The organism is Ruegeria sp. CE8 (assembly GCF_056537465.1).
Genome location: NZ_JBQFRP010000001.1, coordinates 1 through 224,018, shown reverse-complemented (window position 1 = coordinate 224,018; position 224,018 = coordinate 1). Strand labels below are relative to the sequence as shown.

The 224,018-nt window shown below is 58.3% G+C and carries 223 protein-coding genes, 1 tRNA gene, 3 pseudogenes and 1 riboswitch (1 of these 228 running past the window's edge); of the genes and pseudogenes, 118 read left to right on the top strand and 109 right to left on the bottom strand.

Features of this window, described 5'->3' with window-relative positions:
- The 3 genes from ACR0AA_RS01135 to ACR0AA_RS01125 all read left to right on the top strand — a co-directional run.
- On the top strand, window positions 1-284 hold the 3' portion of the coding sequence (locus tag ACR0AA_RS01135; protein WP_480660856.1) for a transglycosylase SLT domain-containing protein. The gene continues 193 nt to the left of window position 1, outside the view; 284 of the gene's 477 nt are visible here — the last part of the coding sequence; its start codon lies beyond the left edge, outside the window; its stop codon occupies window positions 282-284.
- A 214-nt stretch (window positions 285-498) separates the two neighbouring features.
- On the top strand, window positions 499-1,200 hold the full coding sequence (locus ACR0AA_RS01130; RefSeq protein WP_480660858.1) for a helix-turn-helix transcriptional regulator: 702 nt from the start codon (window positions 499-501) through the stop codon (window positions 1,198-1,200).
- A 96-nt stretch (window positions 1,201-1,296) separates the two neighbouring features.
- Window positions 1,297-2,148 carry an acyl-homoserine-lactone synthase gene (locus ACR0AA_RS01125; protein WP_480660859.1) on the top strand — a complete coding sequence of 284 codons (852 nt, stop codon included), beginning with the start codon at window positions 1,297-1,299 and terminating at the stop codon, window positions 2,146-2,148.
- Window positions 2,149-2,244: 96 nt separating this feature from the next.
- Here the strand turns inward: ACR0AA_RS01125 and tig are convergent, their stop codons facing one another.
- The 3 genes from tig to ACR0AA_RS01110 form a co-directional block, all read right to left on the bottom strand.
- Window positions 2,245-3,576 (bottom strand): trigger factor, encoded by a 1,332-nt coding sequence (tig, locus tag ACR0AA_RS01120; protein WP_480660860.1) that lies wholly within the window; start codon window positions 3,574-3,576, stop codon window positions 2,245-2,247.
- Window positions 3,577-3,761: 185 nt separating this feature from the next.
- Window positions 3,762-4,886 (bottom strand): porin, encoded by a 1,125-nt coding sequence (locus ACR0AA_RS01115; RefSeq protein WP_480660862.1) that lies wholly within the window; start codon window positions 4,884-4,886, stop codon window positions 3,762-3,764.
- Window positions 4,887-5,184: 298 nt separating this feature from the next.
- Complete coding sequence (locus ACR0AA_RS01110) at window positions 5,185-6,762, bottom strand: NAD(P)H-hydrate dehydratase (RefSeq protein ID WP_480755285.1); 1,578 nt, start codon at window positions 6,760-6,762, stop codon at window positions 5,185-5,187.
- A 169-nt stretch (window positions 6,763-6,931) separates the two neighbouring features.
- Between ACR0AA_RS01110 and ACR0AA_RS01105 the strand changes: the two genes are divergently transcribed.
- The 5 genes from ACR0AA_RS01105 (at window position 6,932) to ACR0AA_RS01085 (ending at window position 11,094) form a co-directional block, all read left to right on the top strand.
- Complete coding sequence (locus tag ACR0AA_RS01105; RefSeq protein ID WP_058274017.1) at window positions 6,932-7,270, top strand: P-II family nitrogen regulator; 339 nt, start codon at window positions 6,932-6,934, stop codon at window positions 7,268-7,270.
- A gap of 33 nt (window positions 7,271-7,303) precedes the next feature.
- Window positions 7,304-8,710 carry a type I glutamate--ammonia ligase gene (gene glnA, locus ACR0AA_RS01100; RefSeq protein WP_480660865.1) on the top strand — a complete coding sequence of 469 codons (1,407 nt, stop codon included), beginning with the start codon at window positions 7,304-7,306 and terminating at the stop codon, window positions 8,708-8,710.
- Window positions 8,711-8,861: 151 nt separating this feature from the next.
- Window positions 8,862-9,140, top strand: coding sequence for a hypothetical protein (locus tag ACR0AA_RS01095; protein ID WP_480660866.1), 279 nt, complete (start codon window positions 8,862-8,864; stop codon window positions 9,138-9,140).
- A gap of 36 nt (window positions 9,141-9,176) precedes the next feature.
- The gene (locus ACR0AA_RS01090; protein ID WP_480660867.1) at window positions 9,177-9,980 is read left to right on the top strand and encodes a lytic murein transglycosylase; all 804 of its coding nucleotides are present in this window, start codon (window positions 9,177-9,179) and stop codon (window positions 9,978-9,980) included.
- A 199-nt stretch (window positions 9,981-10,179) separates the two neighbouring features.
- Window positions 10,180-11,094, top strand: a complete 915-nt coding sequence (locus ACR0AA_RS01085) for a hypothetical protein (RefSeq protein WP_480755284.1) — start codon at window positions 10,180-10,182, stop codon at window positions 11,092-11,094.
- 36 nt (window positions 11,095-11,130) lie between these two features.
- Here ACR0AA_RS01085 and ACR0AA_RS01080 read toward each other — a convergent pair whose 3' ends face one another.
- Entirely contained in the window at window positions 11,131-11,874 is a 744-nt protein-coding gene (locus tag ACR0AA_RS01080; RefSeq protein ID WP_480755283.1) for a heme-dependent oxidative N-demethylase family protein, read from the bottom strand.
- Between the two features lie 123 nt (window positions 11,875-11,997).
- Between ACR0AA_RS01080 and dddP the strand changes: the two genes are divergently transcribed.
- The gene (gene dddP / locus ACR0AA_RS01075) at window positions 11,998-13,341 is read left to right on the top strand and encodes a dimethylsulfonioproprionate lyase DddP (protein ID WP_480755282.1); all 1,344 of its coding nucleotides are present in this window, start codon (window positions 11,998-12,000) and stop codon (window positions 13,339-13,341) included.
- 4 nt (window positions 13,342-13,345) lie between these two features.
- On the opposite strand, the gene ACR0AA_RS01070 is transcribed toward dddP, so the two are convergent.
- Window positions 13,346-13,540, bottom strand: coding sequence for a hypothetical protein (locus tag ACR0AA_RS01070; RefSeq protein WP_480755281.1), 195 nt, complete (start codon window positions 13,538-13,540; stop codon window positions 13,346-13,348).
- 235 nt (window positions 13,541-13,775) lie between these two features.
- Between ACR0AA_RS01070 and ACR0AA_RS01065 the strand changes: the two genes are divergently transcribed.
- Window positions 13,776-14,990 carry a bifunctional alpha/beta hydrolase/OsmC family protein gene (locus tag ACR0AA_RS01065; RefSeq protein WP_480660874.1) on the top strand — a complete coding sequence of 405 codons (1,215 nt, stop codon included), beginning with the start codon at window positions 13,776-13,778 and terminating at the stop codon, window positions 14,988-14,990.
- A 9-nt stretch (window positions 14,991-14,999) separates the two neighbouring features.
- Here the strand turns inward: ACR0AA_RS01065 and ACR0AA_RS01060 are convergent, their stop codons facing one another.
- The 5 genes from ACR0AA_RS01060 to ACR0AA_RS01040 all read right to left on the bottom strand — a co-directional run bounded on the left by ACR0AA_RS01060 (window position 15,000) and on the right by ACR0AA_RS01040 (window position 17,474).
- Window positions 15,000-15,350, bottom strand: a complete 351-nt coding sequence (locus tag ACR0AA_RS01060) for a hypothetical protein (protein ID WP_480755280.1) — start codon at window positions 15,348-15,350, stop codon at window positions 15,000-15,002.
- 10 nt (window positions 15,351-15,360) lie between these two features.
- Window positions 15,361-15,918, bottom strand: a complete 558-nt coding sequence (locus ACR0AA_RS01055) for a hypothetical protein (protein WP_480755279.1) — start codon at window positions 15,916-15,918, stop codon at window positions 15,361-15,363.
- A 140-nt stretch (window positions 15,919-16,058) separates the two neighbouring features.
- Window positions 16,059-16,646, bottom strand: coding sequence for a biotin transporter BioY (locus ACR0AA_RS01050; RefSeq protein ID WP_480755278.1), 588 nt, complete (start codon window positions 16,644-16,646; stop codon window positions 16,059-16,061).
- Between the two features lie 76 nt (window positions 16,647-16,722).
- Window positions 16,723-17,145, bottom strand: coding sequence for a DUF6314 family protein (locus tag ACR0AA_RS01045; protein ID WP_480755277.1), 423 nt, complete (start codon window positions 17,143-17,145; stop codon window positions 16,723-16,725).
- On the bottom strand, window positions 17,142-17,474 hold the full coding sequence (locus ACR0AA_RS01040) for a hypothetical protein (RefSeq protein WP_480660882.1): 333 nt from the start codon (window positions 17,472-17,474) through the stop codon (window positions 17,142-17,144). Before ACR0AA_RS01040 ends, ACR0AA_RS01045 begins: the two co-directional genes overlap by 4 nt.
- An 89-nt stretch (window positions 17,475-17,563) precedes the next feature.
- Between ACR0AA_RS01040 and purB the strand changes: the two genes are divergently transcribed.
- From purB to ACR0AA_RS01020, 4 genes are all read left to right on the top strand, one after another.
- The gene (gene purB / locus ACR0AA_RS01035; protein ID WP_480755276.1) at window positions 17,564-18,868 is read left to right on the top strand and encodes an adenylosuccinate lyase; all 1,305 of its coding nucleotides are present in this window, start codon (window positions 17,564-17,566) and stop codon (window positions 18,866-18,868) included.
- A 378-nt stretch (window positions 18,869-19,246) separates the two neighbouring features.
- Entirely contained in the window at window positions 19,247-19,786 is a 540-nt protein-coding gene (locus ACR0AA_RS01030; protein ID WP_480660886.1) for a tetratricopeptide repeat protein, read from the top strand.
- Between the two features lie 68 nt (window positions 19,787-19,854).
- Window positions 19,855-20,943 carry a flagellar motor switch protein FliG gene (locus tag ACR0AA_RS01025; RefSeq protein ID WP_480660888.1) on the top strand — a complete coding sequence of 363 codons (1,089 nt, stop codon included), beginning with the start codon at window positions 19,855-19,857 and terminating at the stop codon, window positions 20,941-20,943.
- A 118-nt stretch (window positions 20,944-21,061) separates the two neighbouring features.
- Window positions 21,062-21,985, top strand: coding sequence for a lysophospholipid acyltransferase family protein (locus ACR0AA_RS01020; protein ID WP_480660890.1), 924 nt, complete (start codon window positions 21,062-21,064; stop codon window positions 21,983-21,985).
- Here the strand turns inward: ACR0AA_RS01020 and ACR0AA_RS01015 are convergent, their stop codons facing one another.
- Window positions 21,986-22,687 carry a DUF1223 domain-containing protein gene (locus ACR0AA_RS01015; protein ID WP_480660892.1) on the bottom strand — a complete coding sequence of 234 codons (702 nt, stop codon included), beginning with the start codon at window positions 22,685-22,687 and terminating at the stop codon, window positions 21,986-21,988. It lies immediately after the preceding gene.
- 230 nt (window positions 22,688-22,917) lie between these two features.
- On the opposite strand from ACR0AA_RS01015, the gene acnA reads away from it, so the two are divergent.
- Window positions 22,918-25,608, top strand: coding sequence for an aconitate hydratase AcnA (gene acnA / locus ACR0AA_RS01010; protein ID WP_480755275.1), 2,691 nt, complete (start codon window positions 22,918-22,920; stop codon window positions 25,606-25,608).
- Window positions 25,609-25,724: 116 nt separating this feature from the next.
- On the opposite strand, the gene ACR0AA_RS01005 is transcribed toward acnA, so the two are convergent.
- From ACR0AA_RS01005 to yajC, 10 genes are all read right to left on the bottom strand, one after another.
- Window positions 25,725-26,261: a DsbE family thiol:disulfide interchange protein gene (locus tag ACR0AA_RS01005; RefSeq protein WP_480660895.1), complete on the bottom strand. Its 537-nt coding sequence runs from the start codon at window positions 26,259-26,261 to the stop codon at window positions 25,725-25,727.
- The gene (gene ccmD, locus ACR0AA_RS01000; protein ID WP_239343723.1) at window positions 26,254-26,412 is read right to left on the bottom strand and encodes a heme exporter protein CcmD; all 159 of its coding nucleotides are present in this window, start codon (window positions 26,410-26,412) and stop codon (window positions 26,254-26,256) included. The genes ACR0AA_RS01005 and ccmD overlap by 8 nt, the downstream gene beginning before the upstream one ends.
- On the bottom strand, window positions 26,409-27,182 hold the full coding sequence (locus ACR0AA_RS00995; protein ID WP_480660897.1) for a heme ABC transporter permease: 774 nt from the start codon (window positions 27,180-27,182) through the stop codon (window positions 26,409-26,411). The genes ccmD and ACR0AA_RS00995 overlap by 4 nt, the downstream gene beginning before the upstream one ends.
- Before the next feature lie 61 nt (window positions 27,183-27,243).
- Entirely contained in the window at window positions 27,244-27,900 is a 657-nt protein-coding gene (gene ccmB / locus ACR0AA_RS00990; protein ID WP_239343725.1) for a heme exporter protein CcmB, read from the bottom strand.
- On the bottom strand, window positions 27,897-28,511 hold the full coding sequence (ccmA, locus tag ACR0AA_RS00985) for a heme ABC exporter ATP-binding protein CcmA (RefSeq protein WP_480660899.1): 615 nt from the start codon (window positions 28,509-28,511) through the stop codon (window positions 27,897-27,899). The genes ccmB and ccmA overlap by 4 nt, the downstream gene beginning before the upstream one ends.
- Window positions 28,512-28,657: 146 nt before the next feature.
- Complete coding sequence (locus ACR0AA_RS00980) at window positions 28,658-29,011, bottom strand: Mth938-like domain-containing protein (RefSeq protein ID WP_480660901.1); 354 nt, start codon at window positions 29,009-29,011, stop codon at window positions 28,658-28,660.
- Entirely contained in the window at window positions 28,998-29,774 is a 777-nt protein-coding gene (locus tag ACR0AA_RS00975; RefSeq protein WP_480660903.1) for a TSUP family transporter, read from the bottom strand. The genes ACR0AA_RS00980 and ACR0AA_RS00975 overlap by 14 nt, the downstream gene beginning before the upstream one ends.
- The gene (gene secF, locus ACR0AA_RS00970) at window positions 29,761-30,729 is read right to left on the bottom strand and encodes a protein translocase subunit SecF (RefSeq protein WP_480755274.1); all 969 of its coding nucleotides are present in this window, start codon (window positions 30,727-30,729) and stop codon (window positions 29,761-29,763) included. Before secF ends, ACR0AA_RS00975 begins: the two co-directional genes overlap by 14 nt.
- 1 nt (window position 30,730) lies before the next feature.
- On the bottom strand, window positions 30,731-32,392 hold the full coding sequence (secD, locus tag ACR0AA_RS00965) for a protein translocase subunit SecD (RefSeq protein ID WP_480755273.1): 1,662 nt from the start codon (window positions 32,390-32,392) through the stop codon (window positions 30,731-30,733).
- Between the two features lie 33 nt (window positions 32,393-32,425).
- Entirely contained in the window at window positions 32,426-32,713 is a 288-nt protein-coding gene (yajC, locus tag ACR0AA_RS00960; protein WP_170382681.1) for a preprotein translocase subunit YajC, read from the bottom strand.
- Window positions 32,714-32,914: 201 nt separating this feature from the next.
- Here yajC and ACR0AA_RS00955 point away from each other — a divergent pair, with 201 nt between their 5' ends.
- Window positions 32,915-34,579 (top strand): mechanosensitive ion channel family protein, encoded by a 1,665-nt coding sequence (locus ACR0AA_RS00955; protein WP_480660909.1) that lies wholly within the window; start codon window positions 32,915-32,917, stop codon window positions 34,577-34,579.
- Window positions 34,580-34,651: 72 nt separating this feature from the next.
- Entirely contained in the window at window positions 34,652-35,944 is a 1,293-nt protein-coding gene (serS, locus tag ACR0AA_RS00950) for a serine--tRNA ligase (protein WP_480660911.1), read from the top strand.
- A 54-nt stretch (window positions 35,945-35,998) separates the two neighbouring features.
- On the opposite strand, the gene ACR0AA_RS00945 is transcribed toward serS, so the two are convergent.
- The 5 genes from ACR0AA_RS00945 to ACR0AA_RS00925 form a co-directional block, all read right to left on the bottom strand.
- A complete protein-coding gene (locus ACR0AA_RS00945; RefSeq protein WP_480660913.1) occupies window positions 35,999-36,664 on the bottom strand; it encodes a helix-hairpin-helix domain-containing protein in 666 nt (221 codons plus the stop codon).
- A gap of 91 nt (window positions 36,665-36,755) precedes the next feature.
- Window positions 36,756-37,742 carry a fatty acid desaturase gene (locus tag ACR0AA_RS00940; protein WP_480660914.1) on the bottom strand — a complete coding sequence of 329 codons (987 nt, stop codon included), beginning with the start codon at window positions 37,740-37,742 and terminating at the stop codon, window positions 36,756-36,758.
- Between the two features lie 163 nt (window positions 37,743-37,905).
- Window positions 37,906-39,369, bottom strand: a complete 1,464-nt coding sequence (der, locus tag ACR0AA_RS00935) for a ribosome biogenesis GTPase Der (protein ID WP_480660916.1) — start codon at window positions 39,367-39,369, stop codon at window positions 37,906-37,908.
- 48 nt (window positions 39,370-39,417) lie between these two features.
- On the bottom strand, window positions 39,418-40,740 hold the full coding sequence (locus tag ACR0AA_RS00930; RefSeq protein WP_480660918.1) for an outer membrane protein assembly factor BamB family protein: 1,323 nt from the start codon (window positions 40,738-40,740) through the stop codon (window positions 39,418-39,420).
- 42 nt (window positions 40,741-40,782) lie between these two features.
- Window positions 40,783-41,454 carry a hypothetical protein gene (locus ACR0AA_RS00925; RefSeq protein ID WP_480660920.1) on the bottom strand — a complete coding sequence of 224 codons (672 nt, stop codon included), beginning with the start codon at window positions 41,452-41,454 and terminating at the stop codon, window positions 40,783-40,785.
- Between the two features lie 226 nt (window positions 41,455-41,680).
- Here ACR0AA_RS00925 and ACR0AA_RS00920 point away from each other — a divergent pair, with 226 nt between their 5' ends.
- Together ACR0AA_RS00920 and ACR0AA_RS00915 are read left to right on the top strand one after the other, a co-directional pair.
- On the top strand, window positions 41,681-42,913 hold the full coding sequence (locus tag ACR0AA_RS00920; protein WP_480660922.1) for an efflux RND transporter periplasmic adaptor subunit: 1,233 nt from the start codon (window positions 41,681-41,683) through the stop codon (window positions 42,911-42,913).
- Window positions 42,910-46,707: an efflux RND transporter permease subunit gene (locus ACR0AA_RS00915; protein ID WP_480755272.1), complete on the top strand. Its 3,798-nt coding sequence runs from the start codon at window positions 42,910-42,912 to the stop codon at window positions 46,705-46,707. The genes ACR0AA_RS00920 and ACR0AA_RS00915 overlap by 4 nt, the downstream gene beginning before the upstream one ends.
- A gap of 45 nt (window positions 46,708-46,752) precedes the next feature.
- On the opposite strand, the gene ACR0AA_RS00910 is transcribed toward ACR0AA_RS00915, so the two are convergent.
- From ACR0AA_RS00910 to ACR0AA_RS00895, 4 genes are all read right to left on the bottom strand, one after another.
- Entirely contained in the window at window positions 46,753-47,076 is a 324-nt protein-coding gene (locus ACR0AA_RS00910; protein WP_480660925.1) for a hypothetical protein, read from the bottom strand.
- 133 nt (window positions 47,077-47,209) lie between these two features.
- The gene (locus tag ACR0AA_RS00905) at window positions 47,210-47,902 is read right to left on the bottom strand and encodes a TylF/MycF/NovP-related O-methyltransferase (protein WP_480660927.1); all 693 of its coding nucleotides are present in this window, start codon (window positions 47,900-47,902) and stop codon (window positions 47,210-47,212) included.
- Window positions 47,903-48,056: 154 nt separating this feature from the next.
- Window positions 48,057-49,856: an ABCB family ABC transporter ATP-binding protein/permease gene (locus tag ACR0AA_RS00900; RefSeq protein ID WP_480661208.1), complete on the bottom strand. Its 1,800-nt coding sequence runs from the start codon at window positions 49,854-49,856 to the stop codon at window positions 48,057-48,059.
- Between the two features lie 78 nt (window positions 49,857-49,934).
- The gene (locus ACR0AA_RS00895; RefSeq protein WP_480660929.1) at window positions 49,935-51,287 is read right to left on the bottom strand and encodes a LysM peptidoglycan-binding domain-containing protein; all 1,353 of its coding nucleotides are present in this window, start codon (window positions 51,285-51,287) and stop codon (window positions 49,935-49,937) included.
- A 126-nt stretch (window positions 51,288-51,413) separates the two neighbouring features.
- On the opposite strand from ACR0AA_RS00895, the gene ACR0AA_RS00890 reads away from it, so the two are divergent.
- On the top strand, window positions 51,414-51,965 hold the full coding sequence (locus tag ACR0AA_RS00890; RefSeq protein ID WP_480660931.1) for an LOG family protein: 552 nt from the start codon (window positions 51,414-51,416) through the stop codon (window positions 51,963-51,965).
- Between the two features lie 50 nt (window positions 51,966-52,015).
- On the opposite strand, the gene ACR0AA_RS00885 is transcribed toward ACR0AA_RS00890, so the two are convergent.
- The 3 genes from ACR0AA_RS00885 to ACR0AA_RS00875 all read right to left on the bottom strand — a co-directional run bounded on the left by ACR0AA_RS00885 (window position 52,016) and on the right by ACR0AA_RS00875 (window position 54,155).
- Window positions 52,016-52,468 (bottom strand): baeRF12 domain-containing protein, encoded by a 453-nt coding sequence (locus tag ACR0AA_RS00885; protein WP_480660933.1) that lies wholly within the window; start codon window positions 52,466-52,468, stop codon window positions 52,016-52,018.
- A 303-nt stretch (window positions 52,469-52,771) separates the two neighbouring features.
- Complete coding sequence (locus ACR0AA_RS00880; protein WP_480660935.1) at window positions 52,772-53,350, bottom strand: hypothetical protein; 579 nt, start codon at window positions 53,348-53,350, stop codon at window positions 52,772-52,774.
- 205 nt (window positions 53,351-53,555) lie between these two features.
- Window positions 53,556-54,155 (bottom strand): superoxide dismutase, encoded by a 600-nt coding sequence (locus ACR0AA_RS00875; RefSeq protein ID WP_480755271.1) that lies wholly within the window; start codon window positions 54,153-54,155, stop codon window positions 53,556-53,558.
- Between the two features lie 100 nt (window positions 54,156-54,255).
- Between ACR0AA_RS00875 and ACR0AA_RS00870 the strand changes: the two genes are divergently transcribed.
- On the top strand, window positions 54,256-55,017 hold the full coding sequence (locus tag ACR0AA_RS00870; protein ID WP_480755270.1) for an FkbM family methyltransferase: 762 nt from the start codon (window positions 54,256-54,258) through the stop codon (window positions 55,015-55,017).
- Window positions 55,018-55,735: 718 nt separating this feature from the next.
- Here the strand turns inward: ACR0AA_RS00870 and ACR0AA_RS00865 are convergent.
- The 4 genes from ACR0AA_RS00865 to ACR0AA_RS00850 form a co-directional block, all read right to left on the bottom strand.
- Window positions 55,736-56,302 carry a sarcosine oxidase subunit gamma gene (locus tag ACR0AA_RS00865; RefSeq protein WP_480755269.1) on the bottom strand — a complete coding sequence of 189 codons (567 nt, stop codon included), beginning with the start codon at window positions 56,300-56,302 and terminating at the stop codon, window positions 55,736-55,738.
- Window positions 56,295-59,309 carry a sarcosine oxidase subunit alpha family protein gene (locus ACR0AA_RS00860; protein ID WP_480660942.1) on the bottom strand — a complete coding sequence of 1,005 codons (3,015 nt, stop codon included), beginning with the start codon at window positions 59,307-59,309 and terminating at the stop codon, window positions 56,295-56,297. The genes ACR0AA_RS00865 and ACR0AA_RS00860 overlap by 8 nt, the downstream gene beginning before the upstream one ends.
- Before the next feature lie 67 nt (window positions 59,310-59,376).
- Window positions 59,377-59,706 (bottom strand): sarcosine oxidase subunit delta, encoded by a 330-nt coding sequence (locus ACR0AA_RS00855; RefSeq protein ID WP_480660944.1) that lies wholly within the window; start codon window positions 59,704-59,706, stop codon window positions 59,377-59,379.
- Between the two features lie 76 nt (window positions 59,707-59,782).
- Window positions 59,783-61,027 (bottom strand): sarcosine oxidase subunit beta family protein, encoded by a 1,245-nt coding sequence (locus tag ACR0AA_RS00850; RefSeq protein ID WP_480660945.1) that lies wholly within the window; start codon window positions 61,025-61,027, stop codon window positions 59,783-59,785.
- A 196-nt stretch (window positions 61,028-61,223) separates the two neighbouring features.
- Between ACR0AA_RS00850 and ccmI the strand changes: the two genes are divergently transcribed.
- From ccmI to ACR0AA_RS00835, 3 genes are read left to right on the top strand one after another with little or no spacing between them, the layout of a single operon-like run.
- A complete protein-coding gene (ccmI, locus tag ACR0AA_RS00845; protein WP_480660947.1) occupies window positions 61,224-62,450 on the top strand; it encodes a c-type cytochrome biogenesis protein CcmI in 1,227 nt (408 codons plus the stop codon).
- Window positions 62,447-62,911, top strand: coding sequence for a Holliday junction resolvase RuvX (gene ruvX / locus ACR0AA_RS00840; RefSeq protein ID WP_480660949.1), 465 nt, complete (start codon window positions 62,447-62,449; stop codon window positions 62,909-62,911). The genes ccmI and ruvX overlap by 4 nt, the downstream gene beginning before the upstream one ends.
- An 18-nt stretch (window positions 62,912-62,929) precedes the next feature.
- Complete coding sequence (locus ACR0AA_RS00835) at window positions 62,930-63,163, top strand: DUF1289 domain-containing protein (RefSeq protein WP_480660951.1); 234 nt, start codon at window positions 62,930-62,932, stop codon at window positions 63,161-63,163.
- 270 nt (window positions 63,164-63,433) lie between these two features.
- On the opposite strand, the gene ACR0AA_RS00830 is transcribed toward ACR0AA_RS00835, so the two are convergent.
- Genes ACR0AA_RS00830 through dusA form a run of 4 tightly spaced genes read right to left on the bottom strand, consistent with a single transcriptional unit; the run spans window position 63,434 to window position 66,836 of the window.
- Window positions 63,434-64,162 carry a SpoIIAA family protein gene (locus tag ACR0AA_RS00830; RefSeq protein WP_480660953.1) on the bottom strand — a complete coding sequence of 243 codons (729 nt, stop codon included), beginning with the start codon at window positions 64,160-64,162 and terminating at the stop codon, window positions 63,434-63,436.
- A 34-nt stretch (window positions 64,163-64,196) separates the two neighbouring features.
- Window positions 64,197-64,979, bottom strand: a complete 783-nt coding sequence (locus ACR0AA_RS00825) for a hypothetical protein (RefSeq protein ID WP_480755268.1) — start codon at window positions 64,977-64,979, stop codon at window positions 64,197-64,199.
- On the bottom strand, window positions 64,976-65,800 hold the full coding sequence (locus ACR0AA_RS00820) for a sulfite exporter TauE/SafE family protein (RefSeq protein ID WP_480660957.1): 825 nt from the start codon (window positions 65,798-65,800) through the stop codon (window positions 64,976-64,978). The genes ACR0AA_RS00825 and ACR0AA_RS00820 overlap by 4 nt, the downstream gene beginning before the upstream one ends.
- 40 nt (window positions 65,801-65,840) lie before the next feature.
- Entirely contained in the window at window positions 65,841-66,836 is a 996-nt protein-coding gene (dusA, locus tag ACR0AA_RS00815) for a tRNA dihydrouridine(20/20a) synthase DusA (RefSeq protein WP_480660959.1), read from the bottom strand.
- Window positions 66,837-67,111: 275 nt separating this feature from the next.
- Between dusA and ACR0AA_RS00810 the strand changes: the two genes are divergently transcribed.
- Window positions 67,112-67,396, top strand: a complete 285-nt coding sequence (locus ACR0AA_RS00810) for a hypothetical protein (RefSeq protein WP_480755411.1) — start codon at window positions 67,112-67,114, stop codon at window positions 67,394-67,396.
- On the opposite strand, the gene ACR0AA_RS00805 is transcribed toward ACR0AA_RS00810, so the two are convergent.
- Window positions 67,317-67,637: a CBS domain-containing protein gene (locus ACR0AA_RS00805; protein WP_480755267.1), complete on the bottom strand. Its 321-nt coding sequence runs from the start codon at window positions 67,635-67,637 to the stop codon at window positions 67,317-67,319. The genes ACR0AA_RS00810 and ACR0AA_RS00805 overlap by 80 nt on opposite strands.
- A gap of 58 nt (window positions 67,638-67,695) precedes the next feature.
- Window positions 67,696-69,060: a magnesium transporter gene (gene mgtE / locus ACR0AA_RS00800; protein WP_480755266.1), complete on the bottom strand. Its 1,365-nt coding sequence runs from the start codon at window positions 69,058-69,060 to the stop codon at window positions 67,696-67,698.
- Between the two features lie 95 nt (window positions 69,061-69,155).
- On the opposite strand from mgtE, the gene ACR0AA_RS00795 reads away from it, so the two are divergent.
- Genes ACR0AA_RS00795 through ACR0AA_RS00780 form a run of 4 tightly spaced genes read left to right on the top strand, consistent with a single transcriptional unit; the run spans window position 69,156 to window position 71,882 of the window.
- The gene (locus ACR0AA_RS00795) at window positions 69,156-69,434 is read left to right on the top strand and encodes a hypothetical protein (RefSeq protein ID WP_480660965.1); all 279 of its coding nucleotides are present in this window, start codon (window positions 69,156-69,158) and stop codon (window positions 69,432-69,434) included.
- Between the two features lie 5 nt (window positions 69,435-69,439).
- Entirely contained in the window at window positions 69,440-69,940 is a 501-nt protein-coding gene (locus ACR0AA_RS00790; protein WP_480485919.1) for an ATP-dependent zinc protease family protein, read from the top strand.
- On the top strand, window positions 69,937-70,842 hold the full coding sequence (rimK, locus tag ACR0AA_RS00785) for a 30S ribosomal protein S6--L-glutamate ligase (RefSeq protein ID WP_142636275.1): 906 nt from the start codon (window positions 69,937-69,939) through the stop codon (window positions 70,840-70,842). The genes ACR0AA_RS00790 and rimK overlap by 4 nt, the downstream gene beginning before the upstream one ends.
- Before the next feature lie 5 nt (window positions 70,843-70,847).
- Window positions 70,848-71,882 (top strand): succinylglutamate desuccinylase/aspartoacylase family protein, encoded by a 1,035-nt coding sequence (locus ACR0AA_RS00780; RefSeq protein ID WP_480755265.1) that lies wholly within the window; start codon window positions 70,848-70,850, stop codon window positions 71,880-71,882.
- A gap of 58 nt (window positions 71,883-71,940) precedes the next feature.
- Here the strand turns inward: ACR0AA_RS00780 and ACR0AA_RS00775 are convergent, their stop codons facing one another.
- Together ACR0AA_RS00775 and ACR0AA_RS00770 are read right to left on the bottom strand one after the other, a co-directional pair.
- The gene (locus tag ACR0AA_RS00775) at window positions 71,941-72,306 is read right to left on the bottom strand and encodes a hypothetical protein (RefSeq protein WP_480660970.1); all 366 of its coding nucleotides are present in this window, start codon (window positions 72,304-72,306) and stop codon (window positions 71,941-71,943) included.
- Between the two features lie 18 nt (window positions 72,307-72,324).
- Window positions 72,325-72,666 carry an EF-hand domain-containing protein gene (locus ACR0AA_RS00770; RefSeq protein ID WP_480755264.1) on the bottom strand — a complete coding sequence of 114 codons (342 nt, stop codon included), beginning with the start codon at window positions 72,664-72,666 and terminating at the stop codon, window positions 72,325-72,327.
- 162 nt (window positions 72,667-72,828) lie between these two features.
- On the opposite strand from ACR0AA_RS00770, the gene ACR0AA_RS00765 reads away from it, so the two are divergent.
- Window positions 72,829-73,104, top strand: a complete 276-nt coding sequence (locus tag ACR0AA_RS00765) for a LysR family transcriptional regulator (RefSeq protein WP_480660974.1) — start codon at window positions 72,829-72,831, stop codon at window positions 73,102-73,104.
- A gap of 417 nt (window positions 73,105-73,521) precedes the next feature.
- Here ACR0AA_RS00765 and ACR0AA_RS00760 read toward each other — a convergent pair whose 3' ends face one another.
- Entirely contained in the window at window positions 73,522-74,163 is a 642-nt protein-coding gene (locus ACR0AA_RS00760) for a TetR/AcrR family transcriptional regulator (protein WP_480755263.1), read from the bottom strand.
- A 155-nt stretch (window positions 74,164-74,318) separates the two neighbouring features.
- Between ACR0AA_RS00760 and ACR0AA_RS00755 the strand changes: the two genes are divergently transcribed.
- The 7 genes from ACR0AA_RS00755 to ACR0AA_RS00725 all read left to right on the top strand — a co-directional run bounded on the left by ACR0AA_RS00755 (window position 74,319) and on the right by ACR0AA_RS00725 (window position 82,684).
- On the top strand, window positions 74,319-75,731 hold the full coding sequence (locus ACR0AA_RS00755) for an aminotransferase (protein WP_480755262.1): 1,413 nt from the start codon (window positions 74,319-74,321) through the stop codon (window positions 75,729-75,731).
- Between the two features lie 44 nt (window positions 75,732-75,775).
- On the top strand, window positions 75,776-76,867 hold the full coding sequence (locus tag ACR0AA_RS00750) for an extracellular solute-binding protein (protein WP_480660980.1): 1,092 nt from the start codon (window positions 75,776-75,778) through the stop codon (window positions 76,865-76,867).
- 93 nt (window positions 76,868-76,960) lie between these two features.
- The gene (locus ACR0AA_RS00745; protein WP_480660982.1) at window positions 76,961-78,121 is read left to right on the top strand and encodes an ABC transporter ATP-binding protein; all 1,161 of its coding nucleotides are present in this window, start codon (window positions 76,961-76,963) and stop codon (window positions 78,119-78,121) included.
- Window positions 78,122-78,131: 10 nt separating this feature from the next.
- On the top strand, window positions 78,132-79,028 hold the full coding sequence (locus ACR0AA_RS00740) for an ABC transporter permease subunit (protein WP_480660983.1): 897 nt from the start codon (window positions 78,132-78,134) through the stop codon (window positions 79,026-79,028).
- A complete protein-coding gene (locus ACR0AA_RS00735; protein ID WP_480660985.1) occupies window positions 79,025-79,846 on the top strand; it encodes an ABC transporter permease in 822 nt (273 codons plus the stop codon). Before ACR0AA_RS00740 ends, ACR0AA_RS00735 begins: the two co-directional genes overlap by 4 nt.
- A gap of 29 nt (window positions 79,847-79,875) precedes the next feature.
- Entirely contained in the window at window positions 79,876-81,303 is a 1,428-nt protein-coding gene (locus tag ACR0AA_RS00730; protein ID WP_480755261.1) for an aldehyde dehydrogenase family protein, read from the top strand.
- A 28-nt stretch (window positions 81,304-81,331) separates the two neighbouring features.
- Window positions 81,332-82,684 carry an NAD(P)/FAD-dependent oxidoreductase gene (locus ACR0AA_RS00725; protein ID WP_480660989.1) on the top strand — a complete coding sequence of 451 codons (1,353 nt, stop codon included), beginning with the start codon at window positions 81,332-81,334 and terminating at the stop codon, window positions 82,682-82,684.
- A gap of 96 nt (window positions 82,685-82,780) precedes the next feature.
- Here ACR0AA_RS00725 and ACR0AA_RS00720 read toward each other — a convergent pair.
- The 7 genes and pseudogenes from ACR0AA_RS00720 to ACR0AA_RS00690 all read right to left on the bottom strand — a co-directional run.
- Window positions 82,781-83,283: pseudogene (locus ACR0AA_RS00720) on the bottom strand (IS5 family transposase); the annotation flags it as partial.
- A 1,127-nt stretch (window positions 83,284-84,410) separates the two neighbouring features.
- Window positions 84,411-85,235 (bottom strand): energy transducer TonB, encoded by an 825-nt coding sequence (locus ACR0AA_RS00715; RefSeq protein ID WP_480660991.1) that lies wholly within the window; start codon window positions 85,233-85,235, stop codon window positions 84,411-84,413.
- Complete coding sequence (locus ACR0AA_RS00710) at window positions 85,232-85,627, bottom strand: ExbD/TolR family protein (RefSeq protein ID WP_480660993.1); 396 nt, start codon at window positions 85,625-85,627, stop codon at window positions 85,232-85,234. The genes ACR0AA_RS00715 and ACR0AA_RS00710 overlap by 4 nt, the downstream gene beginning before the upstream one ends.
- Window positions 85,624-85,995: a biopolymer transporter ExbD gene (locus ACR0AA_RS00705; RefSeq protein ID WP_480660995.1), complete on the bottom strand. Its 372-nt coding sequence runs from the start codon at window positions 85,993-85,995 to the stop codon at window positions 85,624-85,626. Before ACR0AA_RS00705 ends, ACR0AA_RS00710 begins: the two co-directional genes overlap by 4 nt.
- Entirely contained in the window at window positions 85,985-86,653 is a 669-nt protein-coding gene (locus ACR0AA_RS00700; RefSeq protein WP_480660996.1) for a MotA/TolQ/ExbB proton channel family protein, read from the bottom strand. The genes ACR0AA_RS00705 and ACR0AA_RS00700 overlap by 11 nt, the downstream gene beginning before the upstream one ends.
- A gap of 4 nt (window positions 86,654-86,657) precedes the next feature.
- The gene (locus tag ACR0AA_RS00695; protein WP_480660998.1) at window positions 86,658-87,104 is read right to left on the bottom strand and encodes a hypothetical protein; all 447 of its coding nucleotides are present in this window, start codon (window positions 87,102-87,104) and stop codon (window positions 86,658-86,660) included.
- A 20-nt stretch (window positions 87,105-87,124) separates the two neighbouring features.
- Complete coding sequence (locus tag ACR0AA_RS00690; RefSeq protein ID WP_480755260.1) at window positions 87,125-89,155, bottom strand: TonB-dependent receptor domain-containing protein; 2,031 nt, start codon at window positions 89,153-89,155, stop codon at window positions 87,125-87,127.
- A 233-nt stretch (window positions 89,156-89,388) separates the two neighbouring features.
- On the opposite strand from ACR0AA_RS00690, the gene ACR0AA_RS00685 reads away from it, so the two are divergent.
- Genes ACR0AA_RS00685 through ACR0AA_RS00670 form a run of 4 tightly spaced genes read left to right on the top strand, consistent with a single transcriptional unit; the run spans window position 89,389 to window position 93,187 of the window.
- Window positions 89,389-90,444, top strand: coding sequence for a hemin-degrading factor (locus ACR0AA_RS00685; RefSeq protein WP_480661002.1), 1,056 nt, complete (start codon window positions 89,389-89,391; stop codon window positions 90,442-90,444).
- Window positions 90,444-91,322 carry a heme/hemin ABC transporter substrate-binding protein gene (locus ACR0AA_RS00680; protein ID WP_480661004.1) on the top strand — a complete coding sequence of 293 codons (879 nt, stop codon included), beginning with the start codon at window positions 90,444-90,446 and terminating at the stop codon, window positions 91,320-91,322. Before ACR0AA_RS00685 ends, ACR0AA_RS00680 begins: the two co-directional genes overlap by 1 nt.
- On the top strand, window positions 91,319-92,395 hold the full coding sequence (locus ACR0AA_RS00675) for a FecCD family ABC transporter permease (RefSeq protein ID WP_480755259.1): 1,077 nt from the start codon (window positions 91,319-91,321) through the stop codon (window positions 92,393-92,395). Before ACR0AA_RS00680 ends, ACR0AA_RS00675 begins: the two co-directional genes overlap by 4 nt.
- Window positions 92,396-92,398: 3 nt before the next feature.
- A complete protein-coding gene (locus ACR0AA_RS00670) occupies window positions 92,399-93,187 on the top strand; it encodes a heme ABC transporter ATP-binding protein (RefSeq protein WP_480755258.1) in 789 nt (262 codons plus the stop codon).
- A gap of 52 nt (window positions 93,188-93,239) precedes the next feature.
- On the opposite strand, the gene ACR0AA_RS00665 is transcribed toward ACR0AA_RS00670, so the two are convergent.
- A complete protein-coding gene (locus ACR0AA_RS00665) occupies window positions 93,240-93,842 on the bottom strand; it encodes a TetR/AcrR family transcriptional regulator (RefSeq protein WP_480661209.1) in 603 nt (200 codons plus the stop codon).
- Between the two features lie 139 nt (window positions 93,843-93,981).
- On the opposite strand from ACR0AA_RS00665, the gene ACR0AA_RS00660 reads away from it, so the two are divergent.
- The 7 genes from ACR0AA_RS00660 to ACR0AA_RS00630 all read left to right on the top strand — a co-directional run bounded on the left by ACR0AA_RS00660 (window position 93,982) and on the right by ACR0AA_RS00630 (window position 102,822).
- Complete coding sequence (locus tag ACR0AA_RS00660; RefSeq protein ID WP_480755257.1) at window positions 93,982-94,446, top strand: (2Fe-2S)-binding protein; 465 nt, start codon at window positions 93,982-93,984, stop codon at window positions 94,444-94,446.
- A 3-nt stretch (window positions 94,447-94,449) separates the two neighbouring features.
- Complete coding sequence (locus ACR0AA_RS00655; RefSeq protein ID WP_480755256.1) at window positions 94,450-96,636, top strand: xanthine dehydrogenase family protein molybdopterin-binding subunit; 2,187 nt, start codon at window positions 94,450-94,452, stop codon at window positions 96,634-96,636.
- A 127-nt stretch (window positions 96,637-96,763) separates the two neighbouring features.
- Window positions 96,764-98,083, top strand: a complete 1,320-nt coding sequence (locus tag ACR0AA_RS00650) for a glutamine synthetase family protein (protein WP_480755255.1) — start codon at window positions 96,764-96,766, stop codon at window positions 98,081-98,083.
- Window positions 98,084-98,142: 59 nt separating this feature from the next.
- Window positions 98,143-98,823, top strand: coding sequence for a type 1 glutamine amidotransferase (locus ACR0AA_RS00645; protein ID WP_480661014.1), 681 nt, complete (start codon window positions 98,143-98,145; stop codon window positions 98,821-98,823).
- Window positions 98,823-100,181 carry a glutamine synthetase family protein gene (locus tag ACR0AA_RS00640; RefSeq protein WP_480661016.1) on the top strand — a complete coding sequence of 453 codons (1,359 nt, stop codon included), beginning with the start codon at window positions 98,823-98,825 and terminating at the stop codon, window positions 100,179-100,181. Before ACR0AA_RS00645 ends, ACR0AA_RS00640 begins: the two co-directional genes overlap by 1 nt.
- An 8-nt stretch (window positions 100,182-100,189) precedes the next feature.
- Window positions 100,190-101,494, top strand: a complete 1,305-nt coding sequence (locus ACR0AA_RS00635) for an NAD(P)/FAD-dependent oxidoreductase (protein WP_480661018.1) — start codon at window positions 100,190-100,192, stop codon at window positions 101,492-101,494.
- 113 nt (window positions 101,495-101,607) lie between these two features.
- On the top strand, window positions 101,608-102,822 hold the full coding sequence (locus ACR0AA_RS00630) for a DegT/DnrJ/EryC1/StrS family aminotransferase (protein ID WP_480661020.1): 1,215 nt from the start codon (window positions 101,608-101,610) through the stop codon (window positions 102,820-102,822).
- Between the two features lie 3 nt (window positions 102,823-102,825).
- Here ACR0AA_RS00630 and ACR0AA_RS00625 read toward each other — a convergent pair whose 3' ends face one another.
- The 4 genes from ACR0AA_RS00625 to ACR0AA_RS00610 all read right to left on the bottom strand — a co-directional run bounded on the left by ACR0AA_RS00625 (window position 102,826) and on the right by ACR0AA_RS00610 (window position 106,665).
- The gene (locus tag ACR0AA_RS00625) at window positions 102,826-103,584 is read right to left on the bottom strand and encodes a trypsin-like serine peptidase (protein ID WP_480661021.1); all 759 of its coding nucleotides are present in this window, start codon (window positions 103,582-103,584) and stop codon (window positions 102,826-102,828) included.
- 10 nt (window positions 103,585-103,594) lie between these two features.
- On the bottom strand, window positions 103,595-104,149 hold the full coding sequence (phaR, locus tag ACR0AA_RS00620; RefSeq protein WP_480661022.1) for a polyhydroxyalkanoate synthesis repressor PhaR: 555 nt from the start codon (window positions 104,147-104,149) through the stop codon (window positions 103,595-103,597).
- 135 nt (window positions 104,150-104,284) lie between these two features.
- Window positions 104,285-104,731: a phasin family protein gene (locus ACR0AA_RS00615; protein WP_480661024.1), complete on the bottom strand. Its 447-nt coding sequence runs from the start codon at window positions 104,729-104,731 to the stop codon at window positions 104,285-104,287.
- A gap of 131 nt (window positions 104,732-104,862) precedes the next feature.
- Window positions 104,863-106,665 carry a PHA/PHB synthase family protein gene (locus tag ACR0AA_RS00610; protein ID WP_480755253.1) on the bottom strand — a complete coding sequence of 601 codons (1,803 nt, stop codon included), beginning with the start codon at window positions 106,663-106,665 and terminating at the stop codon, window positions 104,863-104,865.
- A 110-nt stretch (window positions 106,666-106,775) separates the two neighbouring features.
- On the opposite strand from ACR0AA_RS00610, the gene phaZ reads away from it, so the two are divergent.
- Both phaZ and ACR0AA_RS00600 read left to right on the top strand, forming a co-directional pair.
- Complete coding sequence (phaZ, locus tag ACR0AA_RS00605) at window positions 106,776-108,047, top strand: polyhydroxyalkanoate depolymerase (protein ID WP_480661028.1); 1,272 nt, start codon at window positions 106,776-106,778, stop codon at window positions 108,045-108,047.
- Between the two features lie 5 nt (window positions 108,048-108,052).
- The gene (locus ACR0AA_RS00600; protein WP_480661030.1) at window positions 108,053-108,637 is read left to right on the top strand and encodes a DUF6151 family protein; all 585 of its coding nucleotides are present in this window, start codon (window positions 108,053-108,055) and stop codon (window positions 108,635-108,637) included.
- On the opposite strand, the gene ACR0AA_RS00595 is transcribed toward ACR0AA_RS00600, so the two are convergent.
- The 5 genes from ACR0AA_RS00595 to ACR0AA_RS00575 all read right to left on the bottom strand — a co-directional run bounded on the left by ACR0AA_RS00595 (window position 108,628) and on the right by ACR0AA_RS00575 (window position 112,230).
- Window positions 108,628-109,344: an alpha/beta fold hydrolase gene (locus ACR0AA_RS00595; RefSeq protein ID WP_480661032.1), complete on the bottom strand. Its 717-nt coding sequence runs from the start codon at window positions 109,342-109,344 to the stop codon at window positions 108,628-108,630. The genes ACR0AA_RS00600 and ACR0AA_RS00595 overlap by 10 nt on opposite strands.
- A gap of 84 nt (window positions 109,345-109,428) precedes the next feature.
- Complete coding sequence (locus ACR0AA_RS00590; protein ID WP_480755405.1) at window positions 109,429-110,043, bottom strand: hypothetical protein; 615 nt, start codon at window positions 110,041-110,043, stop codon at window positions 109,429-109,431.
- Between the two features lie 17 nt (window positions 110,044-110,060).
- The gene (locus tag ACR0AA_RS00585; protein ID WP_480661211.1) at window positions 110,061-110,489 is read right to left on the bottom strand and encodes a VOC family protein; all 429 of its coding nucleotides are present in this window, start codon (window positions 110,487-110,489) and stop codon (window positions 110,061-110,063) included.
- Window positions 110,489-111,484, bottom strand: a complete 996-nt coding sequence (locus tag ACR0AA_RS00580; RefSeq protein ID WP_480661034.1) for an alpha/beta hydrolase — start codon at window positions 111,482-111,484, stop codon at window positions 110,489-110,491. Before ACR0AA_RS00580 ends, ACR0AA_RS00585 begins: the two co-directional genes overlap by 1 nt.
- On the bottom strand, window positions 111,481-112,230 hold the full coding sequence (locus ACR0AA_RS00575; protein WP_480755252.1) for an alpha/beta fold hydrolase: 750 nt from the start codon (window positions 112,228-112,230) through the stop codon (window positions 111,481-111,483). The genes ACR0AA_RS00580 and ACR0AA_RS00575 overlap by 4 nt, the downstream gene beginning before the upstream one ends.
- Before the next feature lie 194 nt (window positions 112,231-112,424).
- Between ACR0AA_RS00575 and thrS the strand changes: the two genes are divergently transcribed.
- From thrS to ACR0AA_RS00550, 5 genes are all read left to right on the top strand, one after another.
- Entirely contained in the window at window positions 112,425-114,383 is a 1,959-nt protein-coding gene (thrS, locus tag ACR0AA_RS00570) for a threonine--tRNA ligase (protein ID WP_480661038.1), read from the top strand.
- Between the two features lie 222 nt (window positions 114,384-114,605).
- On the top strand, window positions 114,606-114,908 hold the full coding sequence (locus ACR0AA_RS00565) for a BufA1 family periplasmic bufferin-type metallophore (protein WP_480661040.1): 303 nt from the start codon (window positions 114,606-114,608) through the stop codon (window positions 114,906-114,908).
- A gap of 70 nt (window positions 114,909-114,978) precedes the next feature.
- Window positions 114,979-115,836 carry an MNIO family bufferin maturase gene (gene bufB / locus ACR0AA_RS00560; protein ID WP_480661041.1) on the top strand — a complete coding sequence of 286 codons (858 nt, stop codon included), beginning with the start codon at window positions 114,979-114,981 and terminating at the stop codon, window positions 115,834-115,836.
- A complete protein-coding gene (locus ACR0AA_RS00555) occupies window positions 115,833-116,594 on the top strand; it encodes an HvfC/BufC family peptide modification chaperone (RefSeq protein WP_480661042.1) in 762 nt (253 codons plus the stop codon). The genes bufB and ACR0AA_RS00555 overlap by 4 nt, the downstream gene beginning before the upstream one ends.
- Window positions 116,591-117,118, top strand: a complete 528-nt coding sequence (locus ACR0AA_RS00550; RefSeq protein WP_480755251.1) for a DoxX family protein — start codon at window positions 116,591-116,593, stop codon at window positions 117,116-117,118. The genes ACR0AA_RS00555 and ACR0AA_RS00550 overlap by 4 nt, the downstream gene beginning before the upstream one ends.
- A gap of 1 nt (window position 117,119) precedes the next feature.
- Here ACR0AA_RS00550 and ACR0AA_RS00545 read toward each other — a convergent pair whose 3' ends face one another.
- Window positions 117,120-117,488 (bottom strand): hypothetical protein, encoded by a 369-nt coding sequence (locus ACR0AA_RS00545; RefSeq protein WP_480661046.1) that lies wholly within the window; start codon window positions 117,486-117,488, stop codon window positions 117,120-117,122.
- Window positions 117,489-117,527: 39 nt separating this feature from the next.
- A complete protein-coding gene (locus ACR0AA_RS00540; protein WP_480755404.1) occupies window positions 117,528-117,845 on the bottom strand; it encodes an ArsC/Spx/MgsR family protein in 318 nt (105 codons plus the stop codon).
- A gap of 216 nt (window positions 117,846-118,061) precedes the next feature.
- On the opposite strand from ACR0AA_RS00540, the gene ACR0AA_RS00535 reads away from it, so the two are divergent.
- A complete protein-coding gene (locus tag ACR0AA_RS00535; protein ID WP_138839651.1) occupies window positions 118,062-118,268 on the top strand; it encodes a cold-shock protein in 207 nt (68 codons plus the stop codon).
- A gap of 80 nt (window positions 118,269-118,348) precedes the next feature.
- Here ACR0AA_RS00535 and ACR0AA_RS00530 read toward each other — a convergent pair whose 3' ends face one another.
- Together ACR0AA_RS00530 and thyX are read right to left on the bottom strand one after the other, a co-directional pair.
- Window positions 118,349-118,660, bottom strand: a complete 312-nt coding sequence (locus tag ACR0AA_RS00530; protein WP_480661048.1) for a hypothetical protein — start codon at window positions 118,658-118,660, stop codon at window positions 118,349-118,351.
- A gap of 60 nt (window positions 118,661-118,720) precedes the next feature.
- Window positions 118,721-119,632, bottom strand: coding sequence for an FAD-dependent thymidylate synthase (gene thyX, locus ACR0AA_RS00525; RefSeq protein WP_480661050.1), 912 nt, complete (start codon window positions 119,630-119,632; stop codon window positions 118,721-118,723).
- A 175-nt stretch (window positions 119,633-119,807) separates the two neighbouring features.
- Here thyX and ACR0AA_RS00520 point away from each other — a divergent pair, with 175 nt between their 5' ends.
- The 3 genes from ACR0AA_RS00520 to ACR0AA_RS00510 are packed head-to-tail and all read left to right on the top strand — an operon-like array spanning window position 119,808 to window position 121,659.
- Window positions 119,808-120,236 (top strand): VOC family protein, encoded by a 429-nt coding sequence (locus ACR0AA_RS00520; protein WP_480661052.1) that lies wholly within the window; start codon window positions 119,808-119,810, stop codon window positions 120,234-120,236.
- Window positions 120,233-120,937 (top strand): DUF1194 domain-containing protein, encoded by a 705-nt coding sequence (locus tag ACR0AA_RS00515; RefSeq protein WP_480755250.1) that lies wholly within the window; start codon window positions 120,233-120,235, stop codon window positions 120,935-120,937. The genes ACR0AA_RS00520 and ACR0AA_RS00515 overlap by 4 nt, the downstream gene beginning before the upstream one ends.
- Window positions 120,934-121,659, top strand: a complete 726-nt coding sequence (locus ACR0AA_RS00510) for a DUF1194 domain-containing protein (protein ID WP_480661055.1) — start codon at window positions 120,934-120,936, stop codon at window positions 121,657-121,659. The genes ACR0AA_RS00515 and ACR0AA_RS00510 overlap by 4 nt, the downstream gene beginning before the upstream one ends.
- Here the strand turns inward: ACR0AA_RS00510 and ACR0AA_RS00505 are convergent.
- The 3 genes from ACR0AA_RS00505 to ACR0AA_RS00495 all read right to left on the bottom strand — a co-directional run bounded on the left by ACR0AA_RS00505 (window position 121,653) and on the right by ACR0AA_RS00495 (window position 122,875).
- On the bottom strand, window positions 121,653-122,150 hold the full coding sequence (locus tag ACR0AA_RS00505) for a MarR family winged helix-turn-helix transcriptional regulator (protein ID WP_209222537.1): 498 nt from the start codon (window positions 122,148-122,150) through the stop codon (window positions 121,653-121,655). The two genes, ACR0AA_RS00510 and ACR0AA_RS00505, sit on opposite strands and share 7 nt — an antisense overlap.
- Before the next feature lie 78 nt (window positions 122,151-122,228).
- Window positions 122,229-122,486: a succinate dehydrogenase assembly factor 2 gene (locus ACR0AA_RS00500; protein WP_480661056.1), complete on the bottom strand. Its 258-nt coding sequence runs from the start codon at window positions 122,484-122,486 to the stop codon at window positions 122,229-122,231.
- A complete protein-coding gene (locus ACR0AA_RS00495; protein WP_480661058.1) occupies window positions 122,483-122,875 on the bottom strand; it encodes a helix-turn-helix domain-containing protein in 393 nt (130 codons plus the stop codon). The genes ACR0AA_RS00500 and ACR0AA_RS00495 overlap by 4 nt, the downstream gene beginning before the upstream one ends.
- A 91-nt stretch (window positions 122,876-122,966) precedes the next feature.
- Here ACR0AA_RS00495 and ACR0AA_RS00490 point away from each other — a divergent pair, with 91 nt between their 5' ends.
- Both ACR0AA_RS00490 and ACR0AA_RS00485 read left to right on the top strand, forming a co-directional pair.
- Window positions 122,967-124,169, top strand: coding sequence for a pyridoxal phosphate-dependent aminotransferase (locus ACR0AA_RS00490; RefSeq protein ID WP_480661059.1), 1,203 nt, complete (start codon window positions 122,967-122,969; stop codon window positions 124,167-124,169).
- A 12-nt stretch (window positions 124,170-124,181) separates the two neighbouring features.
- Window positions 124,182-124,583: a hypothetical protein gene (locus ACR0AA_RS00485; protein ID WP_480661060.1), complete on the top strand. Its 402-nt coding sequence runs from the start codon at window positions 124,182-124,184 to the stop codon at window positions 124,581-124,583.
- 11 nt (window positions 124,584-124,594) lie between these two features.
- On the opposite strand, the gene ACR0AA_RS00480 is transcribed toward ACR0AA_RS00485, so the two are convergent.
- Both ACR0AA_RS00480 and ppk2 read right to left on the bottom strand, forming a co-directional pair.
- Window positions 124,595-125,959, bottom strand: a complete 1,365-nt coding sequence (locus ACR0AA_RS00480) for an MATE family efflux transporter (RefSeq protein ID WP_480661213.1) — start codon at window positions 125,957-125,959, stop codon at window positions 124,595-124,597.
- 115 nt (window positions 125,960-126,074) lie between these two features.
- Window positions 126,075-126,929, bottom strand: coding sequence for a polyphosphate kinase 2 (gene ppk2 / locus ACR0AA_RS00475; RefSeq protein ID WP_480755403.1), 855 nt, complete (start codon window positions 126,927-126,929; stop codon window positions 126,075-126,077).
- A 192-nt stretch (window positions 126,930-127,121) separates the two neighbouring features.
- On the opposite strand from ppk2, the gene ACR0AA_RS00470 reads away from it, so the two are divergent.
- Window positions 127,122-127,997 (top strand): alpha/beta fold hydrolase, encoded by an 876-nt coding sequence (locus tag ACR0AA_RS00470; RefSeq protein WP_480755249.1) that lies wholly within the window; start codon window positions 127,122-127,124, stop codon window positions 127,995-127,997.
- A 5-nt stretch (window positions 127,998-128,002) separates the two neighbouring features.
- Here the strand turns inward: ACR0AA_RS00470 and ACR0AA_RS00465 are convergent, their stop codons facing one another.
- On the bottom strand, window positions 128,003-128,611 hold the full coding sequence (locus ACR0AA_RS00465; RefSeq protein WP_480661066.1) for a carboxymuconolactone decarboxylase family protein: 609 nt from the start codon (window positions 128,609-128,611) through the stop codon (window positions 128,003-128,005).
- Window positions 128,612-128,778: 167 nt separating this feature from the next.
- On the opposite strand from ACR0AA_RS00465, the gene ACR0AA_RS00460 reads away from it, so the two are divergent.
- From ACR0AA_RS00460 to ACR0AA_RS00445, 4 genes are all read left to right on the top strand, one after another.
- Entirely contained in the window at window positions 128,779-129,645 is an 867-nt protein-coding gene (locus tag ACR0AA_RS00460) for a 5'-methylthioadenosine/S-adenosylhomocysteine nucleosidase (protein WP_480755248.1), read from the top strand.
- A gap of 123 nt (window positions 129,646-129,768) precedes the next feature.
- The gene (gene parE, locus ACR0AA_RS00455; protein ID WP_480755247.1) at window positions 129,769-131,727 is read left to right on the top strand and encodes a DNA topoisomerase IV subunit B; all 1,959 of its coding nucleotides are present in this window, start codon (window positions 129,769-129,771) and stop codon (window positions 131,725-131,727) included.
- Between the two features lie 8 nt (window positions 131,728-131,735).
- Entirely contained in the window at window positions 131,736-132,401 is a 666-nt protein-coding gene (locus tag ACR0AA_RS00450) for a DUF2971 domain-containing protein (protein WP_480755246.1), read from the top strand.
- Window positions 132,402-132,700: 299 nt separating this feature from the next.
- Window positions 132,701-132,982 (top strand): hypothetical protein, encoded by a 282-nt coding sequence (locus tag ACR0AA_RS00445; RefSeq protein WP_480755245.1) that lies wholly within the window; start codon window positions 132,701-132,703, stop codon window positions 132,980-132,982.
- Window positions 132,983-133,000: 18 nt separating this feature from the next.
- On the opposite strand, the gene ACR0AA_RS00440 is transcribed toward ACR0AA_RS00445, so the two are convergent.
- From ACR0AA_RS00440 to ACR0AA_RS00395, 10 genes are all read right to left on the bottom strand, one after another.
- Window positions 133,001-133,771: an alpha/beta hydrolase gene (locus ACR0AA_RS00440; RefSeq protein ID WP_480661075.1), complete on the bottom strand. Its 771-nt coding sequence runs from the start codon at window positions 133,769-133,771 to the stop codon at window positions 133,001-133,003.
- A gap of 68 nt (window positions 133,772-133,839) precedes the next feature.
- The gene (locus ACR0AA_RS00435) at window positions 133,840-134,679 is read right to left on the bottom strand and encodes an EamA family transporter (RefSeq protein WP_480661077.1); all 840 of its coding nucleotides are present in this window, start codon (window positions 134,677-134,679) and stop codon (window positions 133,840-133,842) included.
- 74 nt (window positions 134,680-134,753) lie between these two features.
- A complete protein-coding gene (locus ACR0AA_RS00430) occupies window positions 134,754-135,899 on the bottom strand; it encodes an iron-containing alcohol dehydrogenase (protein ID WP_480755244.1) in 1,146 nt (381 codons plus the stop codon).
- Between the two features lie 68 nt (window positions 135,900-135,967).
- Window positions 135,968-137,350: an aldehyde dehydrogenase family protein gene (locus tag ACR0AA_RS00425; RefSeq protein ID WP_480755243.1), complete on the bottom strand. Its 1,383-nt coding sequence runs from the start codon at window positions 137,348-137,350 to the stop codon at window positions 135,968-135,970.
- Window positions 137,351-137,441: 91 nt separating this feature from the next.
- Window positions 137,442-138,803: a glutamine synthetase family protein gene (locus tag ACR0AA_RS00420; RefSeq protein ID WP_480755402.1), complete on the bottom strand. Its 1,362-nt coding sequence runs from the start codon at window positions 138,801-138,803 to the stop codon at window positions 137,442-137,444.
- A gap of 50 nt (window positions 138,804-138,853) precedes the next feature.
- Window positions 138,854-140,539: a Na/Pi cotransporter family protein gene (locus tag ACR0AA_RS00415; RefSeq protein ID WP_480661083.1), complete on the bottom strand. Its 1,686-nt coding sequence runs from the start codon at window positions 140,537-140,539 to the stop codon at window positions 138,854-138,856.
- 146 nt (window positions 140,540-140,685) lie between these two features.
- On the bottom strand, window positions 140,686-141,720 hold the full coding sequence (locus ACR0AA_RS00410; RefSeq protein WP_480661085.1) for a TRAP transporter substrate-binding protein: 1,035 nt from the start codon (window positions 141,718-141,720) through the stop codon (window positions 140,686-140,688).
- A 51-nt stretch (window positions 141,721-141,771) separates the two neighbouring features.
- Complete coding sequence (locus tag ACR0AA_RS00405; RefSeq protein ID WP_480661087.1) at window positions 141,772-143,091, bottom strand: TRAP transporter large permease; 1,320 nt, start codon at window positions 143,089-143,091, stop codon at window positions 141,772-141,774.
- Entirely contained in the window at window positions 143,088-143,672 is a 585-nt protein-coding gene (locus tag ACR0AA_RS00400; protein WP_480661089.1) for a TRAP transporter small permease subunit, read from the bottom strand. Before ACR0AA_RS00400 ends, ACR0AA_RS00405 begins: the two co-directional genes overlap by 4 nt.
- Window positions 143,669-144,445 carry an N-formylglutamate amidohydrolase gene (locus ACR0AA_RS00395; RefSeq protein WP_480661091.1) on the bottom strand — a complete coding sequence of 259 codons (777 nt, stop codon included), beginning with the start codon at window positions 144,443-144,445 and terminating at the stop codon, window positions 143,669-143,671. Before ACR0AA_RS00395 ends, ACR0AA_RS00400 begins: the two co-directional genes overlap by 4 nt.
- Before the next feature lie 133 nt (window positions 144,446-144,578).
- On the opposite strand from ACR0AA_RS00395, the gene ACR0AA_RS00390 reads away from it, so the two are divergent.
- Window positions 144,579-145,448 (top strand): MurR/RpiR family transcriptional regulator, encoded by an 870-nt coding sequence (locus ACR0AA_RS00390; protein ID WP_480661093.1) that lies wholly within the window; start codon window positions 144,579-144,581, stop codon window positions 145,446-145,448.
- Between the two features lie 77 nt (window positions 145,449-145,525).
- Window positions 145,526-146,281: pseudogene (locus ACR0AA_RS00385) on the top strand (hypothetical protein); the annotation flags it as partial.
- A 7-nt stretch (window positions 146,282-146,288) separates the two neighbouring features.
- Here the strand turns inward: ACR0AA_RS00385 and ACR0AA_RS00380 are convergent.
- Entirely contained in the window at window positions 146,289-146,963 is a 675-nt protein-coding gene (locus ACR0AA_RS00380) for a TIGR04283 family arsenosugar biosynthesis glycosyltransferase (RefSeq protein ID WP_480661095.1), read from the bottom strand.
- 74 nt (window positions 146,964-147,037) lie between these two features.
- On the opposite strand from ACR0AA_RS00380, the gene ygfZ reads away from it, so the two are divergent.
- Together ygfZ and ACR0AA_RS00370 are read left to right on the top strand one after the other, a co-directional pair.
- Window positions 147,038-147,775 carry a CAF17-like 4Fe-4S cluster assembly/insertion protein YgfZ gene (ygfZ, locus tag ACR0AA_RS00375; RefSeq protein WP_480661097.1) on the top strand — a complete coding sequence of 246 codons (738 nt, stop codon included), beginning with the start codon at window positions 147,038-147,040 and terminating at the stop codon, window positions 147,773-147,775.
- Window positions 147,776-147,881: 106 nt separating this feature from the next.
- On the top strand, window positions 147,882-148,826 hold the full coding sequence (locus ACR0AA_RS00370) for an ABC transporter transmembrane domain-containing protein (protein WP_480755242.1): 945 nt from the start codon (window positions 147,882-147,884) through the stop codon (window positions 148,824-148,826).
- 58 nt (window positions 148,827-148,884) lie between these two features.
- Here the strand turns inward: ACR0AA_RS00370 and efp are convergent, their stop codons facing one another.
- A complete protein-coding gene (efp, locus tag ACR0AA_RS00365) occupies window positions 148,885-149,448 on the bottom strand; it encodes an elongation factor P (RefSeq protein WP_170325421.1) in 564 nt (187 codons plus the stop codon).
- A 219-nt stretch (window positions 149,449-149,667) separates the two neighbouring features.
- Here efp and ACR0AA_RS00360 point away from each other — a divergent pair, with 219 nt between their 5' ends.
- Window positions 149,668-149,988 carry a DUF6280 family protein gene (locus ACR0AA_RS00360; RefSeq protein ID WP_037310273.1) on the top strand — a complete coding sequence of 107 codons (321 nt, stop codon included), beginning with the start codon at window positions 149,668-149,670 and terminating at the stop codon, window positions 149,986-149,988.
- Between the two features lie 67 nt (window positions 149,989-150,055).
- Here ACR0AA_RS00360 and ACR0AA_RS00355 read toward each other — a convergent pair whose 3' ends face one another.
- Window positions 150,056-150,625, bottom strand: coding sequence for a cobalamin biosynthesis protein CobQ (locus ACR0AA_RS00355; protein WP_480661101.1), 570 nt, complete (start codon window positions 150,623-150,625; stop codon window positions 150,056-150,058).
- A gap of 60 nt (window positions 150,626-150,685) precedes the next feature.
- On the opposite strand from ACR0AA_RS00355, the gene ACR0AA_RS00350 reads away from it, so the two are divergent.
- The gene (locus ACR0AA_RS00350) at window positions 150,686-152,143 is read left to right on the top strand and encodes a cobyric acid synthase (protein ID WP_480755241.1); all 1,458 of its coding nucleotides are present in this window, start codon (window positions 150,686-150,688) and stop codon (window positions 152,141-152,143) included.
- Between the two features lie 3 nt (window positions 152,144-152,146).
- On the opposite strand, the gene ACR0AA_RS00345 is transcribed toward ACR0AA_RS00350, so the two are convergent.
- The 3 genes from ACR0AA_RS00345 to ACR0AA_RS00335 all read right to left on the bottom strand — a co-directional run bounded on the left by ACR0AA_RS00345 (window position 152,147) and on the right by ACR0AA_RS00335 (window position 155,162).
- The gene (locus ACR0AA_RS00345; protein WP_480661105.1) at window positions 152,147-152,920 is read right to left on the bottom strand and encodes a hypothetical protein; all 774 of its coding nucleotides are present in this window, start codon (window positions 152,918-152,920) and stop codon (window positions 152,147-152,149) included.
- A 74-nt stretch (window positions 152,921-152,994) separates the two neighbouring features.
- On the bottom strand, window positions 152,995-154,413 hold the full coding sequence (locus ACR0AA_RS00340) for a TolC family outer membrane protein (protein ID WP_480661107.1): 1,419 nt from the start codon (window positions 154,411-154,413) through the stop codon (window positions 152,995-152,997).
- Window positions 154,414-154,508: 95 nt separating this feature from the next.
- Window positions 154,509-155,162 carry a protein-L-isoaspartate O-methyltransferase family protein gene (locus ACR0AA_RS00335; RefSeq protein ID WP_480661109.1) on the bottom strand — a complete coding sequence of 218 codons (654 nt, stop codon included), beginning with the start codon at window positions 155,160-155,162 and terminating at the stop codon, window positions 154,509-154,511.
- A 227-nt stretch (window positions 155,163-155,389) separates the two neighbouring features.
- On the opposite strand from ACR0AA_RS00335, the gene ACR0AA_RS00330 reads away from it, so the two are divergent.
- Window positions 155,390-155,463 (top strand) — tRNA-Cys (locus ACR0AA_RS00330).
- A 43-nt stretch (window positions 155,464-155,506) separates the two neighbouring features.
- Here the strand turns inward: ACR0AA_RS00330 and ACR0AA_RS00325 are convergent.
- Entirely contained in the window at window positions 155,507-156,463 is a 957-nt protein-coding gene (locus tag ACR0AA_RS00325; protein ID WP_480661111.1) for an NAD(P)-dependent oxidoreductase, read from the bottom strand.
- A 113-nt stretch (window positions 156,464-156,576) separates the two neighbouring features.
- On the opposite strand from ACR0AA_RS00325, the gene ACR0AA_RS00320 reads away from it, so the two are divergent.
- The 8 genes from ACR0AA_RS00320 to cobJ all read left to right on the top strand — a co-directional run bounded on the left by ACR0AA_RS00320 (window position 156,577) and on the right by cobJ (window position 165,805).
- Window positions 156,577-157,461 (top strand): LysR substrate-binding domain-containing protein, encoded by an 885-nt coding sequence (locus ACR0AA_RS00320; RefSeq protein WP_480755240.1) that lies wholly within the window; start codon window positions 156,577-156,579, stop codon window positions 157,459-157,461.
- Window positions 157,462-157,533: 72 nt separating this feature from the next.
- Window positions 157,534-157,742: riboswitch (cobalamin riboswitch) on the top strand.
- 94 nt (window positions 157,743-157,836) lie between these two features.
- On the top strand, window positions 157,837-158,217 hold the full coding sequence (locus tag ACR0AA_RS00315) for a DUF1636 family protein (protein ID WP_480755239.1): 381 nt from the start codon (window positions 157,837-157,839) through the stop codon (window positions 158,215-158,217).
- Window positions 158,214-159,269: a cobalamin biosynthesis protein CobW gene (gene cobW / locus ACR0AA_RS00310; protein ID WP_480755238.1), complete on the top strand. Its 1,056-nt coding sequence runs from the start codon at window positions 158,214-158,216 to the stop codon at window positions 159,267-159,269. The genes ACR0AA_RS00315 and cobW overlap by 4 nt, the downstream gene beginning before the upstream one ends.
- Window positions 159,270-159,272: 3 nt before the next feature.
- Complete coding sequence (cobN, locus tag ACR0AA_RS00305) at window positions 159,273-162,566, top strand: cobaltochelatase subunit CobN (protein ID WP_480661118.1); 3,294 nt, start codon at window positions 159,273-159,275, stop codon at window positions 162,564-162,566.
- Window positions 162,563-163,690: a precorrin-3B synthase gene (cobG, locus tag ACR0AA_RS00300; RefSeq protein WP_480755237.1), complete on the top strand. Its 1,128-nt coding sequence runs from the start codon at window positions 162,563-162,565 to the stop codon at window positions 163,688-163,690. The genes cobN and cobG overlap by 4 nt, the downstream gene beginning before the upstream one ends.
- Window positions 163,690-164,319 (top strand): precorrin-8X methylmutase, encoded by a 630-nt coding sequence (locus ACR0AA_RS00295; RefSeq protein WP_480661122.1) that lies wholly within the window; start codon window positions 163,690-163,692, stop codon window positions 164,317-164,319. Before cobG ends, ACR0AA_RS00295 begins: the two co-directional genes overlap by 1 nt.
- Entirely contained in the window at window positions 164,316-165,044 is a 729-nt protein-coding gene (locus tag ACR0AA_RS00290) for a precorrin-2 C(20)-methyltransferase (protein ID WP_480661124.1), read from the top strand. The genes ACR0AA_RS00295 and ACR0AA_RS00290 overlap by 4 nt, the downstream gene beginning before the upstream one ends.
- Complete coding sequence (gene cobJ, locus ACR0AA_RS00285) at window positions 165,041-165,805, top strand: precorrin-3B C(17)-methyltransferase (protein ID WP_480755236.1); 765 nt, start codon at window positions 165,041-165,043, stop codon at window positions 165,803-165,805. The genes ACR0AA_RS00290 and cobJ overlap by 4 nt, the downstream gene beginning before the upstream one ends.
- On the opposite strand, the gene ACR0AA_RS00280 is transcribed toward cobJ, so the two are convergent.
- The gene (locus ACR0AA_RS00280; protein WP_480661128.1) at window positions 165,796-166,527 is read right to left on the bottom strand and encodes a cobalt-precorrin-6A reductase; all 732 of its coding nucleotides are present in this window, start codon (window positions 166,525-166,527) and stop codon (window positions 165,796-165,798) included. The two genes, cobJ and ACR0AA_RS00280, sit on opposite strands and share 10 nt — an antisense overlap.
- Here ACR0AA_RS00280 and cbiE point away from each other — a divergent pair.
- From cbiE to mdoH, 13 genes are all read left to right on the top strand, one after another.
- Window positions 166,526-167,725 carry a precorrin-6y C5,15-methyltransferase (decarboxylating) subunit CbiE gene (gene cbiE / locus ACR0AA_RS00275; protein ID WP_480661129.1) on the top strand — a complete coding sequence of 400 codons (1,200 nt, stop codon included), beginning with the start codon at window positions 166,526-166,528 and terminating at the stop codon, window positions 167,723-167,725. The genes ACR0AA_RS00280 and cbiE overlap by 2 nt on opposite strands.
- A complete protein-coding gene (locus ACR0AA_RS00270) occupies window positions 167,722-168,090 on the top strand; it encodes a cobalamin biosynthesis protein (RefSeq protein ID WP_480661215.1) in 369 nt (122 codons plus the stop codon). Before cbiE ends, ACR0AA_RS00270 begins: the two co-directional genes overlap by 4 nt.
- Window positions 168,087-168,881 carry a precorrin-4 C(11)-methyltransferase gene (cobM, locus tag ACR0AA_RS00265; RefSeq protein ID WP_480755235.1) on the top strand — a complete coding sequence of 265 codons (795 nt, stop codon included), beginning with the start codon at window positions 168,087-168,089 and terminating at the stop codon, window positions 168,879-168,881. Before ACR0AA_RS00270 ends, cobM begins: the two co-directional genes overlap by 4 nt.
- Window positions 168,868-170,190, top strand: coding sequence for a cobyrinic acid a,c-diamide synthase CobB (locus ACR0AA_RS00260; protein WP_480661133.1), 1,323 nt, complete (start codon window positions 168,868-168,870; stop codon window positions 170,188-170,190). The genes cobM and ACR0AA_RS00260 overlap by 14 nt, the downstream gene beginning before the upstream one ends.
- Window positions 170,187-170,915: a uroporphyrinogen-III C-methyltransferase gene (cobA, locus tag ACR0AA_RS00255; RefSeq protein ID WP_480661135.1), complete on the top strand. Its 729-nt coding sequence runs from the start codon at window positions 170,187-170,189 to the stop codon at window positions 170,913-170,915. Before ACR0AA_RS00260 ends, cobA begins: the two co-directional genes overlap by 4 nt.
- The gene (gene cobF, locus ACR0AA_RS00250; protein WP_480661216.1) at window positions 170,908-171,651 is read left to right on the top strand and encodes a precorrin-6A synthase (deacetylating); all 744 of its coding nucleotides are present in this window, start codon (window positions 170,908-170,910) and stop codon (window positions 171,649-171,651) included. Before cobA ends, cobF begins: the two co-directional genes overlap by 8 nt.
- A gap of 114 nt (window positions 171,652-171,765) precedes the next feature.
- Entirely contained in the window at window positions 171,766-172,224 is a 459-nt protein-coding gene (locus tag ACR0AA_RS00245; protein WP_480661137.1) for a DUF302 domain-containing protein, read from the top strand.
- Window positions 172,225-172,302: 78 nt separating this feature from the next.
- Complete coding sequence (locus ACR0AA_RS00240) at window positions 172,303-173,922, top strand: thiamine pyrophosphate-binding protein (protein WP_480661139.1); 1,620 nt, start codon at window positions 172,303-172,305, stop codon at window positions 173,920-173,922.
- The gene (locus ACR0AA_RS00235; protein ID WP_480661141.1) at window positions 173,909-175,093 is read left to right on the top strand and encodes a CaiB/BaiF CoA transferase family protein; all 1,185 of its coding nucleotides are present in this window, start codon (window positions 173,909-173,911) and stop codon (window positions 175,091-175,093) included. Before ACR0AA_RS00240 ends, ACR0AA_RS00235 begins: the two co-directional genes overlap by 14 nt.
- A gap of 181 nt (window positions 175,094-175,274) precedes the next feature.
- The gene (locus ACR0AA_RS00230; RefSeq protein ID WP_480755234.1) at window positions 175,275-176,645 is read left to right on the top strand and encodes a tetratricopeptide repeat protein; all 1,371 of its coding nucleotides are present in this window, start codon (window positions 175,275-175,277) and stop codon (window positions 176,643-176,645) included.
- A gap of 31 nt (window positions 176,646-176,676) precedes the next feature.
- On the top strand, window positions 176,677-177,894 hold the full coding sequence (locus tag ACR0AA_RS00225) for an OpgC family protein (RefSeq protein WP_480661145.1): 1,218 nt from the start codon (window positions 176,677-176,679) through the stop codon (window positions 177,892-177,894).
- On the top strand, window positions 177,891-179,390 hold the full coding sequence (locus tag ACR0AA_RS00220; RefSeq protein ID WP_480755233.1) for an OpgD/OpgG family glucan biosynthesis protein: 1,500 nt from the start codon (window positions 177,891-177,893) through the stop codon (window positions 179,388-179,390). Before ACR0AA_RS00225 ends, ACR0AA_RS00220 begins: the two co-directional genes overlap by 4 nt.
- Window positions 179,387-181,255: a glucans biosynthesis glucosyltransferase MdoH gene (mdoH, locus tag ACR0AA_RS00215; RefSeq protein WP_480755232.1), complete on the top strand. Its 1,869-nt coding sequence runs from the start codon at window positions 179,387-179,389 to the stop codon at window positions 181,253-181,255. Before ACR0AA_RS00220 ends, mdoH begins: the two co-directional genes overlap by 4 nt.
- Here mdoH and ACR0AA_RS00210 read toward each other — a convergent pair whose 3' ends face one another.
- Entirely contained in the window at window positions 181,256-182,071 is an 816-nt protein-coding gene (locus ACR0AA_RS00210) for a CE1 family esterase (RefSeq protein ID WP_480755231.1), read from the bottom strand.
- On the bottom strand, window positions 182,068-182,541 hold the full coding sequence (locus ACR0AA_RS00205) for a rhodanese-like domain-containing protein (RefSeq protein WP_480661153.1): 474 nt from the start codon (window positions 182,539-182,541) through the stop codon (window positions 182,068-182,070). The genes ACR0AA_RS00210 and ACR0AA_RS00205 overlap by 4 nt, the downstream gene beginning before the upstream one ends.
- 221 nt (window positions 182,542-182,762) lie before the next feature.
- Between ACR0AA_RS00205 and ACR0AA_RS00200 the strand changes: the two genes are divergently transcribed.
- The 7 genes from ACR0AA_RS00200 to selD are packed head-to-tail and all read left to right on the top strand — an operon-like array spanning window position 182,763 to window position 190,855.
- Window positions 182,763-185,633, top strand: coding sequence for a monovalent cation/H+ antiporter subunit A (locus ACR0AA_RS00200; RefSeq protein WP_480755230.1), 2,871 nt, complete (start codon window positions 182,763-182,765; stop codon window positions 185,631-185,633).
- Complete coding sequence (locus ACR0AA_RS00195; RefSeq protein WP_480661157.1) at window positions 185,633-185,992, top strand: Na+/H+ antiporter subunit C; 360 nt, start codon at window positions 185,633-185,635, stop codon at window positions 185,990-185,992. Before ACR0AA_RS00200 ends, ACR0AA_RS00195 begins: the two co-directional genes overlap by 1 nt.
- Window positions 185,989-187,533 (top strand): monovalent cation/H+ antiporter subunit D, encoded by a 1,545-nt coding sequence (locus ACR0AA_RS00190; protein ID WP_480661159.1) that lies wholly within the window; start codon window positions 185,989-185,991, stop codon window positions 187,531-187,533. The genes ACR0AA_RS00195 and ACR0AA_RS00190 overlap by 4 nt, the downstream gene beginning before the upstream one ends.
- The gene (locus ACR0AA_RS00185; protein WP_480661161.1) at window positions 187,530-188,030 is read left to right on the top strand and encodes a Na+/H+ antiporter subunit E; all 501 of its coding nucleotides are present in this window, start codon (window positions 187,530-187,532) and stop codon (window positions 188,028-188,030) included. Before ACR0AA_RS00190 ends, ACR0AA_RS00185 begins: the two co-directional genes overlap by 4 nt.
- The gene (locus ACR0AA_RS00180; protein WP_239336430.1) at window positions 188,027-188,296 is read left to right on the top strand and encodes a K+/H+ antiporter subunit F; all 270 of its coding nucleotides are present in this window, start codon (window positions 188,027-188,029) and stop codon (window positions 188,294-188,296) included. The genes ACR0AA_RS00185 and ACR0AA_RS00180 overlap by 4 nt, the downstream gene beginning before the upstream one ends.
- Before the next feature lie 7 nt (window positions 188,297-188,303).
- The gene (locus ACR0AA_RS00175) at window positions 188,304-188,690 is read left to right on the top strand and encodes a Na+/H+ antiporter subunit G (RefSeq protein WP_480661163.1); all 387 of its coding nucleotides are present in this window, start codon (window positions 188,304-188,306) and stop codon (window positions 188,688-188,690) included.
- A 5-nt stretch (window positions 188,691-188,695) separates the two neighbouring features.
- On the top strand, window positions 188,696-190,855 hold the full coding sequence (gene selD, locus ACR0AA_RS00170; protein WP_480755229.1) for a selenide, water dikinase SelD: 2,160 nt from the start codon (window positions 188,696-188,698) through the stop codon (window positions 190,853-190,855).
- Here the strand turns inward: selD and mnmH are convergent.
- The 3 genes from mnmH to ACR0AA_RS00155 form a co-directional block, all read right to left on the bottom strand.
- Window positions 190,846-191,898, bottom strand: a complete 1,053-nt coding sequence (gene mnmH, locus ACR0AA_RS00165; protein ID WP_480661165.1) for a tRNA 2-selenouridine(34) synthase MnmH — start codon at window positions 191,896-191,898, stop codon at window positions 190,846-190,848. The two genes, selD and mnmH, sit on opposite strands and share 10 nt — an antisense overlap.
- A gap of 42 nt (window positions 191,899-191,940) precedes the next feature.
- Window positions 191,941-192,606 carry an SOS response-associated peptidase gene (locus ACR0AA_RS00160; protein ID WP_480661166.1) on the bottom strand — a complete coding sequence of 222 codons (666 nt, stop codon included), beginning with the start codon at window positions 192,604-192,606 and terminating at the stop codon, window positions 191,941-191,943.
- 154 nt (window positions 192,607-192,760) lie between these two features.
- The gene (locus ACR0AA_RS00155; RefSeq protein ID WP_480661167.1) at window positions 192,761-194,338 is read right to left on the bottom strand and encodes a bifunctional metallophosphatase/5'-nucleotidase; all 1,578 of its coding nucleotides are present in this window, start codon (window positions 194,336-194,338) and stop codon (window positions 192,761-192,763) included.
- Window positions 194,339-194,446: 108 nt separating this feature from the next.
- Here ACR0AA_RS00155 and ACR0AA_RS00150 point away from each other — a divergent pair, with 108 nt between their 5' ends.
- From ACR0AA_RS00150 to arsC, 4 genes are read left to right on the top strand one after another with little or no spacing between them, the layout of a single operon-like run.
- Entirely contained in the window at window positions 194,447-194,785 is a 339-nt protein-coding gene (locus tag ACR0AA_RS00150) for a DUF952 domain-containing protein (protein ID WP_480661168.1), read from the top strand.
- Window positions 194,782-195,213 carry a DUF1330 domain-containing protein gene (locus ACR0AA_RS00145; protein WP_480755228.1) on the top strand — a complete coding sequence of 144 codons (432 nt, stop codon included), beginning with the start codon at window positions 194,782-194,784 and terminating at the stop codon, window positions 195,211-195,213. The genes ACR0AA_RS00150 and ACR0AA_RS00145 overlap by 4 nt, the downstream gene beginning before the upstream one ends.
- Window positions 195,210-196,268, top strand: coding sequence for a quinone-dependent dihydroorotate dehydrogenase (locus ACR0AA_RS00140; protein ID WP_480661170.1), 1,059 nt, complete (start codon window positions 195,210-195,212; stop codon window positions 196,266-196,268). Before ACR0AA_RS00145 ends, ACR0AA_RS00140 begins: the two co-directional genes overlap by 4 nt.
- The gene (arsC, locus tag ACR0AA_RS00135; protein ID WP_480661217.1) at window positions 196,265-196,606 is read left to right on the top strand and encodes an arsenate reductase (glutaredoxin); all 342 of its coding nucleotides are present in this window, start codon (window positions 196,265-196,267) and stop codon (window positions 196,604-196,606) included. Before ACR0AA_RS00140 ends, arsC begins: the two co-directional genes overlap by 4 nt.
- Here the strand turns inward: arsC and ACR0AA_RS00130 are convergent.
- The 3 genes from ACR0AA_RS00130 to ACR0AA_RS00120 are packed head-to-tail and all read right to left on the bottom strand — an operon-like array spanning window position 196,603 to window position 198,863.
- Window positions 196,603-197,919, bottom strand: coding sequence for an MATE family efflux transporter (locus ACR0AA_RS00130; protein ID WP_480661171.1), 1,317 nt, complete (start codon window positions 197,917-197,919; stop codon window positions 196,603-196,605). The genes arsC and ACR0AA_RS00130 overlap by 4 nt on opposite strands.
- Window positions 197,920-197,925: 6 nt before the next feature.
- Window positions 197,926-198,444, bottom strand: a complete 519-nt coding sequence (locus ACR0AA_RS00125; protein WP_480661172.1) for a PaaI family thioesterase — start codon at window positions 198,442-198,444, stop codon at window positions 197,926-197,928.
- A complete protein-coding gene (locus tag ACR0AA_RS00120) occupies window positions 198,444-198,863 on the bottom strand; it encodes a PaaI family thioesterase (RefSeq protein WP_239336398.1) in 420 nt (139 codons plus the stop codon). Before ACR0AA_RS00120 ends, ACR0AA_RS00125 begins: the two co-directional genes overlap by 1 nt.
- A 117-nt stretch (window positions 198,864-198,980) precedes the next feature.
- On the opposite strand from ACR0AA_RS00120, the gene ACR0AA_RS00115 reads away from it, so the two are divergent.
- From ACR0AA_RS00115 to ACR0AA_RS00080, 8 genes are all read left to right on the top strand, one after another.
- Complete coding sequence (locus ACR0AA_RS00115) at window positions 198,981-199,349, top strand: MerR family transcriptional regulator (protein ID WP_480661174.1); 369 nt, start codon at window positions 198,981-198,983, stop codon at window positions 199,347-199,349.
- Between the two features lie 285 nt (window positions 199,350-199,634).
- Complete coding sequence (locus ACR0AA_RS00110) at window positions 199,635-200,036, top strand: MerR family transcriptional regulator (RefSeq protein ID WP_170417747.1); 402 nt, start codon at window positions 199,635-199,637, stop codon at window positions 200,034-200,036.
- Between the two features lie 49 nt (window positions 200,037-200,085).
- Window positions 200,086-201,867, top strand: a complete 1,782-nt coding sequence (locus ACR0AA_RS00105) for an acyl-CoA dehydrogenase C-terminal domain-containing protein (protein ID WP_480661175.1) — start codon at window positions 200,086-200,088, stop codon at window positions 201,865-201,867.
- A gap of 54 nt (window positions 201,868-201,921) precedes the next feature.
- Window positions 201,922-202,134: a hypothetical protein gene (locus ACR0AA_RS00100; RefSeq protein ID WP_480661176.1), complete on the top strand. Its 213-nt coding sequence runs from the start codon at window positions 201,922-201,924 to the stop codon at window positions 202,132-202,134.
- Window positions 202,135-202,269: 135 nt separating this feature from the next.
- Window positions 202,270-202,908, top strand: coding sequence for a glutathione S-transferase family protein (locus tag ACR0AA_RS00095; RefSeq protein ID WP_480661177.1), 639 nt, complete (start codon window positions 202,270-202,272; stop codon window positions 202,906-202,908).
- Window positions 202,909-202,919: 11 nt separating this feature from the next.
- Window positions 202,920-204,131, top strand: a complete 1,212-nt coding sequence (locus ACR0AA_RS00090; protein ID WP_480661178.1) for an acetyl-CoA C-acetyltransferase — start codon at window positions 202,920-202,922, stop codon at window positions 204,129-204,131.
- Entirely contained in the window at window positions 204,131-204,619 is a 489-nt protein-coding gene (locus tag ACR0AA_RS00085) for a cupin domain-containing protein (protein WP_480661179.1), read from the top strand. The genes ACR0AA_RS00090 and ACR0AA_RS00085 overlap by 1 nt, the downstream gene beginning before the upstream one ends.
- Window positions 204,612-206,813 (top strand): 3-hydroxyacyl-CoA dehydrogenase NAD-binding domain-containing protein, encoded by a 2,202-nt coding sequence (locus ACR0AA_RS00080; RefSeq protein ID WP_480661180.1) that lies wholly within the window; start codon window positions 204,612-204,614, stop codon window positions 206,811-206,813. The genes ACR0AA_RS00085 and ACR0AA_RS00080 overlap by 8 nt, the downstream gene beginning before the upstream one ends.
- 65 nt (window positions 206,814-206,878) lie before the next feature.
- Here ACR0AA_RS00080 and ACR0AA_RS00075 read toward each other — a convergent pair whose 3' ends face one another.
- Both ACR0AA_RS00075 and ACR0AA_RS00070 read right to left on the bottom strand, forming a co-directional pair.
- The gene (locus ACR0AA_RS00075; protein WP_480661181.1) at window positions 206,879-207,637 is read right to left on the bottom strand and encodes a Hint domain-containing protein; all 759 of its coding nucleotides are present in this window, start codon (window positions 207,635-207,637) and stop codon (window positions 206,879-206,881) included.
- 378 nt (window positions 207,638-208,015) lie between these two features.
- Complete coding sequence (locus ACR0AA_RS00070) at window positions 208,016-208,951, bottom strand: DMT family transporter (RefSeq protein WP_480661182.1); 936 nt, start codon at window positions 208,949-208,951, stop codon at window positions 208,016-208,018.
- A gap of 153 nt (window positions 208,952-209,104) precedes the next feature.
- Here ACR0AA_RS00070 and ACR0AA_RS00065 point away from each other — a divergent pair, with 153 nt between their 5' ends.
- A complete protein-coding gene (locus ACR0AA_RS00065; RefSeq protein WP_480755227.1) occupies window positions 209,105-210,118 on the top strand; it encodes a hypothetical protein in 1,014 nt (337 codons plus the stop codon).
- Window positions 210,119-210,124: 6 nt separating this feature from the next.
- On the opposite strand, the gene upp is transcribed toward ACR0AA_RS00065, so the two are convergent.
- The 7 genes from upp to ACR0AA_RS00030 form a co-directional block, all read right to left on the bottom strand.
- Entirely contained in the window at window positions 210,125-210,757 is a 633-nt protein-coding gene (gene upp, locus ACR0AA_RS00060) for a uracil phosphoribosyltransferase (protein WP_480661184.1), read from the bottom strand.
- Window positions 210,754-211,740: an adenosine deaminase gene (locus tag ACR0AA_RS00055; protein ID WP_480661185.1), complete on the bottom strand. Its 987-nt coding sequence runs from the start codon at window positions 211,738-211,740 to the stop codon at window positions 210,754-210,756. Before ACR0AA_RS00055 ends, upp begins: the two co-directional genes overlap by 4 nt.
- Complete coding sequence (locus ACR0AA_RS00050; RefSeq protein ID WP_480661186.1) at window positions 211,737-212,948, bottom strand: phosphopentomutase; 1,212 nt, start codon at window positions 212,946-212,948, stop codon at window positions 211,737-211,739. The genes ACR0AA_RS00055 and ACR0AA_RS00050 overlap by 4 nt, the downstream gene beginning before the upstream one ends.
- Complete coding sequence (locus ACR0AA_RS00045) at window positions 212,945-214,252, bottom strand: thymidine phosphorylase (protein ID WP_480661187.1); 1,308 nt, start codon at window positions 214,250-214,252, stop codon at window positions 212,945-212,947. The genes ACR0AA_RS00050 and ACR0AA_RS00045 overlap by 4 nt, the downstream gene beginning before the upstream one ends.
- Before the next feature lie 4 nt (window positions 214,253-214,256).
- Window positions 214,257-214,649 carry a cytidine deaminase gene (locus ACR0AA_RS00040; protein ID WP_480661188.1) on the bottom strand — a complete coding sequence of 131 codons (393 nt, stop codon included), beginning with the start codon at window positions 214,647-214,649 and terminating at the stop codon, window positions 214,257-214,259.
- A 104-nt stretch (window positions 214,650-214,753) separates the two neighbouring features.
- Window positions 214,754-215,857 carry a cupin domain-containing protein gene (locus ACR0AA_RS00035; RefSeq protein WP_480755226.1) on the bottom strand — a complete coding sequence of 368 codons (1,104 nt, stop codon included), beginning with the start codon at window positions 215,855-215,857 and terminating at the stop codon, window positions 214,754-214,756.
- Complete coding sequence (locus tag ACR0AA_RS00030; RefSeq protein WP_480755225.1) at window positions 215,820-216,524, bottom strand: hypothetical protein; 705 nt, start codon at window positions 216,522-216,524, stop codon at window positions 215,820-215,822. Before ACR0AA_RS00030 ends, ACR0AA_RS00035 begins: the two co-directional genes overlap by 38 nt.
- A gap of 185 nt (window positions 216,525-216,709) precedes the next feature.
- Between ACR0AA_RS00030 and ACR0AA_RS00025 the strand changes: the two genes are divergently transcribed.
- From ACR0AA_RS00025 to ACR0AA_RS00015, 3 genes are all read left to right on the top strand, one after another.
- On the top strand, window positions 216,710-218,983 hold the full coding sequence (locus ACR0AA_RS00025; protein WP_480661191.1) for an NADP-dependent malic enzyme: 2,274 nt from the start codon (window positions 216,710-216,712) through the stop codon (window positions 218,981-218,983).
- A 277-nt stretch (window positions 218,984-219,260) separates the two neighbouring features.
- Window positions 219,261-221,150: a propionate-CoA ligase PrpE gene (gene prpE / locus ACR0AA_RS00020; RefSeq protein WP_480661192.1), complete on the top strand. Its 1,890-nt coding sequence runs from the start codon at window positions 219,261-219,263 to the stop codon at window positions 221,148-221,150.
- Between the two features lie 94 nt (window positions 221,151-221,244).
- On the top strand, window positions 221,245-222,684 hold the full coding sequence (locus ACR0AA_RS00015) for an amidase family protein (protein WP_480661193.1): 1,440 nt from the start codon (window positions 221,245-221,247) through the stop codon (window positions 222,682-222,684).
- Between the two features lie 258 nt (window positions 222,685-222,942).
- Here ACR0AA_RS00015 and ACR0AA_RS00010 read toward each other — a convergent pair whose 3' ends face one another.
- Window positions 222,943-223,749, bottom strand: a complete 807-nt coding sequence (locus ACR0AA_RS00010; protein WP_480661194.1) for an NAD kinase — start codon at window positions 223,747-223,749, stop codon at window positions 222,943-222,945.
- A gap of 123 nt (window positions 223,750-223,872) precedes the next feature.
- On the opposite strand from ACR0AA_RS00010, the pseudogene glyA reads away from it, so the two are divergent.
- Window positions 223,873-224,018, top strand: a pseudogene (gene glyA, locus ACR0AA_RS00005) (serine hydroxymethyltransferase); the annotation flags it as partial.

Below are 224,018 nucleotides of genomic sequence, written 5' to 3'. Positions count from 1 at the left end.
TGGCGATTCGGGAAAGCACGCATCGGCCGTGGGCTGTGAACCGCCCATATTACGGACTGTTGCAGATCCTTCCGGCGACGGCGCGTTCCATGGGATATAAAGGTAACGCAAAGGGATTGCTGGACGCGGAAACCAATCTGGAATTCGCCGGAAAATACCTTCGCGGTGCGTGGCTCTTGTCGGATGGCGACCAGAAACGCGCGATATTTCTCTATGCCAAGGGCTATTACCCCGAAGCAAAAGCGCAAGGAATGTTGATTGAAACAGGTTTGCGGCCGGAATGATGTCGACTTGAATTTCAAGTCCAAATGTGAACAATATATTAACAGGTGTCTTAGTGGTTTACTTAGGTACTATGTTGCCGGAACCACGCAATATGCCTAAACGTTTTGAACAAATACCTTGCGCGGGACACCTAAGTTGACGCAACGTATGCAATGAAATGGACAGATATGGCACTTCTTTGGGGAAAGATTTGCCGCCGTAAGGGTTGGACAGGTGAAACTCATAGACTTGGCCGCGATCGACCACGAGGAGAAGTCGGCAGCCGACATTATTAACGCTGTCTGCGAGGAACTCGGCTTTGATTATGCGTCTTATGCCACCTTCAATCCCGTGAAGGGTGACGTCCAAGGCTATGCAAACTATCCGGACGAATGGAAAATTCACTATGGAAGTCAAGGATTTCACCATTTCGACCCGACCCTATACCAATCTGTTCTCAGCATCGCCCCTGTTGATTGGGGACGCTTCAATCACGACGAAAAATTCCACTCGGTTTTCCGTGACGCGCATGATTTCGGCATAACTCCAAGGGGTTTGACCGTTCCCGTGCGCGGTCCTTACGGAGAATGCGGTCTGTTGAATGTGACCCGCGATTGTTCGGATGCAGAGTGGGAAAAGCTTAAAAAACATGTCATGGGGGACCTGCAGATGGCTGCTGTTCAGGCGCATGATACTGTGATGCAGTCCGGCCTGCTGGCCAAAGCGCTGTATCTTCCAGCCCTTTCGACGCGGGAAAAAGAGATCCTGCAATGGGTCGCTGACGGCAAATCTCAGCAGGATATTGGCGATATCCTGTCGATTTCTCACCGAACCGTCGAAGTTCACATGCGATCCGGGCGGGAAAAACTCGGTGCCTTGACCACACCTCAGGCTATCGGACGGGCCATTGGACTGGGCTTAATTGCCCCAGGATAATCAAAAAAGATAAAAAATACGGGAAACCCCCAATAGTCTCAGCTCAAAACTTAGTTAACTTATTCTCTACGGTAACCAGACTGTAGGGGGATGGAAATGATCATCGTAATTGATGGTATCAACCAACATAAGTTTAATGACGTCTTGGACGAGATGTTCAAACTGCGCGCACGCGTTTTTGGAGACCGTCTTGGCTGGGAGGTCAACATCGTTGATGGGCGCGAGCGCGACCATTTTGACGATCTGCATCCTGCACACGTAGTCAGCATCAACGACGAGGGGGACGTTGTTGGGTGCATGAGACTGCTGCAAACGACCGGGCCACATATGCTGTCCGACGTTTTTCATTCAATTCTGGACGGCGAACCACCGATCCGCAGCGCTCAGGTTTGGGAAGCAACACGGTTTTGCGTCGACACCAAAAAGCTAGGACGCGGTCGTGGGGAAAACTCTGTGTCCTATGTCACCAGCGAGGTTATGATCGGTTCGTTCGAATACGCGAAAACAGCGGGTGTATTGGACTCGATCGCCGTGATCGACCCGGTGATGAACCGCGTCCTGCAACGGTCGGGCAACGCGCCTTACGACTATCTTGGAACCGCCAAGCCGATGGGCAAGGTGGTAGCGATGGCCGCCCTTATGGACTGCTCGGAGGAGCGGATTTCGGGAATTCGGGATTATGCTGGCATTGAACATGATGTCTTTCTGACCGACGAACAGGCGCTTGAGCGCTTCGAAGGTGCAAAAGCAAAGCCAAGTGCCGCGAATTACGACCATCAGCCGCTAACACAGCTGGAAAAATACTTTGTCGAACAGATGAATTCGGCAACATCGAAGGCCGAAGTAGAGTCAGTGTTGAAACTGATCGAAGCGCTTTCGGACCGATTTACGCCAGAGCAGAAGACCGCTCTGCTAAGAACCCCCCGTGCTTTTGCTCATGAGGCCTGACCCCCTCACCTCATAAGTTGAAGCCACCCACGCGGAGCCGTCTAATTTCAGACGGCTCCGTTTATTTTTGTGCCCATGGGGATGGGCGGAAGAGGATTACTCCTCTTCCAGTGCCTCAACGGCTTTCTGCAGGTCGTCCTTGCTGACTTCTTTGTCCGCAACCTGAGCCAGTTCGAATACGTAGTCGATAACCTTGTCTTCGAAGATCGGCGCGCGCAGCTGCTGCTGCATCTGAGCGTTCTGCTGAACGAACTCAAAGAACTGGCGTTCCTGACCCGGGTACTGACGCGCCTGGTTCATGATCGCCTGAGTCATTTCCGCATCGGTCACTTCGACCTCGGCCTTCTGGCCCAGCTCGGCCAGCAGCAGACCCAGACGCACGCGGCGTTCGGCCAGCTTGTTGTGCTCGTCCGTGGGCTCGATCTCACCGTGGTCGTGGCCTTCCACTTCCGGGTTTTCTTCGTGCCACAGCTGGTGTGCAATCTGCTTGGCTTCGGCTTCAACCAGCGACGGCGGCAGGTCGAACGAGACTTTCTCGTCCAGCGCGTCGAGCAGAGCACGCTTCATAACAGCGCGCGAGGCACCGGCATATTCCGCTTCCAGACGCTCGGCGATTTGGCCTTTCAGGGCTTCCAGATCTTCTGCGCCAAATTTCGTGGCCAGCTCGTCGTTGATCTCGGCCGCAACCGGCTCTTTGACCTCTTTGACGGTGCAGGTGAAAACGGCGTCTTTACCGGCCAGGTGCTCGGCGCCATATTCCTCGGGGAACTTTACTTCGACGTCTTTGACTTCTTCGGCCTTCACGCCAACCAGCTGCTCTTCGAAGCCGGGGATGAAGCTGTTCGAACCCAGAACCAGCGGATAGTCTTCAGCGGAACCGCCTTCGAACTCTTCGCCGTCAACCTTGCCAACGAAGTCGATCACAACCTGATCGCCATCCTTGGCTTTCGAACCCTTGCGGCGCGCTTTGAAGTCCTGAGCGGTTTCGGCCAGGTTGTTCAGCGCTTCTTCAACGGCAGCGTCGTCTGCTTTGACAACCAGCTTTTCCAGTTCAACCGATTTCAGGTCAACTTCGGGAATCTCGGGCAGTGCCTCATAGGACATTGCGACTTCTACATCGTCGCCTTCTTTCCAGTCCTCATTGGTCATTTTGACCTCGGGCTGCAGCGCGGGGCGTTCGCCGCTGTCTTCAAAGTGCTTGTTCATCGCACCGTCGATGCTTTCCTGCATCGCTTCGCCCAACAGGCGCTGGCCGAACTGCTTTTTCAGCAGCGCCATCGGCACCTTGCCTTTGCGGAAACCCTTCATCTCGATTTCCGGCTGCGCTTCGACCAGTTTCTCGTTAACTTTGTCGTCCAGCTCGGCTGCGGATACGACGATATTGTAGCCGCGTTTCAGACCTTCGTTCAGCGTCTCGGTAACCTGCATTATGGTAGTCCCCATAGGATTCGGGGCGCGCAAAACGGCGCGCCGGGCAAATTTGACGCCTTCTATTTGCCCAGCCGCCCGCGTGCAAGAGGCAATGGCCGGATCCGCCTTGTTTTGCCGCCGATTTGAACAAAAAAAACGCCCCGAACTAAGTCGGGGCGCGTCCAGTTCACGGGGAATTGTCGTCAGAACTTCCAGAGCGCACCCAGCACCCAGGCTTCGTTCTTGTCAAAGTCGACCGTGTCGTCGAAATCGTGGTTACGGTACTTCAGATAGGCATCCGTGTTGATCGCATCGATCCGCTGAACAACTGCGATACCCCACGACTTTGTGCTGGACCCCTGGTTTTCGAAATCCGAACCGTCGAAATAGTCGATACCAACACCGGTTTTGCCCCACGACACCCAATCGCCTTCGTAAGCAAGCTTGGTGTACCAGTAGTCCGGATCGCTTGCCCCTGCCGAGGTATCGTCGCGCGATCCCAGAGCCGCTGTGAAGCTAAAGCCGCTTGGCATCAAGACCGAGGCCGATCCGATGGTATCCTTGCGTTCACCAGGTTGGCCGTCAAAGTCACGCACAGCGTATGCAATGCTGGCTGCAAACTCGACGCCGTTTGTGAAGGTGTTCCGATATTTGACTGCGATGTCGTAGTAATCGTCATCGTCGCTGCTGGACAGGATGTTCTGGCCATAAGCGATTGCGGCCGAGAAGCCGTTGAAATCAGGTGTATCGTAACGCACCCTACCCCGGCGAGCCCCGTCAAAGTTGCTGGCCGAGTCACCAACTGTGATGTCACTCAGGATACCATCGGGTGCACGATAGAAGAATGCGCCGTTTTCGTCGTTCGTAAACGAATACAATGCGGTTCCGACGTAAGACAGATCCGTTTCAGCGGCTCCGTCCGAGGCCATGCTTCCCTGACCGGCGGAAAATTTGCCGTATCCCCCCTTGAGCGAGAAATCGACGTGACGAATATCTTCGCGGGTCCAGCCATTGGTGTTGGTGCCGTCCTGGTTGGCCGACCCGGTACTTGGCAGACCCAGACCCGTCTCGAACCGGAACATGAACTCGTTACTACCGTAAGGCTGCATCACGCGCAGGCCCACCCGGCTGTTGGACAGGTCATTGTCCAGCAAGCGGGTCTCGGTCTCCTGGCCGTCATCGACCGACACGATCACCGGGTCAAACTGACCATACAGCAGCACATAACCGCCACTGTTGTTGTCGTACTTCAATTCGGCTGCAGCGGGAATTGCCGTGGTAACGGCCAGAACTCCGGCAATTGAAGGGATGCTTAATTTCACTGTCATTTCTTTCACCATGAACGTTATTTTTGGATACTGTCAGCGGGCTGAACTCATGCGACAGATCCATCACGTAGAACCGGCTATTCTGACTCTGAGGTTCCGCCTTACGGCTCTAAATCGGCAGAAACTAAATGGCAAATATATCAACACGTTGTTCGCGCGCCCTCAAATTGTTCAGGGCTCCTGTGTCAAGTCTGCCACTCCACCACACGTCTTTCAAAAGAATGACATGCAATGATGCAGATGCGTGCGGCCAATTCTTGCCGAAAGCCAGGGAAAGCGGCCAAATTCCGCGCATGCGTCAACTGGACATTTGCTGAAACACCCGAGGCAGCAGCTCGGGCAAATCCTCGGCAATCAGACCCGGACCGAAGGAACGTGCGCATTCCACATGCAACCAAGCCGCTGTTTCCGCGGCCGACATGGGATCAAAGCCGCGCGCCATCAAGCCAGTGATGAACCCCGCCAAAACATCGCCGGAACCCGCCGTTGCCAGCCACGGTGCGGACCGCTCGTAGTGGGCCGAATTGATCGCGCAGCGCCCATCCGGCGCAGCAATCACTGTATCCGGCCCCTTGAACAGAACCACGCACCCTGCCCGCTTGGCGGCCTCGCGAGTAGCGTCGACCTTGGAATAGGCCGGGCCTTTGGTGGGAACCGCCTTTAGCTTTTCAGCTATGTCAGGGAATAGACGCGCGAATTCTCCCCCGTGCGGAGTGAGGACACAATTTTCATGCAGCATGTTGAACAAGGTCGAGGGGGCTTTCGCAAAACCCGTCAACGCATCCGCGTCCAGAACGGTTGACCTCCCAGCCGCCAGAGCGGCCGGCACCAAATCCTGCCCTCGGTCCAGCCCGATTCCGGGGCCAAGGCATAAGGCATTCAGACGCTCGTCTCTCAGAGCTTCGGATAACGAACTGGCATCCTCCACTTGCTGCAACATGATCGCTGTCACCTGCGCCGCGACCTCCGTCTGCGCTGCCAGAGGAACACCCAATGTCACCAACCCGGCCCCGATCCGCAAAGCTCCACGCGCCGCCAATCGCGCCGCGCCGGTTTTACCTGAGCCCCCAGAGAGGATCAGCGCATGGCCGTACGAGAACTTATGCGTCGGTTTGCCGGTACGAATGTCAGAAATGTTCTTACTTGAGGCCCGATAGCGAGCACGCCCAGCCTCATATTGCATGGAAAAGTCCCGCCGATAAGAAGGTACAAAGTCGGATACTCCGATTTCCTTGACTTTTAACGTTTCAGCCTGATCCGCGAGAATACCGAGTTCGTGGCCTAACCTCTTGCGTTCGAACGTCACGATAAGCGCAACGCCCATCGGTCCATCATAAAACGACGTTTCTTCGTCCAGAAATTTCCCACTATCGGAGCAGAAACCGGACGGAACGTCGATTGCCACATCAATTCCAGTCTTGAACATTTCCAGGCAAAACGCCTTTGCAGCACCTGAAAGTGGGCGCGACAATCCCGTTCCAAATACTGCGTCAATTACAAGGTTGTGGTCGCGCTGCAGCAATTCCTCAGCGACCGGCTTCCCTTCCGCGACGGTTCCGATCGCACACCATCGCGCATAGTTCGCTTTTGCGTCTGGCGGCAGCTTGCCCGGATCGCCAAATAGATAAACATCGACCTCCCAGCCCCACTCTTTCAACAACCGCGCGACGACAAACCCGTCACCGCCATTGTTACCGGGGCCGCAGAAAACCACGGCCGCTCCGGACGTTTTCGACAGCTCCGGCCATTCTTCGAAAATCGCCTCGACAACTCCGCGACCGGCGCGTTCCATAAGCTCCAGACCCGTCACCTGACCGGACTCAATAGCGGCCTGTTCTATCGCCCGCATCTGCGCCGCTGTCAGCAATTCCGTCATCTCAAATCCCCCGGCGATTCAATTTCGATTACTTTTTATGCAAGTCGATCAAAATTTGACCTGTCGCCTTTTTTCTAAGCGCCCAACCCGGACCATTTTCGCAATCACATTGCCGACCGATTTTAGACGTGGTCAGTGCCTCAGTGACAAGAGTTAAAAGGAGCCCGGGATGAAGAAGATCGAAGCGATCATCAAGCCGTTCAAACTCGATGAAGTTAAAGAGGCGCTGCAGGACGTCGGCGTCCAGGGTCTCAGCGTGATCGAAGTCAAGGGTTTTGGCCGTCAGAAAGGCCACACCGAACTCTACCGCGGCGCGGAATACGTCGTTGATTTCCTGCCCAAGGTGAAGGTCGAGGTTGTGCTGGACGACGATCAGGTTGATGCGGCCATCGACGCCATCGTTGCGGCAGCCAAAACCGACAAGATCGGCGACGGCAAAATCTTTGTCTCGCCCGTTGAACAAGCCATTCGCATCCGGACCGGCGAAACCGGCCCGGAAGCCCTGTAACAGAACAATCTCAAAGCAGAGGAATAATAAGCTATGAGCAAGGACGCAGTTCTTCAGCTGATCAAGGACGAGGACGCCGAATACGTCGACGTTCGCTTCACCGACCCGCGCGGCAAGCTTCAGCACGTGACGCTGATGGCAGATCAGGTTGACGAAGACTTTCTGGAAGAAGGCTTCATGTTCGACGGTTCGTCCATCGCGGGCTGGAAGTCGATCGAAGCATCTGACATGAAGCTGATGGTCGACACTGAAAGCGCCTATGTCGATCCGTTCTACGCGGAAAAAACCATCTGTGTACACTGCTCGGTTGTCGAGCCCGACACCGGCGAAGCCTATGAGCGTGACCCGCGCGGCACTGCTCAGAAGGCAGAAGCTTACCTGAAAGCATCAGGCATCGGCGACGTCGCCTATATGGGCCCCGAAGCGGAGTTTTTCCTGTTCGACGACGTTCGTTTCTCGAACACTATCAACAAAGTATCCTACGAAGTTGATGCAACGGACGCGTCGTGGAACACCGACACCGAGTACGAGATGGGCAACATGGGCCACCGTCCGGGCGTCAAGGGTGGTTACTTCCCGGTCAACCCGATCGACGAAGCACAGGACCTGCGTTCGGAAATGCTGTCGACCATGAAGCGTCTGGGCATGAAGGTCGACAAGCACCACCACGAGGTTGCATCGTGCCAGCACGAACTGGGTCTGATCTTTGACAGCCTGACCAAGCAAGCCGACGAACTACAGAAGTACAAGTACGTCATCCACAACGTTGCACACGCCTACGGCAAATCGGCCACCTTCATGCCGAAGCCGATCGCGGGCGACAACGGCACCGGTATGCACGTGAACATGTCGATCTGGAAAGACGGCAAGCCTCTGTTCGCCGGCGACAAATACGCCGACCTGTCGGACGAAGCTCTGTGGTTCATCGGTGGTGTTCTGAAGCACGCCAAGACCCTGAACGCTTTCACCAACCCGGCAACCAACAGCTATAAGCGTCTGATCCCGGGCTTCGAAGCCCCCGTTCTACGCGCCTACTCGGCCCGCAACCGTTCGGGGTGTGTCCGTATTCCGTGGACCGAAAGCCCGAAAGCCAAGCGCGTTGAGGCCCGCTTCCCCGATCCGGCCGCAAACCCCTACCTGGCGTTTGCCGCTCTGCTGATGGCCGGTCTGGACGGCATCAAGAACAAGATCGATCCGGGCGAAGCCATGGACAAGAACCTGTACGATCTGCCCGCCGAAGAACTGGCCGACATCCCGACCGTCTGCGGCAGCCTGCGTGAGGCTCTGGAAGCTCTGGCGTCCGATCACGACTTCCTGCTGCAGGGCGACGTGTTCACCAAAGACCAGATCGACGGCTACATCGCACTGAAGATGGAAGAGGTCGAAACCTACGAGCACACACCCCACCCAGTTGAGTACGGCATGTACTACAGCTGCTAAACCGAGGGTTAGCGCAAAGACCAAACGAAAGGGCGCCTGTTGGGCGCCCTTTTGTCATTCCGAACATCGCTATCACAAGCGTCTTGACTGACAGTTGGTATCGTCAGAGCCTTTCTTTGAAGTATTGTCTTGATCGCTTTGGGAGAAAACGATGCGCCTGATGTTGAAATTCACGATACCCGTTGAAAAAGGCAATCAGGCCGAGCGGGACGGCACACTTGGAGCAGCGATTGAAGCTCTGGTAAAAGAAGTGAACGCAGAGGCCGCTTATTTCGCGCTTGAGCACGGCAAAAGAATGGGGATCGTCATCTTTGAGGAAACCGATCAGGCCCGCATGCCCGCAATCAACGAACCGCTTTTTGCAGCACTGGACGCAAACATAGAAATCCAGCCCGTCCTGACCTCCGAAGACCTGCAGCGTGCGTTGTAAAAGTTCGCACCGGCTTAAACAGAACTGATTGAGGGAATGAAAACCATGCGGCGCCTCGCCATTTTGATCGCTTTCGCTTTATCCATACCCGCGCTGACGGCGGCCGCCCCTTGCGGCAATACCGGCAGTGGATTTGACGCGTGGAAAAGCGACTTTGCCAGACAGGCCAAGCGCGCCGGTGTGAAAAAGAAGGGTCTGCAAGCGCTGGCGCAGTCGCAATACGCCACGCGCACAATCGCGGCTGACCGCAATCAGAAGAGCTTTAAATACTCTCTCGACAAGTTCATGCGCGTGCGCGGCGCGGACACCATTGTCGCGCAGGGTCGTAAACGCAAGGCGCGTAACCCGCAATTCTACGCGGCACTTGAACGCCAATATGGAGTGCCCGCAGGAGTCTTGATCGCCATACACGGTATGGAAACTGGCTTTGGCAACTTCATGGGTGACAGCCAGGTTGTTTCCGCAATTACAACACTGGCCTACGATTGTCGCCGGTCTGAGTTTTTCATTCCCCACGCCATCGGGGCGCTGAAACTGGTCGATCAAGGCAGCATTACGACGGCTACAAAAGGCGCAAAACATGGCGAGCTTGGGCACACTCAGTTTCTGCCCGGCAACGCCATGACTTACGGGGTAGATGCCACCGGCGACGGTCGCGTTGATTTCTACAATATGACGGATGCACTGGCCTCAACCGCCAATTTTCTACGTAGGAAAGGGTGGAAACCGGGGCGCGGCTATCAGCAGGGCCAGCCGAATTTCGCGGTCATTCAACAGTGGAACGCCGCGTCGGTGTACCAGCAGTCCATTGCAATCATGGCCGCCCGAATCGACGGTTAAGAGAAGCTGGGAATTCGGGCCAATGCACCAAATTTCAGCCACATTGTCGCCACAGAAATTAAACGGCCCTTAAAATGCCTAGGTTTCCATAGCGTAATCAATCCGGGCGATTTTTCATTTTTTTCCATTTTCGCCCCAATCTGCCCCAGATCGCTTGCTAGATTGTTTCCAACGACAGGATGCGACAAAGGACAGCGCAGTGACTCCGAAGCACAGCTATCACGGTGGTCTGCAATTCAACGGTAAGACCGAAGGCGCGATTGAGCGGTTTGGAAAAATCGTTGCAACGACGCTTCAGGACTATGGTCACCTGGTCGAACGCAGGGCCCTGTTGAGCGCCACCGAAGCCAGTATTGTTTCCAGCCAGTATCTGGTGCGCCTGACACTGGACACTCAGGCGGCCGAGACTGAAGACCGGTTCGGGCGTCTGGACCGCGCAGCAGGTTTGAAAACCATTCCCAGACCGATTGTAAGCAAGCCGCAAAACCGGTTGTCGATCACGGTTTCCCCGGTTTCGCCCCTGCTGGACGACAGCGAAATTTCCGAGCTGATGCTGGTGGTAATCCTGTACAGAATGGTCGACATCTGCGCGACGCAGCGGATTGAATGGCTATCCCCTAATACCGTTCTAACGCTCGAACAATTCATGAGCGCGTTTGACTCTCTGACCCCCGGAAAGGCGCGGAACAGAAAGCAGATATTCGAGGCAGTAACAGGCCCGTTTGCAGGGCTGAACATTCCTGACGCAGAAGACCTGGATGAGCCAGAAAAAGGGGCGCTGAAACCAGCAGCCCGGCCGATCCAGCTGTCGGATGAGCAGTTGCTCAGCATCGCTTTTCGGACAGAAGAACCTATCGAGCAGCCTACCGATCGGGACGACACGCCCCCCCTCGACCACGAAAAACCCAGCGATATCCTACGACTGACCAGTTGGGGATTGACGGGTGCCGTGGCAAGCGTGTCGGTCCCGATTGCGGCCTCATTGGCCGCTGTAAACCTGATCAAGGGCGAAGACTTTCGCCTTAATACTCAGGTGCTGGCCTATTCCGTTGCGATCTCCGCTCTCAGCACAAGCGGTGCATTCGCAGGCGTGGCCGGTGCGTTGGGCATGTAGCCCGGCATCAAGTGACCCTCCTTGGAGGCCCCGCCGTCAGGCGGGGTTTTCCATTTTGGCCACCTGATCTGCCGCAAGCACATACGTATGGATCGAGAAGATGACGGCCCGCGTTTCCGGCAGGCGCAAAAGTGTCTGCCGCTCACTTCGCAGGAAACTTGTGGATCCCGGATCTGTTATGTCGCGCGGTTCGCTTGCGCTACGGGGTTGATGCAGCTCGGCATCCTTATACCACAGCGTGTTGAACCTCCACAGCGGACGTCCCGGCTGAATCCCGTCGAACAGGCGCTGAACGCGCCGCGCGATGTTTTCGTCATAGCTATCTACAGGAACATGAATGCCGACGAGGGGACGCATGAATTTCTCGGACAACCGCCAACTGGCGGGAAAACACAAGATAGCGCCGGTCAGAACGTGTTCGTCCCCTTGCTTTTGCAGAATGCAGAAATCTTCCTGCACCAGCTGGCACAGCGTGTCGAACGGACGATGCCGGTCAACCTCTACCCGCTGCCCGTCCGAGCGGATCACATGGTCCGTGCTTCCTGGATAGGCGTGCTGCAGAACCAGATCCAGTAATTCCTGTGCGGCGGGCATCGCGCCTGGGTCCAGCGCCAGCACGTCCGCACGCCGGTCCGCCAACAGCGTTGCACGTCTTTGCATCTGAGCCGCGAACGCGTCATCGCAGTGCAACCAGTCATCCATGCTACCGGGCTGAATACCGGGCAAGGGACGTTGGTCCAGCGGATCGTATGGGATAGATGTTTGAAGAATGGTCGTCATGGTTCTGACCTACCATCAGAATTTTGGCTTGTCGGTCAAAAAGCGACGAATGCGCCGTCGCAAATTTTCAAGACGCCGGGAGATTGATTCTCCACGTTCGAAAAATAGGCAGGGAGACCCACCATGAATCAGCACTATCGCGACAACCGCAAGATCGACCCGACCAAAGGTGCGACCCTTGGTGACGGCACCCCGAACGAGAATGACCGGATTGAGATAGGGCCAACACAGCTTGCATTCTCGGAATGGGAACAGGCCGGCCTTGTCCTGCCTGACCTGACACGGATGCGGGAACACCGGTGGAAGCGATTAACCCAAGCCATCGTCGATCGCGGCTATGGTGGACTGTTGATGTTCGACCCGCTCAACATCCGCTATGCCACCGATAGTACCAATATGCAGCTGTGGAACACCCATAACCCATTCCGAGCGGTTCTGTTGTGCGCCGATGGGTATATGGTGATCTGGGACTATAAGAACTCTCCGTTCCTGTCGAAGTTCAACCCGCTGGTCCGTGAACAGCGATCCGGTGCGGACCTGTTCTATTTCGACCGCGGCGACAAGGTGGATGTGGCCGCCGACGTGTTTTCGAATGAGGTGCGCGTTCTGATCAACGAGCACGGCGGCGGCAATCAACGTCTGGCCGTGGACAAGATCATGCTGCGCGGGCTGCGCGCGCTTGAGGCGCAGGGGTTCGAGATCATGGAAGGTGAGGAAGTCACCGAAAAAACCCGCGCCATCAAGGGACCAGACGAAATCCTCGCCATGCGCTGCGCCAACCATGCCTGCGAAACGGCCGTTGCCGAGATGGAGAAGTTCGCACGCGCCAACGTGGGCGATGGCAAAACGTCAGAAGATGACATCTGGGCCGTCCTGCACGCCGAAAACATTCGCCGCGGTGGTGAGTGGATTGAAACCCGCCTGCTCGCCTCGGGCCAGCGTACCAACCCGTGGTTTCAGGAATGCGGCCCGCGGATTACTCAGAAAAACGAGATCATTGCCTTCGATACAGACCTGATCGGCTCATATGGCATTTGCATCGATATCTCGCGCACATGGTGGATTGGGGACGAAAAACCCCGCCCCGATATGGTTTATGCCATGCAGCATGCGCATGAGCACATCATGACCAATATGGAGATGCTAAAACCCGGCGTAATGATCCCGGAACTGACGGCCAATGCGCACAAACTGGACGACAAATTCCAGGCGCAGAAATACGGCTGCCTGATGCATGGCGTCGGCTTGTGTGATGAATGGCCGCTGGTCGCTTACCCGGATAAGGCGGTGGCGGGCTCGTACGACTATCCGCTCGAGCCCGGCATGGTGTTGTGCGTCGAAGCCGCCTGCGGCGAGGTCGGCGGAGATTTCTCGATCAAGCTGGAGGATCAGGTTCTGATCACAGAAGACGGGTATGAGAACCTGACCACCTATCCCTTTGATCCGCAGTTGATGGGTCTGAGCTAAGCCCTCAGTTCGACCAGTACGACCGCCTGACATTGCCGTGCCAGTCCTCTGTGACGGGCGCGGCAGTTTCCATTGTGTCCGAAGAAACCAGCGGCCAATTCTGACCGAGTGAAAAACCAATTACACCGGCTAGTACGATCACGATCACAATATCCGGACGCAATATCACGCCCCTGGGTTCAGATACGCTATGTGCCATTTGAGCCTCCTGAGCTGAAAAAGATCTGTGACCGCAACATGGGGGTGCTTTCAGAATTAGTGAAACGAATATTTATTAATAAAAGCATCACACATGTTGATGCATTGAATCTTCGCTGGGCTAAAGCACAAACCTGTATCAGGACCTCACCTTCCCGTGACGCGCCTTACAATGGGGTTGAGCGACCTGACGGATGCACACACTATTGGTTCATCCCGACACACAAGGAACTGCCATGCCCACCGAACGCATTACTTTTGCCGGTCACGACGGCAACCAATTGGCCGCGCGCCTTGACCTGCCAGACGGGCCGGTCCTGGCAACGGCGCTGTTTGCACATTGTTTTACCTGCTCAAAAGACATCCCCGCCGCACGCCGAATTGCGGCGCGGTTGGCGGCAATGGGCATTGCCGTTTTGCGTTTCGACTTCACCGGTCTGGGGCATTCCGGCGGAGAATTCGCCAATACGACCTTCTCGTCGAATGTCGAAGACCTGATCGCTGCATCGCATTATCTTGCCGGTCGCAACATGGCGCCGGCACTCCTGATCGGTCATTCGCTGGGCGGAGCGGCGGTTTTGCGCGCGCGCGCTGGCATTCCAAGTGTCAAGGCGGTGGTCACTCTGGGTGCACCTGCTGACCCGGGTCATGTTGCTCATCACTTTGAGGACGCGTTGCCCGAGATCACGCAAGAAGGGGCGGCTGACGTAATGTTGGGTGGGCGCCCTTTCCGCATAGGCAAGGCATTCGTTGACGATATCTCTGAGACCGCGCTTCTCCCGGCAGTCGCCGACCTGAAAGCCGCGTTGTTGATCCTGCACGCACCCCGGGACGAAACCGTAAGCATTGACAACGCCAGCACACTCTTCCTTGCGGCCAAACACCCCAAAAGCTTTGTGACACTGGACGATGCAGACCACCTGATTACGCGCGCGGCCGACGCTGAATATGCAGCGGACGTAATCGCCGCGTGGGTGACGCGCTATGTCAAACTCTGCCCGCCTGCCCCGCCTCCGGGTGCGCCCGAGGGTGTTGTGCGCGTAACCGAGGCCGACCCGTCCGGGTTTCTGCAGGACATCCAATCCGGCCCCCGACACCATGCGGTTGCAGACGAACCGGCCTCATACGGCGGCACGGACAGGGGGATGTCACCCTATGGCTTTGTGTCATCCGGTTTGGGCGCATGCACGTCGATGACCATCCGCATGTACGCCCGGCGCAAACGCTGGCCTCTGAACGGCATCACCGTCGATGTCTGCCACAACAAGGTCCACGCTCAGGACGCGGGCTTGGCCAATGAAGGAAAGGTCGACCAATTCCGACGCAAAATCCGCCTGGAAGGTCCGTTAACGCTAGAGCAGCGCGCGAGGTTGATGGAAATCGCGGACAAATGCCCGGTGCACAGAACGCTGGAAGGGTCAGCCCAGATCACGACGGAATTACTGGACTGATCCGATGCGTTATCGCCGCCCAGCGGGGCGGTGAATGGGAGGCCGGGCGGCTGGAGGACGCGCGACCGGCGGGCGCGGCCTGTTTGGCGGTCGCGACACCGGCGGTCTGTTCGGCGGCTTTGCGATGGGCGGAACCGGACGCGCCGGGGGACGCGTTCCCGGACGTCCGGGGCGATCTGGCCGGTCGATATCAATATCGACGTTAACATCGTGGTAATAGTCGTTCCACAGCATCGAATCGTAAAACGGATCGTATCCGTATCCGACGCCGACGGTTACGCCATCACAGGCTGATAGGGTCAGGCTTGCTACGCCCAATCCCAATGCGAGGGATACGCGTTTGATCAGTTTGCGGGTCATCGGCGCCTCCTCACTGTTCAGAGCGGAACGACGCGAAAACGGCGTTCAAGTCGTCAACATAGGCTGGGTCGGCGCCGTCGCGCAGGATTGCGACAACTACGGCAACACGGTTTCGCGGCAGGTCGATGATGGTTGCGGTGAAATTCACGCCACGCCCATCTCGATTGCCCGTCCCACGAATGACCCGCGCCGGCATCCCGCCGATGCGCGTCGACGTGGTCTCGGACACTGTTGGGTCCTTGACCAGAAACTTGTCGATGTCTTCAAGATAACGAAGACCGTCTTCAATCGAAGCCACGCCAGCAGGTGAGACAAACCCCATCCAGACATTGTCATCTGTGACAGGCCGCACCCCCATGACGCGGGAAACGGCACGCATGTCACCTAATTCGGTATCCTCAATCTCACGCGGGCCGCCCGTCCGCAGCGCCCAATAGTCAGGCACGGAAAAGCTGAACAGTGCGCGCCCGTTGTCGGTATAAGTAACCGGAGTATCTGCTGATGCGCCCCCACCACTCAACCAAAGAGCGGCACAAACGGTGAATGCCGAGGCAATTTGAATACGCATATTTCAATAACCTGATGATTTCATTGAGTGCAGATTGAACCGCCGCCACCGGAGTTGTCCAGCGTTGCGGCCAGGAAACAAGAAAAAACCGCGCCGGGATACTTCCGGGCGCGGTTCCGTATAGGCGATTTCGGCAGAGATCAGGTGCGGACGTCGCCCACCAGTTTCCACAGGCCGGGGATCAATACCGCAGCCAAAACCAGCTTGATGGCATCACCCACCAGGAAGGGCGTCAGCCCCCATTCCAGGATCGGCTTGTCCCAGCCGTACAGTTGACCCAGCCACAAGAGACCCGGCACGTAAATCACGACATTGGCCAGAACCAGAGCCAGCGCCATCTTCCCAAACGAGCGGTCCCAGCCGCGCGCGGCCAGAGCACCCAGCAGAACAGTTGCCAGCAGGTAACCAACCAGATAGCCGCCGGTGCCACCCATCATGTAAGTCAGACCGAACTTCTCGGCCGAAGAACCCGCGAAGACGTCAAAGCCGAGCGCTCCGACCAGCAGGTAGCCCAGCATGGTGATCAGACCCAAGCGCGTTCCGTAGGCTGTGCCGATTGTTAGCACAGCAAAGGTGCCCATGGTGATCGGAACAGGCCACATCGGCACCTTGATTTTAGCGGCAATTGCCAGCGCAAGGATACCCAGAGCGACCAGAGCAACCTGTTTTACGCGCAATGCCGTCCCTTCGCGCGGGCCAATCGCATTGGCCAGAACATTCGCATCCATTCTCATATCTCCACTTTCGGATTTATATGCAGGTGCAGCATTGCCCGTTTCGATCGCTAGCTGCAATATGATTACGCTATCTTAACTTGTACTTAGTGTCCATTTCATAGGATTTTCGTGGCCCTTTCACGATCCAGCGCACAGTCCAATTCGGCCAGCCCGAAAAATCGTATTCCGCATCATAGCTGTCCGGTGGGCAATCATGGTGATCGCAAGCCCGCGCAACGCCCAGTTTAAGGGCATGGAAATACCGGCCATCGTCAAAGTGAATGGAAATTCTCTCTTCGCTGTCGTGCCACAGATATCTGCGCGTTCCCTTCATGGCAGGCTGGTTGGGAAGGTACAGCGTCACCTCTTCATCATAAATCAAACCGTCTGCAACCCGATGCAAGTTCGCCAATCCATCCGCCTGCACGATCTGGCCGGCCCGAGCATCCCGGATCGTCCGGGTCAAATCCCAGCGACCTTCAAAGTCGGACAGGCTTGTCGGCAGGGTCATTCGGCGTAGATCCCCTCCGTCGTGCCGCCGTTGTCGTCAACGAACCGAATGACCCTGCCGCTTTGCTGAACGTCGTAGCAGGCCCACAGGTCCGACGGCGGCCAGAGCGAGCAATAGCGATCCTCTCGAACCGCCCAGCGTCCCGCGCTTGGCCGGCCCGAAAAGTACTGTGTCAGCATCGTATCATCGAAGGTCTGCCAGACACCCTGCCCGTAATCGAGCTTCTGCCCGGTCAGCGCCGCCAGAATCTGTTCTCCGTTCAACGTCCGGAACTCTTCTGCCTGCAGCAAACCGGGCCAAAGGGCGAAAATCAGGGCAAACCGTCTCATATATGCACTCGCGCCTTGTTCCTGTGCCTGCACGGGTTTAAACCCCGCCGCATCGCCTCCTGCCAAATCACAATAAGGTGCCGCTGCCAATGATTCCACGCTATTCCCGCCCCGACATGGTCGCCATCTGGTCGCCCGAAACCAAGTTCCGCATCTGGTACGAGATCGAAGCGCATGCCTGCGATGCCATGGCCGATCTGGGTGTCATCCCGCGCGAGAATGCCGAGGCCGTTTGGAAAGCCAAGGATGTGGAATTCGACGTGGCCCGTATTGACGAGATCGAGGCCGTCACCAAACACGACGTCATCGCCTTCCTGACCCATCTGGCTGAACATGTTGGCAGCGAAGAAGCCCGTTTTGTGCATCAGGGCATGACGTCTTCGGACGTGCTGGACACCTGCTTGAACGTGCAACTGACCCGCGCCGCTGATCTGCTGATCGCTGACCTCGAAGGCTTGCTCGCCGCTCTGAAGCGCCGCGCGATCGAACATAAGAACACCGTCCGCATCGGCCGCAGCCACGGCATCCACGCCGAGCCAACGACCATGGGCCTGACCTTCGCCCGCTTCTACGCCGAGATGGACCGTAACCTATCCCGTATGCGCGACGCCCGCGCAGAAATCGCAACCGGCGCGATCAGCGGTGCGGTCGGCACCTTCGCCAATATCGACCCGCGCGTCGAGGAACATGTCTGCGACCAGCTGGGTCTGGTGCCTGAACCGATCAGCACCCAAGTCATCCCGCGCGACCGCCACGCGGCGTTCTTTGCGACACTGGGCGTGATTGCGAGCAGCATCGAAAACATCGCCGTCGAAATCCGTCATATGCAGCGGACCGAGGTGCTGGAGGGCGCCGAGTTCTTCTCGATGGGTCAAAAAGGCTCGTCAGCCATGCCGCACAAGAAAAACCCGGTGCTGACCGAGAACCTGACAGGGCTGGCCCGCATGGTGCGCGCAGCCGTAATCCCGGCGATGGAAAACGTGGCGCTGTGGCACGAGCGCGATATCTCGCATTCCTCGGTCGAACGCATGATCGGGCCGGACGCCACAATCACTTTGGACTTTGCGCTGGCCCGCCTGACAGGCGTGATCGACAAGATGCTGATCTTCCCGGAGAACATGATCGAGAACATGAACAAGTTCCCCGGCCTGGTTATGAGCCAGCGTGTTCTGCTGGCGCTGACCCAAGCAGGTGTCAGCCGTGAAGATGCCTATGCCATGGTCCAGCGCAATGCGCTGAAAGTTTGGGAACACCGTACCGATTTCAAAGAGGAATTGCTGGCAGACCCCGATGTCACCGCCGCGCTGAGCCCCGAAGAAATCGAAGAGAAATTTGACCTCGGTTACCACACCAAGCACGTCGATACGATTTTCGCCCGCGTATTCGGCGAATAATTCAAGCTGATCAATCAGTTGAAAAGGCCCGGTTCGCACGATGCGAGCCGGGCTTTGTTCTTTTGCCAGACGGCCTCAATTCGGTTATCCTAAGCGCGTATTTCCGAACAGGAGAAACAAGATGGTCCGTACTCTTATCTGCGCTATGATCCTAAGCTGTTCAGCGTCTGTCGCGTTAGCCTGCAGTGGTCATTCCAAGCAAACCCAATCTTGCGCGCCGGGGACATATTGGGATTCCGAAGCCCAGACTTGCGCCAAAATTGTAAACAGCTGAGAAAAAATTTTCCTACTCGTGAATAAATGCGAGCCTTGGGTTGTTAGCTTTTTTGAAGATCGCACTATGCTTTCTCAAAGCAGCCCTGACAACGGAGTAGGAAAATGCGCCTTGTAATAGCTTCCGCCATCGCCCTTCAGGCCTTTGCATTCGCACCAGTTGCGCTTGCTGCGGGCGGTGACAGCAGTCCGCCAAAGCCGACCAATACGACCAAGAAATGCCTGTTTGGCCGCGTTTACGACAAGGACGCCGGGCGCTGCGTGAAGCCGAACAAAAGCAACTTTACGGATGATCAGTTGTACGATGCCGTGCGCGAGCTGGCGTATGACGGACAGTTCGAGAATGCTCAGGACATCCTGCGCATCATGGACCAGAACGACGATCGCGTCCTGACCTACTGGGGCTTTACCTATCGCAAACTGGGCGAGCTTGAGCTGGCAAATGCCTTTTACAACAATGCCATTGAAGCCAACCCCGACAACATTCTGGCCCGCAGCTACATGGGTCAGGGATTTGTGGCCGAAGGTAAACCCGATCTGGCAATCGAACAGTGGCGCGAAATCAAGGCGCGCGGTGGTGAAGGCACCTGGGCCGAAGCATCCCTGCGCAAAGCGATCCGCACCGGGCTGACCTATAGCTACTAAGCTTCAGCCTTTCTTTACCCGACTCCCCGTAGTCTGCCTGTGGAACAGAATTTTGGCACCGCAGGCAGATGCAGGATACGAACTCTTTGGTACAAGTGGCACCGGGGGCGTCGCCACCCGTCGCAAACGCTCAGGACGACGCGCCCCGTGTTGTGCCCAGGGCGCTAAGCAGCCGACAGAAAGCCGCGGTCGTGGTGCGCCTTTTGCTGAACGAAGGCGCGGATATCCCGCTCGAAGAACTTCCCGATAGCCTACAGGAAAAGCTGACGCATCAGCTGGGGCAGATGGGGCTTGTGGACCGGGTCACTCTGGACGCCGTCGCGCAGGAGTTTGCAGAGGCACTGGATGGCATCGGCCTGTCCTTTCCGCATGGCTTGGCAGGGGCTTTGGACGCGGTCAACGGCAAGATCGCTCCGGCGACCGCCGCCCGGTTGCGGAAAGAAGCCGGGGTACGTCAGATCGGCGACCCGTGGCAAAGACTGCGCGAGATCCCGACCGAAGACCTGGCGGAAATGGCGCAGGCCGAAAGCACCGAGATTGCGGCCGTCATGTTGTCCAAGCTAGAAACTGCAAAGGCGGCGCAACTACTGGGGCACCTACCCGGCCCGATTGCGCGGCGCATCACCTATGCCGTGTCGAAAACGGCAAATGTTACGCCCGAGGCGGTCGAACGGATTGGCTGGTCTCTGGCGGCCCAGTTGGATCGACGTCCGGCGACGGCTTTCTCAGACGGTCCCGGAGTTCGCGTCGGCGCGATCCTGAACCAGTCCGCTGCCTCGACGCGCGATGGGCTTTTGACTGCTCTGGACGAAGAGGACACCGATTTTGCGGCCATCGTACGGCAGTCGATCTTCACCTTCGCCCATATCCCAGCCCGCATTCTTCCTCGCGACGTGCCTGCGATTCTGCGAGGCGTGGATCAGGCAGACCTCGTCACCGCTCTGGCGGGCGCTGCGGCTGAGGGTGACAAGGCCGCGGCTACGTTCCTATTGTCCAACATGTCGACCCGCATGGCCGACAACCTGCGCGAAGAAATTGGCGAGCGGGGCAAGGTGAAGCTATCCGAAACCGAAGAAGCCATGACGCTGATCGTTGGCGCAATTCGGGCCCTTGTCGACGAAGGGGCAATATCTTTGATCGAAGAAGACCGCGAATAGTGACAGACAAGCGCCTTCCAGCGTGCCGGCACAAAGGGTTGTTTTGCAACGCTTGTGGTTGCGGTTTCTGCCTTGTATGTCTTGCCCGGCAAATCGCAACAGCCGGTGAGACTTCACTATGCCCGTCGAAAAGTCGGAATTAAGCCGCGCAGAGCTTAGAAAATACTATATCACCGGATTGTTCATGAAAGGTGTCATCGGGGCCATGCGTCTGCTGCCCTATGAAACCCGTCTGGCCACCATGGCCGCAATCGCGCGCGGTCTGTCTCCGTTGATTGGATTCACGAACCGGGTGCGCAGCAATCTGAAACTGACTTGTCCGGACCTGCCCGAAGACGAGGTCAAACGGATTTGCCGCGCGGTTCCCGACAATGCCGGTCGCGCCATTATGGAGCATTTTTCGCCCGAGGGATTCACCGATCGTCAACGCAACGCCAAGGTCAGCGGATCCGGTGTTGCCGCCTTTGACGCCGCCGTGGCAGAGGGTCGCCCGATCATGATGATCACCGCGCACTTCGGCCACTACCTGGCCGCCCGCATCGCCCTGCAAGAGCGCAGCGGTCAACCGATCGGATGCCTGTATCGCCGCATGGCAAACCCGTATTTCAACGAAATGTATGTCGAATCATTCTATAAAACCGGCGCACCGATGTTCGAACAAGGTCGTCGCGGGATGGTCGAGATGGTCCGCTCTCTCAAGAAAAGCGGGATCATCGCAATCGTTTCGGACCTGCACGCGCATGGCGGCGAAGAGCTGATGTTCTTTGGAAAACCGGCCGTGACCTCGGTGCTGAACGCGGAACTGGCGATGAAATACGACGCCGTTCTGATCCCATGCTATGCGGTTCGTCAGCCCAACGGCATTGATTTCGAAATCGTTCTGCACGACCCGGTGCCGCACACTGACCCCAAGACCATGACCCAGTTCACAAATGACGATCTGGAGTCGATGGTCAAGAAACACATGGGTCAGTGGTTCTGGATTCACCGGCGCTGGAAAACGTGGAACGGTTTGGGTGTTCAGCCCGAGGATATGCCCTGATTACTTGACCCGCGCCGCCGCGACGATCGGCCCGTGCCCCGCCCTTTGGATCAGCACGACGGCGGGCAAGTCCGAGTTCAGGGATACCGAAAACTCCTGCGGCGAAACGCCGTCCCACTGACCGGCCAAGTGCCAGGAGTCGACAACGTTCGCGTAATCCAGCTCATGCCCGGCAAGTTCACCACGCCGTATAGAAGCATGCCGCAAGGGCGCGTACTGGATGACGCGCACATCATAGGTCTCTCCTACAGGAAGCTCGACGGGCGTCACGGCGACCGTTACGTCGTTGCCGGACCTGGTCGCCGTAACAGAAGCCTCGGGCGCAGCCTTGAGGTGCGCATTGATCAAACGGTCCAGTTCCCGCGATTGTGCGCCGACCACATCCTGTTGGCCGTTCACCACCATCTGAGGCGTATAGATCATCGACCGTCCGCCTTGGCGGGCATATGAGCGCTGCCGCAGTGTGTGGTCCGGATCCGCATACTCATCCTTCCACCCGATGTAGTCCCAGTAATCCACATGCAGCGCGAGGCCGATGACGTCATCACGCTTGGCCAGTTCATGCATGATCCGATCCGCCGGCGGACAGGACGAACATCCCTGAGACGTGAACAGTTCAACCACGACCGGGTCACTTTCAGCCACAGCGGCGGTGGCAAGGAACAAGGAAACAAGTGCGGTTGCACGAACTGATCTGAACATTTTGAATCTCGGGCTTCTTTCGGAGTGCCCGACCGGTTTAAACGGAACCCCGCTCAACCTCCAATCAACGTTTCTTGAGAGATACGACCGTCAAGACTCTTAAATTCTGTGTGCAACGGTATACATCAAGCGGCGAACCTACTGCCTTGGTCCTTGAACCGAAGGCTTTGGTGATGCAGATAACTAATAGCGAATCCCGAGACCTAAGTCATTTCAGAGGGAGGCCACAGATGCCCATCAAAGTTGGACAGGATACCGCCAAGACACGCCGCAGCCTGAGCGTGAATGGCAAATCCATTTCTTATTATTCGATCCCCGCCGCGCAAGAGGCCGGTCTTGGTGATTTTTCAAAGCTGCCCGCCGCGTTGAAAGTTGTTCTGGAGAACATGCTGCGGTTCGAGGATGACGGTTTCTCGGTCTCGGTCGACGACATCAAAGCCTTCGGAGAATGGGCTGACAACGGTGGCAAGAACCCGCGCGAAATTGCCTACCGCCCTGCTCGCGTGCTGATGCAAGACTTCACCGGCGTTCCGGCCGTGGTCGATCTAGCCGCGATGCGCGACGGCATCAAAGCGCTGGGCGGCGATGCGCAAAAGATCAACCCGCTGAACCCGGTTGATCTGGTCATCGATCACTCGGTCATGATTGATGAATTCGGAAACCCACGCGCGTTCCAGATGAACGTGGACCGCGAATATGAACGGAATATGGAGCGCTACCAGTTCCTGAAATGGGGTCAGTCGGCCTTCAACAACTTCCGCGTGGTGCCGCCCGGGACCGGCATCTGCCATCAGGTGAACCTGGAGTATTTGTCGCAGACCGTCTGGACCGATACCGACCAGAGTGGCGAAGAAGTCGCCTACCCCGACACCCTGGTCGGCACCGACAGCCACACTACCATGGTCAACGGCATGGCCGTTCTTGGCTGGGGCGTCGGCGGGATCGAGGCCGAGGCCGCAATGCTGGGTCAACCGATCTCGATGCTGATCCCCGAGGTCATCGGGTTTGAACTTACCGGTGAACTGGTCGAAGGCACCACCGGCACCGATCTGGTTCTGAAAGTCGTCGAGATGCTTCGCGAAAAAGGCGTGGTTGGCAAGTTCGTGGAATTCTACGGCGAGGGTCTGGACCGTCTGCCGCTGGCCGACCGCGCCACCATCGCCAATATGGCACCTGAATACGGCGCGACCTGCGGCTTCTTCCCGATCGACAACGAGACCCTGCGCTACATGCGCAACACTGGTCGTGACGAGGACCGTCTGGCGTTGGTCGAGGCCTACGCGAAAGAGAACGGGTTCTGGCGCGATGAGAATTACGCACCGATCTACACGGACACACTGTCGCTGGATATGGGCACCATCGTCCCGGCGATCTCGGGTCCGAAACGCCCGCAAGACTATGTCGCTCTGACCGACGCCAAGGCGGCCTTTACCAAAGAAATGGCTGAAACCTTCAAGCGCCCGATGGGCAAGCAGGTCGAAGTCAAAGGTGAAGAATACGGCATGGAGTCGGGCAAGGTCGTGATCGCCTCGATTACTTCCTGCACTAACACCTCGAATCCTTACGTGATGATCGGCGCCGGTCTGGTGGCAAAGAAAGCACATGAGCTGGGCCTGAACCGTAAGCCCTGGGTCAAAACCTCGCTGGCCCCCGGTTCGCAGGTTGTGTCGGAGTACCTTGAGGCCGCCGGGCTGCAACAGCACCTGGACGCCATCGGATTCAACCTTGTGGGTTATGGTTGCACCACCTGCATCGGCAACTCGGGACCGCTCCAGAGGGAAATTTCTGAGGCGATTTCCGAAGGCGACCTGGTCGCCACTTCGGTCCTGTCAGGCAACAGAAACTTCGAAGGCCGGATTTCACCCGACGTGCGGGCCAACTATCTGGCCTCCCCGCCGCTGGTTGTTGTCTATGCGTTAGCCGGGACGACGGACATCGATCTGACATCCGAGCCGATTGGACAGGACAAGGACGGCAATGACGTCTTTATGAAAGATCTCTGGCCGACCCAACACGAAATTGCTGAACTGGTTCAGCAGACGGTCACCCGCGAGGCGTTCCAGTCCAAGTACGCGGACGTCTTCAAGGGTGATGAAAAATGGCAATCGGTCGAGGTTCCCCAACAGGAAACCTATGACTGGCCTCCGACGTCGACCTACATCCAGAACCCGCCCTATTTCCTGGGTATGAACCCCGAACCCGGCACGATCTCGAATATCGATGGTGCTAAGGTTCTGTTGATCCTGGGCGACATGATCACGACTGACCACATCTCGCCCGCCGGGTCCTTCGCCACGACAACTCCGGCGGGTAAGTATCTGACCGACCGACAGGTTCAACCACGTGAGTTCAACTCGTACGGCTCGCGTCGGGGGAACCACGAGGTCATGATGCGCGGCACTTTCGCCAATATTCGCGTCAAAAACGAGATGCTGGATGGCGTCGAAGGTGGCTACACCAAAGGTCCGGACGGTCAGCAAACTTCGGTTTACGAGGCTTCGATGGCCTATCAGGCAGAAGGCGTCCCATTGGTCGTCTTCGGTGGCGAGCAATACGGCGCCGGGTCTTCGCGCGACTGGGCCGCGAAGGGCACCGCTCTGCTGGGCGTCAAGGCCGTCATCGCAGAGAGCTTTGAGCGTATCCACCGTTCCAACCTGGTTGGCATGGGAGTCATCCCGTTCGAATTCACCGGCGGCGATAACCGCAAATCGCTGGGTCTGAAGGGGGATGAAACCGTCTCGATTGATGGATTGGAAAACGTCGAACCGTTGCAAGAGGTGCCCTGCACTATCGTCTATGGCGACGGAGCCGAGAAAACCATCACCCTGAAATGCCGGATCGATACCGCGCCCGAGATCGAATACATCGAAAACGGTGGCGTTCTGCAATATGTTCTGCGGAACTTGGCAAAAGCCGACTAAAACAACAAAGCCCCGGCCAACGCGCCGGGGCTTTCACGTTCCAGACGTCGCAGTCGCAAACGCAAAAAAAGATAAAGCGCGTGCCGCAGGCACGCTCCGTTTCGCTACAGCCCGAATTACTGGCTGGCTTTTTCCAATGCTGGACGGATCGTGCTTTCGATCACACGCTGTGTAATCGGCCCGGCAAAGCGCAAGATGATTGTACCCTCTCCATCGATCACATAGGTTTCCGGCACACCATACAGACCCCAGTCGAGCGCCATACGCCCCTGTTCATCCCGTCCCATGGCCGCGTATGGATCGCCCAACTCGGCCAAAAAGGCCTCTGCGTTGCCCAACTGATCCTTGTAGTTGATGCCGTAGACCGGAATGCCTTCCTCCGAAAGTGCCTCAAGGTTTGGATGTTCGGCGCGGCAGGGCGCGCACCAGCTGGCCCAGTAGTTCACCAGCTTGATCTCGCCGTCACGCAGCGTGGCATCGTCGAAAATCTGCTTGCCCGGAAACTCGGTCAGGACCACCGGCGGCGCGGGCTGACCTTCACGGGCCGAGGGCAATGCGTTTGGATCCTCGCGGAACATACCGATCCCCGCAAGAACGGCAAAAGCGCCGAAGATCAGGGGCGGCGCAATCATCAGGGGCGAGATTTTAACCATTGCGCGTCATCCTGTTTTCGACTTTTTCCATCTCGGCCCGGACCTTGCGCCCGCGCATCACGCTGACGACAATCAACGCGGCCAGCAAACCCAATGACGCCGCATAGGACCACAAGACAGTATCGGCGTATTTTCCAAGATCAGGGATCATCCGTTTACCCTTTCCCGCGCCAGCAGCGCCTTGATCCGGCGTGCGCGGATTTCCGTGCCCGTGCGATACAGCACCAAAGCAATGAACAGCAGCACAAACCCGATGATGCACAGAAGCAGCGGATAGAAATAGATATTGCTGACTTTTTCTTCAGTATCCGCCCCAGTCACGGCGGCCGCCCGCATCACCGACGCCCCCTGATGAAGCCCCTGGTTCCAGAAGTTCACCGCATAGCGGCTGAGAATCGCGAAGACCGAACCCACAAGACAAAGAACCGAAGTCAGATCAGCCGCGGTATCGGAGTCCTCGATAGCCTCCCACAGGGCGACGTAGCCCAGGTAGAACAGGAACAGGATCAGGAACGATGTCAGACGCGGATCCCAAGCCCACCAGGTACCCCACATCGGCTGACCCCAGATCGCGCCGGTTGCCAGGGCGATCAGGGTCATCACGATCCCGATCGGGGCTGCAGCACGTGCGGCCAATGCGCTAACGTGGTGCCGCCGAACCAACCAGACCAGTGACGTCGCCAACATCATCAGCCAGCAATTGATCGCCATCAGCGCCGCGGGCACATGCAGATAGATGATCTTGACGGTCGAACCCTGCTTGTAGTCATCCGGCGTGAAGAAGAATCCCCAGGTCAGCCCGACGATCAGGCAGACGGCGGACGTAATCCAGAAAAACGGCAGAACCCGCTCGCTGGTCGCGAGGAACTTGCGCGGGTTGGCGTATTCCCAAAGGGCGTTGGCTTTGGCTGCGATAGACATGGGCCTTATCTAGTCCGAGTCGGGTCGGTACTCAATTGACATCAGTCAAACTGCGACCGTGTCACCGAAGGTTGATGCGCAGCACCGCTGAGCTGGCAAAGGGTAGCAGGGCGATTGTGGCCGCAGTCACGCCCGCCAGCATCAGCAGCGGTGTCTGGGTTTCCATTCCTGTTGCTCCGCGACGGGCGACCTCGGCCCCGAAGATCAGCGTTGGCACGTAAAGCGGCAGAACCAACAGAGACAACAGCAATCCGCCACGTTTCAGACCCACCGTCAAAGCAGCACCGAACGTGCCGATGACGCTCATGGCCGGGGTTCCGATCAGCAGTGAGATCACCAGCCAGGAAAAGCCAGGGGTCGGAAGGTTCAGCAACACACCCAAAAACGGCGCGGCCAGAACCAGTGGTAACCCGGTGGTCAGCCAGTGAGCCAGCGCCTTGATGGATACGACAGCCTCAAGCGGCAGGGGAGCGGTGGCCAAGAGGTCGAGCGATCCGTCCTCCCAATCCAGCGCCAACAGGCGATCCAGCGACAACAGGCAGGCTAGAAGCGCGCCCAGCCACAGCACACCCGGCGCAATGGTCGAGAGCAATGAGGATTGCGGGCCAACCGAAAATGGCACCAGAACCGTTACGATCAGGAAGAACGCAAGGCCAAGGCCAAAGCCTCCGCCCGCGCGGAAGGCCAATTTCAGGTCGCGCAGAAGCAGAGCGATCACAGGAAGCCTCCGTCAAAGTCATCGATGGGTTTTGGCTTGGCTTTGTTGGGGCCGACGTCCAGCACCTCTCCGTCAAGACCGAGGTCGATATGGGTGGCGATCAGGGCCGAGCCGCCCTGCCCCAGATGCGCCCGCACTGCATCGGCAAACATCTGAACTGCGTGGCGGTCCAGCGAAACGGTTGGTTCGTCCAGCATCCAGATTGGTCGCCCGGTCACCAGCATCCGCGCCAGTCCCAACCGCCGTTTCTGCCCGGCGGACAGGTTGCCAGCGTGGCGGTCGGACAATTCGTTCAGCGCAAAAGCGTCCAGAGCGGACTGGATATCATCTGTGCCAAAGACCGAGGCCCAGAAATTCAGGTTTTCCAATACCGTAAGTGTCGGCTTCAACCCGTCCGAATGCGAGGCATAGGCGATCTGATCCTCGGCCCCGTCAATACGACCGGTCAATGGCGGTTGAAGCCCCGCAAGCGTGCGCAGCAACGTGGTCTTGCCGATCCCGTTCGGGCCGCGCAGGATCAGGGCCCGTCCGGGTGGCAAAGAAAAATTCAGCCCTTCCAGCACGGGAATACCCCCGCGGGTAATGGCAAGATCGGTTACGGTCAAAGTCATGAAACCCCGCTTAGCCCATTGCGGTCAGGGGCAAAAGGCGAGATTTGCCGCAGGGTGCTGACCGGCTCGTTTGTGGGGATCGTCGAAGCGAGGGGCCAGCCCTTCGCGCTCCCCGAGGTATTTTTGGCCAGATGAATGGGATCCCGTCAGGTCGGGAGTAATGCCAGCGCAATGCGGCGACCTTCGGAGAGGAGAACATTATAGGTCCGGCACGCGGCGGGCGAGTTCATGATCTCAACGCCAATACCCGCTTGTTCGAGCGAAGCGCGCAGATCCGCGGGAATATGGGCAAGTTCCGTCCCTGTTCCGATCAGCAGGACGTCCACTTGTTCGGACAGCGCAAGCAAGGTCGACTGGTCCGAATAGCCGCCCCAACCGGCGGTTCCGCCGGGTCCGGTCAGAATGGCGCCTTCATAGACCTGCCCTCCAACGCGAAAGAAACCGGGCCCGTAGCCGTCTACAGGCGTCGCATTGTTGTATGTGATTTCATTCAACCGCATGGGCGTCCTCTATGCCCCAAAGTGGTAATCCCGACAAGGCGGCAAGCGCAATCGCGACATATGCGGCAGTCCGATACAGCTTTTCCCGCTCGGGGTGGAACAGCCAGCCCCCCAGCCAATTGCCCAAAAGGTTCGGTATCGACAGTGCCAGCCCCAGAATGATGGAATCAAATGTGACCCGTCCCATGCCAGACAGGAAGCCAAAGATGAGAAAATCGAAGCCGAACAGAAACAGCAGGATCGTGGCCCGTATGACCTCAACCGGCAGCGGGCGGGACATGTAGAAAAGGATCACCGCAGGTCCAGGCAGGCCCGCAACGCCGCCCAGAAATCCCGCAGCACCGCCGATTGCAGCCACCATCGCGCGCCGAACCCGTCCCTGATAGCGCAACCCCAGAATCAGGATCGTGAGCATGAACAGGGCAAGGAAACTGACGGCATATCGGAAGACCTTGGGGTCGACCTGCGTCAGGACCCACAACCCGACGGGCAGAACCAGAGCACAGCCCAATAGCAGACGCGCCAAATCGCCCCGATCCACAACGCGCCATGCGCGGCGCAGGTTGGGTAGCGGTCCGAAGATATCCATGATCGTCAGGCCGATCAGCGCCCCGAACGGGCCCAGGAACGGGGTGGCAATTGGCAGAAAGACCAGCGCGGTTCCAAAACCGGAAAACCCGCGTACGATGCCGCCCAAAGTGGCCGCAAAAAAGATAACGGCCAGCCCCGTGGGGGACTGGCCGAACAGATCAGGCGTCCACATTTGCGAACTGATTGCCCGCATTATTGGACGGTTTCGACCAGTCGCGCTTGACACCCAGCCACAGCAGGATGGTCGAGGCCACGAAGACCGAGGAGTAAGTACCAACAATCACGCCCCAAATCATCGCGAAGACAAAGCCGCGGATCACGTCTCCGCCTAGGACATAGAGCGAGATCAGAGCCAACAGTGTGGTGACCGAGGTCATCACCGTCCGGCTAAGCGTTTCGTTGATCGAGATGTTCAGGACCTCTTTCAGATCCTTCTTCTTGTACTTCCGCAGGTTCTCGCGCACGCGGTCGAACACGACCACGGTGTCGTTCAACGAGTAACCAACGATGGTCAGAAGCGCCGCGATGATGGCCAGATCGAACCGAATCTGCAGCTCCGAGAAGATACCGATGGTCAGGATCACGTCATGAACCAGCGCGGCAACAGCACCCAATGCGAACTGCCATTCGAAGCGCAACCAGATATAAACAAGCACCGCGCCGATGGCCAAGGCCACCGCGATGACGGCGGTCTGAATCAACTCGCCCGAGACTTTGGGTCCGACGGATTCGACGGAGACAAACTGAATGTCTGGTGCGGCGGTTTTCAGGGCCTCTTGAACCGCTGTAACAGTCGCGGCCGACACGGCCTCGGCCTCGGCCTGCGCCTGAATACGGATCATCGCGACATTTTCATCGTCCGCAAAAGTGGGATCGAAAATCTCGGTAATCGTCACATCGCCCAATTCCAGCGGAGCAATAGCCCCACGGTAAGCGCCCACATCCACAACTTCTGCGCTTTGGGTCCGGATCGTGGTTCCACCACGGAAGTCGATGCCGAAGTTCAGCCCTTGCAGCAGGAATGAGGTGAACGCCACAATCATCATCAGGGCCGAGATGCCCAGCCAGATTTTCCAACGGCTGAAGAAATCGAACGAGGTGTTCTGGGGTACGAGTTTAAGTCTCATGTCAAACCTCGATCATTTTCGGACGGCGGCGCTCGAACCACGTGACGATCATCAGTCGCGTCACGAAGATCGCGGTGAAGACCGAAGTCAGGATACCCAGGCCGAGGGTGATTGCGAAGCCGCGTACCGGTCCGCTACCCATGGCGAACAGGATGGTTGCCGTAATGAATGTTGTGACGTTTGCGTCCAGAATGGCCGACAGCGCCTTTTCATAGCCAAGCTCGATGGCACGCGCCGGGCCTCTGGCTGATTTCAGTTCCTCGCGGATACGCTCGAAGATCAGCACGTTGGCATCCACCGCCATACCAACAGTCAACACGATGCCCGCGATACCCGGCAGGGTCAGCGTTGCCCCGATCAGCGACAGCAGGCCAAACAACAGACCGACGTTAATGATCAGCGCGATGTTGGCGAATATGCCAAACAGCCCATAGCTGAGCGCCATGAAGGTCAGCACGGCCACAAAGGCCACAATCGTTGCCACCTTACCTGCGTCGATGCTGTCTTGACCCAGCTCGGGTCCAATGGTTCGTTCTTCAAGGAATTCCAGCCCGGCAGGCAAAGCACCGGCACGCAGAAGAACGGCAAGGTTGGTGCTTTCTTCAACGGTGAAGTTACCGGTGATGATACCGGAACCACCCGGAATGTGGCTTTGGATCACAGGGGCCGAAATCACTTCGTCATCGAGAACGATCGCAAAAGGCTGGCCAATGTTCTCCAGCGTATAGTCGCCGAACTTACGAGCACCGGACGTGTTGAACCGGAAGCTTACCGCCGGACGTCCGTTCTGGTCGAAGGACGGTTGGGCATCCACCAGCTCTTCACCGGTGACGACCGGCGCCGCTTCGACGGTGTAGAAAATGCCATTTTCGTCGATGGATGGAATGATCTTTTCGCCGATTCCCGGAACCGCATCCGGGTTGGTGCCCCGCCCGACAACGGGGTTGAAGGTCAGCTGTGCGGTGGTACCGATGATTTCCTTCAACTCACCTGCGCTACCGATCCCCGGAACCTGGATCAGGATACGGTCTGCACCCTGGCGCTGGATCGTCGGCTCGCGCGTGCCAACTTCGTCGATCCGGCGGCGGACAATCTCAAGTGATTGGCGCACGGTGCGGTCGTCCGAGGCCAGTTTTTCGGCTTCGGACAGTTGAACGACAATCGTGTCTCCATCCGACCGCGCCTCGATATCCGTGGCCCCTACGCCTGTCAGGGTCTGCACCTGACGGGCCAGTCCGCGCACAACTTCAAGCGCGCGGGACATGCCCTCGGGCTGGCTGATTTTTACGCGAATCTCATCGGGGGCCGAGTCCTGTTTGCGGATCGTGCCGACAGTCGCCCGCTCATCCCGCAGAGCATCGCGGATTTCCGGCCACATCGCCTCCATCCGGGATTCGTAGACATCGTCGACCTGAACTTCGGCCAGCAGATGCGCACCTCCGCGTAGATCGAGGCCCAAATTTACCAGAGAGGACGGCAGCCAGTTTGGCCACTGCGCCGCTTCGGCCTGCATTTCGGGGGTGTCGATGCCAAGCTCAATGGCGGCTTTGGCATCGTTGGATTGCTCGACGCGCGTATAAAACGCATTCGGCAGGGCCATCAGCAGGCCGATCACGCAGACCGACCAGATCAGAACCCGCTTCCAGGTATCAATTTGCAGCATTACCCTGCCTTTTCAAGGAATTGTCGCGCGAAGTTACTTCGCCGGTTCGGTTTTGTTCAGAACCTGCGCAATGGTCGATTTGACCACACGAACCTTGACGTTTTCGGCGATCTCGACCTCGATCTCGTTGTCGCCTTCCTTGACCTTCGACACCTTGCCGATCAGACCACCCTGGGTGACGACCTGATCGCCGCGGCGGACAGCCTCGACCATGGCCTGATGCTGCTTCATCTTTTTCTGCTGCGGACGGATCAGCAGGAAATACATGATCGCGAAGATCAGGATCAGCGGGAGAAACTGGGCGATTGCGCCACCTTCCATGGGATATTCCTTTGTTTTGGTGCTGCGGAAACGCTCCGCAAATTTGGCGAGAACCTATGCTCTGAGTTGCGCCTTTGCAAGCGAAGGCCGCGCCGAACTCCACCGGGATCTGACCACAGTGTGCAAAGAACAAGCCAGGCGTTGCAGATATGTCCTAGGCAGGTCACCGAAACTGGGTATAGTTTGGGCTAAGGGGGACATATGACACAACAATTCAAGCCCTTCCTTTTGCTGGCTTATTTTGTGACAGCACTGGCTGCCAGCCTTTGGCTCTCAGACGCTGTGTCGGCACAGGAAACACCGGCCGAGCCGGCGGCTTCTGAGGGTACGGAATCGGATGCCTTCGTCGCCCCGGTTATAGTGGACGGGGACGTGTTGTTCCGGGTCCGTGGGTCTAGTGCCCTGCCCGCCCCCGAACGAGCGGAGATTGTTCAGAACAAGATTGTCGAAGTCGCCGAAGCCTCGGACACGCCCAAGGTCGAGATCACATACGAAGAAACCGAGTTTGGTATCTGGACACTGGCTGATGGTGAGAGAATCTCGATCGTTACCGAAGCTGACGCCGAATTGGAACAGATGGAGCTGAGCGTTCTGAGTGTTTTACACGGGGACGCGATCAAACAATCCATTGAATCCTATCGCTCCAACCGCACCGAACAGGCGCGCGTTTCCGGTGCGATCGAGGCCGCCGCATGGACCTTGGGGTTTGTTGCGTTTGTAGTTGCGATCCTCTGGTTGCACCGTCGGATACGACGGAAGACACTGAAGTTTGTCTCGCGTCATCTTAAAGACGTGGAAACCGCGACGGCCAAAAGCGTTCAGGCCGAGGCGATTGCAGCGCTCGTCCGGTACGGGCTGAGTTTTGTTCTGCTAATCATCTTCTTCCTGGGTTTTTACTACTACCTTTCGTTTGTTCTACTGGCCTTCGCCGAAACCCGCTATTTCGCCCAGCTTCTGCTGACTTACCTGACAGAGCCTGTGCTGCTGATCTTCAAAGGCGTTATCAGTTACATCCCCAACATGATCATGCTGGGTTTGATCGCCTGGGTAACGATGTACATCATCAAGGGGGTGCGGGTGTTTTTTGACGCTGTCGAAGCAGGCTCATTCGATATGGGCGATTTCGAGAAACACTGGGTCAGCCCAACCTTCAACATTGCACGAGTTGTCGTGATCCTGATCGCCTTGGTCTTCGCGGTCCCCTACATCCCTGGATCGGACTCGGCTGCATTCCAAGGCTTGACCATTCTCGTGGGCGCGATGCTGTCGCTTGGCGCCAATTCAGTCGTGTCAAACATGCTGGCCGGCCTGTTCGTGATCTACCGCCGGTCGACCTCGATCGGGGACCGCATTCAGATCGGCGACCATATCGGAGACGTGGTTCAGATCAAACTGATGGAGACGCACCTGAAATCCATCAAGAACGAGCTGATCTCGATCCCCAATGCCCAGTTGATGAATTCGGACGTTGTGAATTTCTCGAAAAAAACGGACGGCAGTGGGCTGTTGCTGCACACAACGGTCGGCATCGGATACGAAGAGCCACCCGAGAAAGTTGAGGCGATGCTGATCGAGGCCGCCAATCGCACCAAGGGCATCAAGTCCAAACCGGAACCCTTTGTTTTGTGGACGGCATTGGCAGATTACGCGATCAACTACCAGATAAACGGCTACACGACTCGGGGCAGCATTATCCCGAAAATCCGGTCGGACCTGCACCGCAACATTGTAGCGGTGTTCAATGAGAATGGCGTGCAGATCATGACGCCCTCTTACATGGCCGATCCGCCCGAACCCAAGATCCCGGTCGAGCATTGGGATGGCCATCTGGCGCACGAAACACACGAGGACACGGATAAGTCGTAAGCGGTGCTACAACCCGCCTTTCAGATGGTGCATAAGCGGTTTCAGTGATTCACGCATTTAAGGATCTGAACCATGCACGACATCCGCGCCATTCGCGAAAACCCAGCCGCCTTCGACGCCGCTCTTGCGCGCCGTGGGGACGCGCCGGTGTCGTCAGATTTGCTGAGGCTGGACGAAAGCCGCCGGGCCAAGATTCTGGCGGCTGAAACCGCGCAGGCCGAACAGAACAAGGCCAGCAAGGAAGTTGGCGCTGCCAAGGCCCGCGGCGACGAGGAAGAGTTCCAGCGTCTGCGCGCTCTGGTCTCGGAAAAGAAGGCCGAGATAGCCCAGATGCAGACCGAGGCCAAGGATTTGGATGCGCTGCTGACCGATCAGTTGATCCGCATCGCGAACCTGCCGGCCGAGGACGTGCCCGAAGGCGCTGACGAAGACGACAATGTCGAGGTCAACCGCTGGGGCACTCCACGTGCGTTGGATTTTGCGCCGAAAGAGCATTTCGAAATCGAAGCCGTTCAGAGCGGGATGGATTTCGAGACGGCGGCAAAACTTTCCGGCTCGCGTTTCGTGCTGCTGTCCGGCGGCGTTGCCCGCATTCACCGTGCGCTCGCACAATTCATGCTGGACACGCATATCAACGAGAACGAACTGACCGAGGTGAACGGCCCGGTTCTGGTTCTGTCTGAAATGATGCAGGGCACCGGCCAACTGCCGAAATTCGGCGAAGACAGCTATCAGACCCGCGAAGGCTGGTGGCTGATCCCGACGTCGGAGGTCTCGCTGACCAACATCGTCAACGACACGATGATCGAGGAAAGCTACCTGCCCCGCCGCTATACCGCGCATTCGCTCTGCTTCCGTTCGGAAGCCGGCAGCGCCGGCAAGGACACCCGGGGCATGCTGCGTCAGCACCAGTTCGAAAAGGTCGAGATGGTCTCGGTCACACATCCGGACAAATCGGATGACGAACAAAAGCGCATGCTGCGTTGCGCCGAGGGTATTCTGGAAAAGCTGGGCATCCCCTATCGCACCGTGATCCTGTGCACCGGCGACATGGGCTTTGGCGCGCGCCGGACCTACGACATCGAAGCGTGGCTACCGGGTCAGGATACGTATCGCGAGATCAGCTCGGTCTCGACCTGCGGTGACTTCCAGGCGCGCCGTATGAACGCACGGTTCCGTCCCGAAGGTGGTGGCAAGCCCGAATACGTTCACACCCTGAACGGTTCCGGTCTGGCCGTTGGACGCTGCCTGATCGCCGTTCTGGAAAACGGCCAGAACGCAGACGGCACCGTCACCCTGCCCGAGGTTCTGGCCCCTTATCTGGGCGGCAAGATGACGCTGCAGCTGGACGGCGCACTAGCATAAAAAAACGGCGCCGAATATCGGCGCCGGGTTCATAAGGCAGTAAGGTGAAGAAGGTTACTTCTTCGCCTTTTTCTTATCCTTCTTCTTATCTGTCTTTTTGTCTTTCTTTTTGTCGGCTTTTTTCTTGTCGGCCTTTTTGTCAGCTTTCTTTTTGTCGTCCTTCTTGGACTTTTTGTCCTTCTTGGCCTTGGCTTTTACCTTATCCTTGGCCTTGGAAAACACAGCCTCCATCTCTTGCAGCTTTTTGGCGGCTTTTTCAGCTTTCGCTTTGGCCTTTGCCTTCTTCCTGGCTTTCGCCTCTGCCAACTCGGCCGCTGCCTTTTCCTCTGCCGCCTTACGCGCTGCCTCTTCCGCCCGCTTCTCAGCAGCGGCGGTCGCAACTGTCTTGCGGGCCGCCGGTCGACGCGTCGCGGGTTTTCTGGCCGGAGCGCGGCGCGCTGCAGGTTTAGTCGTGGTACGTCTGGTAGCAGCAGGTTTAGCGGCAACTGGTTTTGCCGCGGCTGGTTTTGCCGCGGCACGCTGTGCAGCCGCAGGCTTCGCGGCAATGGCTTCTTTTGCGGCGGCAATCAGCACAGCCGCGCGGGCTTCACCAATTCGGGGAACTTTGACCAGATCAGCGGGGGTTGCCTTGGCAATGGCTTCGGCGGTCTTGAAACCGTTGGCAGCCAAAGACTTTCCAAGCGCTTCACCTACACCTTTAATATCGGTCACTGCGGTCATTATCTGTCCTTTCTATTTCGCCCTTCGTTGTCGTATATACACTGGATATACAGACCTGCAAGCCAACGGCCGGGCAAGCATGTTGCTAATATCAGTTACTGTGGGCCAGATCGCCAGATCGATCTTTTCCGGGAAATGGAACAAGGCGCTTTGCATCTTCGTCCCAGAGTTTAAGATTCAAAGCGGCGACGGCTTCAGGGAACTTGATCCGACGCGGAGTGTATTCGGGCGGCAAGTTATAGTGGCATGCCCGTAACCGGTACGACGGTATCCGCGCGTTGAAGTGATGGATATCGTGCAGCGTAATGCAGGCCACCGCGTTGTCGAACCACCACCCGAAATCCAGCGCCGACGACCCCTGCAAAGCCGCCAGCTTGGGGTCAAGGTCCGGACGCCGGTCCCAATACGTATCCTCGAAATTATGCTGCAGGTAGACAAGGAAAACGCCCAACATTCCACCCAGCAATGAGAAAACCAGCCAGACGAGAATACCTGTCATACCAGCGATCAAATAAAGAAGTCCAAGGAACACAACTATCGACAAGTTGTGCAACAGCACACCGGTCATACCGAACCGAACGGTATTCTTCGGCCAGCGGTAGCGGATGAAGTAGGTGAACAACGCGCCAATGGGAACCAGGATGAACGGATTACGATAAAGGCGGTAGAACAGGCGCGTCTTCCAATCGGCCTCGTTCCATTCCCGCAGAGTCATTGTGTGGATTTCGCCGGTCTCGCGATGCTCGAGATTGCCGATGCCCGCGTGATGCAGGTTGTGGTTTTGCTTCATCACCTCGAAAGGCGCAAAGGTAAATGGTGACAGCCCGTGCCCGGCCCATTCATTTTGCGCGCGGATTTCGAACAACGAATGATGCCCGCAATCGTGCTGCAACACATAGAGGCGCACCGCCGAAAAGGCAAAGACGACTCCCGCCGGGATCATGATGTACCAACGATCTACGTAGACAATCGCCAGCGCGAGCGATGCAAAATACACCGCGAAAGTTCCAAAGTAGCTCAAGGCGGCCAATCTATTGTCCTGAACCGCGTATTGCCTTGTGTATTCCCTCAGATCCATCCAGCCGCTCCCCACGATGGTCAGGTCCAATGGTGTTTCAAAAATTGGTGCGGAAATTCCGCGTGAAAAAGCGCGCGCATGAACAGATGCACGCAAACGAATGCTAGCGCGGGGAATCGGGACTGTCACGCCCCTCAGCCGAAAATGCTGAAAATTGGCGCAGTTACGCGCGACCCTTGAGATGTTTGGCCAGAGCGCCCGCGTTCTTTTTGCGGCGTCCCTTATAGGGGTTCTTGTCGCCCTGTCCGCGCAAAGTCAGGCGGATCGGAGTGCCCGGCATGTCAAAGTCTTCACGCAGACCATTGACCAGATAACGGGTATAGCTGGCCGGCATTTTGTCTGGGTGCGAACACATGACCACGAACCCAGGCGGGCGGGTTTTGGCCTGAGTCATATAGCGCAGTTTAATCCGGCGGCCCTGCGGCGCTGGTGGTGGGTGCTGTTCCAGCATGGCGGTCAGCCAGCGGTTCAGAGCGGCCGTTGGAACGCGACGGTTCCAAACGTCATGGGCACGGAGGATGGCGGCGCGCAAACGCTCCAGCCCCCTGCCCGTTTTTGCCGAAACCGTAACAAGCGGCGCGCCACGCAGTTGAGGCAGCAAACGCTCGAACGACTCTTTCAGGTCCCGCAGCTTTTCCTGCTTGTCCTCTTCGATGTCCCACTTGTTAATGGCGACAACGACGGCGCGGCCTTCTCGCTCGGCCAGATCTGCGATGCGTAGGTCCTGTTGCTCAAAGGGAATTGCGGCGTCCAGAAGAACAACCACAACCTCGGCAAACTTTACCGCACGCAGGCCGTCCGAAACCGAAAGCTTCTCAAGCTTCTCCTGAACCTTGGCCTTTTTGCGCATACCCGCCGTATCAAAGATACGCATGGGCGTGCTTTCCCCGTCAGGGTCCGCCCAGTCGATACGCAAACTGATTGCATCGCGGGTAATTCCGGCTTCGGGACCAGTCAGCAAGCGATCCTCACCGATAATCTTGTTGATCAGCGTGGACTTTCCGGCGTTCGGACGGCCCACGACCGCGACCTGTAGTGGCTTGGCCGCTGTGATCAGAGGCGTTTCGCCCTCTCCATCCTCGTCTAACTCGATATCGGTTTCCGGTGCATCCTCAACGGCCTTTTCCTCGGCAGCATCAGCCAAAGGCATCAGCTGAGTGTAAAGGTCGGTCATGCCCTCACCATGCTCACCCGACAGGCGAATCGGCTCGCCAAGACCCAGGTTATAAGCCTCGAGTACACCCGCATCTGCCGCGCTGCCTTCGGCCTTGTTGGCAGCCAGGATCACGTGTTTGGAGCGTTTGCGCAGAATTTCGGCGAACATTTCGTCGGTTGGGGTGATGCCGACCCGAGCATCAATCATGAACAGGCAGACATCGGCCATATCCACAGCGCGCTCGGTCAGGCGGCGCATCCGGCCCTGAAGGCTGTCATCGGTTGCGTCTTCAAGACCAGCAGTGTCGATCACGGTAAAGCGAAGATCACCCAGACGCCCTTCGCCTTCGCGCAGGTCGCGCGTCACGCCGGGCTGGTCGTCGACCAGAGCCAGACGTTTGCCCACAAGGCGATTGAACAGGGTGGATTTGCCCACATTCGGGCGCCCCACGATGGCGAGGGTCAGCGACATGATACTCAACTTTCAAGACTCAGACGCGCCCTTTAGCGCATCTTGCTGTCAACGGAAAGCGTGCAAATCACCTTTGGTGGACACGACGTACAGTGTCTGCCCCGCCACAACCGGCGCTGTTGTGGCGCCGCCCGGCACTTCAACGCGGTTCACCAGCGTTCCATCGACAGGGTTGAAGAAGCGCAGGTAGCCGTCATTCGAGGCGATAACGATGCGACCGCCTGCGAGGATCGGACCATAATGCGCGTAGATCGGGCCACGGCGACCCGGCTTGTCCTTGACAAAGCCCGGTAGGTCCTGCGCCCAGACAATCGCTCCGGTGGCCGCGTCGAGCCGGACCAACTGGCTGCGGTCGCTGATCAGGAAAATGCTGTTGCCAGCAGGCCAGACCGTATCGACGGCGCCCTCGTCTGCGGTCCAGATCCGATCCCCGGAATTGGCGTCAAAAGCAACGGTCCGTCCGGAATGGTTGCCGATATAGATCGTGTCGCCCACGACCATTGGCCCACCGGTGACATCAACAATCTGCGCGGCCGCTCTGCCACGGCGCCCACCTGCAACGGATGCGTTCCAGCGGCGAATACCCCCCCGACGGAAAGCAGCCGCGATGTCGCCCGAGCCAAAGGCAAAGACGGCAAAGTCCGAAGCGATCACCGGCGCCGGTGCGCCCAGAACGTTACCAACGCTGGGTGTGCCCTGAACCTGCCAGGCGATCCGCCCATCCTTGGTATTGACGGCCCACCCGGTTTCATCACCGGCAACAAGATACAGAATCCCGTTGCTGACAAGAGGTGCCCCGCTGCCTGTCGCGTTCAATCGTTTCTGCCAGCGGACGTTACCGGACCTCGCATCCAGTGCCGTCAAACGGCCATATCCGGACGAAATGTACAGCACGCCGTTGTCATAGGCCAAACCGCCACCGGTGGCGTCGGAATCGCCATCATTCGGCGGAATTAGGTTGGTGCTCCACACGACCTGACCCTGCGGCGACAACGCGGATACTGTCGCGCCCGCATCCAGCGTGTAGATCAGCCCCCCTGCGACAACCGGCTCTGCGGTGATCCGCTGCTTGCGCGAGTCCCCCTGACCGATCGATGTAGACCAGACCCTCTGCGGTGTGGCGCGCAACTGGGCATTTGTTGTACGGAACGCAGCTGTGCCCGCACTTTGTGGCCAGCTGGCATTGGCTTTTTGCGACGGCAGGCTGATCGGCTTGGAACCGCGGGTCACCACCGTTTCGGTATCGGACGCCGGCCGGATATCTTCACGCGGACCGGGCAGAATGACTTCGGGTTCCTGACAGGCGGCGACCATGGTCAGGGAAAGGGCTGCCACCGGCAATCCAATACGAGAAAATAGACTTGCTACCATGATCTTCCGAACTCGCCTGTGATTTTTCGTTCCGCCACCGGATCAGCCCTGTTGGGCGACCAGAGGTTTCGGTTCACCGCCCAACGCAACAATCAGCTGGGCCGCGCGCTGCTGTAAATCCACCCCGACTTCCGCGTCCTGACGCAGCGTTTCCAACCGCGCGATGGCTGCGTCGACATTGCCCTCGGACACATCAATCAGAGCCAGCTGTTCTTCGGCCAGAAGACGCAGCGGAGCACCCGGTGCGGCGAGCGCCTCGAACTGGAGGCGGCGATCGGCTGCGGGCAATGTCTCGGTTTGCAGCAACAGCGCCTTGAAGGTTGCGATCGCACGATAGATTTCCGGAAGATCACCCTGGGATGCAATGGTGTTCAGGCTGCTGACCGCATCCTGTTCCGAACCAGCCTCGACCTGAGATGCCGACAAAAGCATGTTGAGAATCGCGTCTCCACCCGGTGACTGGACCTCAACAGCGGCGAGGCTTGTCGCTCGCTCTTCCGACTGATTCTGCGCCAGCGCGGCCAGAATAGAGTCGCCCAGATCCTGCGCCTGGCTGGTTGCGCGTGACTTGCGGATCTCATTGAAAGCAGCGCCGCCCACGATCAGAACAACCGCAACCACACCGATCCAGCCCCACCTGCGCAGCAATAGGAACAGGCGGTCTCGGCGCACCTCTTCGGTCACCTCATCAATAAAACTGTCGACGTCGCTCATCCCTGCCCTCCGGGGCTGCATCCTTGGTGTATGGCGCCATGTCATACCCCGGCACCATCGCCAAGCCAAGAGCCCGATTTTGCACAATCCCGAGGGGGGTAAGCGCTCTTGTGCAAAAAAATAAACCGAACTATTCAGTTTAGCGTGGAAAAGGTACATAATCGTCCCCACTTTCTAGCATGAGCGCCAAAATAACCTTGGCCAAGAATTCTGGGAGTAGTCCTGCATGCGATTGATTTCATTGGCAAATGCCGCCTTGGTGATTGTTATTCTGTTTTTGTTGGTTTTCGAACGTGACACTCTGTTTGCCTTTGCCGGACGAGCAGAAGCCGATGCTGGCCCCGAAGCCGGGACCGATTCCGGCGACGGAACTGCCGTGGATCAAGCGACCATCGGCGTAGTTGCCGTAAGGTCAACTGCGCGCGAAATTGACAGCGCCGTGCTGTTGCGTGGTCAGACGAAGGCAAATCGCCAGGTTGAAGTTCTGGCCGAAACCACGTCGACTGTCATCTCGGAACCCAAGCGCAAGGGTACTTTTGTCGAAGCGGGCGACCTGCTGTGCGAACTGGACCCGGGCACCCGCCCCGCCAGCCTGGCCGAGGCAATGGCAGGTAAACTCGAAGCCGAAAGTCGTATCCCCGAGGCCGAGGCCCGTCTGGAGGAAGCCCACGCCTTGGTTGCCGAGGCTCAGATCAACCTGACCGCCGCCAACAAGCTGTCCGAAACCGGGTTTGGTTCTGAAACCCGCAGAATCTCGAGCGAAGCGGCCATGCGGACGGCTGAAGCAGGGATCAAGACCGCCGAAGCCGGGCTTGAGGCCACGCGCGCGGGAATCGAAGCCGCAACAGCCGAAGTCGAAGCCGCTAAACGCGAGATCGACCGGCAGACGATCGAAGCCCCCTTCAAGGGCCTGCTGGAGAGCGACACCGCCGAACTTGGCAGCCTGATGCAGCCCGGTTCGCTGTGTGCGACGGTCATTCAGCTGGACCCCATCAAACTGGTCGGGTTTGTCCCGGAAACCGAGGTTAACCGTATCCTCGTCGGCTCTGAGGCGTCGGCGCAGCTTGTAACCGGCCTGCAGGTCGCCGGTCGTGTGACCTTCCTTAGCCGTTCGGCGGATGAAACGACCCGTACTTTTGAGGTCGAGATCACGGTTCCGAACCCGGAACTTGCTATTCGGGATGGCCAAACCGCCGACATCCGCATCTCGGCGGATGGTGCCAAGGCGCACTTCTTGCCGCAATCTGCATTGACCCTGAACAACGAAGGTCAGGTCGGTGTCCGTACGGTCGGCCAGGGCAACGTGGTCGATTTCCAACCCATCGTCTTGCTGCGTGACACTGCAGAAGGTGTCTGGGTCGGCGGCCTGCCGGAAACAGTGGATATCATCGTCGTCGGGCAGGAATTCGTGACTCGCGGTGTTACGGTTAAGCCCACATATCGGGAAGCTGCAAAATGACCGGAATAGTCAGTTGGGCCGCCGACCGGGCCAGAATGGTTCTGGCCTTCATCGCCATCTCGCTGGTGATCGGCGGGTTTGCTTATGTCAGCCTGCCGAAAGAAGGCGAACCGGATATCGATATCCCGATGCTTTTCGTATCGGTTCAGTTCCCCGGCATTTCGGCTGAGGACAGCGAAAGCCTTCTGGTCAAGCCAATGGAAACCGAGATGGCCGATCTCGACGGGCTGGACAAGATGACCGCAACCGCCGCCGAGGGCTACGCGGGTATTCTGATGGAGTTCGAGTTCGGCTGGGACAAGTCCGCCACCATCGCCGATGTGCGCGATGCGATGAACACAGCTCAGAGCAAGTTTCCTGACGGAGCCGAGCAGTACACGATCACCGAGGTCAATTTCTCGGAATTCCCCATTGTCATCGTCAACCTGACAGGGGCTGTCCCGGAACGCACAATGGCACGCGTCGCCAAAGACTTGCAGGACGATCTGGAAGCGATGGATTCCGTTCTGGAAGCTGGGATCGCGGGCAATCGGGATGAGCTGTTGGAGGTGATTATCGACCCTCTGCGACTTGAGGCATACAACGTCACAGCGGCGGAACTCATCGACGTCGTCCGCAACAACAACCAGTTGATCGCGGCCGGTGAGGTCGAAACTGAACAAGGTACATTCTCGGTCAAGATCCCGTCGTCCTTCAAAACCGCGCAGGACGTGTATGACCTGCCAGTCAAGGTCAACGGTGACCGGGTTGTCACGCTGGGCGAGCTGGCGCAGGTCAACTATACCTTTGAAGATCGCGAAGGCACGGCCCGTTTCAACGGTGAACAGACCGTCGCGTTGCAGGTGGTCAAGCGCAAGGGCTTTAACCTGATCGACACGGTCGAAGGGGTGAAAGAGACCATTGCCGCTGCACAGGCGAAATGGCCGCCCGAGATGCAGGCTGCCATCCAGCTTGGCACCTCGAATGACCAAAGCCGCATTGTCGATTCGATGGTCAGACAGCTCGAAGGCTCGGTTTTGACCGCGATCGCTCTGGTTATGATCGTTGTTCTGGCATCGCTCGGCACCCGCGCGGCACTGCTTGTGGGTTTTGCAATCCCAACCTCATTCCTGCTGTGTTTCGCCTTTCTGGCGATGATCGGGGTTACAATCTCGAACATGGTGATGTTCGGGCTGATCCTGGCCGTGGGGATGCTGGTCGATGGGGCCATCGTTGTCGTGGAATATGCCGACAAACGCATCAAAGAAGGCGTCGGCCCGATGCATGCCTATGTTGAGGCAGCACAGCGGATGTTCTGGCCCATCGTGTCGTCGACCGCCACAACGCTTTGTGCCTTCCTGCCCATGCTGTTCTGGCCCGGCGTTCCGGGCGAGTTCATGAAGATGCTACCGATCACCCTGATCTTCGTTCTGTCGGCATCGCTGGTTGTGGCTCTGATCTATCTGCCGGTTGTAGGCGGGGTCTCGGGGCGGGTGAGCCGAGTGTTTGACCGCATCTCTGACTGGTTGCGCGCGAGAACCGCATGGTGGGTACGTGCCATTATGATCCCGCCGGTTCTGTATATGATGTTCCTCGGCGCGATGCAGATGGTAAATCCCGATTACCTGATGCCCGGATCGTCCGCTGGCGGTGTGGTGCTTGGTGCCCTGTTGCTGATGTTCGGGGCCTTTGGCGGATCGATCACGCTGAGCGCGGCCAAAATTCAGCGCGCGCCTGATAACCATGTGCACACTGCCCGGGAACACACCAACTTTGGTTATGTGATGAAGTTCTTGGTCGGCAATCCAATCATGCCAATTGTGTCCATCGTGGCGATCGGTTTCGCTGTTGTCACGGTGATGACCGCCTTTGGTAACAACAATCGCGGTGTCGAGTTCTTTGTGGAAACCGAGCCGGAACAGGCCACGGCCTATGTCCGCGCACGGGGTAACCTTTCGCTGACGGAAAAGGACGCGATGGTTCTGGCCGCCGAAGAGATCATCAGCGCGCATCCTGCGGTCGTCAACGTCTTTGCCTTTGCTGGCGAAGGCGGGTTGAATCAGAACACCGGCGGTGCAGAGGCCCCGGCTGATACAGTGGGTCGTGTCCAGTTCGAGATCATCCCGTGGGAGGACCGGCCCAATCTGTCCGAACCGATTTTGGGCGGCCTGCTGGATCGCGAAACCATTGCGCCGGAATATGATGGAAACGTGGTTCTCGACGATTTGACTGCTGATCTGGCAAACCTGCCGGGCTTCATCGTTGATATCCAACCGCTGGAACAGGGTCCGGCCTCGGCCAAACCGGTTCACCTTCGCATCAGGGCGGATGGCTGGGAAGACCTGACCGCGGCCACCGTGGCCGCACGGGAAGTGTTCGATGAGACCCCGGGCTTGATCAAGATCGAAGACTCGCTCCCCCTGCCCGGCATCGACTGGCAGATCGACGTGGATGTCGCCAAAGCTGGCCGTTTCGGCGCGGATGTGGCGACCGTAGGCGCGATGGTTCAACTGGTCACGCGCGGGCTGTTGCTTGGCGAAATGCGCCCTGAAAGTGTGGACGAGGAAATCGAAATCCGCGTCCGCCTGCCCGACGAGGATCGGGTTCTGTCCACGCTCGATACGCTCAAGGTGCGCACACCCGATGGTCTGGTGCCACTGTCGAACTTTGTCACGCGTAAGCCGGTGGCCAAGCTGGCCGAGATCAACCGGATCAACCAGCAGCGCTATTACGATGTGAAGGCCGATGTTGAGCCGGGACTGAGCAAGGTTGTGACCGACAATCCGGACGGAACCGAACAGCGCCTGGCCGTTGTGCGTGAGGTCGTCGAAGGGGTCGAACCTGTCGGGGCAACCTTTACAGGTCCAACGGGTAAAACCTTTGAACTGGTTACGCTGACGGGAGCAGAGAACGTCGACGCCTTGCGTGCTGGTATCGACTCTGGTGACGCCCGGATCAGCCTGATCAACGCGAACGAACGCATCGCGGTTCTGACCGAATGGTTGAACACCAACCCGTTCGCCAACACCGTCAGCTGGGAATGGACCGGGGATCAGGAAGAACAGGCCGAAAGCCAGGCCTTCTTGTCCAGCGCGTTTCTGGCCGCCCTTGGGCTGATGTTCGTCATCCTGCTGGCGCAGTTCAACTCGTTCTACAACTCGGTTCTGGTTCTGCTGGCTGTTGTCCTGTCGACCACCGGTGTTCTGATCGGGATGATGGTCATGCAGCAGCCCTTCTCGATCATCATGACCGGGACCGGGATTGTGGCTCTGGCGGGGATCGTGGTGAACAACAATATTGTTCTGATCGACACCTATCAGGAATACAGCCGCTATATGCCCCGGATCGAGGCGATCATCCGAACGGCCGAGGCACGTATCCGTCCGGTTCTGTTGACCACGCTGACAACGATGGCCGGTCTGACACCGATGATGTTCGGCTTGTCGCTGGACTTCATCAACGGCGGCTATTCCATCGACAGCCCGACCGCGCTGTGGTGGAAGCAACTGGCGACTGCGGTTGTGTTTGGTTTGGGCATCGCGACGGTTCTGACCCTGATCGTGACGCCATCGTTCCTGGCCTTGCGTGTCTGGGTAACGACCTATGCGATCTGGACTGGCAAAGCTCTGGCACGTGTCACTGCCGGTCGGTCCAGCCAGGTCGCTCAGGACATGGCCGTTGGCCGTGCTGCTATGCAAGCCCAGGCTACAGAAGTCGTGTGGGATGATGAAGCCGTCGCTGCGGCAGACCCGGATACCCGGAAAGATGATCGCCCCGATCACCCGCCCAAAACGCCCCTCAAGGCGGCTGAATAACGTAAATGGCGAACCCCGGGGTTCGCCATTTTTCTTTGCGCAGGATTAATCGGTGAACACGTATTCACCCAGATCACACAGATCCAGGCCATAGTCTTCGACCAAAGAACCATCGTGGAAAGCGCCACGAATGTCGTAGATGCATGTGGTCAACCCGTCCGCGATAACAACGTCGGCTTCGTAGTCGGGGGCGAGGTAGCCGCCGCGCAGCAGGTTGCCTTCCCAATCACTGGACGACGCGGGCGAGACATTGAACTCGACCAGATCCGCACTGGAGTCATTTACCACCAGAAATTCAAGATCATCGGCAAATGCCGAAGTCGCCATAAGTACAGTTGCGGTCAACGCTGCTGCTGCACGCATTTTCATCAGTTATTCCTTTGTTTAGGGTTCGGTCAAAGCACCAAGCACTATGCCTGTCGGTAAATTGTCATCAACGAAAATATTCGTCAAATTAATCTTGAGTGAACGAAGTCAGATTGCACTTTGTGTTGCCGGGAAATCAGATCTTTGTTCCGATGATCCCGCCATTCTCAAGCGTAAAGAAAAATGGGCGCTTGAAGTCAGAGTTTTCGAAGAACTCATCAGTCGCTTTTCGAGCACCACTCCAGTGCCCATAATCATCGACAATAATCACTCCCCCTGGTGACAACCGGGGATACAAGACCTCGAGTTCCAATTTTGTTGAATCATGCCAATCCGTATCCAAACGCAGGAACGAAATCTTTTCAGGCAAGTTTTCTTCCTGTCTCAGCGTCTCCAGGACGTCCCCCTTGCAGAACTGAAACATGTCGGGGGCAAGATCAAAGCCCGCCAAATTGGATTTTACTTCCTGCAGCGACGCCAGGCACCAATCGGACCCTTCTTCAGTTTTCTTGCGCTCGAATTCATCCAAGGCCGGTGCGCCGGCCTGATCGACATCATCCTGCGTCGGTGCCGTCATGCCCGTGAAGGTATCGAACAAATAACACTTCCGCGGGTCGTTCCGGTGTGTGAAAACTTTAGCCGCGATTGCCACATTGCCCCCGCGCCACACACCACATTCGACAAAGTCACCAGGTATCTTTTGTTTGACGACGTGAAGCGCGGACAGCGCAGTGGCAAATGCCGAGTGGCGACCAACCATAGTCATTTTTTCCCTGCACACGGCGCGCACCAATTGTGCCTCCGGTCTGGAAAGTTCTTTCCTATCCATGCAGATACTCGGCCCCAGAAGAAAACTGAAATTTCATCGGCCACGTGTATTTCGTCCCGAAACGCGCGTCAATTACGGGCACAGAGTAGTCGGTCTGATCTGCTAACCGTCCTCGGCCCGTGCGCCAAAAGACACAGTGAACATGGCCGACGGATCAGGCGGCATCAGCTTGCTGGCGGCTCCACAGTTGCGCGTACCGGCCTTCGCGTCTCAAAAGCTCGTCATGGGTGCCCTGCTCCAGAATCTCACCCTGTTCCAGCACCACGATCCGATCCGCCTCGGCAATGGTGCTGAGGCGATGGGCGATCGTCAGAACCGTACGCCCCTCACCTGCCCGCGCCAGAGCGTCCTTGATGTCCTGCTCGGTGTCCGTGTCCAGCGCCGAGGTCGCCTCGTCCAGCAACAGGATTGGCGGATTCTTCAGCAATGTGCGCGCGATTCCGACACGCTGCTTTTCACCGCCTGACAGTTTCAGGCCACGTTCCCCAACTTTGGTGTCGTAACCTTCGGGCAGCGTAACGATGAAATCGTGGATCTGAGCGGCCTTGGCTGCGGTTTCTACATCTTCCTGCGTAGCGCCGTCGCGGCCGTAGGCGATGTTGTAGCGGATGGTATCGTTGAACAGCACCGTGTCCTGCGGCACCACACCGATGGCTGCATGCAGGCTGTTCAGGGTGACATCGCGCACATCCTGCCCGTCGATTTTCAGAGCCCCACCGGTCACATCGTAGAACCGGAACAGCAGACGCCCGATAGTGGACTTACCCGACCCGGTCGCCCCAACTATCGCAACAGTCTGACCGGCTGGAACCGTAAGCGAGACACCTTTGAGGATCTCCCGATCCGCATCGTAGCCAAAGCGGACGTTGTCCAATGTCACTTCGCCGCCATTGACCACTAGATCAGGCGCGCCGGGCTTATCCTTGACCTCGGCAGGTTGCTCCAGAAGATCGAACATCTGCCCCATATCGACCAGCGACTGGCGAATTTCCCGATATACGGTGCCCAGAAAGTTCAGGGGCACGGTAATCTGGATCATATAAGCATTCACCATGACAAAATCGCCGACGGTCAGCGACCCGTTCTGCACGCCGATCGCAGCCAGCACCATCACCCCAATCAACCCGCAAGTGATCAGAAAAGACTGTCCAAAATTCAGGAAGGCCAGCGAATACGCCGTCTTCAGCGCGGCGCCGGCATAGGCTTTCATCGAAACGTCATACCGGTCAGCTTCGCGCTGTTCAGCATTGAAATACTTGACGGTTTCGAAATTCAGCAAACTGTCGATGGCGCGTTGATTGGCCTCGGTATCCTGATCGTTCATCTCACGCCGCAGCTTCACGCGCCATTCCGTCACTGCGAAGGTGAACCAGATGTACAACGCGATGGTGACCGCGACGACAACCAGATACCAGACATCGAACAGCCACATCAGGATGATCGCAACCAGCAGCAATTCCAGGATCAACGGTCCAATGGAGAACAGCAGAAACCGCAGCAGGAACTCCACACCTTTCACGCCGCGCTCAATGATCCGGCTGAGTCCGCCGGTCCGGCGCGTCACATGGTAACGCATAGACAACTGGTGAATGTGCTGGAACGTCTCAAGCGCCAATGCACGCAGCGCACGCTGCCCCACCGGGGCAAAAGCCGCGTCGCGCAGTTGCTGAAAGCCAACGGTCATCATCCGCGCGACGCCGTAGGCGACGGTCAGGCCCACCGCACCCAGAGCCAAAGGCGGAACACCTTCGCCCGCCAGACTGTCGACCGCGCCTTTGTAAAGGATGGGCGTATAAACCGCGATCAGCTTGGCCAACACCAACATGCCCATGGCCAGCACGACGCGTCGTTTCACCCACGGTTGATCCTCGGGCCACATATAAGGCGCGACCTTCCGGATCGTGCGCCAACCAGAGCGGCGTTCATCGGGCGTGGGCATATCGGCTGAGGTCATCGGCGCTGTTCGTCTCATCACGTACCTGATCTGCGGTCAGAGATAGGCCCTGGACCCCGCAAGGGCCAGAGGCAAAAATTATTCCGGGATTGTGAAAATCTGCCCTGGATAGATCAGGTCAGGGTCACGGATCGAATCCCGGTTGGCCTCGAAGAGCCTGACATAAAGGATGCCATCTCCGAAACGGTCACGGGAAATGGCCCATAGCGTGTCGCCTTCCTGTACGGTAACCGAACGGATCGGGGGCGTTTCCTGCTCGTCCTCTGACACATTTGTACCCTCAGCGGCGCGAAGAACCTCAAGCGGCTCGCGTTTGAACGGGGTTTCCAATCGACTGACGACTGTGCCATCCGAAGCAACCTCATCCACACGCAGGGTGTAAACGCCCGGGTCGATCCCTTCGAGCTCACTGCGCCACTTACCGTCATCGACAGGGGAAAGATCGGCGACCAGTTGATTATCCAGATACAGCCGCACTGCAGACCCGTCCGGCACCCGACCGGTAAGTTCCACGTCGCCAACGTCCGAATACCCGATCGTATCCAAAGCAACTTCGTCCGATGCGCCTTGCTCTGACGGTGGCTGTACCAGCTCGACCCCGTCTTCACCTGAACGCAGGATGGCAACCTGTTGGTTCTGTTCGGCTTCCTCTGCAACCTCATCAGCTGCTTGCTCTGCCTGATCTTCGGTCGGCTCTGGCGTTGCTTCCGCCGTCTCAACTTCAGTCTCGGGCGACGCGGTCGCATCAGCTGTGGCTTCCTGTGCGGAGGTTTCCTCATCACTCGCTTCAGATGCGTCAGCGGAAGGCGTAGTTTCAGCCGTTTCAGCGCTCGCAACGTCCTGAGTTTCCGGCTGCGGATCAGGCAGGGCGGCAATCAGGTAGTCGTCCGAACGCACGGGCTGACCCTCGTCAGCTGTCTCAAGCGTCAGTCCACGCGCGTCTTCCGAAAACGGGATGGAAAGGAATTCTGCAAACTGACCCGTATCATCGACGGTAAAGCTGTGAACCGGTTCTCCGTCCAGCAAGACGCGAACATCTGCGCCGGGCTCAGCGTTGCCCGACAGGACCGTATTGCCATCCGGCTCAACAAAGATCTGGTCCAGCGTCGGCGGCGTTGTCCCGGCATCGACCTCAGCTGTTTGTTCTGCCGCCGGTGCAGGCTCGGCACTGTCCTGATCGCTCGCTGTTTCGGTGGTTTCCGGTTCGGCGTCCGACTGCGCCTGATCCTCAGCCGCCGGAGAACTGGTCGGAGCCGGGCTGGCCACCTCCGAGGTCTGAACTGCCACATCCGATTGCGACGTCGCGTCTTGTGAGACGTTCCCGAAGATGCCGGACAGGTACAACCCACCTGCCCCAACCAAAGCAACGATGCCGGCGATCACCCCCCAGGTGAAAGTTCCGGAGCTTTCGCTTCCCGACTTGGAGTTCATTCTTTTCCTTTCGCTCCGCAGCGCAAGTGCTTTGAGTATAACACATTCTGCCTGACGGTTGAGCCAATCTATCAATCCCGCTATCACGGGTCAAAAGCCCAGACACAAGCCCGGAGAAGCCATCTTATGTCTCAGAAATCTGTCTGTGTGTACTGTGGGTCACGAAATGGCGCGAATTCCGCGTATTCCGAGGCCGCGCGCACGTTTGGAGAGTTGCTGGCCAAGGAGGGCTGGCGGCTGGTCTATGGCGCCGGGGATGTGGGCCTGATGGGTGAAGTTGCGCGATCAGCGCAGGCTGCTGGCGGAGAAACCTTTGGCGTGATCCCGGTGCACCTTGTGAAACGGGAGGTCGGCAAAACAGACCTGACGCATTTCGTCATTACCGAAACGATGCACGAACGCAAAAAGGTAATGATCATGAACGCCGACGCTGTCGTTGTGTTGCCCGGCGGACCTGGATCGCTGGACGAGTTGTTCGAGGCGCTGACATGGCGGCAGCTGGGCCTGCATGACAAACCCATTCTGGTCATGAATGTGGATGGCTATTGGGATGCGCTGCATGACTTGCTGCAGCAGGTCATCGGTCAGGGATTTGCGGAACAATCGCTATCAGAATTCATCACGTGGGTCGAAGATCCAAACACCGCAATGTCCACGCTGAGACAGGTGTTGACGTAATCGGGCAGAACAACGGGCGGTCAAAGCCGCCCGTCTTTTTTTGGCAAAACTCAAGTTGCGGGTGCCAGACGGTTTCTCAGCACCTGCTCGACCTTGTGAAGTGGGTGGTTGGTCAGGGTTTTGTCGACTTCGGCAATAACCTTGGCCAGCACTTCACTGTGCAACCGCCGACGCAACAGCCCCAGAACATGCGGGCTGGCCACCAGAACCAGTCGGTTGTAGGCCCCTTTCAACCCTTTGCGGTTCAGAAGATTGGCAACATCCTGAACAAATAGGGATTTCGCATGGGTTTTCCATTTGTTTTCTTCGACCGCAGATTTCTGATTTGGCGCCGTGTCGAAACGACGGCCAGCCCGGTCAGAAGGCTTCGTGTTTGGTCCGTCGCTTTCTTCCACCGATACGACAACCAGATTTGGGTCTTCGGCGTCCGTGACGTTCTCCATGAACAGCGCCTTTTCCCCGTCGGCAATAACAACCCATGTTCCCTGTGCAAGTTCGACCATTGTGTTCTCCTGTAGTGGCGTTTTCTTAGCCATCCCTCATGCGTCAGACACACCTCACCCGAGACGCGCCGACGATGATCAGCGCGTTGCCTGACGGTTTTCTTAGTGGTTCGCGGCTCTCTCCCTCCGCCCACTTTAGCTAGGTATTGCCGGGCGGCGTACAATAGGTCTCAATTCGAAAGTTGACGTATCGGCAGGTTTTTTCCTGCGGTGGCTTCACGGGGTCATGTCAGCACTGTCAAACGGAACTTTTCGATGACGTCCACTATGCGGACAACGCTGCCGTTCAGTCGTGTAAATTTCCTACCCAGCGAAAGTACAAAACTCTGTTTGGTACTGGGTTAGAAGTGCCAACAGTTGGCGAGCTTGCGTTTCATCGGAGATCGAACCCATGGAAAAAAGCACAGATGAGACCGCTCGTTCGATTTCTACAATAGATGAGGGCTGTGTTCGACTTATCGGAGTGTAGGGAGGTAAGAAATGTAGTTCGAACATGGCTATCCCTTTTGAGGATTCATCTATATCAGCTTCGAACGAAAGCTCTTCACCAAGAGATACTGTCGGGCTAGGCACCAGCGTGCGACTGAGGTCAAAGGTGATTTCAGTTAGAATTTCCTCTATACCGCTTCGCTCATCAACGCTGGTACGTCTTGCAGTAATTTCGCAGCTCTGAACGCGCATCTCTTGCCGGAATATTCTAGAAGGATTGTGCTCTGACAAAGAGCCAATTTCTGTGTTGGAAAAGGCTTGCTGTGATGTTGTAGATACCCTCTCAATTTCTCCGGCAAGTAAATACTGATTTTCAGCATCTTGGGTATTTTCTGCGAAAGTGGCCGAACCAACGAGAACGAGAACAAGAGCTAAAACTTTGTTAGGTATCATTACTTTGCAATTTCCAATTCGAATGTTTATGCCAAGATAGAATTATATACTGGTGCGTCAATCAGCTTCCGCTTTGGGCTCAAACCAGTCGTTCGATGCCGGGTGCAAACACAAAATCGGTACTGGAGTAACGCTCCGCCAAACACAAAAAGGCCTGCCGGCGTCTCCACCAGCAGGCCCTTGATTAACCCCACGGGGTCAATGATCACATGCGCGATGCAACGTTCTCCCAGTTCACCAGGTTGTCGAGGAAGTTCGACAGGTACGCCGGACGCTTGTTGCGGAAGTCGATGTAGTACGAGTGCTCCCACACGTCGCAACCCAGCAGAGCGGTCTGACCAAAGCACAGCGGGTTCACGCCGTTCTCGGTCTTGGTCACGGCCAGCGAGCCGTCTGCGTTCTTGACCAGCCACGCCCAGCCCGAACCGAACTGACCGGCGCCAGCGGCGCTGAACTGCGACTTGAACTCGTCAACCGAGCCAAAGCTTTCGGTCAGCGCTTTTTCCAGCTCACCGGGCACGGCGTTGCCACCGGGGCCCATCATTTCCCAAAACTGGTTGTGGTTCCACAGCTGGCTGATGTTGTTGAAGATGCCATTCTGGGCGACAGCGTTTGCGTCGTAGGTGCCAACGATGATCTCTTCCAGCGACTTGCCGTCCCACTCGGTCCCGGCGATCAACTTGTTGCCGTTGTCGACATAGGCCTTGTGGTGCAGGTCGTGGTGATATTCCAACGTTTCCGCGGACATACCCTTGGCTGCCAGCGCGTCATGTGCATAAGGAAGATCAGGAAGTTCAAAAGCCATATCGGCCCCCTGTTTAAATGTAAGTTGCGGTTCCCAAGGTTAAATGCTTTGGCAACCGCCGCAGGTCAAGAGCCGAGACAAGAAAACCCGGAGGCAGGCGATGCTGACCAAGGCGCGCAAAATGTTTTACCGCGCCCGCGGATACTATGCGGGCAACCTGAATGGCGAGCCATTCCGCCTGGACCCCTACCATTCGAAGTTCTGGCGCAAGGCGTCCGCGGGTAATTGGGAACCCGAAACCTTCGCGATTCTGGACCAATTCCTGTCGCCCGACCGCGACTATCTGGATATCGGAGCGTGGATTGGTCCCACGGTTCTTTACGGGGCTCGCAAGGCACGGCATGTGTGGTGTTTTGAGCCCGATCCGACGGCATATCGGCATCTGGCCTGGAACCTGGATCTTAACGATATCGAAAACGTCTCGGCGTTCGGCGTTGCATTGTCGGATCAGTTTGGCGTCGCCCGCATGGCGTCGGTGCGCGGAGAGCCCGGAGACTCCACTAGCTCGCTCCTGCATGACGGCACCCACGGCAACGACGCACTGACGATCGCATGGGATCAGTTCGAAGCGGCGAATGAGCTGTCGAATGTTTCAATCGTCAAAATGGACATTGAGGGAGCGGAATTCTTTGTTTTGCCGACCTTGCTGTCGTGGTTGAAGAACATCCGCCCTGCTTTGTACCTGTCGCTCCACGCCCCCTTGCTTGCAGAAGAAGAGCGGTTAACCCACATGTCCATACTGCTGGAAAGTTTGTCTTTTTACTCCAAAATCCACGATGCCAAAGGGCAACTTCTGGATATCGGCGATGTAATGAGCGCAGCAAACATGGCGCGGTATCATACTCTTCTTTTCACCGAGTAGAGTGCGACACTGCAACTTCCCGAATTAGCTGAAGTTATCTTGAAAAAACGAAAATACCTGCTGAGTTTCGTCTACGGATAAATAGTAGGAAACCTCATGAAATCGTTTTTTTAGCCGCTGTCGCAGGGGTTCTCACCGCGCAAACAGCATTTGCGTCGGCCGCAAGCTACGAATGCCAGATGACCAAAACAGATAGCAGAGGATGGATCTGCGCCACAGTACGCGTTTCAGATCGACTCTGAAGACGGGACGGCGCTGGTTGCTGACAAACCGGAATGGGTCAAAACGCGTTAGCATTGTCATTCGGACCGCAAGTTGCGGCTTCTGAAACGCTCATCTACGAGTGCCAGATCGCCAATCAAAGCAGCCGTGGGTGGGTCGCCCGCAGTAATCCTTAAGGATCGAGACCGGTTCGAACAAAGCGAAATACGCGGCCGTTGGACAAAGCCATGCGCCCAGCAAGCTCAGGGTCGACGCATAAGGCCGCAATCGTATGCGGTGGCAAGAAAAGCCAAAGGCCGCAAATGGTCAAAAATTTTTGGAGAGACTGCTTCGCCAAACTTGACCCAAAGAAGGCCACCATTGAGTTGCGCGGCGCATTCGTTCAACGCTGGATCAAAAAACCTCCTGCAACGACCGGAACATGCCTTCTCAAAAAGAGTTAACTCGAAATACCGAAAGCCCCAATCCCTTGGGGCTTTCGATTATCACTTGTAGATCAGTAAACCCCGACTTCACTGCCCGGCTGCGCCGCAACCTTAAGCAGTTTGAACACGTAGTCAGCAGCAGACCGGAAACAGACAACGCGGAAGGTTTCGGCGTCATCCATCCAGAATGCGCCCGCCACCTGCGCAAGGCGCGAGCGGCGGATCTGGCCGGGTTGGAACGCCTCGGCCGACAACTCAACCGGAGCCAGCTTGCCCAGCACTTCACGCGCGTTCGCGCCAGAGATGCGGAAAACCGCCCGCGCGTCCGAGACGTTGACTGCCAGAGCATGCGTGCCGCTTAGCGCGTTGGTCATCGCGGCCAGTTTGGCCTCGACCTCGGCATAAGGCACCAGGACCAGCAATTCGTCGGTAGACATCCAGCAGACGCCAGTATCACCGTTGACCAGAGCTTCGCGCTGACTGGGCACGTTCTGACCGGTAGCGTCCTTGACGGCCTTGGCCAGCACCTTGTCGGACAGCTCGCCCCGCAGGGTGATCATACCCTGCAGGCCGGTTTCCTCGACCTTGGCGATGCCGTCATAGCTGGCGCGGTTCAGTGCGCTGATGGGTTCAGACATTCTGCTTCTCCCCGTCCTTGTCGAAGAAGATCGGGTCCACGATCTTAGCTTTGTAGGTTTTGCCGTCGGTGCCCGGGAATTCAACGATCTCGCCCATCCGGTCTGGACCGTGCTTGATCAGGCCCATCGCGATGCCCTTGCCCAGATTGGCCGAATAGTAAGTCGACGTCACACGGCCGATCATGTTGCGCTGACCGTTGGCGTTGACGCCCTCGCCGACTGCGTAAGCTCCGTCGGGGATGACAGAACCATCCACAGTCTCGAGACCGACCAGTTTCCAACGCTCGGGATCTGCCATGTGGCTACGCGAATGGGCGCGTTTTCCGAGGTAGTCCTCTTTCTTTTTCGAGAGCGCCCAATGCAGCCCCAGATCCTGCGGGATCACTGTGCCGTCGGTTTCGTCCCCGATCATGATAAAGCCCTTCTCGGCCCGCAGGATGTGCAGACATTCGGTGCCGTAAGGCATGACTCCGAACTCTTTACCTGCCTCCATCAGCGCATCCCAGAAAGCCTGACCCTGGCTGGCAGGAACAGCGATTTCATAAGACAGCTCACCCGAGAACGAGATACGGTATGCACGGCAATCGAACTCACCGATCTTGCCGTCCCGCCATTCCATGAACGGCAGCGCCTCTTTGCTGACATCCATGCCACCCAGCTTTTCCAACACCTTGCGGGCGTTGGGGCCGACCACGGCGACCTGAGCGTATTGCTCGGTCACGTTGGCGACGTAGACTTTCCAGTCCCACCACTCGGTCTGCAGCCACTCTTCCATATGGCCGTGGATACGTTCTGCTCCGCCGGTGGTTGTGTGACACAGCCAGGTGTCCTCGTCGATACGAGCAACAACGCCGTCGTCGATCAGGAAGCCGTTTTCCGAGCACATCAGGCCATAGCGACATTTGCCGACTTTCAGCGTGGACATCATGTTGGTGTACATCATGTCGAGGAACTTGCCGGCGTCCGGGCCTTTGACGATCAGTTTACCCAGTGTCGACGCGTCCAGCAGGCCGAGGTTTTCCCGAGTGTTTTTGACCTCGCGGTTCACCGCGTCATGCACGGATTCACCCGGGCGCACATAGGCATAGGTCCGGCGCCAGTGGCCGACCGGCTCCCAGTCCGCGCCGTTCTTGTCGTGCCAGTCGTGCATCGGAGTTTGACGGATCGGCTGGAACACCTCACCGCGCGCTTCGCCACCGATGGCCGCCAGCGAAATCGGAGTGTATGGCGGGCGGAAAGTGGTAGTGCCGACCTTCGGAATTTCCGATTCCAGCGCATCAGCAAGGATCGCCAAGCCATTGATGTTGCTTAGCTTACCCTGATCGGTCGCCATACCCAGCGTGGTGTAACGCTTGGTGTGCTCAACGCTTTCATACCCTTCGCGCGCAGCCAGTTGAACGTCCGATACTTTGACGTCGTTCTGGAAATCGAGCCAGGATTTCATGCGCAACTGGACTTCGGCATTGGCTGGCATGAGCCAAACGGCTTCCATCGGGGCTTCTGCCGTCGTTTCACCAACAGGCGCCTTGGTATTCTTGGGCTTGAAACCCGCAGCCTTCGCCGCAGCTTTTCCTGCCGCCTGCGCGTCGGTCAGAACGTCAGCCAACGCCAGCGGACCGTTCGACGAACCAGCGGCCAGAACAAACCCTTCGCCATTGGCACCCAAGGGCGGACGCGACGGGTCGGGACGGAAATGGGCATTGGCCTCATCCCAGATCAGCTTGCCGCCGCAATGCGACCACATATGAACGACCGGAGACCAGCCGCCCGACATGGCAACCGCATCGCACTCAACTTCCTCGCGAGCGCCACCGACGCCTTCCTGATTGCACAGGGCGACCTTCTTGACGCGCTTGCCACCTTTGACCTTTGCAATGGCCTTACCGGGGTCAACACGGATGCCAAGCTGACGCGCCTCTTCGGCCAGAGGACCAGCTGCGGCACGGGCATCGACCACGCGAATTACGTCTACACCGGCTTGTTTCAGGATGATTGCGGTGCGGTACGCATCATCGTTGTTGGTGGCAACGATCACTTTTTCGCCCGGCGCCACACCCCAGTTCACGACGTAGTCGCGCATCGCCGAGGCCAGCATCACACCCGGCACATCGTTGCCTGCAAAGGAAAGCGGACGTTCGATGGCACCGGTGGCAGTAACGACCTGCTTGGCACGAATGCGCCACAGGCGGTGACGCGGGCCTTGTGTGCCCGGTTTGTGGTCGGTCAGACGCTCATACCCCAGAACATAGCCGTGGTCATAGACACCAGCGCCCATGCAGCGATTGCGCATGGTGACGTTGTCTATTGTTACCAATTCGGAAACCAATTGTTCCACGAACTTATCCACAGGTTCGCCGTCGATGGTGCCCCCATCAACCGGAGCACGCCCGCCCCAATGGGCGGTCTGCTCGATCAGCATAACCTTGGCACCGGACTGCGCCGCTGCTTTGGCTGCCTGCAGACCGGCAACACCGCCACCGATCACCAGTACATCGGTGAAGGCGTAGAAGTGTTCGTAGGTGTCCGCATCGCGCGAGTCCTTGTCAGGCGCTTTGCCCAAACCGGCGGACTGACGGATAATCGGCTCGTAAACGTGCTTCCAGAACGGTTTCGGATGGATGAACGTCTTGTAGTAGAAACCGGCCGGCAGGAACCGGGCGAAAGCGGTGTTCACGGCACCGATGTCGAACTCGAGGTTCGGCCAGTGGTTCTGCGACACTGAGGTCAGGCCATTGAATAGCTCGGTCGTGGTGGCGCGCTGGTTGGGCTCGAACCGGTTGCCCTGCCCCAGACCGACCAGAGCGTTCGGCTCTTCCGCGCCGCTGGCGACAACGCCGCGCGGACGGTGGTATTTGAACGACCGGCCCATCATCATCTGGTCATTGGCCAGCAGAGCCGAGGCAAGCGTGTCGCCCTCGTAGCCCTGCATCGAGGTGCCGTTGAAGGTGAAGGTGACCTGTTTCGACCGGTCAATCAGCCGGCCTTGTTTTGCGAGACGGGTGCTCATGTTGCGGACCTTTCGCAGGTGGAGGTGTGGGAGCCTCCGGCGGGAGTATTTTTGAAAAGATGAAGCATCAGGAGAACTCTCTCCACGTCCATCCCGGACGTTTGGCAGAGATTGCGTCCTTGATCTCTTGCGGCGGCTCGGTGGTCTGGGCGGAATAGGTTCCAAACACTTCGAGCGTCTGAGTGCAGCGCGCGGCATGGAACCACTTGCCGCAGCCATTGCTGTGGCGCCAGCGTTCGAAATGAACGCCCTTGGGGTTTTCGCGCATGAACAGGTAGTCGTGGAATTCATCATCCGACGATCCGGGGCCATAGCGCTTCAGATGCGCCTCGCCACCGGCGGCCAGTTCAGTTTCTTCGGCATCGACGCCGCAATAGGGACAGTTCAGGATCAGCATGTGATCATCCTTTTGGCGGTTGGTCGGCACTGTGGCCGACCAGAATTCTGTTATCGGGCAACTTTGGGCCGAGCCCTTAGTGTGCCACCCCGGCGGCGACGCTTTCGTCGATGAAGCGGCCCTCTTTGAACCGGTCCAGCGAGAAGGCTTCTGTCAGCGGTGAATGGCCCGTGGCCATCAGCTGCGCCATACCCCAGCCCGAGCCAGGGATGGCCTTGAAGCCACCAGTGCCCCATCCACCGTTGATAAAGCAGCCTTGTAGCGGCGTCTTTGACAGGATGGGCGAGCGGTCGCCGGTCATGTCCACGATCCCGCCCCACTGCCGCAGCATCTTCAGGCGCGAGATCATCGGGAAGGTCTCGACCAGCGCGCGGACCGTTTCCTCGATATGGTGGAACGAACCGCGCTGAGTGAAGTTGTTAAACCCGTCAGTCCCGCCGCCAATCACCATCTCGCCCTTGTCGGATTGCGACATGTAGCCGTGCACGGTGTTGGCCATCACCACAACGTCCATGCAGGGTTTGATCGGCTCGGAAACCAGCGCCTGCAGCGCAATCGCCTCCAGCGGCAGGCGGAAGCCTGCCATTTCGGCCAACTGACCGGAGTGACCCGCCACGACGATGCCCAGCTTGTCACAGTCGATTGCGCCCTTGGTGGTGTCAACGCCGACAACGCGTCCATTGTCAGACCGTACGCCGGTTACTTCGCACTGCTGTATAATGTCCATACCCATCGCCGAGCACGCCCGGGCATAGCCCCAGGCCACCGCGTCGTGGCGCGCGGTGCCACCGCGTTCCTGCCACAGCGCGCCCAATACCGGATAACGCGGACCGTCGATGTTGATGATCGGCACCAGCTGTTTGACGCGCTCGGGACCGATCCACTCGGTCTTTACGCCCTGTAGTGCGTTTGCATGCGCCGTGCGCTGATAGCCGCGAATCTCATGCTGTGTCTGGGCCAGCATCATGACGCCGCGCGGGCTGAACATGATGTTGTAGTTCAGGTCCTGACTCAGGTCTTCGTAAAGGCTACGCGCTTTTTCATAGATCGCTGCCGACGGGTCCTGCAGATAGTTCGAGCGGATAATGGTCGTGTTCCGGCCGGTGTTGCCACCGCCCAGCCAGCCCTTTTCGATCACGGCGACATTCTGGATGCCGTAGTTCTTACCCAAGTAATACGCGGTGGCCAAACCATGGCCGCCAGCACCGACAATGATGACGTCGTATTTCTTCTTGGGCTCGGGCGAACGCCAGGCGCGTTCCCATCCGGTGTGATAGCGCAGCGCTTCGCGCGCTACAGCAAAGGCTGAATAGTGTTTCATAGGCGAATCCATCCGGTTCGGTGATTGGGCGAAGATATGCCGTGTAACGATACTAAGCCCCTGCCGCGCAACGCCGTAATATCGCACTATTGCGACATAGGCTCCATTATTGCGACATGAAGGTGCCCAGCGGCCATTTGTCCCTTTTTTCGGCCCGCCGAGAGGTCTAAGTCAGGGCAGCCATATCGGAGAAGCCATGACATTCTGGGCCCTGATCATTTTAACCGCACTGGTGACGGCAGTGTTCCTGGGATTTTCCATGCTGCGGGGGCGCGACACACGCGAACCAGCTGCGGCCTATGACCTGCGCGTTTATCGCGAACAACTGGCGGGCGTGGACAAGGATCTGGCCCGTGGCGTTATCGGTGAAGCAGATGCCGAGCGCGTGCGAACAGAAATCTCGCGACGCATTCTGGCGGCGGACGCCCAGATGCAAGCACAGGGGAAACAGGTCGGACCACCGCGCTGGGTTTCGGTCACGGCAATCGCTGCGGTTGGCCTTATTCTGGTTGGCGGCGCTTCCTGGATGTATGATCGGATGGGTGCGGCGGGACTTCCGGACCAGCCCCTATCGCTCAGGCTTGAGATGGCTGAAACCCTGCGCGCAGAACGCCCCAGTCAGGTTGAATTCGAAGCGACCGCGACACCAGCGCCCCAACCTGAGCTGGAAGAGAGTTATGCAACTCTGTTGAAGCAATTGCGGGAAACCGTGGCTGCGCGTCCCGACGACCTGCAAGGCCATATTTTACTGGCCCAACACGAGGCGAACGCGGGCAACTTTGTGGCGGCTTACGTGGCGCAGCAACGTGTGATTGAGCTGTCCGGCGACACCGTTCCCGCAGATGCCTATTCGCACTTGGCCGAGATGATGATTTTGGCCGCAGGCGGATATGTTTCCCCTGAAGCCGAAGAGGCGCTGAGACAAGCTCTGCAGAGCGATCCGCGCCATGGACCCGCCCTGTATTATCTGGGACAGATGATGGTTCAGGTTGGACGCCCCGACATCGGATATCGCATCTGGGTCGACGCGCTGCGCAATGCGCCTTCCGGCGCGCCATGGGCAGAGGCGATCTATGCGCAATTGGATGAGCTGGCCTTCCGGGCTGGCGTTTTCAACGCGCCCGAGGTTCAGGCTCCTGCGGCATCCGGCCCCAGTCAGGACGATGTTGAGGCCGCCGCCGCGCTGACCCCGGAAGAACGCCAGGAAATGATCCTTAGCATGGTCAATCAGCTCTCGGACCGGCTGGCCAGCGAAGGCGGCGCGCCCGAAGATTGGGCTCGGCTAATCGCCGCTCTCGGCGTTCTAGGTGAAGGGCAGCGCGCCATCGACATCAAAAACGAAGCCATGGAAGTATTCGCCGGAAATGCCGAGGCGCTTGAAATGATCGACGCCGCCGCGTTGCAGGCCGGAATCGCCCAATGATCCTTGACGAGTTCGAAGATTTTGCGGCCACGCTCGCGCCCATGACTGCCCTGATGGGGTTGGATTTGGGTGAAAAGACCATTGGCGTGGCTGTCTCGGACCGGATGCGCGCCGTGGCGAGCCCGCTTGAAACAGTTCGGCGCAAGAAATTCACGCTGGATTCAGCCAGGTTACTGGACATTATTGCCGACCGGGAAATTGGCGGTGTCATTCTCGGTTTGCCGAAAAACATGGACGGCACCGAAGGTCCCCGCTGCCAATCAACCCGTGCTTTTGCCCGAAACCTGTCCCGCCTGACCGAGGTTCCCATCGGATTTTGGGACGAACGACTCAGCACAGTAGCGGCAGAAAAGGCACTGCTTGAGGCGGATACGACACGAAAACGTCGCGGACAGGTTATCGATCACGTCGCGGCTGGCTATATTCTGCAAGGAGCGCTGGACAGGCTGCGCTTTCTTTAGTGGCAACGGGGTACACCGATGACAAACATGGTCTGGAAAAGGAACGAGGTCGAAAGCCCTTGCATCCAGATATGCGTCGTGCACCCGACAGAACGCATCTGCACCGGTTGCTATCGCACCATCGACGAGATTACGCGCTGGTCGAAAATGGACAGCACCGAGCGTGCTGAGGTCATGGAAGATCTACCAGCCCGCAAGCCCCGTCTGGCCAAACGGCGCGGCGGACGCGCTGCCCGCGTGAACAATTCCTGAATTTCGTTCTGAGCCGGGTTCCGTGAATCCGCGCCGCTGCAGGTTGGTCTGAACTCCGAGGGGGATTAAGTTCGAAGACATCCGGTAAGTGAGTGGCAACCCACAGCGGCGCTCTTCAGCATAAGTGTTCTTCCGAAGTGGTTTTCGCGGACGAACAGGGCCACTCTAAGCGTTTTTTGACCAACCAATCAAGAAAAACTGAGCGTTCGCAAACCTGACTTTACGTAAAAGTAAAGCCAGGTCGCATTTGCGGCCTTCAAACCGAAGCCCCTAGCCCGCTGCCAGCCAGGATTTAGCGTTTTCAAATTCCTCTGACGGAAAAAACTGCGTCCGTGCGCCAAGGACATGGCTTGCAATTCGCTGAGCCAAATGCTGCCAGGCCTTGTCCCCCACAATTGCCGCACGATCCAGCATTCCGATATGTCCCCGAGCCAACCGGAAATGTGCGGCCATGGCCGTCAAACCCTGCCAGCCATCAAACTCGCGCAGATCAATCAGAAGGCGGAACCCGTCCTTCGAGGCCAAGACCGCATCAAGATCCAGCTCTGCCTGTTTGTATTCTTCAGGGTCCAGTTTCCCCATCAGGCTGATCTGCACACAGGGACCGCCCAGATCGGTCACATGAATCGCTCCAAGCGACTCGCGCATCCAGCGGCGCGCGGCTTCGACCTCGGACAGCTCGAACACATGAACAGGGCATGGCAGGATCGGTGCCGCCAGTCGGATACTGGTTTGCACCCAGCTCTGATCGGCGGCGACGGCAATGCGGTCGAACCCGCGCCAATGGCTGAGGCCAAGTTTCGTGTCAGACCAGGCCGCCCCAAGGTCGTACCCTTTGAATTCCGGCTGAACGATGGCCAACAAACGTACCGAGTCATGCTCGGCCAGGGCTGCCTCGATTGCGGGAACTAACGTCTCGCTGTAATCGGCGCTGGTCACTTCGCCTGACAGCTCGACTTCGATCTGAGCACCTTCAGAATCCGTGTGGACCGTAATCATCGAAAAACCTCCAAACCTAAATAATGGCAACACGTTAGGGGGATTCGATCCACTCGGCTACTCCCCCGGCGCATTCGGGGCGGAAATAGGCGATCATCCGTCCATCGGCCCCGGCAGTGGCCCCGTCGCCCCAAGGCGCGACGCCGTGCAGACAGTGGCGGTGCAACAGGTAAGCCTCGCCCGGCTTTGCCGGGAGTTCGATGCGGGCGCAGGATTCAAACACCTCACGACGGGCGGTCTGATATATTTCGGTGATGTCCATTTGGTGAAGGGTGTCTTTGGGCTGACCCTCCATCGCGCGCGCGAAAGCGGCGCCCAGGATCTTGTGGCTTCCTTCCCAAAGAACCATCGGCGCGGCGTCCGCACTGGCCTCAGTCAGCGGGATACCCAGAATCCAGGCGTGCGGCTCATCCACCCGGCGGCGTCGATCCGGCCCCATGGGGCGCAACCCATCCACATGTGCCGCGTCACGGTTCCGTCTGTATCTGCTGGCTGCCTCGCCCTCACCACGACGAGGGCGGGGATACCCGGGATAGACAACCGAGACCTGTCCCTTATGCAGCGGTAAACGCCCATAGTGTTCGGCAATGAAGTCCATGGCCTGCCCGGCCAAAGGCGCAGAGCCCGCCACCCTGCCCTCCGCATCATTGTCCAGTGCATCAACGCCGATAAACCACGTTCCTTCGCAGTCCATCCATTCAGCAAAGGCCGTATCTGTGACCGAGGCACGAGCCGAGGGCAACGCATGCTCTATCCACTCGGCTAACGTCGGATCATGTGGGAACCGGACCCACCCTTTTTCCCAAAAACCGGTCAAAAGCCCAACGCCTTACGCAGCATGTTCAATGCAACCAACGTCAGGAACACGGCAAAGACACGTTTCAAAGGCTTAGGATCCATCGCATGGGCCAGTTTTACGCCCCACGGAGCGGTGATCATCGTCATGGCGACGACAATTGCAAAGGCAATCAGGTTGACGGCTCCGATCGTATACGGCGGCCGATGCTCAGGCGCGATATCCAGAAACAAAAATCCGATAACCGAAGGTACCGCAATGATCACGCCAAAACCGGCAGCCGTAGCAACCGCCCGATGAATGGGAGTGTGGTACAGGCTCATCAACGGCACACCAAAGCTGCCGCCGCCGATCCCCATCAGGACGGATAGAAACCCGACCGAGGGCGACAGGATCGCACGCTTGAGTCCCTTGGGCATGGCATCGCCAAGCCGCCATTCCGACTTGCCCAATCCAAGATATGCACCAATCACCATTCCCAGCAGGCCAAACAGGGCTTGCAGAGCCTCGGTCCGCAGGGCCGAGGCAACCAGCACACCCAAGATGGCCCCGACAGCGATACCGGGCCCCCAGCCTCGCAGGATATCCCAATCGACCGCGCCCTTCTTGTTATGTGCCAAAACCGAACGCAGGGAGGTCACGATGATCGTTGCCAGAGATGTTGCAAGACACAGCTGCATCAGTTGCGGGCCGCCATATCCAAGCGTTTGAAACGCATAGAAAAATGCAGGCACCAGAACGATGCCGCCACCGACACCCAGCAACCCGGCCAGCACACCGGCCAGCGCTCCGATCGCAAGCAAAAGGCCCAGCATCTGGGCCAGCAACATCGTCTCGGGCATCATCCCCCCAAACCGGCCTTTTGGCCGTATCGAATTCCAGTCAAACCTCTGCCAAAGGCGCAACGCTGTCCAGAGCCTGCAGCATCACTTCGGGGCCAGCACCTTCGTGAACCGCCCCCTCGGACAAATAACGCCGCCAGGCACGAGCGCCGGGGCGACCGGCAAATAGGCCCAGCATGTGACGGGTGATCTGGTGCAAGCGCCCGCCTTCGGCAAGGTGCTGTTCGACATAGGGCACCATTTTTTGAACGACATCAATCGGATCGGCCGCATACCCGGCGCCAAAAATCAGCGAGTCCGCGCCAGCCAGAATATCAGTCGGCTGGTGATAGGCCGCCCGTCCTATCATGACGCCATCCAACCCGGCCTCAAGATGCGCGCGCGCCTGATCCAGGGACGTTATGCCGCCGTTGATTGAGATATGCAGATCAGGAAATGCACCCTTCATCCGGTGGACAAGGTCGTAATCCAGTGGCGGGATATCTCGGTTTTCCTTGGGGCTCAGCCCCTGCAGCCACGCCTTGCGCGCGTGGATTGTCACGCGATGGCACCCGACTGCGCGAATGGCCTGCAGGAAGTCTGGCAAGACCTTTTCGGGATCCTGTTCATCAACGCCGATGCGACATTTTACGGTTACCTCAACATCGACTGTGTCCCGCATGGCGGCGACGCACTCGGCCACGCGCCCCGGATCTTTCATCAACACCGCGCCGAATGTGCCGGACTGCACTCGGTCTGACGGGCACCCGCAGTTCAGGTTGATCTCATCATACCCCGCGTCCGCTCCAAGCCGTGCCGCCTGCGCAAGTTCCTGAGGATCTGAACCGCCTAATTGCAGAGCAACAGGATGTTCCTGTGGGCTATAGTCCAGCAAATGCAAAGCTCCACCACGCACAAGCGCCGGGGCGGTTACCATTTCCGTGTACAACAGCGTTTCCTGGCTAAGCAGTCTGTGCAGGAACCGGCAATGCCGATCCGTCCAATCCATCATGGGTGCCACGCTTAAACGCGCTGCTTTTTGTGCGTTATTCTTCAAAGCGCTAACTCCATTTATCTCCAAACTTCGCGTAGCACGACTTCCCCTGATTTCACCGTATTTCCGGGGATTTTCGGAGGTTCTCGATTCGAGCGTGCTACGGTTTAGCACATCCAAAGCATACAAACAGTGGCCCAAATGCAGCTGGTTTCTGGTCCGGGCACCGCGGTTCCATTTTCTGTGTTTCCCTCGGAATTCCGCTATCAAACCCCGGAATGTTTTTCGTGTGACCGAACCGAATTCCCTATCATCGAAAGCAAGATGGGACGAATTCCATGACTACTATCAAGAACAGCACAACGGATGTACTCGCAGCGATTACTGCCCAGAATCTCTTCCACCGCTCCCCTTCTCAAGCTACCGCTGTGACTGCTGCTGGGGTTTCAGAAAACACCCTGCCGGTTTCGTCGGTCGAGCAGAAAAAAAGAAACCTCGCAAGGAGACCCAGAGAAAAATTCAAGGAGCAGAACATCACCCGATTTAAAGATAAGAATAGAAAGTTCTCCTACCGGGTACAAATCCGCAAGCGTGTGGATGGCAATGAGCAGTCGCACATGTGATTGGTTTCTCTGTCATCCAGTCATCCACGGTTTGCTCGTAAAAGGAGGTCCCTGAATCCGCGAGACATAGCAACACAGCGTGATCCGTGATGATCCCGACCAACTTCTCATCCTTAAGCACGGCGAGGGCATTCACTTCCAAAAGTGCAATTGTGACCGCTGCTTCGAATACGGTTGTGTCAGCGTCGCAGAAAGGGCGACTTTTTAGATTCTGTGCTTCGACAATACTTGAGATCGTCATTCTTTGCCCCTCGTGAGAAAGCGCCCGACCAAACTGATGGTTCCGGTGCGGGAAAGCGTTAAACCAGAAGTGGCATCATTGCGGTTGCAAGGCTCAAGACGAGGAAGAACCCCGCCATGTCGGTAATAGTCGTCAATAAAGGGCCGCTGGCGACGGCGGGGTCCTGACCGATGCGCTTCAACAGCAATGGTAGAACACCGCCAATGGACACGGCGACGACGGTGTTGAGCCCAAGCGCTCCACCAATCACCAGCCCCAGAAACGGGTTGCCTTTCCACATCCAGGCAACGACGCCAATCAGAAGTCCCAGAACGAACCCGTTGATCACCCCGACCGACACTTCTTTGAGCCAAACCCGCATGGCGTCGATGGGCCGGACAAGGCCGAGGGACAATTCGCGCATGCTGACGGCGACGGCCTGATTGCCGGAACAGCCGCTCATGTCGGACACCATCGGCAGGAACACAGCCAGCGCGATAACAGCCGCGAGGGTTTGTTCATAGGCGGCAATCACACTGGCGGCGATCACATTGAGAACAATGTTTGCCGAGAGCCATTGAAGCCGACGCCGCGCCCGAAGCGGCAGGGGCATCGACCGAAGTTCGTCGCCGAAAACACCCTGACGTTTCAGGCTGGACGATTCCGCGCGTTTCAGCAGAGCATCATCGACGGCAGACCTAGAGACGACACCCACCAGATGCCCGTTCGCCTCGACGACCGGCAATCCAAGAAACGGGTTTTCATCGAACAGGTCTTCCAGTTTCTCCAACTGCATCGTGGCCGGGACGACGATTGGTGGGACCATGATATCGGTCAAACGCGCGCTTCGGCGTGTCGACACGAGGCTACGTAATGAGACCACGCCAATAGGGGCACCATTTGAATCCAGCACATAGGGATGCTGACCCCGATAACGTTCGAGGTCATATTCTTCGTTGGCGAACCGCCGCAACACCTTTCCGACTGTGTCGGTCTCAGAAAATGTGAAGGCCTCAGCAACCATGAGCCCGCCTGCGACATCGTCCTCGTACTCCACCAAGCGGCGAACGTCGGCAGCATCCTCGGGGTCCATCCGGGTAAGGATTGCTTCCGCGTCCGCGTCTTCAAGCTCTCCGATGACATCAGCCTGAACATCCGAATCCAGTTCTTCGATAACTTCTGCGGCCTGCTCCGATTCCATGCGCTCGACAAGATCGACCGCCATCGCATTCGGTGCCTCTTCGATAAGTTCGGCAGCCAGTTCCGGTGGCAGCAAAGACAGTGCGACGCTCCGTTGTTCCACCGGCAGATTGAGTAACTCACGCAATGCATCGCTCAATGGAAGAGGATCAAGCAGGTTTGCGAGTTCGGCCCCGTCACGCTCAGACAATGCCTGCTGCAGCTGCATTTCCAGTTCCCTTGGGAAAGTATCTGTATCGCTCATATTCGTTTCTTCGGTGGAGTTTCCGGTCAATACAGGCCTTATAACAGATTTTTTTTGCCTATAGACAAATAATCATTGTCATAATAGGAAAAGTCATGCGTGAAAATGACTGGATATCTATGACCGCTGAACGCTTGGCGGAACTTTACGATCAGGACTTTGGCGGTAAGGCAAATGGACGTTATCGAATCCCGGACAAGCTCGTGCGTCGGATCGCAGGGCGTAGACGTTTATACGAAACGGACATCCGCGGATTGTCAGTCGCGCTTTTTGAACTTGGGTACGTGTTAATCGATATGGACACGTTTTATGTCGTGATGAGCGCCAATTCGTTTGTGAACTACAGGCGCGCCAACGATGAATGCATAGAGTAGATGCCATGGTGAAGCGTGCTGTACACCCAGAAATCATAGGTTGGCGTGAACGCATCAGTCTGCCCGACTTCGGAATAAAGAATATCCCCGCCAAGATAGACACGGGCGCAAGGACCGCAGCACTCCATGCAGTGGACCAGACCGTGTTCGAGATTGACGGCGAGCGATGGGTCGAATTCATGATACCAGTCCAAAACCGCCGTTCGCCAAACCGGGTTCGAACCAGGGTTGTCGACGAACGCGAGATCAAGAACACGGGTGGTGTTCCCGAACGTCGACTGATCGTGAGAACCCAGCTTTTGCTTGGACGGCATCGCTGGCAGATCGACGTCTCTCTGGCCAACCGTGCGAAGATGGAATTTGATCTGATCCTCGGCCGCACCGCCATTCGCAGGCGGGGGATTCTTGTCGATCCGGGTCACTCCTATCTGCTGGGTTCCGGAAAAGCTCCAGCAGGGATCAAAAAGAAAGCCAGAAGCAAGGACCCGGAGGGACAACGCCAATGAAATTTGTCATGCTGGCCCGGAACCCGGACCTTTATTCGCACCGCCGTCTGAAAGAAGCCGCCGAGCAGCGCGGTCACGAGCTTGATATCGTGAACACGTTGCGCTGCTACATGAACATCGCTTCACGCCGACCCGAGGTCTATTATGATGGTAAGAAGCTCGGGCGTTATGATGCTGTGATCCCCCGGATCGGAGCATCGGTCACTTTTTATGGATTGGCTGTGCTGCGGCAATTCGAAATCATGGGGGTCTTTCCACTCAACGAGTCAGTGGCGATTGGCAGATCGCGCGACAAGCTGCGCTCCATGCAGCTCATGGCGCGGGACGGCATTGGCCTGCCGGTCACCACCTTCGCTCATGACCCGAAGCAAACCGGCGAAGTTCTCAAACTCGCGGGGGACGCTCCACTGGTGGTCAAGCTGCTGGAGGGTACGCAGGGTATCGGGGTGGTTCTTGCCGATTCAAACCGGTCGGCAAAATCCGTAGTCGAGGCATTTCGCGGCGCGAAAGTTAACATCATGGTGCAGGAATTCATCAAGGAAGCGGGCGGCGCAGATATCCGTGCGCTCGTGGTTGGTGGGCGCGTGATTGCAGCCATGCAGCGCAAAGGGGCCGAGGGCGAGTTTCGATCCAACCTGCATCGGGGTGGAAGCGCCCAACCCATCAAGATCTCGCCCGAGGAACGCTCTACCGCTGTGCGCGCAGCCAAGACGATGGGGCTGAATGTCTGCGGCGTAGATATGCTGCGCGCCAATCATGGTGCCGTGGTCATGGAAGTGAACTCCTCACCCGGTCTGGAAGGGGTGGAAAAGGCAACCGGCATTGATGTTGCCGGCAAAATCATCGAGTTTCTGGAAAAGAACGCCGCCAAGGGAAACACCAAGACCAGAGGGCGCGGGTAACGGCCATGCGCGAGCCATTTGAAATCGGCGGCTTCAGCGTTCCAGCAGGTACGCGGGCCACGCTGGACCTGCCGGTGAGCGTGATGTCCGATCATACCCCGGTGAGCATGTCAGTGCATGTGGTTCATGGCCGCCGCCCAGGACCAGTCCTGTTTGTCAGCGCGGCAATTCATGGCGATGAAGTGATTGGTGTCGAAATCGCACGACGATTGCTACGGGCACCTCAACTCGACAAGGTCGCGGGCACGTTGCTGGTTGTGCCCATCGTGAACGCGTTCGGCTTCATGACCCAATCGAGATACCTTCCGGACAGGCGCGACCTGAACCGGTCGTTTCCCGGCAGCGAGGGCGGATCCCTGGCGGGCCGCCTCGCGCATATCTTCATGACCGAAATTGTTGAGCGTTCCGATCTCGGTATCGATCTTCATTCTGCCGCGATCCACCGCACCAACCTGCCTCAAATTCGAGTTTCGCCGGCCTCGGACGTGACGATCAGATACGCCGATGCGTTCGGTGCACCGGTCGTGATGATTTCCAAGCTGCGCGACGGGTCACTGCGAAAGGCAGCCCAAGAGCGGGGCGTCGATGTGTTGCTGTTCGAAGGCGGCGAAGGGCTGCGTTTTGACGAGCTTTCGGCACGGGCGGGTCTCGCAGGTATCCTTCGGGTTATGAACGCGATGGGCATGGTCGCCAAGCGTGGCATCGCCACCGTGCGTGAGGCGCCGGTTCACGCAAGGACAAGTTCCTGGGTACGCGCTCCGGTCGGTGGTTTGTTGAGAACGTTCAAGGCAGCGGGCGAATATGTGAAGGTTGGCGACTTGCTCGGCCGGATCTCGGGCCCGTTTGGTGAAATCAGAATGGATGTTCTTGGAGAGTCTGACGGCATCATTGTGGGCCGCACCAACTTGCCATTTGTGCACGAGGGCGACGCCTTGTTTCATATCGCCAAAACGACGAGCGCAGATGTTGAAATGCGGGTCGACATGATCGCCAATCAGCTCGACGGCGATCCAATGTTCGATGAGGATGAAATCATTTAATTGGCCTGTAGGTGGCCTGATATTGAGAGCGCGGGGCAGTTGCCCGCCCCGCGCCAGTCTACGAGATCGCACGCAATCCGCGGCTCACTATTACCTCCCATGCGACGAGCGCGATCAGTGCCGATCCCGTTAGCCATGCATTGGCCGTTGCCATAATATGGCCGGTGAAACTCAGCGCCGCAGGTGCGGCGATCAGAGAAATCCCTAGTGCAGATACCGGAGCCACCCGTGCGAGAAGGTGGCTCCGACCGTCAGCGCTGGACATAACCAGGGCAGCAATGCCGATGGCGATGAAGGCGAGCGCTTCAAGTTCAGCCATGCCCTGTAACAGAGCGTCCTCACGGAACAGGACAAATGGGGACAGAACCAACCAGATACCCATTGCGGCAAGTAGCCATCTATAGGGTGGGATGGGCTTCCTCATAACCGTGACGACCTTTGCTTACTGATCCCCTGCGGGACCAGGGAGAAGCTCTGCGTCAACAGCGGCAAGCAATTCGTCGTCATTGATGAAACCATCGGCGTTTGCGTCGATCTCCAGGAAGAGATCTTCCGAGACTTCAGGATACTTCGTCTGAAGCTCTGCCAGCGACGCCAGGCCGTCCCCATCCATATCGAGATCCGCTGGCATGGCAAATGCCGGCAGGGCAAACAGCGATGAGAGCAGAGCAACAACAGAAACTCGACTCATTTTGTTCTCCATCAGAAAATGGGCATTCTGCCCATTGTTGGGTTGGTGTAGCGCTCTGGTGTCGGTGGCATTTCTATGGGTTTCAGCCTGCAACGGTCCTCAGATCGAGATCTCCACTACAAACGAGAAATATTGATTGGCGTTCCGATCTGGTGGGGGGCACTTTCGCGCTACAACCGGAATATGGCACGAACTTATCGTGCTAAAAAACGAATTTTTGTTGTAGATAGTATCGGATATTCGAATAGATAACCTATGGACGTTGAACTTGCCCGAACCTTCCTGGGCGTCGTTGAAACGGGAACCTTCTACGATGCTGCGAACAAGGTTCACGTCACGCAATCAACGGTGAGCATGCGTACCGAGACGCGTGAACAACATCTTGGCCAGCCTGTGTTCAAACGCGGAAAATCCAGCGCGACCCTGACACCAGACGGGCGGCATTTCCCAAAGCACGCGCAGGTTCTGGTGCGCGCCTGGCCACAGGCAAAGCTGGACGCGGGCCTTCCAGCCTCCCTGATGACCGCGTAGGAAATCGGCGCGGCTCCGAGTCTCTGGGACGGGTATGCGATGTTCGATGGAAGCGAGACCGACGGGTAACCAGGCCGAGTTGCACGACAGCTTCGCGATGCCGCGAGTTCGCTTGGGCTTTCATTGCTTGGCCGGTAGTTCGAATTTGAGTGTCACTCTGGGCACAAGGTGCTGCAACGCGGCTTACTGGAAAAGACGGTCGAACGGGGTAGAATTCCACTTAGACTGAACACCTTACCGATCTGCTTTCAGCGATCTTATATAAATTAATTTCAATGCCTTATGCCTGCCGGCTGGGTATCTGAAACCTTTGATATCTGGGAAAACTAATATTACGCTCTCAATGGGGGTTTATGGCGTCCAGAAATCTCAAACGGCCGGTCTACTCGCAAAAATTTGTAACTCTGGTCTTTCCGTTCAGAAAAAACCCGGGAAAAAAGCACGAGCGGTAGTTTGGCAGATTTCCACCGCATTTTTCCTGCTGAACTCGTCGGGATGTGCATGAAAATCGGTCCACAACCCCTCCAGCAAGGACATGATCGCCATAGCGACTTTTTCGGGATCACCTTGAGTGCCGCAAGCCTCGCAGAGCACCTTGCAGCAGCCGCGCACATGATCATGCAGATCAGTTCCACGGGTCTCGATGTAACCCGATCCAACTGCCTGGAGATCAGGTTCAGCGCGGAAAGCGAAAGTCAGTCGTACGCTGCGCTTGTTCAGCACTGCTTCTGAAAAATCCGTCTCGAATAGCGCCTGCAGACGGGCAGCCGCATCTTCCGGGGTACATACTTCTTCCGGTGCCTGGCTGGTGAAGCCCTGCCAGGCCGCATTGTATTCCCGCGTCATGTGTTTCGCGAGTTCGCGAATCAGATTGTCCTTTGACTGGAAGTGCAGGTTAATCATACCGCGTGAGAGCCCGGATTCCTCCTGGATTCGGCTGATTGTCGCGCCGCTCACCCCATGACGCAGGATCACGTTGGCAGCAGCTTCCAGCAGCACTTCACGGTGCAGATCTTTGTCCACCTTCCGCTTTTTTCTTGTATCTCCGATACTTGTCATTTGCCTGCCCTTTTCTTCTCCCGGCTGGGTTAGCGCCGTTAGAACACTTTGCCCAATATCGGAACAAATTTCCATCGACAATGAACGACCATTCATTTATATCAAATGTATGTACGTTCATTCATGAAAGCAACAACTCCGGACAGAGGGCCGTGATGACCAGATTTGGAAACGACTTCGAAAACTATAAAACATGGGACAAGGAGAATTACTTCCATCCGTGGGAAGGGCTGGAAGTCCAAGGCGCCGGTAAAGCAGACAGGACGTTCAGCGAATATGCCGAGGGCATCTATGTCTACGACGAGCACGGCAACAAGGTGATCGACGGCCCCGGCGGCATGTGGTGCATGCAGCTCGGCTATGGCAACACTGAAATTGCCGATGCAATGGCGGCGCAAGCCCGCAAGATGGCCTATTGTTCGCCCTTCAGCGAGGCCACGTCAGTCAGCGCAGAATTCGCCCATGCGATTGCAGAACGGGCACCGGGCGACCTCAACCGGGTTTATTTCACCACCGGCGGTTCCACCGCGGTTGATACCGCCATCCGCTTTGTCCATTTCCGAAACAACCTGCTGGGCAAGCCGTCCAAGAAGCGCATCATTACCCGGGCCCATGCCTATCACGGCGGCACCTATCTAACCGCGTCACTCAGCGGCAAGCCGAGTGAGCGCCAGTGGTTTGACACCGATCAGGTCATTCCTCATTTCCTGCCGGACGTGAACGCCTTTCGCCGACCGAAAGGCATGAGCATTGAAGCCTTCCTCGATGAAAAAGTCGCAGATCTGGAAAATGCCATTTTGGACCTGGGCGCGGATAACGTCGCCGCCTTCATCGCCGAACCGGTGCTAGGCTCCGGTGGCGTGATCGTACCGCCCACAGGCTACCACAAACGCTGCCTGGAGGTATGCCGCAAACATGACGTCCTTTACATTTCAGACGAGGTCGTCACCGGCTTTGGCAGACTTGGCCACTGGTTCGCGTCCGAGGAACTCTTCGGTGTCACTCCGGATATTATCACCTGCGCCAAGGGGTTAACTTCGGGCTATGCCCCGATGGGGGCCGCGATCTTCTCTGACCGTCTGTTCAAGGACATCGAAGGTGATATCTCCAAGGACGTCTATTTCACCAGCGGCTACACTTATTCCGGGCACCCGGTTTGTGCCGCCGCCGGTCTCAAAAACATCGAGATCTTCGAGCGCGACGGCATTTTGGAGCACGTCCGCAGCGTGACTCCGCATTTCCAGAAGCGCCTGAGTCAAATGCTGGAACTGCCGCTGATTGTGGATGTGCGTGGAATGGGGTTGGTGGGCTGCATTGAATGCTCGCTGACCCGCGATGGTCAGGCCAGTGCCGAGATTGATGCGAGCATTGGTGCCGTCATTGACGCCCGCTGCCAGGAACTGGGCCTGATGGTCCGCCCCTATGGCAACATGGCGATTTTCTCACCGCCGCTGGTGATCACCAAGGCGCAGATCGACGACATGTTCGACATGCTTACCGAAGGTGTCGAACACGCCACTCAGGAATTGCTGGGTCAGGGGCTCGAACTGGAACGGGAGCGGGCCTGAGGCCCGCACCGCAAGAAAACGCAACCCCATCACGGGAGGAAACCATGAATACCAAGCTGACAACCAGCCTTATGGTAGGAGCCGCCACTATCTGGGGCATCGCTGCTGCGGCAGAGGGCGAACTGGTGATCTATAACTGGAGCGACTATCTCGACCCTGCGATCATCGAAGCTTTTGAAGCGGAAACCGGAATCGACGTCACTTATGACACCTATGATTCAAACGCGATGCTGGAAACCAAAGTGCTCGCAGGAAGCTCAGGTTATGACATCATTGTGCCCTCCTCCACCGGCACTGCGCGGCTGATTTCGGCCGGCGTGCTTCAGAAGATCGACAAATCCAAGATTCCGAACCTGGAACATGTCTGGCCCAAAATCGCCGGACTGATCGAAACCTTCGATCCTGGCAACGAATATCTGGTGCCCTACAACTGGTGGACCTTCGGCATCGCGTATAACACCGGCAAGCTGACCGAGCGCCTGGGCGAAGACCATCCCAAATCCTGGGACTTGCTGTTTGATCCTGAGATTTCCGGCAAACTGACAGATTGCAGCGTGATGATCGCTGATTCCCCAATCGATGTGATTGGTGCGGCGTTGATCGATATGGGCTATGACCCGAATACCAGCGACAAGGACCAGATTGCGGCGGCCGGAGCGCATATCGGCGCAATCCGTGGCAATATCGCCCAGATTTCGACCGATGGCATGATAGGAGCGCTGTCGGATGGCGACGCCTGCCTCGGCTTGACCTGGAGCGGTGATGCCTACTGGGCTGCGGACGGCGCTAAAGAGGCCAGCAATGGCGTCAATCTGGAATACATCATCCCGGAAGAAGGCACGCTGCTGGATTTTGATGGCCTTGCCATTTTGGCCGATGCCAAAAACGTGGACGAGGCCCACGCCTTCCTGAACTACCTGATGCAGCCCTCGGTGTCGGCCCAGAATGCCAACTTCATCCGCTACGGCAGCGCCAACTTCACCGCCCAGGCTGAGATAGACCCGGAGCTGACCAGCAATCCCGCCGTCTATCCGACCGAAGAGACGATGGAGATGCTGACTACTCCTGTGTTGCAGGACCGAAAGACCGAGCGACTTTACACCCGCACATGGTCGAAAGTCCGTACCGGCGAGTGACCTGACGCGCGGCTTTCGGGCCGCGCATCCTTAGCTCTGCCGCAGCACCCGCCCGGTCCGCGGCAGAGACCAGCGACAGAGGAACCTGCAGCAATGAACCTCTTTGATCCGGCCCATGCCGCCCACGCCGAACCTGCCAGTCCGCAGGAACAGCCCCGGACACCATTGATCCGCTTCGAGAATGTGACCAAGACCTTTGGCGGCTTCACCGCAATCTCGGATCTGAACCTGGACATTCAGGAACGCGAGTTCTTTTCGCTCCTCGGCCCCTCCGGCTGCGGCAAGACCACGATGATGCGTTTGCTGGCGGGTTTCGAAGACGCAACTTCGGGCCGCATTCTGCTGGATGGGCAGGATCTTACAGGTATCCCGGCAAACCGGCGACCGATCAATATGATGTTCCAGTCCTACGCGTTGTTTCCACATATGTCGGTGGCCAAGAACATCGGCTTCGGTCTCAAGCAGGAACGCTGGAAGAAGCGCGACATTCAGGACCGTGTGGACGAGATGCTTGCGCTGGTACAGCTCGAAGGGTTTGAAGACCGCAAGCCACACCAATTGTCTGGCGGACAGATGCAGCGGGTGGCGTTGGCGCGCTCTTTGGCCAAGAAACCCAAAGTGCTGCTGTTGGACGAGCCGCTGGGCGCGCTCGACAAAAAGCTGCGCGAGGAAACACAGTTTCAACTGATGGACGTTCAGGACCGGCTGGGCCTTACCTTCATAATCGTCACTCATGATCAGGAAGAGGCAATGACCGTTTCCTCTCGTATCGCTGTGATGAAGGCAGGCAAGCTCTTGCAGACCGACACGCCCGCGCGGATATATGAACACCCTGCATCCAGCTATGTTGCTGACTTCATTGGTAATGTGAACCTGTTGGATATCGAGCTGTCGGGCATGGAGGGAGAACTGGCGATAGCCCGTTGGGACGGCGGCACCCAACTGGTATTCCGCCCACAGCCCGGTGATGTTCTGACGCCCGGTGCTCGCAAGATCTTGGTGCTGCGCCCCGAGAAAATCCACCTCACCAAGGACCAACCGGCAGCAGCGCACAACGTGAACATGGTCGAGGGTACAGTCGAAGAAATTTCCTATACCGGCAGCGCCTCAACCTTTCTGGTTCGGCTTGACGGAGGCCTTCTGATCCGTGCGCAGGAAGCCAACCGGTTGCTGACCTCACGGCGCGAGATCGACTGGAACGATAGGGTCTGGCTCAGCTGGCGCGCAGGTGCCTGCGTGCTGGTCGACGCGTGAGGGCAGGATCATGATTACATCACGACGCCTGCTTATCCTCGTGCCCTACCTGTGGTTGACGCTTTTTTTCCTGGTGCCCTTCCTGATCGTCATCAAGATTTCCCTGTCGGATTCCGTCACCGCCAGCCCGCCCTATGCCCCCACCTTCAGCCTGGATGAGGGGCTTGCCGGACTGCGCGCATCCTTCGCGGAACTTGATTTCGAGAATTTCCTCTGGCTGGCCGAGGACGGCATCTACCTCAAGGCCTACCTCAACAGCGTCAAGGTCGCCGCTATCGCAACCCTCCTCGCCCTGCTGATCGGCTACCCGGTTGCCTATGCCATGGCCAAGGCTCCGCAGGAATGGCGCAAGACGCTCCTGCTACTGGTAATCCTGCCGTTCTGGACCAGCTTCCTGATCCGCATCTACGCTTGGATCGGCATTCTCAAGAACGAGGGGTTCCTGAACCTCACCCTGATGAAGCTCGGCCTCATCGACCAGCCGCTGGCCATCATCCACACCGAAATCGCGGTCTATATCGGCATCGTCTATTCCTACCTGCCGTTCATGATCCTGCCGCTATACGCCTCACTGGAGCGGATCGACGGCCGCCTGCTGGAAGCGGCCGAAGACCTCGGCTGCAGTGCATTTGCAGCCTTTCGCCAGATCACTTTGCCGCTATCGCTGCCGGGGGTGATCGCAGGTTGTTTTCTGGTCTTCATTCCCGCAATCGGCGAATTCGTGATTCCTGACCTTCTGGGCGGATCCGGCACACTGATGATCGGCAAGACCCTGTGGCTCGAGTTCTTCTCCAACCGCGACTGGGGCGTCGCTGCGGCCGTGGCCATCGTGCTGCTTACTATCCTGATAGTGCCGATCGTACTGTTTCAACGCCATCAGCAGAAACATCAGGAGGAATTGGGATGATCCGCCGCTTCAACTTGTTCAACCTGACATCGCTGACCTTAGGCTTTGCCTTCCTCTATTTGCCGCTGCTGCTGGTGGTGGTCTATTCCTTCAACGACTCGCGCCTCGTCACAGTCTGGGGCGGCTTCAGCACCAAATGGTATGGTATCGTGCTGAACAATGAGGCTTACCTTGAGGCCGCCTGGATAACTATCCGCATCGCCTTCGTCTCCGCGACTCTTGCCACGGTTCTGGGTACGCTCAGCGCTATCGTCATGGTCCGCATGGGTCGCTTTCCAGGGCGCACGCTGTTCTCCGGCATGATCTTTGCTCCTCTGGTAATGCCCGAAGTGGTGACCGGCCTGTCGCTTCTGTTGCTGTTTGTTGCCATTGGTCTCGACCGTGGGTTTTGGACCATCACCGTCGCTCATGCGACCTTTTCCATGTGCTATGCCTCGGTGGTGGTCACCTCCCGGCTGTCAAGTTTTGACAGGTCGCTGGAGGATGCGGCCCTCGACCTGGGTTGCACTCCGTTTTCCGCCTTCCGTCAGGTGACCCTGCCGGTAATCGCGCCTGCAGTGATCTCGGCCTGGCTATTGTCATTCACTCTGTCACTCGATGATCTGGTGATCGCTACCTTTACCTCAGGACCCGGCTCCACCACTTTGCCGATGAAGCTCTATTCCTCCGTCCGGCTTGGTGTCTCGCCCGAGATCAATGCTCTTTCGACCATGCTGATAGGCGTCGTCGCCACCGGTGTCATCGCCGCGTCGCTCATCAACCGCCGACAAGAACGTCGCCAGAAACAGGAAACCCGCGCAGCAATGGCCGCCGCGTGACCTTCCCTCCAACCAGATCGGAAACGACAATGCAGTACAACATGTCCCAGTTCTATATCGGCGGCAACTGGACCACACCCTGCGGCAACAGCACTGTTGATGTGGTCAACCCTGCCACCGAACAGTCTCTCGGCCATCTCGCACTTGGCAAGGAAGCCGACGTCGATGCCGCAGTTGCTGCAGCCAAGGCTGCGCTGCCCGCCTTTGCCGCCACCAGTCGGGAGAATCGAATCGCGCTCCTTGAAAGAGTGCTGGAGGTCTACACCGCCCGCGTTGATGATTTTGCACAGGCCATCTCATTGGAGATGGGTGCCCCGATCTCCATGTCGCGTGAGATGCAGGCCCAGGTGGGCATCGACCACCTGGAGGCCATCATCGCGGATCTGAAGGCGCTTGATTTCGAGGAACCCCTGCCCAACGGCGACACGCTTGTGCGGATGCCGGTAGGCGTTTGCGGGCTGATTACCCCCTGGAACTGGCCAATCAACCAGATCGTGCTGAAAGTCGCGCCTGCACTGGCGGCGGGCTGCACCATGGTGCTGAAGCCCTCGGAACTGACACCGCTTTCCGCGGTTCTTTATGCTGAAGTACTGCATGAGGCTGGTGTACCTGCGGGTGTATTCAACCTAGTTCACGGCGAAGGCCCGGTGGTTGGTGCTGCGCTGTCACGCCACCCGGATGTCGCCATGATGTCCTTCACCGGGTCGACCCGCGGCGGTGTCGCGGTGACTCGGGACGCAGCGGAAACGGTCAAGAAGGTGGCACTGGAACTAGGTGGCAAATCCCCGAATCTGATCTTTGCCGATTGCGATCTGGAAACTGCTGTCACCGAGGGTATCGAAGCCTGTTTCATCAATACTGGTCAGAGTTGCGATGCCGCCACCCGGATGTTGGTAGAGCAAACCGTCTATGACCGCGCAGTGGAACTGGCGCAGGCGAAATGCGAGCAAATGACCGTCGGCAACCCCGCTGAACCGGGCGATCACATGGGGCCGCTGTCTAGCGCGCAGCAATACGCCCGCGTGCAGGAGATGATGGAGGCCGGTATTGCCGAAGGCGCGCGGCTGGTCGCTGGCGGACCTGGCAAGCCTGAAGGATTTGAGACTGGCTACTATGCCCGTCCCACCATTTTTGCCGATGTAAACAATGCAATGCGCATCGCACAGGAGGAAATCTTCGGTCCGGTTCTGGTAATGATCCCCTTCGACAACGAGGCGGAAGCTATCGCCATTGCCAATGACTCGCCTTACGGCCTTTCTGCCTATGTGCAAACCGGCGACAGTGACCGCGCGGCTCGCGTCGCACGCGCCCTGCACTCGGGTATGGTCAATGTGAACGGTGCCTTCCTTGGCGCGGGCTCTCCTTTCGGTGGGATCAAGAGGTCGGGAGTCGGGCGAGAGGGCGGCCGTGAAGGTATTCTCGAATATCTTGAAACCAAGGTGATCGCAGCGCTCTGAAGGGGCGCCGCCGGAACGGACCAACGCCATGCCAAATCTCCACCGCATCTACGACGCCCACGCCTATGACACCGAGACACCGATTGGCAGCTATTGGGAGGCTACTATGCCTGCCACGCCTGCCTTTCCGGCGCTGGACGGGGATCGGCGCGCGGGCGTGGCCATTATCGGTGCTGGCTACACCGGTCTCAGCACGGCTCTGCATCTCGCCCGCGACTACGGCGAGGCGCCGCTTGTAATCGAGGCCGCCCAGCCCGGCTGGGGGGCATCTGGGCGTAATGCCGGATTCTGCGGCTTCGGCGGCGCCAAACTGGGAGATAGCGCGATCATCCGCCGCTTCGGCGAGGATGACCTGCGCGCTTTCTACAGCGCCCAGAAGGAGGCCGTCGCCCTGGTCCGAGATCTCACCTCCAGCGGTGGCATTGAGGCAGAGGCCCAGGTTGACGGAGAATACTGCCTGGCCCACAACGCCTCAGCCGCCCGTGCACTACCAGAGGTGGCGAAGGGTCTGCGCCGCTATGCCGGGGTTGATTGCCAGATTCTGTCAGCACAGGAGATGCAACAGGAAGGCTTGCACGGCGACGGTTTCCACGGTGGTTTTCTGCTGCCCCAGGGCTTCGGCTTGAACCCAGGTAAGTATGCTGCTGGTCTGGCCCGTCTGGCACAGCAGGCCGGCGCTGTGATTCACGGCAGCAGCCCTGCGCTTTCGGTGCAGGAAGAGCCGGGCGGCACTTACATCATAGAAACGCCTGCCGGCCGGATTCAGGCTGATCGTCTCATCGTCGCCAGCAACGGCTACAGCAGCGACAACCTTCCGGACTGGCTGCGGGGGCGCTATTTGCCGGTGGTGTCACATATCATGGTCACGCGGCCATTGACCGAACTGGAAAAACAGACCCAGGGGTGGACCACCCGGCGCATCGCCTACGACACCCGTAACCTGCTGCACTACTTTCGTCTGCTGCCGGACGACCGTGTGCTGTTTGGAATGCGTGGCACCAGCAATATCACATCTGCCTCAATGCAGCGGATGCGGCGTCAGATCCGCCGCGAATTCGAGGCGATGTTCCCGGCGCTGACCAATGCGGAAACTGAGTTTCACTGGAGCGGTCTGGTCTGCCTCACCCGAGGCCTTATCCCTTTTGTCGGGCAGATTGGAAACTGGCGTCGCGCCTGGTCGGGGTTTGGCTATCACGGCGGCGGTGTTGCAATGGCGACCTATACCGGGCGGCTGCTGGCAGGAATTGCAGCTGGTAAGCCCTACAAATCACCCTTGCCTCACTTCATACAAACACAACCGGCAACATTCCCTCTCCCGAGCTTTCGCCGCCACGGTTTGTCGCTTGCATACATGTATTACGGTGTCAGAGATCTGATTTAGGGGTCCCAGTTCCTAAATGACAAATAGCTTTGTCTCTTGAAAGAAATGTTAATAATTATTAGCCATTTAGCTCCTGGTCCATTCCAAGTGGTAAAGTCATGTTGACAAATTGCGGAGCCGGTGTCGTATCGGTGTTACATTGATGAATCCCGAGAAGCTCTCCATCGTCTTATCGTAACGCGTTGCGATGCGGCGGGCATTCTTGAGCTCGTTGAAGCAGCGTTCGACGAGGTTGCATAGACGGTAGAGCGATCGGTCCAGAGCGATGTGCTCCCTTCGGGACTTCCGCATCGGTATTTGGGGCTGCAAGTCTCGGACCTCCATTTTCGCCCTGCCGCTGTCGACACCGTAGCCGCAATCCGCAAGTAATACTCGCGGGCCGGGCAAATTGTCGACCATAACCAGATCAAAACCGCGATAATCGGATGTCTGGCCGGGCGAGTTCTCTGTCCTCATTGGCAGATCGTGTGCATTGACGAGAAGTTGGACCTTGGTCGTAAAGCCACCTCTTGAACGCCCGAAACCCCGTCTCGGTGTCCCCCTTTTGTAACCGCTGCCTGATGATGGACGCGGATCACAGTACTATCGATCATTTGCAGAGCGTTCAGAACCGCCCATTTTGATCGTACCCGTTACCGCCACAAGAACAAAAGGGATGCTGATCGACTGTCTAATGCTATAACACCATGACTGGCTGACCTGAGGCGGGTTCCTATTGAAAACCATGAGAAATGTTGGCGAGATTGTGCAGCACAGTTGCTTCTTCGGGATTTCGGTATGAACCCCGCAGAAATAACTTGCGTTGCAAAAAGTGGAGAAGATGGATCCATTGGCAAGACAGGTTTGGCTTCGTCGATTAGACCTCGTCTTCGAACTTCAATGCGATCCGGTGACACATCGCATTTTGCGACGAAGCAGTCGTTTGCCCAGCACGCTGAAATTCTGCACAACTAACCGAGTAAAGCGCAGCTTCATGATCAAGCCGGGACAGTTGCTACGTATGTGCTACATGCCGAAATCACCCCTAAACAGTCTATTAAATTCAGAATCCTACAATCAGTCGCACAAATCCATCATGGGTGCACCTGACAGCCTCGCGGCCTTTGTTTTTAAGGACTTATCCGTCATTTAGGCTATCTTTGTTGGCTCGTATGATGATCTGATCGGATCTTGTTTTGCTGGGTTTTCCGTATTTTGAGCTTTTAGCTTACTCACTGGAACGCGGCATTCCACAAACGTTTATCCGCAGTATGCCAAATCAAAGAATGGGAAGTAATGTGCGCTACCGTGGATCGCAAGGGCAAATCTGGCATCACGCATCGGACACAGGTCAGCCAAAAATACTATGGCTGGGTCGCCTTCTCCAAATTCAACAACGTTTTCAAAAAGAACCGCGGCCCTGACTTGGATTAGGCAAATTGAGAAAGCGATTGAATCCGGGAATCTTGTTAATGGTCAGGCCCGCACCAATGTCCTGAAACTGATCGAGCAATTGATCGCTACGGCGCGTATTAAATCGGCAAGGCCAAGGCCTAACCTGAAAACTATAATACGCTTTGCCGCGGCAGATCTCTAAGTCTCGTTCATTCGGCCCGCAGATCTTTAGGAAGATACTATTTGGACCCCTGAGCGCGGACACAAGTCTGGACCGGAAACCGGCCTTCTCAGAAACAACACTTCTGAAGTCGCGATTGAATTGGAGTGACATTGACTCAGAAAGACCCCGTCACTTGCCGACGATCTCGATCGTGTAATCACGCCTCGCCGCAGCTGGTGGTGGCTGAAACGGAGCAGCAGCGCGCACTTGGGCAAGGGCCACTTGATCCAGTCGCTCAGACCCCGAGCTGCGTGTGATGCTGACACTAAGCAAGTCACCATTGTCGCCGATCCGAAAGCTCACCAGAGCCGCGCCCCGGATATTGACGCTCTTGCGCTTTACACGCGTGATTTTTCGCTTCACATGCCCCGCGTAGTTACTGGCCTCGGCGTTACCCTGCACCGCCGATTTTGACTTGGTTTCTTTCGCTGTCGCAGCACCTTTGCTCGTTTTTCCGGATGCGCTGCCCTTTTGGGCCGACTTTTCCGAGTTGCCCTGCTTCGATGCAATCTGATTGACCTTCTGCTCCACCGGTTCAGGTGGCGTTACCTCCTCCGGCTGCGAAGCGGCGGCTTTCGTGGGCTGTAGCTCTGGGGCCTTTGCTGTCTCCGGCTCCACTGGCTTTTGCGGGTTGATCACCGCGACCGCCGCCGCGCTGTTCGGAGCCGCGGGACGGGTCGTCTGCGGAACGCTCGCCTCGGCTTGGGATATCGGCGTGACCGAGGGTTGCTGTTGAGCGGGCGTCACTGATTTTTGGCGCATGGCCGAAGGTGCAGAGGCGGTGGCCCCAGTGACGTAGTCTTTGAATGAATCTCCCAAGGCGGTGACCTCACCCGAGCCGCCTCCTTCTATGTGCACTGTTTCACCTGCGGAAAAGTCATGCAACGCGAGGACGTGCGTTGCTGCGGCCAATGCCAAAGCGGTTATGGCGGCGCCACGTGATCGGGGTATCATTGCAAACCCCTTTCGGTGACCACATAGACCTTCTTTGCGCCCAGCTTGCGCAGCGTATCGCTGACCTCTTTCAACTTGACCGCAGGCAAGGCACGGTCAGGCACGACGCGAACGTCGTCCAGCGGCAGATCGATGGATGCGCGTTCGACATACGCTTCGGCACCCGTGAGTTCCGCGCCACGGTATTCCAGCGTGCCATCGCTGCGAATGACCAAAGCATCCGGCGGCTCGCGCCCCTCCAGATCGCCGGTTTCCACAAGCTTCACCGATTTGCTGAGCGGCGGCGCGAGTGTGCCCGCGATCATGAAGAAGATTAGCATCAGAAATACAACATTGATCAACGCGATCGTCGGCTCTCGGCCCTGTTTTGCCTTGGGTTTCAGCTGAATCATCCGATCACCTGCGCGCGCAACTGATCAATACCCTTCAGGACTGTAAGAAGGTCGATCAACTGCTGAGAGGTTGCGTCCTGGCCGAGGCTGATCAGCGCTGTCTGGGGCTTGCTATCAGCAAGCCTTTCGCCAACATCTTCGAAGGATACCAGCGTTCCATCGACGAGAATTCGATTGGCCTCGAGTTTGACAAACCGGATGGCCCGATCCGTTTCCGGTCCTCCGGCAGCGGCGGTGGCGAATTCAATCTCGCCAAACTTCGAGAAAGTCGACGTCAGCATGAAAAACAGAAGCAACAAAAAGATGACGTCAATCAGGGACGTCATCGACAGGCGACTGCGCCGCTTCTTGCGAACGTCAAGTGCCATGGGCAAAGACTGATTGCGCGGGCTCTCCAGCCGCGACTTCGTTATCCGCATGCCCCGGCGCAAAGACCGTCCGCAATGCGCGGTTGGCAAAGGTGCGTTCACGGTTCATGCGGGCTTCGAACCACGTCAAAACCATCGACGTCGGCATTGCGACGGCCAGCCCGGCCGCCGTTGTCAGCAGTGCCACCCATATACCACCAGCCAACAATGAGGGGTCCACTGAGTTGCCTGCGCCCTGAAGAGTTTGAAACGCCTCAATCATTCCGAGGACAGTTCCGAAAAGACCCAAAAGCGGTGCAAGCTGAGCCACCATGTCCAACACGTTGAACCCCTGCTCAAGCTGCGCGAAACGTGCTTCGGCTTCGGCATCGACACGCTCGGACAATGTGCGATCATCACCGGACAACGCCATCGCAATCACCGAGGCCAGATAGCTGCGGCTTTTGTTGAGATGCGCACGGGTGCCCGCGTGATCCTGACGATCCCACGCTTGAATCGCCCGCGAAAGCTCGATGTGACGACCAACCCCCGCCGCCCTGAATTGCCAAAGCTTGTATAAAACCAACGAGAGTGTTGCGATGGACGTCAGGATCAGGATGGCCACAACCGGCCCGCCCAGCGCCAGAATATCCATCAGCTTTTGAAGTATCGCATTCATGACTTTAGCCAATCACCTCGGTTTCTAGACGGCTTTTGAGTTCGAGCCCGCTCAGGCAGGCATCCGCCATACCGCCTTGGGTTTCACACTCTTGCACTCCGTTAATCAGAATTCGGCTGATCTCGTTGCAGGCCATGTCGTTGAATTGGAACTGACGCACTCGGGGGCGTCCGGCGGGCAGTTCCGCAAAATCCAGCAAGGTCAGTAATGCCACCTGACCTTCGGATCCAAAAAGGACGGTTTCGTAAACGGCACTGTCGATATCGGTGTCATAGGAGTTTTTGGCCACGAAACTCAGCAGGCAGTTTCGCCCCCTCGCCTCTGCCGAGCTCAGCTCGATGGAAATACCGCCGGGCTTGCTGGTTTCCTCTGCACTGACAAACCCTGCCCCCATTATTGGGAGCAGGGCCAGCAGGACCACTCGAGCATTTCTCTTGGTTCTTGTTTGCATGACTGGTCCTTTCGTGTGGATCAGAATGTTTTCGCCAAAGTCAGCTTGAAGTTCCGGCCCGGTGAGTTGCGGGTCGAAAGGTTCGGCAGGTAGTTCTTGTCAAAGATATTCTCGATGCCGGCGCGGACTTCGAAGCCCTCGAACACGCCCTCTTGCGGCAGATAGGTCGCCCGCAGAGTGTTCACGCCATAGCCTGCAACCGGATCGCCGCTGGAATTGGTGCCGGATTTGGCGCCGAACAACTCCCAGCTGACATCCAGTGTCTCGCCGAAGCGTTTGCCAACCGTCACGCGGGCCGAGTCTGTCGGCTCGTTGCGCCACGGGGATTCCACTCCGGTCGAGCTTGTCTCGGTTCCGTCGACAATGTTGGCGTTGAAATCGACGTAGTATCCAGCCGCGTTGGCATAGGATGCCTCGATTTCCACGCCTTTGGTTTCAACTTCGGACAGCGGCGTCGAAGGGCGGCCCGAGCCGTACGACGTAATGTCCCACAGGTCTGTCTTGTAGAAGTTGACCTTGGCACGAACAACGTCGCCCTCGGCAAAGATATCACCACGGTTGTACGAGAAACCTGCTTCCCAAGTGCGCGACTTCTCAGGCTGCGTCATATACGCTGGCGTACCCAGATCGTCGATAATCGGCAGGTTTTCGGTGTATGCACCGCTACCGAAAACGGCAAAGCCGCTTGCGAACTCGTATCGTGCAGACAGGCCCCCCATCAACGCGTTGTTGTCATAGCTCGCATTGCGCGGGGCCGGCGCATCTCTGTCACCTTCGATGTCCTGCGTTTCATAACGGATGGCCGGAGTAATGGTCAGCTGATCGCCAATCTGGATATCGTCCACTGCGAACAAGGCGACACGGCGGTCTGTTCCACCCGGGGCCGACGGCGCGTCCAGACGCTCACGATTGATGAACTCGATCCCGGCGCGCAGGTCGTGCGACGCGATGCCTGTCTGGAAGTAGGACGTGTTCTTGATCGTTAGCTTGGTTGTTTCATAGTTATGGGTCGCATCGGCCAGTGCACGAATGCTTGGGAAGAAAGGTGTTCCCTCCAGGCTGGACGATCCCGGCACATACGAGCTGTCGATCTTCTGTTCCGAGTAGCTGAGGTTCACGTCCAGATCGATCAGGTCGTTGCCAGCCGGACGGTATTGATAGCGTAGAATGCCAATTTTGGTTTCGATGTCGCGGTCTACGTTACCGAATGAATCCGATGTCGTTCCGAACGAGTCATATGGCACATCTCGCTCTTCCGAGGTGGATTGGTTGTAGGACGCGGTGATCGAGTGTTCGAGGTTGTCCCCAAAGCTGTACTTCCCCTTGGCCAAAAGAGACGGCAGCGTGAAAGCACTGTTGCCGATGGTGTCGCCGTTTCCGTCCTCCTGATCGTCCTGGTCCCGATAGGTGTAGTTGAACAGGAACTCGGTCTGCCGGTTTGGCTGCCAGGCCAGGATCGACGAGGACGCAAAGCCGTTTCCGTTGGAGTATCCTTCCAGCGTTTGGCGGAACCGGAAGCCCGGCTCACCACCGGTGAAGTCCGACGCGTCCTTGGTTTCCAACTGAACCACGCCGCCTACGACACCCGAGCCGTATTCGAACGAACCCACGGTACCGCGGATAACCGAAACGCTTTTGTATAGCTGCGGGTCGGTAAACAACTGGTTACCGATCCGATACAGTTCTTCCGCGCCGGTTGTCGCCCCATCGACAAGGATCAGCACTTTCTGGTCGGTGCCGAAAGTACCGTTGGCCCCGAATCCGCGGATGTTGATCCCCGAACCCTGCGGCGTCGAGCCGTTGACCAGTGTCACACCGGGCACCGTGTCGATCAGCTCTGCAACCGTGTTGGCCTGACGATCGTTGATTTCTTCCTGATCAATGCTCGTTATCGGTACGGCGGTATCCGTCTGGATTTCCCGTTTGCTTTCGCCCAGTTCCAGCGTGCCCAGGAAGCCTTCATCCTGTTCCTGCGCCGAAGCACCAGCCGCGATCATGCTCAGGCACGACACCGTACCCAGCAACCCCATCTTTTGAATCCGCGAACGCATTTCTGTCCCTTCGAAACATTTAAGAGGACCGGAAATGCTTGCTCCGTGCTGGCTTGGTCAGTCTTTTTTGATTTTTGGAATCGCCGGTTTGGCGACTTGTGTTCGCTAATAAAGCTGACTAAAATAGTCAACATAAATTCTTAGTCGTTCGCACGACATCCGCCAGCAGGTCACCGCGCTCACCGATGACCATGCCAGCACCTCAATCATGACACTCGAAGATGGAAAAACCCATGACGGAACAGGTGCTTATGGCCCCGGATCAAATTCGCGCAGCCTATGCTGAAAACCCCGGAAAACGTGACCGCGACTTGGCGGAATCGCTTGGTATCACCGAAGGGCAACTTGTTGCCGCAAACACAGGGATTGATGTGACAAGGTTGTCGGCAAAGCTTGATGACATCTTTCCAAAGCTGAACGGGCTGGGCGAGGTCATGGCGCTGACGCGCAACCCGTCCTGTGTCATCGAAAAGGTCGGGCAGTACGATAATTTCCATTCTGGCGCTCATGCTTCGATGGTGCTGACCGAAGACATCGACTTGCGCATGTTCCCCAGCCATTGGGTCCATGCATTTGCGATCGAACGTGAAACACAGAACGGAACCAAACGGTCGCTTCAGATTTTTGATGCTGCCGGGGATGCAGTTCACAAGATCTTTCTGCGCGAGGGGTCTGACCTGAACCACTGGAACGAACTCGTCAGCGCGTTGGCTTCGGAAGACCAATCGCAGACGTTGACTGTTGAGCCGCGCAAGCCGATCGAAGCCGCCAAAGTAAACTCGGAAAAAGTCGACATCCTGCGCTCGGAATGGGCCAAGATGACGGACACACATCAGTTTCTGCGCCTGACGTCAAAGTTGAAAATGAACCGCTTGGGGGCTTACCGAGTTGCGGGCGAACCGCTGGCTCGTGAGCTTTCGACTGACACGGTTTCACAGATATTCGAACAAGTTCGGGATCAGGGGCTTGAGGTCATGGTCTTCGTCGGAAACCGGGGTTGCATCGAAATTCATGGTGGCCCGGTTGAGACGCTTAAACAGATGGGACCTTGGTTCAATGTGCTTGATCCGCGTTTCAACCTGCACCTGCGCTCGGACCACATCGCCGAAGTCTGGGCGGTTTCCAAGCCTACGCAACGCGGTCCTGCGGTCTCTGTCGAGGCTTTCGATGCCGAAGGCGGCCTTATCCTACAGGTCTTTGGCCGTCGCTCGGGCGAGAAGGATCACCGTCCGGCCTGGGATGAACTGGTAGCAAAGCTGCAATCCAAAAAAGAAGCCGAGGTGGCATAATGAATACCGTTACACGCGTTGCCTCAGCCCTTGCCGTTCTCGCCGCAGGCGTTTTCGGCACTCAGGCCATGTCGGCAAATGAGGCAGAGCCCAACCGCATAATCGCAATCGGCAGTTCCGTGACCGAGATCGTTTACGCACTGGGCCAGCAAGACCGGCTTGTCGGCCGCGATCAGACGTCGACATACCCGAACGAGGTGCTTGAGTTGCCCGACGTCGGTTACATGCGCGCCCTGTCCCCCGAAGGTGTCTTGTCGGTCCAGCCGGATTTGATCGTCGCACTGGAAGGAGCCGGACCGCCTGAAGCTGTCGAAGTACTCAAGGAGGCGGGTGTGGCGTATGTCACGATCAGCGACACCTACTCACGAGATGGAGTCGTGGAAAAGATCCGGGCCGTCGGGTCCGCGCTTGGAGTGGACGAAGCAGCGGAAGAACTGGCCGCGCAGACCGGCACACGTATTGACGGTGCGAATTCGGACGCCGTTGACGCAGCGCTGGATGGATCGGTTCGGGTCTTGTTCGTCCTGTCAGCGCAAGACAATCGGATTCTGGTTGGTGGTGCGGACACTCAGGCGGACAGCATCATCCGGTTGGCGGGTGGCGTGAACGCGGCAGGCAGCGTGTCCGGATTTAAACCGATGACACCCGAAGCGATCGCCTCGACCGCACCAGACGTGATCCTGATGATGGATCGTCAGGGCAATCACATCACCGGCAACGAAGAACTGTTTGCCCTGCCTGCAATTCAGCTGACACCGGCTGGCCGGAACAAGCGTCTGATCCGCATGCAAGGGGCGTACCTTCTTGGATTTGGTCCTCGCACAGCCGATGCGATTGCGGATCTATCCGCGGAACTGCAGAAAATAAGTGACTCATGACTCTGGCAGTGGATCACGATGGGCTGAATGTGGCCCCGCGTGACCGTCGGGTGACGGCGCGCCGGGTCACATTGGCCCTGTTTTTTCTTCTTATCGTCACCAGCGTGGTTAGCATCTCGGTCGGCGCATCGAATGCATCGCTCGGCGCTGCGTTGAGTGATCTGATCGCCGGACGAGAAATCTCGGACCTCGACCGGATCGTTCTTTGGGACATCCGCCTGCCCCGGCTGGCCATGGGAGTTCTTGTAGGGGCCGCGCTTGCGGTTTCCGGTGTCGTCATGCAGGGGCTATTCCGCAACCCGCTCGCTGACCCCGGCATAGTAGGTGTCAGCGCTGGTGCCGGTCTTGGAGCGATTTCCGCGATCATTCTGGGGTCCTATTTGCCCGCGTCTGTTCTGGCGTGGACAGGAAACAGCCTGGTGGCAATCGCCGCGTTTCTGGGTGGATGGGCGTCCGTCCTGTTGCTGTATCGCGTTTCAACGCGCCGAGGGCAGACATCCGTTGCAACCATGCTGCTGGCCGGGATCGCTCTGGGTGCGTTGTCAGGAGCGGTATCAGGTGTTCTGGTCTACATGGCCGATGACCAGCAACTGCGCGACCTGACCTTCTGGGGCATGGGGTCGTTGGCGGGTGCGACGTGGACCAAGGCGGCATCGGCTGCGCCAATCATCCTGATCTCGGTCTTTGTCGCACAATTCCTCGCTCGCACCCTGAACGGTATGGCCATGGGTGAAGCTGTGGCGCACCATATGGGTATCCCGGTTCAGCGCAGCAAGAACATCGCCATTCTGGCCGTCGCCGGCGCAACCGGTGCGGCCGTCGCGGTGTCTGGCGGAATTGGTTTCATCGGCATCGTCGTACCGCACCTGCTGCGTTTGGCGGCAGGACCGGATCACCATCGCCTACTGATGAACTCTGCCTTGCTGGGGGCCAGCCTGTTGCTGGGCGCCGACGTGATCAGCCGACTGGTCGTTGCCCCGGCAGAGTTACCAATCGGAATCGTAACCGCAATTCTTGGCGCGCCAGTCTTCCTGTGGATTCTGCTGCGGCGCCACGGAACAATGGGAATGTAAGTGATGAAGGGCGAGAACATACGGGTCAGTCTGGGACGAAAGGAAATCCTGCATGGCGTTGACTTTGCGGCTGAGCCCGGGAAAGTGACGGCAATTATCGGTCCGAACGGCTCGGGAAAATCGACCCTGCTCAAAGCCTTATCCGGCGAAATTGAATCCTTGGGCAAAGTGTCCTTGAACGGGCGCGAAATTTCCGAACTTAAACCCTGGCAACTGGCCGCAATGCGGGGTGTTCTGCCGCAATCGTCAACGGTGGCCTTTCCCTTCAGCGTGCTGGAGATCGTCAAACTGGGGCTGGCAAATGGCTTGGCGGCCGGGGACGACACCCTGCCATCAAGGGCGTTGGCCCATGTCGATCTTGCCGGGTTCGAGCATCGGTCCTATCAGAACCTCTCCGGCGGCGAACAGCAACGGGTTCAGCTTGCCCGTGTTCTGACTCAGGTCTGGGACGCGAAGTACCACGACAAGCCCAGATGGCTTTTGCTGGACGAACCGGTTGCAAGCCTCGACATCGCGCATCAGTTTACTGTGCTAGGCGTTGCAAGAGATTTCGCGGCGCAGGGCGGCGGAGTTGTTGTGGTCATGCACGATCTGAACCTTACCGCGCTTTTTGCTGACGACGTATATGTCTTGTCGGAAGGCAATGTTTGGGGCTCGGGTACACCGACAACCATCCTGAACGACAAAACGATGGAGCAAGTCTATGGAATTGACCTGCCAATCAACACGCTGCCCATGGGCAAGGTGCCTTTCGTCCTGCCGCAGGCTGTGAAGCACGATCTGACGGCTTGAATAAAGTTGGCGGGGCGGGTGCGTTGCGATGCCCGCCTCGCACCGCCTGCAACTAAACGCCGTATCGGCTGAGGATCATGTCCACGCTATTTTCAATAGTCGCAGTCATCTCGGCTTCGTTCAGGACGCTGCCGGTGAAGATCATGGGCCAGAAAGCTTTGGCCTTGATCAGGCCGATGAACTCCTGTCCTGCGCTTTCAGGGTCGTCGATTCGTAGCTGACCGTCCGCCGCAGCATCTTTCAGCATCTGCACAAAGATCGCCGTTTTATCCAGCTTGCCCTGAGCCGCAGCCGCAAGAACCGGGTTGCGCAGGGTTTCGCTGATCACCATCCGTGCCATCGCCATCACTTCGGGCAGCATCAGAATGCGCCCCTCGGCCCAGGCCAGTTCGGTCAGTTGCTCGCGAATATCGCGGCCTTTTTCATACCGAATATCCAATACGCCTGCGAAGCGGTTTGCCAGTTCGATCACAATGGATCGAAACAGGTTTTCCTTGCTTTCGAAATACTTATACAGCGTCCGCTTGGAAACCTCCGCCTGCGCCGAGATGCGATCCATGCTGGCGGCGGCGAACCCCTTTTCCTGGAATTCAGCCACAGCCGCCTCAATGATCTGGGCATGTTTGGACGCATTCGGCGTTGTGCATTCGTTCATATCCAAAGCTATAGACCTATTGACAGATCGAGGTCAAACTCTACGTAAACTCTCCAGTTTACACGCGCGAATTCTTCGCCTAGTGTAAACCCGCCAGTTTACCGACTCAGGTAACCAGCCCAACACGGAGAGTCCCCTCATGGCATTGACTTTGAAACTGAACGGCGAAACCCACACGGTCGACGCCGAACCCGGCACGCCCCTCCTCTGGGTGATCCGGGACGAACTCAAGCTGACCGGAACCAAATTCGGCTGCGGCGTCGCATCCTGCGGCGCGTGCACCGTGCACCTGAATGGCGAGCCTGTGCGCTCGTGCCAGACCTATATCGAAGACGTTGAAGATGCCGAGATAACCACAATCGAGGCAGTTGGCGACGACAAAATTGGCGCGGCCATTCAACAGGCATGGGTCGAGCTGGACGTGGTCCAGTGCGGCTATTGCCAGTCCGGCCAGGTAATGTCAGCGGTCGGACTATTGACCGAAAACCCCAAGCCCAGCGTCGAAGAGATCGACGACTACATGGCCGGCAACGCCTGCCGTTGCGCCACTTACCAACGTATCCGCGCCGGTATCCAGCGCGCATCTGAAATTCTGGAGGCCTGATCCATGACCATCAACACCTCCCGCCGTGGATTTCTGAAAGGTGCCGCCGCTGCCGGTGCCGTCCTGCTGGTCGGCGCACGCCCTGATGGCGCGCTGGCGGCGGGCTCATCCGAAACCGCTCAATTCAACCCGTTTGTAAAAATCGACGCCGATGGAACCGTAACGGCCATCGTGAAGCATTTTGAAAAGGGCCAAGGTCCAGCAACCGGTTTGCCGACGCTGATCGCCGAGGAAATCGGTCTGACCATGGACCAGATCGAATACGAATTTGCTCCCTCCAACCCACAGGTCTACAACAACCTGCTATTCGGGTCGTTTCAGGGCACCGGCGGTTCGACCGCTATGGCGAACTCGTGGATGCAATACCGTCAGGCGGGTGCCGCCGCGCGCGAAATGCTGATCAACGCCGCCGCGCAAAGCTGGGGCGTGGACGCGTCCGGTATCACCATCGAAGAGGGCATCGTCAAAGCGGGCGACAAGTCGGCCCCGATCGCGGAATTCGTGGCTGCTGCATCGCAGTTGGAAGCCCCTGCCGAACCTCGCCTGAAAAACCCGTCGGAGTTCCGCCTGATCGGCAATGAATCCGTCCGACGCAAGGACTCGGCGATCAAGGGCAACGGCCAGGCGATGTACGCAATGGACGTTCACCTGCCGAACCAGATGGTCGCCATGATCAAGCGTCCTGAGTCAAAGGGCGGAATTGCCAACGGCTTTGACGACAGCGCGTCGAAAGAGGTCAAAGGCTATATCAGTGCCGCAGTGCTGCCCAATCAGGCAGGGGTCGCGGTCTATGCCGAAAACACATGGGCCGCCATTCAGGCGCGCGACGCGCTTGAGGTCGAGTGGGACATGTCCGGCGCAGAAACCCGCGACTCGGATCAAATCAAGGCCGAGATCATGGCCGCGCTGGATGCCGAGCCCACCTATAACGTGAACAAAGCGGACGCGGCGGCCGTTTCGTCGGCAATCGATGGCGCAGAAAAGGTCATTGAGAAGACCTTTTACTTCCCCCTGCTGGCCCATGCCCCGATGGAGCCACTGAACTGCACCATTGAACAGACTGCGGACGGCACCATTGTTCTGCATGACGGTGCGCAAATGCCAACCGGTCCGCACATGGCGTATCAGCAGATCTTCCAATTGCCGCCTGAGAAAATCCAGATCAAAACGATGCTGGCGGGCGGTTCGTTCGGACGCCGCGCAACACCGGATGCGGATTATCAGGTCGAGGCCGCATTGGCCTTTGTGGTCACCGACCGCTCGCGCCCGGTCAAGCTGGTCTGGACGCGCGAAGATGACATCCGCAGCGGCTACTACCGCCCAGCCTTCGGGCACAAAGTCCGGGTTGGTCTGGACGCCGACGGAAACATCGTCGGCTGGCAGCACCAGGTCGCGGGACAGTCGATCATCAAGGGGACAGCCTTCGAAGCCATGCTGGTCCATGACGGAGTTGACCACAGCTCTATCGAAGGTATCGCGGACAGCCCCTATCAGATCCCTGGTATGGCGCTTGGGTTGACCGATACGCCAAAGGCGACTTCGGTTCTGTGGTGGCGATCCGTGGGTCACACGCACACGGCTTACGTCATGGAGACGATGATGGACATGGCAGCCCTTGCGGCGGGCCGCGATCCGGTTGAGTTCCGCCTCGCCCATCTTGCGGATGCCGGTGATGCCGATCAGAAGCGGAAAGCGGATGTCCTGAAACTGGCCGTCGAAAAAGCCGGTTGGGGCAATGCGCCTGCCGGTCGGTCGCAGGGCGTCGCGGTCCATAAGTCTTTTGGCTCTTACGCGGCACAAGTGGTTGAGGTTTCCGGCAATCCTGAAGACGGCATAAAGATCGAAAAGGTCACCTGTGCCGTGGATTGCGGAATTGCCGTCAACCCGGACGTCGTACGCGCCCAGATGGAAGGTGGCGTCGGTTATGGCATCGGTCACGTGATGCGCGACCAGATCACCCTGACCAGCGGTTCTGTAGACCAGTTCAACTTCCCGGACTATGAGCCGCTGCGGATTGGCGATATCGCTGCCATCGACGTGCATATCGTCCCGTCGGCCGAAGCTCCGACTGGCGTGGGTGAGCCTGGAACGCCGCCTTCGGCGCCCGCTCTGGCAAACGCGATCAACGCCTTATCGGGCGTTCACGTTGCGGAACTGCCTATGGCAGAAAACGGCGTCAGCTTCATCTAAACCCCTACCCCCGCGCCTAACTAAATTGGCGCGGGGTTTTTCTCAGTGCGAAATAATTTGATCAAATTTCGTGACAACGCCGCGCGTCTTGATTACATCTCGGGTAACCAGAGTAATGGAGACTCCGATGGACTTGAGCGCCCTGCACAGTTTTCGCGTCGCAGCATGTGATCTTAATGGTCAGATGCGCGGAAAGCGTGTGCCGCCCTCTTATGCCAGCAAACTGGACAAGGGCGCGGTGCGCATGCCCTTTTCCGCGCTGAACGTCGACCTGTGGGGCGCCGATATCGACGGCAGCCCGCTTGTGTTTGAATCCGGTGATGCGGATGGCGTGCTGTTGCCGACAGACCGCGGACCGGTTCCTGTGCCCTGGCTGGCGACTGAAACCGCGCTGGTTCCGATGAGCCTGCATGATGACAACGGCGCCCCCTTTCCCGGCGACCCAAGACACGCGCTTGCCTCGATTCTGGATCGTTTTGCCCAGCGCGGTTGGTCCGTCATTGCAGCCACCGAGTTGGAATTCACTTTACTCGACGCCTCGGGCGCTCATCCACAGCCGCCCGTGAGCCCCATCACCCAAAGACGGTTGGAGGATGAGGCCGTCCTGTCTATGGCGGAACTGGACGCCTTTGATGCCTTTTTCACGGACCTTTATGACGGATGTGCCGCCATGGGCATTCCCGCGCAAACCGCCATATCAGAAAGCGGCATCGGCCAGTTCGAAATCAACCTGAACCATCAGGAAGCGATGCGTTGTGCAGATGATACTTGGCTTTTCAAGTCCTTGGCGCGTGGTCTGGCCCGCAAGCATGGGTTCACCGCCACGTTCATGGCCAAGCCCTACGCGGATGATGCCGGCAATGGGATGCATGTGCACTTTTCGGTGGTGGATCAGCAAGGCCGCAACGTCTTTGACAATGGCGGTCCCGAAGGCACCGATTTGCTGCGCTGGGCCGTGGCGGGATGCCTGACCGCAATGCCAGGCTGCACGCTGGTCTTTGCGCCGCATGGCAATTCTTACACGCGCCTTGTTCCGGGCGCACACGCCCCGACAGGCGCAAGCTGGGCGTATGAGAACCGAACTGCGGCCCTCCGCATTCCCGGCGGCGCCCCAGCCGCGCGGCGCATCGAGCATCGCGTCGCAGGCGGGGATATCAACCCCTATCTGATGCTGGCCGCTGTTCTGGGTGCGGCGCTGAACGGCATCGAAGACAAAGCCGAACCGCCCGCCCCGATTTCGGGCAATGCCTATGACATCGACGGGTTGCCTCAGCTTGCCAGCGATTGGCCTCAGGCCATTGCAGCGTTCGAAACCGATCCAAGCGTCGCCCGCATCTTTCCTGCCGAGTTGATCCGCTACTTTGCAATGACCAAGCGACAGGAAATCAGGCGCTTTGCCGACCGCCCTCCCGAAAACCACTGGCTGAGTTACATAGAAGCCGTATGAGCCCCCTTGCCCGCCCGGATTCGGTGGGCTAGAATAAATTTGATCAAATTTGGTGACCCATGAAAATCGGTATCCTTCTGACCGGCCATCCACCGGACGAGCTGCACGGCCAATTCGGCGAATACGACACGATGTTCAGCACACTTCTGGACGGCAACGGTTTTGAATACGAAACATTCGCAGTCGTGGACGATCAGTTTCCGCGGGATGAGGATCAGGCCGATGGCTGGATCATCACCGGCTCGCGTCATGGTGCTTACGAAGATCACGCTTGGATTCCACCGCTTGAGGACCTGATCCGCGCCATTCAGAAAAGTGGCAAGCCTTTGATCGGTGTCTGCTTTGGCCACCAGATCATCGCGCAGGCTTTGGGCGGCAAAGTCGAAAAGTTCAAGGCCGGATGGTCTGTTGGACGAACTGACTATGACTTTGAAGGCGGAACGGTAACACTGAACGCCTGGCATCAGGACCAGGTGGTTGAGCTGCCCGAGGGCGCACGCGTTACTGGCACCAACGACTTCTGCCGCAATGCCATGGTGAGCTACGGCGACAACGTTTGGACGGTACAGGCCCACCCGGAATACGGCGACGCCTTCATACAGGGCCTGATGGAAACACGCGGCAAAGGCGTGGTCCCTGATGGGCTTATGGAAGCCGCTGCAAATCGCCTGCCGACCCGAAATGACAATCCGCTGATCGGAAAGTATATGGCGGAGTTTCTAAAGAAAGAGAGGGCCTGATGGCCGACTGGAAAGATCAGCTACCGCAAGCGGCACGGGACTATATCGACGGCCAGAGGCTCGATGAGGTCGAGTGCATCATTTCAGATCTGCCCGGTATCGCCCGAGGCAAGGCCGTTCCGGCATCGAAATTCGCCCGTCAGGACTATTTCCACCTGCCAGACAGCATCTTTTACCAGACCATCACAGGCGACTGGGGTGAGGCTGCAGGGGATGATGGCTTCATCGAACGGGACATGATCCTGAAGCCCGACTTCTCAACAACGTCCGCCGCGCCCTGGACCGGGGACTGGACGCTGCAGGTGATCCACGACGCTTATGACCGCGATGGCGAGCCGATCCCCTTCAGCCCGCGCAACGTACTGAAACGCGTGGTGCAGCTGTATCAGGACAAAGGCTGGAAACCGATCGTCGCACCCGAGATGGAGTTCTTTCTGGTCGCCCCGAACGTCGATCCGGCGCATGGAATCAAACCGATGATGGGCCGTTCAGGTCGTCCCGCTGCGGCGCGCCAGGCTTATTCGATGACGGCGGTGGACGAATTCGGACCGGTGATCGACGATATTTATGACTTCGCCGAACACCAGGGGTTCGAAATCGACGGCATCACTCAGGAAGGCGGCGCGGGTCAGTTGGAGATCAACCTCCGTCATGGCAACCCGGTCAAGCTGGCCGATGAGGTATTCTATTTCAAACGCCTGATCCGCGAGGCCGCGCTGCGGCACAACTGCTTTGCAACTTTCATGGCAAAACCGATCGAGGATGAGCCTGGTTCGGCCATGCACATCCATCACTCGATTATCGACATGGAAACTGGCCAGAACATCTTCTCGGGTCCTCAGGGCGGTGAAACGGACGCGTTCTACAACTTCATCGCCGGTCTGCAGAACCACTTGCCCGCGGGTCTGGCCGTGATGGCGCCCTACGTGAACTCATATCGGCGCTATGTGAAGGACCATGCAGCGCCGATCAATCTGGAATGGGCGCGCGACAACCGGACGACCGGTATTCGCGTACCGCTGTCCGGTCCTGAGGCTCGTCGGGTGGAGAACCGCATCGCAGGCATGGACTGTAACCCGTATCTGGGCATCGCACTGTCGCTGGCTTGTGGCTATTTGGGCCTGACCCAGCAGGAACGCCCGCGCCGTCAGTTCTACGGTGACGCTTATGAGGGCGAAGGCGACATCCCGCAGGTTATGGGCAATGCGCTGGACCTGTTTGATGAGGCCACCGCCCTTCACGAGGTGCTGGGCCCCGAGTTCGCCCGCGTGTACGGCATCGTCAAACGCGCCGAGTACGAGGAGTTCCTGCAGGTCATCTCTCCGTGGGAGCGTGAGCATCTGCTGATGAACGTCTGAGGCACGCAATGAACCTGCTTTATTCCAATGACCGCAAGTCGGAGCATCCGGCCAGCTGGTACGCTGCGACCGCCAATCAGATGGATCGATTTCCGGCGTTGTCAGGCGACACCAAGGCGGATGTTTGCGTCGTGGGCGGCGGATATACCGGGTTGTCGGCTGCTTTGCATCTGGCCGAAGCAGGGTTCGATGTTGTCCTGCTTGAGGCGCATCGCGTGGGCTTCGGGGCGTCGGGCCGAAATGGCGGGCAACTTGGCAGCGCCCAGCGCATGGATCAGGAGGACCTCGAGCGTCTGGTCGGCGATGACGACGCGGCTAAGCTCTGGGAACTGGCCGAAGACGCAAAGGACCTGGTCAAGTCCCTGATCGCGAGGCATCAGATCGACTGCGACCTGAAGCCCGGCATCGCTGTTCTGGGCCTGTCGGATACGGAACAAAAGGAACTGCGCGATCACGCCGTCCATTTGTCTGGGCGATATGGCTATGACCAGATCGAACTGCTGGATACAGATGCCGGACATGCGCTGTGTCCTTCGCCCGCGTACAAAGGCGGCTATCTGGACATGGGTGCTGCCCATTTGCATCCGTTGAACTACGCGTTAGGGCTGGCGCAGGCCGCAGCCAAAGCTGGTGTGCGCATTTTCGAAAGCACCGAGGTTTTGGGCATCGAAGAAAACCTCCCGGCTGTGGTTCGGACTGCTGAGGGCGCTGTCACGGCCGACCACGTCATTCTGGCCTGCAACGGATACCTCGGCGACCTGAACCGCAAGGTGGCGGCTAGGGTCATGCCTATCAATAACTTCATCGCAGCCACGGAACCTTTGGGGGCCGAGGCCGCGCAGGTTCTGACCCGCGACGTCGCCGTCGCCGACACCAAATTCGTGGTGAACTACTTCCGTCTCAGCGCCGATGGCCGCCTGCTGTTTGGGGGTGGCGAAAGCTATGGCTACCGCTTCCCCAGCGACATCGCAACCAAAGTACGCAAGCCCATGACCGAGATTTTCCCGCATTTGCGGGATGTTAAGATCGACTACGCCTGGGGCGGCACGCTGGCCATCACTATGCGCCGAATGCCCTATCTGGCTCGGGTCGCGCCCAATGTACTGTCGGCATCGGGCTATTCCGGTCACGGTGTAGGCACCGCCACCCATGCCGGCCAACTGATGGCGCTGGCCATTCAGGGTCAGGCCGAAGGGTTCGACACTATGGCCCGTGTACCCGCCCTTCCCTTCCCCGGTGGCCCCGCATTGCGTAGCCCGCTGCTGGTCCTGGCGATGACCTGGTTTGCGCTTCGGGATCGCCTGGGCCTTTAACTTCTTCTGTTTTGCAACAGATTGGTGAAATTTCGCCGTGTTGGCGAAAGGGGGTTGGAACGCCCAATGTTTAGCTTTATCTTTTCCAAAGTTAGAATTCGGGAAAACCAAATATGACGCTTCCTCCAAACGTTCATGACGCCGAACCCATTCCCCCAGCAGCACGAGAAGCCATCGACGCCCTGATGCAGTCTGGCGACCTGTTTCGCTATACCGCGCCTCAGGATGCACCGGTTGCCTTGCTCGAAGCCGAATTTGCCGAGCTGCTGGGCAGCAAGTACGCGCTGGCAGTATCGTCCTGCTCGGCCGCATTGTTCCTGTCGCTAAAGGCTCTGGACCTGCCACGTGACGCACGTGTTCTGATCCCTGGCTTCACCTTTGCCGCCGTGCCGTCCTCAATCGTGCACGCGGACTGCATTCCGGTTTTGTGCGAAGTGGGTGAGAACTATCGCATCGACATGGCCGATTTCGAGGCCAAGCTGGACGGTGTACAGGCGGTCATCATCAGCCACATGCGCGGCCATACTTCGGATATGGACGCCATCATGGCCCTGTGCGACGCGCGTGACATCCCTGTGATCGAAGATGCGGCCCACTCGCTGGGAACGACGTGGCACGGGCGCAATATCGGAACGATCGGCAAGATCGGCTGCTTCTCGTTCCAGTCCTACAAGATGATCAATGCGGGCGAAGGTGGCATCCTGATCACCGACGACGCCGATTTGGTAGCGCGTGCCGTCATCATGTCCGGCGCTTACGAACACAACTGGAAAAAGCACAAGGGCCCTCACGGCGACAACTCGCCCGAGCTGGAGCAGGCTTTTGCACGCTGGCAGAACCAGTTGCCGCTTTATAACCTGCGGATGAGCAACCTCAGCGCCGCCGTGATCCGTCCGCAAATCCCGGAACTCGCACGTCGCGTAAGGGACGGCCTGACCAACCACGACTACGTGGCCGAGCGCCTGAACACGTCACCCTTTATCCACGTCCCTGCCCCTCTGGCACCCGAACGCCGAGCGCCGGATTCCATTCAGTTCAACCTTGTGGACATGAGTGACGATGATATCCGCGCCTTTGCCGCCGCAACCGAGGCGCGCGGCGTCAAGGTTCAAGTCTTCGGTCTAAGCGAGGATAACGCCCGCGCGTTCTGGAACTGGCAGTTCCTGCCCGAGCAGGTCGACCTGCCACAAACCCGCGCGATGTTGATGAAAGCCTGCGATGTGCGGCTTCCGGTTCGCCTGACGCGCAAAGAGCTGGATGTGATCGCCGATATTCTTCTGGCCGCTATGGGCGAAGTAACCGGTCCTGTTCCGGTTTACGGCACCTGAGCTTTAGTCGGGCACAGCAAAGCTCTCGCTCGACACAAACAGCGCCGCAATCCCCTGAGGGGTCGCGGCAACCCGCGACAGGATGCCGACCACCCTGATCCCTGAAGGCGTTTCCACCAGCAAGGGCGCCCCGGAATCGCCCATCATCACCGGGCAAATCGCGAGCAACAGACCATCCGCTGAGCGACGTACGGGGCAGTTGTTCGTGCGGCTCAGGACGTGTGGGCGCAGGCCCGCATAGCCGGCCACAGTCCCTGCTTCGGTGTCCAAGTTTCCGATTTCAAAGTATCCCAGTGATTGACCAATGGGCTCAGCCAGTTCAAGCACGGCCCAATCCAGTTCAGCGCGATCATTGAAACCTGAATCAGCGGCCTGATAAGGATGCAACCGGTATGATTTTATCATTGAAAATGCGGACGCTTCTCCGCGCTGATACCCCCCGGCGAACCGAATGCTGGAGGCAGGTATCCAAGTCTTTCGTGACGAATTGTATAGGCAGTGGGCCGCAGTCAAAACCAGATCGTCTGCCACCAGAACACCGGTGCAATGCGATCGCTGGTCCCGGCTGGCGAAGTTGACGCGACCAATTGCGCGCCAGGCGGGCTCTGCGGCGTCCAGAATCTCGCGCGCGCGAATGTCTTTGCAGCCTTCTTCCGCCGTCGTTCCAATTGTGCAGATCGGTGACCAGACCTCGGAAAAGTCTCCCTGCGCCCACGCGAATGTTCCACTGAGTATTGCGGCACTCAGGAACAAACAGCGCATCCGCGTGCAATCAGTTCAGCTTGGACAGCTTTTGCTGCAATTCCGCCAGCTGCTTTTTGATGTCGTCCAGATCTTCTTTGGGTTCCGACTTGGCCTCGTCTTCCTTGTCAGGTCCGGACCACCCGCTGGACAGACCGCCTGTCATGGCTTTCAGAAATGCCTGCTGTTGCGCCTGCAGCGCATCGAACCCCGGCATCTGTGACATCGGGTTCATGGCATTCATGTTTTCCATCATCTTGTTCTGGCTTTCGCGCAGCATCTCGAACGAGCTTTGAAGAAACTGCGGCATCACACCCCCGCCCGGCAGCATGTAGCTGCGGACCAGATCGTTCAGCACGTTGACCGGCAGCACATTTTCACCGCGGCTTTCATGTTCGGCGATGATTTGCAGCAGGTATTGCCGTGTCAGGTCATCGCCGGTTTTCAGGTCGATGATCTGCACTTCACGCCCGTCCCGAATGAACGACGCGATGTCTTCCAGCGTGACATAGTCGCTGGTCTCGGTGTTATACAGCCGACGGCTGGCATAACGTTTTATCAACAGTGGTTTTTCTTGTTCTGTCACCGTTTACCCTCCCCAAGGATGATGCGTTGCAGCAGAGATTATGCGAGCGCAGAACAAAAAGAAAGGGCAGGTCGAACGACCTGCCCCACGCGATTGCACCAAATGGGAGGAGTGGGTGCGCCTCGCGGCATTAACTTACTTGGCAGCAGTTGCTTTTTTGGCAGCTGCAGTCACGTCGTTAGTGGCTTTTTTGACGGCTGCGGTTGCGTCTTCTGCAGCGTCTTTGCCAGCCGCCATCAGCAGCTCAACGGTTTCGGTCTGCACTTTTTTCGCGATTTCAGCGAAAGCAGCCATGTTTTCAGCGGCAACCTCAGCCGATGCGCTTGCGAAGTCGGTTGCAGCTTTTGCGTAGTCAGCGGGCTCTGCCTTTGCTTTCGACATCTCGGTCAGCTTGGCCAGGGTGTCCTTGGTCCATTTGTTCGAGATTTCAGCCGACTTTTCAGCAGCTTCCAGAGCAACGCCCGACAGCTTTTCGTTCAGGGTCGCGGTCGACTTGAAGGCACCTTCCAGAGCGGTGGTGTCAACGGGGAATGCGCCCATCATGTCTTTCAGGGTCGCGGTAAAGTCTTGAGTCTTTGCCATTGTCCAAATCCTTTTGCTGAACCGGGCCCACCCCGGTTTTCATCAGCTTGAGGACAATATGATTGCCGCACCGCAGCATTGCAAGTTTTTTCTTGCTGCGGTGCAGAAAAATTTTCAAATCAGTTTGAAAATCAATTGGTTGCCTTGGCTAAAACATAGGTTCCGGGTGCCGGAGCAAGCGAAGGATGCTTCGAATCGCCGGTTTCCCGCGCGGGCACTTGTTTGCCGGAACGCTTCTTGAGCCAGGCTTCCCACCTTGGCCACCAAGACCCTTCGTGGAACTCAGCCTCTTTAAGCCAGGTGTCAGCATCCACTTTCAAATCGGAATTCGTATAGTGGCCGTATTTCTTCTTGCTGGGCGGGTTCACAATCCCGGCGATATGCCCGGATTCCGACACGATGAAAATCTTGGAGCGCGACCCCATCTCCTGCACGCCGCGATAACATGCCTTCCATGCCGCGATGTGATCCGTTTCGCAGGTGATCGCCATCAAAGGCACATCCACATCCCGGACATGCAACTTGTGCCCCAGCAGTTCGAACCCATCCGTGACGAAGTCATTTCTCTGACACAAACCGCGCAGGTACTGAACAGCCATGCGACCGGGCAAGTTGGCCCCGTCCCCATTCCAAAACAACAGGTCGAACGCCGGAGGCGTTTCGCCCATCATATAGCTGCGGATCGCAGGCCCATAGATAAGGTCCTTGGACCGAAGAAACGACATTGTGCGTCCGATGACCCAGGCTTTCAGCACGCCGTCTTTCGAGATCTGGTCCTCTATGCCATCCACAAAGTCGTTTTGCAGGAAGGGCGTGAACTCTCCCTGATCGCCGAAATCCGTCAGCGCCGTAAAGAACGTCGCCGACTTGATGGATTTGTCGCCGCGCTGTTTCAGTAGCGACAGGGTCAGGCTCAGCGTGGTTCCCGCAATGCAATAGCCAACCGCGTTGACTTGCTTGACCTTGCAAATCGATTTGACCTCTTCGATTGCGGTCAGGAAGCCTTCCTGGATGTAATCCTCCATCCCGATATCGGCGTGGGATTCGTTTGCGTTCACCCAGCTGACGACAAACAGGGTGTACCCCTGCTCAGTCACCCATTTGATCAGGCTGTTTTTCGCCTTGAGGTCCAGAATGTAGAACTTGTTGATCCAGGGTGGGAACAGAAGCAGCGGCGTTTCGTGAACCGTCTCGGTCGCTGGTTTGTACTGGATCAGCTCCATCAGACGATTGCGGTATACAACGTCGCCCGGTGTCGTTGCGATATTGCCCCCAACCTTAAAGGCACTGTCATCGGCAAGTTTGACGACCATTTCGCCGTCATTGGCCTCAAGATCAGCCACAAGGTTCTCAAGCCCCTTGATCAGTGACTGACCTTCTGTCTCAACCGCTTTTTCCAGCGCGTCGGGGTTGGTCGCCAGAAAGTTCGTCGGCGACATCATGTCGATGATCTGTTGCGAGAAGAACTTCAGGCGCTGTTTATCCGTCGCGTCCAGATCCTCAACCGATGCCACGGCTTGAGAGATTGCCTCGGCATTGGTCTGGTATTGCTGGCGAATGAACTTGAAGTATGGATTTGTTTCCCACAAAGGGTTCGAAAACCGTTTATCTATCGGCCCGGAGTTGTCGTCATCGGTTTCGCCTTTCGTCAGCGCCTGCTGTGCTTCGGCGAAATTCAGAACCGACTTTCCCCAGAACTCGATCTGCTGTTCAAGCAGCTTGGCCGGGTTTTGCATTGCTTCTGCCCAATAGGCCGATGCTGCCTTTGCATAAAGTTCCTGATTCGGGCCGTCTAACGCCGGGTTGTGCGTCTTTTTTCCGGCCATCACCTCGACAAGCCGCTTTGACAGCTCTTCGACTTTGCCCATATTTTCTTTAAGTCGTTCAAGGTGTTCCGGGGACATATCCGGTGTCTGGTGTTCGCTTGTTGTCATTTTAACAATTCCCCCCTAACCTCGCTGCTATGCAGAATAATCGTCGTGGGCCTGGGGAGCAAAGCGACGAATAGTCCGACACTCACACCGGCAGCCAGGAGGCCCCCAACATGCGCTATATGATCACCTACGATCTGATGGAAACGATGCGCAATACGAACCAGTGGATGGGAGCGACAGCCAGCGCAATGGCGTCTTACCCGCTGTTTTCCATGATACCGAATCCTGCGTTCAGCATGATGGCAGCGTGGGGCGAAGTGACCGAGCGCACCTTTCAGCGCATGATCGCTAAGCCGGACTGGGGTATACGAACGTTTACGTGTGAGGATGGCAAAGACCACCTTGTTGATATTGTTCCCGTAATGGAGCGCCCATTTGGCGACCTGATCCATATTCGCGTCAATGGCCGCGAAGAACAACCCCGCAAGGTGCTGTTGGTGGCACCAATGTCCGGGCACTACGCGACTTTGTTGCGCTCTACCGTCAAAAGTTTGCTGGTCAATTGCGAGGTCTACGTTACCGACTGGCATAATGCGCGTGATATTCCCGTTTCCGAAGGCAAGTTCGATGTCGAGGATTACACGCTGTATCTTGTCGATTTTATGAAAGAGCTGGGCCCGGATACGCATGTCGTCGCCGTTTGCCAACCCGTACCTCTGACTTTGGCCGCGACTGCCTATCTGGCCGAGGTGGACCCCAAGGCACAGCCCAGTACGCTGACCCTGATCGGCGGCCCGGTTGACCCCGATGCCACCCCAACGGATGTGACTGATTTCGGTGCCCGCGTCACCATGGGCCAGCTGGAAGAAACCATGATTCAGCGCGTCGGGTTCAAATACAAAGGCGTCGGCCGCATGGTGTATCCAGGCCTTCTGCAACTGGCATCTTTCATGTCGATGAATGCAGACCGTCATTCCAAAGCTTTTTCGGATCAAATTCAGCGCGTGATGCGGGGCGAGGCGTCGGACCACGACGCGCATAACCGGTTCTACGACGAATACCTTGCCGTCATGGACATGACCGCCGAGTTCTACCTGTCGACCGTCGAACGTGTCTTCAAGAAACGCGAGATTGCCCGCAATGAGTTCATTGTTGCAGGCCACAAGGTGGATATCGGCAATATCACCGATGTCGCTGTCAAAACGGTCGAAGGTGCCAACGACGACATCTCGGCACCGGGTCAGTGTATTGCCGCGCTTGACCTGTGCACTGGATTGCCGGACGCCAAAAAGGCAAGCCATGTCGAACCGGGCGCTGGCCACTACGGTATCTTCGCCGGCCGCAGCTGGCGCGACAATATCCGGCCGCTTGTTATCGACTTCATGAACGCCAACTCGCGAAAACCGCAGCGTCGCGCGGCCAACAAAAACAAAGTGGCCTGAGTTCGATGAGCAGGAAAACAGCGACTGAAACCTCGTTTTCCTGCTCATGTGGCTCCTTGCAAGGACGGATCACAGCGGCGGGTGTGAAACATGGCACGCATACCGTGTGCTTTTGCCACGATTGCCGCGCTGCTCAGTTGTATTTCGGACAGCCGGACCCGTTTCCCGGCCCCATTGAGATCCTGCAGACGCTACCGGAAGACATCATTATTGACAGCGGTGCAGAACACCTTGCCGTGATGCAACTCAGCCCCAATGGAATGCTGCGCTGGTACGCCAGCTGCTGCAATGCCCCGCTGGGGACCACCACAAGAACACCGAAGTTTCCATTTATCGGATTTATCGTCAAATGCATTCCCGACCCGGGCGGGCTGGGACCGATTACGACTCGGGGGTTTGTTCCCAAAGGGAACGGCAAGCAGGCGCACGAAAAGATTGGATCGGCCATCTACGGCTTGGTGACGCGCGTCGCGAAATCGCGTTGGTCCGGCAGTTGGAAGAACACGCCTTTCTTCAATCCGGATACCGCAGATCCCGTTGCCAAGCCGGTGATCCTCAGAAAGGCCGAACGCGCGGCCCTTTACCCGTAAGAAGCCCGCGCGGGTGTGTTCAACCAGTTCTCAAGCGCCTCATTGACGACCTGAGGAGTTTCAAGCGTTGGCAGGTGCCCTGCGTCATCGATCACCTTAAGCTGTGCCTCCGGGATCAGGTCCGCCATGAATGCGTGCTTTCGTACAGGTGTCAGCAGGTCATGCGCACCACATAACACGAGCGTCGGAGCTTTGATCATTCGCAGCGCTCCTTGCTGATCCGGGCGTCTCTGCAACGCCCTCATCTGGCGTTCGAACACGTTCGCCCCCAGATCCAATGCCATGGCGATCACGTCATTCAGAATGGGAACGCGTTTAGGCCCGGGGGCCAAGGTGTCGGACCCCAATATCTTGCGCATAACTTCTTCAAGCCGCCCGGCTTTCGCAGCGACCATGTACTCTTCTCTGGCTGCCGCAATCTGAGGGGTATCCGCCTGCGCATCCGTGGCAATCAGGCACAACCGCGAAATACGGTCAGGCGCGCGGCGGGCCAGTTCCAAGGCGACCACACCCCCCATGCTTAACCCTGCCAGTGCAAATCGGTGTGGCAACTGGTCCAAAAGACCCGAGGCGATCTCTTCGATCCTTTCCCCTAACGAAACCGGAGCAACAGTGACGGCGCGCTGACGAGACAGGTAGGCGATCTGAGGGTCAAAAACCCTTGCATCGCACATCAATCCGGGCAGTAGAACCAGCGGCTCGATCAAGCGCGGCCTCCTTCGTCTCGACCTCACGGGCGGCTTCGTTTTTTCTCAGGATGAGTGGTTTTTCCTGCGCGGGCAAGTCAAACTTCACGGATAAGCGATGCCCCGGAATGCAGGAAAGTCCGCATATCGCATTTGGCGGGTTTGCAGGTCTTCGTCCGGTTCGGCCCCGGCACGCAAAAGGCATCCGCGCGGGGCGATATAGCTGTCAATACGCTTCATGGGATTTGGTCGCCATACCAGATTGAATGCGCAGAGTTTGGGAAAAAACCAGATTTCGGAATAGTCCAGATGGTCGTGCATCCACCACGCAAGGTCGCGCCAATCCCGCCCCTCTGCGTACTGGTCCGCGAACCACGGGACTACGAGTGACGCGCCCGCAACCCGCTCATCGCCCATCCCCCAGTCCCAGATATGGCATTCCAGCGGGTTGTCGTTTCGCGCGCAATTCAGCCGGTTTTCATTGCCGTACTGGTTCAGCGAAGGAGAGCGATAACCCGAGCGAACGGCTATTCGGCCAAAGGTTTCCTCCAACGGATCCAGAAGGGTCTGGCAAAACGCTCGACCGGTCTCGATCGCGAGGTCGGGATCTTCGGGAAGGTTTTGTTTTTCATGGAAATTTCCGATTTCGGAATACAGGAAATCGCGCATGAAGAAGTGCCTGGACAGGCGCACACGGCCGAGCGTTTCAAGGCTCCACATGCTGCCCGGCTTGCGCATCACCCGTACCCGTTCCAACGGAAAGCACCATCGGTCGCCAGCGGCGAGAACGGGTTGAAAGCGACCTCCCAGATCGTGCCTTCGGGCGCCCGGAAATAGCCGTGATGTCCGCCCCAGAACACGTCTGACGCCGGTTTCAGCACTTCGGCACCGGCCTCCTCGACCTTGTTCAACACCTGCGCGACGTCCTCCTTTGACCGGCAGTTGTAGCTGAGGGTCAACGCCCCACGCCCCAACGTGCCGACATCGACGCCAATTTCATCGGCCAGCGCAGGCAAAGGGTAAAGGCCCAGCGTCTGTCCAATCAGGTCAAAGGCTATTACACCGTCCGGACTGTCGACACGTTTCCAGCCGATTTTTTCATAGAATGCAGCGGCGACCTCCGGGTCGTCGACCCCGACAGTTATCAAGCTGACACGCTGTTCCATCATTCAATCCCCTGCTCTTTCAACCAGCCCAGAATACCCGCAACGGCGTCATCGGTCTGTTCCGGCGACATCAGACGTCCCGCGATAACATGTGACGACGGATCATCGCCCGGCCCCATCGTCACTGTGTTAACGTTTGCCGAGCCGCCCCAAGCCTCTGCCACCTTATGGGTCAGGTCTGGACGCACAACCTGATCGTCGTCAGAGAACCAGAACAGCGCCGGTACTTTGGCCTGTGAAAAATCCAATGCGTAGACGACCTCGACCAGAACTGTCATCGGAACAACGGCCTCCCATGGATAGACCGACGACCAGTATTTGTTCTTTTCCGGATCCGGTCCGGAAACATCGCGTTCTTCACCCATGATCATCGGCAGCCAGGTGCGCGCCCACGGAAGGCCGGGTATCCATGCGCCGGGCGAGTTCACACCGAAATTCGGCGAGACAAAGACCAGACCGGCCACGTTTTCCATCAGCGCGTCATCTAGCGCAGCAGCAGCAGCCAGCGTTCCTCCGGTCGAGGTCGAGATCACTACGACCTGATCTCCGACCGCGCGCGCGGCAGCCAGCCCTTCGGCCATGTCCTGCATCCAACCCGAGGCGGTGCCTTCGGCCATCGCCTGCCCGCTCCGGCCGTGACCCTGCAGACGGGTGTAGACCAGATTGGCGCCAAGCGCGTCAGCTACCATGTCGGGGACGGGGCGAATTTCTTCTGACGAAGCGGAAAACCCGTGGACATACAGAATTGAAACCGGCGTGCGCTGCTCTTTGAACCCGTCCTGCCAGATCACCCGTTTTTCGACACCCGGGACGATATCGTCATAGGCGGACTCGGTGCTTTCGAAATAGACCTGCACGCCTTCGCCGAATTTGCGCGGCTCAAAGGTCGGGTTCAGGTTTACGTCCTCACGCGGACCGAACCAGTAGATAAGCGCACCTACTGCAACCAGCGCCAGCAACAGGCGCCCAAGTCCCCTTCCAAATCCCCGGATCATTGCTGGCCCATCACTTCCAGCACGGCATTTTCGATTATCTCAAGGCAAGGCCCGTCGGAGAAGCGGTGATCCGCGTCTTTGACCAGCAAAAGACGCATGTCTGGGCCTGTTGCATGTTCCAGCAATCGAACCGCAGTTTCGGTGGAAACCGCGGTGTCCGCCGTGCCTTGCAGGAAGCGGACCGGAAACGTCAGATCCAGCGCCTCGCGTAGGACCAGTTGCTGTCTGCCGTCTTCGATCATGCGCTTGGTGATGATGTACGGCTCCATGTAGTCCGACGGCAATTCGACATATCCCTCAGTCTCCAACACCTGTTTTTGTGTGTCAGAGAAAGACGCCCAATATCCGTCCTCGGTAAAATCCGGCGCAGCAGCGATCGTCGCCATACCCACAATCCGTTCAGGCATCGCCTTTGCCAGCAAAAGCGCCTGCCAGCCGCCCATCGACGACCCGACAACGATCAGCGGTCCGACTGTCAGCTCGGTCACGGCGGTCACAGTATCCTCGTGCCAATCACCGATGCAGCCGTCCTCGAACTTGCCCGAGCTTTCGCCGTGACCAGAATAGTCAAACCGCAGAAACGCCTGTCCGCGGGATTTGGCCCAGGCCTCAAGATGTATTGCCTTGGTGCCCTCCATATCGGATTTGAGCCCACCGAGAAACACGATGGTCGGCCCCGCACCTTCTGTCTTGTGATACGCCAGCTGCCGCCCTTGCCCTGTGGTCAGAAAATTCGTTGCCGCCATGTTTTCCTCATTCTTCTTTGCTGATCATCATGCACGGCTGCACACGGGCCGCAATTGCCGAATTCCAACCTCTCGCCGCGTCAGTTTTGCAGCCCTCCATTCTTGACAGCTGATGCTGCACCTGCCACATGAGGCGCACACAATAACCCGCAACCGGGCGTTCAGTGGGCGCCAAACCGACGAGGAGAGCCGATATGGCCCTGGACTCACAGTCAGTCTCCCTTACTTTTCCCGATGGCAATGCACGATCCTACGACGCAGGCGTAACGCCGGCGCAAGTGGCTGCCGATATCTCGACCTCTCTGGCCAAGAAGGCCATTTCCGCAACGGTGAACGGCAAGCATTGGGACCTGCAATGGCCAATTGATGCGGATGCCGACATCGCCATCCACACGATGAAGGATGAAGAGCAGGCCAACGAACTGATCCGTCACGATCTGGCGCATGTGATGGCGCGTGCGGTTCAGGAAATCTGGCCCGCGACCAAAGTCACCATCGGCCCCGTTATCGAAAACGGTTGGTACTATGACTTCGATCGGGATGAACCGTTCACGCCCGAAGATCTCGGCCTCATCGAGAAAAAGATGAAAGAGATCATCAACAAGCGGGACCCCGTCACCACCGAGGTCTGGGACCGCGACCGCGCGATCGAGTTCTACAAGGCCAATAACGAGCCCTACAAGGTCGAGCTGATCGAATCCATTCCCGGTGATGAGCCGCTACGGATGTACTGGCACGGGCATTGGCAGGATCTATGCCGCGGACCGCATCTTCAGCATACCGGCCAATTGCCGGGCGACGCCTTCAAGCTGATGAGCATTGCTGGCGCCTATTGGCGTGGCGACAGCTCGCGCGCGATGTTGCAGCGGATCTACGGCGTAGCCTTTACCGGCAAGGAAAAGCTGAAAGCCCACCTGCACATGCTGGAAGAGGCCGCCAAACGCGACCACCGCAAGCTGGGCCGCGAGATGGACCTGTTCCACATGCAGGAAGAGGCCCCCGGCCAGATCTTCTGGCACCCGAACGGCTGGACCATTTACACGCAACTGCAGGACTATATGCGCCGCGCCCAGCATCGTGGCGGTTATGTCGAAGTGAACACGCCGCAGGTCGTAGACCGCAAGCTGTGGGAAAAGTCCGGCCATTGGGACAAGTACCAAGAGCATATGTTCATTGTCGAAGTGGACGAGGAACACGCGCGAGAGAAATCGGTAAACGCGCTCAAGCCGATGAACTGCCCCTGCCATGTAGAAATCTTCAAGCAGGGTCTGAAATCCTACCGCGATCTGCCGTTGCGTATGGCCGAGTTTGGATCGTGCGCACGGTACGAACCGTCGGGTGCCCTGCATGGCATTATGCGCGTACGTGGTTTCGCCCAGGACGACGCTCATATCTTCTCAACCGAAGATCAGATCGGCGAAGAGTGCGCCCTCTTCATCGGGTTCCTGACCAATGTTTACAAGGACCTCGGGTTCGATAGCTTTAAAGTGAAGTTTTCTGATCGTCCCGAACAGCGCGCCGGTTCCGACGAAGTCTGGGACAAGGCAGAAGAAGCTCTGCTGACCGCGACCCGAGCGGCAGGCGTTGAACCAGAACTGAACCCGGGCGAAGGTGCCTTCTATGGCCCGAAGCTTGAGTTCGTCCTGACAGACGCCATTGGACGCGATTGGCAATGCGGCACATTCCAGGTGGACTTTGTTCTGCCTGAGCGACTGGATGCGACTTACATCGGTGCTGATGGTGCCAAGCATCGCCCCGTTATGCTGCACCGCGCCTGCCTTGGCTCGTTCGAGCGCTTCATCGGCATCCTGATCGAAGAGCACGCCGGTAAGCTGCCGTTCTGGCTGGCCCCGCGTCAGGTGGTTGTCGCCTCGATCACGTCCGAAGCGGATGACTATGTGCTGGAAGTGGTTGAAACCCTCAAGGCTGCGGGCGTCCGTGCCGAAGCGGATATTCGCAACGAGAAGATCAACTACAAAGTCCGCGAGCACTCGGTCGGCAAGGTTCCGGTCATTCTGGCCGTCGGTCATCGCGAAGTTGACGAGCGCACCGTAAGCGTGCGCCGCCTCGGTGAAAAACAGACGCAGGTTCAATCGCTTGAGGCTGTAACAAAAGAGCTGGCGCAGGCCGCAACCCCGCCTGACCTTCTGTAACATTCGGCAGCATATCGCCATAAATCCGGCCCTAAATTCGGGGCCGGATTGAAACAATTTCCATTTTTCATTTCAAAAACAATTTGTTAACCTTCAAGGGGGCATTACGCTCTTTGACGGGGTTGTGAGACACGGGCTCGTGAATTCACCTGCCCCAATTAAGCTACTACCTTTGTCATTGTCACAAGAAGACATACGCAGTCATCAAAAGGGATTACCGAGATGTCGAACACCGCAAAAACCCTGGTTATCGCAACCGCAGTTGCAGCAGCCGTATCGGGCGCAGCTACAACCGCAACCGCACAAGCCAAAGAGAAATGCTATGGCGTGTCAAAAGCCGGTCAGAACGACTGCGCTGCAGGCCCCGGCACCACCTGCGCCGGCACCTCGACCGTTGACTATCAGGGCAACGCCTGGACTCTGGTCGACGCAGGCACCTGCGCCGATATCGAGCTGCCCGCCGAAGCAAACGGCACCCCGCGCAAAGGTTCGCTGGAGCCGCTGGAACGCGACCTGCCGGCATAAGCCCAAGCATCTGAGAACCGAAGGGGCGGGCACTATCGCCCGCCTCTTTTCGTGACCGGAGGATTTGCAAATGCTGGATAGTACACTTCGATCGAACAGGCTGCCCGCAGCGCCGGGCGTCGGCTATAAACCTCAGCATTTTGAACAGATTCTGGACCACGCCCAACCGGTCGCGTGGCTTGAAATTCACGCTGAAAATTACATGGGCGATGGTGGCAGGCCGCTTGCGCAACTGCGCCATCTTTCTCAGCAGTTTCCGATCTCGGTCCACGGCGTCGGCCTCTCTATCGGTGGAGAAGGCCCCCTTGACCCCGATCACCTTGCGCGCCTGAAGCACTTGGTAGGATGGCTGAACCCGGCCAGCTTTTCCGAGCATCTGGCGTGGTCGACTCATGACAGCCATTTTCTAAACGACCTTCTGCCCCTGCCCTACACCGACGGGACGCTCGCCCGAGTTTGCGCACATATCGACGAGGTTCAGGAAACCGTGGGGCGGCAGATGCTGTTGGAAAACCCATCCAGCTATCTGGCTTTCGAAGAAAGCACATGGTCCGAGCCCGACTTCCTGCGCGAGGTTGCACGGCGTACTGGCTGCGGTCTGTTGCTGGACGTGAACAATGTTTTTGTTTCGGCAACCAATCTGGACTTTTCACCGCAAGGCTACATCGACGCCTACCCACTTGAAAAAGTCGCAGAGATCCACCTGGGTGGTCATGATGAAGATGAAGACGACCACGGTCGCCCCCTTTTGATCGACAGCCATGGGCGCGAAGTGGTCGATCCTGTGTGGACCTTGCTGGATTATGTTCTGGAGCGCTCTGGCCCCAAACCCGTTCTGATCGAGTGGGATACAGACGTACCAGACTGGCCAATTCTGCGAGCCGAAGCGGACCGCGCGCAAGCGGCTCTGGACCGCATTCCGGCATGAGCGTTTCGCAAACAATTTTCCATGATGCGCTGCTGGACCCGTCGGCGGCTGTTCCGGACGGACTGCTGGATGCCGCAGAACATCCGGCGGGAAGACGGTTCAGCGTCTATCGCAACAACGTCGCTGTCTCGCTGACCGAGGCCATGCATCAGGCCTTTCCTGTTATAACGCGCCTGTTGGGGCCTCAGAACATGGACGGGCTGGCGGGGATTTTTCTGCGCAAGCATCCGCCCTCTTCCCCTCTGATGATGTTCTACGGCGAAGAGTTCCCCGAGTTCCTCGCTGGAATGGAACAGCTTTCGCACCTTGGCTATCTTTCGGATGTGGCCAGGTTGGAACTGGCACTGCGTCATTCGTACCACGCTGCCGACAGCGAGGCCGCCCCGGCTGATGCTCTCTCCATCCCACCGGAAGAGATCGTACAGGCGCAACTAGAGTTTGCACCATCAATGCAGGTCGTGAAATCCGAGTGGCCGCTGTTCTCGGTCTGGCGCTTCAACTCGGAAGTTGACGCCCCGAAACCCACCCCCGGTGCCGAGGACGTTCTGATTACTCGGCCCGAATACGACCCAACACCACAACTTCTGCCAGCAGGCGGCGCGGCTTGGATCGCGCGCGTGCAAGCCGGACAAACCATTGGCGAAGCGTTTGAACAAACGTCTGCTGAATTCCCCGAATTTGACCTTGGGGCCACTCTGGCGCTGCTATTGCAAGGCGGCGCAATAACCTCTGTGACTATCGAAAGGCTGGCAACATGACTGCCCTGATCTCATTGCACAACAACACCCTGGGAAGGCTGGAAGTAATCTCTGGCTGGTTGACACCGACCCTGGCGCGGCTGGTTTTTGCGGCAACTTTGCTGGTGTATTACTGGAATTCGGCAAAAACCAAATTAGGCAGCGGCTTCTTCGGCTTTCTGTCCCCGTCGGACGGCGCCTATGTCCAGATCTTCCCCAAGGCGATGGAAGCGGTCAGCTATGACAGCTCACAATTGGGCATTTTTCACTGGGCCATTGCTGTCGCAGGGACATGGGCAGAATTCCTTCTGCCAACACTGATCGTTATCGGCCTGCTGTCGCGGTTTGCCGCATTGGGCATGGTCGCCTTTGTCTGGGTCCAGACCGTTGTGGACGTCAACGGGCACGGCACCGAGTTGGGCAGCTACTTCACCAACGCCGTGAGCTTGCTGGACGACCGGACGCTGTGGACCTTCCTGCTGCTTGTGATCGTGATCAATGGCGCAGGTCCGCTCTCGCTCGACCGGATCCTGCGCATCAAGTAATTTAGAAATGTGCCTTGGGCTCGTCCGGCTTACCTGCGGCCAGCCCAAGGATTCCCGCCACGGCGGCAAAGGCCACCGGGAACATTGTGAACGCGTTGAAACCAAACGCGTAGTACATGCCGACGGCCGAGATCAGCAGCAATACCCCACCGATCAGAGCCCGAGCATGCGCCATTGCGCCCCCTGCGATGGCCAGAAGAGGCGCAATAATGGACGCCGCCTGGATGAACTGAGCATTGTCTACCTGCTCGGCAATGCCTTCGATCTCGCCGTAGTAGTCTATGAACTCGATATAGCCATACCCGAAGAAGCCGACGATCATTCCGATCAACCCGGCAATGATGCCCAAAATCATGGATGCGTTGCGCATTTAAACCCTCATTTTCACGCCAGACACATAAGCACCTGATCAAGCAACGCCAAGGCTTGCCTTGGTCTCAGCTGTCCAGCCCAACAGCAACGCACCGTCGTTTTCGATCAGGGGACGCTTCATCAAAGTCGGGTGCTCCTGAAGCAATTCCAGAGGAGGCCGACTGCGCTGTTCTGCATCCAATCCACGCCATGTCGTCGACCGCGTGTTGAGCAAAGCTTCGCCGAAGGCGTTTAACGCCTGCTTCAGCAAAGATTCAGGCACACCTTGCGCCCGAACATCAATGAACTCAACATCTGGGAGTGTTTTCAATGCCTTGCGGCACGTATCGCAGTTTTTCAGGCCGTAAAGACGCATGCTTAGGCTGCTCCTGTATTTGTATGAATTTTTGGCATTTTCGCCTGCTTCACTCGGTAATTCTTGATTTTTTACTTCACCGTGCAATGTTGAAAAAGACGAAACACGCAATCCGGGCCGCGTCGTGTGGGCGAAGCGGTGATGTGTTGTGGTTGCGTCAACGACTGCCCCCACCATTTTTGTGGGACAACGCGTAAGTAGAAGGAGACACGGGAAATGCCAACTGGCACCGTGAAATGGTTTAATACCACGAAAGGCTATGGGTTCATTGCCCCTGATGAAGGTGGCAAGGACGTTTTTGTTCATATCTCGGCCGTTGAACGGTCCGGTTTGACCGGGCTCGCTGACAATCAGAAAGTCTCGTACGAGTTGCAAGACGGACGCGACGGCCGCCAAATGGCCTCTGATTTGAAGCCGTTATAAAACACCCCGTCATCTGCGGGTACTAAAAGCAGGTCAACGGCCAATTTCCGGCCGTTGTCCATTACCTAAGGTTGGAAACCTTATCCTCGCGCCGGCTTCTTATCGGCATGAGTGTACCAGTCTTGTCCCATCGCCACGATGCAGGACGTGCCGCTGGAATATGTCACCACCATTGTCCAGTCACCCGTGTCGCTGGTCCAGACCTCCATCAGTTGCTCTGGTCCGCGCAGCCCTGTCGCCGCACGCTGGGACCTGAACTGACGTTCTAGTTTTTCGTGCAATCTGGAGGTCGGCTCGCAAAGCACTTCGGCGATTGGCGACTTTGCCAGACCGGGCTGTGCCGATAGGGCGAACGCCAAACACGAGCAACGGATAAAAGAGACTGGTGCCATGAGGCAATCGTAACAGCTTCATGACACCGCGTATAGACAATCGCTATGCCTGAGAGAACGTCAGGTCTCGCGTATGACAGCTTCGAACTCGCGCCATTCCCGCGCGGTCATGCCTGAATTTTCCTGTGTCACGGCTTCACCGGCCAGCATACGCCGCAGGCTATCGACCATCTGGGCCGACAGATTGACAGCGCCCAACCGGTAATCTTCGAACGCCTTGTACGCGAACGGCACCCAGTCGGCGACGATCTTGCACATGGTGTCCGCGTAGACGCGAATTTCATACTGGGCATGCGGATCGGCACGCAGGCGCAGGAAGTGGAACAGGTTGTGCAGATCCACCTTCCAGTACCACTGAGTATAGATGTTCGCGGGCAGGTTCATCCGCGCCAATTCGCGCGCCAGTCCCTGCTGACCATCTTGGCTGATCATCGCTTCGTAATTGTCATAGCACCGCGCGCTGTCGGCCTTGAGCATCTCAAGCACGCGCGCAGCCTCTTCCCCCTGCAGCGCTTCGCCCCGGCCCTGATTGTTCACTTCGGATTGAGCGGCGACATGGTCCGGCGCGGGAATGTAGAACTCTCGATCCAGGATCGAATAGCGGGCGGAATACTCATTCACATTTGCTGTACGGTGACGGATCCATTGGCGCGCCACGAAGACCGGCAGTTTGACGTGCAGCTTGATCTCGCACATTTCAAACGGGGTCGAGTGCCAATGGCGCATCAGATACCGGATTAGGCCTTCATCATTCTGAACCGACTTGGTGCCCTTGCCGTAAGACACACGCGCCGCCTGGCAGATCGCCGCGTCATCGCCCATATAGTCGATCACGCGCACAAAGCCATGGTCCAGCACCTGATGGGCGGTATAGAGGTGGTCTTCCATACCCTCAGCCACAACGCGGCGTGTTGGATGCGATTGCGCCCGTTGCGCTTCGATCTCGGCCAGTTGGTCAGAGGAGAGCGGCATGAAATTTCCTTTCCAGCAATGAGTCGCCTACCACTATATCTCGGCAATACGGTTACCGGAACCGCGATATGTGCGCGCAATTGTCCAATTCCTAAATTGTGTCCGAACTGCCCCTCGACACTCAATGATCGTGCGCTAAGCTGCTGCGCATCACCTGAACGGAAAGGAAGCCGCTATGGGGCTGACATATCTTCACACCATGATCCGCGTGAAGGATCTGGAGAAGTCGATGGCGTTTTTTGAATTGCTGGGACTGAAAGAAACCCGCCGGTACGACAGCGAATCCGGACGGTTTTCGCTGATCTTCATGGCCCCTCCGGGGCAAGAGGACCGACCGATCGAATTGACTCACAACTGGGACGGAGATGACGCCCTGCCCAGCGACAGTCGGCATTTCGGGCACCTCGCGTATGGGGTCGACAACATCTACGAAGTTTGCCAGCACCTGCAGGACAATGGGGTGGTCATCAACCGCCCCCCCCGTGACGGTCGTATGGCGTTTGTCCGCTCGCCCGACAATATCTCGGTCGAGCTGCTGCAAAACGGCGAAGCGCTGGAACCGGCCGAGCCCTGGGCCAGCATGGAAAGCACTGGCCACTGGTGATCCGCTGGCTGATAGCATTGGGTCTGGCCGCAATGGCCAGCCCTGTTCGGGCCGAGACCTGTCGTCTTGCCCTGGCCTTGGCCATGGATATCTCGACCTCGGTCGATGAGACCGAAGACATACTGCAACGGCAAGGGCTGGCAGCCGCGTTGATTGCGCCTGAGGTGGTCGAGGCCTTTTTTTCCTCTCCCATGCCGGTTGCGTTGGCCGTGTATGAATGGAGCGGCCGCACGACCCAGCGGGTCATTCTTGATTGGACGATGATTACGTCAGAGGCAGACCTGCTGGTCGCGGCATCGACCGTGCAACAATCTGTCCGTTCGGACAGCGGGTCGGCCACAGCGATGGGCTATGCTCTGGCATTCGGTGCGACTTTGATGCAGCAGGCACCTCCTTGTCTGTTTCAAACCATCGATTTGTCGGGGGATGGCTCCAACAATGACGGCTATGGGCCCGATTCAGCGTACCGGCACTTTCCGTTTGAAAACACGGTGGTCAACGGGCTGGTCATCAACGCTGCAGACTTTGAAGGCGAACTGTTCCTCATCCCGTTCTTTGAAAACAATGTGCTGCATGGCCCCGGTGCTTTTCTTGAGGTCGCGCAAGGGTTCGAAGATTTCGAACGCGCCATGCGCCGCAAACTGGAACGCGAATTGTCGGGGCTTCAGATCGGCGCTTTGCGGGACGCTGCGCGCCAATGATCCGTGTTTTGGCCGTCCTTTTCACCATCTTGGGCAATTCCGCCGCTTCGGAATGCAGACAGGCGTTGGCTTTGGGGCTCGACGTGTCCGGCTCTGTCGACACTCGGGAATACCGGTTACAATTGGACGGGCTGGCTGCCGCATTGCAACGACCTGAGGTCGTCCGGCTGATCCTGTCGGACATTGGCGCGCCTATTAAAATGGCCATCTACGAATGGAGTGAGCCCCGCCATCACCGCATGCTGTTGAACTGGACTGAAATCCGTACGACACACGACCTGACACGGATCAGCACCCTTTTGAACAACGTGGAACGCAGCAGCGCCCCTCGGGGCACCGCAGTTGGCTCTGCAATGCTTTTTGGAGCTGAGTTGCTATCCAAACAGCAGGAATGCTGGAAACGGACGCTGGACCTGTCCGGGGACGGCAAGCACAACCTTGGCCCCCATCCGCGCGAAGCAAAACGCATGTTGCGGGCGTCCGGCATCACGGTAAACGGGCTGGTGATCGGGGCCGACGACCCCACTCATGGAGACAAGCGATACGTTCAGGTTGGCGAACTGTCGGCCTATTACAACGCCTGGGTTATTCTCGGGCCCGGGGCGTTTGTCGAAGTCGCTCTGGGCTTTGAAGCCTACGAAGATTCCATGACCCGAAAACTGATCCGCGAACTGAAAGGGTTGACCCTTTCGGACGCCCAAGATGCGTTCGCTGATCAGTAGATGTATCGGATCTGGTCAGTCCAGTAGCGCTCAACTCTCCGCAGAGATGTTGTGATGTCGTCGATACCTTCCAACCCCAGCACTCCGCGGCTTTGCAACCCTTCGGCGTGACGCGAGAACAGTTCCGAAACGATGTCTCGTATCTCGCGTCCGCGCGGTGTCAGCCGAACTCGGACCGAGCGGCGGTCGATTTCGCATCTCTGGTGATGCATATAACCCATTTCAACCAGCTTTTTCAGGTTGTAGCTGACGTTGCTGCCCTGATAATAACCGCGGCTTTTCAACTCACCGGCGGTGACTTCGTGATCGCCGATATTGAACAAAAGCAACGCTTGGACCGCGTTGATTTCCAATACGCCAACACGCTCAAACTCATCCTTGATGACGTCCAATAGCAACCGGTGCAGCCGTTCCACCAAGGCAAGTGCCTCAAGATAGCTGGTCATGAACCCCTTGGTTCCCGGCGCGGAGACCTGCATTTCCATACTCATCCGACCCTCCGATTCAGTCGCGCTGTTTCAGGCAGAATGAATCGAATTCCCGAAAAATCGGTTAAGCAGGTTTTTCTTTTATTTTTGGAACGTCTGCGCGATGTCGGATATCAGATCGGCGTAACCTTCAGGGGGCAGAACCTGCCCCGTTACCCATTGGTACAAGTCCTGATCGTTTTCGTGCAGCAGCGCGTCGTAAGTATCCAGACCGGATGTATCCATCGCCGTCAGGTTCCGTTCCGCATAGGCAGACAGGATTAGGTCCATTTCCTTGATCCCGCGGCGCATGGATCGCATTTTCAGACGCTTGATGCGAATGTCACGAGGTTCGGTCACCGGGATTGCTCCACGATCAGACGCAACCTTTTCTCCAGCTTCGCGGCGCGTTCGGCACTGGCGCGCATCTCACCGCGGATCGAGCGCAGCTCGGCCACGATATCCGCCAGCTCGGGCGTGCCTTCGTCTGCTTCGACCGGAGCATCCATGCCTTCGCCCTCGCCGGTCAGCAGCCACATGATCGACACGTTGACCATGCCCGCCATCATCGACAGTCGGTTCGCGCGCGGCTCGGACAGGTCATTTTCCCAAGCTGCGATCGTTGCTTTTTTGACTCCAAGACGGCGAGCCATCTGAGCCTGCGTCATGCCGGCGGCTTCGCGTGCCCCCGCCAACCTGTCCCCGAATGTCGCTGAGTCCGGTCCGTACCAGTCGTTCTCGTCGTTCATCGGGGTCTCCAATTCCTAAATTCATATCGCTTGATCGTCATTCGAGCGCACCCTATGACAGTCAGGCTGAACATACAAATCGAGGCCGCCCATGAGTTTCCTTTCTGCGACACTGTCACGCGTGAAGCCATCGCCCACCATCGCAATGACAGCAAAAGCAGCCGAGTTAAAAGCCGCCGGGCGCGACGTTATCGGCCTGAGCGCAGGTGAACCGGATTTCGACACCCCGCAGAACATCAAGGACGCAGCGGTTGCGGCCATCGCCGCGGGCAAGACAAAGTACACCGCGCCGGACGGTATCCCCGAGTTGAAACAGGCCGCTTGCGCCAAGATGAAGCGCGATCACGGGCTGGACTACACCCCCGCGCAGATCTCGGTTGGAACCGGTGGCAAGCAGACGCTGTATAATGCGCTGATGGCCACGATGAACGAAGGCGACGAGGTCATCATCCCTGCCCCCTATTGGGTCAGCTATCCCGATATGGTGTTGCTAGCCGGGGGTACTCCGGTCGTGGTCGAAACAACGCTGGAGAACAGCTTTAAACTGACGGCCGATCAGCTTGAGGCTGCGATTACACCAAAAACCAAGTGGTTCATCTTTAACTCTCCGTCCAACCCAACCGGCGCAGGGTACAGCCGAGAGGAACTCAAGGCTTTAACAGATGTTCTGATGCGCCATCCACATGTCTGGATCATGTCCGACGATATGTATGAACACCTGGCCTATGACGGATTCGAGTTCTGCACCCCGGCCGAGGTAGAACCCGGCCTGTATGACCGGACGCTAACCTGCAACGGCGTCTCCAAGGCTTATGCCATGACGGGCTGGCGCATTGGTTATGCCGCCGGTCCGGTCGAGATCATCGCCGCGATGCGCAAAATTCAATCGCAATCAACATCGAACCCCTGTTCGGTCAGCCAGTGGGCTGCGGTCGAAGCGCTGAACGGAACTCAGGCTTTTCTGGCCCCGAACAATGAAACGTTCAAACGCCGCCGCGATTTGGTTGTCCGAATGCTGAGTGAGATCGACGGTGTCACCTGTCCGACCCCGGAGGGCGCGTTTTACGTCTATCCTTCGATTGCGGGGTTGATCGGTAAGACCACGCCAGCGGGCACCGTCATCGACACGGACGAAGCCTTTGCCACCGCGCTGCTCGAAGAGGCGGACGTTGCCGTCGTTTTCGGCGCGGCCTTCGGTCTGTCGCCAAACTTTCGGGTCAGCTACGCGACCTCGGATGAGGCACTGACCGAAGCCTGCACCCGCATCCAACGCTTTTGCGCCTCTCTGCGCTGACCGGAGAATCCGATGACCACAGAGCTGCCCGAATATTATTTCCGCGTGCGCGAAAACGGCGCGGCGGTGTTCAAGATCGACACCGAGAACCGTCAGCGCCGGATCGAGATGGATCAGATCGCGGTCATAAATATCCGCAACGGCGAGGTGAAACCTCAGGGTCAGCGCATCTTGTCCGATGCCGACAAGGCCGAGATCGCGCGTTGGATGGACGAACGCAAAGAGCTTTTGGCCCAGCGCGATATCGACGACATTCACCGCGCAGTCGATTACCTGAACCTGACCACTCAATGGGCGCAATCTAAAGCCACGGACGAGCAGCTTGAGGACGTGACGGACAGATTGCTGCTGGCGATGCACGATCTGCGCACCGTTCTGGTGCGCAAAAAGGCGGACCGGTTCGGCAAAGAGTGACCTGCCGCAGTTTACTCGGCGGGTACGCCAACCGCACGCACTGAACGCATCCAGAAGCGTGCCATCAGCATTACAGCGGCGCATGCCAGGCCCAGAACAAGGCCCAGCCAGACACCAATCCCGTCCATACCCTGCACGAAACCGAAATAATACGAGGACGTGATCCCCACGCCCCAATAGCTGAGCGCAGCCATCAACATCGGGATTTTCGCGTCCTGCAAGCCACGCAACAGCCCCAGCGCGATCACCTGAGCGCCGTCCACCAGCTGGAACAAAGCCGCCATCGCCAATAGGCCGGTGCCGATAGCCAGAATTTCCGAACGTTGCGGATCATCCGGTTCCATGAACAACGAAATCAACGGCTCAGCACAGGTCAGGAAAAGGGTGACTGTCAGGACCGAGATCGCCAGCGACATCCCCGTCACCGCGATCGCGCCCCTTTCAAGATGTGGCCGATCTTTGCGGCCCAGCGCATTCCCGGCCCGGATCGTGGCCGCGTTTGACAGCCCCAGATGGACCATGAACGTTGCGGATGCCAGGTTCAGCGCAATCCCGTGTGCGGCCAAGGGAACCTGCCCCAGCCAGCCCATCATAATCGCCGACATCGCAAACAGGCTGACCTCGGACAGCGTTGTCAGGCCAATCGGCACGCCGAGACGCAAGACACTCAGAAACATCTCCCAGTCGGGGCGCCAAAACCGTTGGAACAGGCTGTGCTCGGGCAAAACGCGAACGGCATAGATAACCACAAAGACCAAAGACACGATCTGCGTGACCACAGAGGCGATGGCCGCTCCCATCACACCCAGTTCCGGTGCGCCCCAGTTGCCAAAGATCAGCGCATAGTTGGTGAAAGCGTTGACCATTGCGGCCGCGACGGTGATCCATAAAACAATCTGTGTCCGCTCCAACGCAGCCAGATAGGATTTCAGGACCATGACCAAAAGCGCAGGAAACAACCCCCACCCCGCGACGCGAAGGTATTGAGACGCGGTTTCAGCAACCTGCGGGTCCTGTTTCAGCGCGATGAGAATGGGGTAAGACCACCACAGCATCGGCATCATCACCGCCGCGTAGATTAACGACAACCACAGCCCCATGCGGGTCGATCTGCGAATGCTCGTTTCGTCTTCTTCGGCCGCAGCGGTTGCCACCATGGGCATGACGGCCAGTCCGAACCCTGCCCCAAAGAGGAACAGCACAAAGAAATAGCTGCTGGCCAGCGTCACAGCGGCCAGTGCTTCGACGCCGTACCACCCCAGCATAACGGTATCCGTCAAACCGATTGCAAATTGGGCCAAATGCCCGCCGATCAGCGGCAGGCCCAGCACGGCAATGGCCTTGAAGTGGCCACCATATGTCATAACCTTGTTCATCGCATCAGCCATATGCCCGGCCAGAGGCCGGGACAAGAGGCGAACGACGAAATTTCACACTGACACTAACGCCCCGGTTCGGAAACCTGATCCGCAGCCCAGTGGACAGATGACTTTACGATTCCGGGTGCAGTGAATTGCCCAGAATGTGTTCGGACCGTTGGATCACGTGATGTGCCTGTCCGACGATCAAAGGATCGGGGGTGCCAATGACCTCAAGGTTCTTGTCTGGATAGTCCAATGTAGACAGGAAGTGGCGCATGCAGTTCAGGCGGGCGCGCTTCTTGTCGTTCGACTTCACGATGGTCCAAGGGGCGTCAGCGGTGTCGGTATAGAAGAACATCGCCTCTTTGGCCTCGGTATAGTCGTCCCATTTATCCAGGCTGGCCTTGTCGATGGGCGACAGCTTCCACTGCTTCAGGGGGTCGGTCTCGCGGCTTTTGAAGCGGCGTTGCTGTTCGGATTGCGTGACCGAGAACCAGTATTTGTACAGTTGGATGCCCGAACGCACCAGCATCCGCTCAAGCTCGGGCGTCTGACGCATGAACTCGAGATACTCGTTGGGCGAGCAGAACCCCATGACCCGTTCAACTCCGGCGCGGTTGTACCAGGAGCGGTCATAGAACACCATTTCCCCGACAGTGGGCATTTCCTGAATGTAACGCTGATAGTACCACTGGCCCTTCTCTTCCCAGGTCGGTTTGTTCAGTGCCACAACGCGCGCCTGACGGGGGTTCAAATGCTCCATGAACCGTTTGATCGTGCCGCCCTTGCCCGCTGCGTCGCGACCTTCGAACAGCAAGACAAACCGCTGGCCGGTTTCCTGTGCCCAAAGTTGCACCTTCAAAAGTTCGGCCTGAAGCTGCGCTTTCTCCATCTCATATGTTTTACGCGCCATCTTGCGGCCGTAAGGGTACCTGCCGCTTTCAAAGGCCTGACGGATCTTCTCGGGGCTGGGTTCGGCCGGCATTGTTTTGGGCGTTACCGCAACACTGACAAGCGGTTGCTCATTCTTGATCTGCGTCACTGTTTCCATTCAGGCTCTCCTTGTTGCGCTGTCCAACAGGACGCCTAGCAAACGTTTGAAAATTCCGCCTTGATTGGTATCAAACTGCTACACCTTTTCCCGCGCATTTTGCGTGGTCAACACAGGTTTCAGGTCATGGATTGCAGGTTTATCGAGCTTAATGGTCAAAACTTTTGCCTACGCAGCTGGGGAGATCCCGCGCAGCCTCCTCTGCTGATGTTGCACGGGTTTCCGGAATACGGCGGGGCGTGGCAAGACCTGGCCCCTTATCTGTCCTCCGACTTCTTTTGCATCGCCCCGGATCAACGTGGTTACGGGCAAAGCTGGGCTCCTGAAGGCGTCGGCCACTACGCCTTGTCGCAACTGGTCGCGGACATGGTGGCGCTGATCAAAGGGCTGGGTCGCCCGGTCTGCGTGTTGGGCCATGACTGGGGCGCGTCGGTGGCCTATGGGTTGGCCATGTTCCACCCGGATCTGGTCAGCCGGCTGATCATTGCGAACGGTGTCCATCCGGTGCCGTTCCAAAAGGCGATGGCCGCTGGGGGGGCACAGTCCGAGGCGTCGCAGTACATCAATGCCCTGCGCGCTCCGGACGCCGCAGAGCGCCTGTCAGCTGACAATTTCGCCAAGCTCGAACAGTTCTTTCGCTTTGGCATGGGCACAGACTGGTTGTCAGAAGCGCAAATGCAGGAATACCGCGCCGAGTGGGCGCGGCCCGGTCGGCTGAAGGCCATGCTGAACTGGTATCGCGCGTCCCCGTTGGTCGTCGCCAAACCCGGTATGCCGCGCACAGATTTACCGGAGTTGCCGAAGGAGAGGTTGATGGTTCGCTGCCCCCACCTGCTGTTGTGGGGGCGCGATGACAAGGCGTTGTTGCCCGAGTCGACCGAAGGGCTCGAAGAGTTCGCACCGGACCTCACGCGCGTCGACATTCCGGACGCGGATCATTGGTTGCACCACCAACGACCTGACTTGGTGGCACAGGCGATCATCGAATGGATGGAAAGTTAACGCCGTTACCTGTGGCCCCAGTCCGAAGGGTCATCAGAATTGTTCGGCGACAGACCCAGAATATCCCCATCCGTGGAACACCCCAGCCCCAGAACGGTTCGGTTCGCGTATGAAAAATAGGCGCAGACCTGATTGATTTCGAGTATCTCACCATCATCCCAACCCGCTTCCCGTAGGGCAAGCACGTCATTCTCGGTCATGTCTGCCGGTGCCTCGGTTAACTTGCGCGCATACTGCATCGCCGCGATCTGAGCGGCATTCAGCGGAGCCGTTTCCGGCGAGTTGACCTCAATCGCAGCGCGAATAGCCGTGCTGCGCTCCGGGTCGTCCAGCAACCGCTGCAGACCGCTGTAATGATGCTCGACACAATAGCCGCACCTGTTCAGCGCACTGACCCAGACACCCAGCACTTCAAGGAACCACTTCGGGATCGTGTTTGCCGAATGGTGCAGAACGTTTTTGTACAACGCCATGTGGCCTTCCATCGAATGTGGCCGCAGAGAATGCACCATCATGATGTTGTCGACGTTGTTGCCGGGCCCCGTCACCCGCTCATAAAGCTTCCTGAGCTTGCCTGTGGCTTGTTCGAACGGAACCGTCTTTATCCAACTCATGAAACCTCCTGCCATTTTCACGATGATTCCCAATACCTTAATCATTCGTTTAACAATCCGCGAGACAGAACCCCCAGAGATGTTGCGTGACTATGCAAGCCACTTGTCGGCGCGCAGTACAGGTGCCAAATTTGTCTCAGAAATCACCGCCGGAGCGAAGGAAAGTCATGACCCAACCCACGTCCCCGAGTTCCCCCATCGACACGACACCCAGAATTGCCCTCATTTCCGCCTTCGAGCCCGAGATCGAAATCCTGCGAAGCAGAATTCAAGACGCCGAGACCGTGAAACGTGCAAAAACCGACTTTGTACTTGGGACGCTGGCCGGGCAGCCGGTGGTCGTGTTTTCGTCGGGCGTGTCTATGGTCAACGCCGCCATGACAACCCAGCTTGCCCTCGATCATTTCGCAATCAAGGGAATTGTCGTGTCCGGTGTTGCCGGTGGTGCCGATCCGAACTTGTCCATCGGAGATATCGCGGTTCCGGTTCAATGGGGACAGTACATGGAAATGGCGTTCGCGCGCGAAACTGACACCGGCTACGAACTGCCGCCCTTTCTGTCGTCTGATTTCGCGAATTTCGGAATGATGCACACCATAAATCTGGGCGTTTTCGAAGAGCTCGCCGGGCATGGAACCAGCAAGTTTTGGTTTCCCGCCGACGAGACCTTCCTCGCTGCAGCGAAAGCAGCGGCCAGCAAACTGGAGCTTTCTTCGACCGCAGCGGATGGTCGGCACCTCGCCCGCGCGCCGCAAATCTACGTCGGCGGCGGCGGCGTTTCAGGAACAGCTTTCGTCGACAACGCGAAATTCCGTGAATGGGCTCATAACACTTTCAATGCCCGAGTGATGGACATGGAAACGGCGGCCATAGCACAGGTTGCGGATGTGAACAGCGTACCATTCCTGGCCTTTCGGGCGCTGTCTGACCTTGCTGGCGCTGAATCCGGCGCAAATCAGTTCGAAATCTTCATGAACCTGGCCGGCGGGAACCTTGCAGACATGGTCGAAGCGTTCCTGAAAGAGCTTGATTGAACACTCAAAATTTCGACCGTCCCCTCCGATCACCCCATTTACCCACAACACCTCGCGCCCCTCTTTCCCCCGGACACATCACCTGCCATAATGGGATCAAACCGAAAAACAAGAGCAGCACCCATGCCAGACGATCTGTTGACGCCCAGCGCCACCGCTACATATGACGCCTCTTCCATTGAGGTGCTTGAGGGTCTGGAACCGGTCCGAAAACGCCCCGGCATGTATATCGGCGGCACGGATGAGCGTGCGCTGCACCATATGGTGGCCGAAATCCTCGACAACTCGATGGACGAGGCGGTCGCTGGTCACGCCAACCGGATCGAGGTGGAACTGCACGCTGACTACGCCCTGACTGTAAGGGACAACGGACGCGGCATTCCGATCGATCCGCACCCCAAGTTCCCCGGCAAATCAGCGCTCGAGGTGATCCTGTGCACCTTGCACGCGGGTGGTAAGTTCTCGGGAAAAGCGTACCAGACCTCTGGCGGTCTGCACGGCGTGGGTGCGTCAGTGGTCAACGCGCTGTCGGATTCGATGGTTGTTCAGGTGGCACGCGACAAACAACTGTTCGAGCAGCGGTTCTCACGCGGCGTCCCTCTGGGTCCTGTCGAAAAAATCGGTGCGGCCCCCAACCGGCGCGGCACGACAGTGACCTTCCACGCGGACGAGGAAATCTTTGGCCATCACCGCTTTAAACCTGCGCGGCTGTTCAAATCCATCCGCTCCAAGGCTTACCTGTTCTCGGGTGTTGAAATCCGCTGGAAATCCCACATCGACGACGGCGAAACTCCGACCGAAGCATCCTTTCACTTCCCCGGCGGGCTATCCGATTATCTGAAAGAGACGATGAACGGCTCATCCACCTATGCCGAGCAGCCCTTTGCCGGCACGGTGGATTTCAACGAGAAATTCAGAACCCCCGGCAAGGTCGAATGGGCGATCAACTGGACGCCCTCGCGCGACGGGTTCATCCAATCCTACTGTAACACCGTCCCCACGCCTGAAGGCGGCACGCATGTCGCGGGCTTCTGGGCTGCGGTTCTCAAAGGGATCAAAGCCTATGGCGAGCTGATCAACAACAAGAAGGCCGCGCAGATCACCCGCGATGACCTGATGACCGGAGGCTGCGCCCTGGTGTCCTGTTTCATCAGCGAACCGGAATTTGTGGGCCAGACCAAAGACCGTCTGGCCACGGTCGAAGCACAACGGCTGGTCGAGAATTCGGTCCGCGACCATTTCGACAACTGGCTGGCCGCGGACACGAAATCCGCCGGCGCTATTTTGGACTTCCTCATCCTGCGGGCTGAGGAGCGTCTGCGCCGACGCGCCGAGAAGGAAACACAACGAAAGTCCGCCACTAAGAAACTGCGTCTCCCCGGCAAGTTGGTGGACTGTTCTAGTTCAACACGCGACGGCACCGAATTATTCATCGTCGAAGGAGATTCTGCGGGCGGTTCTGCAAAAATGGGCCGAAATCGCAAAACGCAGGCGCTTTTGCCCCTGCGCGGTAAGATCCTGAACGTGCTGGGCGCGGCCAGTTCGAAGCTGGGCACCAATGCCGAGATCAACGATCTGACGCAAGCGCTGGGTGTGGGGCTGGGCACCAAGTTCAACGTCGACGACCTGCGCTATGACAAGGTCATCATCATGACCGACGCGGATGTGGACGGGGCGCATATCGCGGCGCTGCTGATGACGTTCTTCTTCACCCAGATGCGCCCAATGATTGACGCGGGCCACCTCTACCTCGCCTGCCCGCCCCTCTATCGCCTGACCCAAGGTGCCAAGCGCGTCTATTGCCTGGACGAGGCCGAGCGCGACGAATGGCTTGAGAAAGGTCTGGGCGGCAAAGGCAAAATCGACGTGTCCCGCTTCAAGGGTCTGGGCGAAATGGACGCCAAGGACCTGAAAGAGACCACGATGGACCCGGCCTCCCGTAAACTGATCCGCGTCACCATCGACGAGGACGAACCCGGCGAGACCGGCGATCTAGTCGAGCGCCTGATGGGTAAAAAACCCGAACTGCGGTTCCAGTACATTCAGGAGAACGCGAGGTTTGTGGAAGAGTTGGATGTTTGAGCCTGTGAATGAAAATTTATAAGTTTATCGGTGAACGGTACGCTTTGGAGACTTTGGCCCTAAAGCGGCTAAAAGTTTCAAAACCAACAGATACCAATGATCCATTTGAAATGCGACCATTCAGGTTTGCGAGTGAAAAGAGTCGTGAACGCTTTCAGAAAATTCTAGAAACCAGCGAGACTACGACCGGTTTCATTTCCTTTAGTGGGAATTTCGAAAGCCCTTCAATGTGGGCGAACTATGCCGACAATCATCGCGGAGTTTGTCTTGAGTTCGATGCAACAGTCCAAAGCAATTTCACAAGGGCACCATCACGATGGATAGAAAAAATAGACTATGTAGACACATTAGAAGCGTTTCCGGACGCAGCATTAGCGCCCGAAAACGGTAATTTGTTTAGAGGGTGGATCGAGTATGCCATGCGAACAAAATCTAAGCATTGGGAGTATGAGGAGGAATATCGGAAGTTTGTAAAATATCCCCACGGTGCAGATCTCTCTTTTTTCGATTTCGGAGGAAATCTAAACCTCACAAAAGTAATTGTTGGGTTTAGGTCACGAGTAAGTTTGCATGATGTAAAGGCTTTACTCACAAACGAGAGTGTTTGGATAACGCGGGCGAAGCCATCCACATCAGGATTTTCGATGGGATTGGAAAAAGTACCTGTCGTTTAATTTTGAATGAAGCCAGTAAAGGGTGCGGAACCAAAATCGCGCCTGCAAACACTGATTACCGCCTCCAAAATATTGGCACCCGCTCTGAAGGGCAGGTCGGGGGCGCGCTTGATGCTTCTTATCAAGCATTAGTCGGATGGCGCGAGTCCACCCCACAATCGCCAGCCAAACACCCCCCTTGCCTAACCCGTTGATCCCGTTCACACTTGCGCGCAATCTGTCATGCAAGAACAATTTTTGAGGTTCCGAGCGTCCAAGACCCAATTTGAACGAACATAAATTTCGAACGGGAGGACGACATGAAATCACTAACCCTCGGGCTGGCCTTAGCCTTGCTGGCCAGTCAGGCAAGCGCGCAGCAGTCGCTGATCGGCGCATCGCCTATTCCGGTCGGGGCAGAGTTGCGGTTCTGCTATTACAACGGCCTCGCCTTTTCGGTGGACGCCTATGTTGTGATCTCTGGCAACAACACCGTGACCGAAACGTCCAGTGCGCGCGAAGAACACCTGTTGCGTTGTATCAAAGGCGGCGACGGTGCCATGAAGTGGAAACCGGAGAGCGGTATTCAGGTCAATCGCTGACCCGAAAAGGTGGGCGGTCTAACCCACCTTCTTCTCCAGCCACTCCGCGATCTGCCCGGCGGGATGTTCCCAGCCGGGTTCCATGAAAAGGAAATGCGCGTGGTCTTCCACGGGCATAAACGTCGCGCGCTCTCCGTACAGCTCAGCCAGCGCGCGGCAGGTGTTGGGGTTCACGGCCCGGTCCTCGGTGCCTGAGACGACCAGCACCGGGCAATCGACCTTTTCGATATCCACCTTCATCGCGTGGTGGTCGTCGAACATCCAGAAGAACATCTCGAACATTACCCGTCCGCTTTCCGCACCCAGCTGGTCGAAGACCGCGTGCTGCTGCGCCTCGGGCATCTTGTTCAATGCAAAGGGTGCCATCAGGTCGAACTCGACCCGCATGGGCTGTTTCCAGAACGCCCCGCCCTCCATCAGCGCACGCGGGATGGCGCGTTCGTCGTCGGTTTCGGGCAGCGTGCCCCACGGCGCATTCGGGTTGATCAGAACAATCGCACTGGCCAGCCCGCGTGAGGCCACCTGCTGCGCCACAACGCCCGCAATGGCGTGACCCAGTAGCACAGGTTTGCTGTCCAGCCCTTGCACGAACTCGGCGATATCATTGGCGTAATCCATCACGCTGGTATCCGTCAGGCCCGGGTCGGGTTCGGCCTTGGGGTCCCCGCCATGATAGCGCAACGCCGGGGTGTGCACTGTCCAGCCGCGCGCGCGGAAGAAATTTGCGTAGTCTCGCATGCACCACGGCCCGGCAAAGGCCCCGTGGATCAGAACAATCTCTTTGGTCATCAAATCGCTCCCTCGTCACTCGCACCCACTATGCGAGACAAAGGCGGCAAGCGGCAAGGCCGCCTGGATCAGACGGCCAAGCCGATTAAAGCAACACCAAAGGCCATCAAAACAGCAGCCCCCAGCCGACGCATCCAGTTGCCTTCTTTCAGGAAAACAAACCCGATCAGTGCGGCAAAGATGACCGAAGTCTCGCGCAGCGCCGAAACCGCGCCCAGCGGGGCGAAGTTCTTTGCATAAAGCACGAGGCCGTAAGCTGTCATCGACACCAACCCGCCAAGAATGCCGATCATCCACGTCTTGGCAGGGAGGCTTGCCAGGGTGTTGCGCTTCTTGACGCCGACAAAACCAGCGATGAACAGATGCAGAAAGGCGCCCCACGCCCAATAACTCAGCGTATTGCCGGACAACCGGACGCCGATCCCATCCACGACCGAATAAACCGATATGCAAAAGCCGGTTCCTACCGCAAACCCCAAGGCCCAGCGTCCGACGCCGGACCTCAAGGCCTTCCAACTGCTGAGCTGGATACCGAGTGCGATCAGCGCGATGCCACCCCAAGCCTGCAAAGGCAGCACCTCGCCTACGAGGATCATCGCCCAGAGCGAGACCAGCGCGGGTACGATACCGCGCGCGATTGGGTAGACGACACTGAGATCCCCGTGCTGATAGGCTTTGCCCAGCATGTAGTAGTAGCCGAAATGTACGACAGTCGAGATCAGGATATACGGAAAGCTCTCGGCACTGGGAAGCGGCAGCAGCAGGATCATTGCCGTTGCGGGGATGACATGGCCCAACGCGACCAGCCCAAGTGTTGTGGTCCGGTCGGCCGCGGTTTTGACAATCGCGTTCCACACTGCGTGCAGCAGCGCGGCCGTCAGAATGATGGCGATTACAAACGGGGTCACGTCCCAACCTTTCGCGCAGAGAAAACCGGCCCGAGAAACGGGCCGGTTACGTTACTTGCACAGCGTTGAACCGATCACAACGCGGCTTTGAACAAGTCGGTCAGATTTTCTTCGGTCAATTCGATCGGGTTCCCGCCGCAGGACGGGTCGATGATGGCCCCTTGCACCAGCTCTGGGATCGCATCCTCGGTCACGCCCAATTCGGCCAGTTTGACCGGGATTCCCAGCGAGTCGTTGAATTCCTGAACAAATCCTCGGACCCCGTCAAAGCCTCCGTCGATGCCCAGATAGGCTGCGGCCGACTGGAACCTGTCTGCTATGGCCGGGGCATTGAACTCCAACACTGCAGGCATACAGACCGCGTTGGTGGTGCCGTGGTGAGTATTAAAGTACGCGCCAATGGGGTGGCTCATCGCGTGGATCGCGCCCAGTCCTTTCTGGAAGGCGGTTGCGCCCATCGCAGCGGCGCTCATCATCTGGGCCCGCGCCTCAATATCGGTGCCATCGGCATAGGCGCGCGGGAGGTATTCCTTGACCAGCCGCATACCTTCCAGCGCGATACCCTGGCTCATCGGATGGTAATGCGGGCTTGAGAACGCCTCGACGCAGTGCGCGAATGCATCCAGCCCGGTACCGGCGGTGATGAACCTGGGCATGCCAACGGTCAGTTCGGGGTCACAGATCACAACGGTTGGCAGGACCTTGGGGTGAAAGATGATCTTCTTGGCATGGGTCTCGGAATTGGTGATGACGCTGGCGCGGCCAACCTCGGACCCTGTTCCCGCGGTGGTGGGCACTGCAATGATCGGCGCGATGGCGTCTGCATCTGCACGGGTCCACCAGTCACCGATATCCTCGAAATCCCAGACGGGGCGCGTCTGACCCGCCATGAAGGCAACCATCTTTCCCAAATCCAGCCCGGAGCCGCCGCCAAAGGCGATCACACCGTCATGCCCCCCCGCGTGGTAGGCTTCCACACCGGCTTCCAAATTCTTTTCATTCGGGTTCGGGTCCACATCGCTGAACAGGCCACGGCCCAGACCGGCGGCCTCCATGATTTCCAACGTCTGCGTTGTGATCGGCAAGTCGGCCAGCCCTTTGTCCGTGACCAGCAGAGGCTTTTTCATGCCCGCAGTTTCGCAGGCTTCGGGCAGTTCCTTGATGCGCCCTGCCCCGAATTTGATCGCGGTCGGGTACGACCAGTTTCCAACAAGTGACATGTCAGGTTTTCCTTTGTTATTTGAGGCCTGCTCTGGCGAGGGGGTCTGTCCAGAGCAGGCCGGTGCCCTTAGCCTGTGACCTTTTTCAGGTGGTAGGATTTAGGACGTGTAAGGTTGTGATAGCCGATGACGGACAATCCGCCGCCGCGCCCGGTGTTCTTGCAACCGGTCCAGCAGAGGCCTGGGTCCAGATAGTCCGCGCGGTTCATGAACACCGTGCCGGTCTCGACGGCGTCACCCACCCGTGCCGCACGGTCTACATCGCGGGTCCACAGGCTGGCGGTCAGGCCAAACTCGCTATCATTCATCAGCGCAATGGCCTCGTTGTCCGACGACACTTTCATGATACCGACCACCGGACCAAAACTCTCATCCCGCATCACGCGCATGTCGTGAGTGACGTTGGTCAGGATCTGGGGCGTCAAATACGCACCGCCATCATCCTCGGCGAAATTGTCGATATGGGCCACAGCCCCCGCTTCGACCGCCTCAGCAATCTGCGCCCGGACTTCATTGGCAAAGCGGACATTGGCCATCGGGCCAATTGTCGTCTCAGTATCCAGCGGATTGCCCAGCTTATAACCCTTCACGACCTCAACCGCCTTGGCAACGAAGTCATCGTATAGGCTCTCATGCACGTAAATCCGCTCGATGCCGCAACAACACTGGCCCGAATTGAACATCGCCCCGTCGATCAGCGTATCAACGGCGGCGTCCAGGTCGGCATCGTCCATGACGTAACCCGGGTCCTTGCCGCCCAGCTCGGTGCCGACACCGGTGAATGTCCCCGCCGCCGCACGCTCCATCGCCTGACCACCACCGACCGATCCGGTGAAATTCACGAAATCAAACGCATTGCCCGCAATCAGATCATTGGTCACGTCATGGCTCAGGAACACGTTCTGGAACACATTCTCGGGCACACCTGCCGAATGGAAGGCCCGAGCCATGCGTTCACCGACCAGCAGGGTCTGTGTGGCATGTTTCAGGATCACGGCGTTCCCCGCGATCAATGCCGGGGCCACCGTGTTGATTGCGGTCATGTAAGGGTAGTTCCACGGCGCCACCACAAAAACCACGCCATGCGGGATGCGCTTGATGTACCGCTTGAACGTCTCATCCTCACCGACCGCTATATCAGCCAGAGACGCCTCGGCAATCCCTGCCATGTGGCTGGCGCGCTCGTTAAAGCCGCCAAACTCTCCGCCGTAACGCACCGGGCGACCCATCATATGCGCCAGTTCAGGCACGATCTCATCGTTCATCGCGCCAACGGCCGCCACGCCCGCCATCACAAGATCGATCCGCTCTTGCAGAGGACGCTCAGCCCATTCAGCCTGTGCGACCCGTGCGCGGGCTGCGGCTTCAAACGCAGCCTCACGCGACAGAACCTCACGTTCCGCATAAACCGATCCGTTGATCGGCGAGACACATTGCAACATCTGCCCCATATTCACTCCATTTCCGAAAGAAACAGGATCCCCTGCTTCATCTGGCCAAAAATATCTCGGGGGTCTGGGGGCAGAGCCCCCAGCCAGCCCTCTAAGCCCGCTCGAACCCGCGAGCGATTTCCCAATCCGTCACCACACGCTCGAACTCTTCGATCTCGACCTCGGCCGCGCGGGTATAGTGATCGACCACGTCATTCCCCAAGGCTGCGCGCAGCATCTCTGACCCGTGCAACGCGTCCCGCGCCGCGCGCAGATTGCCCGGGATCATGCCGCTTTCGCCCTGGTACACATCGCCCTTGGTCGGTGGCTGCAACTCCAGCCCCTCTTCGATGCCCGCAATACCAGCCGCCAGCATCCCGGCCATTGCCAGATAGGGGTTCATGTCCGAACCCGGAATCCGGCACTCGACCCGAACCGCCTTGGTACCATCACCGCACAGGCGGAACCCGGCAGTCCGGTTGTCGACCGACCAGATGATCCGTGTGGGCGCAAAGGTGCCCTTCATGAAGCGCTTGTAGCTGTTGATGTAGGGCGCCATGAAATAGGTATAGTCGCCTGCGTATTTCAGCAGACCCGCCATGTAGCTTTTCATCAGCGCCGACATGCCCAACTCATCCGATGCGTCATAGAAAGCAGGTCTGCCATCGGCCCATAGCGACTGGTGCACGTGAGAGGAACTGCCGACCTTGTCGTGATGCCACTTCGGCAGGAACGTCGCCGCGTGACCGTGCTGCCAGGCGATCTCCTTCACGGCGTTCTTGGCGATCGAGTGATACTCGGCCGTGTCCATGGCCGACGCGTACTTGATGTTCAGCTCTTCCTGCCCGGCCTCCGCCTCACCCTTTGAGTTCTCAACCGGTATTCCCGCATTCCAAAGATGGTTGCGGATCGGACGCATCACATGCTCTTCCTTAGTGGTCTGGAGGATGTGATAGTCTTCGTTATAGCCCGAAATCGGCTCCAAATCGCGGAAGCCTTCCTTGCGAATTTGGTCAAAGCTCTTCTCGAACAGGAAGAACTCAAGCTCCGTGGCGCACATCGCCTCATAGCCCATCGCCTTCAGACGATTGACCTGTTTCTTAAGGATCGAGCGCGGCGCATGCGGCACTTCCTCATGCGTGTGGTGATCCAGCACATCGCACATCACCATCGCCGTGCCTTCCAGCCATGGCACCGGGCGCAGAGTGCTGAGATCCGGCTTCATGACATAGTCGCCGTAACCTCGCTCCCAACTGGTCGCGGCGTAACCGTCCGGCGTTGCCATCTCAAGATCCGTGGCCAGCAGGTAATTGCAACAATGCGTCTCTTCCCACGCGCCGGCCACGAAGTGTCCGGCGTGGAAACGTTTGCCCATAAGGCGGCCCTGCATGTCCACCATACAGACCAGAACCGTGTCGACCTCGCCCGCCTCGAATTTGGCTTTCAGATCGGCCAAAATCGCATCATTGCCCATCATTGGTATCCTTTGTCACTCAGTGAGACCTCGGTTTCGATTGCCTGCCATCAGTCATCGGCAGGATCCTTGTCCATTTCCATCACCAGCCGCGTTTCCAGAACCTGACCGCTTTTGTAGAGGATCGGATAGGCGATGGCCGCGATGTGACCATGCAGATCACGCATGGCGCGTAACGTTTCCAGATGCAGATCGGAGGACTGAAAGCTCTCGGTCTGGCCGCGCTCAAGGCGTTTCAGGTGCGCTTTGCGGCTGTCCCGCGACATCCGCTTGACCTCGGCCTTGTCCAGCACCAGCCGGCGCGCGCAATCCATGTCGTCAACCAAAAGCACATGCCGCGCCAGCGAGAAGCTTTCCAGAATTGCCGAATGCAAATCCGTCAGTTCTTTCCAACCTTGTGCCGAAAACTCGGTGCGCTCTGTGTGCTTTATCTGCGCCGTGCGGGTCATCCGGTTCGAGACGACATCGCCTGCTGCCTCAAGTCGGATGGCATATTCCACCAGCCCTCGCGCGGCTTTGATCTGCGCTTTGCTCATATTCTGCCGCGGCATGCGCGCGACAAAGCGGCGAATTTCGGTCAGCTGCGTGTTGACCCGTTTGTCCTGCTGCCAAAGCGCTGAAATCGCGTCACTGTCGTCCTGCTCGTAGATATCCAGCACCGGTCGGAACATGCGCTCGACCTGCGTGATCATCTGCAACAGCTCGTGACGCACAGAAGACATCGCAACGCTGGCCCGCGACCCGCTGGGATCCCCCAGCGGCGTGAGCGCATCCGAGAACTGATCCAACGCATTCTTCTCGACTTTGGGCTCCGCCAGCAGAATAGCCATCGGCTGTTCCATCTGGTTCACGAACCCCGTCGCCAGCAGGAAAACTGCCAGGTTAAACCCGATATGTGCAAAGATCAGCGATTGCGCCGCACCCGCCACCATCAACGCGTCGTGCAGCCCTGCCAAATTGACGACAATCAACATCACAAGCGCCGCAGTTCCCCGCAACAACAGATTGGCCAGCGGAATACGGCGGGCTGTGACGGTCATATCTCGCGTCAACCAGATCGGGATGAAGGCAGAACCAAGGTTTGCCCCCAACACCAGAGACAGCCCGGCCGCGAACGGGATCGCGCCGATCTGAACCAGGGCAACGCACATCAGGATCGTCGCAACCGAGCTGTGCATGACAAAGGCCAGCACCGCACCGACGATAAAGGCGCTGAAATAGTCGGCCTCAAGGTACCCTGCGATCGCAGGCAGGAACGCGCTTTCGCGGATCGGCTCAACCGCTTCGCGCAGGAATTGCAGCGAGATCAGAATGAAGGCGACACCCAGAACGATCCGCCCCATGAGCCGAACATTCGATCGCTCGGACTTCAGGTACAGCCAGCCCCCCAACGCCAGCAGCGCCGGTTGAAGCCAACCCAGATCGTAAGACAGAACCTGAATGACCAGAGCCGCGCCCAGATCAGCGCCCAGCACACCCGCCAGCGCCATTCCAAACGTTACCATCCCCGCTGCGGCGAAGCCGGTCAGCAAGACCGTAACTGCGGCCGAGCTTTGCAGGATAGTGGCCAAAACCATGCCAGCCCCCCCTGCAACAAAGCTGTTAGAGTGGCGTGTCAGGATCGACTGGAACAGCGCGCCAAAACGCCGTTCGATACCAGTTCGAACCAAACGCACGGCAAAAAGCAGCAACATGGTTGCGGCGAAAATCTCAATCAAAAAGCTCGCGATAGCCATATCTTCACACCTCTATCAACCGGTGCGCACTTGTGTGCATCCGGCTTTGTCGTTCTATTTCTGGAACAGATGTGAACATAAAAGATGTTGCTTCCTGATGTCTAATCCCGACGCAAGGGGTGCCCCTCGCGTCGGGATTTCATTTATCAGCCGTAACGATAGGGCCGGCCGGCCTTGAGCATTTCGGCGTTGTATCGCTTGAAGATGTCAACAACCTTCGCCTTGGTTTCCGACTCTGCGGCGATTTCGTCCCAGAACTTGACGGCGGCTTGTTCGACGGTCGCCCATTCTTCGTCCGGAATGGTGGTCAGCTGCATCTTGGTTCCGTTGACGCGCAGGTTGGCCTCGCCGCCCCAATACCACCACTGGCGATAATAATGCGACTGATCACAGCACACCTTGAACAAGGTCTGTAGGTCTTCGGGCAGTTCGTTCCAACGGTCCATATTGGCGAAGAAGTGACCCGCCCATGCGCCCGACACGTTGTTGGTCAGGAAGTAGTTGGTCACATCAGCCCAGCCAACGGTGTAATCCTCGGTGATACCCGACCACGCGATACCGTCCAGCTCGCCGGTCTGAACCGCGACTTCGATGTCTTCCCATGGCAGAGTCACCGGAACGACACCGAACTGCGACAGGAAACGGCCCGCTGTCGGGAAGGTGAAGATGCGCTTGCCCTTCATGTCTTCCAGCGAGTTGATCGGGTCTTTAGTCGCAAAGTGGCACGGGTCCCATGCACCGGCACTGATGTGCTTGACGCCGACCTTGGAGTATTCCTCGTCCCAGATCTCGTTCAGGCCCCACTGATTGAAAAGGACCGGCACGTCGAGCGAATAGCGCGACGCAAAGGGGAAGTAACCGCCGAACACGGTGACTTCGGTCGGCGATGCCATCGAGTCATCGTCCGACTGCACAGCGTCGATTGTGCCTTTTTGCATCGCACGGAACAACTCGCCCGTCGGGACCAACTGATCGGCATAGAACAGCTCGATCTGCATCCGGTCGCCGGCGATCTGGTTGAACATCTTGATGGCCGGATCAATCACGTGCTCGGCGAGAGCAGGACCGGCATAGGTCTGCATCCGCCACGTGATCGTGTTCTGCGCCAGCGCGGGCGTTGCCAGCGGCGCGGCGGCAACACCGACCCCGGCAGTTTTCAGAAACTTACGTCTTGTAGTCATGTCAATTTCCTCTCCGTTAAAGTTCCTGTGCCCGTTCGCCGAGCATTCTTATTAGTTTCCATAAACATATCCGGGCAGCCAAAGCGCGATTTCCGGGAAAATCATGATGATTGTCAGGGCCAGGACCATCACCCCGACAAAGGGGAAGATCGAGGTATAGATGTCCTTTAACCCAATCTCCGGCGGCGCCATCGCGCGCATCAGGAACAGGTTATAGCCGAAGGGCGGCGTCATGTACGCGATCTGCGTTGTGATCGTATAAAGCACCCCGTACCAGATGAGGTCAAAGCCCAGCGCCCCGACCAGCGGCACGTAGAGCGGGGCGACGATAACCAGCATTGCCGTGTCGTCCAGAAAGGTACCCATGACGATGAAGCTCAGCTGCATCAGGATCAGGATCATCCACGGCGACAGGCCAAGTTGTTCGGTGAACAGGTTGTCGATGGCTTTCACGGCACCCAAACCGTCGAATACGGCTCCAAAACCCAGAGCGGCCAAAATGATCCACATGAACATGCAGGAAATGGCCAGCGTCTGCTTGGTGCAGTCTTCGAATATTTTCCAAGTCATCCGCCGTTTAATGACGGAAACGGCCAAAGCGGTCAGCGCACCGATGGCCGAACTTTCAACCAGCGATGTCCAGCCATTCACAAACGGCACCATCATCGCGGCGAAGATGATCAGCGGCAGCGCCCCTGCCCCCAGCAGCCGGATTTTCTCGGCCCTTGGCACCTCGTGCGCGTCTTCCATGGCCGGCCCCAGCTCGGGTTGAATTCGACACCTGATCCAGATGTACAGGATGAACATCCCGGCCATCAGCAAGCCCGGAACGATTCCGGCCAACCACAGCTGCCCGACAGGCTGGCGCGCGATCATTGCGTATAGAACCAGAACCACCGAAGGAGGCACCAGGATTCCCAAACTGGACCCGGCCTGAATAACCCCCGTCACCATTGTCTTGTCGTACCCGCGCCGCAACAGCTCGGGCAACGCAATTGTCGCGCCGATGGCCATGCCAGCAACGCTTAGCCCGTTCATGGCCGAGACCAGAACCATCAGGCCGATCGTGCCGATGGCCAGACCTCCATTCACCGGCCCCATCCAGACGTGGAACATCCTGTAAAGGTCATCAGCCAGCCGGCTCTCGCTGAGCACATAGCCCATGAAGATGAACATCGGCAGCGTCAGCAGCGGATACCATTTCATCAGCTTCATCGCGGCCGAGAACGTGATGTCCTGCCCGCCCGTTCCCCACAGCGCCAGCGCGGCAATGGTGGCAACTGCACCAATCGCTCCAAAAACGCGCTGACCTGTAAACAGCATCAGCATCATCAGCGCGAACATGAAGATGGCGATATATTCCTGGCTCATGCCCGTGAGACCCCGATTTCCTGCCCGTTGATCCGGGCTATGTCTTTGAAAAATTCCGATATCGCCTGCAGCAGCATCAGGAAGAAGCCGAACACCATGATGGTTTTGATTGGCCAGATATACGGGCGCCATGCCGTGGATGAGCGCTCAAGCCGACCAATTTCCTCACTGCCGGTCAGCAAGCCAAAGAAGTAGGAAACCGGCTCATCGCCCCAGTAGCCAAGGCTATAAGCTGTAGACCCGAGCCCGCCATAGAACAGAACACCCAGATAGAAGATCAGCAGCAGAACGGTGATCGCATCGAACCAGGCTTTCCTGTGCGGGCTCCAGTTGTGATAGAACAGGTCCATCCGCACGTTCGACCCCATCTGGATCGAATACGGGCCGCCCATGATATAATAGGTCACCATCGCAAACTGCGCCATTTCCAGCGTCCAGAGTGAAGGCAGGAAGAAGGTTTTCGAGATCGAGGACCAAAGCAGGATGCCCATCATCGCGAACAGGCCCCACATCATGACCCGCCCGATCCGGTAATTCACCGCATCGACGACCCGCACATATGACGCCATCGCTTTGATCACGCCGCGCCCCCTTTCTTCAATTCCACAAGGGTTCGCATGATCCACGGCACCAAACGGTCAGCTATCGCTTCTTGCTGCTCGGGCGTCTGTATCAGGTCATTGCGGATTTCGATCATGACGTTCAGCAAGCCAGACGGCAGTGCCCGGGCGTCCAGCGTGTGGGCAACACCATCAGCGGCCGAATACGGCTCATTCAAACGGACCACAAAGGGCTGATCATCAGGCGTCGAACTCATCAGCGCCTGGGCAAATCGGTCATCCACGCCATGCAGAATGCCCAGTTCAACCTCGCGCTTTTCGCCATGATAGACTGGCGTGAAACTGTGGATCGTAACCATAAGCTCAAGTTCGGTCCGGTTATCGGCGATCAGCCCGGACAATGCCGCGGTGAAGGGCTTATAGATGCCTTCAATCCTGCAGTTACGCTCTTGATCGGACATGTCGGTATTGGCTGGAATCTGATAGTCCTCACTGCGTACGGGCATAGCCCCTGAGGCTTCGGGTGGGCGATTACAGTCGTAGACCAGCCGCGATACACCACCATGCACCAAAGGTGCCTGCATGCGCTCGGCCATCAGCTTCGCAACGGCCAAAGCCCCCGGGTCCCACGCGATATGACTCTGCAAGGCATCGGCAGACAAACCCATATCCCCCAAGAATTCGGGAATACGGTTGGACGCGTGTTCGCAGACCAACACCACCGAAAAAGGACCATCCGCCATGTCTGTGTGAACAACTGTTCCGAAGTCCAAAATACCGCCCTGCGATTCCATTAAAGATGCGTGTGGAAAAATTTCCACATGAGACCTTAACCTGTCAATAATTTTCCTGTACAAAATTCTCCACACTTGATCATGCTGAAAAATTATTCACACTAGGGTCGAAATTATGCAGGAGGAACGTTGAGTGCGGGTGACGGACAGGCTGCTGGCCCACAAGGAAAAAATGACCCCGTCCGAACGACAGTTGGTCAGCGTCCTGCTGGACGACTACCCGATGGCGGGCCTTGGCAGCATCACCGAACTGGCCAGCGCGGCCTCGGTTTCCACGACGACCGTCGCACGGATGTTGCAAAAAACCGGGTTCGACGGCTATCCGCAGTTTCAGGCCGCCTTGCGGGGCGAGGTGAAAGAGATGATCTCGGGGCCGGTCGCGAAACGTGACCTGTGGCAGAATGATCTGCCTGAAGAGCACATTCTAAACCGGTATTCCCAGCAGACACTGGCCAATCAGAAACGCACTATTGACGAGGTCGACCCGGACGAATTCGACAGTTTCTGCAACCTGTTATGCGATCCCGACCGACGCATCTTTATTACCGGCGGCCGCATCACCGGAACCCTGGCGCAATACCTGTATCTGCATCTGCAGATGATCCGCCCCGATGTCCGTCTGCTGCCCGTCGCGGCGTCATGGACGCATGATCTGCTGGATGTCCGTAAAGACGATGTGCTGGTCGCGCTGGATGTCCGCCGCTATGAAAACTCGTCTTTGTTGATCGGCCAGCTGTGCCATGAACGCGAAGCCGAGATCATTTTATTCACGGATCAATGGCGCTCACCCATTCACAGGCTGGCCAAGCACACCTTTGCCGCGCGGATCGCCGTGCCATCAGCGTGGGACTCGATGGCGTCCATTCTTGTCCTCATGGAATGCGTCATTGCCGAAGTGCAGGAAAGGCTATGGGATTCGGTCAAAGAGCGCACGGATGAGTTGGAACAGGCGTTTGACCGTACCAAACTGTTCCGCAAATTCGGCCAAAGCTCGGGCTCATAACGCCTTTTTCCTGCTACTTGGTACAACTGAGCGTGAGGAGTGTTGCCAGCGGCAAAGCGGACCGTCACTTTGAAGCCATGAGTTTTGTGACCGAGAACCAACTGCCTCTGCTGATCCTCTTCTTTATTCTCGGGTCAATTGGCACCGCTTTTCTGTTCCGCAAGCCCGCCGGGCATCGCGCATGGAAACTTGCCGATCTGGTCTGGGTCGTGCTGGGCGGGGTTGGCGCCTTGGTGGCGGTTCTGGCGGGGCTCTACACTTCAGACAGTTCGCGGCTGGACCGGCAAATTGATGTCGCTTATGCCGCCACGCTTGCCTTTGACCGCGACGCAGCCCGGTTCCGGCTGCGGTTCTGCGACCCTGCTTTTGACCCCGATACCGCAGTGCTATGCGACAAGGTCGAATTCCTGTCCGCCTCAACTGCCAGCAACGCTGATCTGCCCTTATTTATCGCCGTCACAAACGAGGTTGCGCCGCTTCAGGGGCTCCACTTTCTGTTTGGCCGTCAGGCAAAAGACGAACAGGACGAGATGCGCGCCATGGCCGCCAAAGCCGATGCTTTCAGCATCGACCAGTTCCTCGTTTTCACCACGCTGGATAACATGACGCAGGCCGCCATCGACAATATGCGCCGCAAGGTGCCCGCGATTGCCGGTGATTACCTGATCCTGGCGCAGAGCTATGATGATCTGGTGGATCAGGTCGGAAAGCTGAAAGACGAATGGGAATACCTGCAAGCCAATGCGCATATTCTGGTGTTGCAGATCGTCGCCTTGTGCCTGGTCAGCTTTGCCGCGCCCTTCCGTTTGGGCAAATCCATTGTTGAGCTGCGCGCGTCGCTCAGCGCCGATAGTCCTGTGCCAGCCGCTCGGGATCAGCACCAAGAAAGTACCGCGTCAGAGTCCACAGATTCCGCGCCCCGCGACGTATCCACCCCGCCCGCTCATACCGATCCGCACTCGTAAAAGCCCGACAGGGCAGCAGCGTGATGCCCGGCAAACTGCGGGCAAGGGCCACGTCCTCCATCAAAGGTTGGTCGGGAAAGCCGCCCGCGCTTTGGTACATCGCGCGCGGAACCAGCAAACCCTGATCACCGTAAGGAAGGCTGAACAGCCGACTGCGCAAGTTGGCCCATCCCGCCACCCATGTCGGCGCAAACCCCGAGGCCCGGAATGCCAGCCGAAACGCAGCCGGATTACCGGACCCGAGATGATCTGCGACGGCTTTGCTCCAACCCTCTTGCAGGATGGTGTCGGCATGCAAAACGAGAAGCCATTCGCCTTTGGCCACCCTGCACCCCCGGACCAACTGCCCACCTCGCGAGGCAGGTCCGGTCACCGTCTCGGCGCCAGCCTCATCGGTAATCTCGTGGGTCTGATCAGTCGACCCACCATCAGTAATAATCAATTCGCGGATCAGCCCGCCGTGCAGCCCCTCCATCAAGGCGCCGAGGGTCGCAGGCAGCGTTTCACCCGAATTCAGGGTCGGGATTACAATACTAATCGGCGCAGGCACGGCGGAAACCCTCTGGTCATGGCAGCGGAAACTTCTATATCACGAGGCCCGAGGAAAAGACGAGGACAACTCAGATGCCCAACCGCCGTATTTTGCGCCTCAGCGGCTCGGACACAGACAGTTTCTTGCAGGGTCTGGTCACCAACGACATCGACGGTATGAAAGACGGGCTGGTCTATTCGGCCTTGCTGACCCCTCAGGGCAAGTATCTGGCGGATTTCTTTCTCAAACGCGATGGCGACGCCATTTTGCTCGACGTCGCCGAAGAGCTTGCTGACGGCTTAGCCAAACGGCTGGGCATGTACAAGTTGCGCGCAGATGTGCGCATCGAGGATAGCGGTCTGAACCTGCAACGCGGGACCGGCCCAGTTCCCGAAGGCGCCCTGCCCGACCCGCGCCACCCGGATATGGGCTGGCGGGCTTACACAACTGAGTCAGAAAACGATGATGGCACCGATTGGGATGCAATTCGCGTGCGCCACTGCATTCCTGAAACGGGCATCGAACTGACCCCCGATAGTTACATCCTGGAATCCGGGTTCGAGGCGCTGAACGGCGTGGACTTCAAAAAGGGCTGCTATGTCGGGCAAGAGGTTACCGCTCGGATGAAACACAAGACCGAGCTGCGCAAAGGTCTGCGCAGTGTCAGCATCACAGGGTCTGCCGCCGTTGGAACCGCTATTACTTCGGGCGGAAAACCGGCGGGAACCTTGTTCACTCAGTCCAATGGCCGCGCGATCGCGTATCTGCGCCTGGACCGCGTCGGGGACGACATGCAGGCCGATGGTGCCAGCCTTCTGTTGGATTCTTAACATGTTGCCGAACCGGCACGGCGGGCCAACCCGTGTCCGCCGTCAGGTTTGAATATAGCCCCGCGCGCTGTCACACTGGTTTGAGTTCAGAAAACCGGATTCACCTATGTTCCAGCTATACAGAGCGATCTGGCGGGCCAGCGCCGGGCGGCAGATCATTCTCATCGTTTTGTCGATTGCAATCGCCGGGTTGGCGGCCGTTCCGCTGGAGTTTCAGCGCGATATCATAAACCACCTCACCGCCGACGATGTCAGCACCGACAAGCTGATCTATCTGGGCACTGGAATGATGTCCGTCGTTCTGCTCAGCCTCGCGCTCAAATGGCTTCTGGGGTACCGCGCCGGAACGCTGGGCGAGGACGTGATCCGCCTGATCCGGCAACGGTTGTTAGTGCGTGCCTCAGATATCAAGGGCTCGGGTGAGGACGTTCGCAAGGGCACAATGAGTACCGCCATATCGGCCGAAGCCGAGGAGCTGGGCAAATTCGCAGGCGGTGCATTCTCAGACCCCGTGGTCCAGATCGGAACCCTGATCAGCGTTATCGGCTATATCTCATCGACCCAACCGGGTCTTGGTATGATCGCCTTTTCGATGATCGTCCCTCAAATCATCATCGTGCTGATTTCGCAGCGCAAGGTGAACGTCTTTGTCGCCGAACGCGTCCGTATCCTGAGGGGCGCAACCGACAAGCTGACAGTTGAGGACATCGACGCGGTCTCGAAAGAGGTCGATGCCTTGTTCGACGACATTTATGAGACCCGGCGCAGGATGTTCCTGTGGAAGCTGTCCGCCAAATTTCTTCTCAGCGTAATCAACGGGGCGGGAACAGTCGGTGTTCTGATGTTGGGGGGGTATCTGGTGCTGAACGGCAAAACGGATGTCGGTACTGTCGTGGCTGCGACAAGCGGACTTGGCAGAATTCAGGGCCCCTCGGCGTTTCTGATCGCGTTCTACAGGCAGGTCAGCGCAAACCGTATCAAGTACGAACTCATGCTCGAGCTTTTTGGCCCCAACCCGGAACGCTATCGGCAGATCGAAAACAGACGCTGACAAAAAAACCGCGGGGCACAGGCCCTCGCGGTTTTTTCTTGTCCCGGAAAACGCCTGTTTACGCGCGTTCGGAATATTCCATGGTTTCCGTGTTCACGACGATCATTTCATCCTGACCGATGAACGGCGGCACCATGACCTTGACGCCGTTGTCCAGAATGGCCGGCTTGAACGAGTTCGCCGCAGTCTGACCTTTAACCACCGGCTCGGTTTCAACGATCTTGCAGGTCACTTTCTGCGGCAAAGTGGCGTTCAACGCCTCGCTTTCATAAAATTCGACAACAATTGTCATGCCGTCCTGCAGAAACGGGCGGCGTTCGCCCAGCAGTTCCGCAGGCAGTTCGATCTGCTCGTAGGTCTCGGAATCCATGAACACCAGCATGCCGTCGGATTCGTACAGGAACTGCTGATCCTTCTGCTCAAGGCGCACACGTTCGACTTTGTCGGCCGAGCGGAACCGTTCGTTCAGTTTCGAGCCGTTGCGCAAGTTGCGCAATTCGACCTGTGCAAAAGCACCGCCTTTACCGGGCTTTACGTGGTCAACCTTGACCGCGGCCCACAGCCCGTCGTTATGCTCAAGCACATTGCCGGGGCGAATTTCGTTCCCATTTATCTTGGGCATGACTTAAATCCTTCACAAACGGTTGATGCGTCAGTTCCCGTCCCTATATCTGGCGGGAACACACCTGACAAGACAACGACACCTAGTGCTGCACATGCAGCAAGCTATGCAAATGACGCAACGCAACTATGCAATTTAGCTGTATCCGAATCGCACTTTATCGGTCATAAGGACCGTCACGCCGAAAATTGCAAGAGCAAGAAAAATAAGGAAGACGAGATGAGAGATTTCGTTGACGGCACTGCCTTTAACAACGAACAAGGCAATCGTGCACGCAAACTTTTCGCGGCTGTTGTGTTGGCCGCTCTGGATGACGCCATTGCCGATGACAAGAAATACGGCAACGGCCCTGAACAAATCGCCCGTTGGGCGCGTTCGCGGGACGGTCGCGAAGTGCTGTCCTGCGCGGGCATCGACCCGAATGAACGGGTTGTCAGCGGCCTGATGGAGTTCGTTGGACGTGGTGTTCGCACCTCGGTTGCGCTGTCGCGCGAAGAAAGCGAACGTCGCAACGCTGCTCAACAAGCCGAAGCCGCCTGATCCAAGGCGACTTCTGATGAAAAAGCGCGCTCCTGAAAAGGGAGCGCGCTTTTCTTTTTGTCAGGTGTCAGAAGAACAAAAGCCACTGCCGCGCGACCCAAAACTCGGCAGCGAGCAGTGCGGCGAAAAACACTTTCGCTGGCACAGAAATCCCGCGACGCCACAGGACAACATAGCAGATAATGCAAACTGCCATGGATAGCGGCGCAACCCATAGAGCGTGGTGGGTGCTGTCCCAATAACTGATCGGGCTGTGAAACACCCAGTCGCTGAACGGCCAGAATTGAGGCCGCCCGTCCCCTGCGTGTAGCAGGAAATCCATCGAAAGATGCAAAAGTCCAGCCGACGCTCCGACGGTCAATACGGTCCAGCCCCGCCACAAACCAACACACAGCGCCAATCCCCAAAGAACAAAGGAGTTGTCGATCGCAAACACCGTCTGCCAGCTTTGGGAATAATAGAGCTGGTTGAAGACAACGCTTTCGGGGATGCCGAGCACGAACAGGGATGTGCTCGCCATCACATATAGCGAAAGGTCGGGCAACAGCGAACCCAACAGCGCCGCCCAAAGGATTCGCCCATGGGCCGGACGGGCAAAGGCAGCGGCCCCGATCAAAAGATGCGCTGGCGTGTTCAACTTGGGCTTTTCCTTTGCCTGCAAATCAGGTCATCTGCGCGTCAACATAGGAGACAGGCCATGGTTCGGTCCATCATGATTCAGGGCACCGGTAGCAATGTCGGGAAATCGGTTCTCGTGGCCGGTCTGGCCCGGGCTTATACGCAGCGCGGTTTGCGGGTCGCACCGTTCAAACCACAGAATATGTCGAACAATGCCGCTGTCACAGAAAACGGGGGCGAGATCGGGCGCGCGCAGGCGTTGCAGGCCCGCGCCGCACGGCGTGCAACACATACGGACATGAACCCGATCCTCCTAAAACCGGAAACAGACACCGGCGCTCAGATTATCGTACAGGGCCAGCGCGCGGGCACGATGAAAGCAGGTGATTACCGAAAGGACAAATCCAAACTTCTAGGCGCCGCGCTCGAAAGTTTCGACCGGCTGTGCAGCGATGCGGATTTGGTCCTGATCGAAGGCGCGGGCAGCCCGGCAGAAACAAACCTGCGCAAGGGCGACATCGCCAATATGGGATTCGCGTGCGCAGCAGGCGTGCCTGTTGTTCTCGTTGGAGACATTCACAGGGGCGGCGTGATTGCGCAGATCGTGGGCACTCAGGCGGTTCTGGATCCGAGTGATCTCGAGATGATCCGGGGCTTTGCCGTTAATCGGTTCAAAGGCGATGTTTCCCTGTTCGACGAAGGGCGCGATGACATTGCCGCGCGCACAAGCTGGCCCTGTCTGGGCGTCGTGCCATGGTTTTACGACGCGTGGAAGCTGCCCGCCGAGGATATGATGGATATCCGCTCGCACAGCGGTGGGGCCTGTAAGGTCGTGGTTCCTCAACTGGAACGCATGGCCAATTTCGACGATCTTGATCCGCTATCGGCCGAACCAGGAGTAACGGTCGAGATTGTCCCGGCAGGCCGCGCCCTGCCCGGCGACGCGGATCTGGTTCTTCTGCCTGGCAGCAAATCCACGATCGGAGATCTGGCATACTTTCGCGCGCAAGGCTGGGACGTGGATCTGTACGCCCATGTCCGCCGGGGCGGCCATGTCCTGGGGCTTTGCGGCGGCTATCAGATGTTGGGAAAAAGCATCGCGGACCCTGATGGGGTCGATGGACGGCCGGGTACTGTCGAGGGACTGGGTCTTTTGGATGTTGAAACCATTATGGCCGGGAGGAAACAGGTGACTCTGACCTCGGCCCGCGCCCTTGAGGGTGGAGAGCCGGTGTCGGGCTACGAAATCCACATGGGTCGAACCGAAGGCCCCGATTGCGCCCGTGCCTGGCTGGAAGTCGATGGGCGGCCTGAAGGTGCCGCAAATGCCTCTGGTCGCATTCGCGGTAGTTACCTGCACGGTATTTTCACCTCGGATGCGTTCCGGGCCAGTTACCTGACGCAATTCGGTGTCGTGTCGGACTTGGCTTATGACGACGATGTCGAAGACACGTTGGACGCGCTGGCGGACCACCTGGAAAAGAACATGGATCTGGACCGCCTGCTGGCGCTTGCCGAGACGCCCCGAAGGACATGAGGGTTACTCGAGCTCTTGCTCGGCCAGTGCCTTGTAGATCTCGCGCCGTACCATCTTGCGCACATTCCGGGTGATGCGTTCGCCAAGCCCGCCCTGCAATTCTTCGCGCACAACCTGCGCGATAAGTTTGCGAAGGGCCTCTTGGTCCATTTCCATTGACGCAAGGTCTTCCGAGGCGTCTTCCTTGGATGGCGCCGGGGCCGCGGCGGTTACCTCGGGGTCACGAACAAAAGTCGCTTTGGTGGTGGCGACGACCTCATTCGCCTCAGCTTCTACGGCAGTTTCTTTTGCCGGTTCCTGCACGGCGTCGGCGAATTCGGTCTGCGCACTGAAATGAAGGGATTTCGCCGGAAATCCGGAATACTCATCTTCGCTGTCGCCATCGGGTTCCCACTGATCCTCGGTTCGGGCAATCGCGGCCTCAAGGGCTTCGATCTTAGCGCTCAGACTGTTGGTGGGGTCCTTGGGAGCTTCGGACTCGGACGGTTCTTTGTTGGCGGGATCTTCGCGATTAACGATGTCGCATGCGCGCAGGAGCATCGGTTTGACCGACGCGTCGGCGGCGTAGCCCTCTTTGGCCTCAGCCTCGTTTTCTGGTCCGTCCTGAACACTGGACGTCCCGCCAACGCGCAATGCATCTGTAAGCACCAATCGCCCGGGCTTGCGGGCGATTGACGGGGGCATCGTATCCAAGGCTTTTTGACCTTTTTCACCGACCAGCCGTTTGATCGAGGACAGCACGTCCTCCACTCCGCTGTTTGCGACTTTATCCGTCATTGTTCTCTACCGCTCTATCCTCAGGATTGAGTGTAGCCAAACATAACGGGCGTAACAACAGGGAGTATTGGCCCTTAGTCGCGGCGCAATGCTTTGAGAACGCGATCGAGGTCCTTGCTTTGCTTGCTAACCTGAGCCGGTGCGCGCTTGACCAGATTGTAGTACAGCGTCGGATCGTAAATCTGTACGGCCAGTCCAAGACGCTCGGCCGTCAGAAGACCCTGCGCCTGCAGCAGCTGATAAGCTGCCCGCGACCGTTCAATCCGCGATGCAACCTCGGCCAATTGCGCGTCCAGAAGGTCCTGCTGAGCGTTTAGGACGTCCAACGTGGTTCGTGCGCCCAGGGTTGCCTCTTCGCGGATACCGTCAAACGCAACCTGCGATGCGCGAACCCGCTCGGTCGACGCCCGCAGACTTGCAGTTGCGGCCTGGAAGCGAGCGTAGGCTTCGGTAACGCCCTGAGTGATGTCTTTCTGCACGTTCAGCAGGTTTGCGCGCGATGCATCCCGTGTCGCCATTGCCCGGCGCACATTTGCGGCCAGACGACCACCGGCATAGATCGGCTGGGTGAAATCCAGAGAAACCGTTGCGTCCTCGATGTTGTCATCGTTGTCATAGCTTTCCGTGATCCCCGCATCAGCGTTAAGGCTGACATTCGGACCAAGGTTGGCGCGCTGCTGGGCAACGATCAGATCGAAGGCACGCACCTGGTGCTGTGCCGAAAGAATGGCCGGGTGATTGCGTTGTGCCAGGCTGACGGCCTGCGCTTCCGAGCCTGGCAGGTTCGGTAGGCTCGGCTGACCAGCGGTCCGTCCGGGCGATTTGCCAACAGCGTTCACATATTCTGCCTGCGCTGTGTCCAGGTTACCGCGTGCCACCGCCAGATCCGCTTGCGAGCTTGCAAGCTGCGCCTGAGACAGCGCGACGTCTGTTCGTGTCACTTCGCCTACGTCAAACCGGTCCTGCGACGCACGCAGTTCCTCCGCCGAAACATCGACGTTGTTCAGTCGAATCTGAACCGTTTCTTCCTGCAGAAGAACCTCCAGATAAGCGTTTGCGCCCCGGAACAAGACCTGCTGTTCAATATCCAGAAGGGTCTGCCGTGTGGACAGAACGGTTTCCTGCGCCGATTGCTTGCCCAATACAGCAGCACCGCCATCGTAGAGCAGTTGGCTGAGCGTCAGTCCGGTGAAAAAATTGTTCGGATCGGTTCTGGTTACGACATTGTCGATGTTCCGTCGGGTATAGTCACTGCTGACACGAACCGTCCAGTTGATGATCGGCCGAAGTGCCGACAATGCGATCGCGACATCTTCGTCTGCCGCACGCAGCAACGCACGGTTCTGTTCCAGCAAACCGCTGGTGTTGTACGCGCCGATAAATGCGTCGGTAATGTTATCCGCCCAAACCGCACGCCCTGGTACCATGCTGAGTGCGACCCCTGCCGTAACCGCCAGCGCCTTGACCAGCTTCCCTCCCGCCATAGAACTCATAACGAAATCCTCTCAAATCAAAATTACGCTGCCCTGACGACAGTTTGCGCGTTTGTGTTCAACTAATCAAGACGGCAGAACAATCTGCCGCCAAACTATAGCGAAAATGCACGGTTCGTGGAAAATGCCTGTAAAATCGGCGCATTGGCGTTGAACGCGTCCCGCCAGGTCACACGATCACCAAACTTGTGGCCAATCCGGACCGTACCCAGCTCTCCCTCGACAAAAAGGCACGCGATACGACCATGATCCTTGAGTTGCGCGAGCAATGCGTCCGGCACTTGTTCAACCCCACCTTGAATCATGATGACATCATATGGGCCATGCTCGGGCGCACCCTGTTCAAACGGACCAACGTGGACAATCGCGTTGTCGGCGTCGGCTTCCAGCAGAATCGACTGAGATTCGGCAGCCAGGTTTTCATCTTCCTCGACGGCAACGACAAGCTGTGCCATTCGCGCGGCAACAGCGGTCGAGTATCCCATGGCAGGGGCGATATCCAAAACCGCTTCGTCGTTGGAAATATTCAGAATGTCCAACATTTTGGCCAGTGTTCTGGGTTCCAGCATGCAGCGACCCTCACCCAGATCGATCACCCCCTCGACATAAGCCGCTTCGCGCTGCGCATCCGGCACGAAATTCTCGCGCTTTACGGTCAGCATCGCATCTATGATAGGAAATTTGGTAACATCAGAGGGGCGTACCTGCGTATCAACCATCGTCCGGCGCCGGGCTGCGAAATCTGTCATTGGATCGCTCGTTCTGTTCCCTTAGGTGATCGAGTTTTGCCACATCCTTGGAAAACCGGCAACGGCTCCGACACCGAAACTTTCCAATTATCGCAAGATATAACGTCGCAACCCAAGACGAAGTTCACGCCCGACCCCGAAATTTGCGTTTGCCCCTCTGGACGCCCCTGCCGAAAGCTGCTAAAACGCCTGTCACACCACGGCAAGTATTTGATTTTACTTGAAAAGGCGAGTTGGCGGAGTGGTGACGCAGCGGATTGCAAATCCGTGTACACCGGTTCGATTCCGGTACTCGCCTCCACTCTCCTGATTAGATGGGACTTTCCAGTGAAAGGTGACGTGCGTCACACGGCCTCACGTCCCTGCGGCACAACCTCATAGCCCGCCTCTTCCGGCTCATCGTCCAGCATTTCGGGCGGGAAGCCCGGGGCGCGGATGTCCAGACCCGTCGCCTCCTCAAGCCGCTTGATGATATTGGGCGAAAGTTCGCGGTCCCCGTACCTGGCGATTCCGTCTTCGAAGATCCGGATCATCACCGGGTTTATTTCAAGGGGCACTCCCGCACGGTCCGCGACTTCCTGGAACAGGCCGATGTCTTTTTTCACGAGGTCCATGGTGAACGAGATATCACGCGAGCCGTTCAGGATTACCTGGCTTTCTGTTTCGTGTACGAACGATGTGCCCGACGAGATTTTGATTGCCTCATACGTCGTGTTGAGGTCCATGCCTGCTGCCTTGGCGGTCACCAGTGCTTCGGCACAAGTGATCAGGTTTGCGGTTGCCAGATAGTTCGTCAGGACTTTCAGAACAGACGCGGACCCAAGTTCGCCCGTGTGCAGGATGCGCCGCCCCATCGTCGTCAGGAATGGCAATATTTTGTCAAACGTCGCGCGATCACAGCCGGCAAAGATCGAAATATTACCCGTTGCGGCCCTGTGACAGCCACCGGAAACCGGGCAATCGACAGCAGCACCGCCGCGTTCAATCACCATCGCGCCCAGTCGTTTTACCTCGGCCTCGTCCGTCGTGGACATCTCCATCCAGATCTTGCCGGGGCCAACTTCGGGCAACATTTCCCGCATCACGGCGTCAGAGGCTGCAGGGGAAGGAAGGCAGGTGATGACGGCATCACAATCCCGCATCAGTTGCGCCGGACTTTCGGCTGCTTTGGCACCTTTGGCCACGAAGCTCTGCACCAGATCCGGGTTAAGATCATGGACCGAGAGGTCCACGCCGTTGCGTAGCAGCGATCCCGACAGTTTTGCGCCAACGTTTCCCAATCCGATAAAGCCGACTTTCATGTTTCCCTCCCGAAAGTGTGCGTCTGCGATGCTGTTAACCGAGTATCGGCGTTGCAATTTCAAAAGCAAAACGAATAATAATCCGCTTTATGGCAAAAAATTTTTGGTGATAAATGGACCGGCTTCCAAACCCTGCATGGCTGCGCAGCTTTGAATGCGCCGCTCGGCACCTGAATTTCACCACCACGGCACGGGAACTTGGGCTGACCCAGACAGCCGTATCTCTGCACATTCGATCTCTCGAGGCGGAACTTGGTCAAAACCTGTTCACCAGAAATGCACGACGGCTCGAGTTGACCGAGCTGGGGCAATCCTATGCTTTGACGGTTCGGCGGGCCCTGGGTGACATCGCGCTGTCCACCAACAGTTTGTTTGGTCCTGCGTCCCGACAAACACTCACAGTTCGGGCCGCGATTTCCACGGCAACTTATTGGATTGCCGCTGAACTGCCCGCGTTCAACGCGCAATACCCGGACATTCCCGTTCGGCTGGTATCGCACATCTGGAATGACAGCATCGCGCCAAACGATGTGGATGTCGAAATTCGGATGGGCTACGGCGATTGGCCGGGGGTCATCTCCGAAAAGCTGACCGATGAGAATCTGGTGCCGGTTTGCCGAGTTGGAAAGGCTTACCCAAGCTTGCTGGACCTCCGGCAAGGGCCGCTGATTCACATCCTCGGATACGAGGACAACTGGGCACGCTACTTTCACGCTCATGATATGGAGCCACCCAAGCAAACATCCCTTCATTCGGTCGATACATCCGTCGCCGCATTGCAATTGGTGATGGCCGGTGCAGGCTGCGCGACCATTGTGGAAAGATTCGCTAAAAATTCCATTGCTCAGGGCGCGCCGATAGAAATTGCAGGCCCAGCGATTCCGTTTGCGCAATCGCACTATCTGATCACCGCGCCCGGGCGCACGCGCTCATCCGCCGCAGCGGGTGTGTTTTGTGCCTGGCTGCGTGATCGCCTGGCTGCGGATGCCGCTGACTGACACTGGCTTGTCGCTTTTCCGACCTGCGCGTTTTCTGCATCCTGCTCGCGCTTGACAAGCCCCCTGCCCGTGCCGCATGTCCCTTTCGTTGGTGTCCATCTTCGGATGGATGAAAAGGGAATGTGCAGCGGATCTACCGCCAAGCACAGCCGCCCCCGCGACCGTGACCGGAGAGGGTGCCCAAAGCCACTGGCCCAAAAGGCCGGGAAGGCGGGACATCCGACAGGGCCGAAGCCCTGACATCTGCAAGCCGGGAGACCTGCCAGCGCCCGTAGATGAAACCGGACGGGGTGTTCCGGTGTCGGGTCCATGTCGCAACACGTGGCCCGCATGAAACCCCGTCCCCCACGAAGAGGATTTGGGGGGATGAGAGACATGACCGCGACCGCACCGGTCGAGCTGCTGGTCTGTACCACGTGCCGCCGTGGCCTGCCTGTCGAAGACGACGCGCAACGACCCGGCGCATTGCTGCACAAAGCGCTGGAACAGGCCGACTTGCCCGATGGCATCACTCTGAAAGCCGTTGAATGCCTGTCAAACTGCGATGAGGGTTGCTCCATCGTGCTGCGCGGAGGCCCGGACCGTTGGACCTTTGTCTATGAGCACCTCAACGAAACCGATCATGTCGAGACCATTGTTGACGGTGCAACCAAGTATCTCGCCACGGAAGATGGCCTGGTGAAATGGCGTGAACGCCCCGAACACTTCCGCAAAAATTGTGCGGCCCGTATTCCCCCGATTGGAGCCCTGAAATGAGCAATCTCGAAAAACTCCCCGTCACTGTGATCACCGGCTTTCTGGGCTCGGGCAAGACTACGCTGGTCAAGCACCTGATGCAGAACCCGCAGGGCAAGCGGCTGGCCGTTGTCGTCAATGAATTCGGCGATGTGGGTGTCGATGGCGATATCCTGAAATCCTGCGCCATTCCGGATTGCCCGGCGGAAAACATCATGGAATTGGCTAACGGCTGCATCTGCTGCACCGTGGCCGATGACTTCATCCCCACCATCGAGGCGCTGATGGCACTGGAGCCGCGCCCCGATCACATCCTGATCGAAACCTCCGGCCTCGCGCTGCCAAAACCGCTGTTGAAAGCCTTTGACTGGCCCGATATCCGCTCAAAAATCACCGTGGATGGCGTGATTGCTCTGGCAGATGCCGAGGCTGTAGCTGCTGGGCGTTTTGCGCCAAATGTCGAAGCCGTGGACGCCCAGCGCCTGGCCGACGACTCGATCGATCACGAAACGCCCCTGTCCGAGGTGTTCGAGGACCAGATCTCCTGCGCCGACATCATCCTGCTGACCAAGCCCGATCTGGCCGGCCCCGAAGGCGTGGCCAAAGCCAAGGAGATCATCGCAGCCGAGGCTCCGCGTCCATTACCCGTGGTCGAAGTGCCTGAAGGTGCCGTGGACGTCCGCGTCGTACTAGGCCTTGAGGCCGCCGCCGAGGATGACATGGACGCCCGTCCGTCGCATCACGACGGTCATCACGACCACGAGCATGACGATTTCGAAAGCATCATCGTCGAGTTGCCGGAACAGACCGACCCGACCGCGCTGGTCGCCAATATCGAACGTCTTGCGAACGAGCTGAACATCCTGCGCGTCAAAGGCTATGCCGCAGTTCAGGGCAAACCGATGCGTCTGCTGGTTCAGGCTGTAGGTGCCCGTGTACGTCACCAATACGACCGCCCATGGGAACCCGGCGAAGAGCGCCGCTCGCGTCTGGTCGTGATCGCCGAGCATGACGACATCAAAGAGGCCGCAATCCGCGATATTCTCGTGGGTGTAGCCGAGGCCGCCGAGTAAGCCATGCACGTCGTCTTCCGCGAAAGCCACGGGTTAGAAGAAACCGAGACCCCAACCGATCTGGGCCAGAGCCCGGCGGATCTGGTGGTGCTGTCCTTTTCGGACAGCGACCTCGGCGCTTTCGCAGCAGGCTGGCACCGCGGTGGCGGCCCCGAGGGGCAGATGCCCACGATGCGGCTGGCCAACCTGACGGCACTCAAGCACCCGCTGTCCGTCGACACCTATCTCGAGCAGACGCTTAACGGGGCCAAAGGCATTCTGATCCGTCTGATCGGTGGCGTACCCTACTGGTCTTACGGCCTGCAGCAGGTTCTTTCGCTGGCTCAGGCCAAAGGCATCGCCCTCGCCGTTCTGCCAGCCGACGGGCGGGAAGACCCACGGCTTGACGACTATTCGACGCTGCCTGTCTCGACCCTGAGGCGGCTGGCGCATCTTTGCGACACCGGCGGAGAAGTTGCTGCGCAAGCTGCTTTGGCACAAATGGCTCTGGCGGCTGGGCTTTATGCCGGGCCGGTGATGGGCGCAAAAACCCTGCCGGAATGTGGCGCGTGGTGCCCGGATCGTGGCGTCATCCCGGTGGACAAGGCGTTCTCGGGCGACGCGAAGCGCATCCTTGTGAGCTTCTATCGGGCCTACTTGACCTCGGCGGATACCGCGCCAGTCGCAGCCCTGATCCGCAACTTGCGGAACCGTGGTCTGGACGCGGTTGGGCTGTTCGCGCCATCTTTGAAAGCCCCTGCAGCAGCCGACTGGCTGCGCGAACAGATCGTTGACCTGAGCCCATCCGCGATCATCAACGCCACCTCATTCTCGGGCAAGGGCGCGTCTGGAACCTCTCCGCTCGATGTGGCAGGTGTGCCGGTGTTTCAGGTTGCTCTGGCGACCTCGCGCCGCAAAGCATGGGCTGAGGCGGAGCGAGGCCTGTCCCCCGCCGACCTTGCCATGCATGTGGTGCTGCCCGAAGTGGACGGTCGGATTTCGGCCGGGATCGCCTCTTTTAAAGAGCCCGGGAAACGCGATCCGCACTTGGAGTATTCCCGTTTTGCCCACCGGGCTGAGCCTGAACGGATCGAAGCGATTATCGATCGTGTGACTGGTTGGCTGAACCTGAACGAAAAGCCAAAGTCCGACCAAATCCCGGCGTTGGTGCTGTCCACTTATCCAGGCAAGGATTGGCAGATGGCCCATGCAGTCGGCCTCGATGCGCTGGCCTCGGCCGAGGCGATGCTGGCCGATCTGCAGTGCGAAGGTTATGACACCGCCCCGGCAGAGCCGATTGCGGATGTTTTGTTGGACGCCCAAATTTCGTGGCCGCTGCGGGATTACCTCAGCGCGCTAGCTGACCTGCCGGTCCAATTGCGAACCGATCTGCAAACCGTCTGGGGCAAGCCCGAAGACGACCCGAGTTTTGCGAATGGCGCATTCCACTTCACCGCGGTACGTCGGGGCAAAGCGTTGGTCGCGCTGCAACCCGAACGCGGCACGCCCGAGTTGCGCGATGACGATTATCACGACCTGTCGCGCACCCCGCGCCACAGCTATGTCGCCTTTTACATGTGGCTGCGAAAAGACCTTGGTGCCGATGCGCTGATCCATATCGGGGCCCACGGAACGCTGGAATGGCTGCCAGGCAAGTCGGTCGCCCTGTCCAACGAATGCTGGCCCGAAGCGCTGATCCGCGATCTGCCTGTGATCTACCCCTTCATCGTCAATGACCCCGGCGAGGCCGCTCAGGCCAAGCGCCGGATAGGGGCGGTCACGCTGGGTCACATCCCGCCCCCGATGAAAGAAAGCGGCACGCCGGATCGGATGGTGCGGCTTGAATCGCTGTTGGATGAGTTCTCGAACGCCGACGGGCTTGACCCCAAACGCCGCGACCGCCTGCAAGAGGATATCCGCGACGAGGCGCAGGCCATCGGGCTGGAGACTGATCTTGGCCTTGACCAGGCCACCTGCTCCGCCGAGGCAATCACCCGCATCGACCGATTTGTCTGCGACATAAAGGAAAGCCAATTCGGCGACGGCCTACATATCTTTGGCCGCGTGCCAGAGGTGACGGGCAATTTCGACCCTGCGCCCTCGGCCCATGCCGAACGCAGCGCCCTGATCGATGCACTGGCCGGGAAACGGATCGAGGCCGGACCATCGGGCTCGCCCTATCGGGGCCGCTCGGATGTGCTGCCCACAGGACGAAACCTTTATACAACAGATCCGCGTTCGGTGCCTACTCGCGCCGCATATACCCAAGGCGTGAAACTGGCCGAGGAACTAGTGCGTAGACATCTGCAGGAAGAAGGTGAGTATCCCAAGGGCTTGATTGTCGATCTGTGGGGTTCTGCCACCATGCGGACGGCTGGCGAGGAATTCGCAATGGCGTTGCACCTGCTGGGCGCGAAACCGGTCTGGGACAAGGGATCCGAGCGGGTGTCCGGCATCGAGATACTGCCGATCACCGATCTCAGCCGCCCACGTCTGGATGTCACGCTGCGTGTCTCGGGCCTGTTCCGGGACGTATTTCCGACGCTCTCGGCGCTTTATGGACAGGCGGTTCGCGCATTGTGCGAACGTGATGAGGCGCCAGATTGGAACCCCTATGCGGGGCAGGTTCCGGCAGCTCGCGTCTATGGCCCGGCGCCGGGCAGCTATGGCCTGAACATGACGCATCTGTCTGAAACCTACACCGACGAGGCGCGCGAACAGGCCGGGCAGGCCTGGCTGGACGCCAGTTCCTTCGCGCTGGAAGGTGAGCATATCGCGCAGGACAAGGACGGGATCACTCAGCGCGTCGCCAATGCGGATAGTTTCGTCCACCTGCAGGACCTGACTGAAACCGACCTACTGCTGGCCAATGACTATGCCACCCATGAGGGCGGGTTTGCGGCTGCCAAGAAGATCACCGGTGGCACCGCGCAACTGTATCATCTGGACAATACCAACCCCGAAAACCCGCGCGCCCGCACCCTGCCCGAAGAGATCAGCCGCGTCGTCCACGCCCGCGCCACCAATCCGGGCTGGATCGCAGGAATGCAAAGGCATGGATTCCGGGGGGCGGCTGAGATCGCCGCAACACTGGATCACATGGCGTCGTTCGCGCATTTGTCCGGCACGGTCGCGCCGCACCTGTTCGATCTTTACCACGACGCCACGCTGGGCGACGCCGAGGTGGATGCCTTCCTGCAAGAGGCCAACCCGCAAGCGCATCAGGCCATGCAGGACCGGTTCCGCGCGCTATTGGAGGCAGGACTTTGGAACACACGCCGGAACTCGATCCGAGCCGATCTGGAGGGATTGGGATGAGCGCCCCCATTGTCCAGGGTTGGTGCCCGGGTGCCCACAGACCGATGATGTCGGGCGATGGGTTGGTTGTTCGGGTACGCCCGCGCCTAGCCCGGCTTAGTGCCGCACAGGCGCTTGGCCTGTGTGACCTGGCTGAACGCTTTGGCAACGGCACCATCGACCTGACCAATCGGGCCAATCTGCAATTGCGCGGGGTCAAGGAAGACGACCACCAACTGTTGCTTGAGGAGTTGGCCTCGCTCAACCTGTTGGATGCCGAGCCGGGCATTGAAGTGCGCCGCAACATCCTTGTCTCGCCACTGTATCAATCGGGCGACCTCACCGCACGGCTGACGCAGGAGTTGATCGACCGTTTGGGCGAACTGCCCGCACTGCCGGCCAAGTTCGGGTTCGCAATCGACACCGGCCCCGCGCGGCTGCTATCAGAAGACTCGGCCGATATCCGACTGGAAACCGGTGTACATGGGCTGGTGCTGCGTGCCGATGGCGCAACTACGGGACGAGCTGTCGAAGAAACCGAGGCCATCGACCAACTGATCGAACTGGCACGGTGGTTTGCCGAAAACCACACCCCTGATACCCGTCGAATGGCGCGACTTGTCGCCGCCACGGACCTGCCAGAAATCTGGCAAGGCAGTGCTCCCGGACCGACAGTCAACCCGCTGCAACCGACTGTTTGCCCGCTGGGGGCCCTCTATGGTGCCGCGTTCGGGCAATTGCCTGCACGAAAGCTGCATGAGCTGATCGAAGACAGCGGTGCCTCTGCCCTGCGGGTCACACCGTGGCGGCTGTTCCTGCTGGAAGGCGGGGCGGCGATACCCGCCTCTGACTTTGTCACGGAAGGCACCGACCCGCTGATGACGACCGACGCCTGCCCCGGGGCGCCGTTCTGCCCGCAGGCGCAGGTGGAAACCCGCGCTATTGCGCGTGCATTGGCCAGTCGGGTCGCAGGCATCCTGCATGTCTCTGGTTGCTCCAAAGGGTGTGCCCGCATGGGACCCGCAAATGTCACTCTGGTCGGCAATCACGGACGATTTGATCTTGTCAAAAACGGCCGCGCGGGGGATGAGCCCTCCCAGCGTGGGCTAAGCCCCGAAACACTTAAGACTATGGACCTGACCTGATGCCCTATGAATACGAAACCGATGGCGCGGCGATCTATAAACAGAGCTTTGCCACGATCCGGTCCGAGGCTGATCTGGCTCGTTTTGACGTCGACGAAGAACAGGTCGCTGTGCGCATGATCCACGCCGCCGGAATGGTCGGTCTGGAAGAGTTCTTGCATTTCTCGCCGGGCTTTGTGACGGCAGCTCGTGCCGCGCTGGAAAACGGCGCGCCAATCCTATGCGACGCGCGAATGGTCAGCGAAGGCGTGACCCGGTTCCGACTGCCCGCAGACAACGAGGTGGTCTGCACCCTGCATGACGAGCGTGTGCGTCCGCTAGCCGCCGAAATGAGCAACACCCGCTCGGCCGCCGCGTTGGAGCTTTGGCGTCCGCAACTGGAAGGAGCGGTGGTGGCTATCGGCAACGCACCGACTGCCCTGTTCCACCTACTGAACATGCTGGAAGACCCCGACTGCCCGCGCCCCGCCGCCATCATTGGCTGCCCGGTCGGATTTGTCGGCGCAGTCGAGTCCAAAGACGCGCTGTGGGAAGCACAACCCGTGCCGTCCTGCATCGTCAAAGGCCGTCTGGGCGGCAGCGCCATCACCGTTGCAGCCATCAACGCCATCGCGAGCCGCGCGGAATGAGCGCGGGCAAGATATACGGGTTGGGCCTCGGCCCCGGTGATCCGGACTTGATGAGCGTTCGTGCCGACCGGCTATTGCGAAACGCGCGTCACGTGGCTTTTTTCCGCAAACCGGGTCGCAGCGGCCAGGCACGAAAAATCGTCAACGGCATGATCCCAGGAGATGCGGTGGAGTTCCCGATGGAATACCCCGTGACCACCGAAATCCCAGTAACCGACCCGCGCTATAACGAGCTGCTGTCGGCATTCTATGAGGAATGCGCAGCGCATCTGAAATCGCTGTCGGATCAGGGCGAGGCGGTTGTGGTCCTGTGCGAAGGCGATCCGTTCTTCTACGGGTCTTTCATGCACCTTTACAGCCGCTTGCGCGATCAAGCTGAAGTCGAAGTTGTTCCCGCCATCACCGGCATGTCCGGCGCGTGGACGGCGACCGGCGACCCAATCACATGGGGCGATGACGTGTTGACCGTACTGGTCGGCACCCTGCCAGAGGACGATCTGGCACGGCGCATGGCGCAGACGGACGCGCTGGTGGTGATGAAGATCGGGCGCAATATCGACAAGGTGAAGCGGGCCCTGAAAACGGCCGGTCTGTATGACCGCGCATGGATAGTGGAGTTCGCGCAAATGCCGAACCAGACGGTGACAAAACTGTCCGAGGCCTGCGACAAGGTCACTCCTTATTTCTCGATCATCATCGTGCATGGTCAGGGTCGGCGGCCATGAGCGGCTGGATCAAGATTGCGGGCCTTGGGCCCGGCAACGAAGAACTGGTGACGCCCGAAGTTTCGGCCGCGCTGGCCGAGGCTACGGACGTGGTCGGCTATATCCCCTACGTCGCGCGTGTGGCGGAACGCCCCGGCCTGACGCTGCACGCCAGCGACAACCGGGTTGAGATCGACCGGTCTCAGCACGCGCTGCAGATGGCAGCCGAAGGGAAACGGGTGGTCGTCGCATCCTCCGGCGATCCGGGGGTTTTTGCGATGGCAGCGGCAGTATTTGAGGCGCTGGAGAATGGCCCGGCTGAATGGCGCGAAATCCCCATTGACGTGCTGCCCGGGATCACCGCGATGTTGGCGGCGTCGGCGCGAGCCGGTGCGCCGTTGGGTCATGATTTCTGCGCCATCAACCTCAGCGACAATCTCAAACCCTGGTCCCTGATCGAAAAGCGGTTGCGCCTGGCGGCGCAAGGCGACTTTGCGATGGCGTTCTATAATCCGCGGTCCAAGTCCCGCCCCGAAGGTTTTGTCAAAACACTGGAAATCCTGCGCGAAGAATGCGAGCCCGAGCGTCTGATCCTGTTCGCCCGCGCGGTGTCACGTCCGGATCAGGCGATCCGCATTTCAACCCTCGCAGAGGCAACACCGGACATGGCCGACATGCAGACGGTGGTCATTGTGGGTTCATCCCTGACCCGCGTGATCGAACGCGACAGCACCCCGATCGTCTATACCCCGAGGTTCACTCCGGCTAAGGATCAAAAATGAGCCAACCAGTCCAGAACCTGCGTCACACTCGACAGTTCGGTCCTTTGCGGAAGGGCCGGACGGTCGATCATCAGCACCGGCAAGCCCAACGCCCGCGCGGCATCCAGCTTGGCGCGTGCTCCGGTGCCGCCCGCGTTCTTGGACACGACCAATTCGATGCCATGCTGTTTCATCAGCGCGCGGTCGTCGGCCTCGGTGAACGGCCCACGCGAGACAACCACGTCGCAATGCGGCAGCGGCAGGCCATCCGGTTCATCGACAAGCCGCAACAGATAGTGGTGCTGGGGCTGGGCGGTAAAATCCTCAAGGTGCATCCGACCCACGGCCAGAAAGACGCGCTGGGCCGGGCCGGACAAGGCGGCAACGGCGGCTTGAATGTCGGCAACGTGATGCCAGCGATCACCCTCCTGCGCGCGCCAAACCGGGCGGGTCAGCGCAGCCAGCGGTACTTCGGTCTTACGGCAGGCCGCAACGGCGTTCCGGCTCATCTGGGCTGCAAAGGGATGAGTGGCATCGACAACATGCGTAACCGCATTGTCTTCCAAAAAGCTTGCCAGCCCTTCGGGGCCGCCAAACCCTCCGACGCGCACTGGCAAGGGCTGCGGGCGCGGGGTTTCAACGCGCCCGGCGTAGGAATAGGTCGCCGGAATACCCTGTTCGGCCACGGCTTTGGCCAGCGCGTTAGCCTCGGTCGTGCCGCCAAGGATCAGGAGGTTGGTCATGCATGAGGCTCCGTGGCTAAGCGTTCTGGGCTTGGGCGAAGATGGACTGGATGGACTGCCGCCCGCAAGCCGTCAAGTGCTGGAACGCGCTGAAATCATCATGGGTCCACCGCGGCACCTGTCTCTGATCCCAGACACAGGTGCCAAGCGCGTGGAATGGCCGGTGCCCTTTTCCGACGGGCTGCCGATTCTGACCGGATTTCGGGGGCGACCGACGGTTGTTCTCGCCTCAGGCGATCCGTTCTGGTTCGGTGCCGGGTCTGTGATTGCCCGCAATTTCGACGTCGGAGAGTGGGTCGCCCTGCCCGGTCAATCCACCTTTTCGCTGGCAGCCGCCCGTCTGGGCTGGCCGTTGGAAAGCACACAAACCTTTGGCCTGCACGCAGCACCGCTTACGCGACTGCGGCCCCATCTGGCACCCGGGTTGCGCGCCATTCTGCTGCTGCGTAATGGGGCGGCTGTTGCCGAGCTTGCGACGTACCTCAACGAAACAGGCTTTGCCGATACCCAGCTGCACGTCATGGAGGCCCTTGGCGGCCCGCGTGAACGGTCGCGCAGTGTGACCCTGACCGAGGCTTTGCTGGGCGGGTTCGACCACCCGGTCTGCGTCGGGCTTGAGGTTGCTGGCCAAGGTCAGGCTCTGCCAAAAGCATCCGGCAAGCCGGACGAGATTTTCGAAACCGACGGACAGATCACCAAGCGACCTGTACGCGCACTGACCCTGTCGGCGCTGGCCCCCAAGCGCGGGGAACACCTATGGGACATCGGCGGCGGAACCGGCTCGATCAGCATCGAATGGCTAATGTGTGACCCGACCCTGACCGCAACTACGATCGAACCCCTTGAGGATCGTGCAGAGCGCATTCGTCGTAACGCGGATGCGTTGGGGCAGGATCGTCTGAGCGTGGTGCATGGCACCGCTCCGGACGCGCTGGACGGCCTTCCGCTGCCGGATGTGGTCTTTATCGGAGGCGGTCTGAGCGTTGACTTGTTGGAATGGCTGCAAACATCTCTGCCAGCTGGCACACGGCTGGTCGCCAACGCCGTGACATTGGAAAGCGAGGCCGTGCTGGCGCAGTGGCAGGACAAGCTGGGCGGAGAACTTTTGCGTATCGAACTGGCGCAAGCCTCGGCCTTGGGTCCACGGCGTGGCTGGAAATCCGCCTATCCGGTCGTGCAGTGGAGCGTGACCTTATGATCGTGGCGGGGCTTGGATTCTCGTCGACAGCCACCGTCGACAGCCTGCGCACAGCCTTTGAAACGGCAAGCGCCGGTCAAAATGTGGACGCGCTGGCCACGGTTGCGGACAAGAACGGCCACGCGGCGCTGGCTGAATTCGCCTCAGCCACGGCCCTGCCCTTGCATTTCATCGCGCCAGCCGATCTTGCCGGACAGCGCACTCTCACCTGCTCGAACCGCAGCCGCGCCACATATGGCACTGGCAGTGTGGCCGAAGCATCCGCCCTTGCCGCCGCCGGTCCCGGCGCGCGGCTGACCTCTCCCAGACAGATCTCGGACGACCGGCTTGCAACCTGCGCCGTCGCCATCGGAGGACAGATATGACCGTTCATTTCATTGGCGCCGGACCGGGTGCCGCCGACCTGCTGACCCTGCGCGGACGCGATATCATCGCGTCCTGCCCGGTCTGTCTGTATGCCGGATCGCTGGTACCGGAAGAGATTCTGGGCCACTGCCCCGAAGGAGCAAAAATCGTGAATACCGCGCCGATGGATCTGGATCAGATCATGGCCGAGATCGAAGCTGCCCATAAGGCAGGTCAGGACGTGGCCCGCCTGCATTCCGGTGACCTGTCGGTCTGGTCCGCCATGGGTGAGCAGATCCGACGTCTAAAAGAAATGGGTATTCCGATCAGCGTAACGCCTGGCGTTCCATCCTTTGCAGCCGCTGCGGCCTCGTTGGGAACCGAACTGACCCTGCCCGGATTGGCGCAATCGGTTGTTCTGACCCGAACCCCTGGCCGTGCGTCGTCGATGCCCGAGGGCGAAACGCTGGAGAACTTTGCTCGAACCGGTGCAACCCTGGCGATTCACTTGTCGATTGGGAATCTGGACAAGGTGATCGCCGACCTGACCCCCGCTTACGGCGCGGACTGCCCGGTCGCCGTCGTCTATCGCGCCAGTTGGCCGGACGAGCGGATCATCCGCGCCACATTGGCGACCCTGAAAGAGGCGCTGGATGAAAGCATCTCTCGCACCGCCTTGATCTTGGTGGGACCAGCACTGGCTGGCGAAGGGTTCGACGAAAGCTGCCTTTATTCGAAAGATTACGACCGCCGCTATCGCCCGCAAAGCGCGGATAGCCCCTGGTCAAGCTGGAGCCATGGGGATGACTAACCCACCGGGAATTCTGATCTCTGCGCCGTCTTCCGGCACCGGCAAAACCACCGTGATGCTGGGCCTGCTGCGCGCATTAGCAGAGGACGGCCTGACCGTGCAGCCGTTCAAAAGCGGGCCAGACTATATCGACCCGGCCTTTCATCGGGCCGCCGCCGGGCGGGCGTCGTTCAACCTGGACAGCTGGGCAATGGCCGAACCCTTGTTAGATGCGATTTCTTCGCAAGCCGAGGGTGCAGACATCGTAGTGGCTGAAGGATCGATGGGGTTGTTTGACGGCGTGGCCAAGCCGGGGGAGCTGGGCCATGGGTCCAGCGCGGAAACCGCCCAGCGCATGGGCTGGCCTGTGGTTCTGGTGCTGGATGTCGGCGGTCAGGCGCAATCTGCGGCGGCGACCGCGCTGGGATTTCGGATGTACAATCCCGACCTGCCCTTTGCCGGTGTGATCCTGAACCGCTGCGCCAGCCCCCGACACGAGCGCCTGACCCGATTGGGTATGGAACGCGCGGGCCTGCCAGTTCTTGGCGTTCTGCCCCGGCGTGGAGATTTGACCCTGCCGGAACGGCATCTCGGCCTGATTCAGGCGGTTGAGCATCCCGATCTGGAAAGCGCTATTGCCGGGTATGCCGCTTTCCTGCGTGAGCACGTGGATCTTGAAGCGATCAAGGCTGCGGCTTCCTCAGGCCCCAAGGGGCCATCGTCAGCCGCACTGCCGCGGCCGCCCGCCCAACGGATCGCGTTGGCCCGGGACGCCGCTTTTTCATTCACCTATCCGCATTTGCTGGAAGGCTGGCGCGCGGCCGGGGCAGAAATTCTGCCGTTTTCACCGCTGGCCGATGAAGCCCCGGCAGCGGAGGCTGATCTGGTTTGGTTGCCGGGCGGCTATCCCGAACTGCACGCTGGCACTCTGGCTTCTGCCGATACCTTCTTGACTGGCCTGCGCAAGCACGCTGAAACAAAACCCGTACATGGCGAGTGCGGCGGGTACATGGCGCTGGGTGAGGCCCTGATCGACAAGGAAGGTGTCCGACATCGGATGGCAGGCCTGCTTGGGCTTGTGACGTCATATGAAAAGCGCAAGTTCAACCTTGGATATCGAAAGGCGCAATTGCTGACCCCCATGCCGGGTTACGCCACTGACACGACCTTGCGCGGCCACGAGTTCCACTATTCGTCCATCATAGAACAACCGGATGCGCCTTTGGCACGTGTATATGATGCCGAAGGCGTTGAAGGCCCACAAACAGGCTCGGTACGCGGCAACGTGACCGGAACATTCTTTCATCTGATCGCAGAGGCACAGGCATGAGCGGTTTTGTTTCGTTCATTGGATCTGGACCGGGTGATCCGGAATTGCTGACGCTCAAGGCTGTCGACCGGATGCAAAAGGCGGATGCTGTGCTGTTTGACGACCTCAGCAGCGGCCCGATCCTGAGCCACGCTCATGAGGACGCCGATCTGGTGGGAGTTGGGAAACGCGCCGGACGCCCCTCGCCCAAGCAGGATCATGTGAGCCGTTTGCTGGTGGATTACGCCAAAACCGGTGCCCGCGTGGTGCGTTTGAAATCCGGCGACGGCGGGCTGTTCGGACGGCTGGAAGAAGAACTGGTGGCACTGCGCGAGGCAGGGATCGAGTACGAGATCATCCCGGGTATCCCTTCGGCCGTAGCAGCGGCCGCGGCGGCAGGTATTCCGCTAACCCGGCGCCTGACGGCAAGACGTGTCCAGTTCGTCACAGGCCACGACGTCAGCGGCAAGCTGCCCGACGATCTGAACCTGGCCGCCCTCTCCGATCCGGACGCCACAACCGTCGTCTTCATGGGCAAACGCACCTTCCCTTTGTTGGTCAGCACCTTGCATGAACACGGTCTGCCTTTGAACACACCGGCACTGATGGCCGAGGCGGTCTCGACGCCGGATCAGTCTTTGCACCGATCCACGATTGGCGGGTTGGCTGAAAAGCTGGCGGATGAAATCGGAACGGCGCCAGCGCTGATCCTCTATGGGCCACTGGCAGAGTTCGATGATGTATGAGCTGTCGCTGATCGGTATTGGCACCGGCAACCCGGACCATGTGACATTTCAAGGCGCGCAGGCCATTCGGAATGCGGACCTGATCCTGATCCCGCGAAAGGGTGAAAACAAAGCCGATCTGGCCGGGTTACGCGAAGAGATTATCGCGCAGGTCACCGACACGCCCCCAAAGATCGCATATTTCGACATTCCCAAGCGGCGCGCTGATGATGGGTACCTGCGGGGCGTTGACGAATGGCATGACGCGATTGCTGTTCGCTGGCACGAGGCGATCGAGGCTCACCCTGATGCGCGCCAGGTTGCTTTGCTGATCTGGGGTGATCCGTCGCTATATGACAGCTCCCTGCGGATCGCGTCGCGGCTGGACCCACAACCAGCCACCCAAGTGATTCCCGGCATTACCGCCCTGCAGGCACTGACGGCGGCGCATGCGATACCGGTCAATGATCTGGGCGCGCCATACGTGGTTACGACCGGACGGCGCATACGTGATGAAGGCTGGCCAAACGGCGTGTCGAAAGTCGCGGTGATGCTGGATGGGGAATGTTCTTTTCAAAGCCTTAAGATGGCCGATTACGACATCTGGTGGGGCGCCTATGTGGGTATGAAGGAAGAAATTTTGATCAAAGGCGCTCTGACCGACGTGGCTGACCAGATTCTGGAGACGCGGGCACAGGCGCGGGCGGATCACGGCTGGATCATGGATGTATATTTGCTGAAAAAGCGTACAAATTGATCCGACCGCCGCTTTACCACAGCGATTTCAGTCCCGAAGGCGCACGCGATTGTGAGTGCGCTGCACTCCGGTTTCTGGCATCAATCACGCATCCCTGATGAATAGGAGCGTGCGATGAAGGCTGTCTCGACCGTACTGTGTTTGCTGGCCCTGCCCGCCGTTGCGCAAGAACCGCTCACGGGTTGGGCCGTTCATCCGACGGACAAAAGTTATGATGAGCTGGTCGCTGACACCAAATCAGCCATTAAGGAAAACGGCCTGATCGTGGTCACACAGGCCGGACCGACCAAGGCCGCCGCGGCACGAGGCATTGTCATTCCGGGCAATCTGGTGATTGGAGCTTTCAACAACGATTATGCCGTGCGCGTTCTGGAAACGTCAGTCAGCGCGATGATCGAGGCGCCTATCCGGTTTTATGTGACCGAGAACGAGGACGGAACAGCCACGCTGTCCTATAAAACACCCAGCTATGTGTTCGCGCCTTATGTGTATGAGGGTGGCGAGCCCCTGCGTGATATTGCCCAGGAACTTGACACAAAGTTTCAGGTAGTGGCGGAATCCGCCGTCAAATAGTCACACTGACGTGAACCTGCTTGCGTCCGGACGCGTCCTCCGCAATCTGCAGTGACGTATTATTTCGGAGCATGACTGATGCAGGACCTCTCGCCCCGCGCCGCTGACCTTTTGGCGCAAAGATTGTATGAGGCCGGTTGCCGCCACGCCTTCGGCATGCCAGGCGGCGAGGTACTGACGCTGGTGGATGCGTTGGAACAGGCGGGGATCACCTTTCATCTGACCAAGCATGAAAACGCCGCCGGGTTTATGGCTGAGGCGGTGCATCATCGCGACGGAGCGCCTGCCATTTTGGTGGCCACGCTCGGCCCCGGGGCGATGAACGGGATCAATGTTGTCGCCAACGCGCTGCAGGATCGGGTGCCGATGATCGTGCTGACAGGCTGCGTCGATTCCGATGAGGCACTGACTTACACGCATCAGGTGATGGATCACGCGCAAGTCTATCGGTCGATCACCAAGGGGACGTTTGTGCTGACCGCACAAGGCGCGGATGTCGTCGCGGACAAAGCTGTCTCGCTTGCCAATCAACCGCGCCCCGGCCCTGTGCATATCGACGTACCTATCTCGGTCGCGGATACGCGAGTGTCGGGCGTAAAGGTGCGGCGACGCGCCCCGATTGCCGCCGTTGCGCCCGAAGGCAACTGCCTTGAAAAAGCCCGCCGCTGGGTGGCCGACGCAGAACGTCCCATCGCCATCGTTGGTCTCGATGTTCTTTATGACGGATCGCGCAATATCGTGCAGGCGTTTCTGGAACATTTCGGCATCCCGTTTGTCACCACGTACAAGGCAAAAGGTGTCGTACCCGAAGATCATCCGCTGTGCCTTGGGGGCGCTGGTTTGTCGCCTCTGGCCGATAAGCACCTGCTGCCGCTGGTGGAACAGGCTGATCTGGTTCTGTGCCTGGGCTACGACCCCATCGAAATGCGCCCCGGATGGCGTGAGATCTGGGACCCAGAGGAAAAGCGCGTCATCGATATCTCGGCCGTGGTCAATGACCATTACATGCATCAGGCCGGGTTGAATATGGTGGCCGATACAGGTGCCACCTTGGAGGCCATGGCCAAGGGCAACGCCGCGCGCGAAACATGGCCAGACGGCGAACCCGCGCAAGTCAAAGCCGCGTTGGCGAAGGCCTTCCCGACGAGCGATGAATGGGGACCCGCCGCTGTCATCGCCGAAACCCGCGTCACCCTGCCCGCTGAAACGCTTGCCACGGCCGACAGCGGCGCACATCGCATCCTGCTGAGCCAGATGTGGGAATGTTCCGAAGAGCGCGGGCTGATCCAGTCCTCGGCCCTATGCACGATGGGCTGCGCGATACCGATGGCGATTGGCCTTAAGCTTGCCGAACCGGATCGTCCGGTCATCAGCTTCTCGGGAGACGCCGGGTTCCTGATGGTCGCCGGAGAGTTGTCGACCGCAGCCGAGATGGGCGGAAACCCCATCTTTCTGGTCTTTGTCGATGCCAGCCTTGCATTGATCGAGCTGAAACAGCGTCAACGCCAGATGGGCAATATGGGTGTGGACTTTGACCGTCATGACTTTGCGGCCATGGGACGTGCCTTTGGTGGCAACGGGCACACGGTGCGTAACCGCGAAGAGCTGCGCGCGGCCCTGAATGACGCAATGAAGGCCGACACTTTCACCGTTATTGCCGCCGAAATCGACCGTGGAGGTTACGATGGCCGGATCTGAAGGACCGCTGAAGGGCGTCAAAGTACTGGACCTCAGCCGCATTCTGGCTGGCCCGACCTGCACGCAGTTGTTGGGCGATCTGGGCGCCAGCGTCATCAAGATCGAGAACCCCGCAACCGGAGGGGACGATACCCGGCAATGGGGACCTCCTTATGTCGAAGATGCCAAAGGCAACAGATCCGATCTGAGCGCTTACTTCATGGCGGCAAACCGCAACAAGAAATCCGTTGCAATCGACATTACCACCCCCGAGGGACAGTCTGAAGTCAGACGCCTTGCCTCGCACGCTGATATCCTGATCGAAAACTTCAAACCTGGTGGGTTGGCAAAGTACGGCCTGGACTATGCGACCCTGTCGCAGGAATTTCCGAGCCTCGTCTACTGCTCGATCTCTGGTTACGGCCAGACTGGGCCCAATTCGTCCAAGCCCGGCTACGACCTGATGGCCCAGGGATATGGCGGGATCATGTCCCTGACCGGTGATCCGGAAGGTTCGCCAATGAAGGTTGGTGTCGGCATCGCGGATGTGATGTGCGGGATGTATGCTAGCGTTGGCATTCTGGCTGCGTTGCGCCACCGCGATCAGACCGGCGAGGGTCAGCAGATCGATCTGGCCTTGGTAGATGCGCAGATCGCGTGGCTGATCAACGAGGGCGTGAATTACCTGACCTCGGGCAACGTCCCGCAGCGGCGCGGCAACGGACACCCCAACATCGTGCCTTATGACGTCTACGAAACGGCCGACGGACATGTCATTCTGGCCGTTGGCAATGACAGCCAGTTCCGCCGGTTCTGTGAGTTCATTGGGCACCCCGATCTGGCGGATGATCCGCGATTTTCCTCCAATCCTGCCCGATTGGAAAATCGTGACGCGCTGAACGCTGTGCTGCGCCCGGCTGTCAAGTCACGAACTTCAGCGACCGTTATTGCCGAGCTTGAGGCCCGTAAGGTCCCCGTTGGTCCGGTGCAGACATTGGATCAGGTTTTCTCCACCGATCAGGTCGATGCTCGCCAAATGCAGATCGCGATGCAGGCCGATCCGGGCGAAGTTCAACTGATCGGAAATCCGCTGAAACTGTCGCGAACACCTGTAACATATCGTGCGGCTCCGCCCGTCTTCGGAGCAGACACTCAGGCAGTATTGAGCGCTGAAAACCCCTTTGACGATTGAAACACTCTGCCTGTTTAGGCGGCATGTTGCTGAAACATGCCCTTGAATCGGCGGTTTTTTTCAATTTTTGTCCACACAACATTTCACCAATTCGAGAGCAGAGCCGATACTGATACGACGCTCTCAGAGTCTCTGCTACATCAGTTGTTGTAGAAATTCTCGATTGGATCGGAACATGAACATGAAGCAAGACGTTTTCGGACAGATGAACACCCTGAGCCATCCGGCAAGCGTCGAGGCGTGGGACGGTGTTCTGCTTGGGTTCATGGCCCATGCCGCCGTAACGCCGCAGCATCTTGGCACAGTTCTTGAGCTTGAGCCCGATTTTGCCCTGGGCCATGCGGTCAAAGGATTGTTCATGGTTCTGCTCGGCCGCCGCGAAATGATGGGCGTTGCGGTCGAGGCATTAGCCGCCGCCAACAGCGCCATGGAACGTCAGCCGGTTTCTAAGCGGGAACGGCTATATGTCGAGGCTTTGGGGCTGTACCTTGCCGATCTTCCGTCGCAGGCCATTCAGAAATTCGAAGAAGTCCTCCGGGCCCACCCGCAGGACACGCTGGCGATGAAACTCAGCCATGCGACACGCTTTGTGCTGGGGGACTCAGAGGGGATGCGCCGCTCGATCGAGCGCGTCCTGCCCGCCTATGAGCCCGACCATGCGGGCCGGGGTTACCTGCTGGGATGTCATTCCTTCGCGCTGGAGGAAACCGGCTCGTATGAAAAGGCCGAGATAGCCGGCCGTCAGGCGCTGTGGATGGTGTCGGACGATGCCTGGGGCCTGCATGCCGTGGCGCATGTGCATGAGATGACGGGCAACGCGCAACTGGGCCTCGACTGGCTGGCCGGGCGCGAGGCCGCCTGGGCGCATTGCAACAACTTCCGCTATCACGTCTGGTGGCACAAGGCGCTGATGCATCTGGATCTGGGTCAGGTCGATCAGGTCATTGAGCTTTACGACCAGTACATCCGTCAGGACAAGACCGACGACTACCGCGATATATCAAACGCAACTTCGCTGTTGTCTCGGCTTGAGCTTGAAGGCGTCAACGTGGGCAACCGCTGGGAAGAGCTGGCTGACCTCAGCGCCGCACGTACCGAAGATGGTTGCCTGATCTTTGCCGACCTTCACTATTTGCTGGCGCTGACCGGTGACAACCGCTCGGACGCAACCGGTAAGATGTTGAAGCGTATTCAGAAGGATGCACAACGTAATCAGGGGGACACCCCGATCCGCATGTCCGATCCGGGCGTTGCGGCGGCCAAAGGGCTTGAGGCCTTTGGCGAAGGCCTCTATGGCGCAGCTTTCGACTTTTTGTCGACGGCCCGCGGGTCCATGCAATTGGCAGGGGGCAGCCACGCCCAACGTGATGTTTTCGAGCGCATCACAATTGATTCCGGCCTGCGTGCCGGCCGTCTGGATGCTGTCGAGCGCATCCTCGACGACCGCCGCGCCAAAAGAGCCGGGGGCGAAGACAATTACGCTCTAGCGCGCCGCGCATTGATCGATGCGGCACGTGATAACGGAGACGCACAAAGCGTCCCGGCTGAATAACAAAAACAAGACCAAGAAGGACAGAATTCGTATGGCGACAGTTTCGCCCGCTTCTGATTTTGCGCCGGTGGCTGCCTCTGTGGCGGCCCCTGCCCGCACGCGCGACCCGCGTCTGGATTTCTATCGCGGTATCGCGATGTTCATCATCCTGATCGCGCACATTCCCAATGACCCCTGGGCGAAATGGATCCCCGCGCGGTTCGGGTTCTCGGACGCGACTGAAATCTTTGTGTTCTGTTCGGGCATGGCCTCGGCGATCGCCTTTGGCGGAGCCTTCCTGCGCAAGGGCTGGTGGATGGGCACTGCCCGCGTAGCTTTCCGTATCTGGCAGGTTTACTGGGCACATATCGCGCTGTTCTTCTTTGTCGCCATGTCGATGGCCGCGCTGGATCAGAGCGGGTTGTTCGAGAAAAGCTATATTTCCTCCCTGAACCTGCAGCATTTCTTCAACGACCCTGCCCCGCAGATCGTCGGTCTGTTCACGCTGACCTATGTGCCGAACTACTTTGACATCCTGCCGATGTATCTGGTGGTTCTGGCGATGATGCCGCTGTTCATGGGCTTGTCACGGATCGGCTTCTGGGCCGTCGCTGCGGCCTCTGTCGCGATCTGGCTGGTCGCCCAGACCGGCGCGCTGGCCTTACCCGCCGAGCCATGGTCGGAACGCCAATGGTTCTTCAACCCCTTCGGCTGGCAGTTGCTGTTCTTCACTGGTTTTGCCTTCATGCGGGGATGGATTCCCGCACCGCCGGTATCAAAAACCCTGATCTGGGCGGCCGCACTGTTCCTGATCTTTTCGATGCCGTTCGGGTCGTGGAAAGTGTTCACCTGGATCAACGCCGCAGCCCCTGATCTGGCGGACGAGATCCGCAAAGTCTGGCCCGTGACGACAGAGTTTCGCGACAAGACCGATTTCGGCCTGTTCCGCTATCTGCACTTCCTTTCGCTAGCCTATCTGGGCTGGGTCGTTGCGGGGGAACACGGCCACCGTCTGATCGCCACCGGTCATGGAATGGCTGCCAAAATCTGGCAGTTCCTGCTGACCGTCATCACAAAAGTTGGGCAGCAATCACTGGCAGTGTTCGTTTTTTCGATGGCAGCCGCACGACTTATCGGCGTCGGACTGGACCTGAGTGGGCGGGATGTTGCCAGTGTATTCGTCGCCAACATGATTGGCTTTGCGATGATCATCGGCGTGGCTTACATGGCCGCTTGGTTTAAGTCACAACCCTGGAAGTCAAAGAAATGAATTTTACACGTCGCGCATTTTTGGCCTCGACTTCGGCGCTTGCCTTCGCGCCGGCCACATTTGCCACCGGTGGGGAATCCCCGTTTGACCGCAACGACGTCATAGCGCTGGCCCGCGAACTGGCCAGCCAACCCTACGCCGAACGCGAAATGGTGCCGCAGGAATGGCAGGACCTGACGTACCAGCAATACCGCTCGATCCGGTTCCGGCTGGACCGAGCGCTTTGGTACGAAACTGAGACGCCCTTCAATGTCGATTTCTTTACCCCGGGTCTGTACTTCCCGCGCGCGGTCAAAGTGTCGACCGTTGAGAACGGAATGGCGACTCCGGTCGCTTTCGACTTGGCTATGTTCGACAAGTCCGAAGAGGTCCCGGAACTACCCATTGACGACACACTGGGCTTTTCCGGCCTGCGCCTGCGCACCGAAATGCATCGTCCCGGCAAAACCGATGAGTTCTGCGTCTGGCAAGGGGCCAGCTATTTTCGCGCCATCGGTCTGCACGAGGTTTACGGCCTGTCCGCTCGTGGTCTGGCGCTGAAAACCGGCGACCCGGATGGTGAAGAATTCCCCGAGTTCATCCGTTTCTGGCTAGAGCGTCCCAAACCCGGACAGCGCGATATGGTCGTCCATGCGTTGATGGACAGCCCAAGTGTGACCGGTGCCTACCGATTCAACGTCACCGCCGGTGCGGATTGCGTGATGGACATCGAAGCCACCCTGTTCCCGCGCGAGGAACTAAGCCATGTGGGCATCGCCCCCGGCACGTCAATGTTCCTGTTCGATCAGACCAACCACAGCCGGTTTGACGACTTCCGCCCTGCCGTCCATGACAGCGACGGCCTGCTGATCCGCAACGGTGCCGGAGAAGTTCTGTGGCGGCCATTGGCAAACCCGACCCGCTTGCAGATTTCGTCGTTCGTCGACACGAACCCGCGCGGTTTTGGCCTGATGCAGCGGAAACGTGAGTTCTCGGATTACGCCGACCTTGAGGCGAATTACCACAAGCGCCCCAGCCTATGGGTCGAACCCGGAGCGGATTGGGGCAAAGGCTCGGTCACGCTGGTTGAAATTCCGGCCGATCAGGAAATTTACGACAACATCGTCGCCTATTGGCGCCCAGCTGAACCTTATGCGGCGGGTAGCCAGGTCGATCTGTCCTATCGCCTGATCTGGGGTGACGAGCCCCAGCGCACCCCGATGGCACGCGTGATCAACACGGCCATGGGCGACAACACCTTTGGTGAAGGGCGCCTGGCCGTCATCGACTTTGAGGAAAGCGAGTTGTTCGACGACCCAGAGGCGATGACCATTTTCGTGGACTCCCCTCATGCCGAAACATCTGAAGGTGTGCTGCAGCGCAACCCGGACACCGGCGGGCTACGGCTGGCGTTTTCATTCGAGCCCGGTGACCGCGACCATGTCGAGCTGCGCGCGCAATTGCTGAAAGACAAACAGCCGGCCTCTGAGGTCTGGCTTTACCGTTGGACCTCATGAAACGAGATCTGCATATCATGCCCCCCGAGGCCCCTTTGGCCATGCCTGCGCAGGATTTCAGCGCAGGTTTTCGGGATGCGCAGGTGCCGGACGGCAAGCGCCCCTCGGCCGGGTTCTGGCGCGCGCTGGCGTTTTCGCCGGCAATGGTGGCGACGCTTGGCCTGCTTTGGGTTATGACCGATTGGTTCGATGCGGAAGGCATCAACCTGATCGAGGGCATTCTGCTTGCCCTGATCTCCTTCAACTTCTTCTGGATTTCCTTCACGGTCTGTACTGTCTTGCTGGGCATGGTGTCGCTGTCCCGGCAGGAGCGTCCAATCCGCCAAGCGCGGTCGCAACCGCTGCGCGTGGCGCTGTTGATGCCGGTCTATAACGAGGTTCCCTGGAACGTGCTGGGCAATGCCCGAACGATGCTTGAGGATCTGCAGACGCGGGGCGGGCAGCATCACTATGCCATGTTCATCCTGTCGGATACTCGTGACCCCGAGATCGCAGCACAGGAACAGGCCAGTATCGAGGCGCTGCGCACGACCCTCGCGCCCGGTCTTGAGCTTTATTATCGCCGCCGCGAACAAAACACCGACCGAAAAGTCGGCAACATCGCCGACTGGGTCAGCCGCTGGGGTGCGGATTGGGATGCCATGCTGGTGCTGGATGCCGATAGCCTGATGACAGGTCGCGCCATCACCCGTCTGACGGACTCTCTGGCACGGGATCCGGGCGCGGGACTGATCCAAAGCTATCCGCAATTGATCGGCGCGCAATCGGTCTTTGCCCGGATGCAGCAGTTCGCCAATGGCGTCTACGGGATCGCATTTGCTGAAGGTCTCGCACGTTGGTGCGGCCAGGAAGGCAACTACTGGGGCCACAACGCGATCATCCGCACCAAGGCATTCGCCAATTGTGCTGGGTTGCCGAAGCTGCGGGCGCTGAATGGTCAGGAAAAACTGATCATGAGCCATGATTTTGTCGAGGCCGGTCTGCTGCGTCGTGCCGGATGGGCCGTGCGGTTTCTGCCCCGCATTCGCGGGTCTTACGAAGAAACCCCTCCGACCCTCATAGACCACGCCTTGCGCGACCGGCGCTGGTGTCAGGGCAACCTGCAACACCTAAAACTGTTGCGGTCCGCCGGATTTCAGCCGGTATCACGATTCCATATGTTCCATGGCGCTGTCGGATATCTGATGTCGCCGCTGTGGTTTGCCCTGCTGGTGATGTGGGCTTTGATCGGACAGGGTGAGGACGCCTCGGTCCTGCATTATTTCAGCCCGGACAATCCGATGTTTCCGCAATGGCCCGAGATGACGGAAACGCGGCATGTGCTGATTATTCTCGTCATGTACGCGATGCTGCTGGCGCCGAAAGTTCTTGGAGCACTGGCTTTGCCGCTCAGCGGTGTGCGGTACGCGGAATTTGGCGGATGGTTCAAGTTTTTGACCTCGTTCCTGGCCGAGGTCGTTCTTTCCATCCTCTACGCCCCGATCCTGATGGTGCAGCAGGTGATCGCCGTCTTCCGCACTGCCTTTGGCATCCAGAAGGGCTGGTCGCCGCAAGCGCGCGATGGTGGCAGCTACAGCCTGCGGACGCTGATCCTCTGCCACACGGTCGAGACAATCAGCGGTATCGCACTGAGCTTAGGTATTCTTTCCGGCCTCGTCTCGATCTGGTTGGCCCCGATTGCTATTAGCCTTGCGTTGGCAATCCCTCTATCCGCGCTCAGCGGTGTCTCGGCTGGCGCTGCACGTCGAATGGTCGGCATGAAGGAGGACTTCAAGGAACCCGCCATTACGCGTTCGGCCCGTCGTTATCGAGATGAGTTGAAGAACGTGATCGAGGGTAAAGGCATCCTGACCCCTGCCGAGTGATCAACCGCCCGGCAGGCCCTCGTACCAATCGACCATCATGTCTGCCCAGCCTTTGGGGACATTGTGACCGCCAGGAAACAGCGCGAATTCCAGCGCGCTGCCATCGGCGCATGTGGTCCACCTGCGACGCATGAAGTCGCCGGTCGTGCTAAAACCGGTGGGCTTTGTGTCGACGCATTCATTGGCCTCGCGCCAGATCTCAAGACCGGCAAAGATATCGCCCTGATGGAACCGCCCGCCGCCCAGCAAACGCCCCTCCAGCGGGACGACGTTGTCCGTCCAGCCATGGGTATGGAACAGGCGCACCGGACCGTCGCAGGCCTCGGGATGTGGCCGCCAAAAACCTCCAGACACTGGCACGTAGGCCGAGAACGTCTCAGGCGCGGCACAGGCGAGGTAATAGACCATAAAGGCGCCTGCCGAGAACCCACCCAGAACGACCCGATCCGCATCGACACCAAACCGATCCGCGGCGTCTTGCACGGCCTCGGTCAAAAAGGCCGTTTCATCGCGTCCCTCCCACCCCGGGAAGAAGTTCCAGCTTTGCCGCCCGTTGCGCTCCGAACCCTCCGGTGCCATCACGGCATAGCCGCGCGTCAGTAACGGCTCGACCATCCCACGGTTTTTCAAGGTTCCTGTGGCCGTTCCCCCATAGCCGTGCAGGAAGACAACCAACGGCGGGTTCTCGACCTCGGGCAATTCGATGTGGTACCCGCCCGAGGCGGTCTCGCACATACCGTCCTGATCAGCGCATGCGGCAAGGCCCGCCTGCCCGATAAATGCCAAACTCGTTGCCAGAGTCAGTTCCCGGATCATCCTGCACTCCTGTCGTAATCGCGGACCGGCAATCCGGCGCGCACCCATCCCGGCCCGGCGGCCGAGCCCAACATACCTTCCGGTACATCGATGATGTTTGTAAAACCTGCCTCGGTCAGCCTGTTGCTCAGCCGCGCCGAACGGACGCCGCGCGCGCAAATCAATGCGATCGCCGCCCCTTTGTTGCCTTGAGAAAGCTGCGCCAGTGCAGGAACAAAGTCTTCGCGACGCATGTCCAGAGAATGGGCACCTTCCCCGATGCCGGTGGCCTGCCATTCCCTGGGTGTGCGAATGTCCAACAACAATATGTCGCCGGAAACGGCCTGCTTGTGCGCAGCCTGAACGCTCAGCTGCTTGCCGGCGTAATCAGGGGGGATCAGGCGGTACTCGCGTATCGCAAATCCGCCCACCGCTGCAGCGGAGCCTCCGATCAAGATCCACCTGCGGGATCGGTTTGCGTTTAGGGCCACGTCGCACCCTCCTGACCTGACGGGACGGTTCTATCACAACGTGATTTTCAAATCCGCGCCGATTTTGCCCCGGCGGATCAAGTTCACGTCATTTTTTTTGTCAAAAATCACCGTTGTCTGACGGCAGTAGTGCGCGACAAATAAATTGTAATAGCTGGACAGTAAGAAAATTATCCGTACAAAATCAGTACCACTTGACCGCCAAGAACGGAGTATCGCACTTGTCCCTATTCCTAATCGCGGCCCTTCCCTTTCTCGGCGCTGTCTTCCCAGCCCTCCTGATCAGGGCAGGACGAAATGCAGCCGCTTCCGCGGCAGGTTTGACCAGTTTTCTCGCTTTGGCAGGTCTACTAATCCACATCCCTTCGGTCATGCGCGGAGACGTTGTGACAGCCCGGTTCGACTGGATTCCGGGGTTGGGGCTGAACGCAAATTTCATGCTGGACGGGCTGGGATTTTTGTTTGCCGGCCTGATCTTGGGTATCGGACTTTTGATCATCCTGTATGCGCGGTTCTACCTTTCACGCGAAGACCCGATGGGGCAGTTCTTTACCTACTTGCTGCTGTTTCAGGGCGCGATGGTCGGGATTGTTCTGTCGGACAACATATTGCTTTTGCTGATATTTTGGGAACTTACGTCGCTGAGTTCATTCCTGCTGATCGGGTATTGGAAACACCTGCCCGAAGGGCGCCAGGGCGCCCGGATGGCGCTGGCCGTGACCGGTGGCGGCGGGCTTGCGATGATTGCCGGAATGCTGATCCTGGGCAATATCGTCGGATCCTATGACCTGAGCGTCATTCTGCAGAACAAGGAACTCATTCAGGGGTCGCCATACTATCTGCCCGCGCTGATCCTGATCCTGCTGGGTTGTTTCACCAAGTCTGCCCAGTTCCCGTTCCATTTCTGGTTGCCCCACGCAATGGCGGCGCCGACGCCCGTTTCGGCCTATTTGCACTCGGCCACAATGGTGAAGGCCGGGCTGTTCCTGATGGCGCGGATGTGGCCCGTTTTGGCGGGTACGGATGCCTGGTTCTATATAGTAGCCACAACTGGACTGGTCACCATGCTGATCGGTGCAGTGATCGCATTGTATAAAGATGACCTGAAAGCCCTGCTGGCGTTTTCGACCGTATCGCATCTGGGGCTGGTCACCATGTTGCTGGGCTTTGGCACAAAGATCGCCGCCGTTGCCGCGGTCTTCCACATCATCAACCACGCGACTTTCAAATGTGCCCTGTTTATGACTGCCGGGATCGTGGACCACGAGACGGGCACGCGCGACATCAAGCGGCTGGGCGGGTTGCGACACCTGATGCCGATTACCTTTACGATTGGCACCATCGCTGCACTGTCGATGGCCGGTATTCCACCGCTGAACGGTTTCCTGTCCAAGGAAATGATGCTGGAAGAGACCGTTCACACCACTTGGCTGAACTCGCACTATCTGGTGCCTGGCTTGGCACTGCTGGCGGCGCTTTTTTCAGCAGCCTATTCCTTCCGTTTTATCAGCCACGTCTTCCTCGGGCCGGAGCGCCACGACTATCCCGCGCATCCGCATGACCCCCCGGTCGGGTTGTGGCTGGCCCCGGCTTTCCTCGTCGTTCTGGTAGTTCTGATCGGACTGTATTCCAACGCCATTGTCGGGCCTCTGGTTGCCGTCGTTTCCAGCGCAGTGATCGGGGGCGAGAAGCTTCCTTATTATTCGCTGAAGCTGTGGCACGGTTTGACACCTGCGCTTTACATGTCCGCAGTGGCGACACTTGGCGGTCTGTTCCTGCTCAGCCTGCACCGGCACGAAGAAAAGGTGTGGAATGCGCTGCCCCGCCCCGAGGCCAAGGTGATCTTTGAGGCGGTGATCGGAGTGCTGACAAAACTCAGCCGGTTGATCACCGACACTTTGCACAACGGCGTTCTCAGCCGTTATGCGATCATCATGATCGGCTTCACCCTGGCGCTGGGATACTATGCCTATACGACCGGCACGATCGGCCCCCAGACCCGCGAGCCGTTGCCGATCCAGACCATCCCTGTCATCGGCTGGATCTGCCTTGTGGGCGCTACGTTGGCGATCATGTGGTTCCACCGCAACCGCTTGCTGTCGCTGGTGCTGATCGGCGTGGTCGGCCTGATCGTATCGATGGCGTTCAACTACCTTTCGGCTCCGGATCTGGCGCTGACGCAGATCTCGGTCGAAGTGGTGACGATGATCCTGCTGCTGCTGTCTCTGAACTTCCTGCCCACAGACACCCCGTGGGACAGCAGCGCCGCGCGACGCTGGCGGGACGCTGCGATCTCGGTCGTAGCGGGGATCGGTTCGGGCGCGCTGGTCTATGCGATACTACTGCGGGACTTTGCCTTTCCGACAATTTCGGATTTCCATCTGGCAAACTCGTATGAAGGTGGTGGCGGCACCAACGTGGTCAACGTGATCCTGGTGGACTTCCGGGGTTTTGATACCTTTGGCGAGATCATCGTTCTGGGTATTGCCGCGCTGGTCATCTTTGCCCTGACCGAAGCCGTTCTGAGCACCAATGTCCGCAGCTACTTGCTGAACCGGAAACCGCATTGGCCGCAATCAGGGGACTCGCACCCGCTGATGATGGTGGTCGTGACTCGGATGATGATGCCCATCGCCCTGATGGTCGGGGCCTACATCTTTTTCCGTGGCCACAACCAGCCCGGAGGCGGTTTCATCGCCGGTCTGATCGTCGCGATCGCGTTCCTGATGCAATACATGGCCAGTGGCTATACCTGGGCCATCGAACGCCAGCGGTTCTACTATCACGGCACAATAGGCTGGGGCGTCCTGATCGCCGCGGCTACCGGTCTGGGAGCCTGGTTCAACGAGCGCCCGTTCCTGACAAGCGATTTCGGCTATATCAATTGGCCGCCGCTGGAAGAGTTCGAATGGGCCACGGCCATTCTGTTCGATACGGGCGTCTTCCTGGCCGTTCTGGGTGCTGTAATGCTGGCGCTCGACAGCCTGTCTCGGTTTGCCTGGCAGCCGGGCATGGCACAGGAATTCCCGATGGATATCAACCCGCTACGGGATGATCCGCCGGAAGAAGAGCAAGAAAAGGAGCAGGCCTGATGGAAGCGCTCGTAGCCTCTGCCGTAGGCGTCATGACCGCTGCCGGGATATTTCTGATCCTGCGCCGCCGGACCTTCCCCGTCATTCTGGGCCTATCCCTGATCACCTACGCGGTGAACGTGTTCCTGTTCGCGACCGGGCGGCTGGCGCTGGACGCGCCAGCGGTTCTGAACAAGTACAAGGACGTGCCTTACACTGATCCGCTACCGCAAGCGCTGGTGCTGACAGCCATCGTGATCTCATTCGGGATGACAGCCGTGATCGTGATGATCGCACTCAGCGCTTACCTGTCCTCGAAGGATGACCATATCGACATGACCGCGCAGGACAGCGTGGATGCGCCGGGAGAAGACGCATGAACCATTGGATCGTTGCGCCGATCGTCCTGCCCGCGATCCTGGCTCCGTTCATCATCATGGTGCTGCGATACCATCTGGACCTGCAGCGTATCTTCTCGGTCGCAGGTGTCGTTGGACTGCTGGGTATTGCTCTGACCATCACAGCGCAGGCTGCTGGTGGAGATATTCAGGTCTATGAGCTGGGCAACTGGCCCGCGCCTTTTGGCATTGTTCTGGTGCTGGACCGCTTGTCGGCCATGATGGTTCTTCTGACCGCCCTGCTGGCTTTGCCGATTGTGCTTTATGCCATTGCCTCCGGCTGGGATGACCGGGGCAAACATTTTCACGCCCTGTTTCACTTTCAGCTTATGGGTGTCTGCGGGGCATTTCTGACTGGCGACGCTTTCAACCTGTTTGTGTTTTTCGAGGTTTTGCTGATCGCTTCCTACGGCCTGATGACCCATGGGGGCGGATCTGTCCGGCTCAAGGCGGGTGTCCAGTACGTGGCCTACAACCTTCTTGGCTCCACACTGTTCCTGTTTGCACTGGGCACGCTCTATGGCGTGACCGGAACGCTGAACATGGCCGACATGGCACTGCGTGTTGCCGAATTACCCGCCGAAGACACCGCCTTGCTACGCGTTGGTGCTGTGCTTTTGCTGCTGGTATTCTGCATCAAGGCCGCCGTATTGCCGCTGCATTTCTGGCTGCCAGCAAGCTATGCCAACGCGCCTTTACCCGTGGCAGCCTTGTTCGCAATCATGACGAAAGTCGGCGCTTATTCGATCCTGCGGATGTATACACTTGGCTTCGGCCCCGAGGTCGAAGCAACGCAGGGCCTGGTCGGGACGTGGTTGCAGCCGGCAGCAATGGTAACGCTGGCCATTGGTGCGATAGGTATTCTCGGCGCGCAGCATATCGCACGAATGGTGGCGTTCTGCGCGATTACGTCGATGGGAACACTGCTGATTGCCATTTCGCTATTCACCGAAACCGCCACTGCGGCTGCTCTGTACTATATCTATCACTCGACACTGGCCACGGCCCTGATGTTCCTTGTGGCCGATCTGGTAATGGAGCGCCGGGGCGGCGCCATCGCCCCAACAGCGCCCATGCCGCAAAGCGGTCTGATCTCAGCCCTGTTTTTCGTCGGCGCAATTGCCCTGGCCGGAATGCCGCCGCTGTCAGGCTTCATCGGTAAGCTGTTGGTGTTGGACGCCGCGCGCGAGGCGCAGGATGCAAACGCCATCTGGGCCGTGATCCTGATAGGGTCGTTCATCACCATCGTCGGCCTTGCCCGTGCGGGCTCTCTGGTCTTCTGGAAAAGCCACGACGCCCAGCACAACACGGAAATGGACCCGGAAAACGAAGAAGAGGCCGAGGCTGCACCCGCGCCCGAGCCCAACCCGGGTCTGACATTCACCGCTGTATTCGTGATGGCCATGGGCCTTGTCCTGCTGACGCTGTTTGCGGGGCCAGCTCTGGAGTATACCAGTAAAACGGCCGAGCAGTTGTTCACCCCCGAAAACTACATCTCGGCCGTATTGGGAGGCGACGCATGATCAGACTACTGCACCGGGTTTTCCCGCACCCGCACCTGACGTTCCTGTTGACCGTGGTCTGGGTATTGCTGGCCAACAACCTGACGCTAAACTCTGTCGTCTTTGGCCTGATCCTTGGGATTATCATCCCGTTCATCACTCAGCCCTACTGGCCTGATCGGCCGAAACTGCGCAATTGGCCCATGGTTGTCGAGTACATCCTTGTCGTGTTGTGGGATATCGTGATCGCCAATATCACAGTGGCCCGGATCATCCTGTTCAAACGCGACGCGGACCGTCAGCCCAACTGGATCTGCGTCCCGCTTGAGTTACGTACGCCCGAGGCGATTACGGTGCTGGCAGGCACCATCACCATGACCCCCGGCACGGTCAGCAGCGATCTGTCCGCGCAGGGGCATAACCTGCTGGTACATTGCCTCGACGCGCCCGATCCTGACGCGGTACGCGATCAGATCAAACACCGCTACGAACGCCGCCTGAAGGAGATTTTCGAATGATCGAATTTGCAATCTGGTTTGCGTTTGCCTGTTTCGGAGCGGCGATCATGATGTGCCTCTGGCGGATCATTACCGCAGACGGCGTCGGCACCCGCGTTCTGGCGCTGGATACGATGGTCATTAACACGATCGCCCTGATGATCCTTTATGGCCTCAATCTGGGAACCGAGATTTTCTTCGAATCCGCCATGATCATCGCCATGCTTGGCTTTGTCTCAACCGTTGCCTATGCGCGCTTCATGCTGCGCGGCAACATTATCGAGTGAGGATGGTATGGGTTTTGTCTTCGAATTTCTGATCGCCTTCTTCCTGATCGTGTCCGGCATCTTCGGCTTTGTCGGGTCTTACGGCATGATAAAGCTGAAAGATCCCATGTCCCGCCTGCACGCGCCCACTAAGGCGACGACACTGGGCGTTGGCGGCGTCTTGCTGGCGTCGATCTGCCATTCCGTCCTGATCGAACAGCACCTTTCCTTGCACGAGCTTCTGATCACCCTGTTCCTTTTTCTGACAGCTCCGATCACGGCCCTGTTCATTGCCAAATGGCACATTCATCGCCATGAAAAGCCCAGCGATCTACCGGACGCGGGCGAGGATGAGCTTTGGGCCACCCACGCGGTCGAGCAGGTCGAAGACGTTCCTGATCACAGCAAGACCTGAATTACATGCACCACCCACCGCTGCCCCTGACCCGCGATCTGGTTCTCATTGGCGGTGGCCATACCCATGCGCTGCTGCTGCGCAAATGGGGTATGAACCCATTGCCCGGAGCGCGAGTGACGGTCATCAACCCCGGCCCCACTGCACCCTATTCGGGGATGCTGCCCGGCTTCGTCGCCGGTCATTATGCACGCTGGGAACTCGATATCGATCTGGTAAAACTGGCTCGCTTTGCTGGCGCACGTGTCATTCTGGGCTCGGTCGACGGGATCGACCCTGACACGCGCGTAGTCCACGTACCTGGCCGACCGCCGGTGGCGTTTGATGTCGCTTCGGTCAATGTCGGAATCACTTCGGACATGCCCGCTCTGCCCGGCTTTGCCGAACATGCGGTTCCGGCCAAACCGCTGGGACCGTTCGCCGCAAAATGGGCCGATTATCTGAATGGGACGGGTCTCGCATCCGTCGCAGTTATTGGTGGCGGTGTGGCCGGGGCAGAACTGGTTATGGCCATGGCCCACGCGCTACGCAAAAAGAACCGCGCGGCGCAGCTGACCCTGATCGACAATGCTGAGGCGCTAACGGCGACAAAGCCCAAGTCGGCGGAAACAATTCGCAAGGCGATGAGCGATCTGGGAATCGAGGTGATCGAACGGGCAACGATTTCGCACATCTCGGCAAACCAGGTGGTGCTGGAGGATGGACGCCAGATTGAGGCCAGTTTCGTGACTGGAGCAGCCGGTGCAAAGCCATATGGCTGGATCGCCAATACCGGGCTAGAGTTGAAAGACGGTTTCATCCGCGTAGACGCTCGTCTGCAGTCCAGCGATCCGGTGATTTTCGCGGCAGGCGACTGCGCGCATCTGAACGAAAACCCACGCCCCAAGGCCGGGGTCTATGCGGTGCGAGAAGCCCCTGTTCTGTTCAACAACCTACGCGCCACGCTGGGGGCCGGAACTCTGCGACGCTATGAACCGCAAAAGGATTACCTGAAGCTGATCTCGCTGGGCGGCAAATCGGCACTGGCCGAACGGCTGGGCACTTCATTCAGCGGACCGTTGATGTGGAAGTGGAAAAATCATATCGATCAAAGCTTTATGAACAAGTTCCGCGATCTGCCTCAAATGAAAGCGCCGGCACTGCCGCGCCACCACGCGGATGGGATAGATGACGCGTTGGGCGAAAAACCCATGTGTGGCGGCTGTGGCGCAAAGGTCGGGCGCGGCGCGCTGCAATCGGTCCTCAGCGAGTTGCCCGCCCCTACGCGTTCCGACGTCACGCCGTTGCCCGGCGATGATGCTGCCTTGTTGAACTTTGGGAACACGCGGCAGGTCATGACATCGGATCATCTGCGCAGTTTCGTCAACGACCCGGTCCTGATGACCCGCATCGCGGCCGTTCACGCTCTGGGCGACATTTGGGCGATGGGTGCCAATCCGCAAGCGGCCACTGCAACCGTGATCCTGCCGCGTATGTCACCTGCTCTTCAGCGTCGGACGATGGCCGAGATCATGCACACCGCTCATGAGGTCATTCGTCAGGCCGGTGCCGAGATTATCGGCGGTCACAGCTCGATGGGCGATGAAATGACGATCGGCTTTACCCTCACCGGCCTGTGCGAGCATGACCCAATCACCCTTTCCGGGGCGCAGCCGGGTGATGCATTGATCCTGACCAAACCATTGGGCAGCGGCGTCCTGATGGCCGCAGAAATGGCTGGCGAGGCGAACGGCGAATGGGTGGCAGCGGCCCTGTCGCTAATGGTTGAACCGCAGGGCACGGCCTCGGGTTTGTTGGCGGGCGCACACGCGATGACAGACGTTACCGGTTTCGGATTGGCGGGGCATCTATTGGGCATGTCCGAGGCCTCGGGTTGCGGGGCCTCGCTTGATTTGGGCTCTATTCCTGTAATGGCCGGAGCGCTGGAGCTTTGCGCGAAAGGTATCCGTTCAACCTTGTTCGAGGACAACCGCGCGGTCGTACCTGAATTACCAACAGGCGGCAAAGCGGACCTGCTATACGACCCGCAGACAGCTGGCGGCTTACTGGCAGCTGTTCCGGTAGACCAGGCGCACGCAGTGTGCGACGCGCTGCGAAAAGCCGGATATTCGGCCACGATCATCGGACAGATGACCGACGCACCGGGGCTGCGCCTTCAAAGCTGATCCAGAAAGCTTTGGATTCGTGAGGCCGTTTGATTCAAGCCAATTTCATCCAGTGCGGGCGCGTCGATCTGCGCGATTACGTCCGCGCGGCGTGTACGGCTGGATTTGGCATACGCCGGGTCATAGTGCTGCTCGATGAGGGCTTGGGTCAGTGCCCGCTTGTCTCCGGTATCGATCAGGTCCAGCCAGTTGTCGACGACCTCATTGCCTCGGTGAAAACGCAGAGGTGAAAGGCGGTCGCGCAAGCGATCTTTGTCCGAGAGGATATCGTCGTAGGCCGACACCAGATAGGCCGAGCGCGCCCGAGTGGAAGCTTGAATCACTATGCGCGGCGCATTGCGCAATGCGGTCCAAAGCGTTGGCGGTAGGATCAAAGACCCGATTTTGGACGACTCGGCCTCGACCACGACGGGGCGCGACGGGTCCAGACGGCAGAGCACTGCGGCCAGAGCGGATTCGAAAGCCTTTTGGCTGGGTTGGCCACCGGGCATCTCGCCCAGCAGAGACCCCCGGTGATTGGCGAGCCCCTCAAGGTCCAGAACCTGAACGCCGCGCTCTCTTAAGAGTGCCAACAATTCCGTCTTGGCCGTCCCCGTATAACCGTCCAGCGCAACCAGCCGATGCGGCAACGGATCATCATAGAGGTAGCGGTTCACCAACCGACGATAGGTGCGATAACCACCCTCAACCACTTCGGCGCGCCAGCCGATCTGTTGCAGCATCCACGTGAACGACCCCGATCTTTGCCCACCGCGCCAGCAATAGACCAAAGGCCGCCACGCCCCTTCGTGATGGGACAGTCTGTTCTCGATGTGATTGGCCGCGTTCCGAAACACCAGCGCGGCCCCCAGTTTACGCGCCAGAAAAGGGCTTTCCTGTACATAGATCGTACCAACGCGGGCGCGTTCTTCGTTGTCCAAAACGGGAAGGCTGATGGCGCCGGGCAGATGATCCTCGGCGTATTCCGCCGGGCTGCGCACATCGATTACCGTGTCGAAGTCATGCGCATAGAGATCAGGCAGGCTGGAGAATTTCAGAACCATGTCAGTGGTCTATCCCGCAAAGCTGAGAATGAAAAGGCGGGGCTAGTCCTGGATCGGTTCAATCAACTCCGGCCCCCTGGCGCGGTTCGAGTTCACAGTCGGGTCGACGCGGTGAAAGCTGAGGATATCCTCGGCCCCCGGCCGCATCAGACGCGCGGCCCCTTTTCCAGCCTCCCCCAACCATAGTGCCCAGTCTTCGGGCTCAAGGATCAGTGGCATGCGGTGATGAATCGCGCTGAGGTGACGGTTGGCGGCGGTCGTCACGATGGCGCAGGTGCCCTGTCGCGCCTCCTCGGGCCCCCAATCCTGCCAGACACCGGCAAAAGCGATCGGTGCCTCGTCCTGACGGAAAATGTACCACGGCAGCCTGTCGCCCTGCTCCGTCTTGGTCCATTCATAAAACCCGGTAGCCGCGATAAGGCAGCGGCGCTCGCGGCATGCGGCGCGAAAGGCTGGTTTTTCGGCCAGCGTTTCAGCCCGCGCATTGATCAGCAATGGGCCGGCGTTTTCCGCCTTGTACCAATGCGGCAGAAATCCCCAGCGCAGAGGATCAAGCGTGCGACCGTTTTCTCCAGCCCGAACCACATGGACCTGATTGGTCGGGCAAACGTTGAAATTTGGCACAGCCGGCAGAGTGTTCGCCGGACGGGCCGCAAACAGCTGCGCCATCGCATCGTTGGGAAGCGTAACAGCAAACCGTCCGCACATGGCCATTGCCCCTGTTTCATTGCTTTCAGATTCATACAGCCCGCGCAGCCTGACCGGGCTCAAAGCTATTCGAACGCACTCGGATCACATCCGACTTTACTATAGAAAAGGCCGCGTCGAACGCGGCCTTTTTGGGTTGTTTGTCAAAGCAAAATTACTTCTGCTTGATGCGCCCATCCAGGTACGGCTGGTATGGCGCGTTCTCTGCCAGATACTCTGCCGTGACATCAGCCAGATCGGGGCCAAAGTCGTAGGCGTTCTTGTCGTCGCCTTCGAACATCTTGTACCCGTCACCGCCGTTGCGGACGTAATTGTTGGTTACGACCAGATAAGTTGCTGCAGGGTCGATCGGAACAAACCCGTCACCTTCGGCGACCATAACTTCCTGGATACGACCTTCATTCGGCGCAACGCTCGGATCCCAGGTGAAGGTCAGCCCAGCAACCTGCGGGAAGCGACCTTTGACCTCTTCGACCTGGCTGACGCCGTTTTCCAGCGCATCGATCACGACCTGACCGGTGATCTCAAAGGTCGAAAGCGTGTTCTGGAAGGGCAGCACGGTCAGCACTTCACCCATGGTCACGTCGCCAGGATCGATCGAGGCACGCAATCCGCCCGAGTTGGCAATTGCGATCTGAGCACCCTGATCCGCGACCCGCGCCAGCATGGCGTCGGCCACAAGGTTGCCCATCTGGCATTCCTGAATCCGACAAACTGCGCGATCACCTTCGATAGCGTCAGCAGCGTTTGCGACCACCTTGTTGCGAATTTCGTCCAGAGGCACGGCCAGCTCGGCGATACGGTCCAGAGCGGCCTGATCCTCGGTGACAGTGTTATCCATGATCAGCGGCTCACCCGCTGCTGAAACGACATTGCCGTCATCGTCGAAGGTCACGTTCAGTTCGCCCAGGAATTTACCGTAGGCATAGGCCTGAACGATCTGGACGCCGTTGACTACGGTCGGGTACGGGCCCGCAGCCTTGTCCGAGGTGTTCGACAGGTAGGTGTTCGAGTGACCGCCAACGATTACGTCAACTCCGGTCGTCTCTTGCGCGACACGTTGGTCCACCCCATAGCCCGAGTGGCTGAGCACGATGATCTTGTTGATGCCCTCGCCGGTCAGCTTGTCGACCTCGGCCTGAACCGCAGGAACCGGATCCGAGAACGTGATGTTTGGACCGGGCGAGGCGAGCTCATCAGTGTCGATTGGTGTCAAGCCGATCAGGCCAATCTTTTCGCCACCGACTTCAATAACGGTCGATTTCTTGATCTTGTCGGTCAGCAACTCTTCATCGGCAATATCCGCATTGGACATCAGTACCGGGAAGTCGACCGAGTCGATAAAGCCGCGCAGAACCTCGGGGCCGTCGTCGAATTCGTGGTTGCCCACCGTCATCGCGTCATAACCCAGCTTATTCATAAACTCGGCCGCGACCTTACCCTTGTAGTAGGTATAGAACAGCGATCCCTGGAACTGGTCCCCACCATCGACAAGAATCGAGTTCTCGGCCCGTGCACGTGCGTCGTTTACTGCGGTAACCAGACGCGCGGAACCGCCGAAACACTTGCCTTCAGCATTGTCCTCGTCACCACAACCGCTGTCATATTTGTTGATCGGCTCGAAACGCGAGTGGAAATCGTTAGTGTGCAGAATCGTCAGCTTGTACTCGGCCAGCGCCATGCCTGATGTCAAACTCAGTACAGCGGCTGATGTCAAAAGACGGGTGAGCATAGTTTAACTCCCTATTGTTCATTGCGGCGATGTTGCGACGCGCAACGCCAAGAGTCAAAGGGGGAAATCCGGCTTGATTCTACCCGTGGCCCGGTGCATCACGACCCCATGCTGATTTACAAAATTTTCCGTGCCGACGAATGGGCAACGCTGCAAGCGCAAGGTGCATCAGATGGGGCGCCGATTGATGTTTCCGACGGGTATGTGCATTTCTCGACGGCCGAACAGGCCGAGGAAACGGCGGCCAAACACTTCGCTGGTGTCGAGGGGCTGACGCTGCTGGCCTGCGACGCCGACGCGATGGGCGACGACCTGAAATGGGAGGTTTCGCGGGGTGGCGCCTTGTTCCCGCATCTTTATCGACAGATCAGAATGACAGACGTCGTCTGGTCGCGCGCCCTGCCCTTTGACGGAACCGCACATCAGTTCCCGCAGGATATGAAATGACCGCCTTCATCGACCCGGACCGCGCACAGTTCGAGGCGTTCAAGGGGCTGGATCGCGACCACCCGATCGAGATGCTGAATCTGGTGAAATTCCGCGACAACGCAGAGTATCCCGAAGATCACGAACTTGCAGGCGCGGGTCTGACCGGCGCGCAGGCGTATGGCAAATATGGGGCAGAGACCGCCCCGATCATTGCCCGTCTTGGCGCCTCGATCCTGTGGCGCGGCGCGTTTCAGACGACGCTGATCGGACCTCAGGACGAAACGTGGGACGAGGTCTTTGTCGCCAGCTATCCTACGGCGCACGCCTTTCTGGAAATGGTGACAGACCCCGATTATCAAAAGGCCGTTGTTCACCGTCAGGCGGCTGTGGCGACCTCGCGCCTTATTCGTTGTACCCCCGCCCGGGGCGGAGAGGCTTTTGGATGAACCTGATCGAAAAACTGGGCCTGAGCGCCCTGCACCGGATGGACCCCGAGACCGCGCACGGGCTGTCTATCAAGGCACTGAAGGCCGGGCTGGCCCCAACGCCGGGGCCGGTTACGTCGTCTCGGCTGCGCACGCGAGTTGCAGGATTGGACCTGCCGAACCCAGTTGGTCTTGCCGCAGGGTTTGACAAAAACGGAGAGGTTCTGACGCCTCTGTCACAGGCCGGATTTGGCTTTATCGAGGTGGGTGCCGTGACCCCGCGGCCACAACCCGGCAATCCCAAGCCACGGCTGTTCCGCCTGACCGAAGATACGGCTGCGATCAACCGCTTCGGGTTCAACAACGAAGGCATGGAGGTCATGGCGCGCCGTCTGGCCAACCGCCCCAAAAACGCAGTGATCGGTCTGAATCTTGGGGCCAACAAGGACAGCGATGACCGCCCCGGTGATTTTGCCAAAGTGCTTGCCCATTGCGCCGAACATCTGGATTTTGCCACGGTCAATGTCTCGTCCCCGAACACGGAAAAGCTGCGTGATCTTCAGGGCAAGGCCGCGCTGGGTGCCTTGCTGGGGGGCGTGATCGAGACGCGCGACGCCTTGCCCCGGCCTTTGCCGATCTTTCTGAAGATTGCGCCGGACCTGACCGAAGCTGAGCTGCAAGACATCGCCGAAGTGGCGCGCGAAACGCATGTGGATGCGGTGATTGCCACCAACACAACCCTGTCCCGCGACGGTTTGCGCAGCGTCCACAAGGATCAGGCTGGCGGGCTGTCCGGCGCGCCATTGTTCGAGAAATCGACCCGTATTCTGGCGCACCTGAGTCAGCTGACCGACGGACAAATCCCGTTGATCGGGGTCGGTGGGATCAGCTCTGCCCAGCAGGCTTATGACAAGATTTGCGCCGGAGCTTTAGCCGTGCAGTTCTATACGGCAATGGTCTACGGCGGCATATCTCTGGCGGCCGAGATTGCCCGGGGGCTGGACGACTTGCTGGCTAAGGACGGGTTCTCATCGGTCGATCAGGCCGTTGGCAGTAAGCGAGAGGATTGGCTGTGATTGAATACTGGCACAACCCGCGCTGTTCAAAGTCCCGCGCCGGTCTGGCGCTGCTGGAAGAGAACGGCGCATCTGTCGAAGTTCGTAAGTACCTGGAGGACGCGCCATCTGCAGATGAGCTGCGCGCCGTACTATCCCAACTGGGCATTCCCGCAATAGGTATGATGCGCACCGGCGAGAAGCGGTTCAAGGAACTGGGCCTGACGAAAACCACGTCCGAGGATGATCTGATCAAGGCGATGGCCGAAAATCCAATCCTGATCGAGCGCCCTTTGGCCACTGCCGGCGACAAAGCGGCAATCGGTCGGCCGCCGGAGAACCTGATGGCCTTGCTTTAAGCAATCTGCGCTTCCAGTCGGGGGTACCGCCAACCCAGCGTGACCCCGCGCGCGATGTTCAGGACCATCAGCGCGGCCCAGAGGCCGTGGTTACCGAAAGTAGGCACCAGCACGAACAAGGCCACGACATAGATCGCGACGGACTGGATCATCGCCTGCCGCATGGCACGCGTCCAAGTCGCGCCGATGTAGATACCGTCGAACATCCAGCTGGCCACGCCGATCACCGGGGCAAGCGCAGCCCAGAACAGGAACTCGCGCGCGGCAACCCGAACCTCAGGCGAGGTTGACATCACATCAATCAGTGCCGGTCCGGCAAGGAAGAAAACAAGACCCAGCGCAAAGGCTCCGCCAACGCCCCATTGCGACGCCATGATGGACGCACGACGAACCTGAACGCGGTCACGCGCCCCAACCGCGCCGCCCACTAGCGCTTCGGCAGAAAAAGCAAAGCCGTCCAGGGCAAAGGCCGTAATCTCAAGAAACTGCAGCAGCACTTGATTGGCTGCCAGATTGACATCCCCCAGATCGGACCCGACGAACAGGAACGTCGTAAACGAACCGGTCAGCAGGACCGACCGCACCATGATATCCCCGTTCACCTGCATCATCCGGCGCAGGCGGGCAGCGTCGAAAATCCTTGGCCAGTCACGCCATTGGTTTCCACTGAACGCATCGCGGCACAACCAAAGGCCAAGTGCCAGTCCGGTCCACTCGGCAATCAGCGTCGCAATGGCAACACCCTCGACGCCCCAACCCAGACCGAGGACGAACCAAAGGTCCAGCAGGATGTTGAGCCCGTTCATCCAGACCTGCAGAACGAACACGCCTTTTGTACGCTCGACCGCGATCAGCCAACCGGTCACGGCATAGAGCGCAATCGTGGCCGGCGCGCCCCAGATGCGGATTTCCAGATAGGCGCGGGTCAGCGCTTCGACCTCGGCGCTGGCCGGCGACAGGGCAAATGCACCCCAAAACACCCAGATTTGTGTCAGGACAAAGAACGCACCTGCTGCTCCGCCCAGCAGCAGCCCGCGCATCAAAAGGGCACCGGTTTCGGCCGTGTCCCCCGCCCCGCGCGCCTGCGCGGCAAGTCCCGTGGTCCCCATGCGCAGGAACCCGAAGACCCAGTAGATCGTCGCCAGAATGACGGCACCCATACCGACGGCGCCGATCGGAGCGGCCTGGCCCATCTGCCCTACGACACCCGTATCCACGGCGCCCAGAATTGGGACCGTCGCATTGGACAAGACGATCGGTGCTGCGATCTTGAGCACCCGCTTATGCGTGATGGGTGCCGAGGCGTCCTGCATCTTTCCCTACTTGTCGGTGGGTTTCGGCTGCGGCATCAGGAAATGCCCCGAAGCCTGTGCAAACAGCCGCGAGTGATTGTCCTGCCAGGCTTCAACGCGCACCGAAGCATAACGCCGCCCTGCCCGACTGATGAATGCGCGGGCGTAAGCATCTCGCGGCAAGCCGGATCTCAGATAATCGACGGTGAAATCGACTGTCTTGGGAAAGCGCACCCGCTCATATCCGGCAATGTCACTGGCATCCAGCTCACCGCTTTCAATTTTTGGCAGGAAATAGTCCCAACTGAGCGTGATAACAGCCGTGACCTCGAGGAAGGCCGCTGTGACTCCGCCGTGCAGCGCGGGTAGCAGAGGGTTTCCGATCAGCTTTTCGTCGAAGTTCAAAACGCCTGTTAATTCATCGCCCCGGCGGTCAAAGCCAATGTCGAGGAAACGAATGTAAGGCACGCCTTCGACAATCGCGTTCAACGCCGCATCCCGGCGTTGTTTGACGACCTGAACGGGTTCGGGACGAGGACGCGCCATCACAACCCCTCCACAGTGAATGAGCCCGCAGCGGTGGCCACCGGAAGGCCCTCATCTTCGTCCATCGCCGTGGCACGGACAAAGGCGACGTTTCGGGTGATGTGATAGCAGGTCGCGTGCGTCGTGATGGTCTGCCCCGGTGTTGCAGCGCGCATATAGTCGATCCGCAGGTCAATTGTCGCCGTACCGCCAGGGGCGGAAGGGTGGCTCATGACGGCGGCACCACAACACGTATCCAGCGCCGCAAAAACCGCGCCGCCATGAATCACTCCGGTGCGCGGATCACCGACCAGCTCTTTGCTGTAAGGCATAGAAATCCCCGCTTCGCCATTGCCGATTGTGGTCAGCTTCAAACCCAATGCCCTGGCATGCGGGATCGCCTCGATGAACTGGCGCGCAATTGCGGCTTTGTCGACCATGTACTTGAATCCGTTAATTTGGTTTATCCCTTTATGAGCCTGTGTCCGCCAAAAGAGCAAGCCCACCGGTTGCGCTTGCCGCGGACAAAACATAGGCTGCCGCAGAGGAGATCAGGAATGTCCGACAACCGTTTGTCATTCAAAGAGATGTGCGCTGAGTTCGACGTGACTCCGCGTACCCTGCGCTACTATGAATACATCGAGCTGCTGCAGCCCGACCGGGAAGGCAGGTCGCGTTTTTATGGCCCCAGGGAATGCGCGCGCATGACCTTGATCCTGCGCGGCCGCAAATACGGGTTTTCGCTGGAAGATATACGACAGTGGTTGCTGATCTATGAAAACGAAGGCAACGAGGTCCAGATGCAGGCCTTTGTTGAAGTGGCAGACAAACAGATCGTCGAGCTGAATAAGCAAAGGCAACAGCTGGATGAAGCGATCGAAGCCCTGACCCACATGCGCGATCAGACAGCCAAATCGCTGAATTGATTCTCACCCCGCCGCCTTTTGGCACCTAGAAAATGACGCGAATTCCGGTTGCTCCGGGTGTACCTTCGGGTGCGCCAGCGTTGTGGCGCGTCTTTCCTCGCCCAGAGTTCCGTTACGTCAAACCCGAAAAAAGTCGGCAATCCGCGCCTTGACGCGTGAGGATGTTACGTAAACTTAATTTGTGACGCAGCGTTCGCATTACGTGAACGTCATCTACGTGTTGTAACGTGCGCATCGACTGCGCACCTGACTTTCATAGACGCCAGTGACGAGAGTGCTAAGACCATGACCGAAGATCTGATGACCATCCGCGAAATGTGCGAGACATATGATGTCACGCCACGCACTTTGCGGTTCTACGAAGCCAAGGAGCTTTTGTTTCCTATCCGTGAAGGCCAAAAACGGCTGTTCACCAAAAGTGACCGTGCCCGCCTGAAACTGATCCTGCGCGGCAAGCGCTTTGGTTTCAGCCTTGAGGAAATCCGCCAGCTTCTGGATCTCTACCATGTAGGCGACCAGCAACTGACCCAGATATCCCGCACCTACGAAATCGCGTGCGAACGTCTGGAGGATATGGAAGCGCGCCGTGAAGAGCTCACGCAAGCCATCGACGACCTGAAAGAACAGTTGCGTTGGGGCGAAAAAGTTATCGCCTCGATGAAACAAGACAAAAAGGCTGCCGAGTAACCCCCTCGCCTGCCTGCCACCCGGACATATGAATTAAAGGGAGCTTCACATGCCCGTCTATAACGCGCCAACCAAAGATACGCAGTTCATCCTGCACGATGTTCTGAAAGTCTCGGAGTCCGATGTTCCGGGCTACAACGAGCTCGAAGCCGAATTCACCGGCGCGGTTCTGGAAGAAGCAGGCAAGGTTGCCACCAACGTTCTGCATCCGTTGAACGTAGTGGGGGACACCGAAGGGTGCCGTCTGGAAAACGGTATCGTTTATACCCCCACCGGGTTCAAAGACGCCTTCGAGCAGATGAAAGAAGGTGGCTGGACTGGCCTCGACATGCCGGAAGAGTATGGCGGCCAGAATATGCCTTACGTTCTGGGCACCGCCGTTGGCGAGATGTTCTCGGCAGCAAACCAGGCATTCGTGATGTACCAGGGCCTGACGCACGGCGCGGCGTCGGCAATCCTCGCCCACGGAACCGACGAGCAGAAGAACAAGTACCTGCCCAACATGGTCAGCTGTGAATGGACCGGCACCATGAACCTGACCGAACCGCATTGCGGCACCGATCTGGGCCTGATGCGCACCAAGGCAGAACCACAGGGTGACGGCAGCTTCAAGATTTCGGGACAGAAGATCTTTATCTCGTCCGGTGATCACGACATGGCCGACAACATCATCCATCTGGTGCTGGCCAAGATCCCGGGTGGCCCCGAGGGCATCAAGGGCGTATCGCTGTTCATCGTGCCAAAGTTCATCGTCAATGAAGACGGTACGCCAGGCGAACGAAACGGTGTTTCGGTCGGCAAGATCGAAGAGAAGATGGGCATCCACGGCAACTCGACCTGCGTCATGAACTATGACGAAGCCACCGGCTGGCTGCTGGGTGAGGAGCATAAAGGCATGCGCGCCATGTTCACCATGATGAACGAAGCGCGTCTGGGTGTGGGCATGCAGGGCCTGTCTCAGGCCGAAGCCGCCTACCAGAATGCCGTCGAATACGCCAAGGACCGCTTGCAGGGTCGCGATGTGACCGGTGCAAAGAATCCGGACGGCCCCGCCGATCCGCTGATCGTTCACCCCGACATCCGCCGCAACCTGATGGACCAGAAGAGCTTCACCGAAGGCGCGCGCGCGTTCATCCTGTGGGGCGCGACCATGATCGACAAGGCGCACCGCTCGGGTGACAAGGACGCGGACGGGCTGATCTCGCTGCTGACGCCGGTCATCAAGGGCTTCCTGACGGATGAAGGCTACGACATGACCGTACAGGCACAGCAGGTTTATGGTGGCCACGGTTACATCGAAGAATGGGGCATGTCACAGTACACCCGCGACGCCCGCATCGCCATGATCTACGAAGGTGCAAACGGCGTTCAGGCGCTGGACCTTGTCGGCCGTAAACTGGCACAGGATGGCGGCAAGCATGTCATGGCCTTCTTTGAAATGGTCAAATCCTTCTGCAAGGAAAGCAGTGGCAAGGACGAAGCCTATGACAAGGCGTTCATCGAACCGTTGAAAGCTGCGTCCAAGGACCTGCAATCCGCTGGCATGTACTTCATGCAGGAAGGCATGAAGAACCCGAACAACGCTTTGTCCGGTTCCTATGACTTCATGCACATGTTCGGCCATGTCTGCCTGGGCCTGATGTGGGCGCAGATGGCCAAGGCCGCTCAGGAAGCCCTGGACGGAGGAGCCTCGGACAAAGAGTTCTACGAGACCAAGATCAACACCGGCCGTTTCTACATGGCCCGCCGCCTGCCCGCGACAGCGATGCACCTGGCGCGCATCCAGACGGGTGCTGATACGGTCATGGCTCTGGACGCAGCGAACTTCTGATCACAGTCTGGGTCCGGGTAACATTGCCCGGACCCAACTTACCGGAGGAACCACATGCCAAAACGTTTTCGACTGACCCGCCGCTTTCCCGTCGCAATGACCGAGGACGGGTATCGCAAGCTCAAAGCATTCGCGCGCGAGGCTGGGTTGGACGAAGGAGAGGCACTGTCGTTTCTGTTCGAGAACTTCAAAAGCGTGATTAACGAGGACAATCTGACCCACCGTTTACGGATCTTCAATTCCGAACTGGACGATCGGAAACGTTAAGGACATCAGCCACCTGCAATTAGGTGGGCGTGTTTTCGGCAAGACCATCCCCGGCGGCACATGGCCGATTGGTTGGTCTTTCTCGAAATACGCGAGTTTCGATTTCGCACCATGCGCCTTGGGAGGGGCGATCACATGACCATAAAACTTCACTGCTTCGGCGAGAGCGGAAACAGCTACAAGGCTGCCTTGGCACTGGAGATGTCCGGGTTGGATTGGGAACCGGTTTTTGTCGACTTCTTCAAAGGCGTGACACGTACCCCCGAATACCGCGCCGAAGTCAATGAAATGGGTGAAGCGCCCGTTCTAATCGACGGCGATTTTCGCACCAGTCAATCCGGTGCCATTCAGGCCTATGTGACCGAAAAATCTGGCAAGTTCGGCGGCAAGACCCGGGAAGAAAACTATGATATTCTGCGCTGGGTGCTGTGGGACAATCACAAGCTCAGCTCCATGGCCGGCCTGACCCGTTTCCTGATCAATTTCCTCCCGGAACAGCACCGCAATCCTGATGTGATCGCTTTCAATCAGGGGCGCCTGAAGGCCGCTTACCAAGTGTTGAACGATCATCTGGACGGCCGCGACTGGATTGTTGGCGACGATGTCACGAACGCCGATCTAAGCTGTTGCAGTTATCTTTTTTATCCCGAACCATTCGGTTTCGACCGCGCCGACTGGCCCCATATCGACGCCTGGCTGACTCGTCTGTCCGAGCAGCCTGGCTGGAAACACCCCTATGACCTGATGCCCGGCAACCCGTCGGATCGAGCTTGAGGAGAAGACCCATGACCGAAGCATATATTTATGACGCCCTGCGCACCCCGCGCGGCAAGGGCCGCAAGGATGGCAGCCTGCACGAGGTAACCTCGGTGCGCCTGTCCGCCCTGACCCTGAACGCGATGAAAGAGCGTAACAACCTCGAAGGCCACGCCGTAGAAGACGTGATCTGGGGCAACGTCACCCAAGTGATGGAGCAAGGCGGTTGTCTTGCGCGCTCGGCGGTTCTGGCCTCTGATCTGGATCAGTCTATCCCCGGTCTGGCAATCAACCGCTTCTGCGCCTCCGGCATGGAAGCCGTGAACCTGGCCGCAAACCAGGTCAAAGGCGGCGCAGGCCAAGCCTACATCGCTGGCGGTGTCGAGATGATGGGCCGCGTGGCTATGGGCAGCGACGGTGCTGCAATTGCCGTTGACCCCTCGCTGGCGATGGATACCTATTTCGTTCCGCAGGGCATCTCGGCCGACATCATTGCGACTGAGTACGGTTTCTCTCGTGATGACGCCGACGCGCTGGCGGTTGAATCGCAAAAGCGCGCCGCAGAAGCATGGGCCGACAACCGTTTTGAAAAGTCGGTCATCACCGTCAAAGACCAGAACGGCCTGACCATTCTGGACCGCGACGAATACATGCGCCCGGGCACTGACATGCAGAGCCTCGGAGCGCTGAACCCGTCGTTCCAGATGATGGGCGAGCAGATGCCCGGATTTGACAAGGTTGCGATGCTGAAATATCCGCATCTTGAGCGTGTGAACCACATCCACCATGCCGGCAACAGCTCGGGCATCGTGGACGGTGCGGCCGCCGTTCTGATCGGCAACAAGGAATTTGGTGAGAAGTACGGCCTCAAGCCGCGCGCGCGCATCAAGGCAACCGCCAAGATTGGCACCGACCCGACCATCATGCTGACCGGCCCTGTTCCGGTGACCGAGAAGATCCTGGCCGACAACGGCATGAAGATCGGCGATCTGGACCTGTTCGAAGTCAACGAAGCCTTCGCCTCGGTCGTGCTGCGCTTCCAACAGGCGTTTGACGTGGATCCGGCGCTGGTCAACCCCAATGGTGGCTCGATCGCGATGGGTCACCCGCTGGGCGCAACCGGTGCGATGATCATCGGCACGCTGCTGGATGAGCTGGAGCGTCAGGACAAAGAAACCGGTCTGGCCACGCTCTGCATCGCGTCCGGCATGGGTGCAGCAACCATTATCGAGCGGGTCTGATGCCCAAGCTGGATCTCTCACAGATCCCGTTCAAGGGCGGCTCGGCCTATCCCGGCAAGCTGGCCGAGGCGACCGCAGGTCGTTTCGTGCAGCGTGTCGGTGATGCAGGCGGGCTGACCCAATACGGGGTCAACATCGTGCGGCTTGAGCCGCAGGGCATGTCTTCGCTGCGCCATTACCACATGGAGCAGGACGAGTTCGCCATCATGCTCAGCGGCACCTGCGTGCTGATTGATGACGATGGTGAGCATGAGATGCAGCCCGGCGATTGCGCCGCTTGGCCCGCAGGTGAGGCCAATGGCCACCACCTTGTGAACAAAACCGATGCGCCCGCGACCTTTCTGGTGGTGGGCACACGGACCCCGACCGAGACCGGCTATTACAGCGACATAGACATGATGGTGAAGGATGATGAGAACGGATTCGCCTTCACCCGCAAGGATGGCAGCCCGCTGACGGCTGACCAGATTGGAGATGACAATGACTGAATTCACTCTGACGAAAGACGCGGACGGCGTCGCCATTATTACCTGGGATGTGCCCGGGAAAACCATGAACGTGATGTCCTTTGACGGGCTGGCACAGCTGAGCGATCAGATCGACCAGGCGCTGGCCGATGACGAGGTCAAAGGCATCATCATCACCTCGGGCAAGGAAGGTTCATTTGCTGGGGGCATGGACCTGAACCTGCTGGCCGTGATGAAGGAACAGGCGGGCGACAACCCGGCAAAAGGTCTGTTCGAAGGCACAATGCAGATGCACGCCCTGCTGCGTAAAATCGAGATGGCAGGCATGGACCCCAAAACCAAGAAGGGCGGCAAGCCGATTGCCACCGTTCTTCCAGGCACCGCTGCGGGGATCGGCATGGAGCTGCCTCTGTCCACGCACCGCATCTTTGCCGCCGAAAACCCCAAGGCAAAATACGGCCTGCCCGAGATCATGGTCGGCATCTTCCCCGGTGCGGGTGGCACCACACGGATGGTCCGCAAAGTTGGCGCGATTGCAGCGGCTCCGCTGCTGCTGGAAGGCAAGATGCTGGACGTCAAGAAAGCCAAGGGCGCTGGCTATATCGACGAGATCGCGGCAGACCCGATGGCCGCAGCTAAGGAATGGGTACTGAACGCCAAGGACGCAGACATCGTTAAGCCGTGGGACGCCAAGGGCTACAAGATGCCCGGCGGTGCCCCCTACCATCCTGCTGGCTTTATGAACTTCGTTGGTGCATCGGCGATGGTGAACGGCAAGACCCAAGGCGCATTCCCTGCGGCCAAGGCTCTGCTGAGCGCGGTTTACGAGGGTGCTCTGGTCGATTTCGACACTGCACTGAAAATCGAGGCGCGTTGGTTCACTTCCGTGCTGATGAACCCATCCTCGGGCGCGATGATCCGGTCGCTGTTCCTGAACAAGGAAGCTTTGGAAAAAGGCGCTGTGCGTCCTGCCGGCGTTCCGGACCAATCGGTCAAGAAGATCGGTGTTCTGGGTGCAGGCATGATGGGCGCCGGTATCGCGCTGGTGTCGGCTCAGGCTGGAATGGAAGTGGTTCTGGTCGACCGTGACCAAGAGGCTGCGGACAAGGGCAAGGCCTATACCGAGAGCTACCTGGACAAAGGTATGAAGCGCGGCAAGGTCACGGCTGAGAAAAAAGAAGCCATGCTGGCCCGCATCACCGCGACCCCGGATCTGGACAACCTCAAAGGCTGTGATCTGATCATTGAAGCCGTCTTCGAAGACATGGGCGTCAAGGCCGAGATGACCAAGAAGGTCGAGGCTATCATCCCCGAGGACTGCATTTTTGCGTCGAACACCTCGACCCTGCCGATCAGCGATCTGGCCAAAGCATCCGTGCGCCCAGATCAGTTCATCGGCATCCACTTCTTCTCGCCCGTCGAGAAGATGTTCCTGGTCGAGATCATCAAAGGCAAGGAAACCGGTGATCGCGCGGTGGCCAAGGCGCTGGACTATGTGCGCCAGATCCGCAAGACGCCGATCGTGGTCAATGATGCGCGCTTCTTCTACGCAAACCGCTGCATCATCCCCTATATCAACGAAGGTCTGCGTATGATCACCGAAGGCGTCAGCCCCGTACTGATCGACAACGCTGCACGTCAGTTGGGTTTCCCCGTGGGACCCATCCAACTGAATGACGAGACCTCGATAGATCTGGGGGCCAAGATTGCTCGTGCGACCAAAGCCGCGATGGGCGATGCCTACCCGGAAAACCCGGGCGATGATCTGATCTTCTGGATGGAAGAAGAGGGTCGTCTGGGCCGCAAGGCGAATGCAGGGTTCTTCGACTATGACGAAAAGGGCAAGCGCACCGAGTACTGGAAGGGCCTGCAGGAGAAATATCCGCATGCCGAAGACCAGCCTGATCTGATCGAAGTTCAGGAACGTCTGATGTTCGCTCAGGTTTTGGAAGCGGTGCGCGCGCTGGAAGAAGGCGTTCTGGAAGATATCCGCGAAGGCGACGTGGGCGCGATCCTTGGTTGGGGCTTTGCACCTTGGTCGGGTGGCCCGCTGAGCTGGCTGGATATCATCGGCACGCCTTACGCGGCCGAGCGTTGCGACCAACTGGCCGAGCAATACGGCGAGCGCTTTGCATGCCCGCCGCTGCTGCGTGAGATGGCGGACAAAGGCCAAAGCTTCTATGGGCGTTTCGACCCCGAAGCAAAAGCTGCCTAAACAAATTGACGCTGGTGGGGGATACCGCGCCAGCGTCATTCTTTATAAAAATAGCTTTAATGAATTCAGATTAATGGAGCAGGCCGCCCCGGCCGTCCTGGACGCCTTGCTCCCCTTACTGGCCGCGCCGGAAAAATCGGGTTCTGCATGATCGGCGCAGGCAATGCGCCCAGCGAATTAGCCAGAACCGCAATATCTCTGCTATGCGCCACCATATCGACTAAATCTGCCACCTGATCAGCGTCGACAAGTTCGTATGAGGCTGTCTGAGGCAGGTTGCGTGTTCCAAACCGTCCTGCGGGGCAATACGCGCGCAGACCGCCTTCGATGTAGATCACTTCGTCCTGCTCGAAGAACAGCGAACTGACGTCAAAGAAAGATGCAGGTGTGCCGGAAGAAAGCCGGAACGTTTCGCTTAAAACCCGCGCAGGAACAACCGGCATACTGATGGGCAACGTTATTGGACCACGGCTCAACTTGGTGTTGTCCAACGCCACACCCTGTTCAGGCATCAGCCAAACCGAGCGTCCGTTGTACAATGTGTTCGAAGGCACCCGAACAAGCAGATTCTCTATCCGGTTCTCGTTGGCCGGAACCGAGATGCAATTTGTTGAAACCCGGCAGACTTCCCTAAAGCCATTATCCAGTGTCCGGACCAGATCGCCAGCGCGCAATCGTTCAACAGGTTTCCACCCACGGTCCGTTGCGACTTTTGTTCCGTGGACAAACCCACCTCTGCGCGCATTCAGCGACACCGGAGGACCGACTTGCCTCGCATTATCCGGAACAGCTGAATAGCCTATAACACTCTGTACTTTTAACACGTGCCGCACCCACTTTTGACACAAACCAACTACGAAAAACGATTAACATACCATTTACATACAAGACTTATTTTTGACACATTGAGGCCAAATTTGGGTCGTTGAAGCTCTGATACTCACATAACCCCGAACAACCCTGCACAAAAAATCGGAATAAGCAGTAAATTGGAAACTATGAATTTCGAGTGCGAGTGACGTCCAACTTGATTCTGGCCGACTGCCTGACGGTGACTGTTGCATCAAGATGCGAGACAAAAACCGCCTTTAGTTGGATGCCTTACGGCAATTTCAAGCCTTGGCTCAACCAAACCCGGCAAAACTCATCAGGAGATATACGCCGTTGCCAGGCAGCGCCTGAAGGCGAGTTAAGGAAAAACGCTAAGCCGCCTCGGGGCGGGCTGCCTCGCGCCCGGCGCGCCAACCTAAAAGGGCACCTGCAGTTGCAATCAGTCCGATCCCCGCGATCTGCATCGCGCCGATGACCTGTCCGAATGCCACCCAGGCAAACAACGGGCCAAAGATCATGACCGAGTATTCAAAGACGGCAACATACGACGGTTCACCTACCTGATAGGCTTTGATCAACATGAAGACAGCAATCGTGGATCCGACCGCCTGTATCGCGACCCATGGCAAAGCGGGCTGCATCTGCCAGACCCAGCCCCGCGTGGCAAACCCGTCCGGACCGTCGGGCGCAGCCATCGGAAACACTTCCAGAACCAAAAGACCGATTGCCCCTGCCAGACCGAGTGTGACGATCATCGCCGCCAGCAGCGCAACGGTGCTTTCACCGGAGCAATGGCTGCGCGTGATCACCGCGCTCAGCGCATAAAACAAGCCTCCGGCGACGGGCAGCAAGCTACGGGCATCGAACTCATAAGGGTTGAGCTGCAGCACACACAGAATACCCGCAAATCCGAGCAGAACGGCCAGAATGCGCCACGGTCCGATCCGTTGTTTCATGGCAAGAGCCGAGATCAGAAGCACGAATATGGGCGAAGTGAACAGTCCTGCCAACGCCTGAGCAATCGGCATGACCGCCAGCGAGGCGAAATAGAACAGCATGGCCAGTGTGATCAGCACACTGCGCAGGATCACTGGGCCAAGCCGCTTGGGTCGCATCCCGCCCAGACCAAGCAGCGACAATACAAAAATCAGTGGCAACATCAGCAATGCGCGGCTCAGATGGAATTGCCACAGACCAATCGAGTCGGCCAACAGGATCACCACATTGTCGATCACACCGATGATCGCCATCGCACTGATCATCAAGACTGACGCCAGTATCGGTGAAGTTTGAGTGTCCGCCTGCATCTTCCGCCCCGGTTTCGCATTGGTGCACGGCAATCCGATTTTCCGCACGTCGTGATATCCAGCACAATTACCGATTGCCACGCAACAGGTTTGCGCCCTTTGAATTTACCATGTTAAGCTGGGTCAAAATAATAACGAGCAAACCTCACCTTGATGACGGCACTGAAACAGTACCAACGGATCGAAGCCACCGGTCTGTGGCGCCCTTCGCCCGACGTTCAACGGCGCGAGGTCGTGGTGTCCATTGGCGAGGCGACGCTGACGATTTCGGATTTCAACGACCGGGCGCTGACTCATTGGTCCCTGGCCGCGTTGGAGCGGCAGAATCCTGGTGCGTATCCAGCCATCTTCAACCCTGACGGAGATCCGGACGAAACGCTTGAGCTGGAAGAATCCGAGTCCACAATGATCGGGGCAATCGACCGTCTGCAAAAGGCCATCGACCGATCGCGGCCACATCCCGGCCGCTTGCGCTGGCTCAGCGTTGCGGGTGTGGTTTGTGCCGTTGCCGCGCTGTTGCTGTTTTGGGTTCCGGCCGCATTGCAGAGCCACGTCGTGTCAGTTGTCCCGGACATCAAGCGTCATGATATCGGCGACGCGATCCTTCGTCGGATCGAGCGTGTTTCCGGCACAGCATGTGCATCCGAAGACGCGCAACCTGCACTGGATCAGTTGGCGGCCCGTACAGGCGTTCGCGAAGTTGTCATTCTGCCCGCCGGGGTTCAAACCAGCCTCAGCCTTCCCGGTGGGATCATCCTGCTGAACCGGTCGTTGGTCGAAGACCACGAGGATCCATCGGTCGCAGCAGGATACATCATCGCTGAACGCGCACGTGCAACCGCACAAGACCCCTTGGATGAATTGCTGGACCGCACCGGCGCTACAACGGCCTTTCGCCTGCTGACGACCGGAGAACTAACACCCGAAATCGTCGACGCCTATACCGAGCAGGTGCTGTCCGAACCTCGCCCGTCTTTACCGGATGATGACTTGCTGGCTGTTTTTGCCCAAGCGGCGTTGCCTTCAACACCCTACGCTTACGCTGTGGATGTGACAGGCGAGACGGTTCTGGGCTTGATCGAAGCCGACCCGATGGCGGGCCGCCCCCTGTCACAAGTGTTGCCGGACCGCGATTGGGTCCGGCTGCAGAATATCTGCGGCGAGTAAGCCGGATTATTTGGTGCCGAACATCCGGTCGCCAGCATCACCCAAGCCGGGCATGATGTAGCCTTTCGAGTTCAGCTCACGATCCAACGACGCGGTGACGATCTTCACGTCAGGATGTGCCTCTTTCATGCGTTCAACGCCTTCAGGCGCAGCCAGCAGGCAGAGAAAGCGGATATCGGTGGCCCCGGCCTCTTTCAGCAGGTCAATCGCTGCAGCTGAGCTGTTGCCCGTGGCCAGCATCGGGTCAACGGCAATGACCAGACGGTCCTTCAGACCTTCAGGCGCTTTGAAGTAATACTGCACCGGCTTCAGCGTTTCTTCGTCGCGGTACAACCCGACAAACCCGACACGCGCCGAGGGCACCAGTTCAAGCACTCCGTCCAGCATGCCATTTCCGGCCCGCAGGATCGACACCAGCGCCAGTTTCTTGCCCGCCAGAATGGGGGCGTCCATCTCCTCCATCGGAGTTTCGATATGGCGGGTGGTTAGAGGCATCTCACGCGTGACCTCATAGGCCAGAAGCAGCGTGATCTCGCGCAGCAACTGACGGAATTCAGCGGTCGAGGTGCCCTTGTCTCGCATGAGCGTCAGTTTGTGCTGGACCAACGGGTGGTCGACGACGGTCAGGTGTTCGCTCATGTTCTCTCCAGTCTTTTCTTGACCCGCTCGCGGGTATCATCATCGCAGAAGGCCGCGTTCAGGGCCGTGTCATTCAGGGCTGCGAAATCCTCGGCGTCCCAGCCGAAGGCTTTGCCCAGCATCTCATATTCACGCCGCATCGTGGTATGGAAAAACGGTGGATCATCGGTGGAGACGGTGACATTGACGCCATGGTCGCGCAACCGGGCAACCGGATGCGCCGCAAAATCAGGAAATAGACCCAGAACCACGTTCGACCCCGGGCAAACCTCGAGTGTGACTTCGCGGTCGATGATTTCGTGAATCAGGTCAGGGTCCTCAATAGCACGAACCCCGTGGCCGACCCGTTCGACGCCCAACTCACGAACCGCATCGCGCACACTTTCCGGGCCGCCGAACTCTCCGGCATGTGTGGTCAGGCGCAGCCCGGCTTCGCGTGCGCAGTCAAAGGCCCATTTGTAGTCGCCCTGCTTGCCGACGGATTCGTTGCCGCCCATTCCAAACCCGGTAATCCAGTCCCCCGCAGTTTCGGCGGCGCAATGGGCGCTTTGTTTCGCCTGTTCCGGTCCGAAATGGCGGACACAGGTAACAACACCGCGCAGAGTGATATCGAACTTACGCTCCGCCTCGTCTGCTGCGTCCTGAATGGCGTTTAGGTAGTCACGCCAGGCGTGCAAATCACCGCCGCCGCAGAAGTCGGGGCTGAGGAAGGTTTCGGAATAAACCACTCCGTTGGCAGCGCTTTCTTCCAGAATGGCCAGCGTCAGACGTCGAAAATCTTCAGGTGATTTCAGTACTTCACAGGCGGCTTCGTACACACTGAGGAAATGCGCAAAGTCGCGGAAATCATAGCTCCCATCAGGTTTGAAGATACCGCTCAGATCAATGCGTTTTTCATGTGCCAGCTGACGGATAAAAGCAGGTGGGGCCGCGCCTTCGTGATGCAAGTGCAGCTCGATTTTGGGCAGGTCTGCGACGTTCATAGAAAAGTCCTCCCCGGCCCTTGTGCCGGAATGTTGAGGTGGTGTGCGATGCTGGCCGCAACGTCCGCGAAGTTAACGGAACCGATTTGACCCGCCCCTTGCCCGGCTATCAGAACAGGCACTTGTTCGCGCGTATGATCGGTACCAATCCAGCTTGGATCATTGCCGTGGTCTGCGGTCAACAGCATCAAATCGCCCGGGCGCAGTTTGCTCAGGATCACACCGATTTCTTGGTCGAACCACTCCAGCGCGCGCGCATAGCCGCTAATATCGCGGCGGTGGCCATAAAGGCTGTCGAATTCAACGAAATTGGCAAAGGTCAGGCTTCCCTCCTCGGCCTCATCGACCAGATCGGACAGGTGCCCCATCAGTTCGACATCCGAGCCCTTGCGCAGCGTGTCGATCCCTTGCATCGAAAAGATGTCGCCGATCTTGCCCACCGCATGGACTCGACGGCCCGCGTCCTGCACCCAGTTTGTCAGAACCGGCCCAGGAGGCAGGATCGCAAAGTCTTTTCGGTTGGTGGTGCGGGTAAAGCCCTCTTCTGGTGAGCCGATAAATGGCCGCGCAATAACACGGCCCACCTTCATACCATGCAGACGCGAGGCAAGTGCTTTGCACATCTCCAGCAAACGGTCGAGGCCAAAGCTCTCTTCATGCGCCGCGATCTGAAAGACGCTGTCGGCGGAGGTGTAGCAGATGGGCCAGCCGGTGCGCATATGCTCGGCCCCCAACTCGGCAATGATAGCCGTGCCCGAGGCATGGCGGTCGCCGAGAATGCCGTCGGTCCCGGCGGCTTCAGCGGCCGCCCGGCTCAGATCGGCGGGAAAGGACGGTGTGGTGTCCGGGAAGTAGTGCCAGTCCCATGGCACGGGCAGCCCGGCCAGTTCCCAATGTCCTGAAGGCGTGTCCTTGCCCGGCGAATGCTCGCGCGCGCATCCCCAAAGGCCAGTGGGTTCTGCGTCCAACCCCGGTGTTTCCGACCCCGAAGCGAGCCGCGTGGCGGCCCCCAAGCCAAGCGCCTCCAGATTGGGCAGGATCAGCGGGCCGGAACGTCCTTCCTCAGCCCGTCCTTCTGCGCAGGCCTGCGCGATATGGGCCAGCGTGTTTGCGCCGGTGTCGGGAACATCGCCATTGAAGAACCGATCCGCATCCGGTGCACCACCGATGCCGACCGAGTCCATAACCACCAGAAACGCACGGGTCACGGTGTGATCCTTTCGTGGATAAGCGCGGGCAGCATGGGGGCATCATCGCCGATTGTGATGGCTTTGAGAACCGCAGCCGCAGCCTGTTGCGCAGCATCTTCGCGCGCAGCGTGGATCACCGCCAGGGGCGCGCCTTTTTCGATTTTGTCGCCCAGCCGGACGATGCTCGACAGACCCACCGCCGGATCGATCACATCGTCCTCGACCTGCCGCCCGCCGCCCAGCGCAACCACGGTAAGACCCAGAGCTTCGCCGTCGATGGCCGTAATATGGCCGTTGGCCGGAGCCGGAACTTCGAGGATCACACTGGCTTCGGGCAGATAGCGGGACCAATTGTCCACGAACTGCAAAGGCCCACCAACAGCGGCCATCATGCGCCCGAACCGTTCGGCGGCACGGCCGTCGCGGATGACGTCGGTGATTTTGTCGCGCCCCTCGTCCGGGGTGGAGAACATGCCAGCATCGGCGAGCAGGACACCACCCAGTTCAGCCGAGATTTCGACCAGCGGCGCATAATGCGTCTGCGTCAGGACTTTCATCACCTCGGCCACTTCCAGCGCATTGCCCAGCGCGGGGGCCAAAGGTTGGTGCATATCGGTGATCACGGCAGATGTCCGGCATCCCGCTGCGTTTGCAGTTTCCGACAGGGCTTTTGCCAGCTTCTGCGCGTCCTCAAGCGTTTTCATGAATGCGCCGCTGCCGACTTTGACGTCCAGCACCAATGCCTCGGGGCTGGCGGCCAGTTTCTTGGACAGAATAGACGCGGTAATCAGGTCCAGGCTTTCCACGGTCGCAGTCACATCCCGGATCGCATAAAGCCGCTTGTCCGCCGGAGCGATCTGCCCTGTAGCACCCACAATGGCTGCGCCGGTTTCGCGCAGAATTTGCGTCAAGCGGTCTTGCCCGATCTGCGTACTGACACCTGGAATTGCCTCCAGCTTATCCAGCGTGCCACCAGTATGGCCCAGCCCACGGCCCGAGATCATGGGAACGTAAGCCCCAAGTTCGGCCAGCGCCGGGGCAAGCACCAGACTCACGCTATCACCGACCCCGCCGGTGGAGTGTTTGTCGATCACCGGACCGTCAAAGTCCCAGCTCAGAACGTCTCCGCTGTCGCGCATCGCGACGGTCAGATCAGCACGTCCCTGCGCACTAAGCCCGCCCATGCAAACAGCCATAGCGAAGGCCCCCGCCTGTGCGTCGCTGACGCCACCATCAGCAAGGCCCTGCGCAAACCAATTCAACTCGTCGCTGGTTGGCACTTCGTTCCGGCGCAGTTTTGCAATGATCGAACGCGCGTCCATGGGGTCAGGCGTCTTCCATGTGTGAGGCGTCGAAAGCGCCGGGCAGTAGTTCGCCGATCGTTGTCGCGAATTCAGCGCCGTCGACTGTCGCAAGGGTTACTTTGACCTCACGCTTACCAAATTCGGCCAGCTTCTGTCTGCACCCGCCGCACGGCGGCACCGGTTGCGGGCTAGAAGCGACCACATAGACCTCGGACAATTCCTGCTCGCCCGCCGCAACCATCGCTGCGATTGCACCGGCCTCGGCACAAGTGCCTTCCGGATACGCCACGTTTTCCACGTTACAGCCGGAATAGACCTCACCGCTTGCGGAACGGATCGCGGCACCAACTTTGAAGTTGGAATAAGGCGCATAGGCTCTTTCCCGGACAGACAGCGCTGCATCTTTCAAAGTCATGGCGATTCCTCATTTTTTGATCAACTGGTCAGAAAATAATACCCTAATTGAAAACGCCCGGGGAGTTGAACCCCCGGACGCAAGATTCCTGAGCTATTTTCCACCTAACCCAGCTTGGTGTTGAATGTCCCCGGCAGGGTGACTTCAAGCAATTCGACATCATCCGAGGGATCGGACAGGCAGGTGCGCATTCCGGGCGGGATTACGAAGGCGTCGCCTTGCTCCAACCGGAAGGGATCGCGCCCCTCGCCTTCCAGCGTCACCTCGCCATTCATGACAAAGGTAAAGTGGATATCGGTGTCATGAGACGCCCAAACAGGATCGCCCTGCCCTTTGCGCACAACCTGCACCCCTGCAACGCCTTTGGTGTTCTCGGCAATCGTGGTGTCGCGACAGACATAGCCCGGCAAGCGGAACGTGCCCCAGTCCGCCCCCTCGGCTTTGTTGTAGACGAAACGCTGACCCTGCCATTCACGATCCGGGCAATAATGAGGTGTCGGCAACGCCATCTCGTGATCGATTTCGGTTACGTGTTCGGCGGGCACGCCGATTTCGATAACCTGAACGTTGTCCGATGCCTCCAACACACGGTGGCGGATTTCAGGCGGCTGGATAAAGCAATCCCCGGCCGTCAGCCGCATCTTGTCGCCCTGATCCTCATAAACAACGTCCACCCAACCATGAATGCAGAAGATCAGCTGAAAACCCACCTTGTGGAAATGCACCATGTCCGGAACCGGACCGCCATCGGGAATGCGGATATGGCTGGCGATGATCGAGCCACCCAGCCGGTCCGGCACCAGATCGCGGTAATGCATCCCGGCCCGTCCGATGATCCAAGGCGCCTGATCCTTGAGCCTACGCACCACGAAAGAGTGCACGGTTTCAGGCATCACCATCGGTGGGTTCAGTTCGTCAATCTCGACACGGGTCCCGTTCGGCGCAACCAGACTGCGCCGACCTTCAGCAAATTCATCAGGATTGTCAGTCAGAATTCGGATCGTCCCGGCGGCCTCGGGCGCGTCTTTTTCGACCCGTAGGCGCAGACCATGACCTGAAAACACGGCAACGCGCGGGTCATCGGCGGGATAGATCATGTCCATCCTCATACCAAGGACCTTGGTGAAAAACGGGATGTCGTCGCGCAGCTCGTTTGTCGGCAGGCGGATTTCAGCGCGCGTCTGGCTGTTTTTGGGGCTCGAAGTCATTCAATGTCTCTTCGCTGTCGGATTTTGGCCATCCGATCAGAACCGAGGTCAAAATGCCAATCGAAAAAAACATCTCAAGCGTTTCTTCCAGTACAAAAAAACGCACCATCATGATTGCTGACAGATCGGCGCTGTAGATTCCGGAAACTTCTTCAATAAGCTGGGCAATAACGGCCAGCATCCCTGTCAGAACAAAGATAACGAAGAACGGAGCCCGACGCTTAACAGCCCGCCACGCGTTTGGCACGCCATGCCAGACAACACCGCCGACGACGAGAACCGCCAGAATGATCCGGACTAGCGTCATATCAAGCAAACCGTCGAGGCCGTTCAGCACCCAATATGGCACACTGTCTACCGGGTAGATATCCGCCTCAAGCTCGCGCTCAGCCAGCAACAGGCAAACCAATCCGATGTAGAGACGGCTGATTCCAGGATACCGCCAGAGCGCGACAAGTCCAGCCGCAAAAAGCGCCGCGGCAGAGATCGTTTCGAACAATCCCCCCTCTTCGTTAAAAGGCAGGGCTTGAATGGGCCAGATACAAACAGCCGCGAGAACTACGAGGGCAGCAAATAGCACAGATGCGTAAACCAAACGCTCTGGGCCAACGGAAACCTGACCTACAGAAAGGGCAGTCCCGGCCTGAAATTCATCCTTATAGCTCATTTACGCGTGCCGATGCTCGATAGGTCCGGATTGGGTCCAAAGTTGCTCGAATGTAAATTTTCTATGATAGCTTTCAACCGGAGCCCGGAAGAGTTTTACCAAACTGTTGCAAAATGACGTAACGTAGCCAAATCGAGAAAATTAGTTTAACGCTAAATCAAATTTCCGAAGGAGTTGAATCGCCGATGTCCGACACACCCAGCCTGCGGCAGGCCGCGCTTGACTATCATGCCCATCCGAAGCCCGGTAAGCTTGAAATCAAGGCTACGAAACCGATGGCAAACGGCCGCGATCTGGCACGCGCCTATTCGCCGGGCGTCGCCGAGGCCAGCCTCGAGATCAAAGCGGATGCCTCCAACGCCGAACTCTATACCGCGCGCGGCAACCTTGTGGCCGTGGTTTCAAATGGAACAGCGGTTTTGGGGCTGGGCAATATTGGTGCGCTGGCGTCCAAACCGGTGATGGAAGGCAAAGCGGTCCTGTTCAAAAAGTTCGCCGGGATCGACTGCTTTGACATCGAGGTCGATCAACCCGATCCGGAAAAGCTGGCAGACATCGTTTGCGCGCTGGAACCGACTTTTGGCGCGATCAATCTGGAAGACATCAAGGCACCGGATTGCTTTGTCGTCGAAAAATTATGTCGCGAGCGGATGAACATCCCGGTATTTCACGATGACCAGCACGGCACTGCGATTGTCGTGGGTGCTGCGGCGAAGAACGCTCTGCACGTAGCCGGGAAGAGCTTTGAAGACATCAAGGTTGTTTCTACTGGCGGCGGCGCGGCGGGTATTGCCTGCCTGATGATGCTGGTCAAACTGGGCGTCAAGCGCGAGAACATCTGGTTGTGCGACATTCACGGGCTTGTCTACGAAGGCCGGGAAGAGGACATGAACCCCCACAAGGATCAGTTCGCGCAGAAATCGGACTTGCGTACACTGGATGACGTGATCGGCGACGCGGATCTGTTCCTCGGCCTTAGCGGACCGAATGTGCTGAAGCCCGAGATGGTCGAGAAAATGGCCAAGCGCCCGATCATCTTTGCGCTGGCCAACCCGACCCCGGAAATCCTGCCGCAAGCCGCGCGTGAGGTTGCCCCAGACGCGATCATCGCGACAGGCCGCAGCGATTTCCCCAACCAGGTCAACAACGTGCTCTGCTTTCCTTTCATCTTCCGCGGTGCGTTGGATGTCGGCGCGACGGAAATCAACGATGAAATGCAGATCGCCTGCGTCGACGGCATCGCAGAAATGGCCCGTGCCACAACCAGTGCCGAGGCAGCGGCGGCGTATAAGGGCGAACAGCTGACCTTCGGCCCCGACTACCTGATCCCCAAGCCCTTTGACCCGCGCCTCGTCGGCGTCGTGTCCTCATCCGTCGCCAAGGCCGCGATGGACAGCGGCGTCGCCAAGCGCCCGATCGCCGACATTGAGGCGTACAAAGAAAAATTGAACCAGACCGTGTTCAAATCCGCCCTTCTGATGCGCCCGGTGTTTGAGGCCGCCGCCGTCGCCTCACGCCGGATCGTGTTTGCCGAAGGTGAAGACGAGAGGGTATTGCGCGCCGCTCAGGCCATTCTCGAGGAAACGACCGAGACTCCGATTCTGATCGGCCGTCCGGACGTGATCAACACGCGGTGCGAAAGGTTGGGTCTGACGGTACGCCCCGGAAAAGACTTTCAGATCGTGAACCCGCATGATGACCCCCGGTATTATGACTACTGGAACTCGTACCACCAGCTTATGCAGCGCCGCGGTGTTACGCCCGATCTGGCCAAAGCGATTATGCGCACCAACAACACCGCCATTGCGGCGATCATGGTACACAGAGGCGAGGCCGACAGCATGATCTGCGGTACGTTTGGCGAATACCGCTGGCACCTGAATTACGTCGAACAGGTTTTGGACGACGGCGATCTGCGTCCTCAAGGGGCGCTGTCGCTGATGATCCTGGAAGACGGCCCCCTGTACATCGCCGATACCCATGTCCGACAACTGCCGACACCCGAAGAACTGGCCGAGACCACAATTGGTGCCGCGCGCCACGTTCGGCGGTTCGGGATTGAACCCAAAATCGCCTTCTGCTCGCAGTCGCAGTTCGGCAATCAGGCCGAGGGGTCAGGGAAACGGTTGCGCGCGGCGTTGGATATCCTCGACTCCGAACCGCGCGATTTCACCTATGAAGGTGAAATGAACCTGGATGTGGCACTGGACCCCGAGCTTCGGTCCCGCATCTTCCCGAATTCCCGCCTTGAGGGGCCGGCCAACGTTCTGATCTTTGCCCATGCAGACGCGGCAAGTGGCGTGCGCAATATCCTCAAGATGAAGGCCGACGGCCTGGAGGTCGGACCGATCCTGATGGGGATGGGCAACAAGGCTCATATCGTAACGCCATCCATAACAGCGCGCGGGTTGCTGAATATGGCGGCGATCGCAGGGACTCCGGTTGCGCACTACGGTTAATTAACCAGCGTACAATACCAAGGGCGCCAACAGTGGCGCCCTTTTTTGATTCTGGCGGTTGCTCAATATTTGCACGCCGAACTATTCAAATTTGCAAAAATGCAAAATCAATCGCAAAAACCCCGTTAATCGACGTCGGTTTGCAAAAGTTTGCAGCGGAAATCAGCAATTCTTGCAAATATTTTGCGATAAAGTGACGCTCCGTCATTGCGCTCGCTTGTGCGGTGTCCGTCGGCCACATAACACACTTCTCAAGGAATTTTCGGAGGAGGTCATCTTGGCTTATCAGGACGTTTACGAAAGCTGGAAATCGGACCCAGAAGCATTCTGGATGGAGGCCGCGCAGGCAATCGATTGGGTTCACCCCCCAACCAAGGCTCTGTTTGACGACAACGCCCCTCTGTACGAATGGTTCAGTGATGCCAAAGTGAATACCTGCTGGAATGCGGTGGACCGGCATGTTGAGAACGGTCGCGGCGAACAGACCGCAATCATCTATGACAGCCCTATCACGCATACCAAGCGCGAGATTTCTTATATGGAGCTGCGCAACCGCGTCGCCACGCTGGCAGGAGCGTTGCGGGCCAAAGGCGTCGGAAAAGGCGACCGGGTCATCATCTACATGCCGATGATCCCCGAAGCGCTGGAGGCGATGCTGGCCTGTGCCCGCCTGGGCGCCGTGCATTCTGTGGTGTTCGGCGGCTTTGCCAGCAACGAGTTGGCCGTGCGGATCGACGACGCCAAGCCCAAGGCCATCATCGCCGCATCCTGCGGGATGGAGCCGGGGCGCGTAGTGCACTATAAACCGCTGCTGGACGGCGCCATCGACATGGCCAGCCACAAGCCCGAGTTCTGCGTGATCTTCCAGCGCGAACAGGAAGTGGCGCAATTGGTCGAAGGCCGTGATGTCAACTGGCACGGGTTTCAGTACGGGGTCGAACCGGCGGATTGTGTGCCGGTGGCCGGGAACGATCCGGCCTATATCCTCTATACCTCTGGCACAACGGGCGCGCCCAAAGGCGTCGTGCGTCCGACTGCTGGCCATCTGGTCGCGCTGAACTGGACGATGAAGAACATCTACGATGTCGATCCCGGAGATGTATTCTGGGCGGCGTCCGATGTCGGGTGGGTCGTAGGGCATTCCTACATCTGCTACGCCCCGCTGATCCACGGGAACACAACTATCGTGTTCGAAGGTAAACCGGTCGGGACCCCCGATGCCGGAACCTTCTGGCGCGTGATTTCAGAGCACAACGTCAAAAGCTTCTTCACCGCCCCAACCGCCATCCGCGCCGTCAAACGCGAGGACCCCAAGGGCGAGTTGTTGGCGAAATACGACCTTTCCTGCCTGCGTGCATTGTTCCTGGCCGGTGAGCGCGCCGACCCTGATACCATCGAATGGGCACAAGACGCGCTGAAAGTGCCGGTGATCGACCATTGGTGGCAGACCGAGACCGGTTGGACCATCGCAGGCAACCCGCTGGGTATCGAGGAACTGCCTGTCAAACTGGGCTCGCCCGCCAAGCCGATGCCGGGTTATGACGTGCAAATCCTTGACGAAGGCGGTCACCCGATGAGACCCGGCGAACTGGGTGCGATTGCGGTCAAGCTGCCCCTGCCCCCGGGTACTCTGCCAACACTGTGGAATGCGGAAGAGCGGTTCAAAAGCTCTTACTTGAACCACTTCCCCGGCTATTATGAAACCGGCGATGCCGGCATGGTGGACGAGGACGGTTATCTCTACATCATGGCGCGCACGGACGACGTAATCAACGTCGCAGGCCACCGTCTGTCTACCGGTGGGATGGAAGAGGTTCTGGCCGCACACCCCGACGTGGCCGAATGTGCCGTGATCGGCGTGACGGATCAGTTGAAAGGCCAGATGCCCGTTGGCTTCCTGTGCCTGAACGCTGGTTGCGACCGTGACCATAGCGAAATCGTTCAGGATGTGATCAAGCTGGTGCGCGAAAAGATCGGGCCGGTTGCTGCGTTCAAACTGGCCGTAGTGGTGGATCGTCTGCCCAAGACACGCTCGGGCAAAATCCTGCGCGGGACGATGGTATCGATTGCGGACAGCAAGGAATACAAGATGCCGGCAACCATCGACGATCCGGCAATCCTGGACGAGATCTCGGATGCGTTGAAAACCATTGGTTACGCGCAGTAATCGAACAGCGGGCGACGATCCGTCGCCCGTCGCGCCTCTTTCACTTGCAACCTGAAACAGGCCCCCTACTGTCATCCAAAGACAGTGAGGGCCCATGACAGAATCCGACATCTGGCGTCTGAGCGCCACCGACCTGACAGCCTTGACCCGCAGCGGCGACCTGAGTGCTGAGGAAGTCACGCAGGACGCCATCAACCGAATGCATCAGGTCAATCCTGACTTGAACGCGGTGGTCGAGGACCTCAGCGACGAGGCGTTGGCCCGAGCACGCGATCTGGATGCGGCAGTTGCGAGCGGTGCGCCTGCGGGTACCCTCCATGGGGTTCCTGTCACTATCAAAATCAACGTTGATCAAACGGGACACGCGACTTCGAATGGAGTGGTCGCCCTGAAGGATGTGATTGCGCCCGACGATGCCCCCATCGTGCGCAACCTTCAGAACGCCGGAGCTATCGTAATAGGGCGAACAAACACGCCCGAGTTTTCATTCCGGGCCGATACCGACAATCCTTTGCACGGGCGTACCTATAATCCGTGGGGGCGGCATATCTCACCCGGCGGGTCCTCGGGTGGTGCAGGCGCGGCCGTGATGGCGGGGATCGGTGCGCTGGCCCACGGCAATGACATCGGCGGCAGCCTGCGGTTTCCGGCTGCGGCCAACGGTGCGGTCACCGTCAAACCCGGTCTCGGCCGCGTTCCAGCATGGAACCCCAGTCAACAGGCTGAACGCGGAATTTTGGCGCAATCCATGTCGGTACAAGGGTTGATCACTCGCTCGGCGGCTGACCTTCACCTGTCGATGCCCAGCATGATCGCCCCGGACCCGCGCGACCCATTTCACGTTCCAATGCCGTGGCGCGGTGACGCTATAGATGGCCCTATCAAAGTGGCCTTCACCAAAAACACCTTTGGTTATTCCCTGCATCCAGAGGTCGACAAAGCTCTGGACACGGCCCGCGACGCGCTGGTCGATGCTGGGTATTTGGTCGACGAGATCAATCCGCCCGACGTCTTCGAATGCGGGCGGTCCGGCTATCGCGCCTTGATGGGAGAAGTTTTGACGCTGCTACGAAGCGATATCGAGGCTGCGGGGTCAGAGACCATCCGTGAGATTTTCGAGGTCTACTTTCAGGAATTCCCGCCCATCGTGGAAACCGACCTGATCCGCATGCTTGCCAAGCGCAGCCATTACGCACGCGAATGGTCGATGTTCATGGAAGACTACCCTTTGGTTCTGTCACCCTTCCTACCGCAACCGTTCTTTGGCCCGGACCGGGACACCGAAGGCGCAGAAGGGGTGCATGAAGTTCTGGGCTGCGCGGTCTATTCCTATGCGATGAACTTCCTCGGCCTGCCCGCGGCCTGCGTTCCGGCCCGGCTGGCGGAGTTGCCACAAGGTCCGCAACCCATCAACGTCCAGATTGCCGCCCGCCGCTGGCGCGAAGACATGGCCGTCGACGCGGCCGCCGCAATCGAAGCGCGTGTCGGCCAGATGTGTTTTCCGCTTTGGGACAAGATGGCCGCGCCCGTATGAATTGGGCGGGCACAAAAATAGACCCCGGGTTATTGTGCCCGGGGTCCGCTTGCTAAAATATACCCGGATATCTCTAACGAGCGTAGCACCACCTACCCTCGCCAGCGCGAAAACTGCGCACTCGTTCGACAACGCCGTTTGGTGGCCACTCACTCCCACCTTGACGTATTTTCCGGGCATTTTCAGGTTACCGAAAACTTAATGAATCTCGTGTGAACTGGTTCACACAAGTCCAAAAAAATTCGTATTGACACTAATTTACGTGAATTGCTCAGAGATTAAGCGTTCTTCCAATCCATGCCCGGGGTCAAACAGAATACGGTGCTGGATAGACGGTTCCGACCGGATTTCGACCCAGTCAATATCGGCAAATGACACCGAGTCCGCATCCGCCATGACCGGACGCTTATCGGCATCCAGAACATCGAAACGTACCTTAGCGATCTTGGGCAACAATGCTCCGCGCCACCGACGCGGCCTGAACGCCGCAATTGCCGTCAGTGCAAGAACGTCTGACCCGATTGGCAAGATCGGACCATGCGCCGAATAGTTGTACGCTGTCGATCCGGCTGGCGTCGACAGCAGGGCTCCGTCACAGACCAGTTCCGGCATCCGCACCCGCCCATCGACGCTGATCTTCAGCCGCGCCGCCTGCGGACCGGCGCGCAGCAGCGACACCTCGTTGATGGCCAGCGCCTCATGCAGCTTGCCGGATTGATCCATAGCCTGCATTGCCAGAGGGTTGATCACCTCTTCTTCGGCCGCGGCCAAACGCTCCATCAGGTCGTCTTCATGAAACTCATTCATAAGAAACCCGATGGTGCCGCGGTTCATGCCATAAACCGGCGTATCGAGGTGCTGCATGTTGTGCAGCGTGTGCAACATGAACCCGTCCCCGCCCAGGGCGACCACCACATCCGCATCCCGGGGTGCCGCATTGCCGTACAGTTTCACAAGGCTGTCCCGCGCAATTTGCGCCACTTTGACGTCGCTGGCGAGAAAGGCGATTCTCTTTGTCATATTTTCCGGTTTCCGGTGCTGCACATTTGGTTCCGAAACAACCATACCTTTCCCCGATAGGCCAGACTTGACGCCACAGCGGGCCAAATCGTCGCTTTAAAGCTTTTGCGTATGTACCGTTTCCGATAGGAAATCCGCAAGATTCTTACCCAGCCATGTGGAGCGCCCATGAACGCCAATCTCCGTGATACCGGATTTTTCACCCAGTCTTTGTCTGACCGTGATCCCGAGCTGTTCGGCTCGATCACGTCCGAGCTGGGCCGCCAGCGTGACGAGATCGAACTGATCGCGTCCGAGAACATCGTCTCTGCCGC

Bases quoted from the DNA above. Each gene is read 5' to 3' on its own strand.
- ACR0AA_RS00070 (WP_480661182.1), bottom strand. From the start codon at position 208,951: ATGCAGGCGGACACTCAAACTTCACCGATACTGGCGTCAGTCTTGATG.
- ACR0AA_RS00780 (WP_480755265.1), top strand. From the start codon at position 70,848: ATGCGCGAGCCATTTGAAATCGGCGGCTTCAGCGTTCCAGCAGGTACG.
- ACR0AA_RS00180 (WP_239336430.1), top strand. From the start codon at position 188,027: ATGATCGAATTTGCAATCTGGTTTGCGTTTGCCTGTTTCGGAGCGGCG.
- ACR0AA_RS00510 (WP_480661055.1), top strand. From the start codon at position 120,934: ATGATCCGTGTTTTGGCCGTCCTTTTCACCATCTTGGGCAATTCCGCC.
- ACR0AA_RS00130 (WP_480661171.1), bottom strand. From the start codon at position 197,919: ATGCAGGACGCCTCGGCACCCATCACGCATAAGCGGGTGCTCAAGATC.
- ACR0AA_RS00315 (WP_480755239.1), top strand. From the start codon at position 157,837: ATGACCGCGACCGCACCGGTCGAGCTGCTGGTCTGTACCACGTGCCGC.
- ACR0AA_RS00905 (WP_480660927.1), bottom strand. From the start codon at position 47,902: ATGGATAGGAAAGAACTTTCCAGACCGGAGGCACAATTGGTGCGCGCC.
- ACR0AA_RS01060 (WP_480755280.1), bottom strand. From the start codon at position 15,350: ATGACCCGCAAACTGATCAAACGCGTATCCCTCGCATTGGGATTGGGC.
- ACR0AA_RS00015 (WP_480661193.1), top strand. From the start codon at position 221,245: ATGACAGAATCCGACATCTGGCGTCTGAGCGCCACCGACCTGACAGCC.
- ACR0AA_RS00685 (WP_480661002.1), top strand. From the start codon at position 89,389: ATGACGGAACAGGTGCTTATGGCCCCGGATCAAATTCGCGCAGCCTAT.
- ACR0AA_RS01125 (WP_480660859.1), top strand. From the start codon at position 1,297: ATGATCATCGTAATTGATGGTATCAACCAACATAAGTTTAATGACGTC.
- ACR0AA_RS00105 (WP_480661175.1), top strand. From the start codon at position 200,086: ATGCCCGTCTATAACGCGCCAACCAAAGATACGCAGTTCATCCTGCAC.
- ACR0AA_RS00115 (WP_480661174.1), top strand. From the start codon at position 198,981: ATGTCCGACAACCGTTTGTCATTCAAAGAGATGTGCGCTGAGTTCGAC.
- bufB (WP_480661041.1), top strand. From the start codon at position 114,979: ATGCTGGATAGTACACTTCGATCGAACAGGCTGCCCGCAGCGCCGGGC.
- ACR0AA_RS00900 (WP_480661208.1), bottom strand. From the start codon at position 49,856: ATGACCTCAGCCGATATGCCCACGCCCGATGAACGCCGCTCTGGTTGG.
- efp (WP_170325421.1), bottom strand. From the start codon at position 149,448: ATGCCCAAGATAAATGGGAACGAAATTCGCCCCGGCAATGTGCTTGAG.
- ygfZ (WP_480661097.1), top strand. From the start codon at position 147,038: ATGCCCAACCGCCGTATTTTGCGCCTCAGCGGCTCGGACACAGACAGT.
- ACR0AA_RS00695 (WP_480660998.1), bottom strand. From the start codon at position 87,104: ATGCAAACAAGAACCAAGAGAAATGCTCGAGTGGTCCTGCTGGCCCTG.
- ACR0AA_RS00185 (WP_480661161.1), top strand. From the start codon at position 187,530: ATGATCAGACTACTGCACCGGGTTTTCCCGCACCCGCACCTGACGTTC.
- ACR0AA_RS00820 (WP_480660957.1), bottom strand. From the start codon at position 65,800: ATGCCCGAGACGATGTTGCTGGCCCAGATGCTGGGCCTTTTGCTTGCG.
- ACR0AA_RS00190 (WP_480661159.1), top strand. From the start codon at position 185,989: ATGAACCATTGGATCGTTGCGCCGATCGTCCTGCCCGCGATCCTGGCT.
- ACR0AA_RS00350 (WP_480755241.1), top strand. From the start codon at position 150,686: ATGGTTCGGTCCATCATGATTCAGGGCACCGGTAGCAATGTCGGGAAA.
- ACR0AA_RS01030 (WP_480660886.1), top strand. From the start codon at position 19,247: ATGCGCCTTGTAATAGCTTCCGCCATCGCCCTTCAGGCCTTTGCATTC.
- yajC (WP_170382681.1), bottom strand. From the start codon at position 32,713: ATGGAAGGTGGCGCAATCGCCCAGTTTCTCCCGCTGATCCTGATCTTC.
- ACR0AA_RS00670 (WP_480755258.1), top strand. From the start codon at position 92,399: ATGAAGGGCGAGAACATACGGGTCAGTCTGGGACGAAAGGAAATCCTG.
- ACR0AA_RS00080 (WP_480661180.1), top strand. From the start codon at position 204,612: ATGACTGAATTCACTCTGACGAAAGACGCGGACGGCGTCGCCATTATT.
- ACR0AA_RS00030 (WP_480755225.1), bottom strand. From the start codon at position 216,524: ATGAGCTATAAGGATGAATTTCAGGCCGGGACTGCCCTTTCTGTAGGT.
- ACR0AA_RS01095 (WP_480660866.1), top strand. From the start codon at position 8,862: ATGCGCCTGATGTTGAAATTCACGATACCCGTTGAAAAAGGCAATCAG.
- ACR0AA_RS00040 (WP_480661188.1), bottom strand. From the start codon at position 214,649: ATGACTTTGAAAGATGCAGCGCTGTCTGTCCGGGAAAGAGCCTATGCG.
- ACR0AA_RS00325 (WP_480661111.1), bottom strand. From the start codon at position 156,463: ATGAAAGTCGGCTTTATCGGATTGGGAAACGTTGGCGCAAAACTGTCG.
- ACR0AA_RS00870 (WP_480755270.1), top strand. From the start codon at position 54,256: ATGCTGACCAAGGCGCGCAAAATGTTTTACCGCGCCCGCGGATACTAT.
- ACR0AA_RS00625 (WP_480661021.1), bottom strand. From the start codon at position 103,584: ATGCGCTGTTTGTTCCTGAGTGCCGCAATACTCAGTGGAACATTCGCG.
- ACR0AA_RS00480 (WP_480661213.1), bottom strand. From the start codon at position 125,959: ATGAACAAGGTTATGACATATGGTGGCCACTTCAAGGCCATTGCCGTG.
- ACR0AA_RS00705 (WP_480660995.1), bottom strand. From the start codon at position 85,995: ATGGCACTTGACGTTCGCAAGAAGCGGCGCAGTCGCCTGTCGATGACG.
- ACR0AA_RS00930 (WP_480660918.1), bottom strand. From the start codon at position 40,740: ATGGTAGCAAGTCTATTTTCTCGTATTGGATTGCCGGTGGCAGCCCTT.
- ACR0AA_RS00730 (WP_480755261.1), top strand. From the start codon at position 79,876: ATGCAGTACAACATGTCCCAGTTCTATATCGGCGGCAACTGGACCACA.
- ACR0AA_RS00775 (WP_480660970.1), bottom strand. From the start codon at position 72,306: ATGAGGAAGCCCATCCCACCCTATAGATGGCTACTTGCCGCAATGGGT.
- ACR0AA_RS00045 (WP_480661187.1), bottom strand. From the start codon at position 214,252: ATGGACGCGCGTTCGATCATTGCAAAACTGCGCCGGAACGAAGTGCCA.
- ACR0AA_RS00700 (WP_480660996.1), bottom strand. From the start codon at position 86,653: ATGAATGCGATACTTCAAAAGCTGATGGATATTCTGGCGCTGGGCGGG.
- ACR0AA_RS00810 (WP_480755411.1), top strand. From the start codon at position 67,112: ATGACTACTATCAAGAACAGCACAACGGATGTACTCGCAGCGATTACT.
- cobW (WP_480755238.1), top strand. From the start codon at position 158,214: ATGAGCAATCTCGAAAAACTCCCCGTCACTGTGATCACCGGCTTTCTG.
- ACR0AA_RS00760 (WP_480755263.1), bottom strand. From the start codon at position 74,163: ATGACAAGTATCGGAGATACAAGAAAAAAGCGGAAGGTGGACAAAGAT.
- cobA (WP_480661135.1), top strand. From the start codon at position 170,187: ATGAGCGGTTTTGTTTCGTTCATTGGATCTGGACCGGGTGATCCGGAA.
- ACR0AA_RS00860 (WP_480660942.1), bottom strand. From the start codon at position 59,309: ATGAGCACCCGTCTCGCAAAACAAGGCCGGCTGATTGACCGGTCGAAA.
- ACR0AA_RS00755 (WP_480755262.1), top strand. From the start codon at position 74,319: ATGACCAGATTTGGAAACGACTTCGAAAACTATAAAACATGGGACAAG.
- ACR0AA_RS00010 (WP_480661194.1), bottom strand. From the start codon at position 223,749: ATGGTTGTTTCGGAACCAAATGTGCAGCACCGGAAACCGGAAAATATG.
- ACR0AA_RS00175 (WP_480661163.1), top strand. From the start codon at position 188,304: ATGGGTTTTGTCTTCGAATTTCTGATCGCCTTCTTCCTGATCGTGTCC.
- rimK (WP_142636275.1), top strand. From the start codon at position 69,937: ATGAAATTTGTCATGCTGGCCCGGAACCCGGACCTTTATTCGCACCGC.
- ACR0AA_RS00335 (WP_480661109.1), bottom strand. From the start codon at position 155,162: ATGACAGATTTCGCAGCCCGGCGCCGGACGATGGTTGATACGCAGGTA.
- ACR0AA_RS00765 (WP_480660974.1), top strand. From the start codon at position 72,829: ATGGACGTTGAACTTGCCCGAACCTTCCTGGGCGTCGTTGAAACGGGA.
- ACR0AA_RS00655 (WP_480755256.1), top strand. From the start codon at position 94,450: ATGACCATCAACACCTCCCGCCGTGGATTTCTGAAAGGTGCCGCCGCT.
- ACR0AA_RS00100 (WP_480661176.1), top strand. From the start codon at position 201,922: ATGCCAAAACGTTTTCGACTGACCCGCCGCTTTCCCGTCGCAATGACC.
- ACR0AA_RS00295 (WP_480661122.1), top strand. From the start codon at position 163,690: ATGCCCTATGAATACGAAACCGATGGCGCGGCGATCTATAAACAGAGC.
- ACR0AA_RS00520 (WP_480661052.1), top strand. From the start codon at position 119,808: ATGGGGCTGACATATCTTCACACCATGATCCGCGTGAAGGATCTGGAG.
- ACR0AA_RS00450 (WP_480755246.1), top strand. From the start codon at position 131,736: ATGAAAATTTATAAGTTTATCGGTGAACGGTACGCTTTGGAGACTTTG.
- ACR0AA_RS01115 (WP_480660862.1), bottom strand. From the start codon at position 4,886: ATGACAGTGAAATTAAGCATCCCTTCAATTGCCGGAGTTCTGGCCGTT.
- ACR0AA_RS00535 (WP_138839651.1), top strand. From the start codon at position 118,062: ATGCCAACTGGCACCGTGAAATGGTTTAATACCACGAAAGGCTATGGG.
- ACR0AA_RS00370 (WP_480755242.1), top strand. From the start codon at position 147,882: ATGTTCCAGCTATACAGAGCGATCTGGCGGGCCAGCGCCGGGCGGCAG.
- ACR0AA_RS00590 (WP_480755405.1), bottom strand. From the start codon at position 110,043: ATGTGGAGCCTTGAAACGCTCGGCCGTGTGCGCCTGTCCAGGCACTTC.
- ACR0AA_RS00210 (WP_480755231.1), bottom strand. From the start codon at position 182,071: ATGATCCGGGAACTGACTCTGGCAACGAGTTTGGCATTTATCGGGCAG.
- ACR0AA_RS01055 (WP_480755279.1), bottom strand. From the start codon at position 15,918: ATGCGTATTCAAATTGCCTCGGCATTCACCGTTTGTGCCGCTCTTTGG.
- ACR0AA_RS01025 (WP_480660888.1), top strand. From the start codon at position 19,855: ATGCAGGATACGAACTCTTTGGTACAAGTGGCACCGGGGGCGTCGCCA.
- ACR0AA_RS00920 (WP_480660922.1), top strand. From the start codon at position 41,681: ATGCGATTGATTTCATTGGCAAATGCCGCCTTGGTGATTGTTATTCTG.
- ACR0AA_RS00835 (WP_480660951.1), top strand. From the start codon at position 62,930: ATGACAAACATGGTCTGGAAAAGGAACGAGGTCGAAAGCCCTTGCATC.
- ACR0AA_RS00290 (WP_480661124.1), top strand. From the start codon at position 164,316: ATGAGCGCGGGCAAGATATACGGGTTGGGCCTCGGCCCCGGTGATCCG.
- ACR0AA_RS00750 (WP_480660980.1), top strand. From the start codon at position 75,776: ATGAATACCAAGCTGACAACCAGCCTTATGGTAGGAGCCGCCACTATC.
- ACR0AA_RS00980 (WP_480660901.1), bottom strand. From the start codon at position 29,011: ATGCGGTTGAATGAAATCACATACAACAATGCGACGCCTGTAGACGGC.
- cobF (WP_480661216.1), top strand. From the start codon at position 170,908: ATGTATGAGCTGTCGCTGATCGGTATTGGCACCGGCAACCCGGACCAT.
- ACR0AA_RS01070 (WP_480755281.1), bottom strand. From the start codon at position 13,540: ATGGCACATAGCGTATCTGAACCCAGGGGCGTGATATTGCGTCCGGAT.
- ACR0AA_RS00220 (WP_480755233.1), top strand. From the start codon at position 177,891: ATGAATTTTACACGTCGCGCATTTTTGGCCTCGACTTCGGCGCTTGCC.
- ACR0AA_RS00065 (WP_480755227.1), top strand. From the start codon at position 209,105: ATGACGGCACTGAAACAGTACCAACGGATCGAAGCCACCGGTCTGTGG.
- ACR0AA_RS00125 (WP_480661172.1), bottom strand. From the start codon at position 198,444: ATGGCGCGTCCTCGTCCCGAACCCGTTCAGGTCGTCAAACAACGCCGG.
- ACR0AA_RS00660 (WP_480755257.1), top strand. From the start codon at position 93,982: ATGGCATTGACTTTGAAACTGAACGGCGAAACCCACACGGTCGACGCC.
- ACR0AA_RS00865 (WP_480755269.1), bottom strand. From the start codon at position 56,302: ATGTCTGAACCCATCAGCGCACTGAACCGCGCCAGCTATGACGGCATC.
- ACR0AA_RS00955 (WP_480660909.1), top strand. From the start codon at position 32,915: ATGACACAACAATTCAAGCCCTTCCTTTTGCTGGCTTATTTTGTGACA.
- ACR0AA_RS00410 (WP_480661085.1), bottom strand. From the start codon at position 141,720: ATGACTACAAGACGTAAGTTTCTGAAAACTGCCGGGGTCGGTGTTGCC.
- secD (WP_480755273.1), bottom strand. From the start codon at position 32,392: ATGCTGCAAATTGATACCTGGAAGCGGGTTCTGATCTGGTCGGTCTGC.
- cobG (WP_480755237.1), top strand. From the start codon at position 162,563: ATGAGCGCCCCCATTGTCCAGGGTTGGTGCCCGGGTGCCCACAGACCG.
- ACR0AA_RS00715 (WP_480660991.1), bottom strand. From the start codon at position 85,235: ATGATACCCCGATCACGTGGCGCCGCCATAACCGCTTTGGCATTGGCC.
- ACR0AA_RS00235 (WP_480661141.1), top strand. From the start codon at position 173,909: ATGGCCGGATCTGAAGGACCGCTGAAGGGCGTCAAAGTACTGGACCTC.
- ACR0AA_RS00420 (WP_480755402.1), bottom strand. From the start codon at position 138,803: ATGGGCAATGATGCGATTTTGGCCGATCTGAAAGCCAAATTCGAGGCG.
- ACR0AA_RS00635 (WP_480661018.1), top strand. From the start codon at position 100,190: ATGAACCTGCTTTATTCCAATGACCGCAAGTCGGAGCATCCGGCCAGC.
- ACR0AA_RS00440 (WP_480661075.1), bottom strand. From the start codon at position 133,771: ATGACCAAAGAGATTGTTCTGATCCACGGGGCCTTTGCCGGGCCGTGG.
- selD (WP_480755229.1), top strand. From the start codon at position 188,696: ATGCACCACCCACCGCTGCCCCTGACCCGCGATCTGGTTCTCATTGGC.
- ACR0AA_RS00710 (WP_480660993.1), bottom strand. From the start codon at position 85,627: ATGATTCAGCTGAAACCCAAGGCAAAACAGGGCCGAGAGCCGACGATC.
- ACR0AA_RS00540 (WP_480755404.1), bottom strand. From the start codon at position 117,845: ATGCGTCTTTACGGCCTGAAAAACTGCGATACGTGCCGCAAGGCATTG.
- ACR0AA_RS00910 (WP_480660925.1), bottom strand. From the start codon at position 47,076: ATGAAAATGCGTGCAGCAGCAGCGTTGACCGCAACTGTACTTATGGCG.
- ACR0AA_RS00090 (WP_480661178.1), top strand. From the start codon at position 202,920: ATGACCGAAGCATATATTTATGACGCCCTGCGCACCCCGCGCGGCAAG.
- ACR0AA_RS00975 (WP_480660903.1), bottom strand. From the start codon at position 29,774: ATGTGGACGCCTGATCTGTTCGGCCAGTCCCCCACGGGGCTGGCCGTT.
- ACR0AA_RS01110 (WP_480755285.1), bottom strand. From the start codon at position 6,762: ATGACGGAATTGCTGACAGCGGCGCAGATGCGGGCGATAGAACAGGCC.
- ACR0AA_RS00875 (WP_480755271.1), bottom strand. From the start codon at position 54,155: ATGGCTTTTGAACTTCCTGATCTTCCTTATGCACATGACGCGCTGGCA.
- thyX (WP_480661050.1), bottom strand. From the start codon at position 119,632: ATGCCGCTCTCCTCTGACCAACTGGCCGAGATCGAAGCGCAACGGGCG.
- ACR0AA_RS00340 (WP_480661107.1), bottom strand. From the start codon at position 154,413: ATGAGTTCTATGGCGGGAGGGAAGCTGGTCAAGGCGCTGGCGGTTACG.
- ACR0AA_RS00940 (WP_480660914.1), bottom strand. From the start codon at position 37,742: ATGGATCTGAGGGAATACACAAGGCAATACGCGGTTCAGGACAATAGA.
- ACR0AA_RS00270 (WP_480661215.1), top strand. From the start codon at position 167,722: ATGATCGTGGCGGGGCTTGGATTCTCGTCGACAGCCACCGTCGACAGC.
- upp (WP_480661184.1), bottom strand. From the start codon at position 210,757: ATGAGCGAACACCTGACCGTCGTCGACCACCCGTTGGTCCAGCACAAA.
- ACR0AA_RS00545 (WP_480661046.1), bottom strand. From the start codon at position 117,488: ATGCGCAACGCATCCATGATTTTGGGCATCATTGCCGGGTTGATCGGA.
- ACR0AA_RS01015 (WP_480660892.1), bottom strand. From the start codon at position 22,687: ATGTTCAGATCAGTTCGTGCAACCGCACTTGTTTCCTTGTTCCTTGCC.
- ACR0AA_RS00565 (WP_480661040.1), top strand. From the start codon at position 114,606: ATGTCGAACACCGCAAAAACCCTGGTTATCGCAACCGCAGTTGCAGCA.
- ACR0AA_RS00585 (WP_480661211.1), bottom strand. From the start codon at position 110,489: ATGGAACAGCGTGTCAGCTTGATAACTGTCGGGGTCGACGACCCGGAG.
- ACR0AA_RS00925 (WP_480660920.1), bottom strand. From the start codon at position 41,454: ATGAGCGACGTCGACAGTTTTATTGATGAGGTGACCGAAGAGGTGCGC.
- ruvX (WP_480660949.1), top strand. From the start codon at position 62,447: ATGATCCTTGACGAGTTCGAAGATTTTGCGGCCACGCTCGCGCCCATG.
- ACR0AA_RS00880 (WP_480660935.1), bottom strand. From the start codon at position 53,350: ATGATACCTAACAAAGTTTTAGCTCTTGTTCTCGTTCTCGTTGGTTCG.
- glnA (WP_480660865.1), top strand. From the start codon at position 7,304: ATGAGCAAGGACGCAGTTCTTCAGCTGATCAAGGACGAGGACGCCGAA.
- ACR0AA_RS00495 (WP_480661058.1), bottom strand. From the start codon at position 122,875: ATGAACGACGAGAACGACTGGTACGGACCGGACTCAGCGACATTCGGG.
- ACR0AA_RS00790 (WP_480485919.1), top strand. From the start codon at position 69,440: ATGGTGAAGCGTGCTGTACACCCAGAAATCATAGGTTGGCGTGAACGC.
- ACR0AA_RS00405 (WP_480661087.1), bottom strand. From the start codon at position 143,091: ATGAGCCAGGAATATATCGCCATCTTCATGTTCGCGCTGATGATGCTG.
- ACR0AA_RS00195 (WP_480661157.1), top strand. From the start codon at position 185,633: ATGGAAGCGCTCGTAGCCTCTGCCGTAGGCGTCATGACCGCTGCCGGG.
- ACR0AA_RS00280 (WP_480661128.1), bottom strand. From the start codon at position 166,527: ATGACCAACCTCCTGATCCTTGGCGGCACGACCGAGGCTAACGCGCTG.
- ACR0AA_RS00855 (WP_480660944.1), bottom strand. From the start codon at position 59,706: ATGCTGATCCTGAACTGTCCCTATTGCGGCGTCGATGCCGAAGAAACT.
- ACR0AA_RS00245 (WP_480661137.1), top strand. From the start codon at position 171,766: ATGAAGGCTGTCTCGACCGTACTGTGTTTGCTGGCCCTGCCCGCCGTT.
- ACR0AA_RS00150 (WP_480661168.1), top strand. From the start codon at position 194,447: ATGCTGATTTACAAAATTTTCCGTGCCGACGAATGGGCAACGCTGCAA.
- ACR0AA_RS00680 (WP_480661004.1), top strand. From the start codon at position 90,444: ATGAATACCGTTACACGCGTTGCCTCAGCCCTTGCCGTTCTCGCCGCA.
- acnA (WP_480755275.1), top strand. From the start codon at position 22,918: ATGCCCATCAAAGTTGGACAGGATACCGCCAAGACACGCCGCAGCCTG.
- ccmI (WP_480660947.1), top strand. From the start codon at position 61,224: ATGACATTCTGGGCCCTGATCATTTTAACCGCACTGGTGACGGCAGTG.
- ACR0AA_RS00055 (WP_480661185.1), bottom strand. From the start codon at position 211,740: ATGAACGTCGCAGACCTGCCCAAAATCGAGCTGCACTTGCATCACGAA.
- ACR0AA_RS00690 (WP_480755260.1), bottom strand. From the start codon at position 89,155: ATGCGTTCGCGGATTCAAAAGATGGGGTTGCTGGGTACGGTGTCGTGC.
- ACR0AA_RS00945 (WP_480660913.1), bottom strand. From the start codon at position 36,664: ATGACCGCAGTGACCGATATTAAAGGTGTAGGTGAAGCGCTTGGAAAG.
- ppk2 (WP_480755403.1), bottom strand. From the start codon at position 126,929: ATGCCGGCCGAACCCAGCCCCGAGAAGATCCGTCAGGCCTTTGAAAGC.
- ACR0AA_RS00740 (WP_480660983.1), top strand. From the start codon at position 78,132: ATGATTACATCACGACGCCTGCTTATCCTCGTGCCCTACCTGTGGTTG.
- ACR0AA_RS00470 (WP_480755249.1), top strand. From the start codon at position 127,122: ATGGATTGCAGGTTTATCGAGCTTAATGGTCAAAACTTTTGCCTACGC.
- ACR0AA_RS00650 (WP_480755255.1), top strand. From the start codon at position 96,764: ATGGACTTGAGCGCCCTGCACAGTTTTCGCGTCGCAGCATGTGATCTT.
- ACR0AA_RS00460 (WP_480755248.1), top strand. From the start codon at position 128,779: ATGACCCAACCCACGTCCCCGAGTTCCCCCATCGACACGACACCCAGA.
- ACR0AA_RS00095 (WP_480661177.1), top strand. From the start codon at position 202,270: ATGACCATAAAACTTCACTGCTTCGGCGAGAGCGGAAACAGCTACAAG.
- ACR0AA_RS00915 (WP_480755272.1), top strand. From the start codon at position 42,910: ATGACCGGAATAGTCAGTTGGGCCGCCGACCGGGCCAGAATGGTTCTG.
- ACR0AA_RS01005 (WP_480660895.1), bottom strand. From the start codon at position 26,261: ATGGTTAAAATCTCGCCCCTGATGATTGCGCCGCCCCTGATCTTCGGC.
- ACR0AA_RS00805 (WP_480755267.1), bottom strand. From the start codon at position 67,637: ATGACGATCTCAAGTATTGTCGAAGCACAGAATCTAAAAAGTCGCCCT.
- ACR0AA_RS00445 (WP_480755245.1), top strand. From the start codon at position 132,701: ATGAAATCACTAACCCTCGGGCTGGCCTTAGCCTTGCTGGCCAGTCAG.
- mnmH (WP_480661165.1), bottom strand. From the start codon at position 191,898: ATGGTTCTGAAATTCTCCAGCCTGCCTGATCTCTATGCGCATGACTTC.
- ACR0AA_RS00725 (WP_480660989.1), top strand. From the start codon at position 81,332: ATGCCAAATCTCCACCGCATCTACGACGCCCACGCCTATGACACCGAG.
- ACR0AA_RS00610 (WP_480755253.1), bottom strand. From the start codon at position 106,665: ATGACAACAAGCGAACACCAGACACCGGATATGTCCCCGGAACACCTT.
- ACR0AA_RS00425 (WP_480755243.1), bottom strand. From the start codon at position 137,350: ATGGGGCAGATGTTGCAATGTGTCTCGCCGATCAACGGATCGGTTTAT.
- ACR0AA_RS00640 (WP_480661016.1), top strand. From the start codon at position 98,823: ATGGCCGACTGGAAAGATCAGCTACCGCAAGCGGCACGGGACTATATC.
- ACR0AA_RS00490 (WP_480661059.1), top strand. From the start codon at position 122,967: ATGAGTTTCCTTTCTGCGACACTGTCACGCGTGAAGCCATCGCCCACC.
- cobN (WP_480661118.1), top strand. From the start codon at position 159,273: ATGCACGTCGTCTTCCGCGAAAGCCACGGGTTAGAAGAAACCGAGACC.
- ACR0AA_RS00890 (WP_480660931.1), top strand. From the start codon at position 51,414: ATGTCTCAGAAATCTGTCTGTGTGTACTGTGGGTCACGAAATGGCGCG.
- ACR0AA_RS00320 (WP_480755240.1), top strand. From the start codon at position 156,577: ATGGACCGGCTTCCAAACCCTGCATGGCTGCGCAGCTTTGAATGCGCC.
- ACR0AA_RS00140 (WP_480661170.1), top strand. From the start codon at position 195,210: ATGAACCTGATCGAAAAACTGGGCCTGAGCGCCCTGCACCGGATGGAC.
- ACR0AA_RS01080 (WP_480755283.1), bottom strand. From the start codon at position 11,874: ATGACGACCATTCTTCAAACATCTATCCCATACGATCCGCTGGACCAA.
- ACR0AA_RS00415 (WP_480661083.1), bottom strand. From the start codon at position 140,539: ATGGCTATCGCGAGCTTTTTGATTGAGATTTTCGCCGCAACCATGTTG.
- mdoH (WP_480755232.1), top strand. From the start codon at position 179,387: ATGAAACGAGATCTGCATATCATGCCCCCCGAGGCCCCTTTGGCCATG.
- parE (WP_480755247.1), top strand. From the start codon at position 129,769: ATGCCAGACGATCTGTTGACGCCCAGCGCCACCGCTACATATGACGCC.
- ACR0AA_RS00465 (WP_480661066.1), bottom strand. From the start codon at position 128,611: ATGAGTTGGATAAAGACGGTTCCGTTCGAACAAGCCACAGGCAAGCTC.
- ACR0AA_RS00830 (WP_480660953.1), bottom strand. From the start codon at position 64,162: ATGATTACGGTCCACACGGATTCTGAAGGTGCTCAGATCGAAGTCGAG.
- cbiE (WP_480661129.1), top strand. From the start codon at position 166,526: ATGCATGAGGCTCCGTGGCTAAGCGTTCTGGGCTTGGGCGAAGATGGA.
- ACR0AA_RS00885 (WP_480660933.1), bottom strand. From the start codon at position 52,468: ATGGTCGAACTTGCACAGGGAACATGGGTTGTTATTGCCGACGGGGAA.
- ACR0AA_RS00580 (WP_480661034.1), bottom strand. From the start codon at position 111,484: ATGATCCGGGGATTTGGAAGGGGACTTGGGCGCCTGTTGCTGGCGCTG.
- ACR0AA_RS01105 (WP_058274017.1), top strand. From the start codon at position 6,932: ATGAAGAAGATCGAAGCGATCATCAAGCCGTTCAAACTCGATGAAGTT.
- ACR0AA_RS00160 (WP_480661166.1), bottom strand. From the start codon at position 192,606: ATGTGCGGACGGTTTGCTGTTACGCTTCCCAACGATGCGATGGCGCAG.
- ACR0AA_RS00230 (WP_480755234.1), top strand. From the start codon at position 175,275: ATGAAGCAAGACGTTTTCGGACAGATGAACACCCTGAGCCATCCGGCA.
- ACR0AA_RS01090 (WP_480660867.1), top strand. From the start codon at position 9,177: ATGAAAACCATGCGGCGCCTCGCCATTTTGATCGCTTTCGCTTTATCC.
- ACR0AA_RS00485 (WP_480661060.1), top strand. From the start codon at position 124,182: ATGACCACAGAGCTGCCCGAATATTATTTCCGCGTGCGCGAAAACGGC.
- purB (WP_480755276.1), top strand. From the start codon at position 17,564: ATGATTCCACGCTATTCCCGCCCCGACATGGTCGCCATCTGGTCGCCC.
- ACR0AA_RS00395 (WP_480661091.1), bottom strand. From the start codon at position 144,445: ATGGAATCGCAGGGCGGTATTTTGGACTTCGGAACAGTTGTTCACACA.
- thrS (WP_480661038.1), top strand. From the start codon at position 112,425: ATGGCCCTGGACTCACAGTCAGTCTCCCTTACTTTTCCCGATGGCAAT.
- ACR0AA_RS01065 (WP_480660874.1), top strand. From the start codon at position 13,776: ATGCCCACCGAACGCATTACTTTTGCCGGTCACGACGGCAACCAATTG.
- der (WP_480660916.1), bottom strand. From the start codon at position 39,369: ATGTCGCTGACCCTCGCCATCGTGGGGCGCCCGAATGTGGGCAAATCC.
- ACR0AA_RS00555 (WP_480661042.1), top strand. From the start codon at position 115,833: ATGAGCGTTTCGCAAACAATTTTCCATGATGCGCTGCTGGACCCGTCG.
- ACR0AA_RS00085 (WP_480661179.1), top strand. From the start codon at position 204,131: ATGCCCAAGCTGGATCTCTCACAGATCCCGTTCAAGGGCGGCTCGGCC.
- ACR0AA_RS00240 (WP_480661139.1), top strand. From the start codon at position 172,303: ATGCAGGACCTCTCGCCCCGCGCCGCTGACCTTTTGGCGCAAAGATTG.
- ACR0AA_RS00530 (WP_480661048.1), bottom strand. From the start codon at position 118,660: ATGGCACCAGTCTCTTTTATCCGTTGCTCGTGTTTGGCGTTCGCCCTA.
- ACR0AA_RS00505 (WP_209222537.1), bottom strand. From the start codon at position 122,150: ATGAGTATGGAAATGCAGGTCTCCGCGCCGGGAACCAAGGGGTTCATG.
- ACR0AA_RS00615 (WP_480661024.1), bottom strand. From the start codon at position 104,731: ATGGCAAAGACTCAAGACTTTACCGCGACCCTGAAAGACATGATGGGC.
- ACR0AA_RS00850 (WP_480660945.1), bottom strand. From the start codon at position 61,027: ATGAAACACTATTCAGCCTTTGCTGTAGCGCGCGAAGCGCTGCGCTAT.
- ACR0AA_RS00035 (WP_480755226.1), bottom strand. From the start codon at position 215,857: ATGACTTCGAGCCCCAAAAACAGCCAGACGCGCGCTGAAATCCGCCTG.
- mgtE (WP_480755266.1), bottom strand. From the start codon at position 69,060: ATGAGCGATACAGATACTTTCCCAAGGGAACTGGAAATGCAGCTGCAG.
- ACR0AA_RS00895 (WP_480660929.1), bottom strand. From the start codon at position 51,287: ATGAACTCCAAGTCGGGAAGCGAAAGCTCCGGAACTTTCACCTGGGGG.
- tig (WP_480660860.1), bottom strand. From the start codon at position 3,576: ATGCAGGTTACCGAGACGCTGAACGAAGGTCTGAAACGCGGCTACAAT.
- ACR0AA_RS00145 (WP_480755228.1), top strand. From the start codon at position 194,782: ATGACCGCCTTCATCGACCCGGACCGCGCACAGTTCGAGGCGTTCAAG.
- ACR0AA_RS00675 (WP_480755259.1), top strand. From the start codon at position 91,319: ATGACTCTGGCAGTGGATCACGATGGGCTGAATGTGGCCCCGCGTGAC.
- ACR0AA_RS00260 (WP_480661133.1), top strand. From the start codon at position 168,868: ATGGGGATGACTAACCCACCGGGAATTCTGATCTCTGCGCCGTCTTCC.
- serS (WP_480660911.1), top strand. From the start codon at position 34,652: ATGCACGACATCCGCGCCATTCGCGAAAACCCAGCCGCCTTCGACGCC.
- ACR0AA_RS00110 (WP_170417747.1), top strand. From the start codon at position 199,635: ATGACCGAAGATCTGATGACCATCCGCGAAATGTGCGAGACATATGAT.
- ACR0AA_RS00665 (WP_480661209.1), bottom strand. From the start codon at position 93,842: ATGAACGAATGCACAACGCCGAATGCGTCCAAACATGCCCAGATCATT.
- ACR0AA_RS00645 (WP_480661014.1), top strand. From the start codon at position 98,143: ATGAAAATCGGTATCCTTCTGACCGGCCATCCACCGGACGAGCTGCAC.
- ACR0AA_RS01040 (WP_480660882.1), bottom strand. From the start codon at position 17,474: ATGAGACGGTTTGCCCTGATTTTCGCCCTTTGGCCCGGTTTGCTGCAG.
- ACR0AA_RS00745 (WP_480660982.1), top strand. From the start codon at position 76,961: ATGAACCTCTTTGATCCGGCCCATGCCGCCCACGCCGAACCTGCCAGT.
- ACR0AA_RS00600 (WP_480661030.1), top strand. From the start codon at position 108,053: ATGAGCAGGAAAACAGCGACTGAAACCTCGTTTTCCTGCTCATGTGGC.
- ccmA (WP_480660899.1), bottom strand. From the start codon at position 28,511: ATGACTTTGACCGTAACCGATCTTGCCATTACCCGCGGGGGTATTCCC.
- ACR0AA_RS00345 (WP_480661105.1), bottom strand. From the start codon at position 152,920: ATGACGGATAAAGTCGCAAACAGCGGAGTGGAGGACGTGCTGTCCTCG.
- ACR0AA_RS00225 (WP_480661145.1), top strand. From the start codon at position 176,677: ATGGCGACAGTTTCGCCCGCTTCTGATTTTGCGCCGGTGGCTGCCTCT.
- ACR0AA_RS00155 (WP_480661167.1), bottom strand. From the start codon at position 194,338: ATGCTCACCCGTCTTTTGACATCAGCCGCTGTACTGAGTTTGACATCA.
- secF (WP_480755274.1), bottom strand. From the start codon at position 30,729: ATGAGACTTAAACTCGTACCCCAGAACACCTCGTTCGATTTCTTCAGC.
- ACR0AA_RS00120 (WP_239336398.1), bottom strand. From the start codon at position 198,863: ATGGTCGACAAAGCCGCAATTGCGCGCCAGTTCATCGAGGCGATCCCG.
- cobM (WP_480755235.1), top strand. From the start codon at position 168,087: ATGACCGTTCATTTCATTGGCGCCGGACCGGGTGCCGCCGACCTGCTG.
- ACR0AA_RS01045 (WP_480755277.1), bottom strand. From the start codon at position 17,145: ATGACCCTGCCGACAAGCCTGTCCGACTTTGAAGGTCGCTGGGATTTG.
- ACR0AA_RS00430 (WP_480755244.1), bottom strand. From the start codon at position 135,899: ATGTCACTTGTTGGAAACTGGTCGTACCCGACCGCGATCAAATTCGGG.
- ACR0AA_RS00735 (WP_480660985.1), top strand. From the start codon at position 79,025: ATGATCCGCCGCTTCAACTTGTTCAACCTGACATCGCTGACCTTAGGC.
- ACR0AA_RS00575 (WP_480755252.1), bottom strand. From the start codon at position 112,230: ATGGCGGCAACGAATTTTCTGACCACAGGGCAAGGGCGGCAGCTGGCG.
- ACR0AA_RS01050 (WP_480755278.1), bottom strand. From the start codon at position 16,646: ATGGATGCGAATGTTCTGGCCAATGCGATTGGCCCGCGCGAAGGGACG.
- phaZ (WP_480661028.1), top strand. From the start codon at position 106,776: ATGCGCTATATGATCACCTACGATCTGATGGAAACGATGCGCAATACG.
- ACR0AA_RS00360 (WP_037310273.1), top strand. From the start codon at position 149,668: ATGAGAGATTTCGTTGACGGCACTGCCTTTAACAACGAACAAGGCAAT.
- ccmD (WP_239343723.1), bottom strand. From the start codon at position 26,412: ATGATCCCTGATCTTGGAAAATACGCCGATACTGTCTTGTGGTCCTAT.
- ACR0AA_RS00630 (WP_480661020.1), top strand. From the start codon at position 101,608: ATGACGCTTCCTCCAAACGTTCATGACGCCGAACCCATTCCCCCAGCA.
- dddP (WP_480755282.1), top strand. From the start codon at position 11,998: ATGAATCAGCACTATCGCGACAACCGCAAGATCGACCCGACCAAAGGT.
- cobJ (WP_480755236.1), top strand. From the start codon at position 165,041: ATGAGCGGCTGGATCAAGATTGCGGGCCTTGGGCCCGGCAACGAAGAA.
- ACR0AA_RS00025 (WP_480661191.1), top strand. From the start codon at position 216,710: ATGTCCGACACACCCAGCCTGCGGCAGGCCGCGCTTGACTATCATGCC.
- ACR0AA_RS01020 (WP_480660890.1), top strand. From the start codon at position 21,062: ATGCCCGTCGAAAAGTCGGAATTAAGCCGCGCAGAGCTTAGAAAATAC.
- ACR0AA_RS00550 (WP_480755251.1), top strand. From the start codon at position 116,591: ATGACTGCCCTGATCTCATTGCACAACAACACCCTGGGAAGGCTGGAA.
- ACR0AA_RS00995 (WP_480660897.1), bottom strand. From the start codon at position 27,182: ATGTCTATCGCAGCCAAAGCCAACGCCCTTTGGGAATACGCCAACCCG.
- ACR0AA_RS00795 (WP_480660965.1), top strand. From the start codon at position 69,156: ATGCGTGAAAATGACTGGATATCTATGACCGCTGAACGCTTGGCGGAA.